Below are 230686 nucleotides of genomic sequence, written 5' to 3'. Positions count from 1 at the left end.
GACGCGCAACCCTTGAAAGCATTGCCGGCGACAGGCTTCGCCTGATCGAACCCGATGCGGAGAGCGACCTCGAACGCCTCACCGACAGTTTTCACCTGAACCTGACCGCGTTCGGGTTGCTGTCATTCTTTGTCGGGCTCTTCATCGTCAATTCGGCGATCGGGCTTGCCTTCGAGCAGCGGCTGCCGGTGCTGCGCACGTTGCGCGCCTGCGGCGTCTCGGCGCGGATGCTCAACGCCGTGCTGGTGCTTGAGCTGGTGTCGCTGGCGCTGATCGCGGGGCTGATCGGTCTCGTATGCGGCTACTTCATCGCCGGTGCGCTGCTGCCCGACGTCGCCGCATCGCTGCGCGGACTTTATGGCGCGCAGATTCCGGGGCACCTGACGCTCAAGCCGCAATGGTGGATCGCGGGCATCGCCATCAGCATAGCCGGCGCGCTCGCGGCCGCCGCCGCCAGCCTGACCAAGGCGCTGCGGCTGCCGCTGCTCGCCACCGCCCAGCCCTACGCGTGGCAACAGGCTCAGCGGCGCTGGCTGACCTACCAGAGCGCGCTGGCGCTCGCAGCGTTCGCGGCCGCGGCCGGTCTGCTCTGGTTCGGCGATTCCCTGATTTCGGGGTTTGCCGTGCTCGCGGCGCTGATGCTCGGCGCGGCGCTGATCCTGCCGATGTTTCTGGAATTCATGCTGTCGCTTGGTCAGCGGTATGCGCGAACCCCGGTCAGCGTCTGGTTCTGGGCCGACAGCCGTCAGCAGCTATCCGGACTGTCGCTCGCCTTGATGGCGCTGTTGCTCGCACTATCCGTCAATGTCGGCGTCTCCACCATGGTCGAGAGTTTCAGCCGTACGTTCCTGGTCTGGCTCGACGGGCGGCTGGCGGCGGATGTCTATGTCAACGCCGCCAACGACGCCCAGGCAGCCGAGATCAAGGCGTGGCTGCGCGAGCGCCCCGAGGTCGAGGCGATTCTGCCCGGCGCCCGCGCCGACACGCAATTGGCGGGCGCGCCGATCGAGGTACTGGGCCTGCCCGATCACGCCACCTATCGCGACAACTGGCCGCTGCTGCAATCGGCCGACAATGCCTGGATCAAGCTTCGTCCCGGCAATGCGGCCCTCGTCAGCGAACAACTGGCGCGGCGCCTGCACCTTTCGGTCGGCGACCGCATCGAGGTGCCCGCGTCAGGCGGAAGCTGGGCACTCGACGTGGTCGGCATCTATGCTGATTATGGCAACCCCAAGGGCCAGATCGCGGTGAACTACGCCGCGTTGACGCGGCGCTTTCCTGAAATCCCGCTGACGCGCATGGGATTGCGGGTCGCCTCACCAAATATCCCGGCATTGATATCGGCACTGCAGGAAAAATTCGCGCTCGACGACCGCAATGTCGCCGATCAGGCGACGATGAAGGCGGAATCGACGCGGATCTTCAACCGCACCTTTGCGGTGACCGCCGCGCTGAACGCCTTCACGCTTGGGGTAGCCGGCGTCGCGCTGTTGACGAGCCTGCTGACGCTTGCCAATTCCCGCCTGCCACAACTGGCGCCGCTATGGGCGATCGGCATTACGCGGCGGCGCCTCGCGGCGATCGAGCTTCTCAAGACGATGTCGGTGGCGCTGATCACCACCATCTTCGCGCTTCCGCTCGGTCTCCTGGTCGCGTGGTGCCTGCTTGCGGTCGTCAACGTCAAGGCGTTCGGCTGGCGGTTGCCGTTCCATGTCTTTCCGCTGCAACTGCTGTGGCTGACAGGCGTGGCGATGGCGGCAGCGCTGGCCGCTGCGGCGCTTCCCGTCATCAGGCTGGCGCGCATGCAGCCGACGAGCCTGATCAGGATATTCGCCAATGAACGGTAGCGTCCCGATCACCCGCCGCGGCTTCATCGGTGGCACGCTGCTCGCAGGATTGGGCGGCAAGGCGCTCGCGCAGGGCTTCGCTGGACTTGGTGAAAGCGCGGAGGGATTTGCGTCGGTCGTCCCCGGCAGGACGTTCGCATTTCCCGCCGACCACGGGCCACATACGGAATTTCGCATCGAGTGGTGGTATGTGACGGCCAATCTCGCCGACGCGAATGGCACGGCCTATGGCGCGCAATGGACGTTGTTTCGCCAGGCAATCGCTGCCGGCGGCCCGCAGGAGGGCTGGGCCAACCAGCAAATCTGGATGGGCCATGCCGCCGTCACCCGCGCCGATACCCATCGCTTCGCTCAGACGTTCGCGCGCGGCGGGGTCGGCCAGGCCGGCGTCGACGCCAAGCCGTTTCACGCCTGGATCGATGCCTGGGAGATGCGCGGGCTCGATCCTGTCAACGACGACAATATCGCACCACTTGTGCTGAAAGCATCGGGCGCCGATTTCAGTTACGCGCTGCGCCTCGATGCGGAGCGGCCGCTGGTGCTGCAGGGCGACGGCGGCTACAGCCGCAAATCGCTGCGCGAACAAGCTTCGTATTACTACAGCCAGCCGCATTATACGGCGAAGGGCATTCTCACCATCGACGACAAGCCCGTCGACGTCACCGGGATGGCCTGGCTCGATCGTGAGTGGAGCAGCCAGCCGCTGGCCTCCGATCAAAGCGGATGGGACTGGCTCTCGCTGCATTTCAATTCCGGCGATAAGCTGATGCTGTACCGGATGCGCCAGATCGACGGCCAGCATTATGGCTCCGGCAAATGGATCGCGCCCGACGGCACGGCCGAACAACTCGCCTCCGCCGATATCATGATGACACCACTGAGCTTCACCGAGATCGGGAAACGGAAGATTCCGACGACATGGCGTATCGCCATTCCAAGGAAGGCGCTGTCGATTGAATGTACGCCGCTCAATCCGAGAAGCTGGATGGGCACCAGCTTTCCCTATTGGGAAGGCCCGATCCGCTTTGCCGGCAGCCATTCCGGGGTGGGCTATCTGGAAATGACGGGCTATTAAGCGCTCGCACGAAACAGGGGAATTTCAGCGATGTATCATTTCACCGCGCTCGTCACGTTGCTGGCGGTCCTGGTCTACTTCTACTCGTCCATCCTGGTGTCGCGGGCGCGCGGCAAGTTCGGCGTCAAGCTGCCGGCCATTTCGGACAATCCGGATTTCGAGCGCGTGTTTCGCGCGCAGATGAACACGCTGGAATGGCTGCCGATCTTCCTGCCGTCGCTGTGGCTGTTCGCAATCTATATCGGCGATGGCATCGCGGCCGCCATCGGGCTGGTCTGGGCGATCGGCCGGATTCTCTACGTGCTCGGCTACGCCAGGGCGGTCAAGGACCGCAGCCTGGGTTTTGCGATCCAGGCGCTGGCGACGATCGCGCTGTGGGTCGGCGCGTTCGGCGCGATCGTATGGCGGCTGGTGCAGGCGTGAGGATTGAGGCGAACTCCATCCCCACGTCGTCCCTGCGAACGCAGGGACCCATACGCCGCGGCATATCGATAAGGCAGAATATCAGACGCTCGCCTTAACAACGAGCGCCTGTGGTTATGGGTCCCTGCGTTCGCACTAGCGTTTCTACACATTTTCGATGGCTCTGGCAGCGACGATGATTTGGAAGCGAGCCATTCCGTTGTGAAATGTGATTGGTCCGGGTGGCCGATGCGAGGCGTAGCCGGTCCATCCGCCGAGCTTGGCGATGATCCATGCCGCCCACTGAAGCGTGTGGGGGCGATGCGGGTTCTTCTGAAGCTCGGTCCTGCCTTTCATGGTTTTGTTGATGGCGGCAAGTGCTTCGATTTCTTCGGGGGTGAAGGCGCATTTGACCGACAATTGTTCGCCACCATTGCGGGCCTGAACGAGTTGAATGACGATACATGCCGCTTTAGTAGCGATCGTCACGAGCTTGATCAGGGCCTCGGCGCTTTCGAGCTGACTGTCCTCGATTCGCAAGCCCTGGTTCTTCAACGAGCGAAAGAGCTGTTCGATGATCCAGCGCTGCTTGTACCAGGAGACGATCCGCCAAGCATCGGCCGCATTGGCGATCGAATGAGTGGTCAAGAGCAGCCAATGAACGGGCTCAGCCCCCTTCGGGGGGTGCAACTCGACGACTTCCACGAAGCTGACTTTGACGCCTTCAGGCAGTTCCTTCACGCCGGGTCGCGCCGGCCGCTTAAGCACGACGGTTCCAAAGCGCAGCGAGAGATGGGCTTGGCGACCGTGGCGATCCATCCGCTGCGGCAGATCGATCACCGCCTTGTCGCAGAAGCGAACTCGCTCCACCGCTTGATAAAGGGTTCCGCCGTCGGCCAGCGCATGATCATGCATAGCCCGCGTCAGCAGGTGGACGTTGTCGCCGGGCGTCAGCGCCCAGTGCGCAAAGAACTCCCCTTCACGGTCATTGATGACGGTGATCATGCGCGCCGCAGCCAGAACCTCGCAGCCCTGCTCAGCCGTCGTAACCCAGCGCGCCGACTCCTTGTTGGCCAACTCCCGCTCGTCGTGAGGGGTCTTAACTTTGCCCCTGCGCGTCCACACCTTGCCGCCGGTGAGACCGAGACAGGCCCCGCTGTCGGCATCGACCGCTATCATGGCATGCAGCAACACGCCGCGGGCATTGCCTTTGCCGACTTTGCCCAGTCCACGCCGACATCCCTGCCGCGTCTGAAACTTGACCTCGCTGGTGTCCTGGATCGCCAGCACATGACGCCCGCCGACCACGGTCGCCGTCTGCCTGCTCCAGCCTTCAATCAGTCGATCGGTCGTGACTTGCGGATTGTTCACGAACCGCCAGTACGCCATGTACGCGGCCCAGTCACCCTGCGCCATCCGGCGCAAGCAGACACTGCGCGTGCAAAGCATAGCCTGCACAAACGCCGCCCCCTTTTATCGAGGCGAACGTCGCCAAACTCACCCAGTGACAAATCCGGCTCGTGCTCCATCTCCGACGCTCCTTCGAATCAAAGCGTCAGAAACAGAATCATACAAACCGCAAACGCGGGATAACATCATGACCCACCGAGTCAATCTGTCGCGCCAGACGTGTAGAAACCCTAGTGCGTTCGCAGGGACGACGAAAAGACCTACTTCACCAGCGGGCAGCCGGAATCCTTCGCCGCCGGGAACGCCTTGTCTCCAGGCACCACGGCAAGCTGCTTGTAGTAATCCCACGGCTTCTTCGACTCCGTCGGCTTCTTGACCTCGAACAGATAGAGGTCGTGCACCATGCGGCCGTTTTCCAGCACCTTGCCGCCTTGCGCGAAGTCGTCGTCCACCGGAAGCTCCTTCAGCTTCTTCGCCACCGCCTCGGTGTCCTTGGTGCCTGCCGCCTTGACCGCCTTCAGATATTGCAGCGTCGCCGAATAGGTGCCGGCCTGGATCATGTTCGGCATGCGGCCGGTACGCTTGAAGAAACGTTCGGCGAGGTTGCGGCTCTTGGCGTCGCGGTCCCAGTAATAGCCTTCCGTCAGCACCAGGCCTTGGGCGGCCTCAAGCCCGAGGCCATGGACTTCGGCCAGCGTCAGCAGCAGGCCGGCAAGCTTCTGGCCGCTCTTGACGATGCCGAATTCCGCCGCCTGCTTGATCGAGTTGGTGGTGTCGAGACCGGCATTTGCGAGACCGATGATCTTGGCTTTCGAGCTCTGCGCCTGCAGCAGGAACGACGAGAAGTCCGACGAGTTCAGGGGAATGCGGACCGCGCCCAGCACCTTGCCGCCCTTGGCCCTGACGAAATCGCCGGTGTCTTTTTCCAACGCGTGGCCGAAAGCGTAGTCCGCGGTCATGAAGAACCAGCTGTCGCCGCCGGACTCCACCAGCGCGCCGCCGGTGCCGTAGGCCAGCGCGTGCGTGTCGTAGGCCCAGTGGAATCCATAGGGCTGGCAGGCATCGCCGGTGAGGCGCGAGGTCGCCGCACCCACGACGATGTCGATCTTCTTCATCTGCCTGGAGAGATCGTGGATCGCAAGCGCGACCGAGGAAGTCGTCAGTTCGGTGATCATGTCGACGCCTTCGACCTCATACCAGCGCCGCGCGATGGCCGTGCCGAGATCCGGCTTGTTCTGGTGATCGGCGGAAACGATCTCGATCTTGTGGCCCAGCACCTCGCCGCCGAAATCCTCGATCGCCATCTTGGCGGCCTCGAACGACCACTTGCCGCCGTAATCGGCGTAGACCCCGGACTGATCGTTCAGAATACCGATCTTGACGCCCTGCGCCGATGCGGGCGCGGCGAGCAAAACACCACCCACCGCAACGGCGGCTAACAATCCCGACTTCATTTTTTTCTCCCGGAATTTTTTGCCAGAGGAACCCGGCAACACTATTCAATAACCCCACGACTGCCCATCCATTTCGGATCAGCCAAAAGTATGGGGAACCCTTGAAGGCAAGGCGCGCGCCACGCCTCATCCGTCATTCCTGGTGCGCAATTGCCCACCGGGGAATGACGACGGTAATGAACGGATCCGCCACTCACGCCGCCGCCGGCTTCTTGCCCTTCCCGTCCGCGAGATTCCGCACGATGACGTAAAAGATCGGCGTGAAGATCAGGCCGAACAGCGTAACGCCGAGCATGCCGAAGAACACGGCGACCCCCACCGCCTGACGCATCTCCGAGCCGGAGCCCGAGGAGATCACCAGCGGGAGCACGCCGAGGATGAAGGCGAACGACGTCATCAGGATCGGCCGCAACCGCAGCCGGCAGGCTTCGATCACGGCCTCCAGCCGCGGCTTGCCTTCGAGCTCGATATCGCGCGCGAACTCGACGATGAGAATGGCGTTCTTGGCCGCCAACCCTACCAGCACCACGAAACCGATCTGGGTCAGGATATTGACGTCCTGCCCCATGATCCGCACGCCGATGGTGGCGGCGAGCAGACACATCGGCACGATCAGGATGACCGCGATTGGCAGGCTCCACGAGCCGTATTGTGCTGCCAGCACGAGATACACGAACAGCACGCAGATCGGAAACACGTAAAGGCCGGTGTTGCCGCCGGTGACCTGCTGATAGGACAGGTCGGTCCATTCGAACGAGAAGCCGCTCGGCAGCGTCTCCTCGGTCAACTTCTTCATGATGTCGATCGCGGTCGCCGAACTCGTGCCTGGCAGCGTCTCGCCCTGCAGCTCGGACGCGGGGTAGAGATTGTAGCGCGCGACGCGGTCGGGGCCGGAGATGTCGCTGAAACTCACGACGCTGCCGAGCATCACCATGTCGCCGGCGGCGTTGCGGGTGCGCAGGCGTGCGAGATCGGATGTCTCCTTCCGGAACGGCAGATCGGCCTGCGCCGTGACGCGGTAGGTGCGGCCGAACAGATTGAAATCGTTGACATAGGACGAGCCGAAATAGGTCTGGATCGTATCGTTGATGTTCGCAATCGGCACGCCGAGCTTCTGAGCCTTGACGCGGTCGATGTCGACGAACAGTTGCGGCGTGTTGGCCGCAAAAGTGGAGAACACCTGTGTCAGGCCCGGCACCTTGCTCGCCGCACCGACCAGTTCACCCGTCGCCGCGGCAAGCATCTCGGAGCCGCGGCCCTGGCGGTCCTGAATCCGCATGGTGAAGCCGCCGCCGGTGCCGATGCCGGGTACCGCGGGCGGCGGGATGACGATGATGAAGGCACCTTGGATGCTCGCCAGCCGGCTGCGCAGATTGTTGGCGATCGCGCCTGCGGAAAGTCCCTTCTTGTGGCGCTCTTCCGGATCTTCGAATACGGGAAATAGCGCGGCGGCATTGCTTGCCTGCGTTCGGGTTGCACCCGAGAAGCCGGCGAAGGCAGCTACACGAACGATACCGGGCGTATCCAGCGCAATGCGCTCGATCTCGCGGACCACTTCGGTGGTGCGCGCCAGCGACGCCGCGCCCGGCAATTGCACGGAGACAATGACATAACCGCGATCCTGCGCCGGGATGAAACCTTGCGGCGTTGTCATCAACAGCCATCCGGCGCCGCCGATCAGCGCCACGTACACCAGCAACATCACCACCGAATGCCGGATCACGAAATCGGCCGCGCTGGCATAGCCGTGTGCCAACCGATCGAAGCCGCGATTGAAGACGCCGGTAAAAGCACCCCAGCCGCGGGCGATGAAATTCCAGCGTGCCGGCGGCCTCTTGTCCTCGTGCGGCTGCAGGATCAGCGAGGCCAGCGCCGGCGACAGCGTCAGCGAGCAGAAGCAGGAAATTGCGGTCGCGACCGCAATAGTGACGGCAAACTGCTGGAAGAACTGCCCGGAGATGCCGCCAAGGAACGCCGTCGGGACGAACACCGCGCACAACACCAGCGCAATCGAAACCAGTGCGCTGCCGACCTCCTGCATGGTGCGAAGCGCGGCGTCACGCCGGTTCATGCCGTGCTCGAGATGGCGTTCGACGTTTTCGACCACCACGATCGCATCGTCGACCACGATGCCCACCGCGAGCACGAGGCCGAACAGCGTGAGATTGTTGATCGAGAATCCCAATGCTGCCATCACGGCAAAGGTGCCGACCAGCGACACCGGGATCGCGATGATCGGAATGATGGCGGGCCGCCAGCCCTGCAAGAACACCAGCACCACGATCACGACCAGCGCCATCGCCTCGTAGATCGTCTTGATCAGCTCGCTGACGGACTGTGCGATGAATTCGGTCGGATTGTAGCCGATATTGTAGTCGAGCCCTTTCGGGAAGCTCGCCTTCAGCCGCTCCATGGTGTTCGAAATGCCCTTGGCGGTCGCGAGCGCATTGGAGCCGGGCCGCTGGGTCACCAGCATGGCGACGGCGGATTTCCGCAGCAGGAAGCTGTTGGTCGAATAGGCCAGCGCGCCGAGTTCGATCCGCGCGACGTCGCGCAGCTTGACCGTGCGCCCGTCGGCGCCGGCCTTGACCACGATCTCCTCGAACTGTTTCGGGTCCTTCAGGCGGCCGGTAAAGGTGAGATTCGGCGAGAAGGCGCGGTCGGCAATCGGGGGTTCCGCGATCTGCCCGCCCGCGATCTGCACGTTTTGCGAGCGGATCGCCGCCACCACCTCGCCGGCGGTCAGGCCCAGCGTGGAGATCTTGTCCGGATCGAGCCACAGCCGCATCGAATAGTCGCGCGCGCCGAAAATCTGGATGTCGCCGACGCCGTCGAGCCGGAGCAACTGGTCACGGACCTGCAACAGCGCGTAGTTCGAGATATAGAGCTGGTCGAACGTGTCGTCCGGCGACAGCATGAACACGACCATCAATATGTCGGGGCTGTTCTTGCGGGTGACGACGCCGTTGCGCTGCACCTCTTCGGGCAGCCGCGGCTGCGCGATCGCGACGCGGTTCTGCACCAGCACCTGCGCCTTGTCCAAATCAGTGCCGAGCTTGAACGTGACCGTGATCGTCAACTGTCCGTTCGAGGTGGCCTGGCTGTAGAGATACAGCATGTCCTCGACGCCGTTGATCTCCTGCTCGATCGGAGCGGCGACCGTATCGGAGACGGTCTGCGCGGAGGCGCCGGGATATTGTGTGGTGATCGTCACCGTCGGCGGCACCACTTGCGGATATTCCGAAACCGGCAGCGTCGTATAGGCGATCGCGCCGACGATCAGCAGCACGATCGACAGCACCATCGCCAAAATGGGCTGGTTGATGGAGAGCCGGCCGAGATTCATGTCTTGGCACCGGCCGGCTTGATGTCGCCGGGCCGCGGGGTGACCTTTGCCCCCACCCGCGCCCGTTGCAGACCGTCGATTATGACGCGGTCTTCCGGCTTCAGGCCCTCACGGATCACGCGCAGGCCTTCATCGAGCGGCCCAAGCGTCACCGGCTTTGCCTCGACCGTATTGTCGTCCTTGACGACGAAAACGATCTTCCGCGACTGGTCGGTCGCGACAGCCGTGTCCGGCAGCAGCAGCGCCTCATAGGGCGCGCTGCCGATGATCCGAACCCGGCCGAACTGGCCGGGCAGGATCGAGAGATCCTTGTTCTGGATGACGGCGCGGCTGCGCAGCGTCCCGGTCGAGACATCCAGGCGGTTGTCGAGGAAATCCATCTTGCCCTCATGCGAGGGCTTGGTCCCGCCGGTCAGCGTCACCTCGACCGGGTTCGGCGTATCGCGCGAACTCGGGCGCTTGCCTTCGAACCAGAGCCGGCTGTTTCGCAGGTAGGTCGCCTCGTCGACGTCGAAATAGATGTAGATCGGATCGAGCGAGACGATCGAGGTGAGCAGCGTCGCGCCGCCCTCGCTGCCCTGCACGAGATTGCCCGGCGTGACCAGATGACGGCTCACCCGGCCGGTGATGGGCGCCATCACATGGCTGAACTCGATATTGAGCTTGGCGGCCTTGAGCGCGCCTTCGGCCTGCATTTCCGCGGCGCGCGCCGCCTGCAGGGTCTGCCGGCGCTGGTCGACGATCGAATCGGACACGGCTTGCGTCTGGTTCAGCGTCAGCGCGCGGTCGAGCTCACGCCTGGCAAGTTCGGCCCTCGCACGTGCGTCCGCCAACTGGCCATCGGCCTGCTCGGCGACCGCCTCGAACGGACGGGCGTCAATCACATAAAGCAGATCGCCCGCGCGCACGATGGAGCCGTCTCGGAATTCGACGCTGGTGACGAAACCGCCGACGCGGGCGCGAACCTGGACTTCCTGAATTGCCTCGAACCGCCCGGTGAACTCATCCCAATCCGTGACGGTGCGCTTCACCGGCTGCGCGACCGTGACGGCAGGCGCCGCGGGGGCCGCCTGTTGCGCCGGCTTGTCGCCGCAGGCCGACAGCGCCAGCGCCAGCAGCGGGGTCAACCATTTGAGGCTACGAGGTGAGCGAATGTCGACCCCCGCCGGCAAAACCGGACGTTTCAATTGCTCAGTTGCAGTCAAACCCCATCTCCCCTCTCGACATCCCTGATGGATGAAAGCCGCCGTGGAACTTATGGCGGAGGCCACAGATGTGATCGGTTCCCAGTCTCGTCAAGAACCCGGCGGGATCAAGCACAATCGTTATGCATCCGCGTAGCCAACGCGCCGCTCTATGCGGATCTCATGTTTTTTGCACTGCGATGACGGCGGAACCGTTGCGGCGAGCGCTCAGCTAACCGCTGGCCGATGACGAAAACGTGACGCGAAGGCGTTACGTCGGCCCCGGAATGACCGCGGCAAGTTGCATCGAAATAGCCGACGGGCAAACCAGCTTCGTAGATGGAGCGAAGCGAAATCCGGGGTTGCTCTAACACCGTTTCCGGACATCGCGGAGCCTGTCATCACTGTGCGAGCGCAATTGCGCTCGTCGCGGGGCGCGCACAGTGATGATAGGCTCCGCGATATCCGGGATCACCCCAACTCCATCCCGGATTTCGCTTCGCTCCATCCGGGCCGCATCATCTTCGGGCATGACGCCGCCAATTTCCTCCGCTAACCTTGCCGCCAAGGCTCGCAACAAGGGCCAAACAAAAATGTCCGGGGAGGACAAGCGTGCACAAAGGGCGTGTCGTATTCGGCGCGATGGATGAGGTCGTGTTCGGACGGCCGGCATCCGAGGCGCTCGTCGAGCAGTTGATCCGGCTCGGCTCCACACGCGCCTTCCTGATGGTCAGCGGCACGCTGAACCGCGAAACCGATGAAATCGAGAACATTCGCCGCGGGCTGGGGCCGCGCTGCGCAGGCACCTTCGATGCCATGCCGCCGCACACGCCGCGCGCGGCCGTCATTGCCGCCAGCGAACAGGCTCGCGCCGCGAATGCCGATCTCATCGTTACCATCGGCGGCGGCTCGATTACCGACGGCGCCAAGGCGGTGCAGCTTTGCCTCGCCAACGATATCCGCCATCCTGACGACATCGACAGGATCAGGGCCGGTCGCGGCGCCTCGCCGCAGCTCACCGCCCCGACGGTGCGCCAGATCAGCGTACCGACGACGATTGCCGGCGGCGAGTTCTCAGCCGCGGCTGGAGTCACCAACGAGAACACCAAGGTCAAGGAAGGCCTGCGCCATCCACTGCTGATGCCGCGCGCGGTGATTCTCGATCCCTGGCTTAGCCAGCACACCCCGGAATGGCTGTGGCTCTCGACCGGCATCCGCGCCGTCGATCATTGCGTCGAGGGCATCTGCGCGCGCGAGGCGCATCCTTACGGCGACGCCCAGGCGCTGATGGGGCTGTCGATGCTGGCGCAGGCGCTGCCGCGGGTGAAGGCCGACGCCAAAGACCTCGACGCGAGGATGGATTGCCAGATCGGCACCTGGCTTTCGACCGGACCGCTGGCCTCGGGCGTGCCGATGGGCGCCAGCCACGGCATCGGCTACGTGCTCGGCGCGGAATTCGGCGTGCCGCACGGTTACACCTCCTGCGTCATGCTGCCGTCGGTGATGCGCTGGAACAAATCTGTCAACGCCGACCGGCAGGCGCAGGTCGCAGCCGCGATGGGACACCCGAACGAGGACGCCGGCGACGTGCTCGACGCCTTCATTCGTAACCTCGGCATGCCGCGCAGCCTGCGCGAGGTCAAAGTTGGACCTGAGCATTTCGACCGTATCGCACAACAGGCGATGGCAACGCCCTGGGTGCCGCGCAATCCGCGCAAGATCGAGGGGCCGGCACAGGTTCGCGAAATTCTCGAGTTGGCCGCCTAGGGAGACCAGAACGACAATGTACACCGGCAAGCACGTTCATCTTCGTCCGCTACAGCCCGCCTTCATCATGGCTGATACCGGCGAGACCGTTACCTATCGCGAGCTGGAGGCGCGCTCCAACCGGCTGGCGCATCTGCTTCGCAACCGCGGCCTGAAGCGGCTCGATCACTATTCGATCTTCATGGAGAACAACAGCCGCTATCTGGAATCCTGCGGCGCCGGCGAACGCTCGGGCCTCTATTACACCTGCGTGAACTCTTACCTCACCGCGAGCGAGCTCGCCTATATCCTGACCAACAGCCAGTCGCGCATCCTCATCACATCCAGGGAAAAACTCGATGTCGCGCGTGAGGCGCTGAAGGAATGCCCGCAGGTAGAGCTTTGCATCGTCGCCGATGGTGACGGCGAAAGCGACCGCATCGTTGGCCTGCAAGAAGTAACGGCTGACTTGCCGCACACGCCGATATCAGATGAATGCGTCGGCACCGCGATGCTCTATTCCTCCGGCACCACCGGCCGGCCGAAGGGGATTTTGCGCCCGTTGCCGGAACTGCCGGCCGACCAGCAATTGCCGCTGTTCGATTTCCTGGTGAAGATCTGGCAGTACCGCGAGGACATGATCTATTTGTCGCCGGCGCCGCTCTACCACTCGGCGCCGCAGGCGGCCGTCAACCTCACGATCAAGATGGGCGGCACCGCCATCATCATGGAACGGTTCGATCCCGAACAATATCTCGCACTGATTCCGAAATGGAGCGTCACGCATACCCAGCTTGTGCCGACGATGTTCTCGCGCATGCTGAAACTGCCGCAAGAGGTGCGCGCCCGCCATGATTTGTCATCCCTCGAAATCGCGATCCACGCCGCCGCGCCCTGCCCCGCGGCGGTGAAGGACGACATCATCAAATGGTGGGGACCGATCATCCATGAATATTACGGCGCCACCGAAGGGCTCGGCTTCACCTCCTGCAATAGCGAGGAATGGCTGGCCCACCGCGGCACCGTGGGCCGGGTGCTGCTCGGCGATCTGCATATTCTCGACGAGAACATGCAGCCCTGCCCGGTCGGCACAGCGGGCACGGTGTGGTTCAAGACCGCCACGCCGTTCGAGTATTTCAACGATCCGGGCAAGACCCGGGAGGCCCGCTCGGCCGACGGCAGCATGAGCACGGTCGGCGACGTCGGCTATGTCGACGAAGACGGCTATCTCTATCTGACCGATCGCGCGACCTTCATGATCATCTCCGGCGGCGTCAACATCTATCCGCAGGAATGCGAGAACCTCCTGATCACCCATCCCAAGATCGCGGACGCGGCGGTGTTCGGCGTGCCCAATCCGGATCTCGGCGAAGAGGTGAAAGCGGTGGTGCAGCCGATGCCGGGCGTTTCGCCGGGGCAGGAGCTGGCCGACGAGCTGATCGCCTTCTGCAGCGGGTCCCTGTCCCGCCAGAAAGTGCCGCGCTCGATCGATTTCGAAGCGGAATTGCCGCGGCTTCCGACCGGAAAACTCTACAAACGCCTGTTGCGCGATCGTTACTGGGGCAACAAGACCTCGCGGATCGTATGAGGCCGGCACGCAAATCGAACGCAAACATGAGGCGTGGTGGTGCAGTGCATCATCAGGCGAGACATTACGGCGCGAGCGCCGACGCAGCGGCTGCGCTGCAACGAACCTGCCGATTCGCAGCAAATGGGCCAAGCAGCGCGCGCGTTCCGCCACGCGGATTTCGATTAGTCCGAATTGCCGATCCTCGCATTGGCTTGGCAGGTTGCTCCAACGCCGCGCCATGGTATCCTCGATACCAATCGGCCGGCTGAGACCGAAAAATGTGGAGGGGATCATGCGGAGCGTGCAAGCGCTTGTTGTCGCGGCATTGTTATCGCTGCCGGCTTTTGACGTTGCATCGGCCGGCGAGCCGAAACAGGGCGGCATCCTCAGGGTCTATCACCGCGACAGCCCGGGCAGCGCCTCGATCCACGAAGGCGCGACCTATTCGATCAACATTCCCTTCATGCCGGTTTTCAACAACCTCGTCGTCTTCAAGCAGGACGTGGCGCAGAACAGCGTGGATTCGATTGTCCCCGATCTCGCGGAGAGCTGGGCCTGGAGCAGCGACAGCAAGAAACTGACCTTCAAGCTGAAGCAGGGCGTCAAATGGCATGACGGCAAGCCGTTCACGTCGGCCGACGTCAAATGCACCTTCGACATGGTGATGGGCAAATCGCAGCAGAAGTTCCGCCAGAACCCGCGAAAGTCCTGGTATGATCAGGTCAGTGACGTGACCGTCAACGGCGATTTCGAAGCGTCCTTCGAATTGAAGCGGCCGCAGCCGGCGTTGCTGTCGCTGCTCGCCTCGGGCTACACGCCGGTTTACCCCTGCCACGTCTCTCCGGCCGACATGCGCACCAAGCCGATCGGCACCGGCCCGTTCAAATTCGTCGAGTTCAAGGCCAACGAGTCGATCAAGCTCACGAAGAACCCTGATTACTTCAAGAAGGGCCTGCCGCATCTCGACGGCATCGAATTCACCATCATTACCAACCGCTCGACGGCAATTCTCGGATTTGTCTCCGGAAAATTCGACATGACGTTCCCGACCGAAGTGTCGATCCCGCTGCTCAAGGAGGTCAAGTCGCAGGCGCCGAACGCGGTTTGCGTGGTCGAGCCGATCAATGTTTCGACCAACATCATCGTCAACTCGTCCTCCCCTCCGTTTGACAATCCGGACATTCGCCGGGCGCTAGCGCTGGCGCTGGATCGCAAGGCGTTCGTGCAGATCCTGTTCGAGGGGCAGGCCGATATCGGCGGCACCATGCTGCCTGCGCCGGGCGGATTGTGGGCGATGCCGAAGGAAATGCTGGAATCGATCCCGGGCTACGGCCCCGACATCAACGCCAACCGGGAAGAGGCGCGTAAATTGATGCAGAAGGCGGGCTACGGCCCGGACAAGCGCCTCGCCGTCAAGGTCGCCACGCGCAACATTCCGATTTACCGCGATCCCGCCGTGATCCTGATCGACCAGATCAAGAGCATCTACATCGATGGCGAACTCGACGTCGTCGACACCGCGCAATGGTTCCCGAAGGTCGCGCGCAAGGACTACGCGCTCGGCCTCAACCTCACCGGCAACGCCGTCGACGATCCCGACCAGTCGTTCTACGAGAACTATTCCTGCGGGTCGGAGCGCAACTACACCAACTACTGCAACAAGGAGATCGAAAAACTGTTCGATCAGCAGTCGGTCGAGAAGGATGTTGCCAAGCGCAAGAAGCTGGTCTGGGAGATCGACAAGAAGCTTCAGGAAGATGTGGCGAGGCCGATCATATACCATAGCCGGAACGGCTCCTGCTGGCAGCCTTACGTCAAGGGCATCACCATCATGGTGAACAGCTCCTATAACGGCTATCGTTACGAAGACGTCTGGATGGACAAGTAAGTCCAGCCGCGGAATCAGTTCCGCCAGCCTGCCAGGGAGAAACCGCCAGGTGTTTGCTTATATCGTGCGACGCCTCGCATTGATGCTCGTGACCCTGGTCGGGATCTCGATCATCATCTTCGTGCTGCTGCGCGTCGTCCCCGGCAACATCGTCGACATCCTGTTCGACGCCGCCGGCTTCGTCGATCCCACCGACAAGGCCAATTTGGAAAAGGAGCTTGGCCTCAACCTGCCGATCTACCAGCAATATCTGAACTGGATCGGCGGGCTGCTGCACGGCGATCTCGGCTATTCCTACGTGTCGGAAAAGCCGGCGCTGCAGGAGATCCTGCCGCGCATTCCGATCACCGCGCGGCTGGCGGCGCTGGCGCTGCTGTTCTCCGCTTCCATCGGCATTCCCCTAGGGGTTCTCAGCGCAGTCCATCAGGGTTCGCGGCTCGACTATACCTTGCGCGTCGTCAGCCTGAGCGGCCTGTCGCTGCCTTCCTTCTGGCTCGGGCTGTTGATCCTGATGGCCTCGGTCTCGCTGTTCGGCAGCATGCCGATCTACAATCCGAATCCAAAGACCTGGACCGAGGCCTTCGCGATCTATGCCGTCCCCGCAATGGCGGTCGGCTTTCGCAGCGCCGCGCTGACCATGCGCATCACGCGGTCCTCGATGCTGGAAATCCTGCGGCAGGACTACATCCGCACCGCGCGCGCCAAGGGCGCTTCCGAGGCGTCGGTCAATTATCGCCACGCGCTGAAGAACGCCATCCTACCGGTCATTACCGTGATCGGCATCGAGGCGGCGTTCCTGATCGGCGGGCTGATCGTCACCGAAACCGTGTTCAATATTCCCGGCGTCGCCCGCTTCCTGGTCGAGGCGCTGCGCTGGCGCGATTACCCGATCGTCCAGAATCTCGTGATGCTGATCGCCGTGGTCGTGGTGGTCGCAAACTTCACCGTCGACATGCTTTACGCCGCGATCGACCCGCGCATCCGCTATGGGGACTAGCCGCTTGACCACGATCAATTTCGACAGCGAGTTAAGACGGGCCGGCGCCCATTCGACGCATGGCTGGCGCCGTCTGCTGTTTCTGGCGCAGCGCTATCTGCTCGGCACGATCGGCCTTGTCATCATGGTGATGTTCGTCTGGATGGCGATCTCGGCCGACCTGATCTGCCGTTACGATCCACTCAGCGTCGATTCCGCGCAACGGCTGGCCTCGCCCAGCGCGGCGCACTGGATGGGAACCGATTCATTCGGCCGCGACGTCTGGAGCCGGATCGTCCACGGCGCGCGGATTTCGCTGGCGGTCGGCATCGGCGCCACCGCGCTGGGATCGTCAATCGGCGTCGTCGTCGGCCTTGCATCGGGCTATCTGTCCGGCTGGGTCGACCTGCTATTCCAGCGCATCACCGACATTCTGCAGGCCCTGCCCTTGCTGGTGCTGGCGCTGGTGATGACGGCGGCGCTCGGGCCGTCATTGCCGAACGTCATCATCGCGATTGCGATCCCGCTGATCCCGACGGTCGCCCGCGTCATTCGCGCCAATACGCTGGCGCTGCGCGAACTGCCGTTCGTCGAGGCCGCAAAATCGATCGGCATGAGCGAGACCCGCATCGCGCTGCGCCACGTGCTGCCCAATACGCTGGCGCCCCTGATCGTGCTGGCGACCGCGCAACTCGGCTCCACCATCCTCACCGAAGCCTCGCTGTCGTTCCTCGGCCTCGGCATTCCCGAACCCTATCCGTCCTGGGGACGCATGCTGTCGGAATCGGCGGCGGAATATGTCCGCACCGCGCCGTGGCTGGTGATCTTCCCGGGAGTAGCCATCAGCCTTGCGGTGTTCGGCACCAATCTGTTCGGCGACGCGCTTCGCGACATCCTCGACCCGAGGCAGCGCGGCTGATGACCGAGGCGCAGAAGGACGACATGGTTCTCGATGTGAAGAACCTGCAGACGGTGTTCTTCACCAACTCAGGTCTGTTCCGCGCGGTCGACGATGTCTCGTTCAGCGTCCGCCGCGGCGAGACGCTGGCGATCGTCGGCGAATCCGGCTGCGGCAAGAGCGTGACTGCGCTGTCGGTGATGCGGCTGGTGCCGGACCCGCCCGGGCGGGTGGTCGGCGGCTCGGTGACGCTGGAAGGGACCGACCTGCTCGGCCTCGACGAGGCCGAGATGCGCAAGATCCGCGGCAACCGGATCTCGATGATTTTTCAGGAGCCGATGACCTCGCTCAATCCCGTGATGCGGATCGGCGACCAGATCACCGAAGTGCTGCGCCTGCACCGGGAAATGACCTCCAGGGAGACGTGGGCCAAGGCGGTCGAGATGCTGCGCCTCGTCCGCATTCCCGAGCCGGAACGCCGCGCGCTGGAATATCCGCATCAGCTTTCCGGCGGCATGCGGCAACGCGCGATGATCGCGATGGCCTTGGCGTGCCGGCCGGCGCTGTTGATTGCGGACGAGCCGACCACCGCGCTCGACGTGACGATCCAGGCGCAGATCCTGGCGCTGATCGTCGATCTGCAGAAGACGCTCGGAACTGGATTGATCCTGATCACGCACGATCTCGGCGTGGTGGCGCAGACCGCGCAGCGCGTCATCGTGATGTATGCCGGCAAGAAGGTCGAGGAAGCGACCGTGGAAGACCTGTTCGAGAATCCGAAGCACCCGTATACGCGCGGGCTTATGGCCTCGATGCCGGCGGTGATTTCATTCGGCGCCAAGACCGACGCACGACTGAACGAAATTCCCGGCATGGTGCCGTCGCTGACCAACCTGCCGCCGGGCTGCGCCTTTGCGCCGCGCTGCAGCCTCGCCGTCGATCGCTGTCGCGCAGAATACCCGCCGCTACAGGAAGTCGACGGTGATCATTTTGCGGCGTGCTGGCGCGCGACAGAATTGGTAGGCGCGCCATGACCGATCAACGCCCGTTGCTGGAGGTTACCGACCTCGTCAAGCATTACGCGGTGCGCGGCGGCGTGCTGCGACGTCGCGTCGGCACCGTGCACGCCGTCGATGGCGTCAGCTTCTCCGTCGGCAAGGGCGAGACGCTGGGACTGGTCGGCGAGTCCGGCTGCGGCAAATCGACGGTCGCGCGCAGCGTGCTGCGGCTGGTGGAGCCGTCCAGCGGCACTATCAAATTGAACGGCACCGACATTACTGGCCTGAGCAAGGCCGAGATGCGGCCGCATCGGCGCTCGATGCAGATCGTGTTCCAGGATCCATTTGCTTCGCTCAATCCGCGCATGACCGCGGGCGATATCGTCGGCGAACCGCTCAGCGTGCACGGCCTTGCGACCGGCCGCGCGCAACAGGAACGCGTCGCCGAACTATTCGCGCAGGTCGGGCTACGTTCCGACCAGATGAAGAACTATCCGCATCAGTTCTCGGGCGGGCAGCGGCAGCGCATCTGCATTGCGCGGGCATTGTCGCTTGGGCCAAGCCTGATCGTGTGCGACGAGCCCGTATCGGCGCTCGACGTCTCGATCCAGGCGCAGGTGATCAATTTGTTGATCGACCTGCAGCGCAAGAATGATTTTTCCTACCTGTTCATCGCCCACGACCTCGCCGTCGTCGCCCATATCAGCCACCGCGTCGCCGTGATGTATCTCGGGCGCATCGTCGAGATCGCGGACAAGAGCGAATTGTTTGCCAACCCGCGTCATCCCTATACGCAGGCGCTGCTGGCCTCGGTCCCGATCGCCGATCCCAAAGCGAAGAAACTGGCGCCCATGGTCGACGGCGACGTCCCGAGTCCCATCAACCCGCCGTCCGGCTGCGCCTTCCACACCCGCTGCCGCTATGCCATGGACCGCTGCAAGGTGGAGCGGCCGGCGCTGGTGGCGGCTGGCGAACGGCATGAGGTAGCGTGCTGGCTGAACGACGGAACGGGGCGACCGGAGTAGGTTTCGTAGGGTGGGCAAAGGAGCGTAGCGACGTGCCCACCATTCTTGCTGTGCGTGAAATGGTGGGCACGCTTACGCTTTGCCCACCCTACGCACCTACGCCGCTGCAATTTCCACGACGATCCTGCCCGTCGTCACCTGCTCGCCCTCGGCAACATCGATGGACGACACCGTACCGGCGACGCCCGCCATGTGTACATGCTCCATCTTCATCGCCTCCAGCGTCATCACCGGCTGGCCGGCCACAACCTGTTCACCAGGCTTGACCAGCACCGCGACCACGCGGCCGTTCATCGCCGCGCGCACCTTGCCATCGCCACCGGCCGCCGCAGCCGAGGCCGGCGCTGCCAGCGTCAGGTCGCGGACCGCAATCGTCGCTCCGCGGTGCAGAACATAGAGGCAGTCGCCATCGCGCAGGAATCTTGCCGACTCCATCATGCCGTCGGTGCGGAAGCGGATCGCATCGCGGCCGAGTTCGTCAATCTCGAAACGAAGCTCACTGCCATCGACGGCGGCGGCATACCCGCCATCGCGCTCCCGCACGATATCCACCTCGTGCGCGCCATGGCCGAGATCGATCCGCATCGTCAGCGGAAACGTCGCTGCCAGACTGCGCCCGCTGCGCCAGGGTGGCGCATGGGGATTGGTGACGTAGAGCAACAAGGCCGCCAACGCGGCCTCCGCGTTGGCGTTGGCGCGCGGCGCCAACAGTTCGTCGCGATGGTTGCCGATGAAGGCCGTGGTCGCTTCGCCCTTGGCAAAGCCCGGATGACGCAAGCAGGAAATCAAAAATCCCTGATTGGTGGTGACGCCGAACGCGGCCGTCTGCTCCAGACCGCAGATCAACCGGCCCCGCGCCTCGCTGCGGTCGGCGCCATGACTGATGATCTTGGCGATCATCGAATCGTAGAACGGCGGGATTTCGGAACCGGATTGCAGCGCATGCTCGACGCGCACCCCATCCGGCATCTGCCACAACGCCATTGTGCCGGACTGCGGCATGAAATCGTGATTGGCGTCCTCCGAGCACAACCGCACTTCGATGGCATGGCCGGAGAATTTGACATCCTCCTGCCTGAGCCCGAGCGGCTCGCCGGCTGCAATACGCAATTGCAGTTCGACGAGATCGAGCCCGGTGACGGCCTCGGTGACGGGATGCTCGACCTGCAGCCGCGTGTTCATCTCCATGAAGTAGAACTCGCCGCCCGGATCGAGCAGGAACTCCAGCGTGCCGGCGCCCTCATAGCCAATCGACTTGACCGCAGCGACGGCGACCGCGCCCATCCGCGCCCGCAGTTCCGGCGTCACCTTCGGCGACGGCGCTTCCTCGATCAGTTTCTGATGCCGGCGTTGCACCGAGCAATCGCGCTCGCCGAGATGAATGGCGTTGCCGTAGCGGTCGCCGAACACCTGAATCTCGATATGCCGGGGATTTACGATGGCGCGTTCGAGTATGACGGCGGGATCGCCGAACGCGCCCTGCGCCTCCGACCTCGCGTTGCGCAGCGCATCCGGAAATGCTGCCGCATCCGTGACCAGCCGCATGCCGCGCCCGCCACCGCCGGCGACCGCCTTGATCATGACGGGGACGCCGATCTTCCTGGCCTCCGCCAGCATCGTCGCGTCGCTCTGGTCCGCGCCCTGATAGCCGGGCACGATAGGTACGCCCGCCTTCTGCATGATGTCCTTGGCGCCCGCCTTGTTGCCCATCGCCCGGATCGCCTCCGGCGACGGACCGATGAAAACCAGTCCGGCATCGCGACAGGCTTGCGCGAAATCCTCGTTCTCGGCGAGGAAGCCGTAGCCCGGATGAATCGCGCTTGCGCCGCTGGTTTTCGCGGCGGCGATGATCGCATCGATCCGCAGATAGGATTGCGCCGGCTGCGCCTCCCCGATCCGCACCGCCTGATCGGCCTCTCGGACATGCAGCGCGTCGCGGTCGGCATCGGAATAGACGGCAACCACGCCATAGCCGAGCCGGCGCGCAGTGCGCATGATCCGCAGCGCGATCTCGCCGCGGTTGGCGATCAGGATCTTGAAGAACGGCGTTCGCTTCAATTCAGTTCCGCTCATGGCCGCGCGACCGAGAATTGCATGCGCTGTGGTGAGCGGATCTCGGCCTCGCGGCAGATCGCCAGCACCTCGGCTAGCACGCTGCGGGTATCGCGCGGATCGATCACGCCGTCGTCAAGCACCCGCGCGCTGGTCGAGAACACGTCCATCTGGCCATCGAACACGCCCGTGATCTGCGCCTTCATGGCATCGAGCTTCTCCTTCTCGATCGGCCTGCCGCGCCGCGCCGCTGCGGCCTCAGTCACGATCGCCATGGTTTCCGCCGCCTGCTCGCCGCCCATCACGGCGGTCTTGGCGTTCGGCCAGGAAAAGCAGAAGCGCGGATGGAAGCCGCGCCCGCACATGCCGTAATTGCCGGCACCGAACGAGGCGCCGCAATAGATCGTGATCTGCGGCACGGTGGCCGACGTCACCGCCTGGATCATCTTGGAGCCGTGCTTGATCATGCCGGCCTCTTCGTAGGCCTTGCCGACCATGTAGCCCGTCGTGTTGTTCATATAGAGGATCGGCGTACGCGACTGGCAGCAGGCTTGAATAAAATGCGTCGCCTTGTTGGCGCCGGGCACATCGAGCGGGCCGTTATTGGTGATGATCCCGATCGCCTGCCCCTCGATGCGGGCGTGGCCGCATACGGTGGCGGGACCATAGTTTGCGCCGAACTCAGTGAAGTCGGAATCGTCGACAAATCGTGCGATCGCCTGCCGCATATCGACCGGACGCTTGTGATCCATCGGCATGATGCCGAGCAATTCCTCCGCATCGTAGCGCGGCGGCTTGAAGGAAACTTCCGCAGGCTTCGGCCGATCCCATTCCAGATTGGCCATGATGTCGCGCGCGATGCGCAGCGCGTCGCGATCGTCCTCGGCCAGATAGTCGCCGAGACCGGAGATGGACGTGTGCATCTCGGCGCCGCCGAGCTCTTCCTCTGTCGCAATCTCGCCCGTCGCGGCTTTCAACAGTGGCGGCCCGGCGAGGAAAGCGCGGGTGCGGCCGCGCACCATCACGATGTAATCCGAGAGCCCCGTTTGATAAGCGCCGCCTGCCGTCGACGATCCATGCGTCACGGTGACGACAGGCAACCCCGCCGCCGACAGCCGCGCCAGATTGCGAAAGATGTTGCCGCCCCGGATAAAATCCTCGACGCGGTAGCGCAGCAGATTGGCGCCGGCGCTTTCGACGAGCTGCACGTAAGGCAGCTTATTCTCCAGCGCCAGCTCCTGTACCCGCAGCGTCTTGTCGAGGCCGTACGGCTGCAGCGCGCCGGCATCGATGCCGGAATCATTGGCGCTCACCATGCAGCGGATGCCTGAGACAAAACCAATGCCGGCGATCACGCCGCCGCCGGGCACGCTCTTGTCCGCATCCGGCACGTCGAACATGTAGCCGGCGAGCGTCGACAGTTCGATGAAGGGCGATCCGGGGTCGAGCACCAGCGCTACGCGCTCGCGCGGCAGCAACTGCCCGCGCTTGTGGAAGCGGTCCTTGGCCGCGGCGGAAGCGGTGCGCGTGCGATCTTCGAGGGCGCGCATGCGTGTGATCAGCGCCAGCATGCCGTCGCGATTGGCCTTGAAGGCGGCGCTGGAGGGAACGATGGTTGATTCGATTACTGCCATAACCTCTCCCGCTCGTCATAGCCTGCGACAAACGCGAAGCGTTCGTGCAAGGGAGCGAAGCGACGAAGCAATCCATACCTTTTGTGCGTCACGATGGATTGCTTCGCTTCGCTCGCAATGACGACGGCCAAGACGGTCAATGCCTCGTCCCAAAGATCTGCCGCGCTTCGGCGGGGCTCGCGATCTCGCGGCCCGCGCGCCGCGCGCAGGCAGCGATCGCCTCGATCAACTGCCCGTTCGAAGTCACTTTGGTGCCGTCGCCAAGATAGAAAGTATCTTCGAGCCCGGTGCGCAGATGCCCGCCGAGATCGGCGCAGCGCTGGTGCAGCGGCCAGATTTCGGCGCGGCCGATCGCAGTCACCTGCCAATGCGCTTCCGGCAGTTTCAGCTTCAACAGGATCGGCAGCAATTCCTGATCAGCCGGCATGCCGGAGGCGACGCCCATCACAAAATTATACTCGAGCGGGCCGGAATACATCCCGGTCTGCCTGTACATGCCGACGCAGCGCACGATGCCGACGTCGAAGCATTCGAACTCGGGGATCGTGCCCGCTTCGTTCATCACGTCGAGATAGTCCTGCACCTTCTCGACCGCGTTATCGAACATCATCGGCGGCCATGCCCAGGTGTTGTCGGACTTCACCTTGAGATAATTCAGCGAGCCGGCATTGCAGGCGGCGATTTCGGGTTTGGTTTCGCGCACGCAGTCGAGCGCGCCCTGATACTTGGGCCCCGACGTGCCCGTGGTGTGGTTGATGATGACGCCGGGGCAGGCCTCGCGAATCGCCTGCTGGATCTCTTTGGAGACGTTGACGTCCCATGACGGCAGATGTCCCTTGTTTGGCTCCTGCTGGCGCAGATGGACATGCATGATGCTGGCGCCGGCGTTGAACGCGGCCCTGGCCTCCCGCGCCATCTGCTCCGGCGTAACCGGCACATTGTGCTGCTTCGGATCGGTCAGCACGCCGTTCAGCGCACAGGTAATGACGGCCTTGTCGCCCATAGATCAACCTTCGAAAGCGGGACGCGAGGGATCGCGAAAATGTCCGGCGCGATCATGCGTCCGGCATCAGCCGGCTTCTTGCGTCCACCCGCTATTGTCGGCGGCGGCATGGCGGTGGCTATAGATCGCCAGATCGCGCGAACCTGAAAAGATCGCGCGCGGCTTCAAGCCATAGAAGCGGCGGATCGAGTGGCTGAAATGCGTGGAGTCGGGATAGCCGATATCCTGCGCGAGATGCGCAAGGTTGATGTCCTGGTTGGCGAAGTGCAGCAGATGCCGCGCGCGCTTCCAGGCGCGGAAGGAGCGGAATGATATTTCGGTCTCTTCCTTGAACAAATGCAGGAAGCGCGACGGAGATAGTCCCGCCTCCGCGGCGCAGCTCGCTGCCGTCACCGGCTCGCCGGAGAATTTTCCGATCTGCAGAATCGCGCGCACCACGCGCGGATCGAGTATGCGCTGCGGCAGGGCCTCGCCAAGGCACAGGCAATCGAATTCGGCGCTGGAATATTCATTGCCGGCGTGATGCTCGCGCAGTTCGCGATAGGCGGCGCGGATGCGGCTGGTGAACGCTGCGCCTTCGGGTCCCGCGAGACGCCGTGCGAGGTCTTCGAGCACACCGGGGCGAACGCTCTCCGGCTCGATCACGACGCTGAGCACCGAGCGATAATCGCTGGCGATGGTGTGCCTGATGTTCGGCAACAGGGCGACCATTTCGCCATGGGTTTCCCGGCCATCGGCGGTGGTGAGCCAGAGACCGCCCTCGATCGAGACATAGATGTTGAAGGCGCCCGAACAGCGTTGGCGCGGGCGGCCGAGCAGGCCAGCATAGAACACGCGCTCCGGGGTGATCAGCATCAGATGGCCGGATTTGTGGCCGACATCGTCCATGGTGTGTCCTCCTCGCGCGGCTCTTTGGCCGCTGCGATGGGGTCAACCATAGCGGAAAATTGGGGACTGTCACCGATAGAAGAGTTGTCATTCCGGGGCGCGAAGCGAACTATGGGGCGCCCTTGCGCCCCTGAGAATCTCGAGATTCCCCGATGCGCGATTGCGCATCTGAGGTCTGGTCCTTCGGACCATCCCGGAATGACGGGGGCTCCGTCAGGCCCGGATCCGAGGTGCCACGTTCTGCTCGACGCCGGCCCTGCGTTCCGCGGCAATCGCCCGCTGGTACCCGTCACGTTCCTGCAACCGGGCCCAATAGGCGGCGACATTGGGGCCAAAATCCTTAGCCAGGCCAATATTGCCCGCCAGCCGCAATGCATAGCCGTTGACGATGTCGGCCGCAGTGAACCGGCCGGCGCACAAGGTTTCGGCATTCGCGGTGGCTGCCTCGACAGCGCGCAGCCGGCCCAAAAACCATTTCGCGTAATCGCCGGCCACCTGCGGGTTCCGCCGCTCCTCCGGTTCGAGCTGGCTGTATCTCAGCACCAGCGTTTGCGGAAAGGTCAGCGTGGCGTCGCTGAAATACATCCAGTTCAGGAACGCGCCATAGGCGGGGTCGTCCTGCCCGACCACCAGCGGCGTCGGACCATATTTGGTGCCGAGGTAATAGCAGATGCCGGAGGATTCCGTCATTTTGGTCTCGCCGTCGATCATGAACGGAATGGTGCCGAGCGGATTGATCGCAAGATATTCCTTTGCGAACACGCGTGGCGGGAACGGCAGCATTTTCAGCTCATAGGGCAAGCCCATCTCTTCGAGCATCCAGAGCGGACGGAATGAGCGTGCGCCGTCGCAGTGATAGAGCGTGATCATCAGGCATTCCCTCGTGAGTTCTGATCGGGCTTTTATTAGTTTTTCGGCAGCGTGCCCATCATCTTGCACAGCACTGTCAGCATCACCTCGTCGGCGCCGCCGCCGATCGAGGTCAGGCGGCTGTCGCGATAGGCCCGGCTGACCGGCGTCTCGTTCATGAAGCCCATGCCGCCCCAGAACTGCAGGCAGGCATCGGTGAGTTCACGCCCCAGACGACCCGCCTTGAGCTTGGCCATGGTGGCGAGCCGTGTCACGTCTTCGCCCGCGATCAACGCCTCGGCGGCGCGGTAGACCAGCGCGCGCAACAGCTCGACCTCGGTCTGCATCTCCGCAAGCTTGAAATGAACGGTCTGGTTATCGAGGATCGACTTTCCGAACGCCTTTCGATTGCGTGTGTATTCGATCGTCTCGGTGATGATGAATTCATGCGCCTTGAGGCAGGCGGCCGCGCCCCACAGCCGCTCCTCCTGGAACTGCACCATCTGGTAGGTAAAGCCCTTGCCCTCCTCGCCGATGCGGTTGCGCTTGGGCACCCGGACGTTGTCGAAGAAGATCTGCGCGGTGTCGGACGAGCGCATGCCCATCTTGTCGAGCTTGCGCGCGACCTGCACGCCCTTGGCTTTCATCGGCACACAGATCAGCGACTTGTTGCGGTGGACCTGATCGTCGCTGGTGTTGGCGAGCAGGCAGATCCAGTCGGCCTGCACGCCGTTGGTGATCCACATCTTGCCGCCATTGATGACGTAATCATCACCATCGGAGCGCGCCTGGGTCTTGATCGAGGCGACATCGGAACCGGCGCCGGGCTCTGAAACACCGACACAGGCGACCGCATCTCCCGCAATCGCGGGGCTAAGAAACTCGCGTCGCACTTCATCTGAACCGAACCGCGCCAGCGCAGGCGTTGCCATATCGGTCTGCACGCCGATCGCCATCGGCACGCCGCCACATTTGATGGCGCCGAGCTCTTCGGCCATCATCAACGCGTAGGAGTAATCGAGCCCCTGCCCGCCGAATTCGACCGGCTTGTTGAGGCCGAGAAAGCCGAGATCGCCGAGCTTCTTGAACAATTCGTGCGCGGGGAAGATGTCGGCCTTCTCCCATTCATCGACGAACGGGTTTATTTCGGCGGCGATGAACTTTTGCAGGATACGGCGAGGTTCGTCGTGGTCGGCGGTGAAGAGCATCTTGTTTCCTTCATAATCCCATCTGCCTCGAAGCGAGATCCTTCATGATCTCCTCGGTGCCGCCGCCAATGGCGTTGACCTTGACCTCGCGGTAGATGCGCTCGACCTTGACGCCGCGCATGAAGCCGGCACCGCCAAAAATCTGAACGGCCTCGGAGGCGCAGAACGCCATGGTCTGGGTGGCCTGGTTCTTCATCATGCAGATTTCGGCGACCGGGCTCTCGCCTTGCCCGAGCCGCCACGCCAGCATTTCCAGCATCGCCTGCGACGCCGCCACCTTCTGCGCCATGTCGACCAGCTTGTGACGGATCACCTGGTGCTGCGCGATCGGCTTGCCAAAAGTCTTGCGCTCCTTGGCATAGGCAATCGCCTCCTCGACGCAGACGCGGGCATAGGCCGTGCAGCTTGCCGCCATGCCCATGCGCTCGCTGTTGAAATTGTGCATGATGATCTTGAAACCCTGGCCCTCCTCGCCGATCAGGTTTTCGCACCTTACGCGGCACTCGTCGAAATGCAGCGTGGCGGTGTCGGACGCCCACCAGCCCATCTTCTTCAGCTTCGTGCGCGACAGGCCCGGCGTGTCGCCCTCGATCAACAACAAACTGACGCCGCCCGGCCCCTCGCCGCCGGTGCGCACCGCGACCGTCAGATAGTCGGCTCGAATCCCTGAGGTGATAAACGTCTTCTCGCCGCTGACGACATAATGGTCGCCGTCACGCCGCGCCCTGGTTCTGAGATTGGCGACGTCGGAGCCGCCGCTGGGCTCGGTAATCGCGAGCGCCGAAATCTTCTCACCCGACAGCACTTGCGGCAGCACCCTCGCCTTGACCTCAGGCCTCGCGGCGCGCGCGATCGGCGGCGAACCGATGGTGTGGCTCATCAGGCTCGAACTGACCCCGCCCGCGCCGGCGCGCGCCAGCTCCTGCGATGCCACGATCTTCATGAACTGGTCGGCGGGCACGCCGCCGTATTCTTCCGGGAAGCCGAGCCCCAGCAGGCCGATCTCGGAAGCTTTCCGATAAAGCTCGCGCGGAAACTCGCCGGCCTCGTCCCATTCATGAGCATAGGGCTCGATCTCGCGCGACACGAAGCGGCGCATCACGTCGCGGAACGCTTCGTGCTCGGCCGTATAGAACGGGCTTTGCGCTTTCGTTCGCTCCAGCATGGCTTCCTCCGAAAGGATCACGATGCCCCGTTTTGCCTCTCGCAAACTTGCGTTGAGCGGCTGGCATGATCGTGCAGACGCGGCCTGCCGCACCAGCGAACCCGACGCGCGCTGTGTGCAGCAACTGAACGCAAGACCGGTTGCCCGAGCATGCCCTAGCCTTGGTTCAAAACCAACAACAACATTGTCGGCCATTCGCCGGGGAGGATGAAGCATGATCCGATCGAGCAAGTTCGTCCCGGTCGCCTTCTTTTCAACGTTACTCTCCCTGACTGCTGCGACAACAGCCGCAACCCAGCAGCCCGGTATATCAGACACCGAGATCAAGTTCGGCAACATCATGCCGTATAGCGGCCCGGCGTCGGCGCTCAGCGTCACCGGCAAGGCTTTTGCGGCCTATTTCGACCTGATCAACGAGAAGGGCGGCGTCAACGGACGCAAGCTCAACATGATCTCGCTCGACGACGGTTTTTCGCCGCCGAAGACGGTCGAGGCGACGCGCCGGCTGGTCGAGAATGACGGCGTCGCCTTCATGTTCGGAACCATGGGCACCGCGCCGAGTTCGGCGACCGCGAAGTATCTCAACGGCGCCAAGGTGCCGCATCTGTTCCTGATCAGCTCGGCATCGAAATGGAACGACCCGACCAATCAGCGCTGGCTGATGGCGCTGCCCTGGGCGCCCAATTATGTCGAGGAAGCCGGCATCGAGGTGCGCTTCGCCCGCGCCAGGAATCCCAATGCGCGCTTTGCGATCCTTTATCAGAACGACGACGCCGGAAAGGATTATCTGCGCGGTGTCAAGGAAGCGCTCGGCGCTGATGCCGACAAGGTGATCGCGATGGCTGCGAGTTTCGAAGTCGCCGATCCCACGGTGGACTCGCAGATCCTCACGCTCGCCAACACCAAGGCCGACGTCTTCCTGATCTACAGTGTGACGCCGCGTGCGTGTGCGCAGGCGATCCGAAAGGCGTACGAAACCGGCTGGCGTCCGATGCGGTTCATCTCCTCGGGCTGCGCCAACAAGGAAACGGTGATGGTGCCGGCCGGGCTCGAAGCCGCGACCGGCATCATGTCGGTCGGGGCGCTAAAGCCCTATTCAGCTGATTCCACCGACGCAGACCTGGTCACCTACCGGGATTTCATGAAGGCGCGGCTGCCCAATATCGATCCGGCCAACATGGCGGCGGGCTATGGCTACATGGTTGCCCAGGCGCTGGTCGTGGTGCTCACCCAGTGCAAGAACGACCTCAGCCGCGAAAACATCATGGCGCAGGCGGCCAACCTCAAGGGCGTCGCACTGCCGATGCTGATGCCAGGGGTGAAACTCAATACCTCGCCGACGGACTACCGTCCGATCAAGGACGGCTATATGGTCGAGTTTCGCGACAGCCAGTTCAATGTGATCAGCGAATTGTTGCGCGGTTCCTGAACTGGCGAGCTGGAAAGGCACTCGCGCGGCAGGGTCAGACCTCGCCGTCTCGCGCTTTGCCAAGGGGGATGCCCAACCCCGCCAAGTGTGTATCCACGAACTGCGCCAACTGTTGGCGCAGCTTTTCCGGCGGCACCGCGACCATTCGCTCCTCCAGGCCGAGCGAGATGATGCCGTGCACGGCGGAGAACATCATGCGCGCCAGCAACGCCACCTCTTCCGGATCCCGGTCGGGCAAGAGCCGGACCAGCGGCTCATGCATCAGCGCAAACGCCTGCATCACCATCAGTAGGATGTCTTCGGGGAATGGCCGGTCGCCCTCCATCCGGTGTTCGAACAGCGAGCGCAAAAGATTGGCGTGATCAGTTGCGAACGTCAGGTAGCTCTCGGCCAATCCGTGGAGCTGGCGAACCGGGTCGTCGGCAGGGACCGCGACCAGGCGGGCGGTCAGGGCCCGAACCGTCTCGCGATTCACGGTCAGGATCAGGCCGTCGAAGTCTCCGAACTCGTTGTAGACGCTTCCGATCGAGCAATCGGCGGCCTCCGCGACATCCCGAACCTTCAATGATCTCAATCCGTTAGCGGCAATAGAGCCACGGGCGATCTCGATCATGAGATGGCGCCGCAAAGTTTTTTTGCGTTCCCGCAAAGATTCTTCTTGAGCAATGCTCACGTTTGCCCTATACATTTTGAACAATGTTCATTTAACCCGGAGGCCACCCCGATGCAAACCCTTGTTTCCCAGCTGACCACCACTTTCGTCGACGATGCCATCGAACTCGTGAAGGGATTTGGCAAGATTATCGTCCACATCGCCACCGCGCCGATCGAGCGCATTGCCAGCGCCTGCGATGTCGGCGGCGTTCTGGCCCGCCGGCAGTCGGCGCGTCGCCTGCGCGCGATGATGAAGGCCCATCGTCCTCGCAGCCCGTGGCAGCGCTCGCTGTCGCCGTTCGCCTCCCTGCACTACCTGACCTGAGGCGCCGCCGCTTTCGTTCAAATGTGCCTCCAATCGTAAGAATGGGGTCACTATGCCGCGGCAAACCGTCCAGCAAGTTCCGCGCGACAATGTCCGGATAACTTTCCGTACAACCTTTCGATGCACCGTGCCCGGCGACCACTTCGCGCATTGGCCACAACCTTCGCACCACCGACGACGCTCACATTAGTAGCTCACGATTTGCAGACCACATCCGGGATGCCCGCCGGAAGTAACAGGAAATAGTCATGATCAAGGAATTGCTGTCCTCTCGCCGCTTCGCCCCGCTGTTCTGGTCGCAATTCTGTTCGGCCTTGAACGACAATGTGCTGAAGAATGCGCTCGTTATCATGCTGCTCTATGGCGTGGCCACTGAGGAGGGCGCTCCACTGGTGACGCTGGCCGGTGCGGTCTTCATCTTTCCCTTTTTCGTGCTTTCGGCGCTCGGCGGCGAACTGGCCGACAAATTCGTCAAAATGGCCGTCGCGCGACGCCTGAAGTTCGCCGAAATATTTGCCGCCTGCTTTGCGGCCGCCGGCTTCTACATGCATTCGATCCCATTGCTGTTCGTGGCGCTCGCGCTGTTCGGCATGATAGCTGCCTTGTTCGGCCCGGTGAAATACGCGATCCTTCCCGACCAGCTGTCGGTTTCCGAACTCGCAACCGGCAACGCCCTTGTCGAGGGCGCGACCTTCATGGCGATCTTGATCGGCACGATCGCCGGCGCATTGTTTGTCGCAGGCGCCTCGCATATGGGGTGGATTTGCCTGGCCGTGGTCGGGCTATCGATCCTGTCCTGGGTGTTCGCGGCCCGTATCCCCGTAAGCCAGCCGTCCGCGCCTGATCTGCCGATCACGGCCAATCCCTGGACCTCCACCGTTCACCTTTTGAAGACGCTCTACGCCGAACCGCGCCTGTGGGACGGCATGTTGATTGTGTCCTGGTTCTGGATGGTCGGCGCGATCGTGCTGTCGTTGCTGCCCGCGCTGGTCAAGGGCGGCATCGGCGGCACCGAAGGCGTCGTGACGGTCTGCCTCGCCGTGTTCGCGATCGGTATTGCCGCGGGCTCGCTGGTTGCCGCGCAGCTCAGCCACGTGCGTCCGAATCTCGCGCTGGTGCCGATCGGCGCCATCGTGATGGGCATCGTCGGTCTCGATCTGGCCTGGGCCATCGGAAGCACGGTGCACGGAACCGACGTAACGGCAGCCGCATTCACCACCTCCTTCGCGGGTGTCCGGATGCTTGCCGACTTCTTCATGTTCGCCGTTGGCGGCGGCTTGTTCGTGGTGCCGTCCTTCGCCGCCGTCCAGGCATGGTCCGCGCCGTCGGAACGGGCCCGCGTGATCGCCGCCGGCAACGTGCTGCAGGCTGCCTTCATGGTGGTCGGCTCGCTGCTCGTCGCGGGATTGCAGGCGCTTGGCCTTCCGGTCGCCTGGATCTTCTTCGGCCTTGCGATCGCAAGCTTCGGCTCGGTCTGGTTCGTGCTCGGCAAATGGGGCCGCGAAGGCGTGCGCGACTTCGGCGCGCTGCTGTTTCGTGCGCTGTTTCGTGTGGAGGTCCGCGGCATGGAGAATCTGCCGCCGGCCGGCACCCGCATGCTGATCGCGCCGAACCATGTCAGCCTGATCGATGGCCCGCTGCTGCATGCCACGCTGCCGATCGACGCCAGCTTTGCCGTCGACACCGGGATTTCCAAGGCGTGGTGGGCGAAGCCGTTCCTGAAGCTGATCAAGCACTACACCATGGATCCGACTAAGCCGCTGGCGGCGCGCGACCTGATCAAGCTGGTGGCATCGGGCGAGCCGGTCGTGATTTTTCCCGAGGGCCGCATCACGGTGTCAGGCTCGCTGATGAAGGTCTATGACGGCACCGCGATGATCGCCGACAAGGCCGATGCAGTCGTTGTGCCCGTCCGCATCGAGGGCGCGCAGCGTTCGCATCTGAGCTACCTGAAGAACGGCGAGATCAAGCGCTCGTGGTTCCCCAAGGTGACGATCACGATCCTGCCGCCGGTCAAATTGCCGGTCGACCCGGCGCTGAAGGGCAAGACCCGCCGTAACGCGGCAGGCGCGGCGCTGCAGGACGTCATGATCGACGCCATGGTCAAGAACGCCATGCTGGATCAGACCCTGTTCGAAGCGCTGGCCCATGCCCATCGCGACCGCGATACCGGCAAGCCGATCATCGAGGACGCGCTCGGCACCAGCTTGACTTATCGCAAGTTGATCCTCGGCGCGCAGGTGCTGAGCCGCAAGCTGGAGAACGGCACGACAATCGGCGAGAATGTCGGCGTGCTGCTGCCGAACTCGGCCGGCGTCGCCGTCGTGTTCATGGCGCTACAGAGCATCGGCCGCGTGCCCGCGATGCTCAATTTCTCCGCCGGTCCGGTCAATGTGCTGGCGGCGATGCAGGCCGCGCAAGTCAAGACCGTGCTGACCTCGAAGGCCTTCATCGAGAAGGGCAAGCTCGACAAGCTCATTACCGCCATCGCCGACAAGGCCAGGGTCGTGTATCTCGAGGATGTCCGCGCCTCGATCGGTGCGCTCGACAAGATCCGCGGCCTGCTCGCCGGCACTGCACCCCGCACCGCCCGCAAGGCGGACGATCCGGCGGTCGTCCTGTTCACGTCAGGGTCGGAAGGCACGCCCAAGGGTGTCGTGCTCTCCCATCGCAACATCCTCGCCAATGCGGCCCAGGCCCTGGCGCGGGTCGATGCCAATGCCAATGACAAGGTGTTCAACGTGCTGCCCGTGTTCCACTCCTTCGGCCTGACGGGCGGGATGATGATGCCGATGCTGGCCGGCATTCCGATCTTCATGTATCCGTCGCCGCTGCATTACCGGATCGTGCCGGAACTGATTTACCAGACCAGCGCCACCATCCTGTTCGGCACGGATACTTTCCTCTCCGGCTATGCGCGCTCGGCCCATGCCTACGACTTCCGCACCCTGCGCCTCGTGATTGCCGGCGCGGAAGCGGTGAAGGACCGCACGCGGCAAGTGTATATGGAGCGCTATGGCATCCGCGTCCTCGAAGGCTACGGCGTCACCGAGACCGCGCCCGTGCTCGCGATGAACACGCCGATGGCAAATCGTCCGGGCACCGTCGGCCGGCTGTCGCCGCTGATGGAAGCCCGCCTCGATCCGGTCCCCGGCATCGAGGAAGGCGGACGTCTGTCGGTGCGCGGGCCCAACGTCATGCTGGGATATCTCCGTGCGGAAAATCCCGGTGTGCTGGAGCCGCTCGCCGGCGGCTGGCACGACACCGGCGACATCGTCACCATCGATGCAGCGGGTTTCATCGCCATCAAGGGCCGCGCCAAACGCTTCGCCAAGATTGCCGGCGAGATGGTCTCGCTGTCGGCGGTCGAAGCCATGGCCGCAGCGCTGTGGCCGCAGGCGATGTCGGTTGCGGTATCGATTCCCGATGCGCGCAAGGGCGAGCGGATCGTGCTCCTGACCACGCAAAAGGATGCCGAACGCCCGGCGATGCAGCGCCAGGCCAAGACCGTCGGCGCGTCCGAACTGGCGGTGCCGGCGGATATCCACGTGGTCGGCAACGTGCCACTGCTGGGCTCCGGCAAGACCGACTATGTCGGCGCGACCAAGCTTGCCAAGGAGCTTGCGACGCCGGCCGAGCCGGCGCGGCAACAGGAAGTCGCATAAATTTATCGCGTCGCCGCGGGATCAATGACGATCCTGCGGCGGCGACGTGCCGATTGTTGGTGTCGCAGCTTCTATTATTGTCGCGCTTCGGTACCTTGATGAGCGATCCGAGTGCGAGAGCAACGGCAATTTCCGGCAGGTATAAATGCTTCCATCGCCGACGCCACCCAGACTATTCGTCATTTTTGCGAAGAGCGCGCATGAAGCAGTGATTTTTAGGCGCGGACCGGCAAGGTGGTGTCACGTCATTCGCTGGAATACTCAGAATGACACCTTTTACAGCGGAGCTTGGTTTAAGGGACGCATTTATCCCGAGAAGTGCGACTTGTCTCCTGATGGAGAGCTACTTTTGTACTTCGCGCATCAAGGGAGCCGCCTGCGTACAAGTTATACTGATGCCTGGACGGCAATCAGTCGCACTCCCTGGCTGACCGCTATAGGGCTATGGCCTCAGGGGACAACGTGTGGAGGGGGCGGTCGTTTCACAAATACTCGCAGCGCTATCATCAGGGCGCATATGAGCGCTCACCCTGATCATCCCGGCGCTGGGATTTCCATCACTTTTGGCGATGGACCTCACCATGTCTCATCCGAAGAAGTTGAAGGCTCGGACTGGTCGGGACGCGATCAGAATGGGAGATTGGTGTTCACTCTGAATGGCCTCCTAATGCATAGAAGTGCCAAAGGATTTGATATCTGCCTTGCAGACTTCAATGGTTACACACCTGATCCGCAGCCTGCGCCGCCATCCGCTGGCCGACCATTGAGGGCCCTCAAACAAAGAAGCAATCTGCGAGGCAGAAAGAAATAGGGTCCATAAACCTTATGACGAGCGGCGAAGATGCGAAGTCCATTCTTGGCCTCAAGGCAGACCTCAGTTAGCCGTCCGCGCGCTTCTCCTGGCGAAATTCAGGTTGGGAGTGAGGAACTGCCGGATTGCTCGGCGCGCATCTCGGTCGCCCACTGTGTCAGACATTGCTCGGCATAGCGCAGGCCTGCGGTGGTCCGCTCCAAGCAGTCCCGCCCCGCATCGCTGTCGGGGCCATGCGCAATGGCGTCGGCGATATACAGTCCGGCCATTGCAACGCCCTTGTTTATCTCGTCCAGTGCCAGGATGCAGGCATGCTGCCGAGCTTGAGCTTCTCCGCTTGCGGGCCTCGCCTCCTTTGCGAGGGCGAGTTGAGATGCTGTTCTCAGGGCCAGCCAGCTGAAGGCGCCACACAGCTGTTGCACGAGCTCCGGTGCGGTGCGTGGATCGAAGCCCTTCACCATCCCCATCATCTGGATTTTTACAGTGACAATCGCAGTAAGTTCCTTCGTCACAGCGCGCGCGCCTGCGTCGGTGAAGGCGTAGCTGCTTGTTACGCGTGCCGTAGGCAGATCATCGATCGCTATCCGACGTGTCCAGCCGGCCTGTTCCATCTGCGACCACAACACGTCGTTGGGGCTTCCCACTCCAGTCATCATCGCGCTTCCGGGGTGCGCCGTCGCGGCCTCGTTCACGGACAGATCGCCGGGCGCAAGGATCGCGAGCCAGAGGCGAAGCCGACGGGCGTTGAAGGCAGACGAACTGGAATTGTGGTTCAAGATTGCGGCCCGTTGGGTTGCATGGACAGGGCGTATGAGTTTAACAAGGCGGGCTTGAAGCAACGGTAAAGGCTAAAAGTTGCATTTTCTACGAAGGGCGGCTCTTGGCCCCTTTTCGGACCAAAGCGGTGAAGCTGACGATGTCGGTTCGTTGAGAAAAAGCGGACCTGGCGGTCGATCGCGGTCACTTCTGGAAATGTGACCCGAAGGAGACGTCGATCATCTTGCCGCAAGCAGAGGGCGGCGGCTATTTCCCGCAAGTAGCGGTGAGACTCGAACTTCACGAAGTTGCCCGCCTGCCTGAAGGAACTCCGTTTCGAACCAAATCTGCCGCCGCACCGACCAATCAAAGCACCCGAGAGGACGCCCCTGGCGAGGATGCGATGAAACTGCGGAAGATCCTCTTCAGCTTCGACGGCCGGATCGGCCGCCGCACCTATTGGCTGGCGATCCTCGCCCTGACCGTCGCGGTGCTGATCTCGACCTTCGCCCCCTTTCTCCTCGACAGCGAAGAGACGGCCGTCCTGATGGTCGCCTTGACCTCGCAATTCACATGGCTCTTAAGCCTGTGGCCGATACTGGCCGTGGGCAGCAAGCGATTGCACGACCGCAACAAGAACGGCTGGCTGCTGGTTTTCTGGCTGCTCCCCTTCGCCCTGTTCTGTGGCGGCTTCAGCATCTACCTCTTTAACGACCCCAGCACCGGCCGGAGCGGAGATTTCTTGACCGGCTCGATCCTGATTTTTGCGTGCCTTCCGCCCGCGCTATGGGGCATCGTCGAGCTCGGCATTCTGCCGGGCACCAAGGGGCCGAACCTGTACGGCGCCGACCCGGCGCAACAGCTGGCTTGAAAACCGCTATGCGTCCCGCGCCGGAGCCGTCCTGATCGCTCTTGCACCATAGCCGCTCCAACCCACAACCGAGTGTAAAATCGATCAACCGGAACTGCCAGCCGCGCTTTGCTGCCGGGCGCAAGGCTAATGTCGCTTGTTGGAGTCGAAGCGTCACTTGCGATATATAGACCAATTGGTCTATATATTAGCAATGAGCCGCCAAACCCCAGTGCAGTTGCCCCGTGGCCGCCCCCGAAGTTTTGACGTGGAAGCCGCTGTCGAACGCGCGATGGGTGTGTTCTGGTCGCGCGGCTATCACGCCACGGCGCTCCCGGACCTTCTTCGCGCGACGAAGCTCTCGCGTGGCAGCCTTTACGCCGCGTTCGGTGACAAGCACTCGCTCTTCTTGCGTGCGCTTGATCGCTACATTGCCGATGCCCTGACACGGATGGATATCGAACTTGACCCCCGCAGAGAGCCGGTCGACGGCCTGCGGGCCTACCTTGCCGGCTACGTTGACCGCACGACCGGTACCAATGGTCGGCGCGGATGCCTGCTGGTGGCCACAGCCATGGAACTGGCTGGCCAGGATGCTGAAGTTGGTCGTCGCATCGCGGGCTTTTTCAAAGCCATGGAGGCCAGGGTGGCCCATGCACTTTCCCGTGCGAAGACGGCGGGCAAGTTGGCCGATGGCGTTGAGCCTTCAAGCGCCGCCCAAATTCTCGTCTGTTTCGTTGAGGGGCTGCGAGTGGTCGGCAAAACGGCGCCGACACGGATCACATCGCAAGCCACCGCTGACGCTCTTCTCGACCGCTTCATCAGGTAAACAACCCATGGGCGGCGCCTCCTCTATTGGCGCGCCGATATGTAGACCGATCGGTCTTGAAAGGAAGGATACCATGTCTGCCATCCAGATCGTCTGCGCGGTGGCCGTTCCCTTGCTCTGGGGTTATCAGTTCGTGGCCATCAAAGTGGGTGTAACGGAGTTTCCGCCTCTCTTCTTCCTCGCACTGCGCTTCCTGGCCATCGCGCTGCTGCTTGTTCCGTTCGTCAAAAGGCCCGCGCGTCAACAGTTCGGCCCTATCGCAGCTATTTCGATTTTCCTTGGTGGACTGAACTTCGGGCTCTTCTATGTTGGCCTTGGGCTCGGCTCGGGAAGCATGTCGGCCGTCGCATATCAACTCACTACGCCCTTCACCGTCCTGTTAGCGTGGCCGCTGCTCGCGGAGAGACCGTCTCTCGCCACGTCCGCCGGAGTGCTGATTGCATTCGTTGGCGTGGTCGTGTTGGCGGCCGAGCCTGGCCTGTCGGCAAACACGCTTCCGCTGCTGCTTGTGGTCGGAGCAGCCTTCGCTTTCGCGGTGTCCAACGTCCTGACGAAACGCTACGGCCCTTTTGATCCCTTGATGTTGATGGGGTGGTCGTCGCTACTCACGGTGCCGCAGGTCATGTTGATGTCGTTACTCATTGAACATGGACAACTGGCAAGCCTTGTCACGGCAGATGAACGTGGCTGGCTGGCACTCGCCTACACGATTTTCATCGGAGGAATTGCTGGGTTCGGACTTTGGTTCTGGCTGATTGCCCGATGTTCCATGGGCCGCGTCGCACCCTTTGGTCTGCTGCTTCCGGTGTTCGCCTTGATTTCGAGCGTGTTGTTCCTTGGCGACCGCATGACCCCAAAGTTGATTGTCGGTGGGCTGCTCGCGATCTCCGGCGTCGCCATTACACAAGTAAGACCGAGCGCTCGACCAATTTGAACCCGGAAGTCGCGTCGTGGCGACTTCCGGGGTCGTAGCGGCGCGCGCTGCTCCGTGGCCGGTGGGTGGATAGATCCGCGTTAGCGCCCGCGAACCGGCGGGCCACTCTGGCGACTGGGAAGTTCTTCTGTCGAGCGATCCGCCGTCGCACTGACAGCATCCTTTGCATCGCAAATCGCTTCCTGGACCTCGTGCCTCGCAGGCGAGATCAGAAGTTGCGTCCGCATTTCGGCAAGGCGGGCACGGCAGTATTCGCGGTAGAGGAGGTCGAATATGGCAGGCATGATCCAACCTCGTTGTTCGAGTTGATCTGCACCATCAGCTCCAATTAACACCTATCTTCCGGCAAAAGATGTGAACTAGATCACAGTCTTCAGCTTTCGGCGGCATAGCGGACATGACGGACCTTGCTGCGGGCTCGCCCCGGTCGCGAATGACCCCTTAGCCGACTCCCAGCCGCCATCTATCCGGCGGCTTCGGACATCTGGAGGGCGACATCGCAGGTGAATGCGGCTCGATCGACGCAAGGCGCGCTCAAATGTGCCGCGTGATGCCGCGACCGCACGCGCGGTCGAGCACGCAGTTCCTGAGCGTATTGTCGAAGTCAGTGTCGCGCTCGCCGTCGATGCGCACGTCCGGAAAGCCGTTGCGGCGCAGGTAGAGTTGCACACGCAGGATCGCCTGCTTGCCGCCCGAGAGCATCAGCGCCTCGATGTCGCGGTTGGACTCCTCGCGTTTGCCAAGTTGCGCCAGCAGCAGCGCGCGCTGGAACAGGATCTCGCGATTGTGGCGCAAGGTGACGGCGGTCGTCGGCTGGCCGGGCGGGCCGAGCAACACATTCAGGTCCTCGATCGCCTCCGCCGGCCGATCGAGGGCGATCAGCGCGAGCGCCCGTGTCTCACGCGCCATGAGATCGCTCGCCGAAATTGCGAGCGTCTTCGTCGCGTCATCGATCGCGCCCTCGAACTGTCCGAGGCGAAATTGCGCCTGCGCCTTCATTAGCCGCGTGCGGCGATCGCTCGGGTCGAGCGAAACCGCATGTTCGAGGTCGCGCTCCGCGAGATCGACCTGACCGCGGCTCAGGTGGATGCGCGCCTTGATCGACAGCATGTCGGTGTCGTCCGGCCGCTGCGCGATCGCCGCCGTGATGTCCGCGATCGCATCGGGCCCCTTCCCGGCGTTGAGCAGGACCTCCGCGCGCGAGGCAAGCAGCACCGGATTGGTCGGCTCGATCATCAGGGCGGCATTGAGGTCGCGTTCGGCCGCATCGAGCTTCAGCAGCGTTGAGAGCAGACGCCCGCGAAATGTCAGTGACGAAACATTCGCCGGATCGATGGCCACCGCCGCATTCGCCGCCTTGAGCGCTTCCTCCGTGCGCGTCTGCGCAAGCAACGCAACCGACCGCTCGATATGAGCACGCGCGAGCGACGAGCCCGACAGCGTGGCATCGACCGGCGCGGGGTCGCACGCGCCTTGCATCCATTCCGCGTACGGCGCCTTGCACTGCGCCCACCCGACCGAACGGAACGAGCCGGCCGTGCCGATGGGGTCCCTCGCCAAGGCGGGCGAGGCAAGCGCGAGCGCGAACGCAACGAGCACAAGGCGACCGATCATTGGCTCGACGCCCACTGTTGCCGGGTGGAGTAGTTGATCGCACGGGTGCAGAGAGGCGCCGTCCGTCGGCACAGGCTGCGTGCAGATGTCTGCGCGAATGGCGCCTCGCTCCGCAGCGTGCCAGGCAAACCCGCCGTGTCGCACGAACTCGCCTGCGGCCGCGGCATGGATTGGCAGACCGGCCTGCTCTCCGCGAGCGCGGCGTTGGAAAAAAGAAGGAAGGCAACGACGAATACGGCTCTGCTTTGCATCCTGTCCTCGGCTAGCATTGGGGATCGATCATGCAGGCACGCATGGCGTCATCGAGGTCCCGCGTTTGTCCACTCGGCAGTCCCGGCTCGCTCCAGTAGCCGGCGTGGCGCAGCGCGTTCATCAACCCGTTCAATTCCTTTAACCCGTCAAGATCCCTTCGACCCAGCGAGACCGCCGTTTTCAGGTCGCGCACCGCCGCATCGGTGCGCCCGAACTGGCGGTGCATGCGTGCTCGCATGACCAGGCCTCTCGTGTAATCCGGGCGCGCAGTCACGGCGGCATCGAAGGCCGCGAAAGCCTCCTCAAAGCGCTTGAATCCCGCAAGTGAAATGCCGAGTTCATAGAGCGCAGCGGAGTTCCGCGGCTCCGTATGCACCGCCTCGGTGAGGTCGCGCAGCGCGTCGTCCTTGCGCTGGACGTAGAAGCCGAGGAAATGCGCCCGTGCGGCGAGCGCAGGCGCCGAACGCCCTACATCGACCGCCGCGTCGTAGTCCTTTTCGGCAAGATCAAGCCGACCGGAGTCCTGGTAGCTATAGGCGCGCTCAAGCAGCGCCTTGACGCGGAAGTCGCGAACGATCCCGTCCTCGTCAAGAAAGCTCCGCGCGTCGTTGAGCCCGGCCTGCGAAACGGCGAGGAGCGCACTCGCGTCCGCGATCGCCTCCGCGAATTTGCGCTTGAAACGATATTCGCGCGCGCGATAATAGAGCGCGAAGCCCTCGGTCGGATCGACCTCGATCGCCTTGCTGTAGAACTCGAACGCCTTGTCGCCCTCCCCGAAGTTAAACAGCAGCGCGCCGACCGTCCTGAGCACGCGCGGATTCTTCGGATTGAGCGCATAGGCCTGCTCGACCCGCCTCTTGTAGTCGTCCATGCGCCGCAGGCGCAGATCGACATTCGACCATGAGACGAGGATTTCCTCGTTCTTCGGATCGAGCGCAAAGGCCGCGCGGTAGTCTTCGGCTGCCTCATTGAGACGCTGCGTGCGGTGATAGCCGCGCCCACGGACGAAATGCGCCTGTGCGCGGTCGCGATCCGACAAGTTGTGCGCAGCGAGCAGTTCGCCGCAGGGCGTGATGACCGACGCCGAGTCGATCGCAACTTGACCCATGGTGCATTCGACAGCTGATGCTGACGACATCGCGCCAAGGACCCATGCGACGACGAGGGCATTACGGCGGTGCATCGATCTTCAGCTCCGGTTGCGATACGACCGAGGTACCACCCCGCGCTCAAATTCCCTTGAACGCAATCGCTAAGATTCTATCGAAGCGCCTCGCCCCACCGAAGGCTGGCAGATTCTTGGGATGTGCTCTTAAGCATTTGCCAACGTCACGACGAGGCGCGAAAGTCGGCTCTTGGCCCATCGCGTATGCTAGCGCAGCGCAGCGATATGTCTGGAGTTGGAGGTAGATCGGAAATGACCGGACGACGTTTAAATCGACGCTCTTGACCCAACTCGGACATCCCCCACCTGATTATCGCCTGCGACCGGTGGTCCCGTACCACCGGCCGGACACTCTGAGGCTGCTATAGTCTGGCAATTGCGCGGAGCGGTTTTCCAGCGAGGTCATATGCGACGCTGCGACACCGCGTCTTCATCACGCTCCTCGCGGAACGGTAAGTGGCGAGTGCACAACAAGTGGCGGGAATGCCGCGCGTCATCTAACTTGCCCGGTCGGCGTTCCGTCGCAGGTTGAATTAACCCGCAGGGTTCTGCGCGAACCTCGTCACGTCGAAGGACGCAATATTCGTCTTGAGTTTCGGAGCGCAGCAGGGAATGTCGATGCGCTCCCGGCACTGGCGCAGGAAATAGTGGGGGACGGCGGCGTAGATGCCATTCGTTAAGTCCGTGGGTGGCCGCGATGCAGCAAATTGCCGACTGGCTCGAAAAGCTCGGCATGTCCGAGTATGCTCAGCGTTTTGCTGAAAATCACATTGATTTCTCGGTCCTTCGCGAACTGACCGATCAGGACCTAAAAGATCTCGGTGTCGTCCTCGGTGATCGCCGAAAAATGTTGCGTGCGATTGCCGACATTGATGAAATCGAGAAGTACGCACCAGCCGTGTGCGTCAAGGCAACTGCGGCGCGGCGTCACACACCCGTCGCGTCAGCGCCAGTCCCGACCGCAACGCCACGGCCGATCTCCGCCGCAGCCGAGGTCAGCGGTGAGCGCCGCTATATCACGGTGATGTTCTGTGATCTCGTCGACTCGACCAGCATTGCCGCGCACCTCGATGCCGAGGAGTGGCGCGACCTCCTCTGCGCTTATCTCGATGCCGCCTGCGCTGCTGTGACCGAAATGGGCGGCCATGTCGCCAGAAAGTTGGGCGACGGGCTAATGGTGCTGTTCGGTTATCCGGTGGCGCAGGAGAACGACGCCGAGCGAGCGGCGCGGGCTGCGCTCTCGATCCAACGGGCGCTCGCTGAGGTAAACCGCGGGAACGCTGATACTGGCAAGCCAGCGCTTAACGCGCGCATCGGGATTGAAACCGGCGCTGTTGTGGTCGATCCGGCCGGCGAGATTTACGGTGACGCGCCTAACATTGCGGCGAGGGTGCAGGCGCTAGCGGAGCCAGCTACGGTCGTAATGACGGCGCGGGTGCAGCACCAGGTCGCCGGTCTGTTCGTCGTTGAGGAACGCGGCAGCCATGAACTCAAGGGCGTGCCGGAGCCGGTGACACTGTACCGGCTCGTACGGGCGAGCGGTGGCGGGCGCCGCGCGAGACAGCGCCATCTCACGCCGCTGGTGGGTCGCGAGGAAGAAGTCGCGATGTTGATGCGGCGTTGGGAGAGGGCGCGGCGGGGCGACGGTCAATTGGTCGTGATCGTGGGCGAGCCGGGATTGGGAAAATCCCGCCTGATCGAGGAATTCCATCCCCGGCTGCGCGAGCAGCCGCACACCTGGGTAGAATGGAGTTGCTCGCAGCTTCTGCAAAACACGTCGCTGCACCCGATTGCCGATTGGGGCCGCCAGCGCTTCGGCGGCGCCGACATACCTGCCGAGCAGCGTCTCGCGGACCTGGAGAATACGCTGGAATTGGTCAAGCTCGACCCTGCGGAGAATGCCCCCTTACTCGCACCATTGTTGGATATTCCGCTGCCACAGGAGCGTGCGTCGACCTTGGCGCCGGAAGAATTGCGGCGCCGACAGCTGACGGCGCTCACCAATTGGGTCATGGCCAGCGCGCGAACTCAGCCGGTGGTGCTGGCAGTGGAAGATGTGCATTGGGTTGATCCGACGACGCTCGATCTCTTGCGCGGCATCGCCGAGCGGGGTGCATTCGCACCCTCGTTCGTTCTGATCACCGCCCGGCCGGAGTTCCGGCCGCCATGGGGCATGCGCTCGCATCACACCACGATCTCCTTGGCTCCGCTTGATCGCTCGCAGGTGCGCCACATGGTTGGCGAGGTTGCTGCCCGCCATGCGCTGCCGAAGGAAGTGATTGATGGCGTGACCGAGCGCACTGGCGGCGTGCCGCTGTTCATTGAGGAAGTGACCCGGCTTCTAATAGAGCGCGGCGAGAATGGTGGTATCCATGCGATACCGCCGACGTTGCAACAATCGTTGGCGGCGCGGCTCGACCGGCTTGGCCCAGCGCGCGACGTGGCGCAGATCGGTGCCGTCATCGGGCGCGACTTTTCCTATCTGCTCCTTCGCGCTGTGGCCGGGATGGAAGACGTGCCGCTTCAGAGGGCGTTGGAACGGCTCGCCAAGGCAGACATTCTGCTTGTGCGAGGCGTGCCACCGGAATCTGAATATCGCTTCAAGCATGTGCTCATCCAGGATGCGGCCTATGAGAATTTGCTTAAGAGTCGACGCCGGGTTTTGCACTGCCGCGTCGGCGAAACGTTGCGCGATGATTTTGCCGCCACCTGTGCGGCCGTGCCGGAGCTGTTGGCGCATCACTTCACTCAAGCCGGGCTCACCGAAGCGGCCGTCGAATGGTGGGGCAAGGCAGGACAGCGGTCGCTGGAGCGCTCGGCGCTGGTCGAGGCCGCAGAGCAGTTCACGCGTGCTCTCGACCAGATAGCCAGTTTACCCGGCACGCCCGCGCTGCGCCGTGAGCAAATCAGACTTCAGGTGGCGCAAATTACACCGCTTGTTCATGTGAGGGGTTTCGCCGCGCCAGAGACCATGGCTGCGGCGGAACAAGCGTACGCGCTGATCCAGCAAGCTGAAATGCTCGGAGAGCACCATGAAGATCCCCTCTTGTTGTTCTCGGTACTCTATAGCTTCTGGATCCATAACTACGTGGCCTTCAATGGCAAGGTGATGCGCGAGCTTGCTCGCCAGTTCCTGACGCTGGCTGACAAAAACCCTTCCACGGCTCCACTCATGATAGGGAGCCGTCTCATGGGTACTTCGCTCATGACGACGGGAGACATCGTCGGAAGTTTGCCACACTACAATCGGGCACTTGCGCTCTATAATCCGGCCGAGCACCGTTCTCTGGCGACGCACTTTGGTCTCGATGCTGCGGTATCCGGTCTGGGCTTTCGATCTCAGACTTTTTGGTTGCTTGGCTATCCGGATGCGGCGCTCGCAAATGCGGAGGACTGTCTAAGGAATGCACGCGAGTTTGGCCAAGCCGCCACTTTGATGTGGGCCCTATTTTACGCATTCCTTCCCAACATTTGGTGCGGAAAGTACGCCGGAGCAAAGATGCAGGCGGACGAACTCGTCGTCTTGGCGAACGAGAAGGGTACGCCCTTTTGGAAGGCATATGGCATTCGAGCGCAAGGGTACCTCTTGGCTGAAGTCGGCGACGCGGTCGACGCTATCAGTATGATCCGTTCTAGCCGCGACGCTTGTCGGTCAACTGGTTCAACCAACCGGGCGCCGACCGATCTGTCCTATCTCGCCAGCGCCTATCTGAAAGTCGGTCAGTTCGAGAATGCCGAACGCTGTATCCGCGAGGCCATGATGGCGGTCGAAAGTACCGATGAACGCTGGTACGAGGCTGAGGTCAATCGCATAGCAGGCGAAGTCACGCTCCACTCGCCCCTCAGCGACTCATCGAACTCAGAAAGGTATTTCGAGCGCGCCCTTGCAGTAGCCCGCGAACAACAAGCCAAATCCTGGGAACTCCGCTCCGCAATGAGCCTCGCCCGTCTTTGGCGCTCCCAGGGCAAGCCGCGACAAGCTCGCGAACTGCTCACTCCGGTCTACGGCTGGTTCACCGAAGGCTTTGACACGCTCGATCTAAGAGAGGCCAGGACGCTGCTCGATGCGCTGGCGTCATAAGCTAATCGAAGCGTTCGGCGACTTCCGGGTTTGTGAAGGTTTTCGGACGCCGGCCCCATGACGGTAGCGCCGCGGGCACGGGGCCGGCGTCCGAAAGCCTCCAAGGGAGGAAACCGCGCTTGAGGGAACGAAGGCCGTGCCGCAGGCGCTATGGCGATTTGAGAGCCGCGGGAGAGATTTGCGATCGGGATCGAGCCGCCCCGGCAAGCCGGTTACCGCAAGCAGGGGAGATCTCAGAACAAGGAGTTCAGGATACTGTGCAGTTCAAAGACTGTTGGCTCTGGTTTTCGCTTTGAGGTTGGTGGGCGAACTGGTTTACTCACGCGATGTCCGTCATAGCCCTCCGCGATATCACCGCTGCAACCGTGCGGGTGATTTGCGACTTGGAAACAAGAGAGGAGCAGAAACGCTTTGTCGCCCCCAATGCAGTCTCAATAGCGCAAGCGTATTTCGAGCCGCGAGCCATCTTCAGGGCAGTATACGCAGACGAGGTACCGGTTGGCTTCGTGATGTGGAAGCCAACCGATGAGACGGAAGTTGCCTATCTTTGGCGGTTCATGATCGACCATAACCACCAAAAGATGGGACACGCAAAACAAGCGATTACGCAGCTGATCGATCTTCTCCGCGATGCTGGCTACCGACGAATGCAGACGAGCGTCGTGCTCGGCGATGGCGGTCCGCTAGACTTCTATCGTTCGATCGGATTCGTTGAGACTGATGCGATGCTATCAAACGGAGAGCGGGTTCTAACGCGCAGCTTGTAGAATTCTGTATGATTCCGCTGCTGGTCTGAATTGTTAATTGGCGGCCTCTTTCATATACTGGAGCGCATTTCGCCTTTTAGATTTTTGGTTGCACCGCAGAAATCGTCGCAATCGGGCCAATGCGAACCTCGCGCCCAGCTCAGCGGCAAATGACCTGTAGCGATTGACCCCAGGCCGTGTGAAAACGCAAAGGCGATCAATCGCGATAGAACAAGTTACTCGTTCAAGGCCTTTTCATGTGCCCACATCGCAAGCGCATTCAATTTTGAAATCGAAATCAAGAATATCATTCTCGTCGCGCTTCGAACTTTTGACTTTTCACACAGCCTGGACCCAACTCGGACCTCAGATGGTGATGTGGTCACCCCTGCTTCGCCATTCGCTTGCTCGGAGAGTCGGGCGGCAATGAGACCCAGGGATGGCGTGACTCCTCCCACACCGAGACGGTCGGCGCGGGGAAATTCGGATCGGCGAAGTTTCCGATGGCAACAATGACGTATCCAGGAAAGCTTTCGCTCTCCCAGTAGACCGTGGAGCCGCACGTCGGACAGAAGTCAAAGGTCACCACTTTCCCGCTTTCGGCTGTCCGATTCCACGTCGTAGCCTTCCCGGTGACGGTGACCTGCTCGCGCCGGAAGCGCGCCTGGTTGCCAAATGCGCCGCCAGTACGGCGCTGGCACGCCAGACAGTGACACATGGAGATACGCGCCGATTCGCCTTCGATCGTAAGGTGAAGCTGCCCACAGCTGCAGGCGGCGTGTCGGGTGGTCATGGCTGAGCTCCTCGGCTGTTGATAGGGCAGAGTGTAGGCTGACTTGAAAACAACGCACAGACGCAGCGGGGTCGCGCCCGCTCTCCTCTTGGTGCTTCGGGTCACTTATCGCGCAGCCGAGAAGGGTGCTTCGACAATGAGCGTTCTTAGGAAGACGGCGAGGAGCTAGGGTGTGTCAGCAATTGGCACTTTTGAGGCATGCCCGCCTATCCCGAAGAATGTTCGTTCACCGGGGGTAGACCGGAAGTCGCCGTAGCCCGGCCAAACTAACGCGAATAACCCTTTGCGACATCAGCGGCGCGGGAATCTAGGAACGGCTTTCGCTAAAGCACTATGGGAATCGTCGGAATGGCGCAGCCGGTCACTTGGGATATTGCAAGGGCCGATTATCTGTATTCGGTTGCATATTTGCGGGCGATCTCGTTGACCTGCTCCCGAGTCAGCTGCTTTGGCGGGACCCCGGGCGGATTGCAGGTGTCGCGGAAAAAGCCATCCAAGCCAGCGGGCGCCATGATCCAGAGCAGGAGCAATTCGTGATCGGGATTGGCGAACCCATGCCAGGCATTCCTGGGAATGAATATCGTTCCGCCCCTCTCGAAAGGGTATCGTGTATCGTTCAATGTGAAAATTCCGCTGCCTTCCAGAACGTAGAAGGCTTCGTCCATCAGCAAGTGTCGGTGGATCGGAATACCCGCACCGACCGTCACCTGCTGAGTCCCCAAGGCAAGACTGTCCGAGCCCGTGGCAGGGCCGACCTTGATGAAGATATTGCCGACGTCGCGAAAATGAACGAGATGTTCGCCTTCGGCGGGGCCAAGTACATATCCCTGTGACGCCGCGGACCGAGCCTGGGTCATGCTGTTCCTCCGATCCGATGGATAGTGCTTGAATGGTATCATCCAGCACCTCATGCATCCACGGCCTCCAACGTCGGTTCTAGGCACATCACGTCAATTAGTGCTTTGCAGCGGCATGTCCGGCGTAGACCGGAAGTCATCGGCTCAGGGGTAAACCGACGCGATTGATCCGATGCGGATCTCGGTCGCGCCGGGTGGATTGGGCCAGGGATCGGGCTTGCTCACCAGGTTCTGGAGATAACATTAGGTTAGCGCGACCGAAGCCGTTCCAAGAGGAATTATGCTCGCTGAATCAGATTTCGCAGTCGACTGAATTCAAAGCCTTACGCAGGCCACCAAACGCGCTCAGCCGACAGGGCTCAGTTTCGCTGGCGCCCTTTGAACGCTCGGAAATGGTAGTTCGCTTGATATCGGTTGCCTTTGGCTTCGACTTAGGGAGGGCAGCGGTAGCGACCTTCTTCGATTTGGGATCATGCTGATGGCGGTTGATCACCCTCGGGGGCGCCGAAGAACCGATACCGATGCCTTCCGACGGAGAAACGCGTTCCGACGGAGAAATGCGTTCGTCGACCGGAGCAGGCGGCACTGGCGCCTCGCTGCTCGCAGCGGTAATTTCAAGTCGATCAACCTTCGCCAACGCACCATGTGAATCGGAAATGCCCACGACTGTCTCGGCAACAGGCTGAACGACCGCTGCCGCACGACGCGGTGGAGTTCTGAGTTCCATTGCGGCTAGTACTCCTACACCCAATGGGATGAGGAGGCCGAACAACATCATTCTCAGCATGATGCTCCTCCGACTTAAATTTGTGCCGGTGAAATTCTCCGATCTAATGAGGCAACTTGGCGGCGGCTGACATCACAACCCGACCCACGTGCAGGGCGTTTGCCAACAGGGTTAACCGGAATGACGAGTGGCATTTCAGAGAACCACCATAGGAACTGCATGAGATCAACGACAGGCGACTTCCGCTTTCGGAACTTCTCGGCCTGACTTGACGTCCTCGGTCGCATCTGCTGATTTCTGATTTTCAGAAATTCCATTGACGGCCGACCCAAATCAGCAATATATCGATTTGGTCCCGTCTCGATACGAGGGGCGTTTCGCGATCGTCACAAGCGCGGGATGGGATGCGGTGGACGTGGATGCGCCTTTGACGAACGGCGCTGATGCGTACGGCGAAGTCGTGTGGTCCTGACGCCCCGATGCTGGCGTCAAGTTGGCGGAAGCAATTCCGCCGGCGACGGTGACAACGAGCCCGGCCCGACCGGGGAGAGCACGATATAAGCCGTAAAGCCATTGCGCAGGGAATGTCGGATGCCTCCGCTGAACCTGTATGCTCGTGTGCGCCTTTTTGCACATTTTTGCACACGAGACCGCGGGTGCAGCGTGCACCCGGCATTCCCTGCGCCCTCTGACTGGAGGGTAAGGAAATTCGACAGCAAGCCTCGGGCAAATCGGGCCGCGAGATCGTGAAGTCGTGTCATCTCCCAGCCACTCCACGCAAGACAACGTCCCCATATGACCCCCTCATCTGCTAAACAGAATGCCATCAAGCAAAACAGGCGGCGCAAGACCGCTGGACGTGGAGGAAACATGTCGTCGGTTCGCCATTACGACTGGATCGCGCATTTCGGCCGCCGCACGCCGGACAAGATCGCGGCCATCGACCTCGCCAGCGACCGCCGGCTTTCCTACGCGCAGTTCGACGCGCGCATCTCGCGTCTTGCCACCCACTTGCGCGACACGCTCAAGGTCGTGCGCGGCGACCGCGTCGCAGTGCTGGCGCTGAATACGACCGATACACTGGAGGTGCAGTTCGCCTGCGGCCGGATCGGCGCGGTATTCCTGCCGCTGAACACGCGGCTTACGGTTCCCGAATTGCAGTTCATCGTCGGCGATTCCTCGCCGAAGATAATGATCCACGACACTGATCTGGCCGAAATCGCGCTGACGGTCGCAAAGCTATGCAACGTCTCCTCAGCGCTGCTGCTCGGGCCCGGCGGATCCTATGAAGCAGCGATTGCGGACTCAAAGCCGATCGACCGCTTCGAAGACGTTACGCATGACGACATCTCGACCATCATGTACACCTCGGGCACCACCGGCCTGCCCAAGGGCGCGATCATTACCCATGGCATGACGTTCTGGAATTGCGTCAATCTCGGCGGCCCCGCCTATGTCTCGCCGTCGACCGTGCTGCTCACCGTGCTGCCGCTGTTTCATACCGGCGGGCTCAATTGCTACACCAACCCGGTGCTGCATGCCGGCGGCACCGTGTTGATCATGCGCGCGTTCGACCCCGGCTTGGCGCTGCAACTGATCAGCGACCCATCCTGGGGCATTACTCAATTCTTCGGCGTGCCCGCGATCTACCAGTTCATGGCGCAGCATCCTTCGTTCGCGACATCAGATTTCAGCCGCCTCGTGATCGGCGGCGTCGGCGGCGCGCCGATGCCGGTACCGCTCCTGAAAGTGTGGGAAGAACGCGGCGTCGCCCTGCAGCAGGGCTATGGCATGACCGAGACGTCTCCGGCCGTGCTGGCGCTCGACCGCGAGGACGCCGCGCGCAAGGCCGGCTCTTCCGGCAAGCCGGTGCTGCACACGGAAGTGCGGATCGTCCGTCCTGATGGAACGGATGCGGATGTCGGCGAGCTCGGCGAACTCTGGGTCAAGGGACCGAACGTCACACCAGGCTACTGGAACAGGCCGGAGGCCAACGCGTCGTCATTCACCGATGGCTGGCTGCACACCGGCGATGCCACGCGCGTCGATGAGGAAGGATTCTACTACATCGTCGATCGCTGGAAGGACATGTACATTTCCGGCGGCGAGAACGTCTATCCGGCCGAAGTCGAGAGCGTGCTGCATCAGCTGACAGCTATCGCCGAGGCTGCCGTGATCGGTATCCCGAACGAGCAATGGGGCGAAGTCGGCATGGCGATCGTGGCGATCAAGCCCGGCCATACGCTCCGGCCGGAGGAGATCCATGCGCACTGCCAGGCCAATCTGGCGCGGTTCAAATGTCCGCGCCTGATCGAGTTCGTCGACGCCCTGCCGCGCAACGCCACGGGGAAAATCCACAAGCCGACATTGCGAAAGAATTTCAGCGCACTGAGGCCAACCGACAAGGCGGCCATTGCCTCATGATCGTGCGTCGGCATGCGACAAACGAAAAGCCCGCCGGTTCATCACCGGCGGGCTCTTGTATCAGAGGCCAATCAGAGGATCCCAGTACATCCGTGGAAATCCTAAAATCGGCGACCTTTAATCGACGCGAAGGTTCTCGGCGCTGGTCTTGCCGCGCATCGGGTCCTTCTTCGCTTCGAACGAGATCTTCTGACCTTCGTTGAGCGAGCTCAGACCTGCGCGTTCGACGGCCGAAATGTGGACGAAAACGTCCGTTCCACCATCATCGGGCTGAATGAAGCCAAAACCCTTGGTCGCGTTGAACCACTTAACTGTTCCGGTAGCCATGTAACTATCTCCAAGATGCGCGAAAGCGCTGTTGCCCGCACGACCTCCGCGCAGGCTTGATCCGATTTCAACGATGTCTTGGGGATTAGAGCCGGTTCGGCGTGGTCAACAAGGCAGAGCGATAATTCGAATAGGGCTCATATAGTGGGTTTCATTGGGAATGCAAGGCTGCAGGGCGCTATCCCGGCAGGAATAGCGCGAAGGATTCATCAGTGGTCCGCCGCAAATGCTGGCGGTACAGCGAATAATTGGGATCGTCGGGCGAAACCCTGCCAAAGGTCGGATGAGCTACCATTTTAATCGGCAAATAGGCGATTGGTGCCGCGATCGGCGTCAGCAACGAGCCGCGACCCGCGAGCAGCGTCGTGATGATCCCGTACATCTCGCCCGAAATCGCCAGGTGCGCCACTGTGATCAGGCGATGCTGGCCGTGCCGGTTGGTGACGAGATAGATATGTCTCGACTGGTTCGGCACCGCCACCTCGCCGAACTGGGTGAAGGCCGCGTCCTGCCGTTCGCTTTCGTGAAACACCAGCGAGGATGCCGCATTGTCCCAGGTGATCTCGGTGCGGTACGCGAAGATCGCGTCCTTGTCGCCGAACGAGGGGCGCACCGTGACATAAGTTCCTTCGATCCAGGCTACCGCGCGGCGCGAATAGGCGCCCAATCCATCCGGCGCAACCTCGCCGTTGACGGTGGCCGCGGGCGCCGGCCCCTCCGGCGTCTTGCGCAGGGAGACGCCGAGCGCCTGCTCGAGGCGGACGGTGGTGGCAAGCGTGAACGGCCGGCGGCCGCCGAGCACCTTCTCCAGCGTCAACAGGCTGAGTTTCGCGAGTTCGGCCAGCGATTGCCGGGAGATGCGGCGGCGGGCGATCTCCTCACGAATGGTGTCGGCGATCTGCCGGCTTTGCTCGGCGGAAAGCTGCTTGTCCGACGTCGGCATCGTCACCTCTGGCTTATCCGCGCCAGTCTAGCAGACGCACAATCCATCACAAACCCGCACAAAACCGTCCCGACCGTGGCGGCGCACGGTGGCGGGCGACCGAGCTAGGCCGATCATTCCGCTCGCGCCAAATCGCGGCTTTCCGCACCCTCACACCACGGCGAAATCGCCGTTCGGAGTGAGCAACATGACGACATGCGACGAAATCGAGGCCGACAAACGCAGCGAACAGCCCGGCCTGATCAGGCTGGTGCTGTTCTTCGTGATGCAGGGCGTTGCCGTAATCCTGGTCGGGTTCGCGGCATTATTTTTGAGCTTTGAACCGGTGTGGTCGACTGAACGCCCGCTGGCCGCCTATCTCAAACCCGGTGACGCGCGCTCCGGCTCGCTGCTGCTGAAGAACGAAGAAGGCTATGCCGACGCGACGCGGCTCGGCATCGATGTCGATCTCACCGTATCGGGTCCGACGGTCCGCGCCCGCGTCACGCAGATCTTCCGCAATCCGACGAAGGACTGGGTCGAAGCAGTCTATGTCTATCCGCTGCCGTCGGGCGGCGCGGTCGATACGCTGAAAATGGTGATCGGCGATCGCGTCGTGGTCGGCGATATCAAGGAGCGGCAGCAGGCAAAGATCATCTACGAACAGGCCAAGCAAAATGGACAGAAGGCGGCGCTGACCGAACAGGAACGGCCGAACATCTTCACCAACTCGGTCGCCAATATCGGTCCCGGTGAAACCGTGCTGGTGCAGATCGAATATCAAGAGCCGGTCCAGCAATCCGGCAACGAGTTCTCGCTGCGGGTGCCGATGGTGGTCGCCCCGCGCTACAATCCCGTGCCGGTTGTCCAAAGCGTCGACTTCCGGCCCGACGGCGGCGGCTGGGGTTCGGCCAAGTCCGATCCCGTGCCGGATCGTAACCGCATCTCGCCCGAAGTACTCGACCCCGCAACCAACGCGCCGGTCAATCCGACCCGCATCACCGTGCGGCTGCAGGCCGGCTTCCCGCTCGGCGGGATCAAGAGCCACCACCATGCAATCAAGACCGAAAAGCCAGATGCAGGCACGAGCATCATTCGCCTGGCCGAAGGTCCGGTACCGGCCGACCGCGATTTCGAACTGACCTGGAAACCTGTGGCCGAGAAGGCGCCCTCGGTAGGGTTGTTCCGCGAGCACGTCGGCGACAGCGATTACCTGCTCGCCTTCGTCACGCCGCCTTCGGTCGAACAGGCTCAGCAAAAGCCATTGCCGCGCGAGGTGATCTTCGTGATCGACAATTCCGGCTCCATGGGTGGCGTTTCGATCATTCAGGCCAAGGCAAGCCTCATCTACGCGCTCGACCGTCTGCAGCCGAACGACCGTTTCAACGTAATCCGCTTCGATCACACCATGGATGTCCTGTTCCCCGCGGCCGTGCCGGCTGACAGGGAGCATATCGGCCGGGCCACCTCCTTTGTCGACGCGCTACAGGCCAGTGGCGGCACCGAAATGGTGCCGGCGATGCGCGCGGCGTTGTCCGACAAGGTCGGCGATGCCAGCTACGTCCGGCAGGTCGTGTTCCTGACCGATGGCGCGATCGGCAACGAGCAGCAATTATTCGAAACCATCAATGCGCTGCGCGGCCGCTCGCGGATCTTCATGGTCGGCATCGGCTCTGCCCCGAACACCTACCTGATGACGCGCGCTGCCGAACTCGGCCGCGGCACCTTCACCCATATCGGTTCGGTCGAACAGGTCGAGGAGCGCATGCGGGGCCTGTTCGCCAAGCTGGAAAATCCAGCGGTGACCAATCTCACCGCGAAGTTCTCCGACGCCACGGCCGATATCACGCCGGTCGCGATCCCCGACGTCTATCGCGACGAGCCGCTGGTTCTGGCGGCAAAGCTCGACAAGCTCGCGGGCTCGATCGAGATCAAGGGCCGCATCGGCGACCGTCCCTGGGTCGTCACTCTGCCGCTGGCGAATGCGGCCGAAGGCAAAGGCCTGTCCAAACTCTGGGCGCGGCGCAAGATCGCGGATGCCGAAGTCGCGCGCACCACGCGGCAGGCGGGCCCGGAAGATGCCGACAAAACCATTCTGGCGCTGGCGCTCGAGCATCAGCTCGTCACGCGGCTGACCAGCCTGGTCGCGGTCGACAAGACGCCGAGCCGTCCGGAAGGCGAGCCGCTCAAGGTCTCGGAACTGCCGATCAACCTGCCGGCCGGCTGGGACTTTGAAAAAGTCTTCGGCGAACGCCTACGCCTTCCGGCAACGCCGACGGAACGGCGCGCTGATACGGAGGAAGCGCGGCTTCAGGTCGCGGCGCTGAAGCGGGCACAGCCTGTCGTCACCCAGGCGCCCAGCACGGTCACGCTGCCGAGGACGGCGACTGACGCTGAACTGAGGATGATCGCGGGTGTGATCCTGCTCACGGTCAGCCTGATCCTGTTGGTGTTCACTCGACGTCAGTTCAATCGACGTCAGATGTCACTGCGTTGACGTCGGCTGAAAGGAGGAGGTCTCCCCAACCTCCCCTTCCAGAGCGCGCGCGGCTCCACCCGTCCCCCAAGGCCGCGCGCGCCGCTTTCTCGATGATCGTCATTGCGAGCCAACATAATGCCCCGCTTCGTTCTCCCTCTCCTTCTCGGTTCCGCGGGCCTGATCCTGTTCGGCCAGGGGGCTTACATCCACGCCAAAGCGCGGCTCGCGCAGGTGCTGCTGGAACGGGCCTTTGAAAAAACCATCGCGACAGGGCGCGAGACAAAATCCTGGTCATGGGCCGACACATGGCCGGTCGCCCGCATCGAAGTGAAGCGGCTCCATGCCCGCGCCATCGTGCTCGCAGGCAGCAGCGGCCAGGCGCTCGCCTTCGGCCCGGGTCATGTCGAGCGGACGCCCGACGCCGGCGAACGCGGCGTGGCTGTCTATTCGGCGCATCGCGATACGCATTTCGCCTTCCTGAAGAACGTCGTCGTCGGCGACGAGATCGACGTTACAAGACACGACGGCCGGACGTTTAGCTACAGGGTCGATACGACCTCGGTCGTGCGCTTCGATGCCTCCGGCATCGATCCGCTCGCAGGCGGGCATGAACTGGTGCTGTCGACCTGCTGGCCGTTCGACGCGCTGACGCAAGGGCCCGAACGCTATCTTGTGCACGCCACGATGCTCGGAGACGCGCCGCCTTCACGCTGAATTCTCCGCGAGCCGGGATATCGTGCGTGGCGCGAATGGCGCTGCGCGCGCAACGCGTGTTGCCACCCCCGCCAAGTCCCAATAGAAAGGCCTCAATCATAAGAAAACCATGGCGCGGCGTTCATGCTCGATCGCCATGGCCAAAGAAAACAACAGAGTTAAGGGATATCCATGGACGCTCAGGCAAGCACCGCATCGCATCAAGCCGAAAAATGGTCGCCTTCGCCTGATGCCAGCGACATCGTCAAAAGCATCCATGCGATGCTGCACCCGCGCAATATCGTTCTGGTCGGCGCCACCGACAAGCCCGGCAACTATGCCGAGCGCATCTGGAACAATCTGATCAAGTACAAGTACGAAGGTGGGCTGTTCCCGGTCAACGCCAAGCGCGAAATGATCTGGGGCGTGCCCTGCTACAAGGATTTCGCCAGCCTGCCGGAAAAGCCCGATCATGTGCTGGTGCTGGTGCCGGCGCGTTTCGCGATGCAGGTGATCCGTGACGCCGCGGCGGCCGGCGCGCGCTCCGCCACCATCGTCACCTCGGGCTTCAGCGAGTTGCAGGACGAGGAAAGCCAGCGGCTTGCGGTTGAACTGAAGCAAGCCGTGAAAGAGACCGGCCTTGCCGTCACCGGCCCGAACTGCCTCGGCAACTTAAGCGCAGGCGAAAAGCTGTTCACCAATATCGACGACCGCATCGTCACCACGGAAGCAGGTCCGGTGGCGATTGCCGGACAATCCGGCGCGATCGTGATGGCGATCCGCCAGACGCTGGAGGATCGCGGCGTCGGTGTCGGTTACATGGTCACGACCGGCAACGAGACCGGCCTCGAGACGCCGGACCTGATGGCCTATTTCGCCGCCGATCCCTCGATCCGCGTCATCGTGGTCTATCTCGAAGGCGTGCGGAACACGAAGGTGTTTCGCGAAGCCTGCAAGGCTGCGCGCGCCGCCGGCAAGCCGGTGATTGCACTCAAGCTCGGCGCTTCCGAGGGCGGCCGTGCCGCCGCGATGGCGCATACCGGCGCGCTCGCCGGCTCGATCGAAACCTTTGACGCGATCTCAACGCGCGAAGGCGTGATCCGGGTGCGCGGGCTGGACGAGCTGATCGAGACCACCGAATGTTTCGTCCATGCCGATCCGCCGAAAGGCAACCGTATCGCCGCGGTTTCCCTGTCAGGCGGCAAGCGCGGCCTCCTGATCGATGCGTTCTATTCGGCCGGCATGAACTTCGCGCCGCTCAGCGCGAATGCAACCGAGCAACTGGCGCAAATGCTCGGGCCCGGCAGCATTGTCGGCAATCCGCTCGACGCGGGCTTTGCCGCTGTGGTCGATCCCTCGGTCTACATCAAGTCGATCAAGATCATGATCGACGACCCCGACACCGATATCGTCATCATCGACGCCGAACTGCCGAAGGCGCCGCACGAATTGCGCGAGCGCAATCTGCGGCTCGTCAACGAGATGGCAGGCGCCGCCAGTAAGCCCGTGGTCTATATCAGCGCGATGTCCATTGGATTCACTGAGTTCACCAAGGCTTTGCGCAAATCGCTGCCGAACATCGCGGTCATGCAGGGCCTCGACAGGGCGGTCGGCGCGATCAAGTCGCTGATCGAATATTCTTCCCTGCGCAAGGAAGTGCCGGACATCGTGTCGAGCTCGAAGGCGTCCGCGCGCGCGGTGCTGGAGAGGGCGCTGAAGAGCGCCAACGGTGCCGCCGCACTGGACGAGGTCGCCTCGAAGAAGCTGCTCAAGGCCTACGGTATCCCGGTTTCAAAAGAAGAAATCGCGCAGACCGCGGCGGAAGCGGTGAAGATCGCCAAGAAGATCGGCTTTCCCGTCGTCGCAAAAGTCGTCAGCGCCGACATCCTGCACAAATCCGACATCGGCGGCGTGGTGCTGAACCTCAACAGCGCGGCCGAGGTGAAAAAAGCGTTCAACGATATCACCGGGCGGGTGAAGAAGCTGAAGGGCAAGCCGAAGCTCGAGGGCATTCTGATCGCGCAGCAGGTCAAGGCCGACCTCGAACTCGTGGTCGGCGCCTCGCTCGACGCCGAGATGGGACCGGTGGTGCTGTTCGGCACCGGCGGCGTCGATATCGAACTGATGAATGATGTCGCCCTCGCCGGCGCCCCGCTGGATGAGGCCGAGGCGAAGCAACTGATCGCCAGAACGAAGGCCGGCGTGAAGATGAAGGGCTATCGCGGCAAACCGGCGCTGCACGAGCCTTCCGCCGTAAAGGCGCTGGTCGGGCTCTCCAATCTGATGGCCGACGCCGGCAACCGCATCGCCTCGATCGATGTCAATCCGTTCCTGATCAACAGCAAGGTCGGCGTCGCCGTCGACGGCCTGATCGTGCTCAACAACGATGCCGCGAACAAGGCGGCGGGGCATTAGCCACGGAAGCCGTAGGGTGGGCAAAGCGTAGCGTGCCCACCATCACGGGCAGAGTGCTTGATGGTGGGCACGGCGCAAGCGCGCCTTTGCCCACCCTACGGCACCGAGCAAGTTACAATCCCGCGCCCCATTTCTGCGCGGTCCGCACAATCCAGTCCCGATAAAGCGTAAGCGGCGTAACACCGGTCATGCCGCCGCAGCCAGCACTTCCGTTCGGTCCGGTCGACCAGCTCACCACGCCGACGATCAAGGGGCCGCCTTGCTTGTCCTCGAAAACAGGCGCGCCGGAATCTCCTGTGCAGGCGCCAAGCCCGTCACGCGTGCCCTGCCCGACGGGATCGACAAGCCGGATCTGCAGCGTGCCGGGCTTGCCGGTCGCGACCAGGCCGGCGACGCGGATGGTGCCGCCGCTCTTGCCGTCGCCGCGCACGGTCACGCCGATGCCGGCGATGGTGAAGCGGCTGCCGATCATGATGGGGATATTTGGCATGCCGAGCGCGGATGGCGTCTTGCCCTTGGGCGGCGCCGCCAATTGCAATAACGCGACATCTGCCGTCGCACGATGCGCCTGCATGGCCTGCATATTGAAGCCGGGATGAATGGCGACGGTCTTGACGTCCTGGAGCGACGGCTGCCGGTCCGCACCATATTCGACGATCTTGTAATCCGCGCCGGGCTGCACGCAGTGCGCCGCGCTCAGCACCAGTTTCGGCGCGATTAACGCGCCGGTGCAAAAATTACCGCGCGAGCCGACGATGGTGACGACCGAGTGGGCCACACCTTCCGTTGACGGCGAACCGCCGCCGACGATGGCGTGCGCGGGAACGGAGAGCAGCGGGGCAAAGCTGGCAATAAGGCCGGCAATCAAGCGAGGCAGGATTTTCATCGGCGCAGCAATAACCCGCGCAGCGCATGTCGCCAAGCGCCCGATCGCACTGGTTCCAGCGGGCAATTCGTGTTAGCCGCTCGCCAACGCATTTGTTTCAGGCAGGGCATGATGATCGAGGCAGTGATCTGGGATTTCGGCGGCGTGCTGACCACCTCGCCGTTCGAGGCATTTGCGCGGTATGAGACCGAGCGCGGGCTGCCCGCCGACATCATCCGGCGCACCAACGCCGCCAACCATCTGGAAAACGCCTGGGCCAAGTTCGAGCGCGCCGAGGTCGATATCGAAGCGTTCGACGAATTGTTCGCGGCCGAATCGCTGGCCTTGGGCGCGGCGGTTCGCGGCAGGGACGTGCTGCCGCTGCTGTCGGGCGATCTGCGGCCCGAGATGGTCGAGGCGCTCAAGCGCGTGAAGGCGCAGTTCAAGACCGGCTGCATCACCAACAACCTTCCCGCCAACGCCATCGGCAGCCACAGCGGCCGCACGCTCTATGTCGCCGAAGTGATGGCGCTGTTCGACCATGTCATCGAGTCGGCAAAAATCGGCCTGCGAAAACCCGACCCGCGCATCTACCGCATGATGGTCGAGACGCTGCAGGTCGATCCCAAGAACTGCGTCTATCTCGACGACCTCGGCGTCAACCTGAAGCCGGCGCGCGAGATGGGGATGACCACGATCAAGGTGGTCAATGCGGCGCAGGCGATTAACGAGCTGGAAGCTGCTACCGGGCTGGCATTGCGCTAGGCGGAAAATGGCGGAATTTGCCGCCGCCCATGTCCAAACGACGCTTGTTCTTTGCCGGGAACGCAGGCAGAACACTCTGAAATCCATCGAATTCGGAGTTGAAACCCGTGGCTGATATCAGGCCGTCGGCCTCGATCGAGGCAGTGGAAAGCGGTCTTGCGGCGCAAGGCTATATTGCGAGCCGCCAGATCGCGACCGCGGTCTATCTGGCGCAGCAGATCGAAAAACCCATCCTGGTCGAAGGCCCCGCCGGCGTCGGCAAGACGGAACTTGCGAAAGCGATCGCCGCCTGGCGCGGCATGAAGATGATCCGCCTGCAATGCTATGAGGGACTCGACGAAGCCAAGGCGCTCTACGAGTGGAAATACGCCAAACAGCTTCTGTACACGCAGATCCTGAAGGACAAGCTCGGCGAAGTCCTCGGCGGCGCTCCGACGCTGGAAGCGGCGCTCAATCAGCTTCACGATTTCGGCGATGTGTTCTTCTCCAAGGAGTTCGTCGAGCCGCGGCCGTTGCTGCAGGCGCTGGAACAGCCGGCCGGCTGCGTATTGCTGATCGACGAAATCGACAAGTCGGACGCCGAATTCGAATCGCTCCTGCTGGAAATCCTCAGCGACTTCCAGGTGACGATTCCGGAACTCGGAACAGTCGTCGCCGTCGCGCCGCCGACCGTGATCCTGACCTCGAACAGCGAGCGTGATCTCGGCGACGCGCTGAAGCGGCGCTGCCTGCATCTTCACATCGGCTTCCCCGAGCAGAAGCTGGAAGAGCGGATCGTCGAGAGCCGCGTGCCCGGCATTTCGCAGACGCTGCGCAAGCAGATGGTGGGCTTCATTCACGAGGTCCGCACGCTCGATCTCAAGAAATTACCGTCGGTCAGCGAAACCATCGACTGGGCGCGTGTGCTGGTGCTGTTGCAGGCGCCCGAACTCGGCCACGAGATGGTCAAGGATACGCTGAACGTCCTCCTGAAATACGAGGCGGATATCGAGGCCACCATGCCTCAGGTCTCCACCTTCATCGCCAAGGCCTCGCGTCAGAACGTCTTCGGATAGACAAGGGATGAGAGAGAACCTGCATCGCTTCTTTCGTGCGGCGCGGGGCGCGGGGGTGAGACTCTCGCCGGCCGAGAGTATCGACGCGATGCGCGCCGTCTCCAAGGTCGGCTTTGCCGACCGGACGGTGCTGCGCGATACCTTCCTCTTGACGCTGGCCAAGACGCAGGATGAGAAGAAGGCGCTTGGCGATTGTTTTGATCTGTTCTTCGATCAGCCGGAGCCGCAATCTCCACCTGAAGACAGCAAGGCCAACCAAGAAGACCAATCGGGATCCAGTCCCTCATCCGATTCGTCTGATGACGCCAGCGGCGGCGGCGAGCAGGCCGAGGGGCTTGGCCAGCTCGCCCAGATGCTGCTGGCGCAGGACCGCAACCAGATTTCGGCGGCCATCGCCAACGCCGCGAGCGCGGCGTCGCTGTCCGACATCCGCTATTTCACGCAACGCGGTATCTTCTCAGGCCGCATCCTCGACCGGATGGGCATCGAGCGCCTGCGCGACGATCTCGATAATCTCGCCGAAGCCAACCCTGCCCTGGCCGAGCGGCTGACCAATGCGCTGGACGGGCTGCGCGGAACGGTCCGCGACACCGTCTCGCAGGCGCTGATGCTGTACGGGCGCGAGGAAGCGGAAAACCTCCGCAATGAGATTTTGCGTAACGCGCCGCTGTCGCGGATCGAGCCGCGGCAGGTCGAGCAGATGCGGCACCTGATCCGCCAGATCGCCCGGCGCCTGCGCGAGCGCTACTCCAAGCCGCGCAAGCGCCAGCGCCGCGGCCATCTCGACGTTCGCCGCACCATCCGCCGCAACGCCGCCTGGGGCGGCGTGCCGTTCCTCACCGCGTGGAAGCGCCGGCACCGCGACAGACCGAAGATCGTGGCACTCTGCGACGTCTCGGGCTCGGTGGCGCGAGTGTCCGATTTCTTCCTGCTGTTGATCCACAGCCTGCACGAGGTCGTGGACGATGTCCGCTCGTTTGCGTTCTCCGGGCATCTGATCGAGGTCAGCGACATCCTGGAATCCAAATCGCCGGAAGAGGCGATGGCCGAGATCATGTCCAAGGTCGGCTTCGGCTCGTCCGATTACGGCAATTCCTTCGACGATTTCGAACACGGCTGGATGAGCGCGATCACGCCGCAGACTACCGTGATCGTGCTCGGCGACGCCCGCAGCAACAACCTCGATCCCCGTGCCGACATCCTTCGCCGCATCGCCGAGCGGTCGAAGCGGGTAGTCTGGCTCAATCCCGAGGGCCGCATGGCCTGGGGCTGGGGCGATTCAGAGATGCCGCGCTATTCGACCTTCTGCACCGTAGTCCGCCAATGCGCCACCGCGAAACAGCTCGAACGCGCTGTATCGGATATCGTGGCAAGCTATCAGTAGGCGCCTTCACGCATCGATCGCCTGCTTGATGCGCTTGCGCGTCAGCGGCAAATTCCGCAGCCGTTTTCCCGTGGCATTGGCAATGGCGTTTGCAATCGATGCCGCCGCCGGCCCCTGCCCGGTTTCGCCACTGCCGAGGAACGGCTGCCCCGGCCGGTCGATGATGTGAACCTCGATGCTGTCAGGCACGGCGTCGAAACGCAGGATCGGATAGGTCTGCCAGTCGATGCTGGTTATCCTGGTGTCGTCGAAGGCAACGCTTTCGTACAATGTCCAGCTCATCGACTGCACGATTGCACCTTCGATCTGGTTGATCAACCCGTCCGGATTGACCACCTGCCCGCTGTCGACCGCCGCCACCGCGCGGACCAGACGTGGACGGCCGGTCTCCCGATTAACCTCAACCTCGGAAGCAATGGCGCAATAGGCCGCCAGATTCTTGTAACGCGCAAAGGCAAAGCCGAAGCCGCGATCCCGCGGCGCTTTCTGGCCGCGCTTCCATCCGAAACCCAGCGCCGCCTTTTCGATCACGGCACGGCCACGCTGATCCTCAAGATGTTTCAAACGGAATTCGACGGGGTCGGCATCGGCGAGGCCGGCGAGTTCGTCCATGAAGCTTTCGATCGAAAACACGTTGTGATAGGCCCCCAGCGCCCGCATCGCCGAAATCCGGAGCGGCATCGCCGGGATGAAGTGGTGCACCACCTGCGCGTTGGGAAACGTGTAAATCGGGATTGCGTTGCGGTCACCGCCGCCTTCCGGCAGCGGCAACGGCCTGGGAGCAGGCACGGCAAAGGGTTGCGCCATGTGCTGCGCCGCCAGCATCGCTCCGGCGCCGCCCGGCCGCATCGAGTGCGTATTGCTCCAGACATCGAAATGCCAGTCGGCGATCTTGCCGTTGCCATCGAGCGAGGCCTTGAGTTTCGTCACCATCGCCGGGCCGAACGGCTCCCAGGCATGTTCCTGTTCGCGCATCCATTGCACGCGAACGGGGCGGCCGGGCAATGCGCGGGCGATCAGCGCGGCGTCGGCCCCGGCATCGTCGGCGCCATTATGGCCATAGCAGCCGGAGCCTTCGACATGGATCAGGCGAACGCTGGCCGGAGGCATGCGCAACATTTCCGCGATGCCCTGACGATCGGGATAGACGCCTTGCGTATGCGTCCATACCGTCATCGCGCCATCGATCAATTGCGCCACGGCACAAGACGGACCGATCGATCCGTGCGCCTGATAGGGCCGCGTATAGGTCGCCTCGATGGTCTTCTGGCCAGTGACTGCAGGATTGCTGCGCTCAAAGATGGTCGTGTTCTGCGAAGGCAAGCCAGTCAAGACGCGCGGTAGATCATCCTGCTTCGGCAAGCTTGCGGTCTCCTGCCACTTCGCGGCGGTGGCAAGCGCATTCATCGCCTTGATCGACTGGAACTCCTTTTCCGCGACCACCGCAAGGAAATTGCCGTCACGCACCACCTTGACGACGCCGCGCAGCTTCTCCACAGCGGCGGTATCGCATTCCGTCAGTTGCGCGCCATAGCTCGGCGGTCGCACGATGCGGGCGTGCACCATCCCGGGCAGTCGCATGTCCTGAACATAGGCCGCACCGCCGGTGACCTTGGCGGGGATATCGACGCGCGGCACAGGCCGGCCAATGACCTTGAATGTCGCGGGGTCCTTCAGTTCCGACTTCGGCTGCGCCTGGACATGCAGCATATCGTCCCGGACGAGTTCACCATACGACAGACGTTTACCGTCAGGCGCGATTACCGCGCCGTCTGCCGTCCGCAGATTCTCGGCCGGCAGTCCAAGCCGCCCTGCTGCTTCTGCAAGCAGCAGTTCGCGCGCCTGCGCCGCCGCGTTCTGGATCGCGGTGCCGCTGTCCTTCATGGAGTTACTGCCCGCCGTATAGCCCTCGTTCGCAGTCAGACGCGTGTCCGCCGTCGTCACCTTGAGAGATTCAAAGGCCACGTCGAGCTCCTCAGCCGCGATCTGCTGAAACGCCGTCTTGAAACCCTGACCGAGTTCGGCCTTGCCCGTGAACACCTCAATACTGCCACTGGCGTCGATGCGGATCCATGCGTCGAGATAGGGCGAATTTTTCAAGCTGCCGGGCAGGCTCGGTGCGGGAGCTGCTCTGGACGCGCCTTGCTGCTGCGCCAAAGCGCCTGACAACGAGAAGCTGACAATCAGCGCGCCGCCGCCTGCCAGCACGCGACGGCGATCGATCATCGCGGGGGCGTTCATCGGGCCCTCCTATCGGCCGTCAACGACGCATCCGCGCTGTCCATCAGCCTCGCCGCGCGACGCACCGCGCGCAGGATGCGCATGTGGGTGCCGCAACGACATAGATGAGGCTCAAGCTCGGAGCTGATCTGTTCATTGGTCGGCCTGGAATTTCTCTGCAGAAGGGCCTGCGCCCGCATCATGATTCCGGCGATGCAGTAGCCGCATTGCGCTGCCTGCTCTTCCATAAAAGCGCGCTGGATCGGCGCGGGTTCTGACGCTGTGCCGAGGCCCTCGAGCGTCGTTACCTGCTTGCCTTCCAGCAAAATCATCGGCGTTACGCAGGAGAGCACGGCCTTGCCGTCGACGATCACCGTGCATGCGCCGCATTGGCCCAGTCCGCAGCCGAATTTGGCGGCGTTGAGCTTGATGTCTTCGCGCAACACATAGAGCAGCGGCGTATCCGGATCGGCATCCACCTGATGCTCCCGACCGTTGACCTTCAATGTCACCATGGCTTTTCTCGCTGCTGAGAATCGGTGGGCGGGCTGCGCGGCGCGGGCGATGTCTGGAGAAATGCAGTCTGCGCGCGGCGTGCATCTTGAACCGTCTTTTCAACGCCAGACCATGGCGGTTGGTTGCTGAACCGCGCGCGCAGATAATTCAACAAGGCCGAAACCTGCGCATCGGTCATGCTGGCGGCAAATCCGGGCATGATCGGGCTGCGTTCGCCTTCGATGGCCTGGACGCCGGACAGCACGATATTGGCGAGATTGCGCGGATCGGGGCTGGCGATCGCGGTACTGAGAGCCAGATCGACCCCGCCATAAGGCAGCGGCCGTCCGCTCGCATGGCATGACGCGCAGGCAGCGGCATAGATCGACGCACCGGCCGTGTTGGTTTGGGAAGCGGGGACCGAAGATGCTTTGGCTTGTTCCAGCGCGGCCTCGCCCTGACGTTTGCGATCCGGCGTCGGCGTTCCCGATACGCCGGCCATGTAGACCGCGATCGCGCGGACGTCGCTTGACGGAACCGAGGACAGATTACTGACCACCTCCGCCATCGGCCCGCGCGCCGTGCCGTGGTCGGGGTGCCAGCCGTCGCGCAAATAAGCGAACAGGGCATCAGCATCCCAGGGCACCGGCGCGTGGGACCGATCGTTGAGCGCATAGGCGTGCCAGTTGTCGACATCGCCGCCGGCAAATTGCGCGCTGTTGCGTTCAGCACCCAGCGCATTGCGTGGCGTGTGGCAGGCGCCGCAATGCGCCAACCCCTCGACCAGATAGGCGCCGCGGTTCCATTCGGCGCTTTGCTTGGGATCAGGCTGATAGGTGCCGTGACGAAGGAAAAGCAATTTCCATCCGGCAATGGCGAACCGCTGGTTGAACGGGAAGGAAAGCTGGTTTTCGCGCGCCGGCGCGCGGACGGGCTGCCGCGTCATCAGGAACGCATAGAGTGCCCGGTCATCCTCGTCGCTGACATTGGTGAAGTGGTCGTATGGGAATGTCGGATAAAGGTGCTGCCCTTCACGATTGACGCCGGAGCGCATCGCGCGCTGAAACGCGGCTTCCGACCATCGCCCGATTCCCGTCTCCGCATCCGGCGTGATGTTCGAGGAGAAGATCGTGCCGAACGGGGTCGGCACCGGCAGACCGCCGGCAAAGTTCTTAGCCCCGCGCACGGTATGGCAATTGCTGCAATTGCCGATCGCCGCCAGGTCGCGACCTCGCTTGACGAGAGCGGCATCGAAGGCCTGCGGCCCGGGCGGCTCGACCGCCGCGATCGCCGGGCGCCACACGATTGCAAAGGCAGCCGCCGCGCCGCCAAGCAGCACGACGGCAACGATGCTGACGACAATTCGGGACGGTCCCATCATGCGGTCCCTTGCGCTCCCTTTGCGTTTATAGCTGTTGGGTTGTATTTTAACACAGTTCACCCGCCACCGTTCACCCGTGGAAGCATCAATTACCGCAAGTCTGCCCTGCAGGGAGCCCGCACGGGCGCGCACCGGTGGGAGTGTCGAATCTGGATTGGACGTGCCATGATCGATGGTAATCTCGACTTCCTGCCTCAAGAGCGCCTGCGCGCGAACCCCGATCGGACGACATAATCCCCATGCCTGCTCCCGCCGCCCTTCACCGCGACAGTGTTCCTGATGCGCTGTCGGTGCTGAACTCGGTATTCGGCCTGCCCGCCTTCCGCGGCGCGCAGGAGCAAATCGTTCGCCACGTGACGGACGGCGGCAACTGCCTGGTGCTGATGCCGACCGGCGGCGGCAAGTCGCTGTGCTATCAACTGCCTTCACTGCTGCGTGAAGGCTGCGGCATCGTGGTGTCACCGCTGATCGCGCTGATGCGCGACCAGGTCGCGGGACTGCTGGAGGCCGGCGTCAACGCGGCGGTGTTGAACTCGACGCTATCGTTTGACGAAGCCTCGGAAGTCGAGCGGCGGCTGCTCGCCGGCGACCTTGACCTGCTCTATGTCGCGCCCGAGCGGCTTCTGACGCCGCGTTGCCTGTCCTTGCTCGGACAAGCCAACATCGCGCTGTTTGCGATCGACGAGGCGCATTGCGTGTCGCAATGGGGGCATGATTTCCGCCCTGAATATATCGGCCTGTCCGCGATCGCCGAACGCTTTCCCAACGTGCCGCGCATTGCACTGACCGCGACCGCCGACGAAATGACGCGCAAGGAGATCGTGGCCCGCCTCGGGCTTGCCGGCGCGCCAAGCTTCGTCGCGAGTTTCGACCGCCCGAATATTCGTTATGAGATCGTCGAAAAACAGAATGCGCCGGCCCAGCTCAAGGCCTTCATCAGCGAACGCCACGCCGGAGACGCCGGCATCGTCTATTGCCTGTCGCGCGCCAAGGTCGAGGACACCGCTGATGCCCTGACCAAGGCCGGTATAGCTGCGCTGCCTTATCACGCGGGCCTCGATGCAGGCCTGCGCGCCCGCAACCAGGATCGCTTCATCAACGAGGACGGCGTCGTCATCGTTGCCACCATCGCGTTCGGCATGGGCATCGACAAGCCGGACGTGCGCTTCGTGGCGCATCTCGATCTGCCGAAAAGCATCGAGGCCTATTATCAGGAGACCGGACGCGCCGGGCGCGACGGCAAGCCCTCCAGCGCCTGGATGGCCTATGGCCTGTCCGACATCGTGCAGCAGCGCCGCATGATCGACGAGTCCACCGGCTCCGATGCGTTCAAGCGCGTCTCGATCGGCAAGCTCGATGCGCTGGTGGCGCTGGCGGAAACCGCGGGCTGCCGGCGCGGCCGCCTGCTCGGTTATTTCGGCGAGGAAGCGACCTCCACCAGTTGCGGCAACTGCGACAACTGCCTGTCGCCGCCGCAGCTTCGCGACGGCAAGGTCGCCGCGCAAAAGCTGCTGTCCTGCGCCTATCGCACCGGCCAGCGTTTTGGCGCCATGCACCTGATCGATGTGCTGGTCGGCCGCCTGACCGAGCGCGTCACCCAATTCGACCACGACAAGCTATCCGTGTTCGGCATCGGCAACGATCTCAACGAGAAGCAATGGCGCGCCGTGGTCCGCCAATTAGTCGCCATGGGCCATCTGCGGGCCGACAGCGAAGCCTTTGGCGCGCTGAAACTAACGGAGAGCGCACGCGGCGTACTGAAAGGCGAGACGGAAGTCATGCTGCGCGAGGCGGCACCCGGCACGAGCATCCGCGCCAGCCGCGCCAAATCAAGGCGCGGCGATCTGGCGCCGCGCGCCGAGACTAAGCCTGCGGACGCCGGCCTGCAGGCGGCGCTACGGGCATGGCGGGCCGATATCGCGCGCCAACGAAACGTGCCGGCCTATGTCGTGCTGCATGATTCCACCATCGACGGCATTGCCGCCGCACGGCCGGCAACGCTCAACGAGCTCCGCAACATCGCCGGCATCGGCGACAAGAAGCTCGAGCATTACGGCGACGAACTGCTCGCGCTGGTGCGGGCGGCCGACGCGTAAATCCTCAGCCATTCCGGAAGGTGTAGGCGTATCCGTTGATGGCGGGCGCACCGCCAAGATGGGCGTAGAGCACCTTCGATCCTTTCGGGAAGTAGCCCTTGTTCACGAGGTCGATCATGCCCTGCATGGATTTTCCTTCGTAGACGGGATCGGTGATCATGCCTTCGAGGCGCGCGCACAGCCGGATCGCCTCCTTGGTCTCCTCTGAGGGAACGCCGTAGGCCGGATAGGCATAGTCCTCGATCAGGACGACATCGTCATCGACGATCCCCTGGCCCAATTCAACGAGGGCGGCGGTGTTGCGGGCGATGTCGAGCACCTGGGCCTTGGTCTGGGCCGGGGTGAAGGAAGCGTCGATGCCGATCACCTTGCGCGCGCGGCCATCTTTGGCAAATCCCACCAACATGCCGGCGTGGGTCGAACCGGTGACCGTGCAGACCACGATGTAGTCGAAAGCGAAGCCGAGTTCCTTCTCCTGCGCCCTGACCTCTTCGGCGAAACCGACATAGCCGAGCCCGCCATATTTGTGCACGGAGGCGCCGGCCGGGATCGCATAGGGCTTGCCGCCCTTCGCCTTCACGTCTGCGATCGCCTCTTCCCAGCTTTGGCGAATGCCGATGTCGAAACCTTCGTCCACCAGCTGCACATCCGCGCCCATGACGCGGCTGAGCAGGATGTTGCCGACGCGGTCGTAGACGGCGTCCTCGTGCGGCACCCAGCTTTCCTGCACCAGGCGGCACTTCATGCCGATCTTGGCCGCAACGGCTGCGACCATGCGGGTGTGGTTGGACTGCACGCCGCCGATCGAGACCAGCGTGTCGGCATTGGAAGCGATCGCGTCGGGGATGATGTATTCGAGCTTGCGCAGCTTGTTGCCGCCGAAGGCCAGACCCGAATTGCAGTCCTCGCGCTTGGCATAGAGCTCGACCTTGCCGCCGAGATGCTGTGAGAGCCGCTCCAGCTTCTCGATATGGGTGGGTCCGAAGGTAAGCGGATAGCGTTCGAATTTTTCCAGCATTGACGTCCCCCGTTGATGGCCTGATGTCCGGAGAACGCCCTATCACCGGACGCAGGAAAAGTGCTCTCAAAGTTGGCCGCTGATATATGCGTAGCTTGCGCCTTTCTCGGATAATGTTAGCTTTTCATCCAGTATTGAGTACTTATCCGAGAGATTCTTTCATGACCGGCAGGATCGACCGCATCGACCTTAAGATATTGCGCTTGCTGCAAAATAGCGGTCGGCTGACCAATGCCGAGCTGGCCGAAACGGCCGGCGTCAGCGCCGCAACCTGTCACCGGCGCATCCAGCGCCTGTTCGACGAGGGGTTCATCGCCCAGGTCAGGGCGATGGTGGCGCCGCGCAAGGTCGGCAAGGGGGCGCTGGTCATGGTGGGCGTCGTGCTCGACCGGTCGACGCCGGAGAGCTTTGCCGCCTTCGAGCGGGCAATCGCCCAACTGAAATTCGTGCTGGATTGCCATCTGGTGGCCGGCGATTTCGACTATTTCCTCAAGATCCGCGTCGGCGACATGGAGGATTTCAACCGCATCCACGGCGAACAATTGATCGCGCTGCCGGGCGTCCGCCAGACTCGGACTTTCTTCGTCATGAAGGAAGTGGTCGACAACGCGCCGCTTGATTTCTGATTGCGGTTCGGCGCTGCAAAATGGGGCTATCCTGCCTTGGTACACTTCCGGAACCTTGCGAGACTCTGGTCACACAGCGCGCCATGTCCTATCAACCGGGCATGACCATGAAGCTTTGCCGGCAGGCTTTCGCCCTTGCCATCATTTTCATTGCAATGCCGGCCCGCGCCTCGGACGAACTTCAGCGGCAAGAGCCCGATACCGTCATCTTTGCGATGATGTCCGGCAAGTGCAGCACGCTCAAGGTCGCGGGACGGGATTTGGCCTGCCGGGCCGTTGCCTTCTTCCAGACTGAGGAAGGCCGGGCGAATTTTACCGTGGCGATCGACGATCCCAGTGACGACAGCCACATCATCACGTTCTCCGGCGACAACGGGCGAAGGCCGGAGGCCAATCTGTACGAATTGCCGATCGACCGGATGCTGCTGAAATCCAAGGACAGGCCGAAGGCCGACGGCCTGCCGGTGCCGTCAGTCGAATCGACCGCCGGCCTCTGCAAACAGGTCGGCAACTTCGTGACGCTCGAACTTTCCAGCATCACCTGCAGCGCTGTCGACAAGAACGGCAAGAAATACGAACTGCAGTACCAGTCCGACGGCGCGCCGATGGCGGTGCGCCGCATCAAGCGGATGCGCGTCGGCAGCCCCGCGGTGTCGCCGTTCGACGATGTGAAATAAAGCGCGGGGCGCGAAATGAAGGCCGCCGGCGGAAAACCGACGGCGGCCAGTGTCGATCCGCGCATGGCTCGCGACTGCGCGGACAAGCTCATGCTAGTTTGAAAAGTCCTCCCACGGAGTGGAGGCTATCCGTCAAGGTCGAGTGATTGCCTTCACGCGGGCTTTACCGTGAGCCGCTTCGCTCGCGTCCGCTCCTCGTTGGCAGGATGGAGCTCGCGATATCAAACGCGACGGCCCATCGCGGCTTTTCTTCCTCCGCGCCGGGCACGTTGATCTGAACGCCGACGCCGTCGCTGATCGTATAGGATGCGGCCAGTGCGGCGGCTTCGAGGGCGGCGCCCCGCGAATCGTAGACGCCGCCGATCTTGACGTTGTCAGCAAATACCGACCAGCCCAGCGGCGCCTTCACGATTTCGAACACGGATCGTTCCATTGGCTCACCCCGTATCGTTTCACCTGTATCGCTTCCGCCCCTCGCCCACGTGGCGAATCCTGACCATGGGAGCGTGGCGTCGGGACGTGGGCTTGTCGCCGGCGGCCTTCGCCCGCCAGGCGGAAGCCCGCAACCCCGTCAACGAGTACAACGCCGGTGCAGGCGCGATTTCCTTCCGCACGGCATCGACAATTCGATCGAATTCAACTTCGCTCATCGCACGCTCCATTGCGCCAGTCCGGCATTCTGCCGTCAGGAGGATAAGAGAGACCGCGCTGGTCACAGATCGCCATGCAAGTTTGTTGTTTGAAGGCTCGCCCGCGGTCGCTTCGATGGCAAAATGGGGTCGAAATCGGGAACGGCCGGACCATGCCTCGCGAAACCAGTGGGCCCTGATGACCCGCTGGGTTCCCCCTTGGCCCAACTTGCCTCATGCGTGCTAGATTCGGCCACGAATCAGGAGGGTTTGCATGCCGGTAGACAGTGACAGCGCCATTGCGTGGCACCGCGCCCAGCTCAAGAAGCTTCGCGAGACCTTGAAGAACATCGAAACCGCGAGGTTCATGGTGGGCGAGGCCGCCCAAGCGAACAGGACCGGCAAGACGCAGAAGACGATTGCCGAACTCGAGCAGAAAATCCGGCAGTCGCAGCACATCATCGCCGCCTATGAACGGCAGACCCGGCGGCCGCTTGCGACGGACCAGCGAAGCCTCGCCAGCGTTAGCTGGAGCATCTGGACTGCCCAGACCGCGCATGGCCGCGGCAATTCGCGGTAAGCGTCGAGCGGCCTGAAGCCCGGCAGTGCAGCGATGGCCTAAGGACGGCGCCTTCCCCTCGGGAGGCGCGGGCCGCCAATGCGATTGCAATGGAGGAGATACTCACCCTCATCCTTCCATGCATTGGTCTTGAGGATATCTTTTCGAGCCTGATTCGGCACACAAACCCAAGCCCCGCTCCCAATCCGGCGTCACCCGGTGGTGAGGAAAGTCCATGCCTCCGACCAACGCAAAGCGACAGCCGGATATGGGTTCACACCTAGATGGGTTAAGCTGAGCGATCAACACGCCCGCTGCCAGATATCTGGCTTGCCAGCCATTCCGCTTGGGTCATTGCGGTGGACATCGTGGTAATCTCCACATTTGAGCCTTTCAACGCGTCCTTGAGCTGCGCAATTCGGTAGTCTGCGAGCTGTGGCCCCTCAAGACCTGCTTCGCCGGGTCCGCCAAAGCCGAGCTGTTGGCCAAGCGAGCCATACTCGTCATGCAGTTCGGTGACTCCGCTGTTGTAGACGCGGCCGACAACGACACCGTTGATCTTGATTTCAGATCGAACTCCGCTGGGGTCATTGCCCCACTCTTCGCTCGAACCCGACGGGTTGGACGCAGCGCCGGCAGGTCCAACGGATGCAGGTCCGCTTGCCGCAGAGGACGCCTTCGACGCGGCAAGCGCATCGACGCGATCATTATAGAGCTTGTGAACTTCATCACTCGACATGCCGAGAAGATTGCCTGCAAACTTTAACGCCATCTCGGTCGAGGGATCATTGTTGAGTGCGGATTGAAAACGCCCGATCTCCGACTGCGAAGAGGCAACTTCATTCTTGGCGCTGGCTAACTGCGCGTTCCAGGAGTCGCGTTCCTTCTGTGACGTCTGCGGGGGCAGGTTTTCAATGACGGAACTTAGTCTCTGCACGGCACTCTGGTCGTACTGGAGCTTGGACGTAAAGCCTTGGACGCTTTCCCGGCGCCCAGAATTGGTCTTGATGAGGCTGTCGATCAAGCTCTGCGCGCGAGCACTCGTGCCGGGCAATTTCGCGGCATCGACCGATTTCGCATCGGCGGTCGTAATTAGCTGTGCTGTCGTCGCCTTCGGAGTGCTGGCGTAGTTCAAATAGCTCGGTGACGTGCTGAAGCCGGTTATCATGATGGATCCCCCTTGATTACAGAAGCCATCAGTCACTTAGCAATTCTCATGCCGCGAAATTCTACTTTCCCACCAATAGCGTATGATCTCGTTTCCCGGAAAATGCTGCCGCGCGTGGAATAATTTGCCGCCCCTAGTTACGCAGAAAACGTGTCTACGTTACGCAGAAACGTGTCTACGAACTTCAATCTTCATTCTACGAGTCAGAGCAGGGGCGAGCTTTGGGTTCGATTCGACTGCTGCCAGCGGCGACAAGGCGTAAAACCCTAGAGCGAAAGCTGCGTTCGTATCCCGTGCAAAATCGCCGTAGTTGCCGTCCTGGATAATCCATGAATGGAGCCCCACGACTAGGGTATCAGCCATCTGCACGGCCTCGCTTGCGTTTAAGGATTTCCCTTGGCACCCGAGCCTAAGACCAGCCAACGGCTCCCAAAAGCGAAACGGCGTTAACGTGGTTCATCCCGAGTTCTTCGCTGTCTCTTTTTCCCTCGCCTTGGCCTTGCAGGAGATCAGGAACGTAAACGCCCGCGCATTGCGCGCGATGTCGGCCGTCTTCAACTCGTCCTTGGCGTCGGAGATCTGATAGGGCACCACGCTGTTATCGAGAAAGTCCCGCAGCGCCCCGGTCTTGATGGCGAAATTGATGTTCTCGGGAATGTTGCCCGTGGCCCTCACGAACTTGATGGCGTTCAGTTTCGCCGCGACCACGCCGACCACGTCGCCGCTGGAGGCCAATAGCGGCCCGCCGCTGTTGCCGGGTTGAACCGCCGCGCTGATCTGCAGAAAGCGCGTGTCGTTCAGGATGCCGCTGAGCGAGCTCACGATCCCGGTCGTCACCGTGAAATCGGATGTCAGCAGCCCATGAAAGGGATAGCCGATCGCTACCACGGTGTCGCCGGACTGGATCGCCTTGTCCCTGATTTTGGCGATGTCCTTGAACGAGCCCGTCACCTGCAGCAGCGCAAGATCGTTGGTCTCGTCGCTCGACACCAGGCGCAGTTTGGCGGGCGCCTCACCGGACGGATTGCCCTGGATGTCGCCGACGCAGCCCTGCACCACGTGCGCATTGGTCACGAGGTGTCCGTTCGTGCTCACAAGGAAGCCGGTGCCCTTCTGGTCAAACAGTCTGTCGGGCTTCGCCGGCGCAGAGTCCGGTGCCGCCACAGCGACCGCCTTAGCTGCGGGAAGGACCGAGAAATCGCCGGCACTGGCCACGCCCGATTGCCTGACCTTGGCAACGCAGTTCGCCAAAATGGGCAGTAGCTGTCCGGTCTGATCCAGGCTGAACTGGAAGAGCTGCCCTTGCGTATAGGCCGTCATCCCCTTCGCCTTTCGGAATTGGGCGATGAGCGCGGAATTGCTCGGCATCGGCACGCGAACCACCTTGTCGCCGATCGGGATACCATGGACATTGAACGGTTGCTGTCCATCGAATGTCAGGGTCAGCGGAAAGGCCTGTCCTGGCGTGAGCGTCCATTGCTCATGCATGAACCCCAGACCCCACCCGCCATTGCCGTCGATCGTCACCATGAAGTAGACGCCGCTGGCGTATCGGGCGCCTGCGGCACAATGCGAAAAAGATCCGGTCTGGTCGTTGGTGTAGGCCCCGCCCTGCCAGTTGCCGATGCTGATCGAACCGTAAGGCCCGCGCGCATCCGCATTCGAACCGGCAAAAATCGTACACAACAAAGCTGCGATCGCAGCAGCACGGCATTTCATACGTGTATTCCCCACAGACCCAGGGTGAGCATATTTATCTTTGCAACCGAAGTCCATTTGGGCCGACGCAGGAGGCCGATATTTGCCCGCCTTGCTGTTTCCCGTGCTGCTGATCCCGGAGTTTCGGCCCCGCCACCAGCGCGATAAGCGCGTGCGCCAACCTCCTGTCGGATAGCTGGCGCGTGCCACACCAGAACAACTGGCCCCGAGGCTCATTGGCAGCGACCAAACGCCCCGGTGCCGCCTTGTTTCCGACCCATCATTTTAATGGATCACGCGTGGCATCTTGCATACGGTAGGGTCCCGCTGCCCCCTGTCCATTCCGGCTAGACGCCGGAACCAGCGAGGCAAAAACAACCGCGCCGCTGACAGCGGACGCCAATCTGCAATAGCCGAGGAAAATGCTGTGAAACCAAGAGTTGCCCGGTACGCGCTGTTTACACTCCTGGCGGTCGTTTCCGCCATGGCCGGCCAGGCCCAGGCCCAAACATGGCCAGACAAGCCGATCACCTTCATCGTCCCGTTCGCAGCCGGCGGCGGCACCGATGCCTTTGCCCGTCCGCTGGCGGCCCAGCTCGACACGCAACTGGGCAAGCGCGTGCTGATCGAAAACCGCGCCGGCGCCGGCGGCACCGTTGGCGCATCGCTCGCATCAAAGGCCGCGCCGGATGGCTACACCTTCTTCATGGGCGCGGCCCATCACGCCATTGCACCCTCGCTCTATCCCAACCTCGACTACAATTTCGAGAAGGACTTTATCGCGGTGGCGCTGATCGCGCGGCCGCCGCAGGTGGTGGTCGTCAATCCGGACAAGGTCGCCGCCAAGACGCTCGCCGAGTTCATCGCCTACGCCAAAGCCAATCCGGGCAAATTGAACTACGGCTCCGCCGGCGCCGGCACCACGCACCATCTCGCGGGCGAGCTGTTCAAGATCCTGACCAAGACCAGTATCCAGCACGTCCCCTATCGCGGGGCCGGCCCCGCGATGCAGGATCTCATCGCCGGCCACGTGCCGGTGGTGTTCGACGGGCTCGGTTCGTCGGCAGCGCCCGTCAGGGCCGGACAGTTGCGCGCGCTCGCCGTCGCCGCGCCGAAACGCGTGCCGGCATTCCCCGATCTTCCGACCGCCGCGGAAGCAGGCCTGGCTGGATATGAAGTGTCGACTTGGTACGGCCTGTTCGCACCGAAGAACACGCCGCCGGCGATCGTCAATCAGATGGTCAAGGAATTGCAGAAGGCGATGCAGACGCCCGCCATCAAGGAAGCCTGGGAGCGCAACGGCTCCGATGTCCCCGATGTCACGGGTCCTGCGTTCGCGAAAATGGTGTCCGCAGAAATCGAGCGCTGGCGCAAGGTCGTGACGGAAGCGAACGTGAAGCTGGACTAGCCTTCGGCAAGACAGGCTCGCAATTATGTAAGACGAGAAGCCGGCACGGCGGAGAGCTTGAAAGAGCCTCCGCCGTCGCCGTGCGAATTCTGCAGGAAGAAGACGTTCCGATCCGAACCAAGGCTGAGCGGTAAACATCTCGGCCCGCCAGCCGAATGCCGCATTGCTTGCGGGCTTATAGGAACGGATCTTCTTCGCGCCAAACCTGGCTGATCAGTTACCCACGCGCACGCCATAGCGCGTAAAGTCATCATCGATCCCGGCCCGGATGGCCTTTGCCGCGGAAACATCGGCATCGCCGCCAGCCTTGTCGCCGTTCTTGAGCCTGGCAAGCCCGCGCCCATAGAGCGCACTCGCCAGCTTCGGGTCGAAGCGCAGCGCGGAACTGAAATCATCGATCGCCGCGTCGGCTTGTCCCATCTTCAGGTGGATCAGTCCACGCGAGTCATAGGTGGTGGCGTCGTTCGGCCACGACTGAAGCACCTTGTTGCAGTCCTCGAGCGCCGCCTGCAACGAGCCGAGGATAGCCCGGATCCAGCAGCGGCCGCTCCACGCGGCTTCCAGATTGGGATCGAGGCGAATTGCCTCGTCATAGTCCCGCGCCGCGCGATCGTACTCGTTCTTTTTCAGGTAGACTCCGGCACGGTTGATGAAAGCTCTGCCGTAGTTCGGATTGAGCTTGATCGCTTCGTCCAGAGCTTTGAGGGCGAGGTCGTATTCGCCTTTCCTCAAATAGGCCGCGCCGCGGTTGTTGAAGGCCTTTGCGAAAGTCGGATCGAGCTTGATCGATTGATCGAAATCCAGGAGAGCGCGATCAATGTCTCCGTTTGCCGTATGGGCATTGCCACGATTGTTATAGGCAATCGCGCGCGCCCTCGCCGTACCCTGACCGGAATCGATAAACGCTGTGCAACCATTGATTCGGACTGCAAACGACGTCTGATCCGAACCGTTGCACAACGTAATGTTCTCGATATAGTCGCTCTTCTTGGGACTCTGCGCGGCAGCCAGCGACCCGAACAGCGCCAAGGCAAAAGCAGGCGCGAGCCGCTGAATGACGCGCCGGCTCGCACTGCATTTCATATCAGGCTCTCCCTTCCTGACGCTGGCGACGGGGCGACCGTCGATTTGAAGTCCCGGACATGGTTGGCTGACGAATCTCCCGCACCGCGAACGGGCCTAGCACCCGCGACAGATGTTAAGATTTGATTTTGGATAGGGCTTTTGCTCGGGTTGCTGTATCGCTGGTGCTCCGGGCTTTCGCGGGCCCTTGTTCTTACCTTCTTCAATGAGCGTCGAAAATCTGACTGTCCCGTCATCCGAAATTTCGATGCGTGGCGTCGTGCCTCGAATGCCCATGGTCGCAACTGGGGTATCGACCTTCATATCCCCGGTCTTCGCGACCTGGCCCGCGACAAAAGTGAAAGTGCCCTTGCTCAGGCTGAACAAGGTCGAGTTGGACGCACTCTTCGGGTCGTACACGAACTCGTCCAAAGCCATGCGCGCGTTGTTCGACAGATTGAAGGAGCTGCCATCGGTGAAGTTGATGCCGACCCGGCCGTCGGCGCCGGTTGCAACGATATCGCCCTGATAGACGAGATCGCCTACCTTCGCCTGACCAGCTTGACCTGCGGTGCTCGCCTGAACGAGCACCGCACTCGCACGCTCGAGCGTGACCGAACCCGTAGCGACAACAACTTTTCCAATTGGTTTTGATGCGAGATCCTGAACGGCGGGCCTGGCGATATCGCGTTGCGCGTGAGCCGGTCCGGCGAAAAGCCCGCCCGCCGTCAGAACGAATCCTGCCACCAATGCGGCAATCGCTTGCGTGCGCATGATCCCCCCTTTCCCGAGAAGATCTTGTCCGAGAGACCGCTCACCGGCTCTTTGAGCCGGTGGCCAAGGCGACATTAGATCCCAACCTTAGACCCGATGTCGGGCACCATCGACCATCCGTTCAAAAGGATTACTCCTTTTGAGCCTAAAGCCTAACGCCCATAGATTGGGTAGTTTGGAACAGGAGTCTCGGCTGCCAGCCTTCGGCTGGCAGCGCGCTGATGTTTTGACCTCAAGGGCTGGGTAAAGCCAGACCACGAAAATGCACACGAGATAAGTGGCAGTCGGGGGTTGGCCATGCTCGTCGGGTTCCACGCCAAGACCGGGTACAAACGTAAGGCCGCTGCGGCCCTACGGACGGCGGCCGGCTTCGGCGTCCTGAGGCCTGCGGGCGACACTGCCGCTCAAGCCACACTCGGCGATCCCCGAACCCGGGCCCATGCCGGCGGGTTCGGCTTGCTGTGGCTCACAGCGCTGACCTTCTCGGTGATGAAACAGGCCCAGGCCGCCGAGCCGAACGTCACACTCCTGGACGACGGCAACATCACATACAAGGATCTCGAGCACGGCGCATTCGAGTTGATCACCAAGGAAGTGATCCCTCGGCACTTCCTCGTTGAGGATCCTGGGCAAACCATCATCCTGCGTTCGCAGGGGTCCTCGGTCAGCGTCAGTCAGAGCACAAACTCCGCGGCGCGAATGGCCGAATTGCAGGCGGCCCAGCAGGAAGCGCTCGCCACCTTCGAAAAAGGACTGGGGTCGACGGGATCGAGCACGCCTCCTCCCCTCGAGCAGCTGCCCGTGCAACCGATCAATTTCATCCCGATCGATGATTCGACCCCGGTGCAGGATTTGCCTGCTTTGCCTGCTGTGATCCTCGCATCAGTCCCGGAGATGATTATCGGGCAAACCCCGGCCCCACCGCCAACGCCGCCGACGCTGAATGCGGCGATTGGGCCGACCGAGATCGACACGACGGTCTTTGACCTCTTCACCGCGACAAGCGGCACTTTCCTTGCCAGCAGCCCCAACAGTGGCGCCACGCTGACCTTCAGCATCAGCGGGGGAACCGGCGGCAGCACCGTGATCGACGGGGTAACCTACGATGTATCGAAGGTTGGTCCTTACGGCACGCTTTATGTCGATAGCACGACCGGCGCCTATACGTACGTTCCGGATAGTGACGCGATCAACGCGCTGACCGAGCCCACGACCACGGACTTCACGATCACCGTATCCGACGGCACGCTCTCGGCCGCTCAACCCTTTACGATTGCCATCAACGGCACCAACGACGCGGCCATCATCTCCGGCGCCACCAACGGCACGGCGATCGAGGCCAGCGCCGTCGCCAACGCCGCGCTCGGTACGCTGAGTGCCACCGGGACGCTCACCAGCACCGACGTCGATGATGCGCCCAATACTTTTACGGCGGTTGGCACTCCGACCGCGAGCGCGAGCGGCTTTGGCACCTTCACGATGACGGCGGCCGGCGTATGGGCCTACACGGTCAACGACTCCAACAGCGCGGTGCAGGCACTCAACGTCGGCGATAAACTGACTGACTCCTTCACGGTGACCACCATCGACGGCACCCCACAGACGGTGACAGTCACCATCAACGGCACCAACGACGCAGCGGTCATTTCCGGCACCACAGCCGGTTCCGTGACCGAGGACGGTGGCACCAAGTGCGACCTGCCTACCGCGACCGGCACGCTCACCGCCGCCGACGTGGACAACGCACCGGGTTTTACGGCGGTAGATTGTCCGACGGTCAGCGATGGCGGCTATGGCACCTTCACGATGACGGCGGACGGCGTGTGGACCTACACGCTCGACGACGCCAATTGCGCGGTGCAGGCACTTAATGTCGGAGACAAGCTGACCGACACTTTCAGGGTGACCTCCCTGGACGGCACCGCGCAGCTGGTGACGGTTACCATCAATGGCACCAACGACGCCGCCATTATTTGCGGAACCAAGCAAGGCTCGGTCATCGAGGCTGGCGGCGCGGCCAATTCCGTATCTTGTAAACCAACCGCGACCGGCACGCTCACCGACACTGACGTCGACAACACTCCCGACACATTTACGGCGGTCGATTCGCCAAAGGCGAGCACGGGCGGCTATGGCACCTTCACCATGACGACGGATGGCGTCTGGACCTACACGCTCGATAATACCAACTGCGCAGTGCAGGCACTCAATGTCTGCGACAAGCTGACCGACTGCTTCACGGTGACAACCATCGACGGCACCCCGCAGGTGGTGACGATCACCATCAACGGCGCCAACGACGCTGCCGTCATTTGTGGCGCCACGACCGGCTCAGTAACCGAAGCTGGCGCTTGCACATACGGTACGCCGATCGCCACCGGCGCGCTTACCGATACCGACGTCGACAACACACCCGATACCTTCAAGGCAGTGTGCTCGCCGACGGCGAGCGATGCCGGCTATGGCACCTTCACGATGACGGCAGATGGCGTCTGGACCTACAAGCTCGACAACGCCAACTGCGAAGTGCAGGCGCTCGACGACTGCGACACGCTGACCGACTGCTTCACAGTGACCACCATCGACGGCACCGCACAGGTGGTGACAATCACCATCAACGGCGCCGACGACGCGTTCCACTTCAAGGATAAGATGTCCGACGTCAGAACTCCTGACGTCATCGACCTTGCAGAGGACATCCCGGCGTCGAGCAGCTCCGCCGAAAACGCTGCAGCAACCAGTGCGCCGCCGGCGATTTCAGAGGCAGACCAACCGATCGAGCTGTCTGCACAATGGTCCGGCACCTCCGTTTGGAACCAGCCGGTTAACGTTGTCACTGCCCTCGCGCCGCAAGATCTGATCGTGTGACGGAGCCGCGCCGATTTTCGCCCCGCCATTCCCGTGGCGCATGCCGCCCTACTTCGCTTCGCTCGCCTTGATCCCTGAGCTTTCAACGAGCTTGGCCACCCGCGGCAGGTCGGCGGCGAACAGGCGCGCATGCGCCTCGGGCGACAACTCGTTGTCGGGAAACGGCAGCGTTCCGAGCTGCTTCAGTTTCTCCAGCAGGACGGGATCGGACAGAGCCGCGCGGAGCGCCGAGTTCAGCGCAGCTATGGTCTCCTTGGGCGTGCCCTTCGCCACGTAGAGCCCATGCCACATCGAATAGCTGACCTCGGGCATGCCGAGCTCCGCGGTGGTCGGCACGTCCTTCAACTGCTCAAGACGTTGCGGCGACGTAATGGCGATGCCGTGAAGTGTTCCGGCCTGAATTTGCGGCAGCGCGTTGGTTACCTGATCCCACAGCAGATCGATCTGCCCCGCCAGCAGATCGGAGATGGCCGGAGCCGATCCGCGATAAGCTGCGACCGTCGGCTTGAAGCCGAGTACATTGCCCATCATCACGGCGCACAAATGACTGTTGGTCCCGAGACCACCGTGCGCGAAGTTCGCCTTGTCGCCCTGCGCCTTGATCCAGTCCACATAGTCCTTTGGCCCTGAGCCTGGGATCGACTTGCGGCCGATCAAAACCATCGGCGCGTTGTTGACGAGGCCAACCGCCTCGAACGCCGTTTTGGTATCGTACCGCAGGTTGATGAACAGGCTCGGCGCCGCGAGCAGCGCGACGTGATTGATCAGCACTGTCGAACCGTCAGGCGCCGATCGCGCGACGCGATCATTGGCCAGCGTGCTGCCGCCGCCGACCACGTTCTCAATAATGACGGTCTGGCCGAGCGTGCGCGACATCCGCTCGCCAATCAGACGTGCGACGGTGTCCGTACCGCCGCCGGCCGCGAACGGGACCACCAGCGTCACGGTCTTCGGGGTCGATTGCGCATGGGCCTGCGGCGAAAGCGCCGCAATCAGCAGACCAACGCCCATGACGGCGCTTCTAAAAGGGAGATTGATCACGATGGCGTCCTCCAAAGTCTTTGTTTTTTGTCGTTGTGCCGCATTGTTGCGGACGTGCGCGTTGGCGGTGCCACGCCGCGGAAAACAGCGGGGCATCGCATGACTGCGGATCATGCTGATTGCGGCTCTGCAAATCAATTACAAAGCGAGCGTAGCTCGCCGGCAGACCGGCGTGATACGATCTCCACAAGGGACGGATAGAACTGGGGCTGATAGCACTGGGACGGATTGAATGGGACAGGCTGCATATGTCGCGGTCGATTGGGGCACGAGCAGTTTTCGGCTTTGGCTCGTCGACCGAGCCGGCAACGTACTGGGGGAACGCCGCAGCCGCGAGGGCATGATGGCGGCGGGCAAGCTCGGCTTCGCGACCGTGCTGCAATCGCATCTGGAAGCCGTCGGCGCCGCGCCTGGGCTGCCCGTTGTCGTCTGCGGCATGGCCGGCGCCCGACAGGGATGGGTTGAAGCCGGCTATGTCGACACGCCGGCGCGGCTCGCATCGATCCTCAAGCATGCCGTCCCGGTGCCGGGACAGAACCGTGACATCCGCATCCTCCCGGGCATCGCGCAGCGAGACCCCAGGGCGCCGGATGTCATGCGGGGCGAGGAGACGCAGTTGCTCGGCGCCTTGGGCGCGAACGCGGCTGACGACGCGGTCGTCTGCATGCCGGGCACCCATTCGAAGTGGGTCAGGGCGAATGGCGGTATCGTCGAACGGTTCGCCACGTTCATGACGGGAGAACTGTTCGACGTCATCTCGCGAGAGACGATCCTGTCCCACGCGGTGACCGGCGCCGATCAAGCGGAAGATATCGACGCCTTCAAGTCCGCGGTCATGGCCGCCTTTGAGACGCCTGCCTTCGCCGCCAATCTGCTGTTCCAGGTGCGATCGGGTCAGCTCCTTTATGGCGGCACGCCATCCTCGGCACGCGAGAAAATATCGGGAACGTTGATTGGTCTCGAATTGGCGGCGGGACTCGCCGGAGACGTACCCAGCACCGGCATCACGTTGGTGGCGTCAGGGAGGCTCCAGATGCTTTATCAGTTGGCATTTGACACGGTTTCCGTTCCTGTCAGATCAATCGGAGCCGAGGACGCGGTCCGTCGCGGCCTTTCGATGGCCGCGGAATCGATTTGGAACGTATAAAGGATCAGACGATGAGCGTTGTCCCATTCCCCCCGATGAAGCGGCCGCTGGTCGCGATCCTGCGCGGCGTGAGGCCCGAGGAAACGCAGGATATAGTCGGCGTGCTGGTCGACAACGGCATGACCGCGATAGAGATCCCGCTCAACTCGCCGGATCCATTCCGCTCCATCGAGATCGCGGTCAAGAAGGCCCCTGCCGGAATCCTGGTGGGAGCCGGCACCGTCCTGACGCTGGAAGCCGTCGAGCGGCTCCATGACGTTGGCGGCCGGCTCCTGGTAACCCCCAACATCGATCCCGAAATCATTGCCCGCGCCCGGGCGCACGGCATGGTCACGATGCCCGGCGTCTTTACCCCGACGGAGGCGCTGCTTGCCGCCAAGGCGGGAGCCTCCAGCCTCAAGTTCTTTCCGGCGAGCGTGCTTGGCGCCGCGGGCATCACCGCCATTCGCGCCGTTCTTCCCGCAGACCTGATGATCGCCGCTGTGGGTGGCGTCTCGGACACGAATTTTGCGGAGTATACGAAAGCCGGCATTACAGCGTTCGGCCTCGGCAGCAGCCTCTACAAACCCGGCATGACGGCCGCGGAAGTCGCTGTTCGCGCCAAGGCGACGATCGACGCGTACGACAGAGCGATTCAACAGGCGAGGTAGACGGGCATGCCGCGCCGAAGCGAAGGCGGGTGGCGGAGAGAGTGTCAGTCAATCCTCATTGAATGATCGGGAATTTTCGGCCTTCGTAGACCGAAACCCACCGTTTGAGCAACGGCCGTAAAATGGGACTTCGCCCCTGACCACAACCTGTTCCGCCGATGGCCCGTCATCCACGAAAATGCCACCAAGCGACTCACATGTTCCGGATCGTGTCGGGCGCGCCAGTGTTTAAGGCATGTCTTGCAATACGCACGTTTTGAGCGTCGCGCCGGGTAAGCAATAGCTAAGCACCTGCGTCTCGCTCTCATCGATCACCTGAAGGCTCGATCTTTTATTCGAATGTAGCCCCGCTCGGTTGGGGCCCCATGGCGCCTCGATTGGAGCGTCAAAAGAGCTAATTCCCGCTCTGCTCACGATCGGCACGAGTGTCTTGGCTCCTTTCACCAATGGAGTAACCTTGATGGTGTATGCCGATGACGGGCGACGCGAAGCCGAGCAATACCGCACCGGCGACCTCCTTGGGCATCGCCGCCACCAGCGCTCCTTGCCGCCCTTGCAGTATCGATAGATCCAGTTCCTCGACGTAAGCGTTCTCCCTACAGCGTGCCAAGGAGTCTGCTGGCCGTCCGGATATCCGCGGTATCGGAACCTTCGGCAAAGCCTTCAACGGCCGATTGCAGCAACTGCTTTGCGTCGTTGCGCCGTTGCTGCCCGGCCAAGAGTTCTGCGAGATCGATCGCGGTTCGCAACTCCCATGCCCTTGCGCTCTCGCGACGGCTCAGCTCGAGCGATTGCATGAACTCGACCTGTGCTTGGTCGCGATTTGGCTGCGGCTGGGACAGGAGAACCTTGCCCTTCACGCGCAATAGTTCCGGCATGTAAAGGTGGTCTCCACATCGCTCGACCAGCGCGATCGCCTCGTCGATCAGGCGCATTGCCTGCTCGAACCGTCCGAGTGCGAGCAGGCCTTGAACCAGCGCGAGATTGAACGTGGTTGTGAGCAACTCGTAGCCGGCATCGTGCAGCTCCTCGAGGCAGCCCTTGATTGTTTCTACGCCGCTGCGCGCGTCCCCCCGCAAGATCGCGAGTTCGCCTTTGACGCCTCGCCCCACCGCAAGATAGGGGCCCATCGAGCGCGACTCGGCATGGGCGATGAATCGATCGATGTCGGCTTCGGCGCCGTCGAGATCACCGCTCCAAAGCGCGATGGAGACGGCCCAGATCAACGCAATGCACAGCGTGATCGGATGATCCATCTGGGCCGCCTCGGAGACAGTTTGCTGCGCCAGCTGCAGCGCATCCGCCGGCCGACCCTGCAGCCACAGCTCTCGTGCCAGAGTGATGCCCGCCCGGTTGCGATGATCGAAGCCGTAGACCGTACTGATCCGATCCGTGCCCGGTCCCTGCCAGGCGATTTCCAACATCTTCAGTGCGTCGCGGTGCTTGCCGGCAAGGTGCAGCGACACCCCCGCCAGAGAATGAGCGAGCGCGATGGACGCCGCGTCACCGAGCGCACCAGAAACTGCAAGGCTCTGCTGCGCATAGCCGAGCGCGGCCTCGAACTGTCCCATCCGCTCGTGGAAGATGTGCATCCGGCCGAGCAGCTGAAGCTGGTTCATCGTATCGCCGCGCGCCGTTGCGATCTCGAGGCTTCTGCTCAAAGCGCCGCGGGCTGCGTCACTGCCGCCGCGCGTGAACATCAGCGTCAATCCGAGGGCGGCCTGGAGGTGCATTTCCTCGGCGCTGCCACGCGCCTGAGGCTCGATCGCGCGCAGCGCTCGTTCCGACCAGCGGCGGCATTCGACGAGCAGCGACATGGCCAGGAAAATCGGAGCCGCCGCGGCGGCGAGCGCGATCCCGATGCCGACGTCGCCGCCGTTGAAGCACCAGTCCAGCGCGGCGCGCACATTGTGGAGGGCGGAGAAATGGACCGCCCGTTCGTCGGCGCTCGGCACCGCAGCCCAGGTCGTGCCGGCCTGATCCAGCCAGCGTCGATAATACGAGGCGTGGCGGGCGGCGAGCGCTGCCCCGTCGGCCTCGATCTTGAGAAGATAGGCTCGCGTCGTATCGAGAAGACGGTAGCGCATCATGGCGCCGATCGGGCGCGGCGCGACCATCGACTTGGCGACGAGGCTGTCTATGGCGTCGAACAGAACGGAGCGGTCGACGCGGTCATCCGGCACGACCTCGAGGGCGGCGTCGATGGTGAAATGTCCGGCGAAAACAGCCAACCTGCGCAGCACCAGGCGTTCGAGATCGGACAACAGCCCGTAGCTCCAGTCAAGCGTCGCCTGCAATGTCTGCTGCCGCGGCGGCGCGGTGCGCTGGCCCTGCCACAGTAGGCTGAGCCGCTCGTCGAGCAGCGCCGCGGTTTGCACGAGGCCATAGGCCTCGACCCGGCCTGCAGCGAGTTCAATCGCCAGCGCCATGCCGTCGAGCTTGCGGCAGATGCCAGCAACGATTGCCGCATTGGAATCGTCGAGCGCGAGCTGCGCGCCGCCGGCCGTCGCTCGTTCGAGAAAGAGCTGAAGCGCAGGATAGGTCCAGGCGACGGCGGCTGTCAGTCCGGGGCCGTCGGGCGGAACGGCCAAGGGCGCCAAACGATGCACCTGCTCGCCTTCGACTCGCAGCGCTTCCCGACTCGTGGCCAGGATGTGCACATGCGGCGCGGCCTGGAAAATCTCGGCAGCCAACGGAGCGGCTGCCGAGATGACGTGCTCGCAATTGTCCAGGATCAACAGCATCCGCTCGTCCCGCAGATGCGCGAGGAGTGCGGGCATTGGATCGTCGGCCTGGGCTGGCAGACCGAGCATCAGCATGATCGAGGTGATGACGAGATCGGGATCGCTGAGCGCGGCCAGATCCACGAAGTGCGCGGCGTCGGCGAACGTCTCGAGCAAATCGTGGGCAATCGCCACCGCAACGGCGGTCTTGCCGACGCCGCCGGGGCCGACGATCGTGACGAAGCGTGAAGCCATCAGCTTCTCCGCCACCGCACTGATTGTATCAGCCCGACCGACCATCCGCTGCAGCCGGTTCGGCAGTTTGACGGGTGGCAGTTCCATCTGCGGCTCCGGGCGCCGCTTCGCAGCAAGACTCGCGCGCGCGATCGGCGCCACGAAGCAATAGCCTCGTCCCGACAGCGTGGTGATGTAGCGGGCCTCGCCCTTGCCGTCGCCGAGCGCCTTGCGGAGCGCCGCGACATGGAAACGCAGATTTGCTTCCTCGACGGTCATGCCGGGCCACACCGAGGCTATCAGCTCCCATTTGCTGACGACCTCGTTCGGGCGCGACATCAGCGCGATCAGAGTGTCAAACGTCCTGCCGCCCAGGGGCAGCGCGACGCCGTCCCGCATCACCAGCCTTTCATGCGGCGTCACCGTGAACGGCCCGAACGATAGTGTCTCCGCCGCACGATTCGCCGGCTCGGTCATAACGAAAACGTGTCCTTTCGCCGGAACCGCATAACCAGTGCGCCGCGATCCGGCAAGCTGGGACGTTGCATCGATATCATGCCGCGCATGCAGTCCTCGTTAGCCGCGGCCTTACAATTTCTCACAAATCCAAACGGGTGTCCTTCGAGCGCGGCTGGTAGTCGTTTTGCGTGACAACAAGGACACCTTCATGACGAAAACCGCAAAGCTGCTTTACACGGCCCGGACCCACACCACTGGGGGACGCCTTGATGGCATGTCGCGCAGTTCCGACGGCCGCCTGGATGTAAGGCTCTCGCCGCCCGGTGCCGCGGGGATCGGCACCAATCCGGAGCAACTGTTCGCGGCCGGCTGGTCCGCCTGCTTCGAGGGCGCCCTGGAGATCGCGGCGCGCAGGCGGAAGATTGTCCTGCCGCGGAAATGCGCGATCGATACCGAGATCGACCTCGTCCTGGAGGAGGACGCTTACTCCCTCAGGGCGCGCCTCAACGTCAGCCTGCCCGATCTCGACCGCGACATCGCGCGCGATCTGATCGATGAGGCGCACCGGATCTGTCCCTACTCCAAGGCCGTCCGCAACAATCTCGACGTCTCCGTCAACCTGATCTGACGGGCCTCATCACCGGTTCGGCCGGACGTACCGGCCGGTACATCATCCAACCCTCAACAAGGCAGAAGCAAGATGAAGCAGATTTTTGACCAGCATCGGCGTCGGTTTTTCGGTGTGGCGGCAGGGACCGTCGCTGTCGGTCTCGGTGTGATCGAGCTCGCACGCGCCGAATCGGAATCGCCGCAACCGTCCGTCACGAACGCATCCTTCGGCGCCCTCAAGCAGATCGATGCCGGCGTTCTGAACGTCGGCTATGCGGAGATGGGACCGGCTGGTGGCCCCGTCGCCATCCTGCTCCACGGCTGGCCCTACGACATCTACGCCTTCGTCGATGTCGCGCCGATCCTGGCGCAGGCCGGCTATCGCGTCATCGTCCCGTATTTGCGCGGTTACGGAACGACGCGCTTCCTCTCCGGCGAGACGCCGCGCAATGGCGAGCCTGCCGCGATGGCCGTCGACATCATCGCATTGATGGACGCGCTGAATATCAGGAAGGCCGTCGTAGCCGGGTTCGACTGGGGCGCGCGGACGGCCGACATCATCGCCGCGTTGTGGCCCGAGCGCTGCCAGGCCCTGGTGTCGGTCAGCGGATATCTGATCTCGAGTCAGGCCGCGGGAAGCGCACCGTTGCCGCCGCAGGCCGAGCTGCAATGGTGGTACCAGTTCTATTTCGCGACCGAGCGCGGCCGCATCGGATACGAGAAGTACACGCACGATTTCGCCAAGCTGATCTGGAAGCTCGCTTCGCCACAGTGGAAGTTCGACGACGCCACATTCGACCGTAGCGCGGCGGCGTTCGACAACAAGGATCATGTCGCGATCGTGATCCACAACTACCGCTGGCGGCTCGGACTCGCCCAGGGCGAGCCGAAATACGAGCACGTCGAGAAGCGGCTCGCGGCCGCTCCGGTCATCGACGTGCCAACGATCACGCTCGAGGGGGACGCCAACGGCGCGCCGCATCCGGACGTCAGTGCCTATGCCAAGAAGTTTTCGGGCCACTACGAGCATCGCCTAATCACGGGCGGCATCGGCCATAACCTACCCCAGGAAGCGCCGAAGGCCTTTGCGAAGGCTGTCGTCGATGCCGACCGCGCCTGAGGATATGTCAGCACCTCGGTCCAGTTCGGCTGGATCGAGGATCAATTCTCGAACTCAGCTTGGTACAGAGTCATGACCTCGACGGAACCTGAAAAGAAGAGATCGCCCTGCGCCACGGTCATCGTGGTGGCCGTGGTCCTCCTCGTCGTTCTCCTCACTTGCATGCCATACCTGCTCTCGATGGCCCTTGCGCAGGCGCCCGCGGCACGCGCCGAGGCATCGCCAATCTTCGGCGTCACCATCCCGGATGGCTACAAGCAGTGGGAACTGATCGCGCCCGCCGAGGAGGCCGCTCCCCTGAATGAGCTGCGCGCCGTCGTCGGCAACCAGACCGCGATCGACGCCTACAACGACGGAAAGCTACCGTTCCCCGATGGCACCATTCTCGTCAAGCGCGCCTGGAAGCGGGCGAAGTCTCCCGAGTTCGCATCCGCCACGATTCCCGGCGCCGCGACCACAGTCCAGGTGATGGTCAAGGACTCGCGCAAATATGGAGCGACGGGCGGTTGGGGCTTCGGCCGGTTCGTAAACGGCAGGCCGGTCGACGAGGGGCAGCACCGCACCTGTTTTGCCTGCCATGAAGCTGGTGCGAAGGACCACGACTACGTCTTTACGCGCCTCGCCCCATGAGCTGCGAAAACAGTTGCGAAAATCCATCCGCAGCAACTTATCCGGAGATATCTCATGAAGACCTGGTTCATCAGTGGCAGCTCCAGAGGTCTGGGGCGTGCCATACTGGAAGCCGTGCTCGCTGTGGGTGATCGAGTGGTCGCATCGGCGCGGGATCCCGAACCGCTGCAGCCGCTGCTCGAACGCTTTGGCGAAAGCCTGCGGATCGCAAGGCTCGACGTGACGGATGACACCGCTGCGCAAGCGGCCGTCCGCCTTGCCGAGCAGGCGTTCGGCGGCCTCGATGTGCTCGTGAACAATGCCGGCTACGGCGATCTCGGATCGGTCGAGGACACCAGCCTCGACTCATTCCGCCAACAGATCGAAGTCAACCTGCTCGGGACCATCATCGTCACCAAGGCTGCGATCCCCGTTCTGCGCCGGCAGCGCCGCGGGCACATCGTGCAGCTCTCGTCCGTCGGCGGCAGGATCGGCGCACCAGCGCGTGCGGCCTACTCCGCCGCGAAATGGGGGATCGAAGGTTTCTCGGAGTCGCTCGCCCGCGAGATGGCGTTGGTCGGCGTGCACGTGACGATCGTGGAGCCCGGCGGCCTCCGCACCGGCTTTGCCCAGGCCGCGCATGCGGCCGATGAAGGGCGTAGCGAGTACGCCCCCGTCGTCGGCGCTGCCGTGAGGATGCAGCGCGCTTACGATGGCCGCCAGCCCGGCGATCCCGCCAAGGCGGCTGCCCTCATCCTCAAGCTCGCGGAGCTGGATCGTCCACCTCTGCGGGTTGCGCTCGGCAGCGATGCGGTCGACGCGATCGCGGCAGCCGATCGTCAGCGCCTCGAAGAACTCGAGAGGTGGCGCGCGCTCAGCGTATCGACGGACTATTGATCGCCTTGCGCTCGCGCGTGGAGACAGAGCTCTACTCCGCCGCCACCGTCTGCTGCGTGCGCCAGTGTCCGAGCAGAGCGCGCAGCGAAGCCATGAGACGGGCCTGGAGTGCTCCACCATGAAAACCGGTGGCTCAACAAACGCTTCATTCTGAAGGACTTCTGCGCTGTCCGAAATCGATGGCGGAGAGAGTGTCAGTCAATCCAGATTGAAAGATCAAGTATTTTCGACCTTTTCAAACCAAAACCTACGATTTGAGCAACAGCCTGAAAAGCCTACGCGCCTTCCGGACGGTGCCGTCGCGCCGAGTCGGCTCCCATCAAAAATATCGAAAACAACCCCATGCAAAGTAGCCGGCGGCCGCCGCAACCGACAGTTTGGACCGAAAACTTGACACGTCGGGCAAATCAGCGGCACAATTTCATCATCCCAGAATTCGCCAAACGACTGCGTGCGCGCAATATCGATGCGATCATGTTTCGCGTGGCTGGACCGTTGAGGACACGCCGCCGTCGCTTGCGCGAGAGTGCAGAAACCGCGAAAATCCCGGCTGTTTCAGAACTTATCAGGGGACTCCCACACAGATGCAGTTTGATGACGTTATCCTCGGTCGCCGGAGTATTCGCGGCTACAAACCCGATCCGGTACCCAAGGCGCTGATTGCGGAAATCATTGGTTTGGCGATGCGCGCCCCGTCGTCGATGAACACCCAGCCCTGGAATTTCTACGTCATATCAGGCGAACCGCTGGATCGAATTCGCGCCGGCAATACCGAGCGGATGGTGGCGGGCATCCCGCAGTCGCGCGAGTTCCGCGCGGGCCAGGCCTTTGCAGGCAAGCACCGCGACCGGCAGGTCGGTGTCGCCAAGCAATTATTCTCCGCGATGGGGATCGAGCGCGACAACAAGGACAAGCGCCAGGACTGGGTGCTGCGCGGCTTCCGCCAATTCGACGCGCCCGTCTGCGTGATCATTACCTATGACCGCGTGCTTGATGGCAGCGACGATACGCCCTTCGATTGCGGCGCCGTGGCGACCGCCCTGGTCAATGCCGCCTGGTCTCGCGGGCTGGGCGCCGTGATCAACAGCCAGGGCATCATGCAATCCCCCGTGGTGCGCGAGCACGCAGGCATAGCCGACGATCAGGTCATCATGAAAAGCATCGCGCTGGGCTGGCCGGATGAGACGTTTCCGGCGAATGCGGTGGTGTCGGAGCGGAAGTCTGTTGAGGAAGCTACGGTGTTCGTCGGGTTTGAGAAGTAGCGGCGCGCGGGCGGAAGGGCTGGTACAGCAGTGATCCGCGCCATGGTCCGACGTGCACTTGTGCTGGCAGCGGCTTTTGCTGCTGCCTTGACGCCGGTCACGTGCCTTGGCGAAAGCAGCAAGCCGTTGCCGGCCAAGGCGACACAGGAATTACCGGCCGAGCTGCTCGCGCTGCTCGAACAGAAGAAGATGCCGAAATATTCACCTATCGTTGTGCGTCTTTTCAAGGAAGAGGCGGAGCTCGAAGTCTGGAAACAGGACACGGCCGGCCGTTTCCAGATCCTCAAGACCTATCCGATCTGCCGGTGGTCGGGCGATCTCGGGCCGAAGTTGTACGAGGGCGACCGACAGGCTCCGGAAGGGTTTTATACAATTACACCCGAGTTGATGAATCCCAACTCCAACTTCTATCTTTCGATCAACCTCGGCTACCCCAACAGCTTCGACAAGGCAAACAAGCGCAACGGCAGCTTCCTCATGATCCACGGCGACTGCTGGTCGAGCGGTTGCTATGCCATGACCGACGAACAGATCAGCGAAATCTATTCGCTGGCGCGCGACTCGCTCAGCGGCCGACCGTCGTTCCAGGTCCAGGCCTATCCATTCCGCCTGACGCAGGCGAACCTGGCGCAGCATCGAAACAGTCCGAACATGACCTTCTGGAAAATGCTCAAGGTCGGCAACGATCATTTCGAGGCGACGGGGCGCGAACCCAAGGTGGATGTGTGCAACCGCCGCTATGTATTCGATGCGCAACCTCCGCTAAATTCGCCGCACCCGCTTGTGTTCAACGCGATCGAAAAATGTCCGCCCTTCGTCGTCAATCCGGAAATCGCGCGGCGGGCGCTGGAAAAAAAGCGCACCGACGAGCGCCTGTACGCGCAATTGCTTGAAGACAATTTGCCGGCTGCGCCGATCTACAGCGGGCTTGACGGCGGAATGAACAAGGCTTTCCTCGCAAAATTTCCGGGCAGAGTGACGCTTGCGAAAGTGATGCCGTATGCATCTTACTTGCCGCAATTGCCGCCGATCCCCTGGATCGACAGTGATGGCTCGTTGACGAGCAAATGGTTTGGTGTCTCGTTTTCCGGACTGGCTGTTTGTGATGCGGCCCGTGTCGGCTTTCCGTCGAGTCGGTGCTAAACCGAGGCAAGTTCTTCACGGTCTTTTTCTGCTATTTTGCTCGTGTTGGAGAGTCGCTACTGTGCCATGCAACGCCAAGTCGAGGGCTGCTAACGCCATTTTTTCTTTCAAAACAACAGGATGAGCCGAAATACCCCCGACTGGGCCGGCCGAGATAACCGACTTTACAGGACTAACCCAACCCCAAATATTGCCTGCTCAATATTTGTCGAAGGAATAACATCATCAGCTCTATCCCGACCATGTCCGCCGCACAGTTCGCGACAGCTTTCGCTCTCAGGCCAAACCTGGTGGCGTGGTTTCTCGGCGCCGGTGCATCGGCCGCATCGGGAATTCCGACCGCTTACGCGATGATCCGCGATTTCAAGGCGCAGATCTTTTGTCGCGATAACGGCCTTTCGAAACGAGAAATCGACACGGCCGATCCGGTGTGGATCGAAAGGATAGATATGTTCTTCCAGCGAACATCGATCCTGCCGCCAAATGGCGACCCGACCGAATATGCAGTCGCCTTCGAAGCGGTCTACCCGCAGCCTCGGCATCGGCGGCAATACATCGATGACGCGATTTCTAAGGGCACGCCCTGCTTCGGGCACAAGGTTCTCGGAAGTCTCATCGCGAACGGGAAGGTCAATTGCGTTTTCACCACAAATTTCGACCCGCTGATTGAGGAATCCGCTCTTTCGGCAAATGCCATTTTGGCGGCCGCTGACCAAGTTCGTCCGACCGTTGCTGCCATCGACTCTTGCGACCGCGCGATGCGTTGCCTGAACGAATCCGACTGGCCGCTGGTCGCAAAGCTGCATGGGGATTACCAGTCGGTCGCCATCAAGAATACGGGATCGGAGCTCGAGCAGCAGGACATCCGAATGCGGCACGTGCTGGTGGAAGCCGGAAAGCGCTTCGGTGTGGTATTTGTCGGGTATAGCGGACGCGATGCCTCGATCATGGAGGCGTTGAACTCCATACTCGCCGGTCAATCGCCGTTTCCGAACGGGTTGTATTGGGTCGCCTCCTCGGCCTCGCGGCTGTTGCCGGCAGCGGCTGAATTCTTAGAAAAGGCGCAGCTTGCAGGCGTCGACGTTGCGATCGTCGAGTGCGCAACCTTCGATGAACTGACCGCAGACATAGTCAAAACGGTCGACCTTCCGACGATCTTGCTCGATCGGGTGATGCTCGGCCGCACCACGCCGCGGCTCGTGCCCGTGAAGTTACCGACCGCGGAAGCGCGTTCTTTCCCCGTTTTGCGGTATTCTGCCCTTCTCATCGAAGCGATGCCGCGCAGCGCCAGGCGAATGACGCTCGCGACACCTACGACGTCTGTCGCCGTCAGGGAGTTGCTTAGGGAAAAAAACTGCAAGGCGACCATCGCGGCGAATGGCCGCGAGTTAGCTGTTTTCGGTAGAGATCAAGATATCTTGGACGCCCTGGCATCACTCGGCGCGAAGTTAGGGGGAGAGGTCGCACTGGACCCTGTCACCGATAGTTGGGCACTCGGACTCCTCTACGACGCGCTCGTAAAAGGCATGGCGAGACGCCGGCCGCTTATTCCCAGGTACAGGCGCTCTGGTCATTCAATAGTTGTCGCCGCGCCTCGCGATGGGGAAGATCCAGAGCGCGCACGCCAAAACGAGCTGGTGCTTAAGAGGCTGCGAGATGCCTACGGAAGTACATTGACCGGGACCGTACCGAAGCTCGGATTTCCCTACCAGGAAGGCGTCTTCCTGAAGTTAGACCAAGTCGGCGGGCGCTGGTGGTGCGGTTTCGAGCCTTTCACCTTCGTGCAAGTTCCGAAGCAAACTCTTCGCCCAAGCGCCGATCCGGACGATCCGAGCGCGGTCGACCCAGATCCAATGGGCGCTCCTACGGATCGCGGGGGCGATCCTGTGGGCGACTGGCGCCGAGAACGGTGGGCGCAGCGCTACAACAGAAACTGGGCAGGCATCATAGATGCATGGGCGCAGCTTCTTACCAATGCCGGCGACAAGAATAAGCGTGCCTTCGGGCTCGAGGACGGCACAGGGGTCGACGCGGTATTCGAAGTCGCGCCGGTCACCGGCTGGAGTCGACCGGGCAATCATCACGTCTATTTCGATCGGACGAAGTGATGAGCAATCCAGCCGTTTTGACGAAGCTTCCGCCGTTCACGCTTCTGGACGAACCTCTTCTGGCATTCTCACCCTCCGATTCCGCGCAGGTTGATGTCCACCCGCTCAGGGGCCTAGTAAATTTCGGTCCTTATTCGAAAGGATCGTTCGGAGGATACACGTCGCGCGTACGAATCGCGACGGTGGGTCCGGAGAGTGCTTTCAAGCGTCGCGGCGAGCTCATGCTGTCGCTCCGAGAAACCCACCGCCCTTCCGATCGTTCTGAATACGTACCAGAGTATCCAGGCTTCGAAACGCTCTTCCAGGTCGCACTTGAGGCCGCGCCGCGCGACGCGCACATCAGATGGCCCGATCTCCTGCACCTGCTTCCAGGCGAGGGCGACCCGCAAGCACGGCTTTTTCTTGCAATGGAAGCCGCGCTCCGACGGCTCGATACGGTGCGAAGCGAATTTGACGTCGTGCTCGTCCATTTTCCCGACAGTTGGAATCCAGCCACGCGCGGCAAATTCTTTGATGCGCATGATGCGCTCAAGGCCCTTGGCGCGAAATACAATATCCCCACCCAGGTGCTCAACGATCGAGCGTTCACCTTCGCCCATAAGGCATCCCTTGCGTGGCGCTTGGCGACTGCCTTGTATGTGAAGGCCGCCGGCACACCTTGGAAGCTGGCACCGCTGAAAGGTGTACCAACAGATACCGCCTATATCGGGCTCGCTTATGCGCTCCGCGGCGATCAGCGAGACGCGCACTATGTGACGTGCTGCTCACAAGTCTTCGATATGGATGGCGGCGGCATGCAGTTCGTCGCGTTCGAGGCGCGCGACCCGGTCGCCGATGTTGCTGAGGCCCGCAGAAATCCGTTTCTGAGTCGTGACGACATGCGAGCGGTACTCGCCCGCAGTCTCGAGCTTTATCAAGGCCGCAATGGCGGCAACCTTCCTAAGCGGATGGTCATCCACAAGACTACCGCCTTTAAGGACGGTGAAATCGAAGGGGCGTTCGATGCATTATCCGGCGTACCGGAGATCGAGTGCATCGAGATCAGTTCGGCATCCTGCTGGCGTGGAGTTTGGTTGATCAAATCTGGCCAGCGGACCCCTCCTACGCGGCCGTCGGGCTATCCCGTGCCCCGAGGAACGATGGTGGTGAGATCCGGCAACTCCGCGCTCATATGGGTGGCGGGAAATGCTCCTGAGGTTTCGACCAAGGGGGACTATTATCAGGGCAAGAAGAGCATTCCGCGCCCGCTGCAGCTCATCCGCCATGCCGGCAGCGGCCCTCTTGAGCTAAGCGCTCATGAGGCGCTGGCGCTGACCAAGATGGATTGGAACAACGATGCACTCTACGACCCCGTACCGGTGAGCATCCGCTACTCCCAAAAGCTGGCAAGGACGATTGCGAACGTGCCGGACCTGCCGCGAAACGTCTATCCGTATCGCCTCTTCATGTGAGACCAATCGAGTCTTGTTAGGGAGAACTCGGCGGACGGCCTGAGTTGACCTCGATAGAACCCTTGGCGACCGGGAAGTACGGCGCCCAAATTTGCATGGGCTGGCGGAGAGAGTGGGATTCGAACCCACGGTACGGTTTCCCGCACACACGCTTTCCAAGCGTGCGCCTTAAGCCACTCGGCCATCTCTCCGGAGGCCCTCTCTTGAAGGGGCAGCACTGATTTTGCAAGGGACGCCGGCCACCGCGGCTAAAATTTCCCCAATTCGTTGAATTTGTTTGGCAATTTGGAACGTCCGGCATCGGATATCAGGCGGTTTGCCGGGCCTTGAACCGGAATCCGGCCACGATCGACGACGATAAGTGGCAACGCAATTGGTGGAGGACGCAACGATGATCGCACGGACGCTCTTGCTCCCGGCTCTGGCCGCAACTTTCGCGGCAGCCGCTGCCGGCCCGGCGCTGGCGCAGGCCTGCACCAAGCAGGGCGTGGACGTGACCTGTGACGACGGCCGGCGCGGCATCTTTGCGGGCGACTCCATCGTGTGGGCCGACGGCTCGAAATCGAGGCTGGCCTCGCCGCACCCGAGTGTCATCATCGGCAACAAGTCGTCCGTCGTCATCGGCCCCGGCGTGTTCGCCGGCAACGGCAAGGGCGGCTACGTGCCGATGGAAAATCCGAGCGCGCCGAACAAGGCGCGCTGCCCGGTGCTGGATGGCGTGTCGTATTGTTATTGAGGGGCGCGCGGCTATCGCGCACCCTCATGGTGAGGAGCGCGCCTCCTGACGATGCTTCGCATCGCTCGGAGAACCATGAGGCCCGCCGGCCTCATCCTTCGAGACGCCGCTAGACGGCTCCTCAGGATGAGGGATAACGAGCGCTCCAAGCTCTCTCCAGGACTCTAGTGATACCGCGCGCCGCCGTTGGTGGCGGAGCGAAGCGGCCATAGCGCGGGCTCGCTCACCACAGGCGCCAATGCTTCCCTGTCGAGCTGGCATTCGTGCAGCGCGTCGGTGAAGTCGGCGAACCATTGCTGGATCGTATGGCCGCGGAGCTTCGCCATCATCGCTTCCCAGCGCATCCGACGTTCGGTCAGCGGCATCGACAGCGCAACCGCGATGGTGCGCGCCATGCCGTCAATATCGTGCGGGTTGACCAGCAACGCGGTATCGAGTTCGTTGGCGGCACCGGCGAATTTCGACAGCACGAGCACGCCGGGGTCGACCGGGTTTTGCGCGGCGACATATTCCTTGGCGACGAGATTCATCCCGTCCTGCAGCGGCGTCACCACGCCGACCTGCGCAGCGCGATAGAGGCCCGCAAGCACGGCCTGGCCGTAGCCCTTGTTGAGATAGCGGATCGGCGTCCAGTCGACTTCGCCATGTACACCGTTGACGTCGCTGACGAGCTTTGCGACCTCGCTCTGCAGGTTGCCATAGGCCTCAATCGCGCCGCGCGAGGGCGTCGCGATCTGCAGCAGCGACGCCGTGCGCGAAAGCTGCGGATGCAGCGTCCACATCCGGTCGAAAGCCTTGATGCGGTTGATCAGGCCCTTTGAATAATCCAGCCGATCGACGCCGATCGCGAGCTTCTCGCCGTTCAGGCTGCGCCGCAGCCGCGAAACGTCAGGATGGGTGGACGCCTTCGCCGCCAACTGGGCGAATTGCTGCGGATCGATGCCGATCGGAAATACCGCGGCGCGCGTTCGGCCGTAGCGTGAAATGACGACGCCGTCATGCACGACGAGCCCGAGATCGGACTGCGCGTAAGACAGGAAGTTCTCGCAATCTTCCTCGGTCTGGAAACCGATCAGATCATAGGCCAGCATCGCCTCGATCAGTTCGCGATGATGCGGCACGCCACCGATCACCGAACGCGCCGGCCACGGCGTATGCAGGAAGAAGCCGATTGGCTGTGTGACGCCGAGATCGCGCAACTCGGCGCCGAGCGCGAGGAAGTGGTAGTCCTGAATCCAGAACGCCGAATCCGTTTTTCGGAATCGCAGCAGCGCGCGCGCCATGAAGGCGTTCACTTCGCGATAGCTGAGGTAGTCCTCCTGCGTGGCGCGGATCAGATCGGCGCGCGAATGCAGCGCCGGCCACAATGCGGAATTCGCAAAGCCTTCGTAATAGCCGCCGTAATGCGCGGCCGGCAGATCCAGCATCGCCAGCGCACCGGTACCCAGTGCTTCAATTTCGGCAAAAGGTTCCTTCAAGTTCCCGTCGCGGACGCGCCCCGAGGAACCGACCCAGATAGCGCCCGATTTCTCGACGATCGGCAACAACGCCGCGGCGAGTCCCCCCGTCATGGGTTCGTTGGGTTTTCCGCGCGAAACGCGGTTAGAAACGACGACGAGGTTCAATGGTCCCCTCCCGTTGGTACGCCCGCGGTTAACAACCGTTCATCAATATGGTTCCGGATCACCCTTTCAACGAATTGAAACCAAATTCGGGCTGCGGCGCGGAGGAACTCACCGGAACTCACGAAAAATAAATTTTGCTGTGAACCTCGGCATCAAGCGCGAGAATCTGTGGTGGAAAGCCGTCGAGACGAAAAACATTATGGCAGCGGTGCGTCCCTTTCGTCATCAAGCAGGTGCGCAAGAAATTCTCTCACGTCGCTTGGTGCATCGAAGTGTCCGGCCACGCCCTTGGCGCGGCGGCCGACGGAAAAAGCGAGGCCATCGAGATCAGGCATGATCGCAAACACGGTCTCGTCGGTGACATCGTCGCCGATGAAGAACGGACGGCGGCCCTTGAAAGGTTCGCGTTTCATCAACTCGTGCACGCCGCTCGCCTTGGTGAATCCGGAATGCTTGATCTCGCAGACGCATTTGCCGGGTAGCACCTCGATCGGCGCGTTGGGAAGATCGGCCCTGATCAGTGACACCGCCGCATAGATCGCCTTCTCGGCGTGCGGCGCGAGGCGATAATGCAGCGCCAGCGAATAGCCCTTGTCTTCCAGCAATATTCCCGGGCTGAGCTTTGCGATCGCGGCCAGCCGGCGCTTCAATTCCTTGTCCATCGGCGGCGCGTGGGCGGCCACCGCCTCGCTATCCGGCTCGATCCGCATCTCGGCGCCATGGCCGCCGACAGCCGGGAACAGATCGGGTGCGAAAATCAAATCGATATCGTTGAGCGAGCGTCCGCTGACCAGCGCCAGCGCGCCGTTGGTTCTCACCAGCAGACGATTCAAGGTTTTCACCAGGCCCGGCGGCACCCAGACTTCGCGCGGCGTCGGCATCAGATCAAGCAGCGTGCCGTCGATGTCGAGCAGGATCGCGGTTTCGCTTAAGTGCGGCACCAGCGAGCGCGGGACCGGAACGGTTTCCGGCGCGGCGTCGTCTTCACGAACGATATCTTCTTCCAATGGCATTTCCAACAGATCCTCATTCATCTCATCCTACTCCACAAATGCGAGCGGCCGTGCGACAGATTCGAGCGACTTGCGCTCGGCCGCAATGGCATACCGCCACGCGACGGCAGCAGCTACGATCATCAATGCAGCCCCGAACAGGTAGCCGGCGAAGACACTGTTGCGCGAGCCGGTATCGATCAGGGCGCCAAACAGCGCCGGTCCCGCCACGCCGCCAATGCCCGTGCCGATCGCGTAGAACAGCGCAATTGCCAGCGCGCGCACCTCCAGCGGAAACGTCTCGCTGACGGTGAGATAGGCCGCACTCGCCGCCGGCGAGGCAAAGAAGAAGATCACCATCCAGGCGATGGTCTGGGTTTGCGCGGTCAGAACGCCGATCGAGAACAGATAGCCCGACAGCGCGAGCAAAACGCCCGAGACGCCATAGGTTACCGTGATCATCATGCGACGGCCCAGCGTGTCGAACAGCCGGCCGAGCAGCAGCGGTCCCAGGAAATTACCTGCCGCGAAGGGCAGGATGTACCACCCGACATGGTTGGCCGGGATGCCGAAGAAATCGGTCAGCACCAGCGCGAAGGTAAAGAAGATGGCGTTGTAGAAGAACGCCTGCGACGCCATCAGCACCAAGCCCACCAGCGAACGCTGCCGGTACCTCGTGAACAATGTATGCGCCACTTCTCCCAGCGGCGTGTGGCTGCGCATCCTCAGCCTGATCTTCGGGAAGACCTCATCGGCCGGATGATCCGAATGTCTCGTAGACGCCCTCTCGATATCGTCGACGATCGCGTGCGCCTCCTCGGGGCGGCCATGGATCATCAGCCAGCGCGGGCTTTCCGGAATCCACATCCGCATCACGAAGACGATCAGGCCGAGCGCGGCGCCGATGAAATAGGCCATCCGCCAGCCGAGATCCGGCGCCAGCACGCTGGGGTCGAGCAGCACGATGGCGGCGACTGCGCCGATCGCAGCCCCGATCCAGAAGCTGCCGTTGATCACGAGATCAGTCCAGCCGCGATAGCGCGCCGGCACCAGCTCCTGGATCGTCGAATTGATCGCGGTATATTCGCCGCCGATACCCGCCCCAGTCAGGAAGCGAAACAGCGCGTAACTCGCCACGTTCCACGACAGCGCGGTGGCTGCGGTCGCGGCGAGATAGAGCGCGAGCGTGATGAAGAACAGTTTCTTGCGCCCGATCCGGTCGGTCAGCCAGCCGAAGCCGAGCGCGCCCAGCACTGCGCCCGCGAGATAGGCGCTGTTGGCGAGGCCGACATCGAAATTCGAAAACTGCAGCGTCGGGCTCTCCTTCAGCGCGCCCGACAATGCGCCCGCAAGCGTGACTTCCAGTCCGTCGAGGATCCAGGTGATGCCGAGCGCGGCCACCACGCGGGTATGAAAGCCGCCCCAGCGCAGGCAATCGAGCCGTGCAGGGATACTGGTCTCGACAATGCCGTCGTTATCCTGCTTGGCCGTTGCGGAAATGGAAGCACTCTCACCCACTGCCGCACCGTCCCGTATCGCTTTCGCAACCATCCGATTGGACCAATGAAAAACACCCCGGAACGCCCCAGCCCCAGGGTTTTCACGTCAAATTGCGGCAAACATGATGCCCGACACGAAGATAACGCCCTCGGAGGATGGGGGTTCCGCGGGCATTGGGGTGGCGAAATTGCATAGCTATCGCGATGACGCGCGCATGCGCGGTATTCCGTGCGCTATGGCCTATCCACGTCATTGCGAAAAACGACAAGGGAACCGAACGATCGGGCGACCGTTTTCGGCCAAAACCGGAAATGGAGTTGACCATGGCCGAACGACGCAAGACCACACACCCACGGAAGACCGCAGTCCGAGAAAGCAGCCGCAGGACACCTGCGAAGAAATCCTCGCCGAAGCGCTGGTCGCAGCGCGTGACAAGGGAAAGCGACGCGCTCGATCTGAAACGCGGTGTCTTCAAGCTGACCAGTGCGAAGAAGATCGCGGCGTCGCTCAAGCGATCCGCAGAGCACAGTTCGCGCCGCAAGGCTGGCGCCTATCGCTCAGCGCTGTCGATGCTGACCTTCTATATCAACCGCGCCGGCAAGACCTTGCCGAAAACGCAGCGCGCGCGACTGGAACGCGCGAAGGTCGAGCTGAAGCATCAGTTCGGGAGAGACTAGTCGCGATGTCGTCCCTGCGAAAGCAGGGGGACGGGTTGATAGGTTCTCGCCCTTACTCGCTGTCGCCCCTGCGAACGCAGGGGCCCATACCGCGTGATCCATCGAGGAAGCGTGGTGGCTGACGCTCTGCGTTAATCAGCTAGCGCTGTGGGCTGCTGAGCGAAGCCGTCGCACGGCGTGCCCTTCATACCGGCCGCGGCGTATGGGCCCCTGCTTTCGCAGGGGCGACAGCGATGGATACCCTCATGCCGCCCTGATATTCGCCATGAAGCGGTCGAGCTCTTCGCGCAAACGCGTGCTTTCGCTCGACAGCGTGCGCGCCGAATTGAGCACTTCCTCGGAAGCCGAGCCGGTTTCGGTCGCGCCGCGATTGACGTGCATGACGTTGGCGGCGGCCTCCTGCGTGCCTTGCGCGACGTTCTGGACGCTGCGCGCGATCTCCTGCGTTGCCGAGCTTTGCTGCTCGACGGCGCTCGCGATCGTCGCGGCGATGTCCGAGATTTTTCCGATGGTGCCGCCGATCTCCTTGATGGCGGCGACCGATTCCTGCGTCGCGCCCTGCATACCCGAGATGTGATTGGAAATCTCGTCGGTCGCTTTCGCGGTCTGGCTGGCGAGCGATTTGACTTCGGACGCCACCACGGCAAAGCCGCGGCCGGCATCGCCCGCGCGGGCGGCCTCGATGGTGGCGTTCAGCGCCAGCAGGTTGGTCTGCTCGGCGATCGCCGTGATCAGCTTGACGACGTCGCCGATCTCCTGCGCGGCGCGCGACAGCTTGCCGATCCGGCCGTCGGTCTGTTCGGCTTGACGGACGGCTGCTTCCGCGATCTGGCTGCTTTCCTTGACGCGGCGCCCGATCTCGTCGACGGAAGCCGACAATTCCTCGGTTGCTGATGCCACCGACTGCATGTTGCTGGAGGCTTCTTCCGAGGCGCCGGCAACCTGGCTCGACAGGCTCTGGGTGGTTTCAGCCGTCCGCGTCAACGTGCCTGCGGCGGCTTCAAGCTGCACGGCCGACGACGATACGTTGGCGACGATGGCGCCGACCGCCCTCTCAAATTCGTCGGCGAAGCGAATCAGTTCGGCGCGGCGCGCGGTGCTCGCCGCCTTGTTCTGGGCTTCCTGGGTGGCGGCGTCGCGCTCGGCGCGGGCGATGGCCTGCACCTTGAACTCCTCGACCGCACTCGCCATCTCGCCGAGCTCGTCCTTGCGGCCGAGGCCGGGCAGAACAACTTCGAAATTGCCGGCAGCGAGTTCGCGCATCGCACTGCACATCGCCGTCATCGGCCGGGATATGCCCTTGCCGAGCAGCAGCGCCAGCAAGCCGCCGAGCACGAAACCGCCGGCGGCCAGCATCAGGATCAGCCGCTCGGTCTCGCCGATGGTCGCGTCCGACTCGGCTTCGAGCCGCTTCTGGTCGGCCAGCAGATCGGACTTCATCGCCGCCGAGCCCTTGTTGATGGCTGCGGCCGACTCCGTCATTTCCAGGGTCAGTTCGTCGATCTCCTTGGCATTATCGACCAGCTTGGCGAGCGACTTCTGGTATTCCTCCAGGAGAACCGAGATCTCCTGAACCCCCTCACGAATCTTGTCATTGTTCGCCGGGATCGCCTTTAGCGAGTTGCCGAGAAATTTCAGGCGCGCGAGTGCGCTGGATGCGACCGTTTTGTCCGAGTTGATGACGAACGTGTTGGCTAATCCGACCACGGCCTGAAATTCATCGGCCACTTTTTTCGCGCTGAAGGTGACCGCCTGAAGCTCGGATTCATCGGCATTGCTGGGGAGATCGTCGAGCTTGTAATAAAGCGACTGGCCGCTGCGCGTCAGCTGGTTTTGCGCGATCCGGGCGCTCTCGTCCTTGACCTTGAGGATATCGGCGAAAATCTTGGTGAAGGCGCGGAATTCGCGCTCCAGTTTTGCGACCTGTTCGAGCCGGCCCGGGCTGATGGTGCCCTTCATCGAGGCGATGATCGCTTCCTTCAGGTTGGCTTCGGCCGCCAGCGCCGCCTTGCCGTCCTCTTCCTTTCCGGTGACCACGAAATAGCGGGCGAGCGAGCGATAGGAGATCAGTTCGCGATCGATGTCGCGCGACAGATCCGCCTCCTGCACGCTGCGCCGGTAGGAATCCACGCCGGCCGAAACATGTTCGAATCCGAGATAGGCAAAACCCATGCTGGCGGCCGAAATTGCCAGCACGACGGCAAAGCCGAGCATGATCTTGGCGCGGAACCGCAGGGTTGGGAGCTTGAAGGACGAGCCGCCACGTTTCAAAAATCGCACGTCACACCCCGTTTTCGTTCTGAAAAACAGGCATCGGGAGGCTCCCGCCCCCCAATCCAGTGCGCAAAGATAAGGCAGAATGGATAAGGCTGCGTAAATCCGGGCAAAGTTAGCAAGGTCCCGGGGACGGCCGTCTCTTACCCTCCCCTGGAGGGGGAGGGTCGTCACGCATCGCAAGATGCGAGACGGGGTGGGGTGACGGTCTCTACACTCGGGCACTGTTGGATGTGGAGAGACCGTCACCCCACCCCGTCTCGCATTTCGCTTCGCTCCATGCGAATCGACCCTCCCCCTCCAGGGGAGAGTAAGAAAGTTCGAATTGGTCGCGGCGCGCGCTTCCCGCTGATGTAATCACAATGACACGGGCGACCAAAATCCTAGTTGCAAGTTCCCCCTCCCGTGTTTCTAATTGGAATAATTATAAAACATCGGGAGGTACCACGCGTGTCGACAGTCAAACTGACGGTAAACGGCAAAGCCGTCTCGGCCGAGGTCGAGGACCGGACCCTTCTCGTCCATCTCCTGCGCGACAATTTGAACCTGACCGGCACCCATGTCGGCTGCGACACCAGCCAGTGCGGCGCCTGCGTCGTCCACATCGACGGCCGGGCGGTAAAATCCTGCACCGTGCTAGCCGGTCAGGCGGCGGGTTCGAACGTCACCACCATCGAGGGCATCGCCAAAGGCGACGAACTGCACCCGATGCAGGCGGCGTTCCGCGACAATCACGGCCTGCAGTGCGGTTACTGCACGCCGGGCATGATCATGTCGGCGATCGATATTGTGCACCGCCACAGCGGCAAGCTCGACGAGGCGACCGTCCGGCACGAACTGGAAGGCAACATCTGCCGCTGCACCGGCTACCACAACATCGTCAAGGCGGTGCTCGATGCGGCCGGGCGCATGAAGGTCGCGCAGGCGGCGGAATAGAAGCCGCCGGCCAGCAATTTCGAATTCAACACCGCGTTTCGAAGGAAATGGCGGGAACAATAACTCCGGTTGGGAGGACAGGACATGGGCGTTGAAGGCATTGGCGCAAGCGTGGTGCGCAAGGAAGACCGCCGTTTCATTACCGGCAAGGGCCGCTACGTCGACGATATCAAGCTGGTGGGGATGACCCACGCACACTTCGTCCGCAGCCCACATGCGCATGCCAGGATCAAGAGCATCGACACCTCGGCGGCGATGAATATGCCGGGCGTGGTCGGTGTCCTGACCGGCCAGCAACTCGTGGACGACAAGATCGGCAATCTGATCTGCGGCTGGGCCATTACCTCCAAGGACGGCACTGGCATGAAGATGGGCGCATGGCCGGCGATGGCGCCGGAAACCGTGCGCTTTGTCGGCCAGGCGGTCGCGGTGGTGGTCGCCGAGACCAAGAACCAGGCCAAGGACGCGGCGGAAGCCGTGGTCGTCAATTACGAAGAGCTGCCCGCCGTTCCGGACATTCGCGCCGCGATCGCGCCGGGCGCACCGCAGTTGCACCCGGAGGCCCCGGGCAACGTGATCTACGACTGGACCATCGGCGACGAAGGCGCGACCGATGCCGCCTTCAAGTCGGCGGCCAATGTCGTGTCGCTCGACATCACCAACAACCGGCTGGTGCCGAACGCGATGGAGCCGCGCGCGGCGATCGCCGAATATAACGAGCCCGAAGAGCATTTCACGCTCTACACGACCTCGCAGAATCCGCATGTCGCCCGCCTCGTGCTGTCGGCGTTCTACAACATCGCGCAGGAGCACAAGCTGCGGGTGGTGGCGCCCGACGTCGGCGGCGGCTTCGGCTCGAAAATCTTCATTTACCCTGAGGAAATGGTGGCACTGTGGGCCTCCAAGAAGGTCGGCCGTCCGGTGAAGTGGACCGGCGATCGCACCGAAGCCTTTTTGACCGACGCCCATGGCCGCGATCACCTCACCAAGGCGGAGATGGCGTTAGACAAGGACAACAAGGTCACCGGCTTGCGGGTGAAAACCTACGCCAATCTCGGCGGCTACATGTCACTGTTCTCCTCCTCGGTGCCGACCTATCTCTATGCGACGCTGCTGTCGGGCCAGTACAATATCCCGAACATCTTCGCCGAAGTGATCAGCGTCTACACCAACACCGTGCCGGTCGACGCCTATCGCGGCGCAGGCCGCCCCGAAGCCAGCTTCGTGGTGGAACGGCTGATGGAAACGGCGGCGCGGCAGTTGAAGATCGATCCGGCGGAGTTGCGCCGCAAGAACTTCATCACGCAGTTCCCGCATCAGACGCCTGTCATCATGGCCTATGACATCGGCGACTTTAATGCTTCGCTCGATGCGGCGATGAAGGCGATCGACTACGCGGGCTTCCCCGCGCGCAAGGCGAAAGCCAAGTCCGAGGGCAAGCTGCGCGGCATCGGCGTGTCCTGCTACATCGAAGCGTGCGGCATTGCGCCGTCAAAAGCCGTCGGCAGTCTCGGCGCCGGCGTGGGTCTGTGGGAATCCGCCGAAGTCCGCGTCAATCCGGTCGGCACCATCGAAGTCCTGACGGGATCGCACAGCCACGGCCAGGGTCATGAGACGAGCTTCTGCCAGCTGGTGGCAGAGCGCCTCGGCATTCCCATCAGCCAGGTCCAGATCGTGCATGGCGACACTGATAAAGTACAGTTCGGCATGGGCACCTATGGCTCGCGCTCGGCGGCTGTCGGTCTCACCGCGATCCTGAAGGCGATGGAAAAGGTCGAAGCCAAGGCCAAGAAGATCGCAGCCCATCAGCTCGAGGCGTCCGAGAACGACATCGTCATCGAGAACGGCGAGTTCAAGGTCACCGGCACCGACAAGTCGATTGCGCTGCCGATGGTCGCGCTCGCCGCCTACACCGCGCACAATTTGCCTGACGGCATGGAGCCGGGCCTGAAGGAAGGCGCGTTCTACGACCCGACCAACTTCACCTTCCCGGCCGGCGCCTATATCTGCGAAATGGAAGTCGATGCCGCCACCGGCAAAACTTCCTTCGTCAACTTCGTGGCGGCGGACGATTTCGGGCGCCTGATCAACCCGATGATCGTCGAAGGCCAGGTCCATGGCGGCCTTGCCCAGGGTATCGGCCAGGCGTTGCTGGAGGGCGTGGTGTATGACGCTTCCGGCCAGCTCGTGACCGCGTCGTTCATGGATTACACCATGCCGCGCGCCGACGACCTGCCGTCGTTCAAGCTGTCGCACACGACCACGCTGTGTCCGGGCAATCCGCTCGGCGTCAAGGGCTGCGGCGAAGCCGGCGCGATCGGCGCTTCGGCTGCCGTGATCAACGCCATCACCGATGCGATCGGCAACAACAATCTCGAAATGCCCGCGACGCCGGATCGCGTCTGGCATGCGATTCACGGCTGAGAGGGAGGACACATCATGTACCAGACAACCTATCATCGCCCCTCTTCGGTTGACGAAGCAGCGGCCGCGTTCGCCAAGGGTTCGGACTCGAAATACCTGGCCGGCGGCCACACGCTGATCCCCGTGATGAAGCAGCGGCTGGCCTCGCCATCCGACGTCATCGATCTCGGCAAGATCAAGGAGCTGATTGGCATCGAGCCAAGCGGTGACGGAATAGTAATCAAGGCGGCGACGACCCATTACGACGTCACCTCCAGCGATACCGTGAAAAAGGCAATCCCGGCGCTGGCCTACCTCGCCTCGCTGATCGGCGACCCGGCCGTGCGACATCGCGGCACCATCGGCGGCTCGCTCGCCAACAACGATCCCGCGGCCGACTATCCGGCGGCGGTGCTGGCGCTCGGCGCCACCGTGAAGACCAACAAGCGTTCGATATCGGCGGATGATTTCTTCAAGGGCCTGTTCACCACGGCGCTCGACGACGGCGAAATCATCACCGCCGTGTCGTTCCCGGTTCAGGCCAAAGCGGGCTACGCCAAGTTCAACCACCCGGCGTCGCGCTTCGCCCTGACCGGCGTGTTCGTCGCCAAAACCCCGGGAGGTGACGTCCGCGTCGCAGCCACGGGCGCATCGCAAAACGGCGTAATGCGGGTGTCCGCGATCGAGGCGGCGCTGAAGGCGAACTGGTCGGCAGGCGCGATCGACGGCGTCAAGATTTCCGCCGATGGCTTGATGAGCGATATTCACGGAACATCGGACTATCGCGCCAACCTGATCAAGGTCATGGCGCAGCGCGCGGTGACCGCCGCGGGCTAGCAGCGCCTGAACACAACTTTCATGCGAGCGGCGCGCAGCAATGCGCGCCGCTTTCGCATTTTGATACGATTCTCGGCAAAAGATGCTTGCCACGCTCTCGCTTCGGCAGGACAATTTAGCTAATCAACTAATTAAGACGCTTCTGTTGGGAGAGAAAACAAGTGCTCGACAAACCAGCCGCCCAATCCGCTACCCGCACCTCCGGCCCGCTCGCCGGTTTCCGCATCGTCGAATTCGCCGGCATCGGCCCGGGCCCGTTCGCCTGCATGCTCCTGGCGGATATGGGCGCAGAGGTCGTTACGCTTGACCGCGTCGGCGCCGGCAAGAACCTGAAGGCCGTCGCGGTACGCGGCCGCAAGGTCATCGAGCTTGATCTGAAGGATAAAGCTGCCATCGCGCAGGTCCTCGACCTGCTTGCCGGTGCGGACGCACTGATCGAAGGTTTCCGCCCCGGCGTGATGGAACGTCTCGGCCTCGGCCCGGACGTCGTGCTCGCGCGCAATCCAAAGCTGGTCTATGGCCGCATGACCGGTTGGGGTCAGGAAGGCCCGCTTGCTAACGCCGCCGGTCACGACATCAACTACATCTCGATCACCGGCGCGCTTGCTGCGATCGGGACGAAGGAAAAGCCGGTGCCGCCGCTCAACCTCGTCGGCGATTTCGGCGGTGGAGCGCTCTACCTCGTGGTCGGCGTGCTTGCCGCCATGCTTGAAGCCTCGAAGTCGGGCAAGGGCCAGGTAGTGGACACCGCGATGTGCGACGGCGCGGCATCGCTGATGTCGATGTTCTTCGACATGAGCGCGATGGGGCGCTGGACCGAGGGCCGCGACCAGAACTTTCTCGATGGCGGTGCGCATTTCTATGGCGTCTATGAATGCTCCTGCGGCAACTTCATCTCGATCGGCTCGATCGAACCACAATTCTACGCGCTGCTTCGCAAACATGCCGGCCTGACCGACGCCGATTTCGACGCGCAGATGGACCGCAAGGCCTGGCCGGCGCTGAAGGACAAGCTGACAAAGGTGTTCAAGAGCAAGACCCGCGAGGACTGGTGCAAGATCATGGAAGGCACCGACATCTGCTTCGCACCGATCCTGACCATGGCGGAAGCGCCGAAGCACCCGCACATGGCGGCGCGCAAGGTGTTCGTCGAGCGCCATGGCGTGACCCAACCCGCGCCCGCGCCACGCTTCTCACGGACGCCGTCGGCTATCCGCGAGCCGGTGTCGGCGGATATCGGCGAACTGACGAGCGCGTGGAAGGCGGGAAGGTAATACTCGCCGTCGTCCCTGCGAACGCAGGGACCCATAACCACAGGGTTTAATTGTGAGTTGCAACTGACTCCCACGCAAAATCGTGAAATCACGCGGTATGGGTCCCGGCTCAAGGCCCGGACGACAACAGCTTACGCCGCGTCATCTACCTTCAGCACACCTCTTCGAATCTGATCTTCCTCGATCGATTCGAACAGCGCCTTGAAATTGCCCTCGCCGAACCCGTCGTCGCCCTTGCGCTGGATGAACTCGAAGAAGATCGGCCCGATCGCGTTCGCCGAAAAGATCTGCAGCAGCACTTTTGTCTGGTCGCCATCGACGACGCCCTCGCCGTCAATGAGAATGCCGTCGCGCTGGAGACGGGCGACGTCCTCGCCATGCCGCGGCAGCCGCGCGTCGATCTTCTCAAAGTAGGTATCGGGCGGCGACGGCATGAACGGCAAGCCGGCGTCGCGCAGCGTCTCGACGGTAGCGTAGATATCCCGCGCGCCGCAGGCGATGTGCTGAATGCCCTCGCCGCGATAGATGTTGAGATACTCCTCGATCTGCCCGGAATCGCCGGCGTCCTCGTTGATCGGAATCCGGATCTTGCCGTCCGGGCTGGTCAGAGCGCGGGAGAACAGACCGGACGCACGGCCCTCGATGTCGAAGAAGCGGATCTGGCGGAAGTTGAACAGCTTCTCATAGAAGCCGGTCCACACATCCATGCGGCCGCGATGGACGTTGTGGGTGAGGTGATCAATGTAATAGAGCCCGGCGCCCGCGGGACGCGGGTCCTTCGCGCCAAGCCATTCGAACTCGATGTCGTAGGCTGAGCCCTTGGCGCCGTAGCGATCGACGAAATAAAGCACGCTGCCGCCGATACCCTTGATGGCGGGCACGTCGAGCGTCTTCTGCGCGGAAGAAATATCAGCGGCCTCCGCACCGAGCGACAGTGCGCGCTCATAGGCCAGCTTCGCATCGACCACGCGAAACGCCATCGACGGCGCGCAGGGCCCATGCGCGGCGACGAAGCCATGGCCGTGGGTGCCGGGCTCCTCGTTGACGAGGTAATTGATGTCGCCCTGGCGATACACCGTGATCTTCCTGGCCTTGTGACGGGCGACCGGCGCATAACCCATCAGCGCGAACAGCGCGTGCAGCTCCTCAGGCTTCGGGTGGGCGTATTCGACGAACTCAAACCCATCGGTGCCCATCGGATTGTCGGCGCTGATGGTGGCAGCCGGCGCGTCATGCGGAAACGGACCCATGGAGAATCTCCCGAAAATTGATCTGGATCAATATCGATCGAAACGGGCGCAAAGTGCGTGCAAATGGCGATGTATTTAGCTATAATCACGCACATATCGTGCATAGAAACGGCAATTTCCGCATGATCTCCGTAGACGCCTTCGACCTCAAAATGCTCGCCGCGCTGCAGGACGATGGCCGGCTGACCAACCAGCAGCTCGCCGACCTCGTCGGCCTGTCGGCCTCGCAGTGCTCGCGGCGGCGGATGCGGCTGGAGGAAGAGAAGGTGATCGCGGGCTACCACGCCGATCTCGCCGGCGAAGCGCTCGGCTTCAACCTGATCGCCTTCGTCCACATTACGCTGGCGACGCATTCGCCCGACAACGCCAAGAAATTCCGCGCGCTGGTCAACCGCGTCGACGACATCCAGGAGGCCTACTCGCTGACCGGCGACGCCGATTACGTGCTGAAGGTCGTGCTGCGCGACCTGAAGGACCTCTCCGGCCTCGTCAACGACGTGTTGATGCCGCACCAGAGCGTGGCCCATGTGCGCTCCTCGATCGTGCTGGACCGGCTGAAGGAGAGCGCGAGGTTGCCGCTGAAGTCCTGACGTGGCCCAATTCGAGGGAAATTTGTCATTCGCGTTTTCCGGCCGATTTGCGATGATCGCCCGGAATCACACCGCGAGGCGACGATGGCGCTGCAACTCCGCCCGAACTGCGAATATTGCGACAAGGACCTGCCGCCGAACGCTGTGGACGCGCGGATCTGTTCCTACGAGTGCACGTTCTGTGCGGATTGCGTGGACAACAAGCTGCATAATGTCTGCCCGAACTGCGGCGGCGGTTTTGTGCCGCGGCCGATCCGGCCCGCCACCGAGCGGCGGCCGGGGGTGTGCGTCACCAAGCAGTTGCCATCGGACAAGCGGGTGCATCTGAAGTACAGCGTCGAGGACGTCGCCGCTCACTCGGCGCGGCTGCGGGATGTTCCGCCGCAGGATCGTTGACCCTCCACGCATTGCGAGCGATGTAGGGTGGGCAAAGCGAAGCGTGCCCACCACTCTTGCACGGAGCGGGATGGTGGGCACGGCGCAAATGCGCCTTTGCCCACCCTACGGCACTGCGTCACTCCGCCGCCAAAATCGTCCCCTCGACCTCGCCAAAGCCGACGCGGTAGCCGTCGCCCTGGCACCAGCCGCGCATCACGAGCGAATCCCCGTCCTCCAGGAACGTCCGTTTCACGCCCGCGGCCAACTCCACCGGTTCGGTGCCGTTCCAGCTTATTTCAAGCAGGCTGCCGCGCTGATCCTTTTCCGGACCCGAGATGGTGCCGCTCCCTAAGAGATCGCCGACATTCATGGCGCAGCCGCTTGAAGCATGGTGCACGAGCTGCTGCACCGACGACCAGTACATGTATTTGAAATTGGTGCGGCTGATGTTTTGGGGCGCATTCATCTGCGTCGCGCGCAGGCCGACCTCGAGCGCCATGTCGTAATTGTTCGGCTGCACCTGCTGAAGATACGGCAGCGGTTTTGGATCCTGCGCGGGACCGTGCAATCGAAATGGCTCCAGCGCCTCGCGCGTCACCAGCCATGGGCTGATCGATGTCGCGAACACCTTGGCCTGGAACGGGCCGAGCGGCACATACTCCCACTGCTGGATGTCGCGCGCGCTCCAGTCGTTCAGGATCACGAAGCCGAAGATCATCTCTTCCGCCTGCTTCTCAGTCAGCATTTCGCCCATCACCGACGGCTGGCCGACGATCACGCCCATTTCCAGCTCGAAATCGAGCCGCTTGCATGGCCCGAAACTCGGGACCTCGGCGCTCGGCGGCTTCAACTGTCCGCGCGGACGGCGCACCGGCGTGCCGCTGACCACGACGGTCGACGCGCGGCCGTTGTAGCCGATCGGCATATGCAGCCAGTTCGGCTGCAGCGCGTTGTCCTTGCCGCGGAACATCACGCCGACATTGGTGGCGTGCTCCCTGGATGAATAGAAATCGGTATAGCCGGAGACGGCGAACGGCATGTGCAGCTTGACGTCAGCCATCGGCACCAGCGCGCGCTTGCGCAAGCTCTCATTGTCGCGCAGTTCCGGATGATCCTGCCGCAGAAGCTCGCTGATCCGCGCGCGCGTGTTCGACCAGACTTTTGGTCCCAGCGCCATGAACGGATTGAGTTGAGGTGCTGCGAACACCGCCGGCTCGACGACATCGAAGCGGCAGTCCTGCGCGAGCTGCCAGAGATCGAGCACGTAATCGCCGATCGCGACGCCGACGCGCGGGGCGAGCCCGTCCTTGGCGGAGAATACGCCGTAGGGGAGATTCTGGATCGGGAAATGAGACGTGGCGTCGACGGGAATGAAGGAGCGGAGCGAGGGATCGTTGGGATGGGGCATGGTTTCCTCGTGAGACGCAGCGGCGCTTTTTTCACCCTCCCCTGGAGGGGGAGGGTCGGCTCATATTGAGCGCAGCGAAGTATGAGACGGGGTGGGGTGATCTCTCAACTCGGGCACTGTTCGATGCGGAGAGACCGTCACCCCACCCCGCCGCTCATTTCATGAGCGTCGACCCTCCCCCTCCAGGGGAGGGTAAGATCACGGCTTGGTCGGATCGAACCGCTTCTCCAAGCCCTTCCAGCAATCGGCGTAGTCACCCTGCAAGGTCCCCGACTTCGCCGCATGCGCGGTGACGCGCTGCGGGTATCGCGTCTCGAACATGAAGGCCATGGTGCCAGTCAGCTTCACCGGCTTCAACTCGCCATTGCTGGCGTGATCGAACGCCTGGCGATCCGGGCCATGCGGCAGCATCATGTTGTGCAGGCTGATACCGCCGGGGACAAAACCTTCCGGCTTGGCGTCGTAGACGCCGTAGATCAGCCCCATGAACTCCGACATGATGTTCATGTGATACCATGGCGGACGGAAAGTGTTTTCGGCGACCGCCCAGCGTTCCGGGAAAATCACGAAGTCGATGTTGGCGGTACCCGCGGTCTCCGACGGCGAGGTCAGCACCGTGAAGATCGAGGGATCGGGATGGTCGAAGCCGATGGCGCCGACCGGCGAGAACGTGCGCAGATCGTATTTGTAGGGCGCATAATTGCCGTGCCACGCCACCACGTCGATCGGCGAATGCGGCAAGGTCGTCTTGAACAGCGAGCCGCCCCATTTCACGTAGAGTTCGGTCGGCGTGTCCTTGTCCTCGTAAGCCGCTACGGGCGTGAGGAAGTCGCGCGAATTGGCGAGGCAGTTGGCGCCGATCGGCCCCCGTTCGGGCAGCTTGAAGGCGCCGCCATAATTCTCGCAGAGATAGCCACGCGCGGGTCCTGACGGAATCTCGACGCGGAATTTCACGCCGCGCGGGATCACCGCGATCTCGCCGGGTTCAATGTCGATACGGCCGAATTCGGTGACAAGACGCAGATTGCCCTGCTGGGCCACGAACATCATCTCGCCGTCGGCATTGTAGAAGTGCTGATCGACCATCGACTTCGTGATGAGATAGACATGCGCCGCCATGCCGGCCTGGGTGTTGGCATCGCCCGCCGTGGTCATGGTCTGCACGCCCTGCAGGAAGGTCATGTCCTCCCCAGGGATCGGCGCCGGGTCCCAGCGCAGCTGTGCGATCGGCAGTTCATATTCGTGGCATGGCGCGGTGCGCCACAGCCCGGTATCGGCTTTGGCAAAGCGCCCTGAATGCTTCACCGATGGGCGAATCCGATAAAGCCATGAGCGCTCATTGCTGCCGCGCGGCGCGGTGAACGGCGAGCCGGAAAGCTGCTCGGCATAGAGCCCGTAGGCGCAGCGCTGCGGCGAGTTGCGCCCCATCGGCAGCGCGCCGGACAACGCCTCGGTCTCAAAACTGTTGCCGAAGCCGGACATGTAGCCCGGCGTCAATTGCCCGGTGCCTCGAACCATCTGATCAGGCGAGGTGTTGATATTCATGGTCATCCTCCTCCTTGCAGGGCGGCCCACATTTCCTGATCGCGCTTGTCGGTCCAGATCACGGGATCGTCGATCCCCGATGCTTCGTCGAACGCGCGCGAGACGTTGAACGGCAGGCAATGCTCATAAATGGCGAAGCTGGAGAATTTCGGGTCCATCACCTCGCGCGTCGCGGCCATGGTCTCCTTCAGCGTGCGGCCCTTGGCGACCGAGCTTTCTGCTGCGCCGTAGAGCGAGGTGACAAAATCGCGCGTCATCGCAATCGCGTCGCGACCGGTCGAAAGACCTTTGAGCGCATCGCCACGGCCCGGCGCGATCGCCTTCGGATTGAAGGCGCGAATTTCATTCAGCGTGGCCGGCCATTCGCGCAAATGCGCGTCGCCGCAATAACAGGCCGAGTGGTATTCGATGAGGTCACCCGAGAACATCACTTCCGCATCCGGCACCCAGGCCACGATGTCGCCCGAGGTATGCCCCGCGCCGAGCTGCATCAAACGCACCTCGCGTTTGCCCAGATAGATCGACATCTCGCCCTCAAAAGTCAGCGTCGGCCAGGTCAGGCCGGGGATGCTCTGCGCATCCTGGAACAGGCGAGGAAATCGGCCATATTCGGAATCCCAATCCTGCTGGCCGCGCTCCTCGATCAGCCGATGGGTTTCTGCTGACGCCACGATTCCCTGCGCCTTGTAGGCAGAAGCGCCGAGCACGCGCACGGCGTGGTAATGCGACAGCACGACGTACTTGATCGGCTTGTCGGTAACGGTGCGAACGCGCTCGATCACCTTGTTCGCCATCGCCGGCGTCGCCTGCGCGTCGAACACCAGGCAGCCGTCATCGCCGACAATGATCGCCGAGTTCGGATCGCCCTCGGCGGTGAACGCGTAAAGATCAGTGCCGATTTCGGAGAAGGTGATCTTCTTCTCGGCGAGATCCGTGGTGGACGCGAAACCTTTGGCCATCAATTCGATTCCTGACTTCGTTCGAGATGTGAATTATTGCTGCTGTTGTTGCTGCTGTTGCTGGCTCGCATCGAGCATCCGCCGCTTGGCAAGGGCGATGGCCTCGTTCAGCACATCGAGGTCGCCGATGTGGTTGGCCAGCACCAGAACCAGCGCCGCGTCGAGATCGGCGCTTTGCGCCTCGCTCAGTCCGCGATGCGCCTCGACGACGGCGCGAAATGCGTCGTCAGGCTTGGCAAAATTCGAACTGGTCGACAGCGCCATGACAAAACCTCAGTTCAGGCCGGACGCGCGCGACAGCGCCGCATCGACTGCCGATCGTGACGGCTTGCGGAAACGCGCCGCGACGTAGCCATCAGGCCGCAGCAAATAGGCAGAGCCCGGTTCGGCATCGTAACGCGCCGCAGCAAGGCCCGCGGCATCGGTCAAGCCGCCATCGCCGCCAATGCGGATGACGCCCACCCCTTCCGGTATTTCCGCAGCCGCACCATTGCCAAACTCCAGCAGTGTGAACCGCGTTCCACTCTTGATGAAGGCATCCGTCAGGAACATCGGCTCACCGTTTGCGGCGGCGACCGGCGCATCCTGCATCGAGGCCCCGGGTTGCGGGCCGCCGCGCCAGGAATCGCCGTCGGCGGTCGAGAGCGGTGTCGCGTAGATCGATGGCGTCGAGAGACGCCCCCCGTTCACCATGCGCTTGCCGAATTCGCTTTCCTTGGCGAGCGACAGCACCGCCTTGCGCAGCCGCGCCTCCTGCGCTGTCACCGGCGCCATGAAGTCGGTCGAGCGCGTGGACTCGCGGATGTTCTCGTCGGCGGCAGCGCTGCGCTCGGTGTGATAGCTCTCGAGCAGCGCCTCGGGCGATGTTCCCCGCAGCACGCGATCGAGCTTCCACGCAATATTTTCGGCGTCTTCGAGGCCCGAATTGGCGCCGCGGGCGCCGAACGGCGAGACCTGGTGCGCGGCATCGCCGGCAAAAATCACCCGGCCATGGATGAACTTGTTCATCCGCCGGCACTGGAATTTGTACAGCGAGATCCATTCGAAATCGAACTTGTCGTGCCCAAGCATGCGCGCGATGCGCGGCCGCACGTTCTCCGGCAGTTTTTCGACAGCGGGATCGGCAAAACGATTGAGTTGCAGATCAATCCGCCAGATGTCGTCGGGCTGCTTGTGCAACAGCGCGGAGCGCCCGGCGTGGAACGGCGGATCGAACCAGAACCAGCGCTCGGTCGGAAACGCGGCTGTCATCTTGACGTCGGCGATCAGGAACTGGTCCTCGAACACCTGGCCCTCAAATTCCGCACCCACCATCTGTCGCAGCGACGAGCGCGCGCCGTCGCAGGCGATGACATACTGCGCATTCAGCCGATACGGACCATCAGGCGTCTGGATCGTCAAAGCCACGTGGTCGTTGCGCGGATCGAGCCCCGTCACCTTGTTGCGCCAGCGCAGGTCGATTGCTGGAAGCTCGCCGACGCGGTCGACCAGATAGGCCTCGGCATAGAATTGCTGCAGGTTGATAAAAGCCGGCCGCTTGTGCCCCTGCTCGGGCAGCAGATTGAACTGGTAGAGCAACTGCTCACCATGAAAGATCTTGCCGACGCTCCACACCACGCCCTTGTCGACCATGCGCTGGCCGATGCCGAGCCGGTCCCAGAATTCGAGCGAGCGTTTTGAGAAGCAAATCGCCCGCGAGCCCTCGCCGATCCGGTCGGCATCGTCGAGCAGCACGACGGATTGCCCGCGCTGCGCCAGATCGATCGCCAGCGACAGCCCCACGGGACCCGCGCCGACCACGACGACGGCGTGTTCGGCCGGATTTGGCCCCGCCCGGTCCTGATCGGGGTGGCGGCGATAGCCGAACTGGGTATTAGTCTGCGCCATGCGGGCTCAATCCCCTGACTAGCCAAGGGCGTGCGATCCTGTTAAATTAGTCGCACCTGCAACTATCTTTAAACCCCGAGCCGGGTCCGGCGTCAACTCAAATCGAGGCTATCTTTGCCGAAAGCGTCTTCAAGCGAGGTGGCCACCGGTCCGCGTGACGAAAGCGCGTCGAAGAAGGACGCCAGGCTGGATCTCTTTGAGTTCGTCCCGTTCCGGCTGAACCGGCTCGCGGCCGAGGTCAGTTCGGCGCTGTCGGCGGAGTATGCGGTCCGCTACGGGCTCGATATTCCGGAATGGCGCGTGCTGGCGACGCTCGGCTTCCGCCACGATGCCTGCAGCGCGCAGTACATCGCCCAGTGCACCCGCACCCACAAATCCACCATCAGCCGCGCGGTCACGTCGCTGATGAAGCGGCAGATTGTCGAGCGCGTCGAGAACGAGGACGACCGCCGCGAATTCCGGCTGCGCCTGACGCGCAAGGGCGCAACGCTCTACGAGGAACTGATCCCGCGCTTGTTGCGCAGGGAGCAGGAGATATTGTCATGCCTCTCCGCGCAGGAGCGGCGCGATTTCGCGCGGCTGCTGGGCAAGATCGAGCAGAGCCTCGATCTGGTGCAGACCAGCGAAGAGGCGGACGCGAAGGAAGCCTACTGACCGGCTCACTTCACTGCCGTCACCACGATCTCCACGATGTGCGGCGGCTCGAGATCGACGCCGATGCAGGCGCGCATCGGCGGATTTTTGGTATCGACCCATTCGTCCCAGGCGCGGTTCATCTCGCCCTTGCGCTTGATGTCGGTGATATAGACGATGGCCGAGAGGATCTTGCTCTTGTCCGTGCCACACAGCGCGAGGCTTTCGTCGATCCGGGCGAGCGCCTTTGCGCTTTGCTCGTACATCGAGGGACTGACCGGATCGGGCGCGACCGCCACCGTGAAAACCAGATCGTCATGAGCGACGGCGCGGCTGCGGGTTGGCGTGAGCCCGGGAAAGCGGCTGATCATGGTTGCCTCCAGTTAGCGACTATCAAAGTGTGGTGTGCACCTCATTCCGGGGCGATGCGGAGCATCGAACCCGGAATGACGACGTTCACAACCGATCAATGTGCTTCGCGATGACAGGAAAATAATTATCCCCTGAACCGGCATCGATGGCTTCCTGCAGCACCTTGCCGATCAATTCCGCGCCGCGAATTCTGATGCCGGCGTCGGACGCCAGCTCCAGCGCGTAAGACAAATCCTTCAGCGCATATTCGGTCGAGAACGCGCGCTCCGGAAAATCACCGGGCACGATCGCCTTCATGCCGTGATTGCGTAGCGCAAAACTGTCGGCCGAGCCCTTTGAAAGCGTATCGAGCAGCAGTTTTGGATTGACGCCATTGTGCTTCGCCACCGCAACCGCCTCGGCCAGCGCGTTGACGGTTTCGAACAGCACCATGTTGTTGAGAATTTTCGTGACCTGCCCCGCGCCGACCTCGCCGCAATGGGTGATGTCGGTCGCAAAGCAGCGGATCAGCGGCTCGATCTCAGCGTAAAGCGCGGGCGTTGCTCCGACCATCACGCTGAGCGTGCCGTCCTGCGCCGCCTGTCGCGTGCGCGCGATCGGCGCATCGGCCCAGGCAGCGCCTTTGGCTTGCAACTGCCGGGCAAAATCGCGGGTCTGGCTGACCGAGGACGTGCCGAGATCGACCACGACCTGCCCGCTCCGGACGTTCTTGAGAATGCCGTCGCCTTCGAATACCGCGCGCACATGCTTCGCGCTTGGCAGGCACAGGAACAGCAGCTCGCTTTGCTTGATGACGTCGGCAACGGAGGCCGCGACGTCGGTACCGTCGGCCCGCAGCCGCGCCAATGGCTCCGGCGACAGATCAAAGGCGAGGACGCGTTTGCCGCTCTTCTTCACGAGATTGCGGCAGATCGGCTCGCCCATCACGCCGAGGCCGATGAAGCCGATCGTCTTGTACGTTGACATCACAACCATCAGCTATTTTGCGAACGAGCGTGATGGCGCCAGGTGCAGCGCGAACGCATCGACCTTGTCGCTGGCGCGCGGATAGATCTCGCTCACGATCGGATCGTGGCCGGGAATGAAACGGTCGGGATGCCCGGCAAGCCGCTCGACGATTTCCCAGCCCTGCGCCATATCGCCGACATTGTAGACGATCGGAAACGGGCTGCGCTTCTGCAGATTGGCATAGTAATGCGCCGCGTCCGACGCCAGCACCACCGGCCCGCGCGCCGTTTCCACGCGCACCACCTGCAACCCGTCGGAATGGCCGCCCACGCGATGCACCGTCACGCCGGGCGCGATTTCGCCATCGCCGGAATGAAAGGTGACGCGCTCGCCGTAGACATGGCGCACCATCGTGGTGACGTGCTCGACCGAAAAAGGATGCCGCAGCATGCCGTTGCACATGCAGCGTCCGGTCGCGTAGCTCATCTCGCGGTCCTGCAGATGAAACCGCGCGTTCGGGAAGCGATCGAGATTGCCGGCGTGGTCGTAATGCAAATGGGTGACGATCACGTCGCGAATGGTGTCGGCGGCGACGCCGAAATTCGCCAGCGCGTCGACCGGATTGAGCGTCAGCTTGCGCGAGCGCGCCTTCGCCTCTTCGGCATTGAAGCCGGTATCGACCAGGATGTCGCGGCCACCCCCTCGGATCAGCCAGACGAAATAATCCAGATCCTGCGCCGTGGTCTCGTGCGGATCGGGGATCAGAAAATTCAAATGGGGGGTGCGCGGCGACATTGTCGCATAGCGCAGCGCGTAGATTTCGTAGGCATTTCCCATCGGTGTCACTTTTTTCTTGGATGTTTGGATTGGCCGATCACGGCAACAAGCCATTGTCATCCGCAAAGGTCAAACCCGGAAGACGAATGACAGCCGCACGACCGGGCGGCACGCTATGTGAGAGGGATCACATTACCATCGACGGAATGGAGCGCGGGCGGCGAACTTGATCCCCGCCGAAGCTTGTCATCGGGCTTGCCAAACAGCGAGGCCCGGTGGCGGCGCACGCAGGCCGAAAGGAACTCTTCAGATCGCCTTCGTGATCTGTGGCCGACCGTTGCCGGAGCGCCACTTATTCCCTCCATTCGCCGAGTCCCATCGCGGTTAATTGTCGCAATTAGTGACGACATCGCAAGCGGTTGCAAGCGGTTGACGGACTGCGGGCGCGGTTTGATAATGCTGATAGCGTAGAGTAAGGTCGCCGCGGCGCGAGCTGGCATCGGCGCTATTTTGGCTGGACTGCCGTGATCTGGACTGCCGTCATTATGAAAATCCGCCTCGCATTACTCCTCACATTGTTTTTTTTCGTTGCGTCGGTGGCCCCGTCGTTCGCAGCCGGTGAGCGCTATGCGCTCGTGATCGGCAACGCGAAATATCCGGACGCCGAGGCGCCGCTGAAGGAGCCGATCAACGATGCGCGCGACATCGCCGAAGAGCTCAAGCGCGACGGTTTCAATGTCGATATCGGCGAGAACCTCACCGGCGAGCAGATGCGCCGCGCTTTCGAGCGCCTGTATGGCAAGATCAAGCCCGGCTCGGTGGCACTGATATTCTTCTCCGGCTTTGGCGTGCAATCGAGCCGCCAGAGCTACATGATCCCCGTCGATGCTCAGATCTGGACCGAGCCCGACGTCCGCCGTGACGGTTTCAGCCTCGAGACCGTGCTGGGGGAGATCAACAGCCGCGGCGCCGGCGTCAAGATCGCGCTGATCGATGCCTCCAGGCGCAATCCGTTCGAACGTCGGTTCCGCAGCTTTTCCGCCGGCCTTGCGCCGGTGATTGCGCCGAACGGCACGCTGGTGATGTATTCGGCTGCGCTCTCGTCCGTCGTTTCCGACAATGGCAGCGACCGCAGCCTGTTCGTAAAAGAGCTGCTGAAGGAAATCCGCACTCCCGATTTGATGGCGGAGGAAACGCTCAATCGCACCCGTGTCGGCGTAACCCGCGCCTCGCGCCAGGAACAGGTGCCGTGGATTTCGTCGTCGCTGGCCGAGGATTTCTCCTTCATCCCCGGCGGCTCAGGCCCGCGGCCGGCGAGCCCGCCGCAGACTCCGGTGGCCACGGCGCCTGCAGCGCCACCTGCTCCTGCTCCCTCGCCTGCGCCTGCACCGCCACCGGTGGTGGCCGCACCGGCACCTCCGCCGCCGCCCGCGTCGCCAAAACCGGCTGAAGCCGCGATTCCTCCACCCCCGCCGCCGGCCAAACCGGCCGAGAGCCCCAGTCCGACCGCGGTCGCGCTTGCCGACGATCCGACCATCAAGAGCCTGAACGCCAAGCTCAACGAAAATCCGGACGATGCGGCTGCGCTGTACCGGCGCGGGCAGGTCTATGCGAGCAAAGGCGCCTACGAGCTCGCCATCAAGGACTTCAACAATTCGCTGCGGCTGAACCCGAAGGATGTGGAAGCCTTCAACAACCGCTGCTGGGCGCGCACGGTGATCGGCGACCTGCAGGCGGCCCTGAAGGATTGCAACGAAGCGCTTCGGCTGCGACCGAATTTCGTGGATGCACTCGACAGCCGCGGCCTCGTCAACCTGAAGAGCGGCCAGAACAAGAATGCAATCGCTGATTTCGATGCCGCTCTCAAGATCAACCCGAGATTGACGTCGTCGCTGTATGGACGGGGCCTTGCCAAGAAACGCAACGGCTCAATTTCGGAAGGCGACCTGGATATTAACAATGCGAAGGCGATGGACCCCAATATCGTCAAGGAATTCGCCGATTACGGGGTGCAGTGACGATTTTTTTAGACGAAGGCTGGCGGCCCCTCGAACCCTGTGGCGGGCGCCCAGACTAAAATAAAGCAGCGGGCCGCAACCCAAGGTCTGGCAGCTCATTTGGATGACGTTGGAACCGCGTGGGAAGCCCTCAGGAGGGGGACTGGCAATGGCAAATATCTCGGCAGCGAAAACCTTTACCGCAATCGTCTCGGTTGCAACGCTCGGCGCCGCAATTTCCCTTGGCGCGGGAACCGCCCTGGCCCAGGACAAGAACGTCACCGAGGATCAGATTGTCCGCGCGCTGGCGCCCGAGAAGAAGCCGCTGACCCGCGGCCTATCGACCGGCCCGCAGACCACCGTCGACCCGGCCGTAACCGCCGCCGAGGGCAAGTTCGTCCAGAAGATCCGCGGTCGCTCCACGCGGTCGCTTTCGAGCGCCGAGCGCGAAGAGATCGCCGCCATCGTCAAGGACAAGCCGAAGATCGATCTGGAGATCAACTTCGACTACAACTCGGCCGATATCAGCGCGAAGTCGCTGCCGTCGGTTCAGGCGCTCGGCCGCGCGCTCACCAACAATGATCTCAAGGGCTCGACCTTCGTGGTCGCCGGCCATACCGACGCTGCCGGCGGCGATGCCTACAACCAGGATCTCTCCGAGCGCCGCGCCGACGCGATCAAGCGCTATCTCGTCGACAAATATGGCATCAACGGCACCGATCTCGTCACCGTCGGATATGGCAAGAGCAAGCTCAAGGATCCGGGCCAGCCGATGGCGGAAGTGAACCGCCGCGTCCAGGTGGTCAACATGGAAAACAAGGCCACGGCGTCGAACGCAGCCAGATAAGGCCTTGCAAATAAGGACCTGCAAGCAAGGGCGTGGCGCCGACCAATAGTTTCCGGCTACAATGCGTCCCGCAGCACCCGTGCGGGACGTATTCGTTTTGGGCTCCATTGCAGGTCGTCGGCCGGCCTAATGCGCCCTGTTTGATTTGACTTCCAGTCTGGATTGATCCGGCGATGAAATTCTCCGAATACCTCAAACCTGCGCTCGGAGTGGCTTTCGTTGCCGTTCTGGCCGTCGGCTATTACTGGTTCGAGCACCGTCCGCGCGCGGAAGAAAAAGACACGCCGGGTCAGGCGCTGGTGGTCGTGACCAAGTCCACCAATGCCTGCTTCTCCGACATGGTGCGGGTCACCGGCTTTATCGTTCCGCGCCGCGAGGCCCAGGTCGGCGTCGACCAGGAAGGCTCCAGGGTCACCGACCTGTTCGTCAAGGAAGGCGATATGGTCACCGAAAATCAGGAACTGGCGCGCCTCACCGCGCCGCCGCAGCAGCCGGGAGCCCCCGGCGGCCGATCCGGGCCGATATCGCTACGCGCACCTGCCGCCGGCCTCGTCACCGAAGTCAGGACCGCGGTCGGCGCTCCCGCCTCGCCGCAGGCCGGCCCGATGTTCCGCATTTCCGTGAACAATGAAATCGAGCTCGAAGCCGAAGTGCCGAGCGTTCATCTGCTCAAGCTCAATCCGGGTGCTACGGTGCGCATCAGCCGTGACGACGCGCCCGATGTTGTCGGCAAGGTCCGGCAGATCTCGCCGCAGATCGACCGCACCACCCAGCTCGGCAAGGTGCGGATTTCGCTGAACAACAATCCCTCCCTCAAGGTCGGCATGTTTGCCCGCGCCAATATCGACGCCAAGCGCTCCTGCGGCGTCGCCGTCCCGCGTACCGCCATCGACCGCCTGACGCTACAGGTCGTGAAAGGCAACACCATCGAGACGCGACGGGTGCGCGTCGGCCTGACCTCCGAAACCTCCACCGAAATTCTTGAAGGCCTCGACGTCGGCGAAACCGTCGTGGCCGATGCTGGCACCTCTTTGCATGACGGCGACCAGGTCAAGACCATGTTCGCCGATGAACTCGAGCGCACGCGGGCACGCTAATGGCTTTGAATATCTCGGCATGGTCGATCCGGAACCCGCTGCCTTCGATTGTCTTCTCGATCATCCTGCTGGTGCTGGGCTGGGTCAGCTTCACCAAGCTCGCGGTGACGCGGCTGCCGAGCGCCGACATTCCGGTGATCTCAGTCGCTGTCGCGCAATTCGGCGCGGCTCCCGCCGAGCTGGAGAGCCAGGTCACCAAGACCATCGAGGACGGCGTATCCGGCGTCGAGGGCGTGCGGCATATTTCATCCTCGATCACCGACGGCCTGTCGGTGACCACGATCCAGTTCGCGCTGGAGACCAACACCGACCGCGCGCTCAATGACGTCAAGGACGCCGTCACCCGCGTTCGCTCCAACCTGCCGCAAAACGTCAACGAACCGCTGATCCAGCGCGTCGACGTGATCGGCCTGCCGATCGTCACCTACGCTGCGATCTCGCCCGGCAAGACGCCCGAGCAGCTTTCCTATTTCGTCGACGACGTCGTCAAACGCGCGCTGCAGGGCGTGCGCGGCGTGGCGCAAGTCGAGCGTATCGGCGGTGTCGAGCGCGAGATATTGGTCTCGCTCGATCCCGACCGGCTGCAGGCCGCGGGGCTGACCGCCGTCAATGTCAGCCAGATCCTGCGCGGCACCAATGTCGACCTCGCCGGTGGCCGCGCCGAAATCGGCAAAAACGACCAGGCGATCCGCACGCTGGCCGGCGCCAAGACGCTGAACGAACTTGCCGGCACCATGATCCCGCTGTTCGGCGGCGGCGAGGTGCGGCTCGACGATCTCGGCACCGTCACCGACACCATCGCCGACCGCCGGACTTTTGCCCGCTTCAACGGCGAGCCGGTGGTGGCGCTCGGCATCAAGCGCTCCAAGGGTGCCAGCGACGTCGTGGTTGCAGCCGCCGTGCAGAAGCGAATCGATGCGCTGAAGGTCGCCTATCCCGACGTCGACCTGAAGCTGATCGATACCTCGGTCGACTTCACCAAGGGCAACTACGATGCGGCGATCTCGACCTTGTTCGAGGGCGCAATCCTTGCGGTGATCGTCGTGCTGCTGTTCCTGCGCGATATCCGCGCCACTATCATCGCCGCGATCTCGCTGCCGCTATCGATCTTCCCCGCGTTCTGGGCGATGGACCTGCTCGGCTTCTCGCTGAACCTGGTCTCCTTCCTCGCCATCACGCTGTCGACCGGTATTCTGGTCGACGACGCCATCGTCGAGATCGAGAACATCGTACGCCATATGCGCATGGGCAAATCGCCCTATCGCGCGGCACTCGAAGCCGCCGACGAAATCGGCCTCGCGGTGATCGCGATCTCGCTGACGATCATCGCGATCTTTGCTCCCGCCAGCTTCATGTCCGGCATTGCCGGGCAGTTCTTCAAGCAGTTCGGCATCACCGTGTCGGTGCAGGTGTTCTTCTCGCTGCTTGCCGCGCGCTTCGTCACGCCGGTGCTCGCCGCCTACTTCCTCAAGGATCACCCGCACGAGGACCCGCCGCCCGGGCGAATCCTGCAGACCTACACCAAGTTGGTGACCTGGTCGGTGAAGCACTATTTCATCACCGTGTTGATCGGCTTCGGCGTCTTCGCAGCCTCGATCTGGAGCATCACACTGCTGCCGCAGGGCTTCCTGCCGGCGCAGGATACCGCGCGCTCGCTGCTCGCGATGGAGCTGCCGCCGGGCTCGCAGCTCGCCTATACCGAGAAGGTGACGGAGGAAATCGTCGCCCGCCTGCGCAAGCGGCCCGAGGTGAAGAGCATCTTCGTCGATGGTGGAAGGGTGCCGCCGGGAACACAGGAAGTGCGCCGCGCCGCGCTGATTATCAATTACACCCCGAAAGGCGATCGCAAGATCACCCAGCGGCAACTCGAGCTCGAGATCGGCCAGGAACTGGAAAACGTTCCGGACATCCGCTTCTGGTTCCTCGACGAGAACGGCCTGCGCGCGATTTCGCTTGTCGTGACGGGGGTCGACAGCAACATCGTCAACAACGTCGCCAGCGAGCTGGCGACGCAGATGAAGCGGATTCCGATCATCGCCAACGTGATTTCGGAAACCTCGCTCGACCGGCCTGAACTGCGTATCCGGCCGCGCGCCGAACTGGCGGCGCGGCTCGGCGTCTCCACCGAGAGCCTGTCGCAGACAATTCGTGTCGCCACCATTGGCGACGTCGGCCCGGCCTTGGCGAAATTCGATGCCGGCGACCGTCAGGTGCCGATCCGCGTCCAGCTCGAGGACAATGCACGCAGCGATCTGCAGATGCTGCAGCAATTGCGGGTGCCGCTCGGCCAGCGCGGCGAGCGTGGCGGCGTGCCGCTGTCGGTTGTCGCCGACATCCAGCTCGATCAGGGCCCGACCAGCATCAACCGTTACGACCGCGAACGGCAGGCGACGGTGGCCGCCGACCTCGTCGGCAACGCAGCGCTCGGCGACGCCACCAAGATGATCTACGACCTTCCGGTCATGAAGAGCCTGCCGAAGGGCGTGAAGGTCAGCCCGTCGGGCGACGCCGAAAGCCTCAACGAATTGTCGGAAGGCTTTGCCACCGCCATCACCGCCGGCCTGATGATGGTCTACGCCGTGCTGGTGCTGCTGTTCGGCACCTTCCTGCAGCCGATCACCATCCTGTTCTCGCTGCCGCTCTCGATCGGCGGCGCGATCGCAGCCTTGCTGCTGACCGGCAAGCAGCTCACCACGCCGGTCTGGATCGGCATCCTGATGCTGATGGGCATCGTCACCAAGAACGCCATCATGCTGGTGGAGTTCGCGGTCGAAGCCATCCGCGAAGGCAAGAAGCGCGACGAGGCCATCATCGACGCCGGCATGAAGCGCGCGCGCCCGATCGTGATGACGACGATCGCGATGGCCGCGGGCATGATGCCGTCAGCGCTGGCGTTTGGCGCCGGCGGTGAATTCCGCTCGCCGATGGCCCTCGCCGTGATCGGTGGCCTGATCTTCTCCACCATCCTGTCGCTGGTGTTCGTGCCGGCGATGTTCATGGTGATGGACGATCTCGGCGCCCTGTGCTGGCGGCTGGGCAAGAAGCTGATCGTCTCCAGCGCAGAGACGGAGTCCGCAGGCCACGGATCGGATCATCACAAGGAGCCACCCGCCAAGGGCCCGCCGGCGATGTCGCCTGCGGCGGAGTGAGAGAGCATTCGGTGGTCGATTTCGCCGGTCCCGATATCGCTGAGGATCGTCGCCGTTACGACCACTTTCGGCAGACACGGATTGCCGTGCCGTTTGACGAGGTCAAGGCATGGGTTGCGAGCTGGGGGGCCGACAACGAATTGCCCCGGCCGCAACCTCGCAGGATCGGATGATCCTTCGCGATCCGCTTCGGCGCGGCCGACATTCTCTGGCACGATCGCGAAGCGCGCATGTAGCGCCCCGCAGCCCCTACTCGTTCCGCGCCACCGCCGTCAGCTTGGTCATGTTCTGCAGCAATATCCGTCCGCGCTGCAGATCCAGAATGCCATCCTTGCGCCAGAGCTGCAATTGACGGTTGACGCTCTCGCGGGCGGCGCCGACGAAGACGCCGAGTTGTTCCTGCGAGATGTGCACTTCGGAACCGAAATCGGAGGCGAGCGCGCAGAGCCTTCGCGCCAGGCGAACCGGCAGCGGCTGCAGCACCGATTCCTCCATCCGCTCGCTCTGCCAGCGGATGCGCTGGCACAACAGCATCATGATCTTGATCGCGACCTTCGGCTCGCGCTCAAGGAAGGCCAGGAAATCCTCGCGCCGCAGCACGAAAAGTTCCGACGGTTCGCCGGCGGTTGCGTCCGCAGTGCGGCTCTCCCCGTCGAGGACGGCGACCTCGCCGAACAGATCGCCGGGCCCCATGAAATTCAGCGTCAGGCGGCTGCCGTCGGAGGCGCCGGTCTCGATCCGGATCTGGCCGCGCCGGACCCCGTACAGGGCATCGCCGGCATCGCCCTTCTGGAACAGCATTTCGCCGAGGCCGAGCTGCTGGGTGTGGCAAAGGCCGGAGATGCGCTGCAATTCGTCGGCGCCCAGATCCGCAAACATCGGGTTCATTTTCAAAATGACCGCAAATTCGGCCTGTTTGCTCATTGTACTACCTTCCAAAATAAGTCCGGTCCCGCCCCCTCAGGCCGTTAGCAAGATTCCCACGCCAACGAGTGTGTCATAAGTCACATAACTTTGCAGTACCCTGGGAATATTTTTGGCTTGTTGGGCCCCATCCTCTTTCCGGGATAAGCTCGCCTGACCGGTTGCGCCCGCGTCTCGCGCCACCGAAATATGTGCCGTTTGCGCGGTCTGGAATGTCGATATGAAAGCACTGAAACTTGCCGGCGTCGCCATTGCCGCCGTGATCGTCGTCATCGCGCTGCTGCTGGTGATCGGCGTCCCGTCCAGCTTCCTGACGGCGCAGATCGAGGAGCGGGTCGAGCGCGAGACCGGCTACAAGCTCGCCATCAATGGCGGTGCCAAGGTCGGCCTGTGGCCATCGCTCAACATCACGCTGAACGATGTCACGCTGCAGAATCAGAAGGACCGCGACATCAACCGCCGCTTCGCGGCCGCAAGCATCGAAGCGGACGTGACGCTCGCCAGCCTGTGGGCCGGCAAGCCGCAGATCACCGAACTCGTCATCATCCGCCCGGTGGTGAACCTGCCGCTGAGACGCGAGCGCGAGAGGGAGGCCAATCCTGCCTCGAAACCCGCTGCCGGCAAGACATCTGAGGCTTTCTCGATCGAGCACATCAGCGTCACCGGCGGCACCATCGTGCTCTCCAACCTGCGCGATCGCGTCGAGAACAGGATCGAGACTGTCAATGCCGACATCACGATCGATTCCGATCGCAAGGTCGTGCTGTCGGGCAGCGCCCGCCGCAACGGCTATCCGCTGAAATTCGATATCAAGGCGGCACTGCCCGCAGCCCCGATCGAGCGGCAGAATATCCCGGCCGAGATCAAGATCGACGCGCCCGACCTGTTGCGCGCCCCGCTCACCGCCAAGGCCGAAGCCCGCCTCAACGGCTCGGTCGTGATGATCAACGGCGTCACCGGCGCGCTCGGCGACGCCGCGTTCAACGGCTGGGCCTCGGTCGATCTTTCGAGCAAGCCGCTGGTTAAGCTCGACCTCGATTTCCAGAAGCTCGCCATCGCGACGACGCGCAGCACCGGCGATTCCTCAGGCCAACCCTGGAGCAGTGCGACGATCGACATCAACGGCCTCAATTATGTCGACCTGCAGGCTCGCATTTCCGCGACCGAGCTCAACATCGGCGACGCGCGTTTCACTCCCGCCGCGATCGAGGCCACGCTCACAACCGGCGTGCTGAAGGCGCAGGTTTCCAACCTCGGCGCCTATGAAGGCAACGCCAATGGCGATCTGACCGTCGATGTCTCCACCGCCAATCCGACCTACGCGATGCGGGCCGACCTCACCGGCGTGCGCGCGCTGCCGCTGCTGCAGGGCCTGGCCGATTTCGACGGGATCGACGGCAAGATGCAGGCGAAGGTCAGCGTGCGCTCCTCCGGCACCAGCCAGCGCGCGATCATGTCGAGCATGGCCGGTACTGCGTTCGTCGTATTCCAGGACGGCGCCATCAAGGGGCTCAATGTCGCGCAGATGATCCGGTCGCTGACGGCGAGCACGCTGTCAGGCTGGCAGGAGAGCGCGGAGAAGGCGACGGACCTTTCGCAATTGTCGGCGTCGTTCAAGATCGACAAGGGACAGGCGCAGACCACCGACCTCAACCTGGTCGGCCCGCTGGTCAAGATGACCGGCGCAGGCACCATCGACCTCGGCACCAAGCAGATCGGGTTCCGCGTCGAGCCGAAGCTCGTGATGACCACCGAAGGCCAGGGCCGCGTCACCGATCCGGTCGGGCTCGGCATCCCCGTGATGATCTCGGGCCCTTGGGGGAGCCCACGGATCTATCCGGAGATGCAGGGCATCCTCGACAATCCCGACGCCGCCTATGCCAAGCTGAAGGAGATGGGCAAGGGCCTGTTCGGCCAGAACGGCGCCGGCCTCGGGGCTGCGATCGGCAACCTGCTTGGCGGACAGCCGGGGGCGGCCGGCGGACAGCAAGGCGGTGCTGGTGGACAGGGCGCGGCTGGCGGCCAGCTCGGCGAGACCATCGGCAATCTATTGCAGCAGGGCCTGAGCGGATTGGGCCAGAGCCAAGGCCAGGGTGGCGCGCGGCCGGGCAGCCAGCGCAGCATCCCGAGCCGTACCTCGCCACCCGAGGCGCCGACCGAAGCCGCCCCGGCCGAGCCCGCTCCTCCTGCGCCGCCGAGCGACACGACCGCCGAGCAGGACAGTCAGCCAATGAACGAGATCATGCGGCAGTTGTTCAACCGGTGAAGCTGCCTCTCCCTCGCCCCGCTCTTCACGGGGAGAGGGTCGGGGTGAGGGGCTCTCTCCGCGAATGCTGCGGCTCGTTGATGGACCTGTACCCCCTCACCCGGATTGCTTCGCAATCCGACCTCTCCCCGCAAGCGGGGCGAGGTTAAGCAAGCCCGGGCATGACGGATTCCCCGCGATCCCTGCCCACAATTGGGGCTAACCATGTCGGCGGGCTCACAGCCCCTCCCCCCAATTCGTGCTAGACAGACCCCACGCCGGGGCTGCCGAGACAGACCGGCGCCAGTGACAAGCCGATGCGCGCCCAAGCCGTGGGCCGGCACGAGGGTCCGGATGAACGAGGTCAAGGACAGAATAGGGTTTCTGCGCGAAGGCCTGTTCGCCAAATACGTCGTCGCGCTGGTCGGCCTCGTCGTGTTCGTGCTGGCCATCAACGGCGCGATGGAAGTCTGGATCACTTACCGCGGCATCAAGAGCTCGCTCAACGACGGCATGAGCGAGAAGGCGGAGGCGACCGCCAAGCGGATCCAGCAATCCCTGTCCGACCTCGAGCGGCAGATTTCCTGGGTAACGCGCGCCAGCGCCACCAAGATCACCGAAGCTGCAACGCTGGAGCAGCACCGCGAAGACTATGCGCAACTGCTGCGGCAGGTGCCGCAGGTCAGCCAGCTCTCGTTCCTCAACAGCCAGGGCCGTGAGCAACTCCGCCACACGCGCCAGACCGTCACGCTCGGCAGCGACGCCGATTTTTCCCGCAGATTTACCGAGGCTATCTCGCGCGGCACCCATTTTGCGCCGGCCTACTTCCGCGGTGAACGGCCGTTGATGTCGATCGCGCTGGCGCATGCCGATGGCAGCACCACTGTCGCCGAGATCGACCTTGATTTCCTGTCGGAGTTTTTGATCGATGCCCAGGTCGGCAAGGTGGCGTTTGCCTATATCACCGATTCCAAGGGTGACGTGCTGGCCACCTCCTCGAACGGGCCTGAAGTCGGCAAGAATCTGTCGGCGCTGCCGCAGGTCGCTGCCGTCAGCAAGCCCGGCGGCGTGGCGCCGGCGTCGGGCAAGGATGCCAGGGGCAACGCCGTGCTGACCACATCGAGCCTGGTGCCGAAGCTCGGCTGGCACGTGTTCTTCGAACAGGAGACGGCGCAGGCGCTGACGCCGATCCGCGATCAACTGGTACGGATCGCGCTCTTGATCGCGCTCGGCCTCGTGGTCGCGATCATCGCCGGCACCATCATGGCGCGGCGCATGCTGGTGCCGATCACGGCGCTGCAGGCCGGCGCCAGGCGTCTTGGCGCCGGCGATTTCGGACATCGCATTGAGGTGAAGACATCGGACGAACTTGAGGAGCTCGCCAACCAGTTCAACGGCATGGCCGGGCAGTTGGCCGAGACCTATTCGAACCTCGAATCCAAGGTGAAGGAGCGGACGCGCGATCTGGCGCAGTCGATCAACGAGCTCAAGGTGCTCGAGGAGGTCGGCCGCGCGGTCGCCTCCTCGCTCGACCTCAACGCCGTGCTGCCGACGGTCGCCGCGCGCGCGCTGGAAATCACCCACGCCGACGCCGTGCTGATCTATGGCTATGACGCCGGCAATCACCAGTTCAACCTGACGGAAGCGATCGGCATCGACCCGTCGGCCGAAGGCAGCCACCGCGCTATCGACGCCGACAACTCGCCGCTCGGCGAAGCCGCAACGAGCGGCGAGCCGATCGCGATACCCCAGCTCGGCGCGACGCCCGAACATCCCTTGCGCGATGTCGTAATCGAAGCCGGATTCCACTCGGTGCTGGTGGTGCCGCTGGTCGACCAGACCGGCATTCTGGGTTCGCTGGTGGTGCTGCGGCGGAACGAGGGCGAATTCTCCGCCAATCTGATCGGACTGATGAAGACGTTTGCGCACCAGGCGGTGCTGGCAATGCGCAATGCGCGGCTGTTCACCGAGGTGGATCATAAGAGCCGCGAGCTTTTGGCCGCCAACGACATCGTGCGCGAGCAGGCCGACAAGCTGCAGGAACAGACCGATCAGCTCAAGGATTGGAACCGCTCGCTGGAGGAGCGCGTCGAGACGCAGCTCGGCGAGATCGAGCGCATCCGAAGGCTGGAGCGTTTCCTCGCGCCGCAGGTGGCGCAACTGATCGCCTCCTCCGACGGCCATGAGGGCCTGCTCGACAGCCACCGCCGCGAGGTCACCGTCGTATTCTGCGATCTGCGCGGGTTTACGGCGTTCACCGAGACCACTGAACCGGAAGAGGCGATGAACGTGCTGCGCGAATATCACGCGGCGCTCGGCGAACTGATTTTCAAGTATGAAGGCACGCTCGACCGCTATGCCGGCGACGGCGTGATGATCCTGTTCAACGCGCCGATCCAGTTCGACGACCACACCGCGCGCGCCGTTCGCATGGCGGTCGAGATGCGCGACACTATCGGCGGGCTGACCGACAAGTGGCGCAACCGCGGCCACAATCTCGGCTTCGGCATCGGCATTGCGCTCGGCTACGCCACGCTCGGCCAGATCGGTTTTGAGCAGCGGCTGGAATACGCCGCGATCGGCAGCGTCACCAATCTTGCGTCGCGGCTGTGCGACGAAGCCAAGGCCAACCAGATCGTGGTGTCGAGGCGTGTCTACGGCATGGTGGAGCCGTGGGTGGAAGGGCGGCCAATCGATGATTTGAATCTGAAGGGATTCAATCATCCGATTTTGGCGGCGGAAATCATGAGCTGGCGCGAGGAAGTCGACAACGTGGTTGATGCGGCGGCCGCGGCGCGACGGAAGAAGATGTCTTAGAATGAGTGTGCCGCGCGCGCGTCGCGGTAACCGTTGCGACCGACTGACGATGAGCGGCGACGCCGCACGCGCCCGTCAGTGCCAACCGGACTGCTGCATTCGCGCGCGGGTCTGCGCCAGTTCTTCGAGATTGCTGTCGATCTGCGTGCGGTACATGCCGATATCCTTGAGATGGCGATCGTCGAGCTTGCGCAGGGCCTCGCGCGCGGCGTGACGCTCGTGGCGCGAGATCACCGCCGCGATGAGGCGGTTGATGGTCCGGCGAACGCGCGCCAGCCAAACTGCAGTTCGCCAAGCAAATGGCCTGGTGGCGGAGGTCGGAATGGTGGTCAGTACGGTCATGGCGATGTTCTTCAAAGAGTAGTTGGAACTCGGTCAAGTTGCCGAGCATGCTTTCTACCGAAGGCCTGCTGCCAGCATGGTGTCAGCAGGCTTCGGCGCGTACGCCTAAAGGCGCGACGGATACCGGACACGACTACGTGAAGATCTGAATGAGGAAGCGATATGCCACACCGCCGGCAGGGCCAGCCCGCCGGCGATGCGAGGCGAAACTCGTCAGGCCACCTTTCGCCCGGCCGCGAGATCCTTGACGGCTTCCGTGGTCAGCGGCTGACCGCCGATGCCCCAATCGCCGCTCGCGACTTCGGAAATCTTGACCCAGGTAACGCCGCGCATGCTCTCGCCTTCGATCGATACCATGGCGTCGGTGAGTTTGCTGATCATCTGGCGCTTCTGCTCGGAATTGAACACGTTCTCGATGACGTGAACCTCTATCAACGGCATGTAGTTCTCTTCTTGATGCTTGCCTCGCGAGAGCGAGGGCAGCATCAACATGCCCGTGACAGTCGGCCAAGACTTTCAGACAGCTATGATTTGTCGTCCAGTTCAGCTTGAGATATCACCGCGGAGCTATGCAGATCTCAGTTATCGCAGGCCCGCCCTCCCAAACCCTTCCAGGTAATGCGCCTTGTCCGCCTCGTGTTCGAACGGCAGTCCGCTGGCGAGCCAGGCGAGCGAGATGTTGGGCTGGGCGCGGCGGAGGCCTTCGAGGGCCGATTTGGCGGCGTCAGTGTCGCCGGCCATGCCGAGGGAGGCGGTCAGCACGCGGTGGGCGCCGACAAAATCGGTGCGCTGGCGCAACGCTTCGCGCGACAGGCGGATCGCCTCCGCGTAATTTTTGCCGACATACTGGCAATAGGCCGCGACGCCGCAATAGATCGCGGCAAAGGGATCGCGCGGTGAGAATTTCAGCGCCTCGCGCGCGGCGCGATCGCCTTCCTCCCAGCGCCCGCGATAGGACAGCGCAACGCCATAGAGGCCGCGCGCGGGCGAGAAATTGGGATTGAGCCGAAGCGCAAGCTCGAACTCGGCGATGCAATCATCGAAGCGCCGGTTGAACAGATAGACGCTGGCGAGCGCATAATGCGCCCACGCGTCCTCGCTGTCGGCCCGGATCGCCGCCAGCGCCGCCCGCTCCGCCACCGGAACCACTTTGGTGATTTCCTGCCAGCCCATATGGGCGCTGAACGTATGGCAGGCCGCCAGCAGGCTGAGCGCCTGGCCGTAAGAAGGATCGACGCTGATCGCCTTTTCCAGAAGCGCCAGCGCCACCAGATTGTCCTGCCGCGTCACGCGCCAGTAATGCGACAGCGCGCGCATCACCAGATCCCACGCGTCCATATTATCAGGCGTCTTGCGCCGGGCCCGGAAATCCTCAGCCGCATAGAGCTGCGGCTCGATCGCCGCGACCACGGCCTGGGTGATTTCGTCCTGCACGGCGAACACATCGGCGAGATTGCGGTCGTAGCGCTCGGCCCAGAGCTGACTGCCGCTCGCCACATCGACGAGCTGAGCGTTGATGCGCACATGGTCGCCGTCCTTGCGCACGCTGCCTTCGACGACATAGCCGACGCCGAGCTCCGCGCCGATCTCTTTGTGGTGGACGGATTTGCCCCGGTAGCTGAACGAGGAATTCCGCGCGATCACGTAGAACCAGCGCAGCTTCGACAGTGCGGTGATGATGTCCTCGCTGATGCCTTCGGAAAAATACTCCTGCTCCGGCTCGCCGCTAAGATTGGCAAACGGCAGCACGGCGATCGCGGTGCGATCGAGCGCCGGGAGTTGTCGATGCTGCAGCTCGCCGGCGAAACCGGGCGAGGAAGGCGCATCGGCGCGCGCCAACCTGCCGTTCGCGGCTTTCGGCTGCACGTCGCCGACGAAACGAAAACCCTTTCGCGCAATGGTGCGGATCACGGCTTGATCCTTGCCGCTGTCGCCGACCGCCCTGCGCGCGGCGTTGATCCGGCTCGTCAACGTGGATTCGGAGACGATGCGGCCGTCCCATATCGTCTCGATCAGATCGTCCTTGGTGACGACGCGGTCGCGGTTTTCGATCAGGTGAACCAGGAGATCGAACACCTGCGGCTCGACCGCGATGCTCTCGCCGCCGCGGGTCAGCTCACGCAGGTCGACATCAAGTACATGGTTGGAAAAGTGAAATCGCACGGCTTCATCCCGGTTAAATCATCCTAGATCACTTTGTCCCGGCACGCGATTTCCGGTCATTTTGTTTGTCCCGCTCCCGGTGCGAGGTAGACCGAATTTCCCGGCGGGAAAGTGTGTGAAATCTCACAGAAAGAGAAATCTCACTGAAAAATCAGGGTGGTCTCAAGGCAAAATCAGCCCGGCATCACAGTCTTTAGGTCCTGACAGGGCGATGTTCGGTTCATCGTGGCCCCTCCCGTGGCCGCATGATCCAGATCAAGGAGACACCCATGGCCGGCCAGACTGCGACCGCAGCGACCCCGATCCCGCCCGCCCCCGACCTCGCAGCCCTGAAGACGCGTCAGCAGGCCGCATGGTCCTCGGGCAACTACGCTATTGTCGGCGCGACGCTGCAGATCGTCGGCGAGGAGCTGTGCGAGGCGCTCGATCTCAAGGCCGGCTCAAAGGTGCTCGATGTCGCCGCCGGCAACGGCATGGCGAGCCTTGCCGCGGCGCGGCGGTGGTGCGACGTCACCTCGACCGACTACGTGCCGGCGTTGCTGGAGCGCGGCCAGGCGCGCGCAGTAGCCGAAGGCATGCAAATCGAATTCAGGGAAGCCGACGCGGAAAACCTGCCGTTCGACGATAACAGCTTTGACACGGTGCTCTCCACCTTCGGCGTCATGTTCACGCCGAACCAGGACAGCGCGGCCGCCGAGCTGATGCGGGTCTGCAAGCCCAAGGGCCAGATCGGCCTCGCGAACTGGACGCCGGAAGGTTTCATCGGACAGATCTTCAAGACGCTCGGCAAATATCTGCCGCCTCCCGCCGGGGCCAAATCGCCGGCGCTGTGGGGAACGCGCGCGCGGCTCACCGAAATGTTCGACGCTGATGCGCGCGCGATCCGAGCGGAATCGCGCCTGTTCAAGTTCCGCTATCGCTCGCCGGCGCACTTCCTCGACGTGTTCAAGACGTATTACGGCCCGGTGCTGAAAGCCTTCGCCGCCCTCGACCCGGCGAAACAGGAAGAGCTGCATAACGATCTGAATGCGCTGATTGTTCGCATGAACAGGTCCGGCGACGGCACCATGGTCGTGCCCAGCGAATATCTCGAGGTCGTCATCACCAAGCGGTGAAACGGCGCGCCAGCAAGGCTTCGGCGGGCCATTCGCATGGCCCGCTGGTGGCGTCCCACATAAAAATAAGGAGCATTTCGATGACCAATGTGATTCACATCTCGCGCCGAGAGCGCGAAAAGGCTTGCGTCGTGGCGCTGCATTGCTCGCTCGGCTCGGGGCGCCAATGGAAGACGCTCGCCGATGAACTCGGGCGCGAGCATCCGTTCTTCGCCCCTGACATCTCGGGCTATGGCACCAATAGCTACTGCGCGGTGGACCTGCCGCTGACGCTCGCGGAGGAAGTTCGATGCCTGAACGGCCAGCTCAACGACGCGGAGGGCCCCATCCATCTCGTCGGCCATTCCTACGGCGGCGCGATTGCGTTCAAGATCGCGACCTGCTCGGCGTTCGCGCATCGCCTGCGCAGCCTGACGCTGATCGAGCCGGTGCTGCCGACGCTTTTGTGCGAGAGCGACGCGGACCGGCGGCTTCACGCGCGTTTCGCCCAGGTCGCGCGTGACGTTTCCGAGGACATCTGGAATGGATCGGCGCTGGAGGCGATCGACATGTTCATCGAGTTCTGGAATGGGTCCGGTCCGCAGGATCCACTGCCGGCAAGCGTCCGCCAGCGCATGGTTGAGCGCGCCGACAAGCTTGCATTCGATTTCACCGCGGCGTTCGCCGAAGAGAATGTAGCCACCGCGGCGGCCTCGCTTCGCGTTCCGACGCTGCTGTTTTCGGGCGGGCTATCGCCCTTCGTCACCCAACGCATCGTGCAGCGGCTCGGCGCGATCATGGACGGCGCGGAAATCCGGCATTTGCCGGCTGCCGGCCATATGCTCCCGCTCACCCATGCCTTGTCAGTCAATTCCGCGATCGCGCAGCATATCGCCCGCGCGGACGACCTGGCCGGCGTTCCGCTGGCCGGAGAGGCGGCGCCGGCGGAGGCCGTCAGCTTGGCGGAGGGGTGACATTTCAAGATGACCCTTGCCGGCACGGCCGAACCTGCCCGAGGGCGGCAGACTACGGTGCACTATCGAGAAACGGATTGACGATGGCGAGGCCGCCGATGCTGCGGCCATGCTGCATGTCTTCGCTGAACAGCGTGTCGCAACCGGCCTCGATGGCGGCGGCGACGATCAGGGCGTCGTAGAACGGCAGGCCGTGCTCGCGGGCGAGGGACACGGCGCCCGTGTGCGTGTTCAGCGTGACGGGCAAGACGTCATCGAGCGACGCGCGGAACAGCCCGAGCGCCAATTCGATCTGCGGCCAGTCATGACGAAGCTTGCGGCGGGCGACGTGAACGAACTCGTTCAGCACCTGAACGCTGACGACACCGCCGCGGCTCAGGCAATCCACCGCCCGTTGTTTTCTGGCGTCCGAAGTCGCGGTGTATACGAGAATGTTGGTATCGAAGAACGCCTTCACCGCTCGTTCGCCTCGTCCCGATCGAACTTGTAATCGGAAGGAAGCGTCCAGTTGAGCGAAGCCAGACGCTCGAGCGCAGCCTTGCGGCGGTCTTCCTTCTGGACGATCAGCGTTCGCTCGGCGACGTCGACGATGTCGAGTTCGTCGCCGGCACGCAGACCCATCTTTTCGACCAGGGCTTTGGGCAGCCGCACGGCCAGGCTGTCACCCCATTTCGAAACCTGCATAGCATCCTCCAATAACCCATAAATGATATCATCTTTATGATATCATTTCAAGGGGACGCAGCCGGGACGTTTTCGTCCATCACCGCCCGCATCGGTCGAACGAGGCGCGCGGATCCGGTGCGGCCGGCGTTGGCCTTGGCTCCGCGGCCGGCCTTCTGATATTCATGATGTGAATTATTGGACTGGATTGCCGATGACCTATTTCACTGCGTCCGCCCCGTCGCGAAGGCTGTTCGCTGCGGCGGTGGCTGGCCTGCTCTGCCTTTCTACCTCCCCCCTCGCCGCCGACGACGAAGCCCCCCCAAAGGGCGCCGCCGTCACCGTGCTCAAGGCCGCGAAATCCTGTTTCGCCAATATCGTCGAGGTCTCCGGCACCATCATTGCGCGGGAGGAGACGCAGGTGCGGCCCGAGCGGATGGGGCTGAAGGTCGCCGAGGTGATGGTGGATGCGGGCGACAGCGTTACCGCAGGTCAGGTGCTGGCGCGGCTGACCCTCCCCGAGGGCGGGCAGATCACGGTGCAGGCGCCGGTGGCGGGCGTGATCTCCGCCTCGACGGCTTCGGTCGGTGCGATGGCTTCGGCCAAGGGCGAAGCGCTGTTCTCGATCATCGCGCGCAGCGAGTTCGATCTGGTCGGCATGGTGCCGACGCGCGACATCGCCAAACTTCAGGTCAACCAGACCGCGCGGATCAAGGTGATCGGCGCCGGCGAGGTCGACGGGCGGGTGCGGCGGCTGTCGACCACGGTCGAGCCGAACAGCCAGCTCGCGCAGGTGTTCCTCGGCGTCACCACCAACCGGCGGCTATTGGTGAATTCGTCAGGCCGCGCGCAGATCAAGACCGGGCAGAGCTGCGGCGTCTCGGTGCCGCTCACCGCCATCCTCTATGGCTCCGCCGGCACCGTCGTGCAGGTGGTGCGGCGCGCACGCGTCGAAACGCGGCGGGTGGAGACCGGGCTGATGTCGGCCGGGCAGGTCGAGATCACCTCCGGGCTGCAGGAAGGCGACATCGTGGTGGCGCGCGCCGGCGCGCTGCTCCGCGAAGGCGACCCTGTGCGGGCGGTGACGGCGAGCGCGGATACGAAGTAGGTATCCGTCGCCCCTGCGAACGAACGCAGGGGCCCATAACCACCGGCGTTCGTTGTATGGTAAGATATCAGCGACCGCGTTTCACTTGATAGATCACGCCGTATGGGTCCCTGCGTTCGCATGCGAAAGCAGGGACGATCGGGTGGAGGGAGCTGGCCTGGCCCCTACCCGCCGATGCGGACGTCTTCCAGCAGCGACGACGACACCTGCGGCACCTGCTCGCCGTCGGAGGCGCGGGAGACGGAGATGCGGGTCTTGTTGAAAGCACTTGCCGCGCCGGACTGCGAACTCAAATTGTTGAGCAGCTCGGTCACCAGCACGCTGTACTGGCCCTTGCCGTCATCGGCCACCTTGCCCGGCGTCGCCGAGGTCAGGATCAGCGCGTTTTCCGGCGTGGAGATCGGGGCGAGCCCATGCGAGTAGGAGCGGAAGCGGCGCTCATAGGGGTTGCGGCGGGAGGCGTCGACGACGACGAGCTTGGCCTTGGCGCCCTTCTCGGTCATCGCGTCCAGCACCTGTTCGATGGAGACGCCGTCGCGGCGGACGTCGGCTTCCTTCCAGATTGCGGCATCGACCGGGATCATGAAACTCTCGCGGCCGACCTGGACACCGTAGCCGCCGAAGAACAGCATTGCCACGGTGTCCGGCTGGATCTTGGCCTTCAGGCGGACAATGGCGCGGGCCATGTCGTCCTTGGTGGCGTCCTCGACCACGTCGACGTCAAAACCCTTGGCCCGCAAAGCTGCGGTGAGGCCGCGGGCATCGTTGATGGGCTGGGACAGCGGCGCTGACGCATCCGGATAGTGGCCGTTGCCGATCACCAGCGCCACGCGGCTGGCCGATGTGCCGATCGAGCCGGTTTGTTCGCTCCCGATCGCCTTGGCGGCGTCGAGCGAGCGCTTGTTCAACGCTGCATGGGCGCCGATCGCCAGCGACACCAGGCCTACGAAGGCAACGGCAATGGTGACGGTGCGGCGGGAGATGCGGAGCTGACCGAGGTTCATCACATTACCATCCCAAGTTTATTCAAAGGCACCAAACAAGACCGCGCCAGTTAGTCGCGTCAGGACCGTTCAGGTTTGAAGGGGTTGCAAGGTGTGTGCCGTCGAATTGCGATCAATTTGCGGCACCGCAACAACCGGGCTTTTAGCCTGTCGGGCCTTCCCGAACAACCTCATTTGGTGCATGGAACCAATAGCCGCCCAATACTGGCGGAAGGTTAATTCCAGTTAAGTGACCCGGATCACATTTGTATTTTTCGTGGATTTGTCTAGTTTTCAAGGGCTTGCGGGCCCGATCCGGCCGGCGGTGGCCGCGTTAAGCTGTATGCCATGCTTAACGTGACCCTCCCTTCACCGTTCCGGCGGAAAGAAACTGCATGGGCTTCCACACCATCGCCGGCGCCGCATTCCGGGCGCTGACCGCCCGGAAAGATGGCCCCTCGCTGTACGACGTCTGCGATCCCGTGCTGCTGAAATACCGCGGCGGCGACCCCCATCTCGGCAAGTTCTATCGGACGGCGCTGGGCAATCCGGCGCTGCGGCCGCTGCTGCGGCGGACCGGGCTGCCCGAGCTGCGGGACGAAAAACGACTGGGCACCTTGCAGGAGGCCCTGATAAGGGCGCGCGACGATGACGAGCCGGACTGGGCCGCGGTCGGCGCCCCGATCGCCGAGCTGATGGCCGATATCGGCGTGCATCACCCGGCCCCGCAGAAGCGGGCGGCCGCCGGCCGGGCGGCTGATGGAAGCGAGATCGACCGGGTGATCCGCCGCTGCGGCGCCCATCTGCTGGGCTCGTTCGCCAAGAACGGCTTCATCCCGACCTATGCGGCCTTCAACCTGATCGGCGACCCCGACATGGGCGGGCGCGAAATGCTGACGGCGCTGACCGGGCTGAACTCGCGCGGCTACAAGAACTCGACGCTCTTGTTCAGCCTGGCGCGGATCTTCATCGCGCATTCGCCGGCCCGCGCCCTGATCAACCCGCCCTGGACGGGCATCGCCGAGCCGATGTGGCAGCCGATGCAGATCCGCCACCGCTCGGCCTATTACGACGCCTTCTTCACCGAGGCGCTGCTGAGCTATGTCGAGAGCGGGCTGGCATCCGCCGATGAGGCCGCTGCGTCGCGGCGCGCGATTTCGGAAATGGTGGATTTCTGCCTGAAGACCTCAGCCGAGGAAGTGTCCTCGCATGACGGCTCGACGGTGCGCGTGATCACGGCGCTCGCGCCGCTGCCGCATCCGCGTTTCTCGCGCTTCTTCGCCCAGATCAAGCAGGACTTAGGCTTCGGCATCTACGTGCCGGATTGCGACACCACCGCGTGCTCGTTCTCGGCGGCGACGCAGGCCGGCTCGACCGATCCGATCCTCGACCAGCCGCTGCTGGACTTCTACCGCGGCTATCAGGTGCGCGAGGGCGCCAACGAGCCGCGCGTCACCGTGCCGTTGAACGACAACATCGATTACGAGGGTGGCGTCGTCACCTGGATCGACAATCTCGCCGGCGACCGGCCCTACGGCAACGACCTCGATCCTACCCTCAATCTCGACATTCTCGAAGTCTCTTTCCGCAACCTTACGCGCTGGAAAATTTTGGAGACGCCTTCGCGGCTGGAGACGGTGCATCGCATCATCGGCTTCCAGCGGCGGCTGGTCGAAAGCGGCGCCTTTAGAAATCCGCGTTCGCACATCTATTATTTGCCGGAACTCTACTCCGCCTATTTCGGCCGCTGCCATGCCGCGTTCATGGCGTTGCCTGATGCGGCGCGGAAGGCGATCGATCCCGACGGCACGTTCGCGTTCATCCGCGGCAAGGTGCTGGCCTATGTCGAGGGTGAATTGACCGCGCGCGAGATGAACCCGTTCGACGCCGCGCTGGCGCTGATGGCGCTGGCGCATCTCGGCGCCGATGTTTCGAGCTTCGCGGCGGCGCTCAACTGCATCACGGCCCATCTCGGCGAAGGCGGCAGGCATGGGCCGTACAAGGCCTATGAATGGAACAAGATGAAGACGCCGACGCGGATTCTGGTCGGCGGACCCGAGGTGACGTCGGCGTTTGTGTTGATGGGGCTGACGCTGGCGCGAGGCGTGATGATGAGGGGCAATGCGTGAAACGCGCTCGCTTACCCTCCCCTGGAGGGGGAGGGTCGGTTCGCATGGAGCGAAGCGAAATGCGAAACGGGGTGGGGTGATCTCTCAACTCGGGCACCGTTCGATAGGAGAGACTGTCACCCCACCCCGCCGAGCATCTCACGATGCTCGGCGACCCTCCCCCTCCAGGGGAGGGTTTGAACATCTCGCGGGAAGTTGAAAGCGATGCGACGTTCCGGCGCTGGCAAGATGGCCCCATTGTCCGCACTATCCGCATCATTTCGCTGAGACTGCCGATGAGTTTACGGAAATTGCTGTCCGCCGTTTTGCTGCTGTCGCTCCCCGCCATGGCGCAGGCGGCAGATATCACCGGCGTCCCGAAAATCCGTGAAGGCGATCACCTCCAGATCGGCAACAGCCGCATCCGCCTGGGCGGCATCGACGCGCCGGCCGTCGATCAGCTCTGCCTCAACACCAAAAGCGAGCGCTGGGCCTGCGGCGCCGCCGCGCGCGACGAACTGATCAAACGCTTCGGGGGCAAGAGCTGGACCTGCCATACCAGGGCCGTCACCGATCGCCGCGGCCGCACGGTGGCGCGCTGCGAGGCCGACGGCGAGGACATCCAGAAATGGCTGGTGTCAAACGGCTGGGCGCTGGCGGCTACGCGTATCTCGCGCGACTATGAGGCAGATGAGAAAGCCGCGCGCGAGGCCCAGGCGGGGATGTGGCAAGGGGCGTTCATCGCGCCATGGGATTGGCGCGTCCGCAACAAGAAGACGGCGATCCTTGGCGCGGTCAAGCCGCCGGAGAACGCCAGGGCGATCCTGCTGGCGTCGGCATCCGGCTCGGTGGCGCCCTCGCCGGACTGCACCATCAAGGGCAATGTCAACCGCTCCGGCGAATGCATCTATCACCAGCCGACAAGCCGATGGTATGCGAAGATCGAGATGAAGATCTCAAAGGGCACGCGCTGGTTCTGCTCGGTCGAGGAGGCCGAAGCCGCGGGCTGCCGCGAGACGCGGCGGTAGCACTACAGCCCAGACGTGCTACCCTTCGGGGGCCTGACATCGCGGAGCGCTGGATGTGACCGACACCGATGGCGCGCAATCCCCGGTCAAACCGAAGCGTTCGCTGTGGAAGCGCGCGGCCTGGATCTTGCTGCTCGTTGTCATCGTCTACGGCGCCGTCGCCTATCTGATCCTGCCGTTTTTCTGGACCCATTACGAACATCAAAAAGGCCTCGCCCAATTACCTATGGTGACGCGGACCGGTCAGGGCATTCCCGGCGATCCGATCAATGTCGGGCTGGTCGGCGACACCAAGGACGTCGTCTGCGCGATGCACGCGGCCGGCTGGTACCCCGCCGACCGGATCACGCTGAAATCCTCGATCGAGATCGTCGGCAGCGTGCTGCTCGACCGGCCCTACAAGGACGCGCCGGTGAGCAATCTCTATTATCTCGGCCGCCGCGAGGATCTCGCCTATGAAAAGCCGATCGGGGCCAGCGCCGACCAGCGCAACCATGTGCGCTACTGGAAGGTGCTGGACAGCGGCGCGGAGAAGCGTCCGGTCTGGCTTGGCGCGGCCACGGAGGATCGCGGCGTCGGCGTCAGCAAATACACCGCTGCGGTCACGCACCACATCAGCCCCGATCTCGACGCCGAGCGCGCGCTGCTTGCGGCTGACCTGGAAACCGCCGGCATGGTCGAGGCGAAATATCAGGTCACCGGCATCGGGCCGACGATTGCGGGCCACAATGGCGGCGGCGATCTTTATTACACCGACGGCGAAATCTGGGTGCTGCGGCTGGTCGAAGCCTGCAAAAAGCGCGACGGACCTGCGGTGACGATCCCGAGCCCGCCGGCGACCGAATTGAAGGATCAGATCTGGGCCGCCATCGCCAAGGCGGTCGGGAAATAGCTGTGCTGATTGCCGTCGTTGTGAAGAGCAATGAGTGCAATTTGATCTATTTTGCAGCTCTGGATTGCTTCGCTGCGCTCGCAATGACGATCTCGATCGAATATTATGCCAGCTGAATCTCACGCGCCTCGATTCCGCGTGCTTGCCAATAAGGAAAAACAACAAATGACCGTTCGCGCGGGCCGGGAGTTTCTGGCCATCCCGGGACCTACCACCATGCCCGACGAAGTGCTGCAGGCGATGCATCGCCCGGCGCTCGATATCTATTCCGAACAGATGCTGGAACTGACCGACAGCCTGCTCGCCGATCTCTCAAAACTATTCGCTACCAAGGGCAAATCCTACATCTACATCGCCAACGGCCACGGCGCATGGGAAGCGACGCTGTCCAACGTATTGTCGCGCGGCGACAAGCTGCTGGTGCTGGAAAGCGGACGCTTTGCGATCGGTTGGGGTCAGGCGGCGGCGGCGATGGGCGTCGAGGTCGAAGTGCTGAAGGGCGACTGGCGCCGCGCGATCCGTCCCGCGGAAGTCGAGGCTCGGCTGAAGCAGGACAAGGATCACACCATCAAGGCGATCGTCGCGGTGCAGGTCGATACTGCGTCCGGCGCCTATAACGACGTCGAAGCGATCGGCAAGGCGATCAAGTCTACCGGCCATCCGGCGCTGTTCATGGTCGACACCGTGGCTTCGCTGGGCTGCATGCCGTTCGAGATGGATAGATGGGGCATCGACGTCGCGATGTCCGGCTCGCAGAAGGGCCTGATGACGCCGCCGGGCCTGGGCTTCGTCGCCGCCAACGACCGCGCCCGCGAAGTGCACAAAAAGGCCAACCTGCGCACGCCCTATTGGGACTGGACCGAGCGCGAAGGAGCCGAGCACTACCGTAAATATGCCGGCACCGCGCCGGTGCATTTGCTGTTCGCGCTGCGCAAGGCGATCGACATGCTCCATGTCGAGGGACTTGAAAACGCCTTTCTGCGTCATCGCCTGCTCGCCGAGGCGGTGCGCCGCGCGGTCGCGGCGTGGTCCGAGGGCCAGGTGCTCGGCTTCAACATCGCGGAGGCCAATGAGCGCTCCAACACGGTGACGACGGTGACGATGAACGGCTTCGATCCGGCTGCGCTGCAGCGCTACTGCAAGGACAAATGCGGCGTGGTGCTCGGCACTGGAATTGGCGATCTATCCGGCCAGGCGTTTCGTATCGCCCACATGGGCCATGTGAATGCGCCGATGATTCTGGGCACGCTCGGCGTCATCGAGGTCGGCCTCAACGCGCTCAATATTCCCCACGGCAAGGGCGGAACCGAGGCCGCGATCGAATATCTCGGCGAGAACGTCAGGGCGTGAGCCCCGACCTGTATCACTGGTAGGATGGGTGGAGCGAAGCGATATCCATCACGGCAGCAACGATGGGTATCGCTTCGCTCCACCCATCCTACAGGCCACTGTAGCGGTTGAGTGTTCGTAAGCTTGGAAGGAACGGCATAGCCGTTGCGACTGCACATGAACTACCTGCGCGGATTCTTCAGTTTCTACGGTCGGATAAACAGACTTCAATACGCGGTGGTCATGCTAGTTGGATACCTAGGATCGCTAGCCATCTTCGCGTTGACATGGCCCAGCCTTCACGCGATGGGCGATCTCGGCGTATTCACGGGGGTTGCAAATCTAATCGTTATTATCTGGGTTTTATTTGCAGCCATGGCGAAGCGGTTTCACGATATCAACAAATCGGGCCTATCCAGTTTACTTATTTGCCTCCCCGTCGCTGGATTGTTCACACCACTGGTTTTGCTTTTTTATCCGGGTGACGCCATGGATAACAGATTTGGACGACCCCCGGTTTGGTTCTAAAATAATCTGCGCTAAGGCGCGACCAAGACTAAGCGCCTGATTTATGAGTACACGCCTGGTTTGATTGATGGTTATCGCTGCGCTCCACCCGCACTGTCGTCCCCGCTAACGCAGCGTGACTGCATTTCACATGGTGAGAGAAATCGCGTTCTCGCGCTCCCTCAGCCGCATCTAAATGATGGGTATCGCTTCGCTCCACCCATCCTACTCTTTCCCAACCCGTTTTTGTCCGTATACTGGCATACCAAGCCGGGCGCTGATCCGTGCAAGAACGAAGGTGGGAGTGAGGCGATTGGCGTCCGTTGATTTGCGCGGCCTGACCAAGCGATTTGGCTCGCTTGCGGTGGTCGATAACGTCTCCTTGAAAATCGACCATGGACAATTGGTCTGCCTGCTCGGCCCCTCCGGCTGCGGCAAGACCACGACGCTGCGGCTGATCGCGGGTTTCCTCGAACCTTCCGACGGCGAGATCCATGTCGGCGAGCGGCTGGTGTCTTCGAAGGCGCGCACGCTGCCGCCCGAGCAGCGCAACATGTCGATGATTTTTCAGAGCTACGCGCTGTGGCCGCACATGACGGTGACGGAAAACATCGTCTACGGCCTGCGCCTGCGCAAAATGGACCGCGACACCATCGCAAAGAAACTGGCGGCGATTCTGGCCACGACAAAACTCGAGGCGCTGGCGCAGCGCTATCCCGGCGAACTATCCGGCGGACAACAGCAACGCGTGGCACTGGCGCGCGCGCTGATCGTCGAGCCGCAGACGCTGCTGCTCGACGAGCCGCTGTCCAACCTCGACGCCAATCTGCGCGAGGAGATGCGGTTCGAGATCCGCCGCCTGCACGATGAATATCGCTACACCACCGTCTATGTCACCCACGACCAGTCCGAGGCGATGACCACGGCCGACCTGATCGCGGTAATGAACGGCGGCCGGATCGACCAGCTCGGTACGCCCGAAGACATCTATGCCCGCCCCGAGTCCGAATTCGTCGCGCGCTTCATCGGCGCCAGCAATGTCATCAAGGGCACCGCGCGCGATGCCAACCACATTTCCTTTGCTGGCGCGACGTTGCAGGTGGTCGGCGCGCCGCTCACGGCGGGTGAGGGCGCCGTGGTCGCGATCCGCCAGCACGATATCGCCCTGTCGGCGCAGGCGCCGGCTTCGCCCGAGAACGCCATCAAGGCCGTCGTGACGCGGCAGGTCTATCTGGGGGCCGCGCGCGACTACATGGTGGAAGTGGCCGACGGCACCAGTCTGCGCGCCACCACGCCGACCGAAACCAATGTGCAAAAGGGCAGCGAGGTCTGGTTGACGCTGCCGCCTGAGCGCTGCCGGGCGCTGAGGCGTTAAAGAAAAAAGGAAACAGGAGGACGCGATGAAGGGACGAAAACTTTCGCGGCGCGACATCCTGCAAGGCGCGGCCACGCTTGCCGCCGGCACCATGTTCGCCTCCCCCGTTCGTGCCCAGGCGCCGGAGCCGGTCGCGATCACGCCTGAGCTGGTGGAGGCGGCGAAGAAGGAAGGCAAATTGATCTTCTATTCGTCGATGGACCTGCCGGTCGGCGAAAAGCTCGGCAAGGCGTTCGAGGCCGCCTATCCCGGCATCACCATTCAGATCGAACGTTCCGGCTCGGAGCGGCTGTTTCAGCGGATCGACCAGGAATTCGGTTCGGGCATCCGCGCAGCCGACGTGATCAACACCTCGGATGCGTCGCACATCATCACCTGGAAACGAAACAATTGGCTGGCGCCATTTGTATCGGAGGATATGGCCCGGCATTTTCTTCCTGAATATCGCGACCCCGACGGCATGTCCGCCACCTCGCGGATTTATTTGTCGTCGATTGCCTACAACACCAATCTGGTAAAGCCCGAAGACGCACCGAAGAGCTTTGCCGACCTGCTTGATCCCAAATGGGCAGGCAAGATGGTCAAGGGCCATCCGGCCTATAGCGGCACCATCATGACTGCGACCTTCCAGCTGGTCCGTGAACTGGGCTGGGATTACCTGGAGAAGCTGTCGAAGCAGCGGGTAATGCAGGTGCAGTCCTCGACCGATCCGCCGAAAAAGCTTTCGCTTGGCGAACGCGCCGTGATGGCCGACGGCAATGAATACGGCATCGTGCTGCTGAAGGAAGCCGGTCAACCGGTTGAACCGATCTATCCGGCCGAAGGCGCGCCGACGATTTCGGGGCCGACCGCTATCTTTGCGTCAGCGCCGCACCCAAATGCCGCACGGCTGTTCCAGGCCTGGCTGCACACCCGCGAGACCCAACAATTCTTCACCGACTTTACCGCGCAGTATTCCGTTCACGCGCAGGTGCAATCGAAGCCGGGGCGGTGGAAGATTTCGGACATCAAGCTGATGAAGGAAGATGCCGCAGGGGTCGAGAAGATGGCGGAAGAGATCAAGACGCGCTATGCGCGGTTGTTCAGGGTTTGAGGATGGGAGCAGCGGCGTTCTCTGTCCCGCCTCGCCCCGCCTGCGGGGAGTCGAGACGAGCGAAGCTCGCTCTTAGGCCGACGCGCATCGAAAGATGCGCGGCGGGTGAGCGGGCTCTCCGCGAGTCCGAATTTGCGGTGAGACCCCTCACCCCAACCCTCTCCCCGCAAAGCGCGGGGCGAGGGAGCTGCACTTCGCTTGTGGAAATGACATGACCATAACCACCACCGACGCTCCCAAATCCCGCATCGACCTCACCCGCCCCGTCCTGTGGCTGTTCGCTGCCTTCATGATCGTGCTCATCGTGCTGCCGATGTCGTGGCTGGCGGTTTTCGCGTTCACGGACAAGGCACGGCATCCGACGCTGCAGAACTTCGTCACGCTGTTCACCGACCCGGCGTTCCTCGATCCGCTGCTGACGACCGCAATCATCGCCACCACCTCGGCGGTGGTCTGCTGCCTTGTCGCAGCTCCGATCGGCTGGCTGGTGTCGCGCACCGACATGCCGGGGCGGCAGACGATCCGCGCGCTGGTGACGGCCTCTTTTGTCACGCCGCCGTTTCTCGGCGCGGTCGCCTGGGAATTGCTGGCGGCGCCCAACAGCGGATTGTTGAACCAGCTCTATCGCTATCTCACCGGCGCCGAAGATCCGCTGTTCGACATCTATTCGTTGACCGGACTGATCTTCGTGATCTCCTGCTACACCTTTCCATTCGTGTTCGTGCTGGTCGCCAACGCGCTCGACAACATGCCGGGCGAGTTGGAGGACGCCTCCGCCATCCTCGGCGGCAAGGCCTGGACCACGGCGCGGCGCGTGACGATTCCCTTGGCGCTGCCCGCGTTGGTCGCGGGCGCCCTGATCGCGTTCCTGCAGGCGATGACGCTGTTCGGATCGCCCGCGATCCTGGCGCTGCCGGCCGGCTTCCACACCATGACGACAAAGATCTGGAGCCTGTTCCAGTATCCGCCAAAACTCGAACTTGCGGCGGCCGCCGCCGTGCCGCTGCTGCTGCTGACGATATTGCTGCTGCAGGGCCAGAAGTTTTTGCTCGGCCGCCGCGGCTTCTCCGTGGTCGGTGGCAAATACGGCGCGCCGCGCCCGATCGAGATGAAGGGATGGCGCTGGGTGGCACTGGCGTTTTGTCTGCTCGTGCTGCTCAATCCTGTGTTCCTGCCCTATTTCGCGCTGCTCAACGCGGCGTTCTCGCCGAACGCGACCACGCTGGTGACGCCGTCGACGGCGACCCTGCACAACATCGTGTTCGTGTTCACCGAATTGTCGTCGACCCAGCTCGCGCTGAAGAACACCGTGATCCTGGGCGCATCGACGGCGACCATCGGCACGATTCTCGCCCTTGTCGTCGCTTATGTCACGACCCGGCGCGTGATCGCGAGCCATCGCGTGCTCGGCTTTCTCGCGACCGCCCCCGTCGCGGTGCCCGGCATCGTGCTCGGCGTCGGGCTGTTTTTGAGCTACACGCGACCGCCCTTCGTGCTCTACGGCACGCTGTGGATCCTGCTGGTGGCGTTCCTTACCATCAACCTGCCGTCGGCCTATCAGCAATTGCAGGCGGCGTTCGCGACCATTCATCCCGAGCTGGAGGACGCCAGCCGCATCCTCGGCGCGACGCGGCTGCAGACGCTGCGCCAGATCACCGCGCCCTTGCTGCGCACCGGCGTGATCGCGACCTGGTGCTTCATCTTCATCGGCGTGATGCGGGAGCTATCCGCGGCGATCGTGCTGTTCACCTCGCAGACCAAGGTGCTGTCGGTCCTGATCTACGACCTCAACGAAAGCGGCGATCTCGCCGCCATCTCGGTGCTCGGCATCGCGATGCTGGTGATCACTTTTGCAGTAGTGCTGGCGGTGAACCGAATTCCGGTGTTCGGCGGCGGCGCCGCGGCGAGGCTGCGGAATAGTTAGAAGCCCCGAGCCGTAGGGTGGGCAAAGGCGCTTTTGCGCCGTGCCCACCATCAAGCCCTCCGCAAGGAATGGTGGGCACGCTGTCGCTTTGCCCACCCTACACATCTGGTAATCCGCCACATTCGCCCCGATATAAGGCACAATCATTGAGCCCCACGAGGACCGCGTGACCCAAGCCGCCACCGAGAAACCTGCCCTGTCGCCTCCATCAGCCCCGCGCCGCCCGCACACCTTCACCACGCACGGCATTACGGTGACCGACGACTATGCGTGGCTGAAGGATGCCAGATGGCAGGAGGTGCTGCGCGATCCAGCGATACTCGACCCGGATATCAGAAAGTATCTGGAAGCCGAGAACGGCTACACCGAGAGCCTGCTCGGCCATACCGGCCCTCTGCAGAAGAAGCTGGTCGCGGAAATGCGCGGGCGGATCAAGGAAGACGATTCCAGCGTGCCCGCACCGGACGGCCCATTTGCTTATTTGCGAAAGTTCCGCGAGGGCGGGCAGCATGAACTGTTCGGCCGCACGCCGCGCGATGGCGGCGACGTGCAGATCGTGCTCGACGGCGACGCGCTGGCCGCAAACCACGAATACTTCAAGTTCGGCAGCGCACGGCATTCGCATGACCACAAACTGCAGGCGTGGAGCGCCGATACCAAGGGCTCGGAATATTTCTCGATTCGCGTGCGCGATTGGAGCACTGGGGCCGACCGAGACGATTTGGTCGAGGAGACCGACGGCGGCATCGTCTGGAGCAAGGATTGCAACAGCTTCTTTTACGTCAAGCTCGACGACAACCATCGCCCGATGCAGGTCTGGCGCCACAAGCTCGGCACCAAACAGGCCGACGACACGCTGGTTTATGAGGAACAGGATTCCGGCTGGTTCACCCATCTGCACGAAAGCTCTTCCGGCCGCTTCTGCGTCATCGCCGGCGGCGATCACGAGACCTCGGAGCAACGGCTGATCGACCTCGAACATCCCGAGGCGCCGCCGCGGCTGGTCGCGGCGCGCGAGGAAGGCGTGCAGTATTCGCTCGCCGACCGCGGCGATGAGTTGTTCATTCTCACCAACGCGGATGACGCGATCGACTTCAAGGTCGTGACAGCGCCCCTCGCCGCCCCCGAACGCGCCAACTGGCGCGACCTGATTCCATATCGCGAGGGCGTCTATGTGCTCGATGTCGAACTCTATGCCGGCCACATGGTGCGGCTGGAGCGCGCCAACGCGCTGCCCGCGATCATCATCCGCGATCTCGCGACGGGCGAAGAGCACGCCATCGCCTTCGACGAGGCGGCCTACTCGCTCGACACCATGGGCAGCTACGAGTTCGAGACCACGAATTTGCGGTTCTCCTATTCGTCGATGACGACGCCGGCGGAAGTCTATGATTACGACATGGCCACGCGGGCGCGCCTGCTGCGCAAGCGGCAGGAGATTCCGTCCGGCCACAACCCCGCCGACTACGTCACCACGCGCATCATGGCGACCTCGCATGACGGCGCGTTGGTGCCGGTCTCGATCCTGCACCGCAAGGATCTGGTACGCGACGGCAACGCGCCGCTGCTGCTCTACGGCTACGGCTCCTATGGCATGGCGATGCCGGCCTCGTTCGCCGCCAACCGGCTGTCGCTGGTCGATCGCGGCTTTGTCTATGCGATCGCGCATATCCGCGGCGGCGCGGATAAAGGCTGGGGCTGGTATCTCGACGGCAAGCGCGAGAAGAAGACGAACTCGTTCGATGATTTCGCCGCGGCCGGGCGCGCACTGATCGAGGCGAAGTACACCAGCGCAAAGCGCATCGTCGGCCATGGCGGCAGCGCCGGCGGCATGCTGATGGGCGCGGTCGCCAACCGATCAGATGAATTGTTCGCGGGCATCGTCGCCGAGGTGCCGTTCGTAGATGTACTCAACACGATGCTCGACGACACGCTGCCGCTGACGCCGCCGGAATGGCCGGAATGGGGTAATCCGATCGAGAGCGAAAAGGACTTTCGCACCATTTTGTCGTACTCGCCCTACGACAACCTCGCGGCAAAGGAGTATCCCGCCATCCTGGCGATGGGCGGCCTGACCGATCCGCGCGTCACCTATTGGGAGCCCGCGAAATGGATCGCGCGGCTGCGCCCGACCATGAGCGGCGGCGGCCCGGTGCTGCTGCGCACCAACATGGGCGCCGGCCACGGCGGCGCGTCGGGGCGGTTCAACCGGCTGGATGAAGTGGCGATCGCCTATGCGTTCGCGCTGTGGGCGGTGGGGCTGACGGAGAAGGCGGAGGTCTAAGTGGCTCCCTCACCCGGCGCTACGCGCCAGGTGAGGGAGCCGGCAACTCATTACGGCATCGTATAAGCCGTCTTGACCGTCGTATAGAACTCAGCGGCGTAGCGGCCCTGTTCACGGGCACCGAAGCTGGAGCCCTTTCGACCGCCGAACGGCACGTGGTAATCGACGCCGGCGATCGGCAGGTTTACCATCACCATGCCGGCTTCGGAATTGCGCTTGTAGTCGCTGGCGTATTTCAGGCTGGTGGTACAGATGCCGGATGACAGGCCAAACTCGGTGTCGTTGGCGGTCGCCAGCGCTTCGGCATAATCCTTGACCCTGATGACCGCGGCCACCGGCCCGAATATTTCCTCGCGCGCGATCCGCATCGTGTTGGCCACGCCGGTGAACAATGCCGGTTGCAGATAGAAGCCGGGCGCCGCGCGATTGAGAAGTTCGCCACCGAAGGCAAGCTTGGCGCCTTCGTCCTTGCCGATGCTGATATATTTGAGATCCTGATCGAGCTGGCTCTGATCTACCACCGGGCCGATATCCGTGCCGGCCTTGACGGCGTCGTCGACCTTCAGGCCGCGCATTCGCTCGGTGAGGGCCTCCACGAATCTGTCGTGGATGCCGGCGGTGACGATCAGCCGCGAGGCGGCGGTGCAACGCTGCCCGGTGGAAAAGAACGCGCTATTGGCGGCACATTCCACCGCCACCTTCAGATCCGCGTCATCCAGAACGACCAGCGGATTCTTGCCGCCCATTTCCAGCTGAAACTTCTTCATCGGCCGCGAAGCAATGCAGGCCGCCGCGACCTTCTGGCCGGTGGCCACCGAGCCGGTGAAGCTGATCGCGGCAACATCGGGATGCTCCAGCAAGACCGCGCCGACTTCAGAACCGCGCCCGATCACGAGGTTGAGCACGCCCTTGGGCAGGCCCGCCCGGTGTAGAATATCGACCAGCGCCCAGGTCGAGCCCGGAACAAGATCGGCGGGCTTGACCACCACGGTGTTGCCATAGGCCAGCGCTGGCGCGATCTTCCAGGCCGGAATCGCGATCGGGAAATTCCATGGTGTGATCAAGCCGACAACACCCAGCGCTTCGCGCGTGATCTCGATGTCGATGCCGGGGCGCACGGAAGCGAGTTTCTCGCCCGCCATCCGCAGGCATTCGCCGGCAAAGAACGCAAAGATCTGGCCGGCGCGTGCGACTTCGCCGATGCCTTCCGGCAGCGTCTTGCCTTCCTCGCGCGACAACAGCCGGCCCAGCTCGTCCTTGCGGGCCAGGATTTCGTCCGACGCCTTTTTCAGGATGTCGTAGCGCGCTTGCGGCGTCGATCGCGACCATGCCGGAAACGCCGCTTTGGCAGCCGCAATCGCAGCCTCGGCTTGCGCACGCGTGCCGCGCACGGCTTCGCCGACGATGTCCTTGGTATCGGATGGATTGACGTTCGGCGCGCGAGCACCATCGGACAACCATTCGCCGTCGATCAGATTGTTGAACATCAGCATGGGCGGTTTCTCCACTGTTACGTCGGTTTTGGATCGCGCGTCCGGGAATAGAAGACTATCGTCCGTTGGCCTTGCGCCAAGCAGCAAAATCCTTCGGCGTCTGCTCGTCGGTTGCGGGATAGAGGCCAAGGATCGAGCGGCCCTTGCGCACTTCCTCTGTAACAAAATCCTCGAACGCAGTCATCTCGACCGCCTCGTCCGCTATCTCATCCGCCAGGTGCGCCGGGATCACGATCACGCCGTCGCGATCACCGAGGATGACGTCGCCGGGAAATACCGGCGCGTCACCGCAGCCGATCGGGACGTTGATCTCGATTGCCTGATGCAGCGTCAAATTGGTCGGCGCGCTGGGGCGGTGGTGATAGGCGGGAAAGCCGAGAGCCGCGATCTCGGCGGAATCACGAAAGCCGCCATCGGTGATCACGCCGGCGCAGCCGCGCTGCATCAGCCGCGTCACCAGAATGGCGCCGGCGGACGCGGCACGGGCATCCTTGCGGCTGTCCATGACCAGCACCGCGCCGGGCGGGCAATCCTCGATCGCCTTGCGCTGCGGGTGGCCGCGGTCGCGGAACACGTCGATCTTGTTGAGATCCTCGCGCGCCGGCATGTAGCGCAGCGTAAAGGCTTCGCCGACCAGCACCGGCTGATCGGGGCCGAGCGGGTGCACGTCCTGGATCATCTGGATGCGAAAACCGCGCTTGAACAGCGCGGTGGCGACGGTGGCGGTAGAGACCGTCTTGAGTTTGTTGCGGGTGGCGTCGCTCAGTTTTGTCATAGCTTTCTCGCTTTCTTCGTCGTCATTCCGGGGCGCTCGCGTTAGCGAGCGAACCCGGAATCTCGAGGTTCCACAATGTGCAATTGCACATTGGGGTTCGATGCTTCGCATCGCCCCGGAACGACAGGATCAATCAAACCGCCCCATGCGATTCCACATACAGCGCGTAGACCGAGTGGCAGCTCGTCATATAAAGGCGATTGTTCTTCGGGCCGCCGAAGGTGAGGTTGGCGCAGCGCTCCGGCAGGCGAATGTGGGCGAGCGGCTTGCCGGCGGGGCTGAACACCATCACGCCGTCGAGATCCTCGGACTTGCCCTTGAGCTGGAACACTTTTCGGCCGCCGACATCGGTCGGCTCACCTTGCAGCGCGCCGTTGGAGCCCCAGCCGCACCACAGATTGCCGTCGCGGTCGACACGAAAACCGTCGAGCGCGCCCTGGTCGGCAGCGTCGATCAGCTTGGTCTTGCCGCCCACCGTGCCGTCGTCGTTGACGTCAAAACTCCAGATGCTGCGGTTGGGCGTGCCCTTCCACTCCACGACATAGAGTTTCTTTTCGTCCGGCGAGAACGCGAGCCCGTTGGGATTGACGATGTCGGTAATGACGGCGGTGAGTTTGCCGTCCTTGGTGAGGCGATAGACGTTGGTGGTGGCCTGCTCGGGCTTTTCCTTCTTGCCTTCCCACTCGCCGTTGATGCCGAACAAGGGATCGGTGAACCAGATGGTGTCGTCGGACTTGACCACAATATCATTGGGTGCGTTCAGCCGCTTGCCCTCGAACTTGTCGGCGAGCACGGTGATCTTGCCGTCCTTCTCGGTGCGGGTGACGCGGCGGGTGACCGAATGCTCGCAGGTGACGAGCCGGCCCTGGCGGTCGCGGGCGTTGCCATTGGCGTAGTTGGCGTTAGCGCGGAAGACGCTGGTCTGGTTGGTCTTCTCGTCGAACTTCATGATGCGATTGTTCGGGATGTCGGAGAACAGGAGATAGCCGCCCTCGGGGAAGTATGCCGGCCCTTCGGCCCAGCGCATGCCGGTCGCGACCTGCTCGACCGTCGAGGAATAGATCCGGTACTTTGCGAAGCTGGGATCGAGGATCTGCACCGCTGGATCGGGATAGCGCTGGTTCGGCGTGAACGGAAACGATTGCGCGCCGGCTGTGCGCGCGAGAAGCGTCGTGGCAGCAGCGGCGCCGGCCCCTGCGAGCAGGTTGCGTCGAGACATGGTCATTGGTAGTCCTCCCCTGGGTCGTCTTCTGTTTTTGCTCAGCTCTTAGAACGTCATTGCCTGCGACAAACGCGAAGCGTTTGCGCAAGGGAGCGAAGCGACGAAGCAATCCACTCTTTCTTCGTGCCGTGAGATGGATTGCTTCGCTGCGCTCGCAATGACGTATTACCGCTGGACGGATTACGGCTAGTAAATCGAGGGCTCCTCCACCGGCGCCCCAAACCCGGTCTCCAGAAAATCGAAATCGCAGCCTTCATTGGCCTGCTTGATATGCTTGGTGAACATCCAGCCATAGCCGCGCTCGTAGCGCGGCTCCGGCGCCTTCCATGCGGCACGGCGCTTTGCGAGTTCGGCTTCCGGGACATCGAGGTTGATGGTGCGTGCGTTGACGTCGAGCGTGATCTTGTCGCCGGTTCGCACCAGGGCCAGCGGGCCACCGACATAGGACTCCGGCGAGACATGCAGGATGCAGGCGCCGTAGCTGGTGCCGCTCATGCGCGCGTCCGACAGCCGCACCATGTCGCGCACGCCCTGCTTCACCAGTTTTGTCGGGATCGGCAGCATGCCCCATTCCGGCATGCCGGGTCCGCCCTGCGGGCCGGCATTGCGTAGGATCAGCACGTGATCGGCGGTGACGTCCAGATTCGGATCGTCGATCGCCTTCTTCATCGAGGGGTAATCGTCGAACACCAGCGCCGGGCCGGTGTGCTTGAGGAAGCGCGGTTCGCAGGCGCTGGGCTTGATCACGCAGCCGTCGGGCGCGAGATTGCCCTTGAGCACGGCGAGCGCGCCCTCCTTGTAGATCGGGTCCTTCACGGTACGAATGACGTCGTCATTATAGACTTCGGCGCGCGCGATGTTGTCGCCGAGCGTCTCGCCGGTCACCGTCATGACGTCGAGATGCAGATGCTCCCTGATGCGGCTCATCAGGCCCGGCAGGCCGCCGGCATAGAAGAAATCCTCCATCAGGTATTTATCGCCGCTCGGGCGCACATTGGCGATCACAGGCACCTTGCGGCTGGCCGTTTCGAAATCGTCGAGCCCGATGTCCTGGCCGGCACGACGCGCCTGCGCGATCAGATGGATGATCGCGTTGGTCGAGCAGCCCATCGCCATCGCGACCGTAATGGCGTTCTCGAAGGCTTTTCGGGTCTGGATTTTTTCCGGCGTCAGATCCTCCCACACCATCTCGACGATGCGGCGGCCGCATTCCGAGGCCATGCGGATGTGGCCGGCATCAGCGGCGGGAATCGAGGACGCGCCCGGCAAGGTCATGCCGATCGATTCCGCAATCGCCGTCATGGTGGAGGCGGTGCCCATGGTCATGCAGGTGCCGTAGCTGCGGGCGATGCCCGCCTCGACATCGACCCAGTCCTTGTCGGAGATCTTTCCGGCGCGCCGCTCGTCCCAGTATTTCCAGGCGTCCGAGCCGGAGCCCAGCGTCTTGCCCTTCCAGTTGCCGCGCAGCATCGGGCCCGCGGGCAGATAGATCGTCGGGAGGTTCATGCTGGTGGCCCCTAACAGCAGGCCCGGCGTGGTCTTGTCGCAGCCGCCCATCAGCACCACGCCGTCGACGGGATGGCCGCGCAGCAATTCCTCCGCGTCCATCGCCAGCATGTTGCGATAGAGCATGGTGGTCGGCTTCAGAAACGATTCCGACAGCGACAGCGCCGGCAGCTCCATCGGGAAGCCGCCCGCCATCAGGATGCCGCGCTTGACGTCGTCGACGCGCGATTTGAAATGCATGTGGCAGGGCTGCGCGTCCGACCAGGTGTTGAGGATCGCGATAACAGGCCGGCCCTTCCATTCCTCCGGCGCATAGCCCATCTGCATGGCGCGCGAGCGGTGGCCGAAAGCGCGAAGATCGTCGGGCGCGAACCAGCGCGCGCTGCGGAGCTCGGCGGGGTTCTTCTTGGTCATGATTGCGTACCCCATTTTTGGACGGTGTTGCGCTCGATCGTGCGGAAGATCAGGTTCTCGACAATCAAGCCGATCACGATCACCGTCAACAGGCCAGCGAACACCGCAGGGATATCCAGCAGGTTACGGTTTTCGAAAATGAACCAGCCGAGACCACCCTGCCCCGACGACACGCCAAACACGAGTTCGGCGGCGATCAGCGTGCGCCAGGCAAACGCCCAGCCGATCTTAAGGCCGGTCAGGATAGAACCGAAGGCAGCAGGAATGAGAATACGGGCGACATAGGGCAAACCGCGCAGGCCGTAATTGCGGCCGACCATGCGCAGCGTGTTCGACACGCTCTTGAAGCCGGAATGGGTGTTGAGCGCGACCGGCCACAGCACCGAATGGATCAACACGAACACGAGGCTGCCATTGCCCAACCCGAACCAGATCAGCGCCAGCGGCAGCAGCGCGATCGCCGGCAAGGGATTGAACATCGCGGTGATGGTTTCGAGAAAATCCGTGCCGATCCGGGTCGAGATCGCGAGAACGGTGAAGATCGCCGCGAGCACGATGCCGGCGGCATATCCCATGAACAGTACTTTCAGCGACGCCCAGGCGCGCATGGGAATAGTCCCATCGCGCACCTTGTCGAACATCGTCAGAATCGTGTCGTGGAAGGTCGGGAACAGCAGCGGATTGTCGAGGACGGTGCCGTAGATCTCCCAGGCTGCGGCGAGGAAGATGATGATAACGGATTTGCGGACGAAGCCGTCGTTCCATAACAGCTCCGGCACCGTCAGCTTGCGCTCGACTTCCGTCGGAACAACCGCCGCCAGGTCTGCGGCATCGCGCAGCAGGATTTTGGCCTCGCCCATCGCGCGCTCCCCCTCAGTGTGCCGTCACGGCGTCGGCGAACAGCAAATCGTGGATCTGCTTTTCCAGCCGGGCGGCGCTGCCGTCCTCGCCGGAGACCTTGTCGACATCGATCACCTCGGCCTTGACGCGGCCGGGATGCGGCGACAGCAGCAGGATGCGGTTGCCGATCTTGATCGCTTCCGCGATCGAATGGGTGACGAACAGGACGGTGAACTTTGTTTCCGCCCATAGTTGCAGCAATTCATCCTGGCAGGTCCGCCGCGTCAGCGCGTCGAGCGCGGCGAACGGCTCATCCATCAACAGAATATCCGGCTCCATCGCCATGCCGCGGGCGATCGCCACGCGCTGCTTCATGCCGCCGGACAGCGTGTGCGGATAGGCATCGACGACGCGGGTGAGGCTGACCTTCTCGATATAAGCGCGCGCCCGCATCTCCGCGTCCTTGCGCGGCAGGCGGCGCGTCATCAGCAGCGGAAACATCACGTTTTCCAGCACCGTCTTCCACGGCAGCAACTGGTCGAACTCCTGAAAGATCATCATCCTGTCGGCGCCGGGTTCGGATATTTCGCGGCCCGAGATGCGCATCTTGCCTTCGCTCGGCGTCATGTAGCCGCCGACCGCCTTCAACAGCGTCGACTTGCCGCAACCGGAGGGGCCGAGCAGCACGAAGCGATCGGAACGATCGACCGTGAAGCTGACCCGCTCGGTCGCGGTCACCACCGCGCTCGAAGTCTTGTAGCGCAGCGTTACGTCACTGACATCGAGAAGCGCGGCCATGTCGATCAATTACCCTTCAGGTCGTGCGCGACCGGCAGATAGTAATCGGTGAAGGCTTTTGGCATGGTCTTCAGCGTGCCGACCTTGAACAGATGGGCGGCGAATTTCATGGTGCCCTGCGGCTGCAGGTTCCATTCCATCATGCCGGGCTCCTTGAGCCACGCCAGCAGATCGTCGACGCTGGTCTTGTCGCCGGTGACTTCCTTGTAGATCTCGACCGCGGCCTTGGTGTCGCTGCGGATCAGGTCCTGCGCCTCCTTGGTGGCGTCGCGCACCGCCTGCACGATCTTCGGGTTGGCGTCGGCGAATTTGGTCGTCGTGAAGAACTGCGCCTGGCTGAGCGGGCCGCCCATCACGTCGGGCGACGACAGCACCACATGCGCGCCGGGGACGTTCTTCAGTTCGAGGAACGTGAACGGCGGAATCGAAAAGTGATTGCGCACCTCGTGCTGGGTGTTGGTCAACGCGACATAGGCGTCGGGATGGCCGAGCTGCACGGTGTTGGGATCGAGCTTCGACCACTGGTCGGCGCCGAAGGCTTCGGCGGCCGCGATCTGCAGCACGATCGCCTGCGTCGAGACCTTGACGGTGGGCACCGCGATCTTGTCGTTCGGACCAAAGTCCTTGATCGACTTGATGTTGGGATCGCGGCTGATCAGCGTCATCGGCTGCGCCGAGGTGGCGACGATGCCCTTGACGCCGCCGCGGGTGCGATCCCACAACAGCAGGAGGTTGCCGGTTCCGGTATTGAGGATGTCGACGCTGCCGGCCAGCAGTGCATCGGTCTGCGCGCCACCGCCGCTCAAATTGATCCATTTGGTGGTGACGCCGGGAACGCCGAGGGAAGCCGCGTGCTTCTCGATCAGCTTGTTCTTTTCCATGATGTGCGAGGGCATGTAGAAAATGCCCGGCTGCCGCGACAGGGTGATCTCCGACTTCTGCTGCGCCGATGCCTGAGAGTCCGGCAGCAGCATCAGCATCGCAACGGCGCCCGCGCAGGCGCTCCACATCCTGTTTTTCATTGTGCATCTCCTCCGGCGCCTCGTTGACGCTTCCGGGGAGATGCACTAATGTATTAGTGCATCTGAGGCAAGTCCCTTCTGAAAACGGCCGGTCGTCCGATGGCTCCCCTGCAAGTCTCCCGCCGCGCAGCCCCGCGTTCCGCAGGCGGGCTCGATCGCGATCGCCAGGCCGCGCCGCAGGTGTTCGAGCGCCTGCGCGGCATGATCATCTCGCTGGAACTGCCGCCGGGATCGCCGTTGTCGCGCGCCGCGCTTGCCGGCCAGTTCGGCGTCAGCTCGACGCCGATCCGCGATGCGCTGATGCGGCTTGAAGAAGAAGGGCTTGTCGACGTCTTCCCGCAATATGCAACCGTGGTCAGCCGGGTCGACGTGCGGCTGGCGCAGCAGGCGCATTTCCTGCGGCAAGCGGTCGAACTCGAAATCGTGCGTGGGCTCGCGATCCAGCACGACGGAACGCTCGTCGCCGAACTTCAAGCGACGATTGCCCTCCAGCAGCAATATGCCAAGGCCGGCGACTTCGAAAAATTCATGGCCGCCGATAACGAGTTCCACAGTCAGCTCTATGCGGCGGCCGACAAGCAGGACATCTGGGCGCTGGTGCGCAGTCGCAGCGGACATATCGACCGGCTGCGCCGGATGCATCTGCCCTCGCCCGGCAAGGCGCAGGATATCGTGCGGCATCACAGACTGATCGCGAAGGCGATCGATGCCGGGGAACCCGACGAGGCGCAGAAGCACCTGCGCACTCATTTGTCCGGCACGCTCAGCGAACTCGCCCGGATTCGATCGCGCTACCCGGAATATCTCAGCAACTGATCCTTGCTGCCCTTTGCGGCCCTGCCGCATGCGCGGGCGAATGACCTTCTCGGGCGCAAGGCCTTGTGCTTGTCTGTCCGGCAACATGCGGATAACTGCGTTTTTATCCGGGCTTTTTTGACGGCTAACCGGAGCGTTCCTGCCGGCGAAGCAGTTGCGACAACACGAGGATTCGGCAAAACTCGCAACCTGCCGTTGACTTGCTTCCAAACGGGGCCCGGAGAACTTTTTACTTTGGCAAGAATATTGGTCGTGGATGACGATATTGCGGTCCAGATGACCATCCGCCTGTTGCTGGAACGCGCAGGCCATAGCGTGGTCACTGCCGATGACGGGCGAAAGGGCCTGGCATTGTGTCAGACCGGAGATTTCGATCTGCTGTTTCTCGACATTTTTATGCCGGGAATGGACGGATTTGAAACCATGCGGATGGTTCGCCAGCAGCAGCCGCAGCTTCCGATCATCGTCATCTCCGGCCGGCCAGTCTCTCCGGAGGCAGACACCGCCCCGGACTTCCTGACCATGGCGACCAAGCTTGGCGCGGTCTCCAGCCTGCAGAAGCCGTTCCGGCCGGCCGACCTCCTGGCAGCCGTCACGGGCTGCCTGGCAGCCGCCGGACGCGGCTCGCCATCGCGCGGCGGTGTTGCTTCCTCCCCGTAATGCGCCATAGCATCCGATTCATCCGGCGGCCCGCCGGGCCGGAGCGGGAGGGCAAGCGAACAGCGACATGACGCTCACAACCAAGCTTGCCATCGCGATGATTGCGTTGGTCGCGATCGCGGTTTCCGCGGTCGGATGGCTGAACTATCGCAACCTGGAACAGGCGCTTCTGCTGCGGGCTCGCGACCGCATCGAGACTCATTCGCGGCAGCTCGCGACCGACCTCGAATATTACGCGGCCAGCGCGACCGGAGATGTCGCGAGCTTTCGTTCCGCAGCGGCGCTGCACGGATTGATCCGCGCCCGCAGATCGGGGGGCATAGATCCAGTCGATGGCGTCACCGAAAAGACCTGGCGCGACCGGCTGGCATCACGCTTCGCGGCCGAACTCGAAGCCAAGCCAACCTATGCGATGCTTCGGATCATCGGCCTTGACGACGATGGCCGTGAGCTTGTCCGCGTTGATCGCGCGGGACCGAACGACACGGTTCGGATCGTGCCCGAAGAGGGCTTGCTGAAGAGAAACAGTCGCGGCTATTTCCACGAAACGATGGGGCTTGGCCCCACGCAAATCTACGTCTCGCCGCTCGATCTGGGTCGACGCAACGGACTGATCGAGGCGGTGCACAGGCCGACGCTGCGCGTCGCGACGCCGATCTTTGGAGACGACGGCAAACCGTTCGGCCTTTTCATGGTCAATGTTGACATGCGGCGGGCGTTCGACCGTATCCGGTCGTCGGTGTTGCCTGGCGAAACCATATACGTCGTCAACAAGCAGGGCGACTATCTCATTCACCCGGATCGGTCGCGCGAGTTCGGCGCGTTGCTCGGCAAGCCGAACGACTGGAAAGCCGATTTCCCGCATCTGGCGTCGCAGGCCGGGGCCACGCAAGGCAGCTCGGATATCGTGCCGGATCAAGCCGCACAGCCGGGCGGAATAGCGCTGGCGCCCGCTATTCTGGCGGGCGTCGAATGGGTTGGCGTCATCGAAACCGCCCCTAACGCGGTCATCATGGCGCCGGCCGCGAGCATCAGAAATACTTCCCTTCTCGTTGGCGGGATCGCCGTGTTGTGCGCGGCGGTGCTGGCCCTGGTGATCGCGAGGTCGCTGACCCGCCCGATCGTGCAGCTGACCGAAGCCGTGCAAGGGGTGGCCAGTAGCAAGAAGATCACCATTCCGGTCGATGCAGGCGGCGAGACCGGTGTGCTCGCGCGCGCATTTGCGTATGCGTTCGAGGAAATCAATGCAAAGACCGCGGCGCTCCAACAAGAGGTACAGGAGCATCGCCGCACCATAGCGGCACGCGACCATCATGCCGAGCGGGAGCGGCTGTTCAGCGCGGCGGTCGAATCCTCCAACGACGCCATCATCACGACGTCGCTCGACGGCACCATCACCGGCTGGAATTCGGCGGCGGAGCGGCTGTTCGGATACAGCGCGACGGAAGCCACGGGCAAGAACATCACGCTGCTGGTACCCGAGGATCGACTGCCGGAGCTGCAGGACGCGCTGCGCCGGATCGGCTGGGGCGAAAGCATCGAACACAGTGAAACGGTACGCCTGCGAAAAGGTGGCGGGCGGATCGAAGTCTCGCTCAGCATCTCTCCGATCAAGGCGCCTTCGGGAGCGACCATCGGCATCTCGAAGGTTGTGCGCGACATCACCGAATCCAACAAGACCAGGCAGGTGCTGCGTCGGCAGACCGAAGAGCTTCGCCGCATCTTCGAGACCTCGCAGGACCTGATCATGGTGCTGGATTCGCGAGGGGCTCTGGTTCAGATCAGTCCGAGCTGTGAGGCCATATTGGGCTATCGGCCGGAGGAAATGATCGGCCGCAGCGGCGAGGACTTCATTCATCCCGACCATCTCGAGACCTCCCGCCAGGAAATGCGCGCGGCACGGCGTGGGCAACGTCCGAAGATCTCCGATACGCGCTGCATTCACAAGAACGGGCGGGAGGTGTGGCTGTCATGGCTCGGAACATGGTCCGAACCGGCCAGGCGCTTCTTCTTCGTCGGCCGCGACATGACCGAGAGCCGGCTGGCGCAGGAGACGTTGCGCGAAAGCGAGCAGCTCGCGCGCGGCATCATCGACACCGCGCTGGACGCCTTCGTCCAGATCGACGAGAAGGGCCGTATCCGCGACTGGAATGCGCAGGCTGAAAATATCTTCGGCTGGCCGCGCGATGAAGCGCTCGGCAGGAATTTGTTCGATCTGATGGGCCAGCCGGACGGGCAAGGCCCCCTGAAGAAAGCCCTGCAATCCTTCCTGCTTTCCGGCAACGAGGCAGTCCGTCAGCCCCGCCGCGAACTCCAGGTCAGGCGGCGCGACGGAAAGGAAATCACGGTCGAGCTGAGCATCGCCGCGCTGAAGACGCGTGGGGGCTTCTTGTTCAACGGATTCGTCCGCGACCTCACCGACAGGATCGCGGCCGAGGACAGGATCCGGCAGGCCGAGAAGATGGAGGCCATGGGCCAGCTCACCGGCGGCATCGCGCACGACTTCAACAACATTCTGACCGTGATCACGGGAACGATCGAAATTCTGGCCGATGCCGTCAAGGGCGAACCGCAGCTTGCCGCGATCACGCGAATGATCGACGAGGCCGCCTCGCGCGGCGCCGACCTCACCCAGCAGCTGCTCGCATTCGCGCGCAAGCAACCGCTCGAACCAAAGATAACCGACGTCAACACGCTGATCATCGACACCGCGAAACTGCTGCAGCGGACGCTCGGCGAGCATGTCGAGATCGAATCCGTGTTCGAGGATGAGACCTGTCCGGCGATCGTCGATCCCAATCAACTCGCCACCGCGATCCTCAATCTGGCCCTCAACGCCCGCGACGCCATGCCGGACGGAGGCAAGCTGATCATCGAGACCGGCTTCGTCATTCTCGATGATAATTATGCGAGGACGCACAGCGACGTCCGGCCCGGCCGCTACGCCATGATCGCGGTGAGCGATACCGGGGCCGGCATCCCGCCCGCGATGCTCGACAAGGTATTCAATCCGTTCTTCACCTCGAAAGGCCCGGGCAAGGGCACCGGCCTCGGGCTGAGCATGGTCTACGGCTTTATGAAGCAATCGGCCGGGCACATCATGATCTACAGCGAGGAGGGCCATGGCACGACGATCAAGATGTATCTGCCGCCGGCGACGGGCGCCTTGCCGGCGGCCGATCCGGCGCTGGCGCCGGCCGTCGAGGGCGGCCATGAAATAATTCTGGTCGTGGAAGACGACAAGCTGGTGCGCGACTATGTGCTCGCGCAACTGCATTCACTCGGTTACGTCACGCTGGACGCGGCGAACGCAGCCGAAGCCCTTGCGCTCGTCCATGCCGGCCATGCGTTCGACCTGCTGTTCACCGACGTGATCATGCCCGGCATGAACGGCCGCCAGCTCGCCGACGAGATGTTGAAGGTCAGGCCCGGATTGAGGGTACTGTTCACCTCGGGCTATACCGAGAATGCCATCATTCATCACGGCCGGCTCGACGAAGGCGTATTGCTGCTCGCCAAGCCCTACCGGAAATCGGATATGGCGATCATGATTCGCAAAGCGCTCGCCGATTGATCGACGCCGCAGCGACCGCACCCGGCCTGTAATCAGCCTGCCTGCAATCAAGCCTGCGATCAGACCTGTATAATCAGATCTGGCCCTGACGCTGCGTGGTCATCACGATCCGGACCAGGTCCGCCGCATTCCGCGCGCCCAGCTTCTTCATGATATTGGCGCGGTGATCCTCGATCGTGCGCGGGCTGATTCCGAGATGCCGCCCCGCTTCCTTGTTGGACGCGCCGGCGGTGAACTGTTCCAGCACCTCGCGTTCGCGCCGCGTGAGCGGTTCGCGTCCCGGAAAATGCAGTGTAGCGATTCGAGATGCCGAATTCTCCGCCTGCCGGCGGGCGTAGGCCTCGATCGCCTCGTCGAGTCTCGCGACGATTTCACTGCCGCGAAACGGCTTTTCGATGAAGTCCAGCGCGCCGTTCTTGATGGCGCTGACCGCCATGGCGATATCGCCCTGCCCCGAGATCATGAAGATCGGCGCAGGATAATCCTCGCCATGCAGCTCTCTCAGAATATCGAGGCCGGACTTACCAGGGATATGCACATCGAGCAGGATGCAGGAAGGCGTCCGCGTTCGTGCAATCGCCAGCAGCGCGGCGCCGTCGGCGAAGCAGATGACCTGATAGCCGCCTGCCGTCAGGACCATCGACAGCGTGTCGCGAACGGCGGGGTCGTCATCGACTACAAAGATCTCCCCACGGGAGGGGGCTTTTTCAGCCATGTTCCATCGTCCATGCGTGGTTGGATGTGACTCACACTCGGATAACGGTATCGAACTCCATACCGGACCGTATTTGTACGGGACCGCAGCTGAACGCACAAGTAGCAACGCACACCTAAAAAAGTAACTAAGGAGTGCACTCATGCAGAATGCAGCAGGCGACGGCGTCGCACAGGTCGCACAGGCGCCCCACGACCGGAATGACGCCTACCGTGCCGTGGTTTCCGACCTCGTCAGCCTGGTCGAGCACGTCCAGAACAGCCTGCGGCTGATCGAACAGACGATCGCCAGGGAAACTTCGGCGGAAACTTTGACGGAAACTTCGGCGGAAACATCGCCCGGCAGCTCCGAGAGTTCCACCGACATCATCGTGCTCGACGACGTGTCTCCCCGCTGCATGAAGGCTGTCGCCGCATTGCAGGCTTGCGACGTCAATCTTGGCATTGCCCTGCGCTCCCTGCGGGAGTCCGGCGATAGCGGTCCATGCGCCTCAAGCCCGCCGGTACTCTCGGTCATCGGGGCGTAAGCCCGACACGGCACCGCCCTGCCAGAGCGCACGATGTCTCTCCACCGCAAACTTTCACCCGGATTTTCTCGCGCCGTTAACTACCTGCTGCGATCGCGGGCTGGCGTCCGTCGTGCCACGGGCGCGCCGTCGGACCAGGACATCGCCACGACGATGGAGAAGCTCGACGCGGCGCTCAACAATATGAGCCACGGCCTTTGCAAGTTCCGGCCGGACAATCGCCTGCTGCTGTGGAACGATCGCTACGTAAAAATGTACAGGCTGGTGCCCGACCGCCTGCACGTCGGGTCTTGCCGCCCCGCGTGAGAAAGCCGTCGACACCTGTTGAACCGGGCGAACCGTCTGCGCTGCGCCGGAGCATTTGGCCCCGCCGGCGCTACCGGCTCAGTTCATCATTTCTTCTTTTGACGAGGCGCCCGGCCGCTTCTTGGCGTGCTTGCCTCTCAGGAAGCGGATGTCCATTTCCGTGCCGTTGACGCGAACCAGTTCGCAGCGGCGATAGGCGAGACCGGTCGACGACAGCAGCAGGAAGAACTCCTTGAGATTGAGGCCCTGAATGGAGCCTTCCACGGTCAACTCGGCGTCGGTGTCCGAGATCGCGTTGAGCTGGCAGTCCCTGCGCCAGGTGCCGTCGATCGCCATGATGCAGACGTCATAGCCCCGGCTGAACGTGACCCGATCCAAGCTCTTGCCGTCCTCTGTCATCGCTCACCGTCCCGCCATCGCCGCAATTTTGGGCATCGACGTTGCGGCGGCCTGCGCGGACCCGGCACGCGCGCCGCTCGGCCGATAGAGACCGCGCTTGTCCGGGAACGGCTTGAAGACATCAGTCAGGCCGACGACCGTTTCCGCCGCGCCCAGCACCAGGAAGCCATCGCCTTCCATCGCCTTGGCGAGGCGGCCGAAGATATTGATCTTGGTGTCCTGATCGAAATAGATCAGGACGTTGCGGCAGAAGATGACGTCAAAGGTGCCAAGCTGGGAGAAATCATGCAGCAGGTTCAGTTGCCGGTGCTGAACCATGGCCCGCAGCTCCGGGCTGATCTGCCAGAGCTCGCCGTTCTGCTTGAAATATTTGACGAGCAATTGAATCGGAAGGCCACGCTGGACCTCGAACTGGCTATAGATGCCCGATTTCGATTTCTCGAGCACTTCGGTGGACAGGTCGGTCGCGATGATTTCGACGCGCCATCCGGCCAGCGCCGCGCCCATTTCCTTCAGCGACATGGCAAGCGAATACGGCTCCTGGCCGGTCGAGCCGGCGGCGCACCAGATCCTGATGCTCTTGCGGTTGGCGCGCGCCTTCAACATCTCCGGCATGATCGTATCGCGGAAGTGTTCGAACGGCACCTTGTCGCGGAAGAAGAAGGTTTCGTTGGTGGTCATGGCTTCGACCACCTGGGCGATGATCGTCGACGATCCGCCCTTCATTTTCTGCACGAGTTCGCCGATGCCCGGCACACCGCATTTGCGCGACAGCGGAAGCAGGCGGCTTTCGATCAGATATTGCTTGTCTGCGGACAGGTCGAGACCGGAATGATCCTTCAGGAGCTTACGCAGATACTCATAGTCTGGCGGGGTCACGGTGGCCTCTCAGGGGCAAGCGGATAAGATTTAGACCGAGCTCTGTTCGTTAAGCGCGACCAGACCGACTTCCTGGAATTTTGCCGTAACGATGTCCTTGTCGAACGGCTTCATGATGTATTCGTTGGCGCCGGCATGCAGCGCACGCGAGATATGATCCATGCTGTTCTCGGTGGTGCAGAACACCACCTTGGGCGCGTCGCCGCCGGGCAGGCGGCGCAGATTGCCGAGGAATTCGTAGCCGTCCATGACCGGCATGTTCCAGTCGAGCAGAACCGCGTCAGGCATGGCCTCCTTGCAGGACGCAAGCGCCTGCTCGCCGTCCTCGGCCTCGGTGATCTGGAAGTCCATATCTTCCAGGATGCGGCGCGCGATCTTTCGCACGACGCTGGAGTCATCGACCACAAGACAGGTTTTCATTTCAGGCCTCCTTGTTTGACGCGCGATATTACGCTGCGAGGGTTGTTTTTGGCACGATTTCCAGAACGCGATCGATGTCGAGGACGACCATGAGCTGGCCGTCGAGACGGTGAACACCGCCGGCGAGCTTGGCCATGCGGGGGTCGAGGTTGACGGGGTTTTCCTCGCGGCCGTTATCGTGGAGTTTCAAGACCTCGCCGATCTGGTCGATCAAGAGGCCGTAGGATTCGCCGCGCAGATCGACGCCGACCGCCATCGGCGGCTTGCCGTCATCGTTCTTGGGTAGGCCTAAGCGAGCGCGCATGTCGACCACGGTGACGATGCGGCCGCGCAGGTTGAGCACGCCGGCGATCTCGGCCGACGACAGGGGAACGCGCGTCAGCCGTTCCGGCATGAACACGTCCTGCACCCGCGAAATCGGCAGGCCGAACAATTGCCCGCCGATCACGGCGGTGACGTATTCGGCCACGGTGCCCTCGATGGTCTCGGTCTTGGTTGTCATCACTGTTTACCCCTAGGCCGCGCGACTGGTCTCGGCGGTCTGTTCCTTGAGCGCCGCGATCAGGCCGGGACGGTCGAACTTGGCGACGTAATCGTGGAAGCCGGCCTGCCGCCCGCGCTCGATCGCCGCCGGCGACACCAGCGAGGACAAAGCGATGATCGGCATCGTGCTCAGATTGTGGTCGGCGCGGATCACTTCCGCGAACTCGAAGCCGTTCATGTCCGGCATTTCGATGTCGGTCAGCACCACGTCGTAGTTGTGGCCGGAGCGCAGCGCGGAAAGCCCCTCCTGCGCATTGACGGCGACCCGCACCTTGTAGCCGGCGGCCTTCAAGACCGGGGCCAGCATGTTGCGGAAGAACGCCGAGTCGTCGACCAGCAGCACCGATCGCGCCGTCGATGACTCCCGCATCTCCTTGCGCGAGAACCAGTCGGCAAACGCCATCGGCAGGAAGTGGCCGACGTCGATCACTTCGGTGGCCTGGCCCTTGATCACGGCCGAACCCAGAATGCCGTCGTGCTGGCCGGCGACCTCGATGTGCAGCCGCTCTTCGACGATGTCGATGATCTCGTCGACCACGAGCCCCATCGAGCGGCCGTCGTCGGCGAACACCAGGATCGGCTGCGAGCCTTGGGTCTGGACGGTGACCCCCTTCATCTGCACCAGCGGCATCAGCTGCTCGCGGTACTGCACCATGTGGCGGCCGTTAGAGAGCTCGATCTTGTCGGTGGTGATCTCCTCCAGCCGGGTGACGAGCCCGAGCGGCACCGCCTTGGGCTGGCTCGATCCGGCGCGGAACACCAAGAGCGAGGTGAGCTGTTCGCCGCCGATCGCATGCGCGGCCGAGGCCTCGTCGGCCATCTCATGGGCCGAGGAGCCGGAGGCGCCGAGCGCTTTCGCAATGCCGTTGGGGTCGATGATCATGATCACGGCGCCGTCGCCCAGGATGGTGTTGCCGGAGAACATGTCGATGTGCCGCAGCTTGGTGGACATCGGCTTGACCACGATTTCTTCGGTGTGGAACACGCCGTCGACCACGATGCCAAAGGTCTGGCTGCCGACCTGCGTCACCACGATGAAGCCGTTCTCGGGGTCGCTTGACGAGCCGTCGTCGATCTTGAGGAGCTTCTTCAGGTGCATCAGCGGCAACAGCTTGTTGCGCAACCTGAGGACCGCGGTGTCCTTGATGCGCTCGATGCGGTGTTCGGAGTTGGCGCGCGCCCGCACCAGTTCGACCACGGAGAGCTGCGGGATCGCAAAGCGGTCGCCGGCGGCTTCCACGATCAGGGCCGAGACGATGGCCAGCGTCAGCGGGATCTTGATGGTGACGGAAGAACCCTCGCCGGCCACCGACTTGATGTCGATGGTGCCGCCGATCTGGTCGATATTGGTGCGCACCACGTCCATGCCGACGCCGCGGCCGGAGACCGAGGTGACGGCGGCGGCCGTTGAGAAGCCCGGCGCAAAGATGAACTTGTGGATCTGGGCTTCGGTCATCTTCTCCAGCTCGGCCTCGCTGACGAGACCGTTCTGCAGCGCCTTGGCCTTGATCCGCTCGGTGTTGAGCCCACGGCCATTATCGGCGATGCAGATGATGATGTGGCCGCCCTCGTGATAGGCGGAAAGGCGGATGGTGCCCTGCTCGCCCTTGCCGTTGGCGACGCGCTCGGCCGGGGTCTCCAGGCCGTGGTCGGCGGAGTTGCGCACCATGTGCGTCAACGGATCCTTGATCAGGTCGAGCACCTGCCGATCGAGTTCGGTATCGGCGCCGTGCATCTCGAGTTCGATCTGCTTGCCGAGTTCGCCGGAGAGGTCGCGGACGATGCGCGGCAGCTTCTGCCAGGCATTGCCGATCGGCTGCATCCGCGTCTTCATGACGCCTTCCTGCAGCTCGGCGGTGACGTTCGACAAACGCTGCAGCGGCACCTTGAACTCGGTGTCCTCGTTGCGGCGGGAGATTTCCAAAAGCTGGTTGCGCGTCAACACCAGCTCGGAGACCATGGTCATCAGATGTTCGAGCGTGTCGACGTTGACGCGGATCGACTGGTTGGCGATCTTGTCGGCTTCCTGGACGTCGGTGTCGGCGACGGCGGCGCGCTTGGCCGGCTTTGCCTTCGCGGTTTCCTTGGCGGTTTCCTTGGCAACTTCCTTGGCTTCCGGCGCGGCCGGCTTGGCGGCGGCGGGCGCCGGTGCGGCCGGCTTGGCGACGGGGGCCGGCGCGGGTTTGGGCGCGGGCGCGGCTTCGATCTCGGTCTCGCGGAAGGCGCGTTCGAGGTCGTCGAGCGAGACCTCGCCGGGACGCAAGGGGCGCTCCAGCACCTGGTCCACCAGGGTGCCCGCCGTCATTGCGGGCTGCACCGGCGGTGCGGCGACCACGGGGACAGGTGCGGGTTGAGCGGGCGCTTCGGCCGCCGCATGCTTGGCGCCTTCGGCCATCGCATGCAGCTTCTCGATCAGGTCTTCGTCGGTGCCTTCGGGTTCGGTCTCGGTGGCCTCGAGGCCGGCGAGGATTTCCTTGATGCGGTCGATCGAGGACAGGATCAGCGTCACGGCTTCGGCCTTGACCGGCATGCCGTCTCGGAATTTGCCCATCAGCGTCTCGCCGGCATGGGCCAGCGCTTCCAGCCGCGGCAGCCCCAGGAAGCCGCAGGTGCCCTTGATGGTGTGGACCAGCCGGAAGATGTTATCCAGGATCTTCGCGTCGCTCGGGTCCTGCTCGAACCGCACCAACTGATTATCGACCGTATCCAGGCTCTCGCTGGTCTCCGTCAGGAACTCCCGCAACAGGTCGTCCATATGAGCATGCCTTCCAAGAAATCAAATATCGGCCTTCTGCAAACTAACCCTTCGGATTTCACGGCTACGTTAATTTTGCTGTCCGTGCTAATACGGACATGGTGAACGAAATATCGTCATGGGCCGTTCGCGGCGGCACGGTCGACGACACTTGCGCGACCGACGACGATGAAGCCGTAGCCTTGTAGCCTGACGTCGCCATCCCGCTTAGCGCAGGAGCTGCAGCACGCTCTGCTGCGACTGGTTGGCCAGCGCCAGCGCGGACACCGCGATCGACTGGCGGGTCGACAGCGCCTGGCTGTTCGCCGCTTCCTCGTTGGTGTCGGCCAGCGTCAGGTTCGACGAGCCGGTCTGCAGCACGTTGATCAGGTTCTTCGAGAAGTCCTGACGGATCTGCACGATCGACAGGTTCGAACCGAGGGCAGAAGCCTGGGAGCGCAGCAGGGTCGAGGCGCTGCTCAGGTTGGCAATAACCTCGTTGGTAGCGGAGTTGTCGAAGAAGTCAGTCGACTGCAGCGAGAGGAGGTTCTGGCGAACCGAAGCAATGTCATTTATGGTAAACAGAGTTCTACGATGCAGGCTCTCCTCCCCGTCGCGGCGACGACGCCGGCGGATGCCGCGCAAGGCGGGAGATTGCGAAAGGCCTCCGATAGCCGCGCATCGAGCCGTCGAACGAGCGCTCGCCGGCCGGCAGCGAAAGATCGGCGACGAGCCGCTAGTTCGACTGGACGACGCCGCTGAAGCGGGACCGGGCTTCGGCAAGACATTCGTTAACGAGCGCCAGCAGCGCCCCCGGCGTGAACGGCTTGCGCAGGCAGCGCGCGGCGCCGAGTTCGAGCGCCATGCGCAAAAAGTCCGGCGCCGGCGAGTCGAGGTTGGCAAAGGCGTATCCCGACATCGCAATCAGGGGGATCGTCGGCGCGCGCTCGTGGAATATCCTGATCGATTCGAAGCCGCGCATGTGCGGCATGAAGATGTCGACGAGCATCAGGTCAAAGCCGGCGTCTTCCAGCGCACGAAGCCCGGCGTCGCCGCCATCGGCTATCGTCACGTCAAAGCCGTGACGCTCGAGATAGATCTCGATCGCCGCGCAGACCATGGGATCGTCATCGACCACCAAGATGCGCCGCATGAGCCACCTCCCTCGCCGCGTCGGACGCTCAATGCGCCTTTTCAGCCATCCCTGCCAAAAGGGACAACCGTCCACCCAATCGCGAGGGCAGTTTTGCCTTGCGAATCAGTGCACCATCGCGCCGCAAATCGCCCGGTCTGTCTGCCCTCTACAGTATATAAGGCCGGTTCCATAACCGTGCCGTCGGGCCGACAAGACACGTTCGATCGCCTTCGATGAAAGCGGCATTGTGCCCTCTCGATTGTCGCGGCTTCTCTGGCGTTCGCGCCGCCCTGCCCGCATCTCGAAACCGCCTCGGCGGTACTTGACGACGGGTCGGCGCTGACCAATGCGACCATTGTCGCGCCGGCACGGCCGCCGTCGTCGTCGCGGATCGGGCCGCAGCCAGCGGAGCGAAAACACCTGGCACGGCATGCAGCCCCGGCTGATGAAATGCCTGGCGATCTGCTGCGCGCAAATGCGTCTCACCCGGTCGAGCCCCGCTCGTCGCGCCTGTTGTTGCCCGCGCGGAATTTGCGCGACGCAAGGCACTGCCGCCGATCCAGGAAGTCCTCGCACGGATAATCGGCGTGCACGGACCGCGGTCTCGATCGCGGCGGGGACCGCCGGGCGCTCACCTCTTTATCCTTATAATCCGGCTTTATAATACGGCCCGACCGCGGCGCCGACGGCGTGCGGCTATTTGCCAATTTTTCTTGCCAATAAAACGTGCGGCTATTTGCCAATTTTTCTTGCCAATAAAATATGCAAGGATCATGCTGCATTTCCGATTGTACGCATGAGACGTCAGAGACCGGCTTGGCCCGTAAGGCAGGAGACTGCTTTGGATTCAGCCCCTCGTTCTCAGAATGGATTTTTGTCCTCGCTGACCGCGGACGATTTCGAATTGCTTCGTCCGCATCTGCGCGCCGCCGATCTCAGCCAGGACATGGTGCTGGTCGAAGTCGACGAAACGCTCAAGCGTGCATACCTCCCGCACAAGGGCGTCATCTCGCTGGTCGTCAAGCTCGCACGCGGCGAGCATGTCCAGATCGCGATGATCGGCCGCGACAGCATCTTCGGTGCATTCTCCGCGCTCGGCGACGCCGTCGCACTGAATACCGCCGAGGTGCTGGTGCCCGGCGCCGCCTCGACGATCGATCTCGACCAGCTTCGTCTTGCGGCAGACCAGAGCGCCACGTTGCGTACCGCGCTGACGCGGCATGGCCTCGCCGTCTATGCGCAAATCCAGCAGACCGCCGGCTGCAACGCCTCGCACACGGTGGAATCCCGGCTGGCGCGATGCCTGTTGCATACGCGCGACCTCTCCGGCAGCGACAAGCTCGTCCTGACCCAGGAAGCGATGGCCCAGATGATCGGCGCGCGCCGCAACAGCGTTTCGCTGGTGGCCAACACGCTGCAGCAGGCAAACTTCATCCACTACAGCCGCGGACATATCGAAATCACCAACGTGGACGGCCTGATCAAGACTTCCTGCGAGTGCTACGCGACGGTCAAGTCGCAGTACACGAGGCTGCTGCATCCGCGCATCCACTGCGCGGCCGCATGACCGCTTCCCGAGATCGACGGCGGCGCAGCCCGATCTGTGATACGCATCTCGCCGTCGTTGCGCGCGAGGATTGCGCAATCCCCCGATATCTTACCGTATTGTTACGGCCGATCGCCGCCTCTGCGGCGTTCCGACCCCGGCGCCGAGTTAACGCGCTGTTCAATGAGCCCTGATACTTGTCACGGTGCTGACGGGTGCGGGTTCGGGAAAGACAATCGATCCTCTTTTCGCGTTCAACGCGCATTCACCTGTGTTCGGCGGCTTGCTGTTTGCGCGGAGTTAAGGAACATGGCTTTTGACTTGTCGATGCCGATCCTGGTGGTCGATGACTACAGCACCATGATCCGCATCATCCGCAACCTTCTGAAGCAGCTGGGATTCGAGAATGTCGACGAGGCCAGCGACGGATCGACCGCGCTCGCCAAGATGCAGACCAAGCGGTACGGCCTCGTGATCTCCGACTGGAACATGGAGCCGATGACCGGCTACGACCTGCTCAAGGAAGTCCGCGCCAGCCCGGAATTCTCCAAGACGCCCTTCATCATGATTACGGCTGAATCCAAGACCGAAAACGTCATTGCCGCGAAGAAGGCCGGCGTCAACAATTACATCGTCAAGCCCTTCAATGCCGCGACGCTGAAGACCAAGATGGAAGCGGTGTTTCCCGGTTCAGCCGACTGACATCCGCCGGGAGCGTATCGCTGCCTCCAGGGCCACGCCGCACGTCCGTCGCCGATGCCGATGCAACGACCTGCAAGCGGCGCACCTCACAAGATTATCTTTTCGAGAGCCGGTTCGCTCCGCGCCGCCGACGCGGGCTAGCCGTACTTCTACGGTTTGAGATTTTCACCTCCGGATAACGTTGACTGAGGATAGTGCCGGGACCAACGGAGTGCCCTCATGTTCACGTTTGAAACGAGCGATCAGAAGGAAGTGCGGCGTTTCCGTATCGCCCAGTTCAATGGCAGGACCGCAACCGTGCGCTCGGCCGGATCGGCGGTCACAGGCCACGTTCGATCGATCGTGGAAAACAAGTCGAGCGTTCCGGCGGCGTGGACCATCACGATCATCCCGGAAGAGCCCAGGCCCACCCTCGCATTACGGCCCGCGCCGCGCGCTCGCTCCTACATGGAAGACCTCTGCTGAACGGCAGAACGCGCGATCTAGAGCGGGATGACTTTTCTTCGAATCGTCATCCCGTTCTATCTCTTTGATTTGAGCATGATCTCCGGGCAAACGCTCCGCGTTTGTCCCGAGGGAAAACCAGAGGCCACTTTTCCGGATCATGCTCTAGCAAGCCTGCCCGCTTCCGGCACATCGATAGCTTGAAACCGCGCCGCTCAGCGGCGCGTCGCAGGCATCATTTTCAGAAAAAATCAGGCGGGCTGCAGCAACGCCTTGCGGACAAGATCTGCGGTGTTGCGGGCGCCAAGCTTGCGCATGGCCTCGGCGCGATGGCTCTCGAACGTCCTTGGGCTGATACTCATCCGCAAGGCACCTTGCTTGTTGGAGCAGCCTTCACTGATCAGGCTCAGCACCTCGCGCTCGCGCTTGGTCAGCGGCTTCTGGCCGGTCTCCGCGGCGAACATCAGGCCCGCCCTGCGGGCTCCATCCGCGGGGTGGCGGGCCCGGACCTCGCTTGTCTGCTTGCCGCCGGCATCGCAGGCCGGCGCCGGATGATTGTCCGACATCTGCTTCACCAGCGCGCAGACGCGCTCGGTCTGCTGAAGCGCATTCTCCACCACTTGTTGCAGATAGAGCCGGTTGCCGGACGCTTGCGAAAACTGGTGGCTGTGCTGCTTGATCTCATTCATGTAGAGCAGCAGTGCCGTCAGGGGTCCGTTCAACTGCCGGGCAATCGTAGCGCTCGCCTCTTCCGCAGCATGCGAGCGCGCGGCGGACAGTTGAACGATCTCAGGATTCTCTTCGAGAGGTGTGATGCTTTCCATCCACTTCGTGAAGTGCGAATCAGCGGCGCGATGGTCTTGTCCTGACATATAACTTTTTTATCGGCTCCACGCTCCTTCATGGTTAATTTCAGGGCCAGTATGAATACGGAGAAATCGATCAGCGAGTCCTATTGGCAGGCCGAAACTGGCCGAAATTCACTCGAAATCGGCTATTTTGGATCAAAATAGATGATCGAAAGGTAAATACCGTAGCCCGTTACCCCCGCATTTCTACGGTAACCGCATTTACTTTGTTAATGGACTTCAACCTGGTTCCCGCTTTCCGAGCCCGTTGGACGCGCGAGTCCGCGCCCCCGCTCCGACGCAATATTTCCGCGCGCCTGGGCATCGCCCGGAGTGGGGGATCGTCGGGCTGAGGGGATGAGAGCAGGATCCGGCGGTCGTCCGGTTCGATCCTTGCAGACTGGGACAGACATACCGAGGCGGCCGCGCTTCGCCGCGGAATAGCGCAAGCGCCGTCAGTTGCGTATGATTTGTTTCACAACCGGCCGCGAAAACGCGGGGAGACAACGCCGCCCTGTTCCGCCGATTCCGATTTACAGGCCGCAGTCACCTCGCAATGATCAAGGCCCAAATCATCCCGCAACGAATCCAAAAAGGAGACCGCGATGTCGCTAGCAAAGGGATCATGGATGAGAATGGCCGTGCTGGCCGGCGGCTTGGCTAGCGTCCTGGCGTTCAGTTCGGGCGCGACGGCACAAACCGCGCCGCCACAAACCGCATCGCCACCGGCGGAGAACGCGGCGCCGACGGCCGACAATGCCGTGATGCTGACCGTTTTCTTAAAGCACGACCAGTCGCGGCCGCTGAGCGAGCTCAACGCGCAGCTCCAGCGCCAGGGATATTACAAGGCTTTCCCGCCTGATGGCGTCGAGGTCGTGAGCTGGTATGTGATGATGGGAATAGGCCAGGTGGTGACGCTGCGGCTGCCGGCGTCCCGGTTGCGCGAAGTCAACCGTATCCTCGAGAACACCGCCTGGGGCAGCTACCGCACCGAGTTCTATCCGACCTATGATTACAAGGCGATCGGCATCGCGGCGCACGAGAAAGCGCAGTAGAGCGGCGCGGAACAGTTCCGATCGTAATGACCCCGAGGGTCAGCCGAGCCTGGAGATCTGCTCCTCGGTCACGACCCGCTCGATGTTCTCGGTCTTGCTCTTGATACGATAGCGCGGGCGGCCGTCGGCCTCGATCGGCAGGCAGGTCACGATGGTGTAGATGCTGCGTTCCTTCGCCGTGGCGCGGCCCTGCGGGCCCTGCTGCTGGTGGTGAACGTCGTCATTGATCGCGAAATTATGGGCCATCGCCGGTCTTTCCGTTGAAAAAAGGCTTGTAGACTCAACGGCCTCGCAAGGCAACAGATCGTTCGGCGGATTTGACCCGAGATAATCTCGGGTTCCACCCGTCAGGCCATCAAGAGCGCCTTTCGCTTAGCCACCCGCGCGATCGATTGCTCGATTGCCGAACCGGACAAGGTCTTGTCGCGCAGGCTCTGTTCGACGTATTCGGCGATCGCGGTCATTTCGTGCTCCTGATCGAACAGGTTGTTGCCGATGCAGAGCATGTCCATGCCGGCCTTCAGCGATTGCAGGCTGGCCTCCCTGGAGCCCAGGGCCTTCTGCAATCCCTGCATCTGCATGTCGTCGGTGATCAGTAGCGTATCCGGAAGGCGCTTGCGCAAACGGCCAAGCCCCGCCGCGGACAGCGTCATCGGGCGATCCTGGTCCCATTGCCTGACGATGGCATGGCTGACCAGCACCGCATCGCCGAACATCCTTGGCGCGAGCGAATAGAACAGCTCTTCCTGTTCGGGGACAAATGCATCGGAAATATCCATGAATTCCTGATGCGAATCCACCGCCGCGCCGCCGATGCCGGGGAAATGCTTCAGGCAAAGTCCGATGCGCTGCGCCCGCGCCACTTCGCTTGCCAGCAGCGCATTGGCTTCCACCTCGGCGATGTCGGCGGAAAAGGAACGCTTGATCCTGCCGATATTGGGATTTTCGGGATTGTAATCGATATCGACCACCGGCGCGAAATCATAGTGGATGCCGAGCCGCCGCATCTCGGCAAAGCTCGCGGTGAGGATCGCGCGCTTCTCTTCCGGCGCGAGATGGTTGAATTCCCTTGCGCTCGGCAACGGCGCAAAGCCGCGGCTTTCCTTCAGCCGCCGCACCAGGCCGCCCTCCTGGTCGATGAACACCATCGGGCCTGACGGCAATGCTGCAATCTCCGCGCAGAGGCGCTGCACCTGTTCGGGCGATTCGATGTTGTTGTCGTATTGTTGCGTCCGGCAGGAATAGTCGAACAGGATCGCGCCGCCGAGGCCGTGGCGGGCGGCGAACTCCTTCAGCCAAACCGGGACGGTCTTGCCGAAGAAGCCGAGGATGAAGAGTTCGCCGATGGGCATGCGATAGCCTCAGGCGTAGCGCTTTCGGTTAGGCCAGGTTCAGCAAATCATCGCGCCACGCATGAGGAAGATAGCTCACTCCCCGGGCCATACCAATTGGTGACCCTGCCAATTAGGTGACCCGGATCACATCGCATCGCAGCCGGCGCCTCTAGGGGTGGATCATCGCAGAGCGATCCCCGCTCTGCCCAACCTAAGGAGACGTGCATGACGAAGATCAACAAGATCATTACCGCCGCGATCGCTGCTCTGGCGTTGACCACCGCTTCCTTGGCCATCCCGGGTCAGGCTTTCGCGGGAGGTCATGGTCACGGTGGACATGGCCACGGTGGCCACGGCCATCACGGGCATGGCCATGGTCACTTTGGCCATGGTCATTTTGGGCATGGTCATCATCACCACGGCCATCGCCATCATTTCCATGTTTATAACAGCTGCTGGAAATGGAGCCCCTACGGCCCGGTCAACGTCTGCTACCGCTATTATTGATTCGAGATCAGGAAAAGAAGCTCGCCCGGGCCGAGCGGCTCGGGCGAGTTTCTCGATTCCATGATGATCGCCGTGATCGTCTGCCTGGGCCCAGCAACCAATCTCGTTGCACTCATCGGCCTGCCGCACCGCCAGCAAGCATTTGCCTGTCACCATCCTGGCTCCCCCTGCTGCGCCAAATGCCTGCGAGGCGGCTGGGGTGATCTGCCGGCTCTGCGCTCTGCCCGTTTAGCGCGAGCTGTCCGATCCTGACGAAACCTCACCAGGATCAAGCCGCAGGTTCGATGGCAGCTTGAGCCTCAAGGCTTGCTCCGCAAGCACCGCCTCCATGAACGCACACGCCCTTCAACGCATTGGTTTCGAGTGTCTCGGCTCGCGTGTCTTGGCTTCGCGTTCGATGCGCGTCGAACGGAATTGGCAAAGAAAGCCGGGTTCCGGTTGCGGCAAGCTGGATATGTGATGCCTCGCACATTTGTCGTCGCGCAGGTGGGCTAGGCTTCAATTCGCGAGAGGCGCGGTGGGGAGACTTCGCCCGCGTCAGTCGCCTTTCTGGCACCAAGCACACAGCTGAGAGCGTACAACAATGCGGCGCATCCCAAATTTCCGATCGATCGACCCGGTATCAAGCCGATCATTGCGGCGAGGATTTCGCTACGCGATTTCGGCGGCCATGAAGCGGGCAGTAGTCATAATGGCCTGCTGCTCCGCGCTGCTGATCGCTCCCCACACTGCCCTTGCCGACACCGCGTCCGATCAGAAAATGGTCAATCACTACGAACAGGCGGCGCAAGCGGGCGATGACGATGCCCAGTTCTATCTTGGGGCGCTTCATTCCGCGGGCGTCGGCCGTACGCGTAGCGACGCGGAGGCATTTCGCTGGTTCTCGCGCGCTGCCGATCAGGGGCACGCCCACGCCAGTTTGATCGTTGCCGGCCTCTACGCGAGCGGGCGTGGCACAACGAAGGACAATGTGAAGGCCTATAGCTGGGCCTACATCGTCGCTTCGGCGAGCAAGCTCGACGAGGACCGCAACGGTGCGCGGCAACTGATGTCGCTGCTCATGAAGAAGATGACGAGCGATGAGATCGGCCGTGCAGTAGTGGCCGCGAGAGCCTGGCGCGCCGTTCGGACTGCTGGCGCGACCAAGGCTGCGAATATCGAAAGAGCTATTGAGCAGGACCAGGCCTCGCCCGCGGCGCCCCCTCCTGCGCCCGCGGTCGTGCAGCCGGCGCCCGCAGCCTCGGCGGCGCCCGCGGTCTCGCAACCGGCTTCATCCAACGTCACGGTATTGCCGGCATCTCCCAAGGCCACGTCGGCAGCTCAAGTGAAGAATGCAAAGCGAGATGATGCTCGTGAGCTGCTCGACCAGGTTCCTCCGGGCCTGCGCAAGCGATTTGGCTTCTGATTTAAGGGGACGCACCATGAAATTGCAGCATCTCGTCGCAACCGGAATTCTGGCCATCGCCACCGCAGGGGCCGGCTATTACGGCTACTCCCATTTGCTTCATCCACCGCTGGTGACCACCAGCTATGCGAGCCTCGCGGCGGTTTCCGAAGCCGTTTACGGAACCGGCACGGTCGAGCCCGAGCGCTGGGCCAAAGTGGTGCCGCTGCAGCGCCGCCGGCTGGTCGACCTTTGCCGATGCGAGGGACAGGTGGTCAAGTCCGGCCAGATCCTCGGCCGCCAGGACGACGCCGAGGAGCGCAGCGCGCTGGAGCAGATGGAAATCAATCGAGGCCAGCTCGAACGTGATCTGACGCGCGCCGAGAAGGATCGCGACAAGAACGACGCCGCGCGCACCGAGTACGAGCAGCGCTGGACCAAGCTCGAGGAAGCAAAGTCGCGGATCGCCGCACAGAAGGTGCGGCTCGACTCGCTGATCTTGAGAGCTCCGCTCGACGGCATGGTCCTGCGGCGCGACAGCGAGGTCGGCGAGATCGCCGGTCCCACCGATGTCCTGTTCTGGGTGGGACCGCCTGCGCCGATGCAGGTCGTCGCCGAAATCAACGAGGAAGAGATCAACCGCATCGCGGCCGGCCAGAAGGCTTTTCTGCGCAGCGAGGCTTTTCCCGGAAGGGCGCTGCGCGCCACGGTCTCCCAGATCACGCCCAAGGGCGACCCGACCCGAAAAACCTTCCGCGTCTATTTGCGGCTGCCACAGGATACGCCGCTGCGGATCGGCATGTCAGTCGAGACCAACATCATTTTCCGCGAGAAGCCGGCGGCCATCGTCGTGCCGGCAGAGGCCATCGCAGGCGATGCGGTTCAGATGGTTGATGACGGCCGGATCAAGCGCGTGCCCATAACGGTCGGCATCCGCGGCAGCCGCAACACCGAGATCATCGGCGACGTATCCAAGGGCACCACCGTGCTTTCGCCCGCACGCAGGGATCTCGCTGACGGCGCCAGGATTCGTATCGACAACAGCATGACCAGAGCCGCGGAGCCGGCGGCCGTGGGCGAACCGGCCGATCAGCCTGGCGCAACGCCCGAAGCGGCCGTGGTAGCCTCGGTCACCACAGCGCCTTCGGATCCCGATGATGCGGTGATTTCGGCAGCCATGACCGCCCACATCGATTCCGTGGTCAGTGACGCGCGTCGCAACTTCATCAGCAACAGCCGGTAGCCGCCGTGAAGCTTATATTCAACATCGCATGGACCCATGTCAGCACCCGGGTGCGGCAGACCCTCGTGGGCATGGCTGGCGTGTCCATGGGGGTCGGCTTCACCATCATGATGGCGGGCCTGATGCAGGGTTCGCAGATCGACTTCCTGCGGCAGCTCGTCGACACCATGCCGCATATCACGGTCGAGGATGAGCGGCGCTCCGTGCCGACGCAACCCGCAGAGCAGGAATATGCGGCGGTCCAGATGCCTGATATCGCCAATGTCGGCAAACGTGCCGGAATCAAATATCCGGAATCTGCGATGAGCTCACTGCGCTCCTGGATACCTGGCGACGTGGCTCCCTCGGCCAAGACCACCGCGATCATCAATCACGGCGGCGCGCGCATCGGCATCACCTTGACCGGCATCGACACCCGCCGCGAGGTTCAGGTCTCGAAACTCGCCACGCAAATGCGTGAGGGAAAGCTCGACGACCTTTCACGCGCGCCGAACGGCATCATCATGGGTGAGGCCCTGGCCGAAAAACTCGGCGTGAAAACCGGCAACACCGTCCTCCTGATCGGCGGCCAGGGCGTCCAGCTGAATTCGACGGTGGCCGGGCTCTATCGCTCCGGCCTGAAGCGTGTCGATGAGAGCCAGATCTATTCGCTGATGGGGCCGGCGCAGGTCATGATGGGACAAAGCGGGGTCGTCAACCAGCTGCGACTGCGGTTGAACGATCCGATGGCGGCGCAAAAGATCGCAGCCCAGGTCGAAGCGCAGACCGGCTACAAGTCGGTGTCGTGGCAGGAAGCCAATGCCGACTTGCTGTCATCCTTTACCGTGCGCGATTTCATCGTGCTCACCGTGATGGGCGCGATGTTGCTGACATCGTCCTTTGCCACCTACAACATCATATCGACGATCACCCACGAAAAGCGCCAGGACATCGCGATCATGAAATCGCTGGGCATGCGCGAGTATGCGGTGCGGCGGATTTTCATCATCGAAGCCGCCATCATCGGCGTGGTCGGCATCCTGTTCGGGTGGATCCTCGGTTATCTGCTCTGCTACGGCTGGTCGAAGATCACGATCTTCAATCCGCTGACGGGCTCGACCGTTCCGCTGCAGATCTATTACTCGCTGACGCATTATTTGATCGCCGGCGGCATATCCCTTGTCTGCTGCGCAGGGGCGGCCTATTTCCCGGCGCGCAAGGCAACCAGCGTGCATCCAGTTGAAATCATCCGGGGGGCATCATGACCGAGGTCGCTTTGCAGGCGGTAGAACTCGTCCGCCGCATCGAGGGCGCTGTTTCGCACACCCTCGTCAACGGCATTGATCTTGCGGTGAACAAGGGCGAGTTCGTCGCCATTACCGGGCCGTCGGGATCGGGCAAATCGTCGCTGCTCTATCTGCTGGGCCTGCTCGATGCGCCCAGCGAAGGCGAGGTCATCATCTGCGGTCAGCCGACCTCGAAATTGTCGGAATCGGACCGGGCCGATGTCCGCCTGACCAAATGCGGCTTCGTGTTCCAGTTCCATTTCCTGCTGCCGGAGTTCACCTCGCTCGACAATGTGCTGCTGCCGATGCGCGCCGCCGGCATTATGGCTGAAGCCGAGATGCGCGAGCGCGGCCTTGCGCTACTGGACTCGCTTGGGCTTGCCGAGCACGCCAACAAGCGCCCCAACGCGCTCTCCGGCGGCCAGCGCCAGCGCGTCGCCATCGCCCGCGCGCTAGCCAACCGCCCCGAGATTATTGTCGCCGACGAGCCGACCGGCGCACTCGATACGGCCTCGACGGAGCAGGTGTTCTCGATCCTCCGCAACATCGCCGACCAGGGCCAGACCGTGGTCGTGGTGACCCACGATCCAGCGCTCGCCGCCCGCGCCGACCGCCGCATCCACATCGTCGACGGCAAGATCGCGGAGATTACGGGAAGGGGTGGAGGCGAGCTGGTTTGCGAGACAGTGAGTTAATTACTCTTGCGAGCCACGATGTAAGGGCGGTTGTCGTTGCCCTTCGTTGCGTGGTTTTCAGTGACAAGAATGTCGAAGCCTGCGGCAGATATTTGTTGGCTCAGGTCCGCCGCCCGAAAGACGCCTGCATAAGGTGCCATGCCGATCGCGCGCATCGGGGGCAAGGCAAACCGGAGCAGCGGATTCATATCCCCGACGCAGGGTGTCTTGGAGATGAACAAGCCTTCCGTTGCAAGTAAGCCGTGGACGCAGCGCAGCGTGCCGGGCAGATCGCGGACCAGATGAAGATAGTTGAATCCTAGAACCGCGTTAAACTTTGTCGCGTCAGGCGCAAGCGCTTCTGCGGTCGCGGTGCGGAAGACAAGGGCCGGGATGGGAGCAGCGGCGTGTTTCTCATTCGCAATCGTGATCATGCCAGCGGAAATATCCGTCGCAAGATAGTCTTGCACATCGCCAGCGAGCCGAAGCGCCGTTGTTCCTGTTCCGCAGCCCAACTCCAACACCCTGTCGCCCGATCCCAACAGGGCGCGGGTCCGGTCCAGCGTGCGCTCATATCCGGCCTGATCCGCCATCGCACTCCTGGCGTACTTCCGTGAAGTCCGGTCCCAGAAACGGGCGTCGCTCGTGATGCTCATGATGGTTGCTCCAGAGATCGCGACCTTGCGCTGGTCGGCATTAAGCTTGCCTATTCGGCATTAAGAAGGTCGGAGGCAAAGCCGCGTCCGCTCAAGTCGAGCCCGCAGAAGCTCGTGCGGCTATCGGCGGTGATTGGGTAGTTATCTCGCAGAGTATCGCGTAATCGGCGTCAAATAGCGGGCCGAGAACAATGAAGGTGGGACGTCTACGCCATAGCTACCTAATTCCACGCTGCTGCCCTCTCTGTTTGCCGCTCGCGTTGCAACGGGGTTGACGGCCATCCTATCAGAAGGTAGATTATGGTGTGAGCAACTTGTCTACCACCGCTGACGACATCCTGGCTTGCGCGCGTTCTCTGATCGTCGCGGGCGGCTACAACGGTTTCAGTTATGCCGACATTGCTGATGTGGTCGGGATTCGCAAGGCGAGCATCCATCACCATTTCCCAGGCAAGGTCGATCTGGTCCGAACGCTGGTTGCGCGGTATCGGGAAGAAGCTGAAGCGGGGATGGCGAATCTCGAACTTCAGGTATCCGATCCGCTCGAACAGCTTCGGTCCTACGCTGGGTATTGGGAAGCCTGCATCGCGGACGCCAGCGCTCCGTTTTGTGTCTGCGCACTGTTGGCGAGCCAGCTCCCCGTCCTGCCCGAGGAAGTTGGCCTGGAGGTCCGGGCGCATTTCCGCTCCCTGTCAGCGTGGCTGACATCCGTGCTGGAGCGCGGCGCGCGGCACGGCCAACTTCAACTGATGAGTACCCCTCGTGCCGAGGCTGAAGCGTTCATGGCGACGGTTCACGGCGCGATGCTTTCGGCGAGGGCCTATGGCGATCCGAAGATATTCGGCGCCGTGACCGGCCCGCTCTTGCAGCGACTCGCTCGGCGCTTCCCTCCAGATACGGTCCTGGATCTCAAATAACCATAGCCGTGCTCGCTCTGCGACGTTCGTCGAGGGCCTCTACCTACTAGTCGAAAGAGCGATCCAATGACAATTCACAGCGATCTTTCTCGCGCCAGCCAGGAACAATGGCTCAAGCTCTATTACTTTGCTCGGACAGCGTTCTCGGCTGTCTGGGTGGCGGCTGCCTTTACGGTGGGACAGCATTCCTGGGTGATCGCGGCGGTTTTACTCGTGGCTTATCCTGCATGGGATGCCCTCGCCAATTTTGTCGACGCATCGCGCAACGGAGGATTGGGACAGAATCGCGCGCAGACTATCAACGTCGTGGTCAGTGTGGCGACAACGCTCGCGGTGGTTCTCGCGCTGGAGATGAGCATGAATTGGGTGCTCGGGGTGTTCGGCGTTTGGGCGATCCTGTCTGGCCTGCTTCAACTCGGCACCGCAGTCCGCCGTTGGAAGAGCTATGGTGCGCAGTGGGCGATGATCCTGAGCGGAGGGCAATCAGCGCTGGCAGGCACGTTTTTCATCGTGCAGGCGCGGATGCCGATGCCGCCATCCATCACCAACGTGGCCGGCTATGCCGCGGTAGGCGCCTTCTACTTCCTGGTTTCGGCGGTGTGGCTGAGCGTGAGCCAATTGCGGCGGAAGGCTGCATAGAGGTCGAGGACAAGGAGGTCCGCGTCGTGGGGTCCAAGAGCAACCTGCTCCGAACCTTGGTGGCGATCTCTAGCTCTGGCGTAAAATTGGATAGCCTGGGCGTGCCGAGTCTTGTTCCGAAGTGGCGGAGAGGGAGGGATTCGAACCCCCGATAGGCTTGCACCTATGCCGCATTTCGAGTGCGGTGCATTCGACCACTCTGCCACCTCTCCAGGCGCCATTTTCGGGTGATTCCTCGACCCGCGGTCGGGGCGAGTTCTAGGCGAGGAAGGCGGGCCAGACAAGGCGCGGGGCCAAGAAATCCGTGCCGGCGCCAGGAAGCAAAAAAGGAGCCCAAAATGGAGCATTTGACGGTTCAGGCCAATGGCGCGGCCCTTCACGTGGCCCGCATGGGCGCCGGGCGACCGCTGCTGTTGCTGCATGGCTGGCCCGAATTCTGGCTGACCTGGGAGCCGGTGATGACGCGGCTCGCCGATCGCTTCACGCTATATGCACCCGACCTGCGCGGCTTCGGCGACAGCGACAAGCCCGAAGGGCCGTTCGGACCCGACCAGCAGGCCGCCGACATGCTGGCGCTGATGGATGCGCTTGGCCTCGCGCAGGCCGGCATCGTCGGTCACGATGTCGGCGGTGCATTGATGCAGCCGCTGGCGCGGCTGGCGCCGGGGCGCATCGCCGGGCTGTTCTTTTTCGATTTCGTCTATCCGGGAGTCGGGCCCCGGATGGCGGAGCCGGAGCGCCTCAACAACATCTGGTATCAATCCTTTCACCAGATGGAGATGGCGCCTGCCCTCGTCGGCGCGAGCCGCGAAAGCTGCCGGCTTTATATCGGGCATTTCCTGAAAGGCTGGTCGCATCGCAAGCACGCCTTTGACGATCAACTCGAGGCCTTCACCGACAATTTCCTCAAGGACGGAAACCTTGCCGGTGGCTTCGCGCATTACCGCGCAGCCCATGCGGGCCGGATCAGGATGATGAAGGGTGAAGCCCCAGTGCTACAGCCGATCGGCGTGCCGACCTGCGTTCGCTGGGCCGAGCATGATCCGCTGTTTCCTTATGAATGGACCGACCGGCTCGGCGAGACCTTTACAAATCTCGATCTCGCGATGTTTCCGGATGTCGGTCACTTTCCCCATCGCGAGGATCCCGATCGCGCAGCATCGGAGATTGCGGCGTTCTTTACGCGCGTCGGCTGGAGCTGAAGAAAAAATGGGGTGGGACCGCCAGACGCGACAAAAAACTGACGGTCCCGTGCCGCTGCTTTGAAATCCTGGCCGGGAAGTGCGGCTTCACCGGTCAGCGGAGCGACGAAATGACGGTAGCAACCGCGGCGGAAACGACAACGCGAACCCGATTTTAACCTAACCAGTCAACCTTACCGCCCGCGGGAGGCGTCAATCCCGCGCCTTTTTCGGCTTTTTCTCGTCCTTGCCATTGTCCTTGCGCCGATTGGTGAAGCGCGCATTGCCGAGGCCGGTGCCGATAGTCAGCACGCCCCAGCGCTCGACGTCCTGCATGAAGGGAACTTCGGACAGGCCCTGCACCACGGCGTCATTGTGCATCAGCACGGCGGTATCGTGATCGCCGATCTGCGGGATCGCTTCCACCAGGCTTGCGGGCAGGTTGAACTTGCTGCTCTCCCAATTGCCCGGCAGGTTCTGCGCACCCTTTTCGATCGAGCCGTCCTCGTCGATCACGCCGGGACAGGCGATACCGATAAAGGGCGCGAGCTTCAGGCCTTCGGTTTCGGCCGCCGTGATCAAATCCTTCAGCATCTTGACCAGCCGCTTCACCGCGCCTTCGCGCGTCGGCTCATCGTCGGCGTGCCGCCACAACTGGGACTTCCAGACGTCGGCCTTGGAAAGGTCGGGCGCCTTCTTCCAGCGCGTCTCCACCACGCCGCAGCGGATGTTGGTGCCGCCGATATCGACGCCAAGGATGCTGTCATGGCCCTCGAAAATCCACGACGGCGCCAAATGCAGCGTGCCGATCAGGCCGGCGTCATCGGGATGAAAGCGGATCGGCACCAGTTCGACATCGAAATCTTCCGCCTTGAGGATGATGTTGGTGCGGGCGATGGCGAGCTCGCCGACACGGCTCTGCCGGAAACCGCCGCCGACCACGATGCGCTCGGTATCGGCCCACGCCTTGGTCTTGAGAAACCGCCCGGTCACATAGGCCAGCTCCTGGGCGAATTCCTCGATCGCTCCATGCACCAGGGCCGCGGCGCCGATATCGTCGCCAATCAGCGCCTCGTCGAGTTCGGGCTTGGCGATCTCGCCGGCCGGCTTTTTCCCTAAGGGATCGTCGCCGTTTTTCTTCAGCGGCTTGCGCAAGCCGTCCAGGATCTTGCGGAAAGCCCCCTTGCTGGCGCGGTCGCCGAGAAAGCCCTCGTCATCCTTCAGTTCGATGTTGAAACTATCGACCTCAACCGACGGCAGCCGGGTGGCGCCGTGGCGGGCGATGCCCGTGGTCGTTATGGTGTCCTCTGCCATGTGCCCAAGCCCCTGCCAGATTTCGCTGGCGACAACGGGCGGGGAACCCATTGGTTTCATGGGAGGCTCGCTGCAGAGCCGCTGCGGCAGGCCGGATCGTCGGGAAATGCGCCAAATCCTGCATTTTTGGCCGGTTTTACGGGCTGTTTGCCTTGACTCACGGCTTTCTCAGGCTATAAGTCCCCGCATCCGGCGCGGGATTTCTCGCGCCGCTTGTTTTTGCGCGAATTCTGAAGGCGCTCGCCCCTGTTCTGTGGGGTTCGCACCCTAGCCGCGCGAAAATCGTACCCATAACGACTGACCAAAAAGCCGACCCGGGCAGCCCTGTTGGGAATATGTCCGAGGCCGGGATCGAACACGAAGGAAAAAAACGATGTTCGCAGTCATCAAAACCGGCGGCCGGCAATACCGCGTCGTTCCGGATGATGTGCTCGAGATAGGCAAGATCGCCGGCGATGTCGGTACGATCGTGCAGCTTGGTGAAGTTCTGGTGGTCGGCGCTGATACGCCGGTGCTGGGCACGCCGACGGTGGCAGGCGCTTCCGTTGCGGCCGAAGTGCTGGATCACAAGCGCGGCCCCAAGGTGATCGCGTTCAAGAAGCGTCGCCGCAAGAATTCGCGCCGCAAGCGCGGCTATCGCGACGAGATCACGGTGCTTCGCATCACCGAGATCCTGACCGATAACGCCAAGCCTTCGATCGGCCCGCGGCCGAAGAGGGAAAAGGTCGTAGCGCCCGCCGCTGAGGGCGACGACGAGGCACCGAAGGCCGCCAAGAAGAAGGCGCCCGCGAAAAAAGCTGCGGCCAAGCCCGCCGCAAAGAAGGCTCCGGCCAAAAAGGCCTGAGCGACAAGAAGTGATGCGCTTCAACGAAAAGTTGAAGCGCGACAAAAAGTGAAATGATTCCGTCAAGGAATTGATCTAAATATTAGCGAAGTCGGAGACGGGCCATGGCTCACAAAAAAGCAGGCGGTTCATCGCGAAACGGACGCGATTCAGCGGGCAAGCGCCTGGGCATCAAGGCCTATGGCGGCGAGCACGTGATTCCCGGCAACATTATCGCGCGTCAGCGCGGCACCACCTGGCATCCCGGCCTTAATGTCGGCATGGGCACCGATCATACTCTCTTTGCCAAGGTCGAAGGTCATGTCGAATTTCGTGCAAAAGCCAACGGTCGCACTTTCGTATCGGTAGTTCCGATGACGGAGGCGGCCGAATAGACGGTGGACACATCTGAGTCCGCCGGGTCCTGTTGAACCGGCGGAGTCGAAAAGGGCTCCAAGGGGAGGCGGGAAACCGGCCTCCCCTTTTTATTTTGCGCATTTTCGCAATCAGGAGCCCGACATGTTGCAGGACATCCCGATCCCAACCCCGGCCTTGCGCGGGACAAGTAGCTGCGTCCTCGAGACCGAACGGCTGACGTTGCGCCGGCCGACGCTCGCGGACGTAAAAGCGATTGCGCATCTCGCCAACGATCGCCGCATTGCGGAAAACACCCGCCGCCTGCCGTACCCCTATCTGCAGGACCACGCGGTCGAATTCGTGCGCGCGACATCCACCGATAACACCGAGACCGTGTTCCTGATCGAACAGAACTATTCGCCCGTCGGCATGGTCGGCATCGACCGCAGCGAACAGGACGGGCCGGAGCTCGGCTACTGGCTCGGCGTCGCGCATTGGGGCCAGGGCTTCGGCACCGAAGCCGCGCGTGCGGTGATCGATTTCTTCTTCGAGGAGTTCGATGCCGAGCACCTGATTTCGGGCGCCCGCGTCGCCAACCCGGCCTCGCGCAACATCCTGGAGAAATGCGGCTTCCAGTGGAGCGGCGTCGAGCTGCACCGCTTCGAGGCGCTGGGATCCTCGACCCCGGTCGACCGCTTCCGCCTGACGCGCGGCGTCTGGTCGTCGCTGAAGAACTGGGGGAGCTCGACGAGGAGATGAGCGGCAAGTCTCTTACCCCTCCCCTGGAGGGGGAGGGTCGGCTCGTATTGAGCGAAGCGAAATGCGAGACGGGGTGGGGTGATCCTCAACTCGGGCACTGTTCGAGAGGATAGACCGTCACCCCTCCCCGCCGCTCATTTCATGAGCGTCGACCCTCCCCCTCCAGGGGAGGGTGAAGAAGGAGTCACGCCGGCGGATTGACCACCGTTTCCTCACGGCCGAGCTGCTGTTCTCGCAGGAAGATATAAATGCCCGCGCCGATGATGATCACCGCGCCGATCAGCGTCGATATCGACGGCACGTCGCCCCACACCACGAAGCCGAAGATCACCGCCCACACGATCATCGAATATTGATACGGCACCACGACGCTGGCCGGCGCCAGTTTCAGCGAACGGTTGATGCACAGCAGCGCGACGACCGAAGTAACTCCCGCCGCGGCGAACAGAGCCAGACTGCCAATCGTCGGCGTCACCCAGCCTATCGGTGACATCAGCGCGCCGAGCAGAAACGTGCCGCCGAATTGCGACGTCGTCAGCACGATATCCGGCGTCGCCCGCAGCGAGCGGGTGATCAGCATCAGGAACGCAAACGACAGGCTGCCCCCGAGTGCGATCATCGCAGGCCAGCTCACGGTTTGCGTGGACGGGCGCAGTGCAATCAGCACGCCGCAGAACCCGATCAGGATCGCGGTCCAGCGCCGCCAGCCGACGTGCTCGCCGAGCACGATGCCCGACAGCGCGGTGACGAAGATCGGCGAGGCAAGGTAATAGGTGATGACGTCGGCGAGCGGCAGATAAACGGTGGCGAGGAAGAAGGCGGCGACTTCCAGCGTCGACAGCGTGATGCGAAGCAATTGCAGCCACGGCCGTTCGAGACGGGTGAATTCGGCGCGCTGCTTCCAGATCACCGGCAACAGCACCAATAGCGCCGCGCAGGCGCGCAGCCACAGCAATTGCCCGACCGAATAGGTCGCGACCATGTATTTGCCGAGCGCATCGCCGAACGAGAACATGAAGATCGACAGCAGCATCAAGCCGATGCCGGCCATGCGCGCGGAACGCTCGTCATAGGTGGAGATTTTGGCGAACAGACTCATTGGGGATGCGACGCTTCCTGCCGTTTCTCCGTCATGGCCGGACTTGTTCCGGCCATGACGTTCTTTGTGTCGCTGCTTTAAGGACGTGGATGCCCGGGACATCTAGCGCGAAGACGCGCTTCGCGCTACCGCCCGGGCATGACGAATTGAGTCAATTGTCGCAGCCCTGCCCCTGCGGTACTGGTAGATCACATCGAAAAGAAACGTCAGGAAACCGACATGACCGACTTCGACCCCGCACAGCATCGCATGGTGGGCGAACAGCGGTGGTTCGAGGATTTCGTGCTCGGCGAACGCTTTGTAATCCCGAGCCGGACCCAGACCTCGGCGGTGTTCGCCGCGTTCCAGACGGCGAGCGGCGATACCCATCCGATCCACTACGACGTCGAATATTGCCGCGCCCGCGGCATGCCGGACCTGCTCGCGCATGGTTTTCAGACCCTGATCCACACCGCGCCGGGCGCCGGGCTGTTTCCCTATATCGTCGAGGAATCGCTGGTGGGATTCCTCGAACAATCGAGCAAGTTCCTCAAACCCGTCTACGCCGGCGACACCCTTTATCCCGCGCTCGAAGTCATCGAGCTCGCCCCCGGCCGCAGCACCGGCGTGGTGACGCTGCGCTCGGTTCAACCAGCGCAAGGACCTGGTGCTGGAAGGGATGCAGAAGTTTCTCATCCGCCGGCGGCCGGCCTCATAGGAAGCCGTGGCTTCAAAAGCTCTGGCTTCAAAAGCCCTGGCTTCCGGTTTCGAGGCCGCAAAAAGGCCCGAAAATTAAGGCTTTTCGCCAATGTTGGGCCGCTTGAGGGTTGCCGCGACGGCCCCCCTGCCTTACCTAGTGGCCATCATGAAATTCCTTGACGAGGCAAAGGTCTATATCCGCTCCGGCGACGGCGGTAACGGCTGCGTGGCGTTCCGCCGCGAGAAGTTCATCGAGTTCGGCGGCCCCTCCGGCGGCAATGGCGGCCGTGGCGGCGACGTCATCGTCGAGGTCGCCGACGGGCTGAACACCCTGATCGACTATCGCTACCAGCAGCACTTCAAGGCGCCGAAGGGCACCAATGGCATGGGCAAGGACCGCCACGGCGCCAACGGTAAATCGATCGTGCTCAAGGTTCCGGTCGGCACCCAGATTTTCGATGAGGATCGCGAAACGCTGATCCATGACTTCACCGAGCTCGGCGAAAAATTCGTGCTCGCCGAAGGCGGCAATGGCGGCTTCGGCAACGCGCATTTCAAATCCTCCACCAACCGCACGCCGCGCAACGCCAACCCCGGCCAGGAAGGCGAGGAGCGCTGGATCTGGCTGCGGCTGAAACTGATTGCGGATGCCGGCCTCGTCGGCCTGCCCAATGCCGGCAAGTCGACCTTCCTCTCCGTCGTCAGCGCGGCCAAGCCGAAGATCGCCGACTATCCGTTCACGACGCTGCATCCGCAGCTCGGCGTCGTGAATGCGCAGGGCCGCGAATTCGTGCTCGCCGACATTCCCGGGCTGATCGAGGGAGCGCATGAAGGCGCAGGGCTCGGCGACCGCTTTCTCGGCCATGTCGAGCGCTGCCGCGTGCTGCTGCATCTCATCGATGCCACCTGCGAACATGCCGGCAAGGCCTACAAGACGGTGCGGACCGAGCTCGAGGCATATGAAGGACATCTCGCCGACAAGATCGAGATCGTGGCGCTGAACAAGATCGACGCGGTTGCGCCGGACGAATTGAAGAAGCAGAAAGACCGGCTGAAACGCGCAGCGAAAAAGACGCCGCTGTTGCTTTCGGGCGTGACCGGTGAAGGCGTGCCGGAAGCACTCAAGGCGCTGGTCGAGGTGATCGGCGAAGCGCCGGTGTCGCTGAAGGCCAAGGGCGGCCAAGCGGAGCCGTGGGCACCGGCAACGCCGCAGGGCTGACGCAAACTTCGCCTTCCCGCGGCCCGCGCCACTTCCAAACAAGCGAACTGGCGCGTATTGCTTCCCGACCATCCGCCTCATTCGACCACACCCATGAAACGCCCCGCGCTCAAAAACTTTCGCCGCATCGTCGTCAAGGTCGGCTCCTCGCTCCTGATCGACTCCCATGCGGGCGAGGTTCGCTCGGCGTGGCTGGCGGCGCTGGCGGCCGATATCGCCAAGCTGCACGGCGAAGGCCGCGACGTTCTGGTGGTCTCGTCGGGTTCGATTGCGCTCGGGCGCAGCCGCCTGAAATTGCCGCGCGGCCCCCTGAAACTCGAGGAGAGCCAGGGTGCCGCCGCGGTGGGCCAGATCGCGCTGGCGCGGATCTGGTCGGAAGTGCTCGGGGCTCACGGCATCGGCGCCGGACAGATTTTGGTGACGCTGCAGGACACCGAGGAGCGCCGCCGCTATCTCAACGCCCGCTCGACCATCGCCAAATTGCTGGAATGGCGCGCGGTGCCCGTGATCAACGAGAACGACACGGTGGCAACCAACGAAATTCGCTATGGCGACAATGATCGCCTCGCCGCGCGCGTCGCCACCATGGCAAGCGCCGATCTCTTGATCCTGTTGTCCGATATCGATGGCCTCTATGACGCGCCGCCCGGCGCCAATCCCAACGCCAAACTGATTCCAATCGTCGAATCCGTCACCTCGGAGATCGAGGGCATGGCGGGCGCAGCCGAATCCGAACTGTCGCGCGGCGGCATGTTCACCAAGATCGAGGCGGCGAAGATCGCGACGACATCCGGCACGCATATGCTGATTGCGTCGGGCAAGATCGAGCATCCGCTGCAGGCCATTGCGGATGGCGGCCGCTGCACTTGGTTCCTGACACCGGCCAATCCCGTCACCGCGCGAAAGCGCTGGATCGCGGGCTCGCTGGAGCCGAAGGGCACGCTGACCATCGACGCCGGCGCGGTCGCCGCATTGCGCGCAGGCAAAAGCCTGCTGCCGGCCGGCGTGATCCGGATCGAGGGCCAGTTCGCCCGCGGCGACGCGGTCGTGGTGCGCGGCCCCGACACCCACGAGATCGGGCGCGGCCTCGTCGCCTACGACGCGGAGGATGCCGAAAAGATCAAAGGCCGCTCCTCACCGGACGTGATGGCGATCCTCGGCATCTCAGGCCGGGCGGAGATGATCCACCGAGACGATCTGGTGGTGGGCCCGAGCGGGGTAATTCCGGCAAAGTAGGCCATTGGCCGAGTTGCCGGCATCGTTACGTCAGTAACCCTGATTGTTTCGCTGGAAATCAAATCGTAGTTCGCGTCGGAGCGCAAAGAATTCGAAATGGCGTGGCGGAGCAATCAAACAACCACCATCTCCGTAAAACTGCCACCGCGAGGCGCCTCATGAGCCCTTCGAAGTCACTTACCATTCCGACCGTAGCCGCCGTCGCACCGGCCGATATCGAACGCGCAGTCGCCGTCCTTACGCTCGCCTTCAGTGCGGATCCGGTAACCCGCTGGACCTATCCAGAGCCTGCGCAGTATCTGGCCCGCTTCCCGGTACTGGTGCGCGCGTTTGGCGGCGGCGCTTTCACCGAAGGAACTGCGCGTCACGTCGAGAACTTCGCGGGAGCCGCGCTTTGGCTCCCGCCGGGTAACGAGCTCGATGACGCGGCGATCGGGGCAAGTTTGCCGCCGGAACGGGAAAGCGAGTTTGCCGCCGTGTTCGAAGCGATGGCTGCCTACCATCCGCAGGAGCCGCATTGGTACCTGCCGCTGATCGGCGTCGATCCGGCCCGCCATCGCAACGGTTACGGCGCAGCTCTCCTGGAAGACACCCTTCGCCGGTGCGATCAGGATCATGTCGCGGCTTACCTTGAATCCACCAATCCAGCCAATATCACGCTGTATCAACGGCATGGCTTCGAGCTCCGGGGCACCATCCAGGCAGGGTCATCGCCACCGCTGTTTCCGATGTTTCGCCCGGCACGCTGACGGAGCGAGCCTGCCTCCCGCGGGCCCATCGACCGGCAGCCATGCCCCTTCGGCACCTCGCCAAACCTTCAATTTCCGTGCTAGGACATGGCCTTAACTCAAGACCTGAGACCTCTGATGACCGCGCCGCTCAAGGCAATCGACGGCACCGCCGATCTGCCCGCTTTGATGACCGATCTCGCTGCCCGCGCCCGCTCCGCCGCGCGGGTGCTGGCGCTTGCCTCGCCCGAGCAGAAGAACAGCGCGCTTGACGCCATCGCACGCGCCATCCGCAGCCATGCGCCGGCCATTCTCGCGGCCAATGCCGAGGATGTCGCCGAGGTTCGCGCCGGCGGTGCGACATCAGCCTTCATCGATCGCCTGTCGCTGACGCCGGCGCGCATCGAGGCGATGGCCGACGGCGTCACCACCGTGCGTCAGATCGCCGATCCCGTCGGCACCGTCGCCGAGAGCTGGCAGCGCCCGAACGGAATGACCATCGAGCGCGTGCGCGTGCCGCTCGGGGTGATCGGCGTGATCTTCGAAAGCCGTCCCAACGTCGCGGCCGATGCGGGCGTGCTATGCCTGAAATCCGGCAACGCGGTGATCCTGCGCGGCGGCTCCGACAGTTTCCGCTCCTGCCGTGCGATTCACGATTGTCTGGTACAGGGGCTTCGCGAGGCGGGTCTCCCCGAAGCGGCGATCACGCTGGTGCCGACGCGCGATCGCGCCGCCGTGGGCCTGCTGCTGAGCGGCTTGAACGGCGGCATCGACGTCATCGTACCGCGCGGGGGAAAAAGCCTCGTCGCGCGTGTCGAGGCGGAAGCCCGCGTGCCGGTGTTCGCGCATCTCGAAGGCGTCAATCACGTCTATGTCGATCGCTCCGCCAATCTGGATATGGCGAAGTCGATCGTGCTGAATGCCAAGATGCGCCGGACCGGCGTCTGCGGTGCGGCCGAGACCCTGCTGGTCGATCGCGCGGCTGGTGAAACCACGCTGAAGCCGCTGGTCGAGATGCTGATCGAATCCGGCTGCGAGGTGCGCGGCGACGCGGCCGTGCAGAAGATCGATACGCGCGTGAAGCCCGCGTCCGACGAGGATTGGGACACCGAGTATCTCGACGCCATCATCGCCGCGCGCGTCGTCGACGGCGTCGATGCTGCGATCACGCATATCCAGGACCACGGCTCGCGCCACACCGACGCGATCGTGGCCGAGGATACAAAGGCCGCCGAGAAATTCCTCAGCGAGGTCGATTCGGCGATCGTGCTGCACAACGCCTCGACGCAGTTCGCCGATGGCGGCGAGTTCGGCTTCGGCGCCGAGATCGGTATTGCCACCGGCAAATTCCACGCCCGCGGCCCTGTTGGCGCCGAGCAACTGACGAGCTTCAAATATCGTGTTCACGGCACCGGGCAGACGCGGCCGTGAACGCCAGCCAGTGCACGCGGTGACCCGGCTGATGCAATTGCAATCCGCCGCGCAAGCCATTCCCTTCCATACCAACGGCATGCGCGTGGGCCTGCTCGGCGGCTCGTTCAATCCGCCGCACGCGGCGCATCGCGCCATCAGCCTGTTTGCGATCAAGCGCCTGAAGCTCGATCGCGTCTGGTGGCTGCTGACGCCGGGCAATCCGCTCAAGGACAACGGCCGGCTGCATGGCCTTGCCGAACGCGTCGATGCCGCGCTTGATGTCGCCGACGATCCGCGCATCGACGTCAGCTGTCTCGAAGCTGTCATCGGCACCAGATACACTGTCGACACGATCATCCATTTGCGCCGCCGTGTTTCCGGCGTGCACTTCGTCTGGATCATGGGCGCTGACAATCTCGCGCAATTTCATCGTTGGCAAAACTGGCGGCGCATCGCCGCAGAGGTGCCGATTGCGGTGATCGACCGTCCGCCACAGAGTTTTCGGGCGCTTGCCGCACCCGCCGCGCAGGCTTTGGCGCGCTATCGGCTGCCTGAGAATCAGGCGGCCCGGCTAGCAGATCAGCATGCTCCCGCCTGGGCTTTCCTGACCGGCCTGAAACTGGACATGTCGTCCACCGGCTTGCGGAACCCGGACGGGAGCTGGAAGGCAAAGAAGTGACAATCTGGCTCGAACCGGCAAGCGGGGCTCACTGGAATATTGAAACCATTAACCCCACATGCCTAATATAGTCGGCGGACGCCGGGATTCGGCGTTCGCGATACAGTGAAAGGAATGGTCCCTGGCCACATCTGTATTGTCCAAGTCTGTTTTACCCAAGGCGACTGGTAACAAGACTGCTGGCAAGTCTGCCAAGACCCCGCGTAAAACATCGACAAAAGCTGCGGCCTTGAAGGCGCAACCCGACGCCGACAAGACGCTGAATATGATCCTCTCCCGCCTCGACGATATGAAGGCGGAAGAAACGATCACCATCGACCTTCGCGGCAAATCCGCCTTTTCCGACTACATGATCGTCACCACTGGCCGGGCCAACCGGCACGTCGGCGCGATCGCGGAAAACGTCACGAAAGCCCTGAAGGAAAACGGCATCAGGAACATCCATGTCGAGGGCTTGCCCAATTGCGACTGGGTGCTGATCGATTCCGGCGATGTGGTCGTGCACGTATTCAGACCCGAGGTGCGCGAATTCTACAATCTCGAAAGATTGTGGACGCAAAACCCGGCGGCGGCGGCGATCTGAACGCTCGGCCGATGCGAATCGGCTGAAGCGCATGTAGTCTGCCTGGCGCGCGCGAAAAGCGCGCGTGCTGGAAAGTGCACGCCAGAAACAGCATTCATGCGCCTTGTCGTGGTCTCAATCGGCCGGCTGAAGCAGGGCCCGGAGCAGGAACTGGCCGAACGCTATCGCGAGCGCTTCGAGGACATCGGCCGCAAGCTCGGCTTTCGCGGCCTTGCGATCCAAGAAATTCCGGAAAGCCGCGCGCGCGACGCCGCGACCCGGATATCGGAGGAAGCCGCGGCGATTGCGGCGGCGATACCGGAGAAATCCGTGCTGGTGGCGCTGGACGAGCACGGCAAGGGCATCGATAGCGCGACCTTCGCCCGCCAGCTCGGCGATTGGCGGGATCAGGGGATCGCCAACACAATTTTCGCGATCGGAGGCGCGGACGGACTTTCGCCCGATTTGCAGCGCAAGGCTAAATTACGCATTGCGTTCGGCTCGGCGACCTGGCCGCATCAAATGGTCCGCGTCATGCTTCTTGAACAGATTTACCGGGCCGCGACCATCCTGGCCGGCCACCCATACCATCGTGCGTAAGGCACGGTGACGTGAATACAGATAACGCCGAATAGACCGGATGCATTCAACGCAGGGCTTTCATTCATTCGATACCGTCGGCCGCGGCAAGCCGCTGATTTCGGCTGTCTCGCTTTCCCTGCTGTTGCTTTCCGCAAGCTTCGCCGCGGCGCTTTCGCCGGCGGTAGCGCAGTCCGCAGCCCCCGCACAGCAGGCGACAGCCGTTTCGCCCGATGCCCTCAAGCAGCGCGAGGAGGAACTGGAGGCCACGCGCGAGCAGCAGCGCAAGGCGGCCGAACTTCAGCAAAAACTAAAAGCCGATATCGCGGCGATCGGTCAGGACCGCTCCAAGCTCAACCAACAGCTGATCGACATCGCCACCCAGGTGCGCGGCGTCGAGATCCGCATCGGCCAGACCGAGGCCGATCTGCGCCCGCTCGACAGCCGCGAGCAGCAGGTCAGGGCTTCGCTCGATTCACGCCGCAGCGAAATCGTCGAGGTGCTGGCGGCGCTGCAACGCGCTGGCCGGCGCACGCCGCCGGCGCTGCTGGTCCGGCCCGAAGACGCGCTGCAATCGCTGCGCACTGCCATGCTGCTCGGATCGGTCGTCCCCGAACTGCGCGGACGCGCGGAGAAACTTGCCACCGATCTCGGCGAGCTGGTGAATTTGCGCAGGGACATCGCCACCAAGCGCGACGTGCTGGCGCGGGACCGCGACAGGCTGAAGGACGATTCTGTCAGGCTGGCTGCGCTGGTGGAAGAGCGGCAGCGCAAGCAGAGCGCGATCGAAAAGGACGTCGAGGCCGAAGGTGCGCGCGCCATCAACCTGTCCAGGCAGGTCGAGAGCCTGCAGGGTCTGATCACGAAAATGGAGCAGGATTTGAAGAGTGCGGCCAAAGCGGCCGCAACCGCCAGCCTGCAGGGCGCTCCGCCGGCGCCGAGCGGTAAACCCAACCTGGGGGCGCTGAAGGACCCTGCCCGATTAAGCCCGGCGATCGCCTTTGCCTCCGCCAAGGGCCTGTTCGCTTTCCCGGTCGTTGGCCGCAAGATTCGCGAATTTGGCGGTTCCGACGGTGCCGGTGGCGTAGAAAAAGGCATTTCCTTGGCAACCAAGGCCGGGGCTCAGGTCACAACACCGTGTGACGGCTGGGTTGTTTACGCCGGACCCTTCCGGAGCTACGGACAACTCTTGATCCTTAATGCCGGGGGCGGGTATCATGTCCTGATCGCCGGGATGGAGCGCATTTCGGTAAACATCGGCCAGTTTGTACTTACGGGAGAGCCGGTCGCGACCATGGGATCGAAGTCCCAGGTTGCATCCATTCTCGCGACGACCGCGAGCCAGCCGGTGTTGTATGTCGAGTTCCGTAAGGACGGCACTCCAATCGATTCAGGCCCATGGTGGGCCGCTAACGAAGGCGAAAAGGTTCGCGGATGATGCGCAAGACTTCTGTAATTCTTCTTAGCGCCGCCACCGGTGCGGCTTTGACGCTCTTTGTCACGCAGCCTCGCTCTGTGCTGATGATGGGTTCGAGTGCGCGTGCTGCAACTTCGGACACCTATCGCCAACTCAATCTGTTCGGCGACGTATTCGAGCGCGTGCGCAGCGACTATGTCGAGAAGCCCGACGACAGCAAGCTCGTCGAATCGGCGATCTCGGGCATGCTGGCCGGCCTCGATCCGCACTCCAGCTACATGGATGCGAAGAGCTTCCGCGACATGCAGGTGCAGACCCGCGGTGAATTCGGCGGGCTCGGCATCGAGGTCACGATGGAGGACGGCCTGATCAAGGTGGTCTCGCCGATCGACGACACCCCGGCGTCGAAGGCCGGCATCATGGCCAACGACATCATCACCAATCTCGACGACGAAGCCGTGCAGGGTCTCACCCTCAATCAGGCGGTCGAGAAGATGCGCGGACCGGTCAACACCAAGATCCGCCTCAAGATCATCCGCAAGGGCCAGGACAATCCGATCGAAGTCACCCTTGTGCGCGACAACATCCGCGTCCGCTCGGTGCGCGCCCGCGTCGAACAGGACGACATCGCCTATATCCGCGTCACCACCTTCAACGAGCAGACCACCGAAGGCCTGAAGCGCGAGATCGGCAACCTCTCGAACCAGATCGGCGACAAGCTGAAGGGCTACATCATCGACCTCCGAAACAATCCGGGTGGCTTGCTGGAGGAAGCGGTCACCGTTTCCGACTCCTTCCTGGAGCGCGGCGAGATCGTCTCGACCCGCGGCCGCAATGCCGAGGAAACCCAGCGCCGCGCCGCCCATTCGGGCGACATCACCAAGGGCAAGCCAGTCATCGTGCTGGTCAACGGCGGCTCGGCCTCGGCGTCGGAAATCGTCGCCGGCGCGTTGCAGGACCACAAGCGGGCCACGCTGGTCGGCACCCGTTCGTTCGGCAAGGGCTCGGTACAGACCATCATCCCGCTCGGCAGCGGCAACGGCGCGTTGCGCCTCACCACCGCGCGCTACTACACGCCGTCAGGCAAGTCGATCCAGGCCAAGGGCATCGTGCCCGACATCGAGGTGCTGCAGGATGTGCCGGACGAGCTGAAGGCACGCACCGACACCAAGGGCGAAGCCTCGCTGCGCGGCCACCTGAAGACAAACGACGGCGACGAGAAGACCGGCTCGCAATCCTATGTCCCGCCGGACGCCAAGGACGACAAGGCGCTGAAGACGGCGGCCGACCTCTTGCACGGCATCAAGTCGACCGCGACCGCGGCACCGGCAACCGGTGACAAGGCGGCGGTCGATAAGCCGGCCACCAAGGCCGCGAACTGATCGGCTCCACCGGCCAGCATTCGAAAAAAGGGCGGCCTTTGGGTCGCCCTTTTTGCTGGGCGGCGGAATAGCCGTGGCCCTGCTCCGCCGTGGTATCGTCGGCCCCGGTGATTCGGGGAAGTCCATGACGGAAATGACCGACGATCTGAGCACGCCGCTCGGACAGAAGACAGAGCGCCAAAAGCGCCGGTTCCGGCTGCCCTTCACTGCAATACAGGCGCTGGCTGTGCTGCTCGGCCTGTTCCTGGTCGCCTTCCTCGCTATAGCCCTTTTCACCGACAACCCGTTCGGCGGCGAACCGGTCGCCCGTATCGCGCTGCGCCCGCCAGCGGCGGACGAAAAGCAGCCTGGAACGGCCTCCAGCCACCCCGAAAAGGCTGCGAAATCTGCCCAGCAGGCGCCGGCCGGCGACAACAAGACCGTCACCATCATCGACGGCTCCAGCGGCAAGCGCCAGGATGTCGTGATCGGCAGCGATGGCGCCGACAAGACCGGCGGAGAGCCTGCGCCGGCGATGGCCATGGCCGGTATCGACCAGCGGCTGCTGGAAAAGTCCCGTTACGGCATGATTCCGGTGGTTGCCGACGGCCTGAAGCCCTTTACGGTCTATGCCGCCGATGCCGACCGCACCAAGGCTGCCAAGATGCCTGTCGTCGCCATCGTCGTCGGCGGGCTCGGTGTCGGCGCCGCCAAGACGGCCGATGCGATCATGAAGCTGCCCCCGGCCGTAACGCTGGCATTCACCCCCTACGGGGCAGACCCCGCCAAGCTCGCCGAGCGGGCCCGTGCGCAGCGTCACGAGATCCTGCTTCAGGTTCCGATGGAGCCGTTCGACTATCCCGACAATGACCCCGGCCCGCAGACCCTGCTCACGACGCTGACGCCCGAGCAGAACATCGACCGGCTATACTGGCACCTCAGCCGGTTCCAGGGCTATGCGGGGATCGCCAATTTCATGGGCGCGCGTTTCACGGCCACCGACGCCGTGATGCAGCCGATCGTCCGCGAGGCGGCCAAGCGCGGCCTTGGGTATCTCGATGACGGCTCCTCGCCGCGCAGCGCCGCGCCCTCCCTGACGGCGGCCCAATCGATGCCCTTCGCCAAGGCCGATTTTACCATCGACGCCGTGCCGACCTCGGCCGAGATCGACCGGACGCTGGTCAAGCTGGAGACGCTCGCCAAGGAGCGGGGGCTGGCCGTCGGCGTCGCCTCGGCGCTGCCGATTTCGATAGAGCGGCTTGCCGCCTGGATCAAGACCCTCGACAGCCGCGGCATCATGCTTGTGCCATTGACAACGGCGATGCTGAAATCAAAATCAGGCTAGAGCTTCGGTTCTGATTCAATCAGAACCGAAGCTCTAGATTCTTGTTTTGACGCGTTTTCTTCACGCGAAGCGGCATCCACTTCGCTCGAAAACGCTATAGAGATCAAGCTGATGGCGGCGATCCGGACTTTCCCGGACCGCGCTGGACCGACCGATTGCGGATGGACTTGATGCAAGCAAGGGAAACGTGAGGGACATGGCGCGCTATGAGGACCTGCCTTACCGGACCTGCGTCGGCATGATGCTGATCAATGCGGCCGGGCTGGTCTTCATTGGCCGCCGCGCCGGCGGCATCGAACATGTCGATCAAACCCACGTCTGGCAGATGCCGCAGGGCGGCGTCGATCCCGGCGAGGACACCTGGGAGGCCGCCAAGCGCGAGCTTTACGAGGAAACCAGCGTCCGCTCGGTGGAAAAACTCGGCGAAGTCCCGGATTGGCTGATCTACGACATTCCACGCACGGTGGCCGGTCGCGCCTGGAAGGGCCGCTACCGCGGGCAACGGCAGAAATGGTACGCGGTGCGCTTTACCGGCAAGGATGCCGAAATCAACGTTTCAAGCCCCGGCGGCGGCGGACACAAGGCCGAATTCGTGAACTGGCGCTGGGAGCCGATGAAAAATCTCCCGAACCTGATCGTGCCGTTCAAGCGGCCGGTCTATGAACGCGTGGTCAAGGAATTCTCCAACCTCGCGGGCGGCTAGAATGACAGCGGTCGGTTCTCATCATCCATGCACGTCATTCCGGGGCATGCGAAGCATGAACCCGGAATGACGGCGAACGAAAAATGTCCGACAAACCCTATCGCCCCAACGTAGGAATCGCGCTGTTCAACACCTCGGGCCAGGTGCTGATCGGCCGTCGCTTCCGCGACGATGGGCCAGAAATCATTCTTCCCGGACTAGAATGGCAGATGCCGCAGGGCGGCATCGACGCCGACGAGAACCCGCGCGATGCCGTCATCCGCGAGCTCTGGGAGGAGACCGGGGCGGTCAGCGCCGAATATCTCGGCGAGACCGATTGGATAAAATATGAATTTCCGCCCTATGACGGACCGTCCACGCATCGCCTCGCCCAATTCCGCGGCCAGCGGCAGAAATGGTTCGCGCTTCGCTTCACCGGCCGCGACGACGAGATCGACCCGCTGACGCCGCGCAACGGCCAGCCGGCCGAATTCGATTCCTGGCGCTGGGAGCGGCTCGACCGCGTCGCCGACCTCGTGGTGCCGTTCCGGCGCGATGTGTACCGGATGGTGGCGCGGGTATTTGCGGAATTCACCCGCTAGATTGGATGGTCTCGCCGCGGTCGCGGACGAGGCACTTGACGGCGGCTTGTCGCTGAATATTTTTCGGCCGGCCGAGTTCCCAAAAATGCGCCCGATGCCGTCGGTGGTTTGTCAGCGAACCTTTTTGTATCGACGACAGACTAACGGGCTCAGCTTGAAATAACCCGTACCGGTGTTTTGTCTCCCATGATGGATGTGACTGTAGCCAAGCGCCGCCGGAGTTGGGAGTGGCGGGTGCACCAGAATGGCACGCTGATCATGCACGGGCGCGAACGCACCCGTCCGGCTGCCCGCTACCAGGGGTACCGGAGCCTGTTCATGCTGTTGGCCATCGGCCGGAGGTCCACTGCCTTCAGGACTTCCGAGACTTTCCCAACAACAGACCAGTCGAATTCAGGCGCCAGCAAGTCGTGGTCTAGTTAGGTCCAACCGGAAACGGGCCGAGGGCGATGACGTGACAGCAGATCGGTCGATCGCAGACGGGTCCAGAGCGGCAGGCCAGCCGCAAGTCGAGCCATCTGTGGCGCACCTTCAGCCCACCCGTTTACGCCGGATTAAGCCTGCCGCGGCCAAGAACGGCCGGCCCTTGAAAAATTCTGATCTCCGCCTCTTGAAACTTTTCGAGATTTTTCTAACTCGATTTTTGCCGCTGACGGCGGCGCCGGATGCCAGATCGGGTCCGGCAAGTTGAGTGGGCGCCGGACGGTGTCCGACGCGCCTTCGTATCCATCTTGCTCTTAGGAGGACTTGGCTATGAGGACCTTTGACTTCTCGCCCCTGTGGCGCTCCACGATTGGCTTCGACCATCTGGCCGATCTGCTCGACAGCAATCTGCGGCAATCCGCCGACGACAATTATCCGCCCTTTGATGTCGAACGGTGCGGCGAAGACGCCTACCGGATTTCGCTGGCGGTTGCTGGTTTCGGCATGGATGACATTGGCGTCACCGCAGAACGGGACACGCTGATCATCGAGGGAAAGAAGTCCGACCCCGAACAACGCGAATACCTGTATCACGGCATCGCGGCCCGGCCGTTCCGTCGGGTGTTCAACCTTGCCGATTATGTCCAGGTCAAGCAGGCCTCGTTCAAGGACGGCCTCTTGATCGTCGATCTGGTTCGGGAAGTACCTGACGCGATGAAGCCACGGCGTATCCCGATCGGGAACGCCGGCACATCCCGCCAGATCGAGCAGAAGGCGGCCTAACGCCACTTCGGCAATTGAGGTTTGGCGCGCGGATCGCCGGCCTCGCGAGCTTGCAAAGCAACACCGGAATTTCCAAAAGGAGGACACTATGGCTTTTCGTAATCTGATCCCATGGTCGAGAAATCAGGAGCTGGCGCCGGCGCGCGACAGCTTCGATTCTTTCTTCACCCTGCACCGCGAGATGAACCGGCTGTTCGACGATGTCTTCCGCGGATTTGGGACGCCTGCCCGCTTCGGCAGCCCGCTGATGGAAGGTCGCTTCGGATGGCCAAGCATCGAGGTCAACGAAACCGAGAAAGAGCTGACCGTTTCGGCCGAGTTGCCCGGGTTGACGGAAAAGGACGTCCAGGTCGAGATCGCCAACGGCGTCATGACCTTGCGCGGAGAGAAGAAGTCCGAGCGAACCGATAATGGCGGCAGATACTTCTCCGAGCGCTATTACGGTTCGTTCGAGCGGCAGATTCCGCTCGACGGAGTTGTGGAAGACAAGGCCGAAGCCAAATTCCATGACGGCGTCTTGACGATCACGCTGCCGAAATCCGAACAGGCCCGTTCGGCCGTCAAGCGCATCCCGATCAGCAGCCAATGACGACAACGGCGGCGGCGCCAAAGCGCCGCTGCCCCCGACAATCGCCCAAACGTCTCACTGGAAAGGAGAGTAAGGGGACAGATCGATGAGCAAGGCCAAATTGAACGCCCCAGAACTCGCGCTATTTCATCCTGCCGCACACTACAATGCCCCCGACGAAGTCCTGAGCGACCCGCAACTTTCCGACGCCGAGAAACGAATCATCCTGTCGTCCTGGGCGTCTGACATATTTGCGGTCGAATCCTGCCCGGGCCTGCGTGACATTCCGGGCATGGGCCACACCCTCCGTCTGGCCGACATTCTTGCCGCCTTGCGCCAGCTCGATGGCGATCCTGCGCGCGAGGAAATCGACAGACGATGGCTTCGTCCGCGCCGGGCAACCGAAACGCGGAGGCTTTGGTCATGTTGATTCCCACGATCCTGGCCTTCGTATGGATCAGCCAAGCAGCCGCGTTGTGCGCCGCTCCCTGGCTCGTCCTACAGGCGGACTAATTCACAACAAGCCAGTTCCTGATCCGGCCTCCTTTTCAGGATGAGAAAACCAGTGAACCGACTCGTAGTGATCGCGCTGGCGGGCCTGCTCGGCGCGACGATCCCGGCAACCGGGGTTTCGGGACAGATTCCGAACCTGCGAACCGGCGGCACGGTGCCGACGCTGGCGCCGCTGGTTCGCGAGGTCACCCCGGCAGTGGTCAACATCGCCGTCCGTGGCAAGATCCGTCAGGACAATCCGCTGTATCGCGATCCGCTGTTCCGGGAGTTTTTCGACGTGCCAAAACAGCTCGAGAAGGAAATCAACGCGACCGGCTCCGGCGTCATCGTCGATGCGCAGAAAGGTTACGTCCTGACCAACAATCACGTTGTCGATCAGATATCGACGGTCCAGATCAAGACCAAAGACGGCCGACCCTTTTCGGCCAAGGTCGTCGGGCGCGATCCCGCGACCGACATTGCGGTCCTGCGGATTCAGTCTCCCTCGGCCCTGAAGGCGATCGCGTTTGGCGACAGCGACGCACTCGACGTCGGCGATTTCGTCCTCGCCATCGGCAACCCCTTTGGGCTCGGCCAGACCGTTACCTCGGGCCTCGTCAGCGCGCTTGGCCGAACCGGGCTTGGCAAGCAGGGCTACGAGGACTTCATTCAGACCGATGCGGCGATCAACCCTGGCAATTCGGGCGGCGCGCTAATCAACCTCAAGGGAGAGCTGATCGGCATCAATTCAGCGATCATTTCGCCCGGCGGCGGCAATGTCGGCATCGGCTTTGCGATACCCGTCAACATGGCGCGGCGAGTGATGGAGCAGATCGTCGAGAAGGGCCGCGTCGAGCGCGGCCGAATCGGTATCTCCTTGCGCGAACTAAGTCCGACCACCGACGGCGGACGCAGCGAGGGCGCGCGGATTGCCGAAGTCAGCCCCGGTTCGCCCGCGGAAATGGCCGGCCTGCGCAAAGGCGACATCGTGCTGAAGGCGGATGATCGTCCGATACACTCGGCTGCGCAGTTGCGAAACCGGATCGGCCTTGCCCGCATCGGCGAACAGGTCCGCCTGACGGTTGAACGTTCCGGGACGGCTCAAAACGTCACCGTGGCGGTGGGGCTGGCCTCCGACGCGAACAACGATCACGGCGAGCGCTCGGTTCAACAGCGTCAGCAGGCTGGCGGACGCTGAGGTGCAGCTAGTTCGGTCCGACCAAAAACGGGCCGATGGCGATGACCTGACAATTGTTGTCGCGCTTGACGCATTCCGCGAGCGCGCCGCTGACCGCGGCCTGCTCGGTCGCCGCCTTCAGGCCCAGCCCGGGACGGCCGGCTGCACCGATCGCCACGGCGTTCCAGCCGCTCGAGGCATCCGCGAGCCGACGCGCAACGTCGTCGCGCGCGTCGGCCGGTATCATCGTATTACCGGCCGGCTTGAAGAAACCGGCGACCTTCAGTGTGGTCGGAATCGGAACCACGAAATTATCGTTGAGGGCTACGATCATGCAGGGGACGCCGGCGATCCCGCCGCATGACTCCAGGGCACGCCGTACCGCTTCCTCGACACTGTCCAGGGCAAAGGGAAAGAACAGCGCGCCGCCGGGGCCCAGCGCGACCGCCTTGTGCTTTCGCGCCGGTGTATACACGTTTTCAAGCCGCGCCTTGCCGCCGTCGCGGGTGAGCGGGACGTTTTTGGCAGCGAAGGGCTGTTCGGTCACGGCGTCATGCCGGATCCATGGCAATGGCGGCATCGGCGGCCGGCCATGCGCATAAACGACGGCATCGCCGACCGCGTATAATTCGCATTTGCGCGGCGATTGCGCGGCATCCGCACGCTTCTGGCATTGCTCCACCGCGGCCGACTTCGCCGCCTCCTCGCTCGGCTGGGCGGTGACGAAAGCATTGAACCCGCCGATGTTGAGCGAGAACGCCTTGAAATCGGCAGCCGGCGCGTAGTCGGAAGCGAGCGAGGCACGGACCTTGTCGCTAATGAAGGGAACGATGGCGGCGGCGAATTTTTCTGACGATACGACCATCGGTAACGACGGCGATGGCGGAGCCGCGGCGACAGCCGACGGCGCAGGACTCGGAACGCTGCTCGCAACGCTGGTTGGGGCGGCGACCTTTGACGGCGCCAACGTCTCGAGCTTGGTGAAATAGAGAAAGCCGCCGACACCGATCGCGGCCAGGCTGACCACGGTGACCGCGACCGGCCACATCCAGTTCGGCTGCGCCCCGCCGTGCGCCTTCGCGGGCTTCTTGACCTGCGGCGTCGCGTAAGTGCCGTCCTCGCGGCGCATCGCCACCATGTAGGCGTGCACCGGCGTCGGGATGTTCTTCACCTGCTGCGCGCCCATATCGGCAAATTGCACCGACAGCTTATTGGCGACCTGCTCGTGCACCGCGCGCGAGATGCAGATGCCGCCGACTTCGGCGAGGCCCTCCAGGCGCGCGGCGATGTTGACGCCATCGCCCAGCAGGTCGCCGTCCCGTTCGACCACGTCGCCGATCGTGATGCCGATGCGAAACGCCATCTGGCGGCTCGGCGGATAAGCCATGTTGCGGGTACGCAGGCTTTCCTGGATGTCGATCGCGCAGCGCACCGCTTCAACCGCGCTCGGAAATTCGGCGAGCACGGCGTCTCCAGCGGTATTGAAAATGCGGCCGCCGCCCTTGGCGATGAAATCGTCGGTCACCTGACGGTAGGACGCGAGCCGACGCAGCGTCTCCTCCTCGTCGTCGGCAACCAGTCTGGAGTAGCCGGCAATATCGGCCGCAAAAATCGCTGCAATCTTGCGCTTCATGAAAAGCAGCCCCGGATCAACACCAGCATCCGGAACAATGCCGTCAGAAGTTCCCCGGCGCAACCTCAGCATTTCGATCGAAGCGTAGCCTCGGACTTGCGCCGGGGTGGCGGCTCGTCGGCGTCGGGAAGCGGTCAAAACAAAAAGCGCCCGTCACATTGTGACGAGCGCCGATTGTTGCTCGGGTCTTCATTGCGCCCCGGAGCGGTGCCCCGGGGCTTAGTGCATAGCGGTCGCGTTGAGCTCGATCTGGATGCTCTTGAAGTGGTCCAGCCGCTCGATGGCGTGATCGAGCTCGGTGCCTTCCTTCTCGGCCAGCTTGGCTTCCATCTCGGCGATGGTCTCGGCGAACTGCGCGCGATCGACATCGGCGATCGAAGTTGCGACGTCGGCCAGCACGGTGAGGCCGTTTGCCGACATCTCGGCAAGACCGCCGAGCACGATGACCTTCTGATGGGCGTCGCCGCTGGTGATGGTCAGGATGCCCGGGCGAACCGCCGCCACGACCGGCGCATGTCCGGACAGCACGCCGAAATCGCCTTCCACGCCGGGGACGTCAACCTGATCGACTTCGCCGGAGAAGGCGAGCTTTTCGGGCGAAACGAGATCGAAATGAAAGGTGGCCATGGTCGTTCCGTTCTTTCCACTGTCACCCGCGGGCTCACCCGCGGGTCCATCAAAAGAAGTTTTCTTGGCGATGGATTGCCGGGTCAAGCCCGGCAATGACGAGGTAACTAAGCCGCTTCAGCCGCGAGCTTCTTGCCCTTCTCGACGGCTTCTTCGATGGTGCCGACCATGTAGAAGGCAGCTTCCGGCAGGTGATCGTACTTGCCTTCGCAAATCGCGCGGAAACCCTTGATGGTGTCGGCGAGGTCGACGAACTTGCCGGGCGAGCCGGTGAAGACTTCGGCGACGTGGAACGGCTGCGACAGGAAGCGCTCGATCTTGCGGGCGCGGGCGACGGCGATCTTGTCCTCTTCAGACAGTTCGTCCATGCCGAGAATGGCGATGATGTCCTGCAGCGATTTATACTTCTGCAGCACCTGCTGGACCATACGCGCGGTCTCGTAGTGCAACTCACCGACGACGAGCGGCGAGAGCATGCGCGACGTCGAGTCGAGCGGATCCACCGCCGGATAGATGCCCTTTTCCGAGATCGCGCGGTTCAGCACCGTGGTCGCGTCCAGATGGGCGAACGAGGTCGCGGGCGCCGGGTCGGTCAAGTCGTCGGCCGGCACGTAGATCGCCTGCACCGAAGTGATCGAACCCTTGTGCGTCGTGGTGATGCGCTCCTGCAGCGCGCCCATGTCGGTGGCGAGCGTCGGCTGATAGCCCACGGCCGAAGGAATACGGCCCAACAGCGCCGACACTTCGGAGCCGGCCTGGGTGAAGCGGAAGATGTTGTCGACGAAGAACAGCACGTCCTGGCCCTGGTCGCGGAAGTGCTCGGCGACCGTCAGACCGGTGAGGCCGACGCGGGCCCGGGCGCCCGGGGGTTCGTTCATCTGGCCGAACACCAGAGCGCATTTGGACTTCACGCTCGGATCGGGATTTTTCGGATCGGCGTTGACCTTGGATTCGATGAACTCGTGATAGAGGTCGTTGCCTTCGCGGGTACGCTCGCCGACGCCGGCGAACACCGAGTAACCACCGTGGGCCTTGGCGACGTTGTTGATCAGCTCCTGAATCAGCACGGTCTTGCCGACGCCGGCGCCGCCAAACAGGCCGATCTTGCCGCCCTTGGCGTAAGGCGCCAGCAGGTCGACGACCTTGATGCCGGTGACGAGAATTTCGGCTTCGGTGGACTGGTCGGTATAGGTCGGCGCTTCCTGGTGGATGGCACGCCTGTCTTCAGCGGTGACAGGGCCTGCTTCGTCGATCGGCTCGCCGATCACGTTCATGATGCGGCCGAGCGTGCCGGCGCCGACGGGGACGCGGATCGGCGAACCGGTGTCGGTGACTTCCTGACCGCGCACCAGACCCTCGGTGGTATCCATCGCGATGGTACGCACTGTGGATTCGCCGAGATGCTGCGCCACTTCGAGCACCAGACGGTTGCCGCCGTTCTTGGTTTCGATCGCGTTCAGAATGGCGGGCAGATATCCCTCGAACTGCACGTCGACGACGGCGCCCATGACTTGGGTGACACGACCGATCTGGTTAGCTGCTGTGGCCATGAATTGCTCTCCTTCGAAATTCTGTACTTGAACGACCGTCGGTTGGTTCGTGCGGCTAGACCGCTGCCTCGGCGCCGGAGATGATCTCGATCAACTCCTTGGTGATCTGGGCTTGACGGGTTCGGTTGTAGACCAGGGTTTGCTTGCGGATCATTTCGCCGGCGTTGCGGGTGGCGTTGTCCATCGCGCTCATCTGCGCGCCGTAGAACGAGGCGTTGTTTTCGAGCAGCGCACGGAAGATCTGCACCGCGAGATTGCGCGGCAGCAGGCGCGTCAGGATCTCGTCTTCTTCCGGTTCGTACTCGTAGGACGTCGGCGGGCCGGCATTCGCCGCCGGTGCTTCCACCACCAGCGGAATGACCTGCTGGGCGGTCGGGATCTGCGAGATCACGGACTTGAAGCGCGAATAGAACAGCGTGCAGACGTCGAACTCGCCGGCATCGAAGCGCGCCAGAACCTTTTTGGCAATGTCTTCGGCATTGACGAAGCCGAGCTGGCGAACCGAGCGCAGGTCGACGTGCTCGACGATGTTCTTCTCGAAGGTTCGGCGGAGCTGCTCGTAGCCCTTGCGGCCGACGCAGAAAATCTTGACCTCTTTGCCCTGGCCGATCAGCGACAGCGCACGCTCGCGCGCCAGACGCACGATCGAGGAATTGAAGGCGCCCGACAGGCCGCGCTCGCCGGTGCAGACCAGCAGCAGATGCACCTGGTCGCGGCCAGTGCCGGCCAGCAGCGCCGGCGCGCCAGGCGAACCGGCTGCGGCGCTGGCGATGTTGGAAATCACCGCGTCCATCTTCTCGGCATAGGGCCGCGCCGCTTCGGCAGCGCTCTGCGCGCGGCGCAGCTTTGACGCCGCGACCATCTGCATCGCCTTGGTGATCTTCTGCGTCGCCTTGGTCGAGGCGATGCGGACCCGCATGTCTTTAAGTGAAGCCATTCTCAGTTCACCCTGGCGACCTGTTTTCCAACCGGGTCGCGTACCCCTCGTTCGTCATGCCCGGCCTTGTGCCGGGCATCCACGTCTTTGGTCATCCACGCCCGAAGACGTGGATGGCCGGGGCAAGCCCGGCCATGACAGTTAAGCAAACGTCTTGGAGAAACCTTCGACAACGCTCTTCAGCTTGCCGGCGAGATCATCGGAGAGATCGCGGCTGTCACGAATGCCGTCGAGAATCTCGACGTTCTTGCCGCGCAGCAGCGACAGCAGGCCGTCCTCGAACGCACGGACCTTGCCGAGCGGCAGCGCGTCGAGATAGCCATTGGTGCCGGCCCAGATCACGCAAACCTGCTCTTCCATCTTCAGCGGCGAGAACTGCGGCTGCTTCAGGAGTTCGGTGAGGCGCGAGCCGCGGTTCAGGAGGCGCTGCGTCGAGGCGTCGAGGTCGGAGCCGAACTGCGCGAACGCCGCCATTTCGCGGTACTGCGCCAGCTCACCCTTGATCTTGCCGGCGACCTTCTTCATCGCCTTGGTCTGCGCCGACGATCCGACGCGCGACACCGACAGACCGACGTTCACCGCCGGGCGGATGCCCTGGAAGAACAGATCGGTTTCCAGGAAGATCTGACCGTCGGTGATCGAAATCACGTTGGTCGGGATGTAGGCCGACACGTCGTTGGCCTGGGTTTCGATCACCGGCAGCGCGGTGAGCGAGCCCGAACCATGGTCCTTGCTGAGCTTTGCCGCGCGCTCGAGCAGGCGGGAGTGCAGATAGAACACGTCGCCGGGATAGGCTTCGCGGCCCGGCGGGCGGCGCAGCAACAGCGACATCTGGCGGTAGGCGACGGCCTGCTTGGACAAGTCATCATAGATGATGACGGCGTGCATGCCGTTGTCGCGGAAATACTCGCCCATGGTGCAGCCGGTGAACGGCGCGATATACTGCATCGGCGCCGGATCGGACGCGGTGGCGGCGACGATGATCGAATATTCCAGCGCGCCCTGCTCTTCCAGCACCTTGACGAACTGGGCGACGGTCGAACGCTTCTGGCCGATCGCGACATAGACGCAATACAGCTTGATGTTCTCGTCGGGCTGCGCGTTGAGTGGCTTCTGGTTCAGAATGGTGTCGAGCGCGATCGCGGTCTTGCCGGTCTGGCGGTCGCCGATGATCAGCTCGCGCTGGCCGCGGCCGACCGGGATCAGCGCATCGATCGCCTTGAGGCCGGTCGCCATCGGCTCGCTCACCGACTTGCGCGGAATGATACCGGGCGCCTTGACGTCGACGCGCATACGCTTGTCCGCCTGGATCGGACCCTTGCCGTCAATGGGATTGCCGAGCGCGTCGACCACGCGGCCGAGCAGGCCCTTGCCGACGGGCGTGTCGACGATGGCGCGGGTACGCTTGACGGTCTGGCCTTCCTTGATCTCGCGGTCGGCGCCGAAGATCACGATACCGACGTTGTCGGTCTCCAGGTTCAGCGCCATGCCGCGCGTGCCGTTCTCGAACTCGACCATTTCACCGGCCTGGACGTTATCCAGACCATAGACGCGGGCGATACCGTCACCGACGGACAGCACCTGTCCGACTTCGGTAACCTCAGCCTCCTGGCCGAAATTCTTGATCTGGTCCTTGAGGATCGCGGAAATTTCCGCGGCGCGGATGTCCATCAGCCTGCCTCTTTCATCGCGTGCTTGATCGAATTGAGTTTGGTGCGAAGCGAACTATCCACCATGCGGCTGCCGAGCTTGACCACAAGGCCGCCAATGATGGAGGGATCGACTTTCACGTTGAGCGCGACGTCCTTGCCCGTCACCGATTTCAGTGCGGTCTTCAGCGCGTCGAGATTCTTTTCATTGAGCTGTTCGGCGACGGTGACGTCGGCGGTCGCCTCGCCCTTGTACTTCGCCACCAGCGCGCGGAAGGCGCGGATCACATCAGCCACGGCGAACAGCCGGCGGTTGGCGGTGAGGACCTTAAGGAATTTGGCGGAGGTGCCGGAAATTCCGGCCTTGTCGAGCACGACATTGAGCGCCCTTGACTGCGCATCTGCCGAGAAAACCGGGCTGCGGACGAGGCGCTTCAGATCGGCGCTATCGGCCAGCATGGCCTCGAATTTATCGAGATCGGCCCTGACCGCGTCGACGGATTTCTCGTCGCGCGCCAACTCGAACAAGGCCGTAGCATAACGGCCGGACACTCCCGAAACGGACGGATCTTCAGCAGCCACAGAGACGCTCTTTTCAGCTGTTAAACTCGCAAGGGAAAAACCGTCGCCACGGGTAGCGGCGCCTAGCGATCCAAGCCCTTGGAATTCAAGCGGGACTTCGATTTTCGACCGGCACGCGGGGTGCCGGGATCGTTAAAATCGCGGCTTTGCTAACATAGCGAGCGCGCAGGTGCAACATGACCGCGCGTTCAGGCGATGCCTTGTCGCACGTCAATTTTCAGGCCCGGCCAGACGTCGTTCTTGACGGCGATCGACTGCCCCGGATCCGCCTGGACGCACCCCACCCAACATCGTGCTCGACCGCGGTCGGATTAGCTCCGCCCGTATTTGCATAGCGGGCATGAGCGGAGCGGGCCGGAACGAACCGGGCTTTTTCGTTTCATTTGAACATTACTTGAACAAATCTTCGCCTTAACGAGGATTACAGTATTGAGAAGTAATAATCAGTATTGAATAAGTTAAAATTTTGTTAACGCCCAAGATTACGGAATATCGTTCGATTAGTTGATCTCAGTAACAAGATATGTCAGTCGGCCAGAAACCGTCTTTACTGCCCAATTCATGCCTTATTGCGTCACCAAACGGCAGCCACTGAAACTGGGACGGGGGTTCCACTTGTCACACATGTGGCAATACTGTCTGAGGGACTAGTTTATGTTGAATACCAATAATGTAGTGCCGGGTCGTGCAATCCGGTCGCGTACGGCCTTCGCCTTGATTGCCGCAACTCTCCTGGTCGGCGGCAGCATCACCGAAGCTTCGGCAAAATCCCGGCATCACCGGCATCACTCGAGCCACTCGCATCAAGCCAAGAGCAACTGGCTCGATGCCAATGCCTCGATCCGCTCTTCCGGTTCCTTTTCGGGAAAGGCTTCTTTTTACGGCAATGAATCCGGCAGCAAGACCGCCTCCGGACAGCGGTTCAATCAGAACGCCATGACCGCGGCCCACCGCTCGCTGCCGTTCGGAACCAAGGTCCGGGTGACCTATCGTGGCCAGAGCGTCGTCGTCACGATCAATGACCGTGGTCCCTTCATCAAGGGCCGCGTGCTCGACCTGTCCACGGGTGCCGCCCGCGCCGTCGGCCTGACCGGCGCCGGCGTCGGCCACGTCACTGCCGAGGTCATGTAGCGCGCGTCACACGCGCCGTTTCCGGTCCATCAGATCGAGTAAGCGTTGCGTTGCGTAACCGTCGCGGAACTTTCCGCGGCAACAAGGGCCTGCCGTCGCAAATGACGGCAGGCCTTTTGTCACCCTCCCCCTCCAGGGGAGGATGAACAAAGCTCACAGAAAACTCTGCGGATCGACGTCGACTTCGAGCTTGAGATTGCCCTTGGTCTTCGGCCCGGAGGCAAGCCATTCGCGCAAATATTCCGACAGATCGACATTGCGCAGCGACTTCACCAGCAGCCGAAAGCGATAGCGGCCCTTGATCACGGCAAGCGGCGCTTCGGCAGGCCCCAGCACCTGAATGCGCTCGTCGATCGGCGCTATGGCAGCAAGCCTGCGCGCAAAGCCTTCCGCGGTCGGGCGATCGCCTGCGGAGATGATCAGGCTGGCGAGCCGGCCGAACGGCGGATAACCGGCGCGTTCGCGCGCCTCGATCTCGCTGGCATAGAACGCCTCGCGGTCGCTCGCGACCAGGGCCTTCATCACGGGATGTTCGGGCTGATGGGTCTGCAGGTAGCCGACGCCGCGGCCCTGCTCGCGCCCGGCGCGGCCGATCACCTGGTTGAGCAACTGGAACGTCCGCTCGGCGGCGCGCGGGTCGCCGTTACCGAGGCCCAAATCCGCATCGACGACGCCGACAAGATTGAGCCGCGGAAAATTATGTCCCTTGGCCACCAGTTGCGTGCCGACGATGATGTCGACGCGGCCTTCGGCGATTTCGTTCAGCTCGCTGCGCATGGTCTCGATCGAGGTGATGAGATCACTCGACAGCACCATGGTGCGCGCATTCGGAAACAACGCGGCCGCCTCCTCCTGCAGCCGCTCAACGCCGGGGCCAACCGCGACCAGCGATTCCTCGGCCTGGCAATGCGGGCAGATGTTCGGGCGCGGCATCGAGAAGCCGCAATGGTGACAGACCAGCCGCTGGCGAAACCTGTGATCCACCAGCCAGGCGTCGCAGATCGTGCACGCAAAGCGGTGGCCGCAGGCGCGGCACAGTGTCAGCGGCGCGTAGCCGCGGCGGTTGAGGAACAACAGCGCCTGTTCACGCTTCTCGATCGCGAACTGAATCTGTTCGGCGAGCGGCGGCGAGATGAAGCGGCCGCGCGGCGGCGGGGCGCGGCGCAGATCGATCGCCTCGATATACGGCATGTGCTGGCCGCCGAAACGCGACGGCAGCGCGACGCGCTGATAGCGGCCCTTGCGCGCATTGACCTCGGTTTCGACCGACGGCGTCGCGGACGCCAGCACGATCGGAATCTTGGCGATATGCGCGCGCACCACCGCCATGTCGCGGGCGTGGTAGTGCGCGCCATCGTCCTGCTTGTAGGCCTGGTCGTGCTCCTCATCGACGATGATCAGGCCCAGATCCGCATAGGGCAGGAATAGCGCCGATCGCGCCCCGACCACGACCGGCGCCTCGCCCGCCGATATCGCCGCCCAATTGCGTTGCCGGGTGCGCGGCGTCAATTCGGAATGCCACTCGATCGGACGCACGCCGAAGCGCTGGGCAAAGCGGTCGAGGAACTGTCCGGTCAGCGCGATCTCCGGCATCAGGATCAGTGTCTGCTTGCCCCGCCGAATGATTTCCGCAATGGCCTCGAAATAGACTTCGGTCTTGCCCGAACCGGTGACGCCGTCGAGCAGCGCGACGTGGAAGGAGCCATTGGCCGCGAGTGCGCGCATCGCATCAACGGCCATACGCTGCTGGGGCGAAAATTCCGGCTGCGCGAAGGACGGATCGGGCGCGGGCGGCGCCAAGGGCGGCGGCATCGCCTCGACGGCGAGCGTGCCCTCGTCGACCAGGCCATCGACCACGCTGGAACTAACGCCGGCTTCCCGCGCGGCTTCGGACTTGCCGTGCAGCAGGCCGTCCGACAGCACCTCGATCAGGCGCCGCCGCGCCGGCGTCAAACGCCGTGGCGGCTCGCCCACCAGCCGCACGCCGAGCCGCATCCGCTCGGGCCCGAGATTTTCGCCCATCCGCAACGCCATGCGCAGCACCATGCCGCGCGCCGACAGCGTGTAGGTGGAAACCCAATCGACAAGGCTGCGCAACTCCTCTTTCAGCGGCGGCACATCGAGCTTTTCGCCGACATCCTTCAGGCGGTTGTGCAGGCGCGGATCGGGATTGGCGTTTTCCGCCCACACCACGGCCACCACCTCGCGCGGACCGAGCGGCACGCAGACGACGTCGCCGGGCTTCAGCTCCATGCCGCGCGGCACCCGGTAGGAATAGTTCTGATTGAGCGCGACCGGCACCAGCACGTCGACGACGCGGGTCAACGACGCGGATGAGGTGGTTTCGTGGTCCATCAGGGGAATCGGGCTCGAGGTGTCCAGGGCAAGGCTAGCGCCGCGCCGCCAAGTTAGCGAACGGTAAACGAAAGAGGTGCGATATAATGGATGGAATCACCGTCTCCAAGGCAGAGGTCATGGGCAAGCAAGTTCCGGCACCTCAACCGATCGAGCTCGACTGCGCAGACGAGGACCTCGCGCTGGAGATGGCGCGCTGGCTGACGCATCTGCGCGCCGAGCGGCGGCTCTCGCCCAAGACACTCGAAGCCTACGCCCGCGACCTCCGCCAATGCCTGACTTTCCTCAGCCAGCACTGGGGCAGGAGGGTCACGCTGAAAGGTTTTGCGGCGCTGGAGGCCACCGACGTCAGGGCCTTCATGGCGATGCGCCGCGCCGACGACATTGCCGGGCGGTCGCTGATGCGGGCGCTGGCGGGCTTGCGTTCGTTCGGGCGCTATCTCGAACGCGAAGGCAAGGGCAAGGTCGGTGCCCTGTCTGCCATCCGCGCGCCCAAGGTTGCAAAGAGCCTGCCGAAACCGATCCAGATGGACGCCGCCAAGCGTTTTGCGGATGCCGACGAGCGCGCCGGCGAGGAGCGCGACCCCTGGATCTGGGCGCGCGATGCCGCCGTGATGGCGCTGCTCTACGGTTCGGGCCTGCGCATCTCCGAGGCGCTGGGACTGAAACGGCGCGACGTGCCCAAGCCGGGCGAAGGCGACGTCCTCATCGTCACCGGCAAGGGCAACAAGACCCGGATGGTGCCGGTGCTGCAAAACGTGCTGGCGCTGATCGCCGACTACGTTGCGATGTGCCCGCATTCGCTTCCGCCCGCCGGTCCAATTTTCGTCGGCGCGCGCGGCGGACCATTATCCCCGCGGATCATCCAGCTCACCATGGAGCGGCTGCGCGGCGCGCTCGGCCTGCCCGACAGCGCCACGCCCCATGCGCTGCGGCATTCCTTCGCAACCCATTTGCTCAGCCGCGGCGGCGATTTGCGCGCGATCCAGGAACTGCTCGGCCACGCCTCGCTCTCGACCACGCAGATCTACACCGGCATCGACAGCGAACGGCTGCTGGAAGTCTACAAGAGCGCGCATCCGCGGGGGTAACGCGGGCCAGACACAAATATCGAAAACAACCCCATGCAAAGTAGAATGGACCCCGGTTCGCAGCACTCAGGCCGCTTGCGTCCAGAGCACGAGATGGCCCGTCGTCACGGCCCGGCCTGATCTCATCCCGCTCTAATTTGCGAGATACTCAATCCGGTACACATAGTCCGATCCGCGACCGACCTCCATGCGGACGACAGGCAGGAATTTGAGCCGCTCATAGACGGGGGTCGTCACCTTTACCGTGCGGCCGGCGATGTCGGCGAGGTGTTCGACATGACGCGCGCCTTGCCCGCGCACATGACCAGCGGCCAAAAGCATGCCGCGACGAAATCGGCGGTTGTCATATTGAGAGCTTAGAAATACGGATAGAACAATCCATTAATCAACGGGCCCAAAATCCGCTTAACTCTTGCTTTGAACAGGCCGTTCGGCAATCGTGAACCTGGATTTCACTGGAGAGGGACAATATGGGCGCACATGAAAGCATGGAGCATGCGGAGCATGCCGAGCACGCTTCGGGCTCGAACAAGAAGATCGCGTTGCTGATCGCCGTGATCGCCTTGTTTCTGGCGCTGTCGGAAACGCTGGGCAAGGGCGCGCAGACCGAGGCCATCAGCAAGAACGTCGAGGCTTCCAACCTGTGGGCGTTCTTCCAGGCCAAGAGCATCCGCCGCACCACGGTACAGGCCACGGCGGAACACGCCAAGCTCAGCCTGGGGACCATCGGCGACGATGCTGCGAAAGCGGCCTTGCAAAAACAGATCGACGACTGGAACAAGACCGCGGCGCGTTACCGTTCGGAGCCGGAAACCGGGGAGGGTTCGGAACAGCTCGCCGCACGCGCCAAGCATGCCGAGCACCAGCGCGACGACGCAACGGCAAAGTATCACCACTATGAAATCGCCTCGGCCGCCTTCCAGATCGGCATCGTGCTGGCCTCGGCCACCATCATCACCGGCATGATCGCTCTGGCCTGGGTGTCAGGCATATTGGCGATCGCGGGCATCGCGATTACGGCGCTCGGCCTCTACGCGCCGCATCTCTTGCATTTGCATTGATGGAGGTGTCATCACCCGCGAGAAAAGCGGGTGATCCAGTACGCCGCGGCCTCTCGGCTCAAGCACTGACGTCTCTGGGATACTGGGTCGCCCGGTCAAGCCGGGCGACGACAGCGAGAAACTACCGCGCTTCGTGCACGCTCTTGCGGAAACGCGCGATCAGCCGCAGCGTCCGCGACGACCAGCCCTCGCCGTCGCCACGCAGCATTTCACGAATGCGCAGCTTGATCGGCATGACCAATTCCGCCGCCTTGGCGCGCATCGCCATGATGAATTCATAGATCGTCTTGAACCACGCCATCTGCAGGAGTTTTGTGCGCGTTACGTCGAAGATGAAGGCGGTGACGCCGACACCGACGAGTTTTCCGAACACGATGACGACGACGGCGCTCAGCCAATATTCATTCGCCAGCAGCCAGAGGCCGACCAGCTTGAGCGGGAACAGCGGGATCACCGGCACCGCGAACACGATCAGCGTCATCGCCGGCGACAGCGTATCGACGCGCCCGGACAGCCATTGCTTGAAGGCGCGCAGCGGGATCCGTGCGACGATGCGCTCGACGATCGGCTCGAGATGATCCCACAGCCAGGCTTCGATCAGGAAGATGACCGCAAGCAGGACCCAGAACGGCTGTAACAGGCGGCGCATCATCTATTGTGTCTCTGGAGCGCAATGACGTTCATTCCAGCGTCATTCCGCCCCATCTCTTTGTTTAAAGCATGATCTCCGCGCAAACGCATTCAGCATTTGTCGCGAGAGAAAGCGGATAACCGCTTCTTCAATCACGCTCTACCCGGTAATGTACCGGGTTCCGATCACATATGGATGGCGCGTTTGCCGACCGCAAGCGCGGCTTCCTTGATGGCTTCCGAGCGGGTCGGATGGGCATGGCACGTGCGCGCCAGATCTTCGGCGGAGCCGCCAAACTCCATCAGAACGCAGGCTTCATGGATCATTTCGCCGGCTTCGCGGCCGACGATGTGCACGCCGAGCACGCGGTCAGTCTTCGCATCTGCGAGAATCTTCACGAAACCGTCAGTGGTCTGGTTGACCTTGGAGCGACCATTGGCGGTGAACGGAAATTTGCCGGAGGTGTAGGCGACGCCGGCCTGCTTCAGTTCTTCCTCGGTCTTGCCGACCGACGACACTTCCGGCGTGGTATACACCACGCCTGGAATAACGTCGTAGTTCACATGACCGGCCTGGCCGGCAATGATCTCGGCGCAGGCGACGCCCTCATCCTCGGCCTTGTGCGCGAGCATCGGTCCCGCCACCACGTCGCCGATCGCGTAGACGCCCTTCACGGTGGTTGCGAAATGCGCGTCGATCTGCACGCGTCCGCGATTGTCGAGCGCGATGCCCGCTTCCTTGCAGCCGAGCCCTTCGGTGTAGGGTACGCGGCCGATGCAGACGAGAACGACATCGGTCTCGAGCGTCTCCGCCGTTCCACCCGCCGCTGGCTCCACCGTCGCCTTCAACATCTTGCCTGACGTATCGACGGCAGTGACCTTGGCGCCGAGCTTGAACGCAAAGCCCTGCTTTTCGAGCATGCGCTGGAATTGCTTTGCAACCTCGCCATCCATGCCCGGCAGGATGCGGTCGAGGAATTCGACCACCATGACCTCAGCGCCGAGCCGTTTCCAGACCGAGCCAAGCTCGAGCCCTATCACGCCCGCGCCGATGATCAGAAGCTTCTCCGGCACTTTTTCCAGCGATAGCGCGCCGGTCGACGACACCACGCGCTTTTCGTCGATCTCGATGCCCTTCAGCCGCGCGATATCGGAGCCGGTGGCAATGACGATGTTTTTGGTCTCGACCGTCTGCGCCTTGCCGTCGCTGCCCGTGACCTCGACCTTGCCGGCGCCGAGGATCTTGCCCTTGCCATTGATGACATCGATCTTGTTCTTCTTCATCAGGAACTCGACGCCCTTGACGTTTCCGTCGATGCCCTGCTGCTTGAAGTTCATCATCGAGGGCAAATCGAGTTTTGGCGTGGAAACGCTGACGCCCATTTTCGCAAATGAGTGCGCGGCCTCCTCGAACATTTCGGAGGCATGCAGCAGCGCCTTCGACGGCATGCAGCCGACGTTGAGGCAGGTGCCGCCGAGTGCCGCGTTCTTCTCGACCACGGCGACCTTCATGCCGAGTTGCGCCGCGCGCACCGCGCAGACATATCCGCCCGGGCCGGTGCCGATGACGACGAGATCGTAGGAAGCCATGATGAAGTCCTGTAGCTGAGAAACGTGTCAGGTATTACCGCCCACCCGAGACATCAAGGATGGCGCTGGTGACGTAGGACGCCTCGTCCGAGATCAGCCAGACGATGGCGTTGGCGATTTCATCCGCGGTGCCGACGCGCTGCATCGGCACCATGTGCGCCAGCCGGTGCGCGCGATCGGGTTCGCCGCCGGAAGCATGAATTTCGGTATCGATCAGCCCGGGGCGGATCGCGGCCACGCGAATGCCCTCGCCGGCGACTTCATGGCCGAGACCGACGGTGAAGGAATCCACCGCGCCCTTGGAAGCCGCATAGTCGACATACGTATTGGGGGAGCCGAGTTTCGCCGCGACCGAGGAAAGATTGACGATGACGCCGCCCTCGCCGCCCTTGCGGGTCGACATCCGCTTCACGGCTTCGCGGGCGCACAGGATGCTGCCGGTGACGTTGACCGCCATCATGCGCTGGATGCGCTCGGCCGACATGTCCTCGACCCGCGCCGACGGGCCGACGATGCCGGCATTATTGACGAGCGCCCCTAGCGTTCCGAATTCGTCGGCGGCAGCGAACAGCGCGAGAATATCCGCCTCGCTGCCGACATCGCATTTCACGGCAATCGCCTTGCCGTTCTTGCGCTCGATCGAGGCGACGACTTCCTTCGCCGCCGCCTCATTGCTGGCGTAGCCGACCACGACGCGAAAGCCGCGCGCGGCGGCAGCGAGCGCGGTGGCGCGGCCGATGCCGCGGCTACCGCCGGTGATCACAACAACCTTGTCCGTCATATCAGCCCCCACAAGTCGGCGCGCATCGATCCATGGCTCGCAGCGCCGGCCTTTCGCACCGGCGCGGGCAAAGCCGATGGCGTTAGAGATCCAGCACCAGACGTGCGGGGTCTTCCAGGCTTTCCTTGACGCGGACCAGGAAGGTCACCGCTTCCTTGCCGTCGATCACGCGGTGATCGTAAGACAGCGCCAGATACATCATCGGGCGGACCTCGATCTTGCCGCCGACCACCATCGGCCGCTCCTGGATCTTGTGCATGCCGAGGATGCCGGACTGCGGCGCGTTCAGGATCGGCGTCGACATCAGCGAACCGTAGATGCCGCCATTGGTGATGGTGAAGGTGCCGCCCTGCATCTCGTCGATCTTGAGCTGGCCATCGCGGGCGCGGCGGCCGAAATCGGCGATTCCCTTTTCGATGTCGGAGATCGACTTGTGGTCGCAGTCGCGCACTACGGGCACGACCAGGCCCTTGTCGGTGCCGACGGCGACGCCGATGTGGTAGTAGTTCTTGTAGATCAAATCAGTGCCGTCGATCTCGGCATTGACGGCCGGGATATCCTTCAGCGCCTGCACGACGGCCTTGGTGAAGAAGCCCATGAAGCCGAGCTTCGAACCATGCTTCTTCTCGAACACGTCCTTGTATTGTGTGCGCATCGCCATGATGTGGGTCATGTCGACCTCGTTGAAGGTCGTCAGCATCGCCGCCGTGTTCTGCACGTCCTTCAGCCGCCGCGCGATGGTCTGGCGCAGCCGCGTCATCTTCACGCGCTCTTCGCGCGCGGCATCGTCAGCCGGAGACGGCGCGCGCACCTGCACGGAAGCGGCCGGCTGATTGACCGGGGTCGGCGCGGACGCCGCCTTCTCGATCGCGGCCAGCATGTCGCCCTTGGTGACGCGGCCGTCCTTGCCGGAGCCGGGAACGGTCGCGGCATCGATGCCGCTTTCGGCGGAGAGCTTTCGAACCGACGGCGCCAGCGGCGCATCCGATGCCGCAGCCTTCGGAGCCGCGGCGGGCGCCGCAGCCGGAGCTGCTGCGGGTTTGGCAGGTGGGGCGGCCGGCTTCACAGCACTCGCCGCACCGTCATTGATCTGCCCAAGCAGCGCGCCGACGGCGACGGTCTCGCCATCTTTGGCCGCGATCTCGCCGAGCACACCGGCAGACGGCGCCGGCACTTCGATGGTGACCTTGTCGGTCTCAAGCTCGACCAGCGGCTCGTCCACCGCGACGGCCTCGCCGGCTTTCTTGAACCAGCGGCCGATGGTGGCTTCCGTCACGGACTCGCCGAGCGTCGGAACACGAATTTCAGTCATGGTCTTTTTCCCCTTTGCGTCATGGCCGGGCTCGTCCCGGCCATCCACGCCCTAAGACAATTTTCACAAAGCAAGACGTGGATGCCCGGGACATTTGAGGCCAAGACGGCGCTTCGCGCCTTTTGCCCGGGCATGACGACTTGGGGCAATTGCTAGTTCAGCGCCTCATCCAGCATCGCCTTGAGCTGCGCCTGGTGCTTCGACATCAAACCGGTGGCGGTTGCGGCCGACGCAGCACGGCCCGCGTAACGCGGACGCCGGTTCGGCGCATGGATCTGGTTCAACACCCATTCGAGATAGGGCTCGATGAAGTGCCACGCGCCCATGTTGCGCGGCTCTTCCTGGCACCAGACCACTTCGGCGTTCTTGAAGCGGGCGAGCTCGTGCACCAGCGCCTTGAGCGGCACCGGATAGAGCTGCTCGACGCGCATGATGTAGATGTCGTCGATGCCGCGCTTCTCGCGCTCCTCGTAGAGATCGTAATAGACCTTGCCCGAACACAGCACGACACGGCGGATCTTGTCGTCCGACGTGAGCTTGATCTTCTCGTCGGGCAGCATCTGGGCGTCATCGTACAGGATGCGGTGGAAGGTAGTGTCCGCCGCCAGCTCGTCGAGCCGCGAGACCGCGCGCTTGTGCCGCAACAGCGACTTCGGCGTCATCAGGATCAGGGGCTTGCGGATTTCGCGGTGCAGCTGGCGCCGCAACACGTGGAAGTAATTCGCCGGCGTAGTGGGATACACCACCTGCATGTTGTCTTCGGCGCACATCTGCAGGAAACGCTCGAGCCGCGCCGAAGAATGCTCCGGCCCCTGCCCTTCATAGCCATGCGGCAGCAGGCAGACGAGGCCGGACATGCGCAGCCATTTACGCTCGCCTGACGAGATGAACTGGTCGAACAGCACCTGGGCGCCGTTGGCGAAGTCGCCGAACTGCGCTTCCCACATCGCCAGCGCCTTCGGCTCGGCCAGCGAATAGCCGTACTCGAAGCCGAGCACCGCCTCTTCGGACAAGAGCGAGTTGATGACCTCGTAATGGCCCTGGTCGTGGCCGAGATGGTTGAACGGCGTGTAGCGGCTCTCGTCTTCCTGGTCGATCAGCACCGAATGGCGCTGCGAAAAAGTGCCGCGCTCGCTGTCCTGTCCCGACAGCCGGACGTGGCGACCTTCCTCCAGCAGCGTGCAGAACGCCAGCGCCTCGCCGGTCGCCCAGTCGATGCCGACGCCGTTGTCGATCGCCTTGGCGCGGTTTTCCAGGAAGCGCTGGATGGTGCGGTGAACCCGGAAGCCGTCCGGCACCTTGGTGATCTTGCGCCCGATATCCTTGAGGATGTTGACGTCGACGCCGGTGACGCCGCGGCGGGCTTCCTCTTCCTGGTCGGCGGACTTGAAGCCCGCCCACTTGCCGTCGAGCCAGTCGGCCTTGTTGGGCTTGTAGCCGGAACCGGCCTCGAGCTCGGCATCGAGCCGCGCGCGCCAGTCGGCCTTGGCCTTCTCGACCTCGCCCTCGGTCATCACGCCGTCGGCGATCAGCCGCCTGGCATAAATCTCCAGTGTCGACGGATGCGAGGCGATCCGCTTGTACATTACCGGCTGGGTGAACGCCGGCTCGTCGCCCTCGTTGTGGCCATGGCGGCGATAGCAGAACATATCGATGACGACAGGCTTGTGGAATTTCTGCCGGAACTCGATCGCGACCTTGGCCGCGAACACCACCGCTTCCGGATCGTCGCCGTTCACATGGAAAATCGGCGCGTCGATCATCTTCGCCACGTCGGACGGATAGGGCGAGGAACGCGAGTAGCGCGGATAGGTGGTGAAGCCGATCTGGTTGTTGACGATGAAATGCAGCGAGCCGCCGGTGCGGTAGCCCTTCAGGTCGGACAGGCTGAAGCATTCCGCCACGACGCCCTGGCCAGCGAACGCCGCGTCGCCATGCATCAGCATCGGCAGCACCGAAATACGCATATCCGGCGGATCGCCGTGCTGGTCCTGCTTGGCGCGAACCTTGCCGAGCACGACGGGGTCGACGATTTCGAGATGCGACGGGTTCGCGGTCAGCGACAGATGGATCTTGTTGTTATCGAACTCGCGGTCGCTCGATGCGCCGAGATGGTATTTGACGTCGCCGGAGCCTTCGACCGCGTCCGGGTTGGCGGAGCCGCCCTTGAATTCATGAAACAGCGCGCGGTGCGGCTTGCCCATCACCTGCGTCAGCACGTTGAGGCGGCCGCGATGCGGCATGCCGAGCACGATCTCCTTCACGCCGAGATTGCCGCCGCGCTTGATGATCTGTTCGAGCGCCGGAATCAGCGATTCAGCACCGTCGAGGCCGAAACGCTTGGTGCCGGTGAACTTGAGATCGCAGAACTTTTCAAACCCCTCGGCTTCGACCAGCTTGTTGAGGATCGCGCGGCGTCCCTCGCGGGTAAAACTGATTTCCTTGTCCGGACCCTCGATGCGCTCCTGGATCCAGGCCTTCTGCGCGGCGTTGGAGATGTGCATGAACTCGACGCCGAGCGTCTGGCAGTAGGTGCGCTCGCAGATCGCGACGATTTCGCGCAAGCTGCCGTATTCGAGACCGAGCACGTGGTCGAGGAAGATCTTGCGGTCGAAATCGGCTTCGGTGAAGCCATAGGTGCGCGGATCGAGCTCTTCGCGGTCGCGCTGCGCCTCGATGCCGAGCGGATCGAGCTTGGCGTGGAAATGACCGCGCATGCGGTAGGCGCGGATCAGCATCAAGGCGCGGACCGAATCGCGGGTCGCCTGGTTGATGTCGGCGGCCGACAGCTCGGCGCCCTTGGCCTGCGCCTTGGCGGCAAGCTTGGTGCCGACCGCCTTCTCGACGGTGACCCAGTTGCCGTCCAGCGCCGAGGTCAGTTCGTCGCGCGGGGTGAGTGGCCAGTTGTCGCGGCCCCAGGAGGGCCCCTCGGCGTTCTTCTGGACGTCGGCCGGGGTGTCTTTCAGGCTCTTGAAGAATTCCTGCCATTCGGCGTCGACCGATGCGGGGTCTTGCTCGTAGCGGGCATAGAGGTCGTCGATGTAGGTGGCGTTGGTGCCCTGCAAAAATGAGGAGAGGGCAAATGCTGCATTCGCGTCCTGGCGAGACATGATGGAGTCCTGGTAATTTTCGGTTTGCGCGTGGAAGACGGCGCATCGCCGATCCGGAAACCGGATCAGCGGGATAAGTACCCCTTACCCTATTTAATGCGAAACTTCGCCCCGAAAAGAACCAAGAATTGAATTACGATTTCAACTTTTCGGCAAGGGTATGTCCGAGCCGTGCCGGCGACGGAGAGACCGTAATTCCGGCCGCTTCCATGGCCGCGGTCTTGGATCCGGCGTCGCCCTTGCCGCCGGAGATGATCGCGCCGGCATGGCCCATGCGGCGGCCGGGAGGGGCCGTGACGCCGGCGATGAAGCCAACCATCGGCTTCTTCCGGCCGCGCTTGGCCTCGTCCTTGATGAACTGGGCGGCGTCTTCCTCGGCCGAGCCGCCGATTTCACCGATCATGATGATCGAAGTGGTCTTGGGATCGGCGAGGAACATTTCCAGCACGTCGATGAATTCGGTGCCCTTGACCGGGTCGCCGCCGATACCGACCGCGGTGGTCTGGCCGAGACCCTCCTGGGTGGTCTGGAACACGGCTTCGTAGGTCAACGTGCCCGAGCGGGAAACGATCCCGACGCTGCCGGGCTTGAAGATGTTGGCCGGCATGATGCCGATCTTGCATTCGCCGGCGGTCATCACGCCCGGGCAGTTCGGCCCGATCAGCCGCGATTTCGATCCGCTCAGCGATCTCTTGACGCGCACCATGTCGAGCACCGGAATGCCCTCCGTGATGCAGACGATCAACGGAATTTCCGCATCGATCGCTTCGCAGATCGCATCCGCCGCGCCCGGCGGCGGAACGTAGATCACGGAGGCATCTGCGCCGGTCTTCTCGCGCGCTTCGGCGACGGTGTCGAAGACGGGCAGGTTGAGATGCTTGGAGCCGCCCTTACCCGGCGAGGTGCCGCCGACCATCTGGGTACCGTAAGCGATCGCGGCTTCCGAATGGAACGTGCCGTTCTTGCCGGTGAAACCCTGGCAGATGACTTTGGTATTCTTGTCGATCAGAACGGACATGGTTGCGAACGCTTTCGTAGGTGACCGGGAACGATGAACGATAGGCTTAGTGAATCCGCCGGTAGACGCCGGTGAGCACATCGGCCCATCCTTCGGCGTCAGGCGAGAACTGGATCTTCATGGTGTAGTTGTCGTTGTCGACGACTTCATAGACGTGGCGCGCGTTGCCGCGCAGCGAGCCCCGCACCAGAATCAATGTCTTGCCGGTCCAGCCGCCGGAGGCCGGTGCCGGCGAGTAGTAGCCGAGCGAATCGTGCCAGAATAATTTGTAGTGCCGGTCGTCGCGGTCGTAGGTGAACACGCCATGGGTCGCGAAGCTCTCCTTGCCGTCGCGCATCTGGCGGGTGTCCTGGATCAAATAGAAGCCGTTGAGATCCATCCGCGCCACCACATGCGAGGTCGCCGGACCGCCGGCGGTCCAGCGCGACGGATAGACCACTTCCTCGCCGGCCCATTCGCCGGCAAACACCCCGAGCTTGCGGTGTTCTTCCAGCGGCATCGGTGCAGCGAGATGGTCAGCCATCGCTAGCCTCCCTTGACGGCTTTCACGATTTTCTGTGCGGCATCGTCGAGATTGTCGGCCGGCACCACGTTGAGGCCGCTTTCGCGGATAATCTTCTTGCCGGCGTCGACATTGGTGCCTTCGAGCC

At 62.8% G+C, this 230686-nt stretch carries 195 protein-coding genes, 2 tRNA genes and 2 pseudogenes (2 of these 199 cut by a window edge); 108 read left to right on the top strand and 91 right to left on the bottom strand.

Features of this window, described 5'->3' with window-relative positions:
* The 3 genes in view from V1286_RS36635 to V1286_RS36625 are tightly spaced (at most 30 nt apart) and all read left to right on the top strand, a layout consistent with a single transcriptional unit that may run on beyond the window.
* A protein-coding gene (locus V1286_RS36635) for an ABC transporter permease (RefSeq protein WP_334488555.1) crosses the window boundary here: on the top strand, nt 1-1847 show its 3' portion. 616 nt of this gene lie to the left of the window's left edge; 1847 of the gene's 2463 nt are visible here — the last part of the coding sequence; its start codon lies beyond the left edge, outside the window; the stop codon is at nt 1845-1847.
* A complete protein-coding gene (locus tag V1286_RS36630) occupies nt 1837-2922 on the top strand; it encodes a lipocalin-like domain-containing protein (protein ID WP_334488552.1) in 1086 nt (361 codons plus the stop codon). The genes V1286_RS36635 and V1286_RS36630 overlap by 11 nt, the downstream gene beginning before the upstream one ends.
* A gap of 30 nt (nt 2923-2952) precedes the next feature.
* Complete coding sequence (locus tag V1286_RS36625) at nt 2953-3345, top strand: MAPEG family protein (RefSeq protein WP_334488549.1); 393 nt, start codon at nt 2953-2955, stop codon at nt 3343-3345.
* A gap of 144 nt (nt 3346-3489) precedes the next feature.
* Here V1286_RS36625 and V1286_RS36620 read toward each other — a convergent pair whose 3' ends face one another.
* The 4 genes from V1286_RS36620 to V1286_RS36605 all read right to left on the bottom strand — a co-directional run bounded on the left by V1286_RS36620 (nt 3490) and on the right by V1286_RS36605 (nt 10688).
* Nucleotides 3490-4773 (bottom strand): IS4 family transposase, encoded by a 1284-nt coding sequence (locus tag V1286_RS36620; RefSeq protein ID WP_334489483.1) that lies wholly within the window; start codon nt 4771-4773, stop codon nt 3490-3492.
* Nucleotides 4774-4994: 221 nt separating this feature from the next.
* Nucleotides 4995-6188, bottom strand: coding sequence for an ABC transporter substrate-binding protein (locus tag V1286_RS36615; RefSeq protein WP_334488546.1), 1194 nt, complete (start codon nt 6186-6188; stop codon nt 4995-4997).
* 193 nt (nt 6189-6381) lie between these two features.
* Entirely contained in the window at nt 6382-9534 is a 3153-nt protein-coding gene (locus V1286_RS36610; RefSeq protein WP_334488544.1) for an efflux RND transporter permease subunit, read from the bottom strand.
* Complete coding sequence (locus tag V1286_RS36605; protein ID WP_417021301.1) at nt 9531-10688, bottom strand: efflux RND transporter periplasmic adaptor subunit; 1158 nt, start codon at nt 10686-10688, stop codon at nt 9531-9533. Before V1286_RS36605 ends, V1286_RS36610 begins: the two co-directional genes overlap by 4 nt.
* 642 nt (nt 10689-11330) lie before the next feature.
* Between V1286_RS36605 and V1286_RS36600 the strand changes: the two genes are divergently transcribed.
* From V1286_RS36600 to V1286_RS36570, 7 genes are all read left to right on the top strand, one after another.
* On the top strand, nt 11331-12485 hold the full coding sequence (locus V1286_RS36600) for an iron-containing alcohol dehydrogenase (RefSeq protein WP_334488542.1): 1155 nt from the start codon (nt 11331-11333) through the stop codon (nt 12483-12485).
* Between the two features lie 16 nt (nt 12486-12501).
* Entirely contained in the window at nt 12502-14052 is a 1551-nt protein-coding gene (locus V1286_RS36595) for an AMP-binding protein (RefSeq protein ID WP_334488539.1), read from the top strand.
* Nucleotides 14053-14326: 274 nt separating this feature from the next.
* Nucleotides 14327-15922 carry an ABC transporter substrate-binding protein gene (locus tag V1286_RS36590; RefSeq protein ID WP_334488537.1) on the top strand — a complete coding sequence of 532 codons (1596 nt, stop codon included), beginning with the start codon at nt 14327-14329 and terminating at the stop codon, nt 15920-15922.
* A 49-nt stretch (nt 15923-15971) separates the two neighbouring features.
* On the top strand, nt 15972-16919 hold the full coding sequence (locus V1286_RS36585; protein WP_334356675.1) for an ABC transporter permease: 948 nt from the start codon (nt 15972-15974) through the stop codon (nt 16917-16919).
* Between the two features lie 4 nt (nt 16920-16923).
* Nucleotides 16924-17817: an ABC transporter permease gene (locus tag V1286_RS36580; RefSeq protein WP_334488535.1), complete on the top strand. Its 894-nt coding sequence runs from the start codon at nt 16924-16926 to the stop codon at nt 17815-17817.
* The gene (locus tag V1286_RS36575) at nt 17817-18830 is read left to right on the top strand and encodes an ABC transporter ATP-binding protein (protein WP_334488532.1); all 1014 of its coding nucleotides are present in this window, start codon (nt 17817-17819) and stop codon (nt 18828-18830) included. Before V1286_RS36580 ends, V1286_RS36575 begins: the two co-directional genes overlap by 1 nt.
* Nucleotides 18827-19819 (top strand): ABC transporter ATP-binding protein, encoded by a 993-nt coding sequence (locus V1286_RS36570; RefSeq protein WP_334488530.1) that lies wholly within the window; start codon nt 18827-18829, stop codon nt 19817-19819. Before V1286_RS36575 ends, V1286_RS36570 begins: the two co-directional genes overlap by 4 nt.
* Before the next feature lie 96 nt (nt 19820-19915).
* On the opposite strand, the gene V1286_RS36565 is transcribed toward V1286_RS36570, so the two are convergent.
* The 7 genes from V1286_RS36565 to V1286_RS36535 form a co-directional block, all read right to left on the bottom strand.
* Nucleotides 19916-21892 carry an acetyl/propionyl/methylcrotonyl-CoA carboxylase subunit alpha gene (locus tag V1286_RS36565; RefSeq protein WP_334488527.1) on the bottom strand — a complete coding sequence of 659 codons (1977 nt, stop codon included), beginning with the start codon at nt 21890-21892 and terminating at the stop codon, nt 19916-19918.
* Entirely contained in the window at nt 21889-23505 is a 1617-nt protein-coding gene (locus tag V1286_RS36560; RefSeq protein WP_334488524.1) for an acyl-CoA carboxylase subunit beta, read from the bottom strand. Before V1286_RS36560 ends, V1286_RS36565 begins: the two co-directional genes overlap by 4 nt.
* A gap of 136 nt (nt 23506-23641) precedes the next feature.
* On the bottom strand, nt 23642-24508 hold the full coding sequence (locus tag V1286_RS36555; protein ID WP_334488522.1) for a beta-keto acid cleavage family enzyme: 867 nt from the start codon (nt 24506-24508) through the stop codon (nt 23642-23644).
* A gap of 66 nt (nt 24509-24574) precedes the next feature.
* A complete protein-coding gene (locus tag V1286_RS36550) occupies nt 24575-25396 on the bottom strand; it encodes a helix-turn-helix domain-containing protein (protein ID WP_334488519.1) in 822 nt (273 codons plus the stop codon).
* 213 nt (nt 25397-25609) lie between these two features.
* A complete protein-coding gene (locus tag V1286_RS36545) occupies nt 25610-26266 on the bottom strand; it encodes a glutathione S-transferase family protein (RefSeq protein WP_334488516.1) in 657 nt (218 codons plus the stop codon).
* A 35-nt stretch (nt 26267-26301) separates the two neighbouring features.
* The gene (locus tag V1286_RS36540; RefSeq protein ID WP_334488513.1) at nt 26302-27453 is read right to left on the bottom strand and encodes an acyl-CoA dehydrogenase family protein; all 1152 of its coding nucleotides are present in this window, start codon (nt 27451-27453) and stop codon (nt 26302-26304) included.
* Between the two features lie 10 nt (nt 27454-27463).
* Nucleotides 27464-28618 carry an acyl-CoA dehydrogenase family protein gene (locus tag V1286_RS36535; protein ID WP_334488510.1) on the bottom strand — a complete coding sequence of 385 codons (1155 nt, stop codon included), beginning with the start codon at nt 28616-28618 and terminating at the stop codon, nt 27464-27466.
* 214 nt (nt 28619-28832) lie between these two features.
* On the opposite strand from V1286_RS36535, the gene V1286_RS36530 reads away from it, so the two are divergent.
* Complete coding sequence (locus V1286_RS36530) at nt 28833-30047, top strand: ABC transporter substrate-binding protein (protein ID WP_334488508.1); 1215 nt, start codon at nt 28833-28835, stop codon at nt 30045-30047.
* 34 nt (nt 30048-30081) lie between these two features.
* On the opposite strand, the gene V1286_RS36525 is transcribed toward V1286_RS36530, so the two are convergent.
* Nucleotides 30082-30660 (bottom strand): TetR/AcrR family transcriptional regulator, encoded by a 579-nt coding sequence (locus V1286_RS36525; RefSeq protein WP_334488506.1) that lies wholly within the window; start codon nt 30658-30660, stop codon nt 30082-30084.
* A gap of 111 nt (nt 30661-30771) precedes the next feature.
* Here V1286_RS36525 and V1286_RS36520 point away from each other — a divergent pair, with 111 nt between their 5' ends.
* Both V1286_RS36520 and V1286_RS36515 read left to right on the top strand, forming a co-directional pair.
* Nucleotides 30772-31026, top strand: coding sequence for a hypothetical protein (locus V1286_RS36520; RefSeq protein ID WP_334488503.1), 255 nt, complete (start codon nt 30772-30774; stop codon nt 31024-31026).
* Between the two features lie 248 nt (nt 31027-31274).
* Nucleotides 31275-34691: an acyl-[ACP]--phospholipid O-acyltransferase gene (locus V1286_RS36515; RefSeq protein WP_334488501.1), complete on the top strand. Its 3417-nt coding sequence runs from the start codon at nt 31275-31277 to the stop codon at nt 34689-34691.
* A 909-nt stretch (nt 34692-35600) separates the two neighbouring features.
* Here the strand turns inward: V1286_RS36515 and V1286_RS36510 are convergent.
* Nucleotides 35601-36278, bottom strand: coding sequence for a hypothetical protein (locus V1286_RS36510; protein WP_334488499.1), 678 nt, complete (start codon nt 36276-36278; stop codon nt 35601-35603).
* Between the two features lie 224 nt (nt 36279-36502).
* Here V1286_RS36510 and V1286_RS36505 point away from each other — a divergent pair, with 224 nt between their 5' ends.
* The 3 genes from V1286_RS36505 to V1286_RS36495 all read left to right on the top strand — a co-directional run bounded on the left by V1286_RS36505 (nt 36503) and on the right by V1286_RS36495 (nt 38871).
* Complete coding sequence (locus V1286_RS36505) at nt 36503-37129, top strand: DUF805 domain-containing protein (protein ID WP_334488496.1); 627 nt, start codon at nt 36503-36505, stop codon at nt 37127-37129.
* A gap of 193 nt (nt 37130-37322) precedes the next feature.
* Nucleotides 37323-37937, top strand: coding sequence for a TetR/AcrR family transcriptional regulator (locus V1286_RS36500; RefSeq protein WP_334488492.1), 615 nt, complete (start codon nt 37323-37325; stop codon nt 37935-37937).
* Between the two features lie 73 nt (nt 37938-38010).
* Nucleotides 38011-38871, top strand: coding sequence for a DMT family transporter (locus tag V1286_RS36495; RefSeq protein ID WP_334488489.1), 861 nt, complete (start codon nt 38011-38013; stop codon nt 38869-38871).
* 534 nt (nt 38872-39405) lie between these two features.
* On the opposite strand, the gene V1286_RS36490 is transcribed toward V1286_RS36495, so the two are convergent.
* A complete protein-coding gene (locus V1286_RS36490) occupies nt 39406-40485 on the bottom strand; it encodes a tetratricopeptide repeat protein (protein WP_334488486.1) in 1080 nt (359 codons plus the stop codon).
* Nucleotides 40486-40747: 262 nt separating this feature from the next.
* Nucleotides 40748-41920, bottom strand: a complete 1173-nt coding sequence (locus V1286_RS36485) for a tetratricopeptide repeat protein (protein WP_334488483.1) — start codon at nt 41918-41920, stop codon at nt 40748-40750.
* Between the two features lie 679 nt (nt 41921-42599).
* Between V1286_RS36485 and V1286_RS36480 the strand changes: the two genes are divergently transcribed.
* Nucleotides 42600-45983, top strand: coding sequence for an adenylate/guanylate cyclase domain-containing protein (locus V1286_RS36480; protein WP_334488480.1), 3384 nt, complete (start codon nt 42600-42602; stop codon nt 45981-45983).
* A 326-nt stretch (nt 45984-46309) separates the two neighbouring features.
* Nucleotides 46310-46750, top strand: a complete 441-nt coding sequence (locus V1286_RS36475) for a GNAT family N-acetyltransferase (RefSeq protein ID WP_334488478.1) — start codon at nt 46310-46312, stop codon at nt 46748-46750.
* A 361-nt stretch (nt 46751-47111) separates the two neighbouring features.
* Here the strand turns inward: V1286_RS36475 and V1286_RS36470 are convergent, their stop codons facing one another.
* From V1286_RS36470 to V1286_RS36460, 3 genes are all read right to left on the bottom strand, one after another.
* Nucleotides 47112-47522, bottom strand: coding sequence for a GFA family protein (locus V1286_RS36470; protein WP_334488476.1), 411 nt, complete (start codon nt 47520-47522; stop codon nt 47112-47114).
* 386 nt (nt 47523-47908) lie between these two features.
* Nucleotides 47909-48421, bottom strand: coding sequence for a cupin domain-containing protein (locus V1286_RS36465; protein ID WP_334488474.1), 513 nt, complete (start codon nt 48419-48421; stop codon nt 47909-47911).
* Nucleotides 48422-48671: 250 nt separating this feature from the next.
* Entirely contained in the window at nt 48672-49166 is a 495-nt protein-coding gene (locus V1286_RS36460) for a hypothetical protein (protein ID WP_334488471.1), read from the bottom strand.
* A gap of 810 nt (nt 49167-49976) precedes the next feature.
* Here V1286_RS36460 and V1286_RS36455 point away from each other — a divergent pair.
* Nucleotides 49977-51530 carry an acyl-CoA synthetase gene (locus V1286_RS36455; protein ID WP_334488468.1) on the top strand — a complete coding sequence of 518 codons (1554 nt, stop codon included), beginning with the start codon at nt 49977-49979 and terminating at the stop codon, nt 51528-51530.
* A gap of 117 nt (nt 51531-51647) precedes the next feature.
* On the opposite strand, the gene V1286_RS36450 is transcribed toward V1286_RS36455, so the two are convergent.
* Both V1286_RS36450 and V1286_RS36445 read right to left on the bottom strand, forming a co-directional pair.
* Nucleotides 51648-51857: a cold-shock protein gene (locus tag V1286_RS36450; RefSeq protein ID WP_192735591.1), complete on the bottom strand. Its 210-nt coding sequence runs from the start codon at nt 51855-51857 to the stop codon at nt 51648-51650.
* 178 nt (nt 51858-52035) lie between these two features.
* The gene (locus V1286_RS36445) at nt 52036-52800 is read right to left on the bottom strand and encodes a helix-turn-helix domain-containing protein (RefSeq protein WP_334488465.1); all 765 of its coding nucleotides are present in this window, start codon (nt 52798-52800) and stop codon (nt 52036-52038) included.
* A 187-nt stretch (nt 52801-52987) separates the two neighbouring features.
* Between V1286_RS36445 and V1286_RS36440 the strand changes: the two genes are divergently transcribed.
* The 3 genes from V1286_RS36440 (at nt 52988) to V1286_RS36430 (ending at nt 58366) form a co-directional block, all read left to right on the top strand.
* Nucleotides 52988-55276: a marine proteobacterial sortase target protein gene (locus V1286_RS36440; RefSeq protein ID WP_334488462.1), complete on the top strand. Its 2289-nt coding sequence runs from the start codon at nt 52988-52990 to the stop codon at nt 55274-55276.
* Nucleotides 55277-55393: 117 nt separating this feature from the next.
* A complete protein-coding gene (locus tag V1286_RS36435; protein WP_334488460.1) occupies nt 55394-55972 on the top strand; it encodes a class GN sortase in 579 nt (192 codons plus the stop codon).
* Between the two features lie 171 nt (nt 55973-56143).
* Nucleotides 56144-58366: an acetate--CoA ligase family protein gene (locus V1286_RS36430; RefSeq protein ID WP_334488457.1), complete on the top strand. Its 2223-nt coding sequence runs from the start codon at nt 56144-56146 to the stop codon at nt 58364-58366.
* 112 nt (nt 58367-58478) lie between these two features.
* Here V1286_RS36430 and V1286_RS36425 read toward each other — a convergent pair whose 3' ends face one another.
* Complete coding sequence (locus V1286_RS36425) at nt 58479-59252, bottom strand: S1 family peptidase (protein ID WP_334488454.1); 774 nt, start codon at nt 59250-59252, stop codon at nt 58479-58481.
* Nucleotides 59253-59360: 108 nt separating this feature from the next.
* Between V1286_RS36425 and V1286_RS36420 the strand changes: the two genes are divergently transcribed.
* From V1286_RS36420 to V1286_RS36410, 3 genes are all read left to right on the top strand, one after another.
* Complete coding sequence (locus tag V1286_RS36420; protein WP_334488452.1) at nt 59361-59996, top strand: HAD-IA family hydrolase; 636 nt, start codon at nt 59361-59363, stop codon at nt 59994-59996.
* Between the two features lie 107 nt (nt 59997-60103).
* A complete protein-coding gene (locus tag V1286_RS36415) occupies nt 60104-61051 on the top strand; it encodes an AAA family ATPase (RefSeq protein ID WP_334488450.1) in 948 nt (315 codons plus the stop codon).
* Between the two features lie 7 nt (nt 61052-61058).
* Nucleotides 61059-62435: a vWA domain-containing protein gene (locus tag V1286_RS36410; RefSeq protein ID WP_334488448.1), complete on the top strand. Its 1377-nt coding sequence runs from the start codon at nt 61059-61061 to the stop codon at nt 62433-62435.
* 6 nt (nt 62436-62441) lie between these two features.
* On the opposite strand, the gene V1286_RS36405 is transcribed toward V1286_RS36410, so the two are convergent.
* The 3 genes from V1286_RS36405 to V1286_RS36395 are packed head-to-tail and all read right to left on the bottom strand — an operon-like array spanning nt 62442 to nt 66531.
* Entirely contained in the window at nt 62442-64676 is a 2235-nt protein-coding gene (locus V1286_RS36405; RefSeq protein ID WP_334488447.1) for a xanthine dehydrogenase family protein molybdopterin-binding subunit, read from the bottom strand.
* A complete protein-coding gene (locus tag V1286_RS36400; RefSeq protein ID WP_334488445.1) occupies nt 64673-65170 on the bottom strand; it encodes a (2Fe-2S)-binding protein in 498 nt (165 codons plus the stop codon). Before V1286_RS36400 ends, V1286_RS36405 begins: the two co-directional genes overlap by 4 nt.
* A complete protein-coding gene (locus V1286_RS36395) occupies nt 65164-66531 on the bottom strand; it encodes a cytochrome c (RefSeq protein ID WP_334488442.1) in 1368 nt (455 codons plus the stop codon). The genes V1286_RS36400 and V1286_RS36395 overlap by 7 nt, the downstream gene beginning before the upstream one ends.
* A 239-nt stretch (nt 66532-66770) precedes the next feature.
* On the opposite strand from V1286_RS36395, the gene recQ reads away from it, so the two are divergent.
* Nucleotides 66771-68627 carry a DNA helicase RecQ gene (gene recQ, locus V1286_RS36390; protein ID WP_334488439.1) on the top strand — a complete coding sequence of 619 codons (1857 nt, stop codon included), beginning with the start codon at nt 66771-66773 and terminating at the stop codon, nt 68625-68627.
* A 4-nt stretch (nt 68628-68631) separates the two neighbouring features.
* Here the strand turns inward: recQ and V1286_RS36385 are convergent, their stop codons facing one another.
* Nucleotides 68632-69645 (bottom strand): 1-aminocyclopropane-1-carboxylate deaminase, encoded by a 1014-nt coding sequence (locus V1286_RS36385; protein WP_334488437.1) that lies wholly within the window; start codon nt 69643-69645, stop codon nt 68632-68634.
* Between the two features lie 161 nt (nt 69646-69806).
* Here V1286_RS36385 and V1286_RS36380 point away from each other — a divergent pair, with 161 nt between their 5' ends.
* Nucleotides 69807-70271, top strand: a complete 465-nt coding sequence (locus tag V1286_RS36380) for an Lrp/AsnC family transcriptional regulator (protein ID WP_334488436.1) — start codon at nt 69807-69809, stop codon at nt 70269-70271.
* Nucleotides 70272-70354: 83 nt separating this feature from the next.
* Entirely contained in the window at nt 70355-70948 is a 594-nt protein-coding gene (locus tag V1286_RS36375) for a hypothetical protein (RefSeq protein WP_244608678.1), read from the top strand.
* Between the two features lie 163 nt (nt 70949-71111).
* On the opposite strand, the gene V1286_RS36370 is transcribed toward V1286_RS36375, so the two are convergent.
* On the bottom strand, nt 71112-71381 hold the full coding sequence (locus V1286_RS36370) for a hypothetical protein (protein WP_108522754.1): 270 nt from the start codon (nt 71379-71381) through the stop codon (nt 71112-71114).
* Between the two features lie 470 nt (nt 71382-71851).
* Between V1286_RS36370 and V1286_RS36365 the strand changes: the two genes are divergently transcribed.
* Nucleotides 71852-72157, top strand: a complete 306-nt coding sequence (locus V1286_RS36365; RefSeq protein ID WP_334488430.1) for a hypothetical protein — start codon at nt 71852-71854, stop codon at nt 72155-72157.
* A 268-nt stretch (nt 72158-72425) separates the two neighbouring features.
* Here V1286_RS36365 and V1286_RS36360 read toward each other — a convergent pair whose 3' ends face one another.
* Entirely contained in the window at nt 72426-73340 is a 915-nt protein-coding gene (locus tag V1286_RS36360; RefSeq protein ID WP_334488427.1) for a hypothetical protein, read from the bottom strand.
* 420 nt (nt 73341-73760) lie between these two features.
* On the bottom strand, nt 73761-75023 hold the full coding sequence (locus tag V1286_RS36355) for a S1C family serine protease (RefSeq protein WP_334488424.1): 1263 nt from the start codon (nt 75021-75023) through the stop codon (nt 73761-73763).
* A gap of 406 nt (nt 75024-75429) precedes the next feature.
* Between V1286_RS36355 and V1286_RS36350 the strand changes: the two genes are divergently transcribed.
* Nucleotides 75430-76410, top strand: a complete 981-nt coding sequence (locus V1286_RS36350; protein WP_334488422.1) for a Bug family tripartite tricarboxylate transporter substrate binding protein — start codon at nt 75430-75432, stop codon at nt 76408-76410.
* A gap of 213 nt (nt 76411-76623) precedes the next feature.
* Here the strand turns inward: V1286_RS36350 and V1286_RS36345 are convergent, their stop codons facing one another.
* Nucleotides 76624-77493 carry a tetratricopeptide repeat protein gene (locus V1286_RS36345; RefSeq protein ID WP_334488420.1) on the bottom strand — a complete coding sequence of 290 codons (870 nt, stop codon included), beginning with the start codon at nt 77491-77493 and terminating at the stop codon, nt 76624-76626.
* A gap of 96 nt (nt 77494-77589) precedes the next feature.
* On the bottom strand, nt 77590-78246 hold the full coding sequence (locus V1286_RS36340; RefSeq protein ID WP_334488418.1) for a FecR family protein: 657 nt from the start codon (nt 78244-78246) through the stop codon (nt 77590-77592).
* A 297-nt stretch (nt 78247-78543) separates the two neighbouring features.
* Between V1286_RS36340 and V1286_RS36335 the strand changes: the two genes are divergently transcribed.
* Complete coding sequence (locus V1286_RS36335) at nt 78544-81114, top strand: VCBS domain-containing protein (RefSeq protein ID WP_334488415.1); 2571 nt, start codon at nt 78544-78546, stop codon at nt 81112-81114.
* Between the two features lie 48 nt (nt 81115-81162).
* Here the strand turns inward: V1286_RS36335 and V1286_RS36330 are convergent, their stop codons facing one another.
* Entirely contained in the window at nt 81163-82125 is a 963-nt protein-coding gene (locus tag V1286_RS36330; RefSeq protein ID WP_334488412.1) for a tripartite tricarboxylate transporter substrate-binding protein, read from the bottom strand.
* A gap of 262 nt (nt 82126-82387) precedes the next feature.
* On the opposite strand from V1286_RS36330, the gene V1286_RS36325 reads away from it, so the two are divergent.
* A complete protein-coding gene (locus V1286_RS36325) occupies nt 82388-83302 on the top strand; it encodes a 2-dehydro-3-deoxygalactonokinase (RefSeq protein WP_334488409.1) in 915 nt (304 codons plus the stop codon).
* An 11-nt stretch (nt 83303-83313) separates the two neighbouring features.
* On the top strand, nt 83314-83952 hold the full coding sequence (locus tag V1286_RS36320) for a 2-dehydro-3-deoxy-6-phosphogalactonate aldolase (RefSeq protein WP_334488406.1): 639 nt from the start codon (nt 83314-83316) through the stop codon (nt 83950-83952).
* A 596-nt stretch (nt 83953-84548) separates the two neighbouring features.
* Here V1286_RS36320 and V1286_RS36315 read toward each other — a convergent pair.
* Complete coding sequence (locus tag V1286_RS36315) at nt 84549-87386, bottom strand: ATP-binding protein (RefSeq protein ID WP_334488403.1); 2838 nt, start codon at nt 87384-87386, stop codon at nt 84549-84551.
* 190 nt (nt 87387-87576) lie between these two features.
* Here V1286_RS36315 and V1286_RS36310 point away from each other — a divergent pair, with 190 nt between their 5' ends.
* The 8 genes from V1286_RS36310 (at nt 87577) to V1286_RS36275 (ending at nt 96567) form a co-directional block, all read left to right on the top strand.
* Nucleotides 87577-87996 (top strand): organic hydroperoxide resistance protein, encoded by a 420-nt coding sequence (locus V1286_RS36310; protein WP_334488401.1) that lies wholly within the window; start codon nt 87577-87579, stop codon nt 87994-87996.
* 72 nt (nt 87997-88068) lie between these two features.
* Nucleotides 88069-89097, top strand: a complete 1029-nt coding sequence (locus V1286_RS36305) for an alpha/beta fold hydrolase (RefSeq protein ID WP_334488399.1) — start codon at nt 88069-88071, stop codon at nt 89095-89097.
* Between the two features lie 72 nt (nt 89098-89169).
* Entirely contained in the window at nt 89170-89727 is a 558-nt protein-coding gene (locus V1286_RS36300; RefSeq protein WP_334488396.1) for a cytochrome P460 family protein, read from the top strand.
* A gap of 54 nt (nt 89728-89781) precedes the next feature.
* Nucleotides 89782-90603: an SDR family NAD(P)-dependent oxidoreductase gene (locus tag V1286_RS36295; protein WP_334488394.1), complete on the top strand. Its 822-nt coding sequence runs from the start codon at nt 89782-89784 to the stop codon at nt 90601-90603.
* Nucleotides 90604-91187: 584 nt separating this feature from the next.
* Nucleotides 91188-91865, top strand: coding sequence for a nitroreductase (locus tag V1286_RS36290; RefSeq protein ID WP_334488391.1), 678 nt, complete (start codon nt 91188-91190; stop codon nt 91863-91865).
* 30 nt (nt 91866-91895) lie between these two features.
* Entirely contained in the window at nt 91896-93008 is a 1113-nt protein-coding gene (locus tag V1286_RS36285; protein ID WP_334488388.1) for a murein L,D-transpeptidase family protein, read from the top strand.
* A 242-nt stretch (nt 93009-93250) separates the two neighbouring features.
* Nucleotides 93251-95116 (top strand): SIR2 family protein, encoded by a 1866-nt coding sequence (locus V1286_RS36280; protein ID WP_334488385.1) that lies wholly within the window; start codon nt 93251-93253, stop codon nt 95114-95116.
* A complete protein-coding gene (locus V1286_RS36275; protein WP_334488383.1) occupies nt 95116-96567 on the top strand; it encodes an argonaute/piwi family protein in 1452 nt (483 codons plus the stop codon). Before V1286_RS36280 ends, V1286_RS36275 begins: the two co-directional genes overlap by 1 nt.
* Before the next feature lie 101 nt (nt 96568-96668).
* On the opposite strand, the gene V1286_RS36270 is transcribed toward V1286_RS36275, so the two are convergent.
* Nucleotides 96669-96758 (bottom strand) — tRNA-Ser (locus V1286_RS36270).
* A 200-nt stretch (nt 96759-96958) separates the two neighbouring features.
* Here V1286_RS36270 and V1286_RS36265 point away from each other — a divergent pair.
* Nucleotides 96959-97303 (top strand): hypothetical protein, encoded by a 345-nt coding sequence (locus V1286_RS36265; RefSeq protein ID WP_334488380.1) that lies wholly within the window; start codon nt 96959-96961, stop codon nt 97301-97303.
* A gap of 164 nt (nt 97304-97467) precedes the next feature.
* On the opposite strand, the gene V1286_RS36260 is transcribed toward V1286_RS36265, so the two are convergent.
* The 3 genes from V1286_RS36260 to V1286_RS36250 form a co-directional block, all read right to left on the bottom strand.
* Nucleotides 97468-98928, bottom strand: coding sequence for a trehalose-6-phosphate synthase (locus V1286_RS36260; protein WP_334488377.1), 1461 nt, complete (start codon nt 98926-98928; stop codon nt 97468-97470).
* 197 nt (nt 98929-99125) lie between these two features.
* Nucleotides 99126-99962 carry a trehalose-phosphatase gene (gene otsB / locus V1286_RS36255; protein WP_334488374.1) on the bottom strand — a complete coding sequence of 279 codons (837 nt, stop codon included), beginning with the start codon at nt 99960-99962 and terminating at the stop codon, nt 99126-99128.
* Nucleotides 99963-99968: 6 nt separating this feature from the next.
* On the bottom strand, nt 99969-101471 hold the full coding sequence (locus V1286_RS36250; RefSeq protein WP_417021221.1) for an MFS transporter: 1503 nt from the start codon (nt 101469-101471) through the stop codon (nt 99969-99971).
* 272 nt (nt 101472-101743) lie between these two features.
* On the opposite strand from V1286_RS36250, the gene V1286_RS36245 reads away from it, so the two are divergent.
* The gene (locus V1286_RS36245; RefSeq protein WP_334488370.1) at nt 101744-102097 is read left to right on the top strand and encodes a DUF3175 domain-containing protein; all 354 of its coding nucleotides are present in this window, start codon (nt 101744-101746) and stop codon (nt 102095-102097) included.
* Nucleotides 102098-102340: 243 nt separating this feature from the next.
* Here the strand turns inward: V1286_RS36245 and V1286_RS36240 are convergent, their stop codons facing one another.
* Entirely contained in the window at nt 102341-104311 is a 1971-nt protein-coding gene (locus tag V1286_RS36240) for a methyl-accepting chemotaxis protein (protein WP_334490160.1), read from the bottom strand.
* Nucleotides 104312-104821: 510 nt separating this feature from the next.
* Between V1286_RS36240 and V1286_RS36235 the strand changes: the two genes are divergently transcribed.
* The 4 genes from V1286_RS36235 to V1286_RS36220 all read left to right on the top strand — a co-directional run bounded on the left by V1286_RS36235 (nt 104822) and on the right by V1286_RS36220 (nt 109821).
* Nucleotides 104822-105307, top strand: coding sequence for a (2Fe-2S)-binding protein (locus tag V1286_RS36235; protein ID WP_334488368.1), 486 nt, complete (start codon nt 104822-104824; stop codon nt 105305-105307).
* An 84-nt stretch (nt 105308-105391) separates the two neighbouring features.
* The gene (locus V1286_RS36230; protein WP_334488366.1) at nt 105392-107731 is read left to right on the top strand and encodes a xanthine dehydrogenase family protein molybdopterin-binding subunit; all 2340 of its coding nucleotides are present in this window, start codon (nt 105392-105394) and stop codon (nt 107729-107731) included.
* Nucleotides 107732-107746: 15 nt separating this feature from the next.
* Entirely contained in the window at nt 107747-108547 is an 801-nt protein-coding gene (locus V1286_RS36225; RefSeq protein WP_334488363.1) for an FAD binding domain-containing protein, read from the top strand.
* A gap of 161 nt (nt 108548-108708) precedes the next feature.
* Nucleotides 108709-109821: a CaiB/BaiF CoA transferase family protein gene (locus tag V1286_RS36220; RefSeq protein ID WP_334488360.1), complete on the top strand. Its 1113-nt coding sequence runs from the start codon at nt 108709-108711 to the stop codon at nt 109819-109821.
* A gap of 131 nt (nt 109822-109952) precedes the next feature.
* Here V1286_RS36220 and hppD read toward each other — a convergent pair whose 3' ends face one another.
* On the bottom strand, nt 109953-111071 hold the full coding sequence (hppD, locus tag V1286_RS36215) for a 4-hydroxyphenylpyruvate dioxygenase (RefSeq protein ID WP_334488357.1): 1119 nt from the start codon (nt 111069-111071) through the stop codon (nt 109953-109955).
* A 122-nt stretch (nt 111072-111193) separates the two neighbouring features.
* Here hppD and V1286_RS36210 point away from each other — a divergent pair, with 122 nt between their 5' ends.
* Both V1286_RS36210 and V1286_RS36205 read left to right on the top strand, forming a co-directional pair.
* Nucleotides 111194-111661 carry an Lrp/AsnC family transcriptional regulator gene (locus V1286_RS36210; RefSeq protein WP_108522296.1) on the top strand — a complete coding sequence of 156 codons (468 nt, stop codon included), beginning with the start codon at nt 111194-111196 and terminating at the stop codon, nt 111659-111661.
* An 84-nt stretch (nt 111662-111745) separates the two neighbouring features.
* Complete coding sequence (locus tag V1286_RS36205) at nt 111746-112057, top strand: DUF1272 domain-containing protein (protein WP_334488350.1); 312 nt, start codon at nt 111746-111748, stop codon at nt 112055-112057.
* Between the two features lie 118 nt (nt 112058-112175).
* On the opposite strand, the gene fahA is transcribed toward V1286_RS36205, so the two are convergent.
* The 5 genes from fahA to V1286_RS36180 all read right to left on the bottom strand — a co-directional run bounded on the left by fahA (nt 112176) and on the right by V1286_RS36180 (nt 117838).
* A complete protein-coding gene (gene fahA / locus V1286_RS36200) occupies nt 112176-113447 on the bottom strand; it encodes a fumarylacetoacetase (protein ID WP_334488347.1) in 1272 nt (423 codons plus the stop codon).
* A gap of 198 nt (nt 113448-113645) precedes the next feature.
* Nucleotides 113646-114992, bottom strand: a complete 1347-nt coding sequence (hmgA, locus tag V1286_RS36195) for a homogentisate 1,2-dioxygenase (RefSeq protein ID WP_334488345.1) — start codon at nt 114990-114992, stop codon at nt 113646-113648.
* Nucleotides 114993-114994: 2 nt separating this feature from the next.
* Nucleotides 114995-115951 carry an MBL fold metallo-hydrolase gene (locus V1286_RS36190; protein ID WP_334488343.1) on the bottom strand — a complete coding sequence of 319 codons (957 nt, stop codon included), beginning with the start codon at nt 115949-115951 and terminating at the stop codon, nt 114995-114997.
* Nucleotides 115952-115984: 33 nt separating this feature from the next.
* A complete protein-coding gene (locus tag V1286_RS36185; RefSeq protein ID WP_334488341.1) occupies nt 115985-116215 on the bottom strand; it encodes a DUF2783 domain-containing protein in 231 nt (76 codons plus the stop codon).
* 9 nt (nt 116216-116224) lie between these two features.
* Nucleotides 116225-117838 carry an FAD-dependent oxidoreductase gene (locus V1286_RS36180; protein ID WP_334488339.1) on the bottom strand — a complete coding sequence of 538 codons (1614 nt, stop codon included), beginning with the start codon at nt 117836-117838 and terminating at the stop codon, nt 116225-116227.
* A gap of 138 nt (nt 117839-117976) precedes the next feature.
* Here V1286_RS36180 and V1286_RS36175 point away from each other — a divergent pair, with 138 nt between their 5' ends.
* Entirely contained in the window at nt 117977-118492 is a 516-nt protein-coding gene (locus V1286_RS36175; RefSeq protein ID WP_334490158.1) for a MarR family winged helix-turn-helix transcriptional regulator, read from the top strand.
* 5 nt (nt 118493-118497) lie between these two features.
* Here the strand turns inward: V1286_RS36175 and V1286_RS36170 are convergent, their stop codons facing one another.
* From V1286_RS36170 to V1286_RS36160, 3 genes are all read right to left on the bottom strand, one after another.
* Nucleotides 118498-118842 carry a RidA family protein gene (locus V1286_RS36170; RefSeq protein WP_334488336.1) on the bottom strand — a complete coding sequence of 115 codons (345 nt, stop codon included), beginning with the start codon at nt 118840-118842 and terminating at the stop codon, nt 118498-118500.
* 85 nt (nt 118843-118927) lie between these two features.
* Nucleotides 118928-119809 (bottom strand): NAD(P)-dependent oxidoreductase, encoded by an 882-nt coding sequence (locus V1286_RS36165; RefSeq protein WP_334488334.1) that lies wholly within the window; start codon nt 119807-119809, stop codon nt 118928-118930.
* A 12-nt stretch (nt 119810-119821) separates the two neighbouring features.
* The gene (locus V1286_RS36160; protein WP_334488332.1) at nt 119822-120628 is read right to left on the bottom strand and encodes an N-acyl homoserine lactonase family protein; all 807 of its coding nucleotides are present in this window, start codon (nt 120626-120628) and stop codon (nt 119822-119824) included.
* 485 nt (nt 120629-121113) lie between these two features.
* Between V1286_RS36160 and V1286_RS36155 the strand changes: the two genes are divergently transcribed.
* The 4 genes from V1286_RS36155 to V1286_RS36140 all read left to right on the top strand — a co-directional run bounded on the left by V1286_RS36155 (nt 121114) and on the right by V1286_RS36140 (nt 127658).
* The gene (locus V1286_RS36155) at nt 121114-122586 is read left to right on the top strand and encodes a caspase family protein (RefSeq protein ID WP_334488330.1); all 1473 of its coding nucleotides are present in this window, start codon (nt 121114-121116) and stop codon (nt 122584-122586) included.
* A gap of 148 nt (nt 122587-122734) precedes the next feature.
* A complete protein-coding gene (locus V1286_RS36150; RefSeq protein ID WP_334488328.1) occupies nt 122735-123412 on the top strand; it encodes an OmpA family protein in 678 nt (225 codons plus the stop codon).
* 173 nt (nt 123413-123585) lie between these two features.
* The gene (locus V1286_RS36145; protein ID WP_334488327.1) at nt 123586-124509 is read left to right on the top strand and encodes an efflux RND transporter periplasmic adaptor subunit; all 924 of its coding nucleotides are present in this window, start codon (nt 123586-123588) and stop codon (nt 124507-124509) included.
* The gene (locus tag V1286_RS36140; protein ID WP_334488326.1) at nt 124509-127658 is read left to right on the top strand and encodes an efflux RND transporter permease subunit; all 3150 of its coding nucleotides are present in this window, start codon (nt 124509-124511) and stop codon (nt 127656-127658) included. The genes V1286_RS36145 and V1286_RS36140 overlap by 1 nt, the downstream gene beginning before the upstream one ends.
* 249 nt (nt 127659-127907) lie before the next feature.
* On the opposite strand, the gene V1286_RS36135 is transcribed toward V1286_RS36140, so the two are convergent.
* Nucleotides 127908-128582 (bottom strand): Crp/Fnr family transcriptional regulator, encoded by a 675-nt coding sequence (locus tag V1286_RS36135; protein WP_334488324.1) that lies wholly within the window; start codon nt 128580-128582, stop codon nt 127908-127910.
* Between the two features lie 220 nt (nt 128583-128802).
* Here V1286_RS36135 and V1286_RS36130 point away from each other — a divergent pair, with 220 nt between their 5' ends.
* Both V1286_RS36130 and V1286_RS36125 read left to right on the top strand, forming a co-directional pair.
* The gene (locus tag V1286_RS36130; protein WP_334488322.1) at nt 128803-130848 is read left to right on the top strand and encodes an AsmA family protein; all 2046 of its coding nucleotides are present in this window, start codon (nt 128803-128805) and stop codon (nt 130846-130848) included.
* A gap of 333 nt (nt 130849-131181) precedes the next feature.
* A complete protein-coding gene (locus tag V1286_RS36125; protein WP_334488320.1) occupies nt 131182-133644 on the top strand; it encodes an adenylate/guanylate cyclase domain-containing protein in 2463 nt (820 codons plus the stop codon).
* Between the two features lie 75 nt (nt 133645-133719).
* On the opposite strand, the gene V1286_RS36120 is transcribed toward V1286_RS36125, so the two are convergent.
* The 3 genes from V1286_RS36120 to V1286_RS36110 all read right to left on the bottom strand — a co-directional run bounded on the left by V1286_RS36120 (nt 133720) and on the right by V1286_RS36110 (nt 136149).
* Nucleotides 133720-133986: a YjiS-like domain-containing protein gene (locus V1286_RS36120; RefSeq protein WP_334488317.1), complete on the bottom strand. Its 267-nt coding sequence runs from the start codon at nt 133984-133986 to the stop codon at nt 133720-133722.
* 213 nt (nt 133987-134199) lie between these two features.
* A complete protein-coding gene (locus V1286_RS36115) occupies nt 134200-134427 on the bottom strand; it encodes a tautomerase family protein (RefSeq protein WP_334488314.1) in 228 nt (75 codons plus the stop codon).
* 141 nt (nt 134428-134568) lie between these two features.
* Nucleotides 134569-136149, bottom strand: a complete 1581-nt coding sequence (locus V1286_RS36110) for a winged helix-turn-helix domain-containing protein (RefSeq protein ID WP_334488312.1) — start codon at nt 136147-136149, stop codon at nt 134569-134571.
* Nucleotides 136150-136418: 269 nt separating this feature from the next.
* Here V1286_RS36110 and V1286_RS36105 point away from each other — a divergent pair, with 269 nt between their 5' ends.
* Both V1286_RS36105 and V1286_RS36100 read left to right on the top strand, forming a co-directional pair.
* The gene (locus V1286_RS36105) at nt 136419-137264 is read left to right on the top strand and encodes a class I SAM-dependent methyltransferase (RefSeq protein WP_334488310.1); all 846 of its coding nucleotides are present in this window, start codon (nt 136419-136421) and stop codon (nt 137262-137264) included.
* An 80-nt stretch (nt 137265-137344) separates the two neighbouring features.
* The gene (locus V1286_RS36100; protein WP_334488307.1) at nt 137345-138217 is read left to right on the top strand and encodes an alpha/beta fold hydrolase; all 873 of its coding nucleotides are present in this window, start codon (nt 137345-137347) and stop codon (nt 138215-138217) included.
* A 52-nt stretch (nt 138218-138269) separates the two neighbouring features.
* Here V1286_RS36100 and V1286_RS36095 read toward each other — a convergent pair whose 3' ends face one another.
* Entirely contained in the window at nt 138270-138674 is a 405-nt protein-coding gene (locus V1286_RS36095) for a PIN domain-containing protein (protein WP_334488305.1), read from the bottom strand.
* On the bottom strand, nt 138671-138901 hold the full coding sequence (locus V1286_RS36090) for an AbrB/MazE/SpoVT family DNA-binding domain-containing protein (protein WP_334488303.1): 231 nt from the start codon (nt 138899-138901) through the stop codon (nt 138671-138673). The genes V1286_RS36095 and V1286_RS36090 overlap by 4 nt, the downstream gene beginning before the upstream one ends.
* Before the next feature lie 193 nt (nt 138902-139094).
* Between V1286_RS36090 and V1286_RS36085 the strand changes: the two genes are divergently transcribed.
* The gene (locus V1286_RS36085; protein ID WP_334488301.1) at nt 139095-139988 is read left to right on the top strand and encodes an efflux RND transporter periplasmic adaptor subunit; all 894 of its coding nucleotides are present in this window, start codon (nt 139095-139097) and stop codon (nt 139986-139988) included.
* Between the two features lie 164 nt (nt 139989-140152).
* Here V1286_RS36085 and V1286_RS36080 read toward each other — a convergent pair whose 3' ends face one another.
* Complete coding sequence (locus V1286_RS36080; RefSeq protein ID WP_334488299.1) at nt 140153-140992, bottom strand: caspase family protein; 840 nt, start codon at nt 140990-140992, stop codon at nt 140153-140155.
* Between the two features lie 374 nt (nt 140993-141366).
* Between V1286_RS36080 and V1286_RS36075 the strand changes: the two genes are divergently transcribed.
* The 9 genes from V1286_RS36075 (at nt 141367) to V1286_RS36040 (ending at nt 153511) form a co-directional block, all read left to right on the top strand.
* Nucleotides 141367-143100, top strand: coding sequence for a hypothetical protein (locus V1286_RS36075; protein ID WP_334488297.1), 1734 nt, complete (start codon nt 141367-141369; stop codon nt 143098-143100).
* A 275-nt stretch (nt 143101-143375) separates the two neighbouring features.
* Nucleotides 143376-144107 carry a thermonuclease family protein gene (locus tag V1286_RS36070; RefSeq protein ID WP_334488294.1) on the top strand — a complete coding sequence of 244 codons (732 nt, stop codon included), beginning with the start codon at nt 143376-143378 and terminating at the stop codon, nt 144105-144107.
* A gap of 55 nt (nt 144108-144162) precedes the next feature.
* Entirely contained in the window at nt 144163-144999 is an 837-nt protein-coding gene (locus V1286_RS36065) for an LssY C-terminal domain-containing protein (RefSeq protein WP_417021220.1), read from the top strand.
* A 165-nt stretch (nt 145000-145164) separates the two neighbouring features.
* Nucleotides 145165-146349 (top strand): pyridoxal-phosphate-dependent aminotransferase family protein, encoded by a 1185-nt coding sequence (locus V1286_RS36060; protein WP_334488291.1) that lies wholly within the window; start codon nt 145165-145167, stop codon nt 146347-146349.
* Nucleotides 146350-146505: 156 nt separating this feature from the next.
* The gene (locus V1286_RS39085) at nt 146506-146856 is read left to right on the top strand and encodes a DUF805 domain-containing protein (RefSeq protein WP_417021219.1); all 351 of its coding nucleotides are present in this window, start codon (nt 146506-146508) and stop codon (nt 146854-146856) included.
* Nucleotides 146857-147148: 292 nt separating this feature from the next.
* Complete coding sequence (locus tag V1286_RS36055) at nt 147149-148210, top strand: ABC transporter ATP-binding protein (protein ID WP_334488288.1); 1062 nt, start codon at nt 147149-147151, stop codon at nt 148208-148210.
* Between the two features lie 25 nt (nt 148211-148235).
* Nucleotides 148236-149303, top strand: a complete 1068-nt coding sequence (locus tag V1286_RS36050) for an ABC transporter substrate-binding protein (protein ID WP_334488286.1) — start codon at nt 148236-148238, stop codon at nt 149301-149303.
* Nucleotides 149304-149514: 211 nt separating this feature from the next.
* Nucleotides 149515-151227, top strand: a complete 1713-nt coding sequence (locus tag V1286_RS36045; protein WP_334488284.1) for an ABC transporter permease — start codon at nt 149515-149517, stop codon at nt 151225-151227.
* 166 nt (nt 151228-151393) lie between these two features.
* The gene (locus V1286_RS36040) at nt 151394-153511 is read left to right on the top strand and encodes a S9 family peptidase (RefSeq protein ID WP_334488282.1); all 2118 of its coding nucleotides are present in this window, start codon (nt 151394-151396) and stop codon (nt 153509-153511) included.
* 50 nt (nt 153512-153561) lie between these two features.
* Here V1286_RS36040 and V1286_RS36035 read toward each other — a convergent pair whose 3' ends face one another.
* The 7 genes from V1286_RS36035 to V1286_RS36005 form a co-directional block, all read right to left on the bottom strand.
* Nucleotides 153562-155004 (bottom strand): aldehyde dehydrogenase family protein, encoded by a 1443-nt coding sequence (locus tag V1286_RS36035; protein ID WP_334488279.1) that lies wholly within the window; start codon nt 155002-155004, stop codon nt 153562-153564.
* A 55-nt stretch (nt 155005-155059) separates the two neighbouring features.
* Nucleotides 155060-155779, bottom strand: coding sequence for a ribonuclease activity regulator RraA (locus V1286_RS36030; RefSeq protein WP_334488277.1), 720 nt, complete (start codon nt 155777-155779; stop codon nt 155060-155062).
* Between the two features lie 133 nt (nt 155780-155912).
* Entirely contained in the window at nt 155913-157004 is a 1092-nt protein-coding gene (locus V1286_RS36025) for an SMP-30/gluconolactonase/LRE family protein (RefSeq protein ID WP_334488275.1), read from the bottom strand.
* A 183-nt stretch (nt 157005-157187) separates the two neighbouring features.
* Nucleotides 157188-158921: an L-arabinonate dehydratase gene (gene araD, locus V1286_RS36020; protein ID WP_334488274.1), complete on the bottom strand. Its 1734-nt coding sequence runs from the start codon at nt 158919-158921 to the stop codon at nt 157188-157190.
* Nucleotides 158918-159781, bottom strand: a complete 864-nt coding sequence (locus V1286_RS36015; protein ID WP_334488272.1) for an ABC transporter permease — start codon at nt 159779-159781, stop codon at nt 158918-158920. The genes araD and V1286_RS36015 overlap by 4 nt, the downstream gene beginning before the upstream one ends.
* Nucleotides 159782-159794: 13 nt before the next feature.
* Nucleotides 159795-160559: an ABC transporter ATP-binding protein gene (locus V1286_RS36010; protein ID WP_334490153.1), complete on the bottom strand. Its 765-nt coding sequence runs from the start codon at nt 160557-160559 to the stop codon at nt 159795-159797.
* Nucleotides 160560-160564: 5 nt separating this feature from the next.
* Nucleotides 160565-161569: an ABC transporter substrate-binding protein gene (locus V1286_RS36005; RefSeq protein ID WP_417021300.1), complete on the bottom strand. Its 1005-nt coding sequence runs from the start codon at nt 161567-161569 to the stop codon at nt 160565-160567.
* Between the two features lie 111 nt (nt 161570-161680).
* On the opposite strand from V1286_RS36005, the gene V1286_RS36000 reads away from it, so the two are divergent.
* The 3 genes from V1286_RS36000 (at nt 161681) to V1286_RS35990 (ending at nt 166631) form a co-directional block, all read left to right on the top strand.
* Nucleotides 161681-162397: a GntR family transcriptional regulator gene (locus V1286_RS36000; RefSeq protein ID WP_334488270.1), complete on the top strand. Its 717-nt coding sequence runs from the start codon at nt 161681-161683 to the stop codon at nt 162395-162397.
* A gap of 234 nt (nt 162398-162631) precedes the next feature.
* Nucleotides 162632-163057 (top strand): response regulator, encoded by a 426-nt coding sequence (locus V1286_RS35995; RefSeq protein WP_334490147.1) that lies wholly within the window; start codon nt 162632-162634, stop codon nt 163055-163057.
* Between the two features lie 67 nt (nt 163058-163124).
* Nucleotides 163125-166631, top strand: a complete 3507-nt coding sequence (locus tag V1286_RS35990) for a PAS domain S-box protein (RefSeq protein ID WP_334488268.1) — start codon at nt 163125-163127, stop codon at nt 166629-166631.
* 73 nt (nt 166632-166704) lie between these two features.
* Here the strand turns inward: V1286_RS35990 and V1286_RS35985 are convergent, their stop codons facing one another.
* The gene (locus V1286_RS35985) at nt 166705-167346 is read right to left on the bottom strand and encodes a response regulator transcription factor (RefSeq protein ID WP_108522288.1); all 642 of its coding nucleotides are present in this window, start codon (nt 167344-167346) and stop codon (nt 166705-166707) included.
* 142 nt (nt 167347-167488) lie between these two features.
* On the opposite strand from V1286_RS35985, the gene V1286_RS35980 reads away from it, so the two are divergent.
* Both V1286_RS35980 and V1286_RS35975 read left to right on the top strand, forming a co-directional pair.
* Nucleotides 167489-167872, top strand: a complete 384-nt coding sequence (locus V1286_RS35980; RefSeq protein WP_334488263.1) for a hypothetical protein — start codon at nt 167489-167491, stop codon at nt 167870-167872.
* A 33-nt stretch (nt 167873-167905) separates the two neighbouring features.
* The gene (locus tag V1286_RS35975) at nt 167906-168178 is read left to right on the top strand and encodes a PAS-domain containing protein (RefSeq protein WP_334488261.1); all 273 of its coding nucleotides are present in this window, start codon (nt 167906-167908) and stop codon (nt 168176-168178) included.
* Between the two features lie 78 nt (nt 168179-168256).
* On the opposite strand, the gene V1286_RS35970 is transcribed toward V1286_RS35975, so the two are convergent.
* From V1286_RS35970 to V1286_RS35940, 7 genes and pseudogenes are all read right to left on the bottom strand, one after another.
* Complete coding sequence (locus V1286_RS35970; RefSeq protein WP_108522291.1) at nt 168257-168577, bottom strand: pilus assembly protein PilZ; 321 nt, start codon at nt 168575-168577, stop codon at nt 168257-168259.
* Nucleotides 168578-168580: 3 nt separating this feature from the next.
* Entirely contained in the window at nt 168581-169456 is an 876-nt protein-coding gene (locus tag V1286_RS35965; protein WP_334488257.1) for a CheR family methyltransferase, read from the bottom strand.
* Nucleotides 169457-169486: 30 nt separating this feature from the next.
* Nucleotides 169487-169876 carry a response regulator gene (locus tag V1286_RS35960; RefSeq protein WP_334488255.1) on the bottom strand — a complete coding sequence of 130 codons (390 nt, stop codon included), beginning with the start codon at nt 169874-169876 and terminating at the stop codon, nt 169487-169489.
* A gap of 28 nt (nt 169877-169904) precedes the next feature.
* Nucleotides 169905-170378 (bottom strand): chemotaxis protein CheW, encoded by a 474-nt coding sequence (locus V1286_RS35955; RefSeq protein ID WP_334488253.1) that lies wholly within the window; start codon nt 170376-170378, stop codon nt 169905-169907.
* Between the two features lie 12 nt (nt 170379-170390).
* Nucleotides 170391-173174, bottom strand: a complete 2784-nt coding sequence (locus V1286_RS35950) for a hybrid sensor histidine kinase/response regulator (protein WP_334488250.1) — start codon at nt 173172-173174, stop codon at nt 170391-170393.
* Nucleotides 173175-173381: 207 nt separating this feature from the next.
* Nucleotides 173382-173681 (bottom strand): annotated as a pseudogene (locus V1286_RS35945) (flagellin); the annotation flags it as partial.
* A gap of 208 nt (nt 173682-173889) precedes the next feature.
* A complete protein-coding gene (locus V1286_RS35940; RefSeq protein ID WP_334488247.1) occupies nt 173890-174306 on the bottom strand; it encodes a response regulator in 417 nt (138 codons plus the stop codon).
* Between the two features lie 778 nt (nt 174307-175084).
* Between V1286_RS35940 and V1286_RS35935 the strand changes: the two genes are divergently transcribed.
* The 3 genes from V1286_RS35935 (at nt 175085) to V1286_RS35925 (ending at nt 177001) form a co-directional block, all read left to right on the top strand.
* Nucleotides 175085-175855, top strand: a complete 771-nt coding sequence (locus V1286_RS35935; protein ID WP_334488245.1) for a Crp/Fnr family transcriptional regulator — start codon at nt 175085-175087, stop codon at nt 175853-175855.
* Nucleotides 175856-176143: 288 nt separating this feature from the next.
* On the top strand, nt 176144-176536 hold the full coding sequence (locus V1286_RS35930; protein WP_334488242.1) for a response regulator: 393 nt from the start codon (nt 176144-176146) through the stop codon (nt 176534-176536).
* 219 nt (nt 176537-176755) lie between these two features.
* The gene (locus V1286_RS35925; RefSeq protein WP_334488239.1) at nt 176756-177001 is read left to right on the top strand and encodes a hypothetical protein; all 246 of its coding nucleotides are present in this window, start codon (nt 176756-176758) and stop codon (nt 176999-177001) included.
* Between the two features lie 230 nt (nt 177002-177231).
* Here the strand turns inward: V1286_RS35925 and V1286_RS35920 are convergent, their stop codons facing one another.
* Nucleotides 177232-177804, bottom strand: a complete 573-nt coding sequence (locus V1286_RS35920; protein WP_417021299.1) for a LuxR C-terminal-related transcriptional regulator — start codon at nt 177802-177804, stop codon at nt 177232-177234.
* Nucleotides 177805-178457: 653 nt separating this feature from the next.
* Here V1286_RS35920 and V1286_RS35915 point away from each other — a divergent pair.
* Nucleotides 178458-178883: a hypothetical protein gene (locus V1286_RS35915; protein ID WP_334490144.1), complete on the top strand. Its 426-nt coding sequence runs from the start codon at nt 178458-178460 to the stop codon at nt 178881-178883.
* Nucleotides 178884-178922: 39 nt separating this feature from the next.
* On the opposite strand, the gene V1286_RS35910 is transcribed toward V1286_RS35915, so the two are convergent.
* Nucleotides 178923-179129, bottom strand: a complete 207-nt coding sequence (locus V1286_RS35910; RefSeq protein ID WP_214488408.1) for a hypothetical protein — start codon at nt 179127-179129, stop codon at nt 178923-178925.
* A 101-nt stretch (nt 179130-179230) separates the two neighbouring features.
* Entirely contained in the window at nt 179231-180235 is a 1005-nt protein-coding gene (locus tag V1286_RS35905; RefSeq protein WP_334488234.1) for a glycoside hydrolase family 3 N-terminal domain-containing protein, read from the bottom strand.
* Between the two features lie 207 nt (nt 180236-180442).
* Here V1286_RS35905 and V1286_RS35900 point away from each other — a divergent pair, with 207 nt between their 5' ends.
* From V1286_RS35900 to V1286_RS35880, 5 genes are all read left to right on the top strand, one after another.
* Nucleotides 180443-180724, top strand: a complete 282-nt coding sequence (locus V1286_RS35900) for a hypothetical protein (RefSeq protein WP_334488232.1) — start codon at nt 180443-180445, stop codon at nt 180722-180724.
* A 670-nt stretch (nt 180725-181394) separates the two neighbouring features.
* Nucleotides 181395-182129: a tetratricopeptide repeat protein gene (locus V1286_RS35895; RefSeq protein WP_334488230.1), complete on the top strand. Its 735-nt coding sequence runs from the start codon at nt 181395-181397 to the stop codon at nt 182127-182129.
* Nucleotides 182130-182145: 16 nt separating this feature from the next.
* Complete coding sequence (locus V1286_RS35890) at nt 182146-183351, top strand: efflux RND transporter periplasmic adaptor subunit (protein WP_334488227.1); 1206 nt, start codon at nt 182146-182148, stop codon at nt 183349-183351.
* Between the two features lie 5 nt (nt 183352-183356).
* Nucleotides 183357-184595: an ABC transporter permease gene (locus tag V1286_RS35885; RefSeq protein WP_334488224.1), complete on the top strand. Its 1239-nt coding sequence runs from the start codon at nt 183357-183359 to the stop codon at nt 184593-184595.
* Nucleotides 184592-185311, top strand: a complete 720-nt coding sequence (locus tag V1286_RS35880; RefSeq protein WP_334488221.1) for an ABC transporter ATP-binding protein — start codon at nt 184592-184594, stop codon at nt 185309-185311. The genes V1286_RS35885 and V1286_RS35880 overlap by 4 nt, the downstream gene beginning before the upstream one ends.
* Here V1286_RS35880 and V1286_RS35875 read toward each other — a convergent pair.
* Nucleotides 185308-185946, bottom strand: coding sequence for a class I SAM-dependent methyltransferase (locus V1286_RS35875; protein WP_334488218.1), 639 nt, complete (start codon nt 185944-185946; stop codon nt 185308-185310). The two genes, V1286_RS35880 and V1286_RS35875, sit on opposite strands and share 4 nt — an antisense overlap.
* A 305-nt stretch (nt 185947-186251) precedes the next feature.
* Here V1286_RS35875 and V1286_RS35870 point away from each other — a divergent pair, with 305 nt between their 5' ends.
* Both V1286_RS35870 and V1286_RS35865 read left to right on the top strand, forming a co-directional pair.
* Nucleotides 186252-186863, top strand: a complete 612-nt coding sequence (locus tag V1286_RS35870; protein WP_334488215.1) for a TetR/AcrR family transcriptional regulator — start codon at nt 186252-186254, stop codon at nt 186861-186863.
* A gap of 66 nt (nt 186864-186929) precedes the next feature.
* Nucleotides 186930-187502, top strand: a complete 573-nt coding sequence (locus V1286_RS35865; protein ID WP_334488212.1) for a DUF308 domain-containing protein — start codon at nt 186930-186932, stop codon at nt 187500-187502.
* Nucleotides 187503-187624: 122 nt separating this feature from the next.
* Here the strand turns inward: V1286_RS35865 and V1286_RS35860 are convergent.
* A tRNA-Ser gene (locus V1286_RS35860) sits at nt 187625-187714 on the bottom strand.
* 126 nt (nt 187715-187840) lie between these two features.
* On the opposite strand from V1286_RS35860, the gene V1286_RS35855 reads away from it, so the two are divergent.
* Nucleotides 187841-188704 (top strand): alpha/beta fold hydrolase, encoded by an 864-nt coding sequence (locus V1286_RS35855; RefSeq protein ID WP_334488209.1) that lies wholly within the window; start codon nt 187841-187843, stop codon nt 188702-188704.
* Nucleotides 188705-188896: 192 nt separating this feature from the next.
* On the opposite strand, the gene V1286_RS35850 is transcribed toward V1286_RS35855, so the two are convergent.
* A complete protein-coding gene (locus V1286_RS35850) occupies nt 188897-189997 on the bottom strand; it encodes an ROK family protein (RefSeq protein ID WP_334488207.1) in 1101 nt (366 codons plus the stop codon).
* A 373-nt stretch (nt 189998-190370) separates the two neighbouring features.
* Between V1286_RS35850 and rplU the strand changes: the two genes are divergently transcribed.
* From rplU to V1286_RS35835, 3 genes are all read left to right on the top strand, one after another.
* Nucleotides 190371-190841 carry a 50S ribosomal protein L21 gene (gene rplU / locus V1286_RS35845; RefSeq protein WP_108520557.1) on the top strand — a complete coding sequence of 157 codons (471 nt, stop codon included), beginning with the start codon at nt 190371-190373 and terminating at the stop codon, nt 190839-190841.
* A gap of 104 nt (nt 190842-190945) precedes the next feature.
* The gene (gene rpmA / locus V1286_RS35840; protein ID WP_028348532.1) at nt 190946-191215 is read left to right on the top strand and encodes a 50S ribosomal protein L27; all 270 of its coding nucleotides are present in this window, start codon (nt 190946-190948) and stop codon (nt 191213-191215) included.
* A gap of 124 nt (nt 191216-191339) precedes the next feature.
* On the top strand, nt 191340-191936 hold the full coding sequence (locus V1286_RS35835) for a GNAT family N-acetyltransferase (RefSeq protein ID WP_334488204.1): 597 nt from the start codon (nt 191340-191342) through the stop codon (nt 191934-191936).
* A 184-nt stretch (nt 191937-192120) separates the two neighbouring features.
* Here V1286_RS35835 and V1286_RS35830 read toward each other — a convergent pair whose 3' ends face one another.
* Nucleotides 192121-193035, bottom strand: a complete 915-nt coding sequence (locus tag V1286_RS35830) for a DMT family transporter (RefSeq protein WP_334488201.1) — start codon at nt 193033-193035, stop codon at nt 192121-192123.
* Nucleotides 193036-193254: 219 nt separating this feature from the next.
* Here V1286_RS35830 and V1286_RS35825 point away from each other — a divergent pair.
* The 17 genes and pseudogenes from V1286_RS35825 (at nt 193255) to V1286_RS35745 (ending at nt 209000) form a co-directional block, all read left to right on the top strand.
* Nucleotides 193255-193732, top strand: a pseudogene (locus V1286_RS35825) (MaoC family dehydratase).
* Nucleotides 193733-193879: 147 nt separating this feature from the next.
* On the top strand, nt 193880-194932 hold the full coding sequence (gene obgE, locus V1286_RS35820; protein WP_108520815.1) for a GTPase ObgE: 1053 nt from the start codon (nt 193880-193882) through the stop codon (nt 194930-194932).
* 93 nt (nt 194933-195025) lie between these two features.
* A complete protein-coding gene (gene proB, locus V1286_RS35815; protein ID WP_334488197.1) occupies nt 195026-196168 on the top strand; it encodes a glutamate 5-kinase in 1143 nt (380 codons plus the stop codon).
* Between the two features lie 158 nt (nt 196169-196326).
* A complete protein-coding gene (locus V1286_RS35810; protein ID WP_334488196.1) occupies nt 196327-196917 on the top strand; it encodes a GNAT family N-acetyltransferase in 591 nt (196 codons plus the stop codon).
* 117 nt (nt 196918-197034) lie between these two features.
* Entirely contained in the window at nt 197035-198327 is a 1293-nt protein-coding gene (locus V1286_RS35805; RefSeq protein ID WP_334488195.1) for a glutamate-5-semialdehyde dehydrogenase, read from the top strand.
* 31 nt (nt 198328-198358) lie between these two features.
* A complete protein-coding gene (locus V1286_RS35800; protein ID WP_334488194.1) occupies nt 198359-198988 on the top strand; it encodes a nicotinate-nucleotide adenylyltransferase in 630 nt (209 codons plus the stop codon).
* Nucleotides 198989-199217: 229 nt separating this feature from the next.
* Nucleotides 199218-199571, top strand: a complete 354-nt coding sequence (gene rsfS / locus V1286_RS35795; protein ID WP_108520572.1) for a ribosome silencing factor — start codon at nt 199218-199220, stop codon at nt 199569-199571.
* Nucleotides 199572-199667: 96 nt separating this feature from the next.
* Nucleotides 199668-200150, top strand: coding sequence for a 23S rRNA (pseudouridine(1915)-N(3))-methyltransferase RlmH (rlmH, locus tag V1286_RS35790; protein WP_334488192.1), 483 nt, complete (start codon nt 199668-199670; stop codon nt 200148-200150).
* Between the two features lie 40 nt (nt 200151-200190).
* Nucleotides 200191-201567, top strand: a complete 1377-nt coding sequence (locus tag V1286_RS35785) for a murein hydrolase activator EnvC family protein (protein WP_334488190.1) — start codon at nt 200191-200193, stop codon at nt 201565-201567.
* Complete coding sequence (locus V1286_RS35780) at nt 201564-202928, top strand: S41 family peptidase (protein WP_334488188.1); 1365 nt, start codon at nt 201564-201566, stop codon at nt 202926-202928. Before V1286_RS35785 ends, V1286_RS35780 begins: the two co-directional genes overlap by 4 nt.
* 124 nt (nt 202929-203052) lie before the next feature.
* Nucleotides 203053-204252, top strand: a complete 1200-nt coding sequence (locus V1286_RS35775; protein ID WP_334488185.1) for a divergent polysaccharide deacetylase family protein — start codon at nt 203053-203055, stop codon at nt 204250-204252.
* A gap of 196 nt (nt 204253-204448) precedes the next feature.
* A complete protein-coding gene (locus V1286_RS35770; RefSeq protein ID WP_108520585.1) occupies nt 204449-204955 on the top strand; it encodes an RNA pyrophosphohydrolase in 507 nt (168 codons plus the stop codon).
* An 83-nt stretch (nt 204956-205038) separates the two neighbouring features.
* Nucleotides 205039-205536: an RNA pyrophosphohydrolase gene (locus V1286_RS35765; RefSeq protein WP_108520587.1), complete on the top strand. Its 498-nt coding sequence runs from the start codon at nt 205039-205041 to the stop codon at nt 205534-205536.
* A gap of 753 nt (nt 205537-206289) precedes the next feature.
* On the top strand, nt 206290-206742 hold the full coding sequence (locus V1286_RS35760) for an Hsp20 family protein (RefSeq protein WP_334488180.1): 453 nt from the start codon (nt 206290-206292) through the stop codon (nt 206740-206742).
* Nucleotides 206743-206830: 88 nt separating this feature from the next.
* Nucleotides 206831-207331 (top strand): Hsp20/alpha crystallin family protein, encoded by a 501-nt coding sequence (locus V1286_RS35755; protein ID WP_334488177.1) that lies wholly within the window; start codon nt 206831-206833, stop codon nt 207329-207331.
* Between the two features lie 85 nt (nt 207332-207416).
* Nucleotides 207417-207740, top strand: coding sequence for a hypothetical protein (locus tag V1286_RS35750; RefSeq protein WP_334488175.1), 324 nt, complete (start codon nt 207417-207419; stop codon nt 207738-207740).
* 159 nt (nt 207741-207899) lie between these two features.
* Nucleotides 207900-209000 (top strand): Do family serine endopeptidase, encoded by a 1101-nt coding sequence (locus V1286_RS35745; RefSeq protein WP_417021298.1) that lies wholly within the window; start codon nt 207900-207902, stop codon nt 208998-209000.
* Between the two features lie 7 nt (nt 209001-209007).
* Here V1286_RS35745 and V1286_RS35740 read toward each other — a convergent pair whose 3' ends face one another.
* The 6 genes from V1286_RS35740 to V1286_RS35715 form a co-directional block, all read right to left on the bottom strand.
* Nucleotides 209008-210612, bottom strand: coding sequence for an adenylate/guanylate cyclase domain-containing protein (locus V1286_RS35740; protein ID WP_334488169.1), 1605 nt, complete (start codon nt 210610-210612; stop codon nt 209008-209010).
* A gap of 219 nt (nt 210613-210831) precedes the next feature.
* Nucleotides 210832-211239: a F0F1 ATP synthase subunit epsilon gene (locus V1286_RS35735; protein ID WP_334488167.1), complete on the bottom strand. Its 408-nt coding sequence runs from the start codon at nt 211237-211239 to the stop codon at nt 210832-210834.
* Nucleotides 211240-211346: 107 nt separating this feature from the next.
* Entirely contained in the window at nt 211347-212789 is a 1443-nt protein-coding gene (gene atpD / locus V1286_RS35730) for a F0F1 ATP synthase subunit beta (protein ID WP_334488165.1), read from the bottom strand.
* Between the two features lie 55 nt (nt 212790-212844).
* Nucleotides 212845-213726, bottom strand: a complete 882-nt coding sequence (locus V1286_RS35725; RefSeq protein ID WP_334488164.1) for a F0F1 ATP synthase subunit gamma — start codon at nt 213724-213726, stop codon at nt 212845-212847.
* 141 nt (nt 213727-213867) lie between these two features.
* On the bottom strand, nt 213868-215397 hold the full coding sequence (gene atpA / locus V1286_RS35720; RefSeq protein ID WP_334488163.1) for a F0F1 ATP synthase subunit alpha: 1530 nt from the start codon (nt 215395-215397) through the stop codon (nt 213868-213870).
* A complete protein-coding gene (locus tag V1286_RS35715; protein ID WP_334488160.1) occupies nt 215397-215957 on the bottom strand; it encodes a F0F1 ATP synthase subunit delta in 561 nt (186 codons plus the stop codon). The genes atpA and V1286_RS35715 overlap by 1 nt, the downstream gene beginning before the upstream one ends.
* Before the next feature lie 654 nt (nt 215958-216611).
* Here V1286_RS35715 and V1286_RS35710 point away from each other — a divergent pair.
* Nucleotides 216612-217088: a septal ring lytic transglycosylase RlpA family protein gene (locus tag V1286_RS35710; RefSeq protein ID WP_334488158.1), complete on the top strand. Its 477-nt coding sequence runs from the start codon at nt 216612-216614 to the stop codon at nt 217086-217088.
* Between the two features lie 153 nt (nt 217089-217241).
* Here V1286_RS35710 and V1286_RS35705 read toward each other — a convergent pair whose 3' ends face one another.
* Complete coding sequence (locus V1286_RS35705) at nt 217242-219443, bottom strand: primosomal protein N' (RefSeq protein WP_334488155.1); 2202 nt, start codon at nt 219441-219443, stop codon at nt 217242-217244.
* Nucleotides 219444-219562: 119 nt separating this feature from the next.
* On the opposite strand from V1286_RS35705, the gene V1286_RS35700 reads away from it, so the two are divergent.
* Nucleotides 219563-220534 carry a tyrosine recombinase XerC gene (locus V1286_RS35700; RefSeq protein ID WP_334490141.1) on the top strand — a complete coding sequence of 324 codons (972 nt, stop codon included), beginning with the start codon at nt 219563-219565 and terminating at the stop codon, nt 220532-220534.
* A gap of 132 nt (nt 220535-220666) precedes the next feature.
* On the opposite strand, the gene V1286_RS35695 is transcribed toward V1286_RS35700, so the two are convergent.
* Nucleotides 220667-220855, bottom strand: a complete 189-nt coding sequence (locus V1286_RS35695; protein ID WP_334488152.1) for a hypothetical protein — start codon at nt 220853-220855, stop codon at nt 220667-220669.
* 149 nt (nt 220856-221004) lie between these two features.
* Between V1286_RS35695 and V1286_RS35690 the strand changes: the two genes are divergently transcribed.
* Complete coding sequence (locus tag V1286_RS35690; protein ID WP_247782600.1) at nt 221005-221595, top strand: DUF4337 domain-containing protein; 591 nt, start codon at nt 221005-221007, stop codon at nt 221593-221595.
* Nucleotides 221596-221716: 121 nt separating this feature from the next.
* Here V1286_RS35690 and V1286_RS35685 read toward each other — a convergent pair whose 3' ends face one another.
* The 8 genes from V1286_RS35685 to sucC form a co-directional block, all read right to left on the bottom strand.
* On the bottom strand, nt 221717-222247 hold the full coding sequence (locus tag V1286_RS35685; protein WP_334488148.1) for a hypothetical protein: 531 nt from the start codon (nt 222245-222247) through the stop codon (nt 221717-221719).
* 164 nt (nt 222248-222411) lie between these two features.
* A complete protein-coding gene (lpdA, locus tag V1286_RS35680) occupies nt 222412-223815 on the bottom strand; it encodes a dihydrolipoyl dehydrogenase (protein ID WP_334488145.1) in 1404 nt (467 codons plus the stop codon).
* 34 nt (nt 223816-223849) lie between these two features.
* Complete coding sequence (locus V1286_RS35675) at nt 223850-224596, bottom strand: SDR family oxidoreductase (RefSeq protein WP_247782597.1); 747 nt, start codon at nt 224594-224596, stop codon at nt 223850-223852.
* An 82-nt stretch (nt 224597-224678) separates the two neighbouring features.
* A complete protein-coding gene (gene odhB, locus V1286_RS35670; RefSeq protein WP_334488137.1) occupies nt 224679-225908 on the bottom strand; it encodes a 2-oxoglutarate dehydrogenase complex dihydrolipoyllysine-residue succinyltransferase in 1230 nt (409 codons plus the stop codon).
* A gap of 152 nt (nt 225909-226060) precedes the next feature.
* Nucleotides 226061-229018 carry a 2-oxoglutarate dehydrogenase E1 component gene (locus V1286_RS35665; RefSeq protein ID WP_334488134.1) on the bottom strand — a complete coding sequence of 986 codons (2958 nt, stop codon included), beginning with the start codon at nt 229016-229018 and terminating at the stop codon, nt 226061-226063.
* A gap of 133 nt (nt 229019-229151) precedes the next feature.
* On the bottom strand, nt 229152-230036 hold the full coding sequence (gene sucD / locus V1286_RS35660) for a succinate--CoA ligase subunit alpha (protein WP_108520624.1): 885 nt from the start codon (nt 230034-230036) through the stop codon (nt 229152-229154).
* Nucleotides 230037-230082: 46 nt separating this feature from the next.
* Nucleotides 230083-230559: a DUF1579 family protein gene (locus tag V1286_RS35655; protein WP_334488130.1), complete on the bottom strand. Its 477-nt coding sequence runs from the start codon at nt 230557-230559 to the stop codon at nt 230083-230085.
* Nucleotides 230560-230561: 2 nt separating this feature from the next.
* Nucleotides 230562-230686: the 3' end of an ADP-forming succinate--CoA ligase subunit beta gene (gene sucC / locus V1286_RS35650; RefSeq protein ID WP_334488128.1), read on the bottom strand. It continues 1072 nt past the right edge of the window; the window shows 125 of its 1197 coding nt (coding positions 1073-1197); its start codon lies off the right edge, out of view; the stop codon is at nt 230562-230564.

The organism is Bradyrhizobium algeriense, from assembly GCF_036924595.1.
Lineage (GTDB): Bacteria > Pseudomonadota > Alphaproteobacteria > Rhizobiales > Xanthobacteraceae > Bradyrhizobium > Bradyrhizobium algeriense.
Note: the sequence above shows the minus strand (reverse complement) of the source record. Positions and strands in the feature narration are given on the sequence as shown.

What these genes read in the sequence shown, in the direction of transcription:
- V1286_RS36630 (WP_334488552.1), top strand. Translation starts at nt 1,837, where the DNA reads ATGAACGGTAGCGTCCCGATCACCCGCCGCGGCTTCATCGGTGGCACG.
- V1286_RS36625 (WP_334488549.1), top strand. Translation starts at nt 2,953, where the DNA reads ATGTATCATTTCACCGCGCTCGTCACGTTGCTGGCGGTCCTGGTCTAC.
- V1286_RS36620 (WP_334489483.1), bottom strand. Translation starts at nt 4,773, where the DNA reads ATGCTTTGCACGCGCAGTGTCTGCTTGCGCCGGATGGCGCAGGGTGAC.
- V1286_RS36615 (WP_334488546.1), bottom strand. Translation starts at nt 6,188, where the DNA reads ATGAAGTCGGGATTGTTAGCCGCCGTTGCGGTGGGTGGTGTTTTGCTC.
- V1286_RS36610 (WP_334488544.1), bottom strand. Translation starts at nt 9,534, where the DNA reads ATGAATCTCGGCCGGCTCTCCATCAACCAGCCCATTTTGGCGATGGTG.
- V1286_RS36595 (WP_334488539.1), top strand. Translation starts at nt 12,502, where the DNA reads ATGTACACCGGCAAGCACGTTCATCTTCGTCCGCTACAGCCCGCCTTC.
- V1286_RS36590 (WP_334488537.1), top strand. Translation starts at nt 14,327, where the DNA reads ATGCGGAGCGTGCAAGCGCTTGTTGTCGCGGCATTGTTATCGCTGCCG.
- V1286_RS36575 (WP_334488532.1), top strand. Translation starts at nt 17,817, where the DNA reads ATGACCGAGGCGCAGAAGGACGACATGGTTCTCGATGTGAAGAACCTG.
- V1286_RS36570 (WP_334488530.1), top strand. Translation starts at nt 18,827, where the DNA reads ATGACCGATCAACGCCCGTTGCTGGAGGTTACCGACCTCGTCAAGCAT.
- V1286_RS36565 (WP_334488527.1), bottom strand. Translation starts at nt 21,892, where the DNA reads ATGAGCGGAACTGAATTGAAGCGAACGCCGTTCTTCAAGATCCTGATC.
- V1286_RS36560 (WP_334488524.1), bottom strand. Translation starts at nt 23,505, where the DNA reads ATGGCAGTAATCGAATCAACCATCGTTCCCTCCAGCGCCGCCTTCAAG.
- V1286_RS36555 (WP_334488522.1), bottom strand. Translation starts at nt 24,508, where the DNA reads ATGGGCGACAAGGCCGTCATTACCTGTGCGCTGAACGGCGTGCTGACC.
- V1286_RS36550 (WP_334488519.1), bottom strand. Translation starts at nt 25,396, where the DNA reads ATGGACGATGTCGGCCACAAATCCGGCCATCTGATGCTGATCACCCCG.
- V1286_RS36545 (WP_334488516.1), bottom strand. Translation starts at nt 26,266, where the DNA reads ATGATCACGCTCTATCACTGCGACGGCGCACGCTCATTCCGTCCGCTC.
- V1286_RS36540 (WP_334488513.1), bottom strand. Translation starts at nt 27,453, where the DNA reads ATGCTCTTCACCGCCGACCACGACGAACCTCGCCGTATCCTGCAAAAG.
- V1286_RS36535 (WP_334488510.1), bottom strand. Translation starts at nt 28,618, where the DNA reads ATGCTGGAGCGAACGAAAGCGCAAAGCCCGTTCTATACGGCCGAGCAC.
- V1286_RS36530 (WP_334488508.1), top strand. Translation starts at nt 28,833, where the DNA reads ATGATCCGATCGAGCAAGTTCGTCCCGGTCGCCTTCTTTTCAACGTTA.
- V1286_RS36525 (WP_334488506.1), bottom strand. Translation starts at nt 30,660, where the DNA reads ATGATCGAGATCGCCCGTGGCTCTATTGCCGCTAACGGATTGAGATCA.
- V1286_RS36520 (WP_334488503.1), top strand. Translation starts at nt 30,772, where the DNA reads ATGCAAACCCTTGTTTCCCAGCTGACCACCACTTTCGTCGACGATGCC.
- V1286_RS36515 (WP_334488501.1), top strand. Translation starts at nt 31,275, where the DNA reads ATGATCAAGGAATTGCTGTCCTCTCGCCGCTTCGCCCCGCTGTTCTGG.
- V1286_RS36500 (WP_334488492.1), top strand. Translation starts at nt 37,323, where the DNA reads ATGAGCCGCCAAACCCCAGTGCAGTTGCCCCGTGGCCGCCCCCGAAGT.
- V1286_RS36495 (WP_334488489.1), top strand. Translation starts at nt 38,011, where the DNA reads ATGTCTGCCATCCAGATCGTCTGCGCGGTGGCCGTTCCCTTGCTCTGG.
- V1286_RS36490 (WP_334488486.1), bottom strand. Translation starts at nt 40,485, where the DNA reads ATGATCGGTCGCCTTGTGCTCGTTGCGTTCGCGCTCGCGCTTGCCTCG.
- V1286_RS36485 (WP_334488483.1), bottom strand. Translation starts at nt 41,920, where the DNA reads ATGCACCGCCGTAATGCCCTCGTCGTCGCATGGGTCCTTGGCGCGATG.
- V1286_RS36480 (WP_334488480.1), top strand. Translation starts at nt 42,600, where the DNA reads ATGCAGCAAATTGCCGACTGGCTCGAAAAGCTCGGCATGTCCGAGTAT.
- V1286_RS36475 (WP_334488478.1), top strand. Translation starts at nt 46,310, where the DNA reads ATGTCCGTCATAGCCCTCCGCGATATCACCGCTGCAACCGTGCGGGTG.
- V1286_RS36470 (WP_334488476.1), bottom strand. Translation starts at nt 47,522, where the DNA reads ATGACCACCCGACACGCCGCCTGCAGCTGTGGGCAGCTTCACCTTACG.
- V1286_RS36465 (WP_334488474.1), bottom strand. Translation starts at nt 48,421, where the DNA reads ATGATACCATTCAAGCACTATCCATCGGATCGGAGGAACAGCATGACC.
- V1286_RS36460 (WP_334488471.1), bottom strand. Translation starts at nt 49,166, where the DNA reads ATGCTGAGAATGATGTTGTTCGGCCTCCTCATCCCATTGGGTGTAGGA.
- V1286_RS36455 (WP_334488468.1), top strand. Translation starts at nt 49,977, where the DNA reads ATGTCGTCGGTTCGCCATTACGACTGGATCGCGCATTTCGGCCGCCGC.
- V1286_RS36450 (WP_192735591.1), bottom strand. Translation starts at nt 51,857, where the DNA reads ATGGCTACCGGAACAGTTAAGTGGTTCAACGCGACCAAGGGTTTTGGC.
- V1286_RS36445 (WP_334488465.1), bottom strand. Translation starts at nt 52,800, where the DNA reads ATGCCGACGTCGGACAAGCAGCTTTCCGCCGAGCAAAGCCGGCAGATC.
- V1286_RS36440 (WP_334488462.1), top strand. Translation starts at nt 52,988, where the DNA reads ATGACGACATGCGACGAAATCGAGGCCGACAAACGCAGCGAACAGCCC.
- V1286_RS36435 (WP_334488460.1), top strand. Translation starts at nt 55,394, where the DNA reads ATGCCCCGCTTCGTTCTCCCTCTCCTTCTCGGTTCCGCGGGCCTGATC.
- V1286_RS36430 (WP_334488457.1), top strand. Translation starts at nt 56,144, where the DNA reads ATGGACGCTCAGGCAAGCACCGCATCGCATCAAGCCGAAAAATGGTCG.
- V1286_RS36425 (WP_334488454.1), bottom strand. Translation starts at nt 59,252, where the DNA reads ATGAAAATCCTGCCTCGCTTGATTGCCGGCCTTATTGCCAGCTTTGCC.
- V1286_RS36420 (WP_334488452.1), top strand. Translation starts at nt 59,361, where the DNA reads ATGATGATCGAGGCAGTGATCTGGGATTTCGGCGGCGTGCTGACCACC.
- V1286_RS36410 (WP_334488448.1), top strand. Translation starts at nt 61,059, where the DNA reads ATGAGAGAGAACCTGCATCGCTTCTTTCGTGCGGCGCGGGGCGCGGGG.
- V1286_RS36405 (WP_334488447.1), bottom strand. Translation starts at nt 64,676, where the DNA reads ATGAACGCCCCCGCGATGATCGATCGCCGTCGCGTGCTGGCAGGCGGC.
- V1286_RS36400 (WP_334488445.1), bottom strand. Translation starts at nt 65,170, where the DNA reads ATGGTGACATTGAAGGTCAACGGTCGGGAGCATCAGGTGGATGCCGAT.
- V1286_RS36395 (WP_334488442.1), bottom strand. Translation starts at nt 66,531, where the DNA reads ATGATGGGACCGTCCCGAATTGTCGTCAGCATCGTTGCCGTCGTGCTG.
- recQ (WP_334488439.1), top strand. Translation starts at nt 66,771, where the DNA reads ATGCCTGCTCCCGCCGCCCTTCACCGCGACAGTGTTCCTGATGCGCTG.
- V1286_RS36385 (WP_334488437.1), bottom strand. Translation starts at nt 69,645, where the DNA reads ATGCTGGAAAAATTCGAACGCTATCCGCTTACCTTCGGACCCACCCAT.
- V1286_RS36380 (WP_334488436.1), top strand. Translation starts at nt 69,807, where the DNA reads ATGACCGGCAGGATCGACCGCATCGACCTTAAGATATTGCGCTTGCTG.
- V1286_RS36375 (WP_244608678.1), top strand. Translation starts at nt 70,355, where the DNA reads ATGTCCTATCAACCGGGCATGACCATGAAGCTTTGCCGGCAGGCTTTC.
- V1286_RS36370 (WP_108522754.1), bottom strand. Translation starts at nt 71,381, where the DNA reads ATGGAACGATCCGTGTTCGAAATCGTGAAGGCGCCGCTGGGCTGGTCG.
- V1286_RS36365 (WP_334488430.1), top strand. Translation starts at nt 71,852, where the DNA reads ATGCCGGTAGACAGTGACAGCGCCATTGCGTGGCACCGCGCCCAGCTC.
- V1286_RS36355 (WP_334488424.1), bottom strand. Translation starts at nt 75,023, where the DNA reads ATGAAATGCCGTGCTGCTGCGATCGCAGCTTTGTTGTGTACGATTTTT.
- V1286_RS36345 (WP_334488420.1), bottom strand. Translation starts at nt 77,493, where the DNA reads ATGAAATGCAGTGCGAGCCGGCGCGTCATTCAGCGGCTCGCGCCTGCT.
- V1286_RS36340 (WP_334488418.1), bottom strand. Translation starts at nt 78,246, where the DNA reads ATGCGCACGCAAGCGATTGCCGCATTGGTGGCAGGATTCGTTCTGACG.
- V1286_RS36335 (WP_334488415.1), top strand. Translation starts at nt 78,544, where the DNA reads ATGCTCGTCGGGTTCCACGCCAAGACCGGGTACAAACGTAAGGCCGCT.
- V1286_RS36330 (WP_334488412.1), bottom strand. Translation starts at nt 82,125, where the DNA reads ATGGGCGTTGGTCTGCTGATTGCGGCGCTTTCGCCGCAGGCCCATGCG.
- V1286_RS36325 (WP_334488409.1), top strand. Translation starts at nt 82,388, where the DNA reads ATGGGACAGGCTGCATATGTCGCGGTCGATTGGGGCACGAGCAGTTTT.
- V1286_RS36320 (WP_334488406.1), top strand. Translation starts at nt 83,314, where the DNA reads ATGAGCGTTGTCCCATTCCCCCCGATGAAGCGGCCGCTGGTCGCGATC.
- V1286_RS36315 (WP_334488403.1), bottom strand. Translation starts at nt 87,386, where the DNA reads ATGACCGAGCCGGCGAATCGTGCGGCGGAGACACTATCGTTCGGGCCG.
- V1286_RS36310 (WP_334488401.1), top strand. Translation starts at nt 87,577, where the DNA reads ATGACGAAAACCGCAAAGCTGCTTTACACGGCCCGGACCCACACCACT.
- V1286_RS36305 (WP_334488399.1), top strand. Translation starts at nt 88,069, where the DNA reads ATGAAGCAGATTTTTGACCAGCATCGGCGTCGGTTTTTCGGTGTGGCG.
- V1286_RS36300 (WP_334488396.1), top strand. Translation starts at nt 89,170, where the DNA reads ATGACCTCGACGGAACCTGAAAAGAAGAGATCGCCCTGCGCCACGGTC.
- V1286_RS36295 (WP_334488394.1), top strand. Translation starts at nt 89,782, where the DNA reads ATGAAGACCTGGTTCATCAGTGGCAGCTCCAGAGGTCTGGGGCGTGCC.
- V1286_RS36290 (WP_334488391.1), top strand. Translation starts at nt 91,188, where the DNA reads ATGCAGTTTGATGACGTTATCCTCGGTCGCCGGAGTATTCGCGGCTAC.
- V1286_RS36280 (WP_334488385.1), top strand. Translation starts at nt 93,251, where the DNA reads ATGTCCGCCGCACAGTTCGCGACAGCTTTCGCTCTCAGGCCAAACCTG.
- V1286_RS36275 (WP_334488383.1), top strand. Translation starts at nt 95,116, where the DNA reads ATGAGCAATCCAGCCGTTTTGACGAAGCTTCCGCCGTTCACGCTTCTG.
- V1286_RS36265 (WP_334488380.1), top strand. Translation starts at nt 96,959, where the DNA reads ATGATCGCACGGACGCTCTTGCTCCCGGCTCTGGCCGCAACTTTCGCG.
- otsB (WP_334488374.1), bottom strand. Translation starts at nt 99,962, where the DNA reads ATGAATGAGGATCTGTTGGAAATGCCATTGGAAGAAGATATCGTTCGT.
- V1286_RS36250 (WP_417021221.1), bottom strand. Translation starts at nt 101,471, where the DNA reads ATGGTTGCGAAAGCGATACGGGACGGTGCGGCAGTGGGTGAGAGTGCT.
- V1286_RS36245 (WP_334488370.1), top strand. Translation starts at nt 101,744, where the DNA reads ATGGCCGAACGACGCAAGACCACACACCCACGGAAGACCGCAGTCCGA.
- V1286_RS36240 (WP_334490160.1), bottom strand. Translation starts at nt 104,311, where the DNA reads ATGCTCGGCTTTGCCGTCGTGCTGGCAATTTCGGCCGCCAGCATGGGT.
- V1286_RS36230 (WP_334488366.1), top strand. Translation starts at nt 105,392, where the DNA reads ATGGGCGTTGAAGGCATTGGCGCAAGCGTGGTGCGCAAGGAAGACCGC.
- V1286_RS36225 (WP_334488363.1), top strand. Translation starts at nt 107,747, where the DNA reads ATGTACCAGACAACCTATCATCGCCCCTCTTCGGTTGACGAAGCAGCG.
- hppD (WP_334488357.1), bottom strand. Translation starts at nt 111,071, where the DNA reads ATGGGTCCGTTTCCGCATGACGCGCCGGCTGCCACCATCAGCGCCGAC.
- V1286_RS36210 (WP_108522296.1), top strand. Translation starts at nt 111,194, where the DNA reads ATGATCTCCGTAGACGCCTTCGACCTCAAAATGCTCGCCGCGCTGCAG.
- V1286_RS36205 (WP_334488350.1), top strand. Translation starts at nt 111,746, where the DNA reads ATGGCGCTGCAACTCCGCCCGAACTGCGAATATTGCGACAAGGACCTG.
- fahA (WP_334488347.1), bottom strand. Translation starts at nt 113,447, where the DNA reads ATGCCCCATCCCAACGATCCCTCGCTCCGCTCCTTCATTCCCGTCGAC.
- hmgA (WP_334488345.1), bottom strand. Translation starts at nt 114,992, where the DNA reads ATGAATATCAACACCTCGCCTGATCAGATGGTTCGAGGCACCGGGCAA.
- V1286_RS36190 (WP_334488343.1), bottom strand. Translation starts at nt 115,951, where the DNA reads ATGGCCAAAGGTTTCGCGTCCACCACGGATCTCGCCGAGAAGAAGATC.
- V1286_RS36185 (WP_334488341.1), bottom strand. Translation starts at nt 116,215, where the DNA reads ATGGCGCTGTCGACCAGTTCGAATTTTGCCAAGCCTGACGACGCATTT.
- V1286_RS36180 (WP_334488339.1), bottom strand. Translation starts at nt 117,838, where the DNA reads ATGGCGCAGACTAATACCCAGTTCGGCTATCGCCGCCACCCCGATCAG.
- V1286_RS36170 (WP_334488336.1), bottom strand. Translation starts at nt 118,842, where the DNA reads ATGATCAGCCGCTTTCCCGGGCTCACGCCAACCCGCAGCCGCGCCGTC.
- V1286_RS36165 (WP_334488334.1), bottom strand. Translation starts at nt 119,809, where the DNA reads ATGTCAACGTACAAGACGATCGGCTTCATCGGCCTCGGCGTGATGGGC.
- V1286_RS36160 (WP_334488332.1), bottom strand. Translation starts at nt 120,628, where the DNA reads ATGGGAAATGCCTACGAAATCTACGCGCTGCGCTATGCGACAATGTCG.
- V1286_RS36155 (WP_334488330.1), top strand. Translation starts at nt 121,114, where the DNA reads ATGAAAATCCGCCTCGCATTACTCCTCACATTGTTTTTTTTCGTTGCG.
- V1286_RS36150 (WP_334488328.1), top strand. Translation starts at nt 122,735, where the DNA reads ATGGCAAATATCTCGGCAGCGAAAACCTTTACCGCAATCGTCTCGGTT.
- V1286_RS36145 (WP_334488327.1), top strand. Translation starts at nt 123,586, where the DNA reads ATGAAATTCTCCGAATACCTCAAACCTGCGCTCGGAGTGGCTTTCGTT.
- V1286_RS36140 (WP_334488326.1), top strand. Translation starts at nt 124,509, where the DNA reads ATGGCTTTGAATATCTCGGCATGGTCGATCCGGAACCCGCTGCCTTCG.
- V1286_RS36135 (WP_334488324.1), bottom strand. Translation starts at nt 128,582, where the DNA reads ATGAGCAAACAGGCCGAATTTGCGGTCATTTTGAAAATGAACCCGATG.
- V1286_RS36130 (WP_334488322.1), top strand. Translation starts at nt 128,803, where the DNA reads ATGAAAGCACTGAAACTTGCCGGCGTCGCCATTGCCGCCGTGATCGTC.
- V1286_RS36125 (WP_334488320.1), top strand. Translation starts at nt 131,182, where the DNA reads ATGAACGAGGTCAAGGACAGAATAGGGTTTCTGCGCGAAGGCCTGTTC.
- V1286_RS36120 (WP_334488317.1), bottom strand. Translation starts at nt 133,986, where the DNA reads ATGACCGTACTGACCACCATTCCGACCTCCGCCACCAGGCCATTTGCT.
- V1286_RS36115 (WP_334488314.1), bottom strand. Translation starts at nt 134,427, where the DNA reads ATGCCGTTGATAGAGGTTCACGTCATCGAGAACGTGTTCAATTCCGAG.
- V1286_RS36105 (WP_334488310.1), top strand. Translation starts at nt 136,419, where the DNA reads ATGGCCGGCCAGACTGCGACCGCAGCGACCCCGATCCCGCCCGCCCCC.
- V1286_RS36100 (WP_334488307.1), top strand. Translation starts at nt 137,345, where the DNA reads ATGACCAATGTGATTCACATCTCGCGCCGAGAGCGCGAAAAGGCTTGC.
- V1286_RS36090 (WP_334488303.1), bottom strand. Translation starts at nt 138,901, where the DNA reads ATGCAGGTTTCGAAATGGGGTGACAGCCTGGCCGTGCGGCTGCCCAAA.
- V1286_RS36085 (WP_334488301.1), top strand. Translation starts at nt 139,095, where the DNA reads ATGACCTATTTCACTGCGTCCGCCCCGTCGCGAAGGCTGTTCGCTGCG.
- V1286_RS36080 (WP_334488299.1), bottom strand. Translation starts at nt 140,992, where the DNA reads ATGAACCTCGGTCAGCTCCGCATCTCCCGCCGCACCGTCACCATTGCC.
- V1286_RS36075 (WP_334488297.1), top strand. Translation starts at nt 141,367, where the DNA reads ATGGGCTTCCACACCATCGCCGGCGCCGCATTCCGGGCGCTGACCGCC.
- V1286_RS36070 (WP_334488294.1), top strand. Translation starts at nt 143,376, where the DNA reads ATGAGTTTACGGAAATTGCTGTCCGCCGTTTTGCTGCTGTCGCTCCCC.
- V1286_RS36060 (WP_334488291.1), top strand. Translation starts at nt 145,165, where the DNA reads ATGACCGTTCGCGCGGGCCGGGAGTTTCTGGCCATCCCGGGACCTACC.
- V1286_RS39085 (WP_417021219.1), top strand. Translation starts at nt 146,506, where the DNA reads ATGAACTACCTGCGCGGATTCTTCAGTTTCTACGGTCGGATAAACAGA.
- V1286_RS36050 (WP_334488286.1), top strand. Translation starts at nt 148,236, where the DNA reads ATGAAGGGACGAAAACTTTCGCGGCGCGACATCCTGCAAGGCGCGGCC.
- V1286_RS36045 (WP_334488284.1), top strand. Translation starts at nt 149,515, where the DNA reads ATGACCATAACCACCACCGACGCTCCCAAATCCCGCATCGACCTCACC.
- V1286_RS36035 (WP_334488279.1), bottom strand. Translation starts at nt 155,004, where the DNA reads ATGCTGATGTTCAACAATCTGATCGACGGCGAATGGTTGTCCGATGGT.
- V1286_RS36030 (WP_334488277.1), bottom strand. Translation starts at nt 155,779, where the DNA reads ATGACAAAACTGAGCGACGCCACCCGCAACAAACTCAAGACGGTCTCT.
- V1286_RS36025 (WP_334488275.1), bottom strand. Translation starts at nt 157,004, where the DNA reads ATGACCATGTCTCGACGCAACCTGCTCGCAGGGGCCGGCGCCGCTGCT.
- araD (WP_334488274.1), bottom strand. Translation starts at nt 158,921, where the DNA reads ATGACCAAGAAGAACCCCGCCGAGCTCCGCAGCGCGCGCTGGTTCGCG.
- V1286_RS36015 (WP_334488272.1), bottom strand. Translation starts at nt 159,781, where the DNA reads ATGGGCGAGGCCAAAATCCTGCTGCGCGATGCCGCAGACCTGGCGGCG.
- V1286_RS36010 (WP_334490153.1), bottom strand. Translation starts at nt 160,559, where the DNA reads ATGGCCGCGCTTCTCGATGTCAGTGACGTAACGCTGCGCTACAAGACT.
- V1286_RS36005 (WP_417021300.1), bottom strand. Translation starts at nt 161,569, where the DNA reads ATGTGGAGCGCCTGCGCGGGCGCCGTTGCGATGCTGATGCTGCTGCCG.
- V1286_RS36000 (WP_334488270.1), top strand. Translation starts at nt 161,681, where the DNA reads ATGGCTCCCCTGCAAGTCTCCCGCCGCGCAGCCCCGCGTTCCGCAGGC.
- V1286_RS35990 (WP_334488268.1), top strand. Translation starts at nt 163,125, where the DNA reads ATGACGCTCACAACCAAGCTTGCCATCGCGATGATTGCGTTGGTCGCG.
- V1286_RS35985 (WP_108522288.1), bottom strand. Translation starts at nt 167,346, where the DNA reads ATGGCTGAAAAAGCCCCCTCCCGTGGGGAGATCTTTGTAGTCGATGAC.
- V1286_RS35980 (WP_334488263.1), top strand. Translation starts at nt 167,489, where the DNA reads ATGCAGAATGCAGCAGGCGACGGCGTCGCACAGGTCGCACAGGCGCCC.
- V1286_RS35975 (WP_334488261.1), top strand. Translation starts at nt 167,906, where the DNA reads ATGTCTCTCCACCGCAAACTTTCACCCGGATTTTCTCGCGCCGTTAAC.
- V1286_RS35970 (WP_108522291.1), bottom strand. Translation starts at nt 168,577, where the DNA reads ATGACAGAGGACGGCAAGAGCTTGGATCGGGTCACGTTCAGCCGGGGC.
- V1286_RS35960 (WP_334488255.1), bottom strand. Translation starts at nt 169,876, where the DNA reads ATGAAAACCTGTCTTGTGGTCGATGACTCCAGCGTCGTGCGAAAGATC.
- V1286_RS35955 (WP_334488253.1), bottom strand. Translation starts at nt 170,378, where the DNA reads ATGACAACCAAGACCGAGACCATCGAGGGCACCGTGGCCGAATACGTC.
- V1286_RS35950 (WP_334488250.1), bottom strand. Translation starts at nt 173,174, where the DNA reads ATGGACGACCTGTTGCGGGAGTTCCTGACGGAGACCAGCGAGAGCCTG.
- V1286_RS35940 (WP_334488247.1), bottom strand. Translation starts at nt 174,306, where the DNA reads ATGCGGCGCATCTTGGTGGTCGATGACGATCCCATGGTCTGCGCGGCG.
- V1286_RS35935 (WP_334488245.1), top strand. Translation starts at nt 175,085, where the DNA reads ATGAGACGTCAGAGACCGGCTTGGCCCGTAAGGCAGGAGACTGCTTTG.
- V1286_RS35930 (WP_334488242.1), top strand. Translation starts at nt 176,144, where the DNA reads ATGGCTTTTGACTTGTCGATGCCGATCCTGGTGGTCGATGACTACAGC.
- V1286_RS35925 (WP_334488239.1), top strand. Translation starts at nt 176,756, where the DNA reads ATGTTCACGTTTGAAACGAGCGATCAGAAGGAAGTGCGGCGTTTCCGT.
- V1286_RS35920 (WP_417021299.1), bottom strand. Translation starts at nt 177,804, where the DNA reads ATGGAAAGCATCACACCTCTCGAAGAGAATCCTGAGATCGTTCAACTG.
- V1286_RS35915 (WP_334490144.1), top strand. Translation starts at nt 178,458, where the DNA reads ATGAGAATGGCCGTGCTGGCCGGCGGCTTGGCTAGCGTCCTGGCGTTC.
- V1286_RS35910 (WP_214488408.1), bottom strand. Translation starts at nt 179,129, where the DNA reads ATGGCCCATAATTTCGCGATCAATGACGACGTTCACCACCAGCAGCAG.
- V1286_RS35905 (WP_334488234.1), bottom strand. Translation starts at nt 180,235, where the DNA reads ATGCCCATCGGCGAACTCTTCATCCTCGGCTTCTTCGGCAAGACCGTC.
- V1286_RS35900 (WP_334488232.1), top strand. Translation starts at nt 180,443, where the DNA reads ATGACGAAGATCAACAAGATCATTACCGCCGCGATCGCTGCTCTGGCG.
- V1286_RS35895 (WP_334488230.1), top strand. Translation starts at nt 181,395, where the DNA reads ATGAAGCGGGCAGTAGTCATAATGGCCTGCTGCTCCGCGCTGCTGATC.
- V1286_RS35890 (WP_334488227.1), top strand. Translation starts at nt 182,146, where the DNA reads ATGAAATTGCAGCATCTCGTCGCAACCGGAATTCTGGCCATCGCCACC.
- V1286_RS35880 (WP_334488221.1), top strand. Translation starts at nt 184,592, where the DNA reads ATGACCGAGGTCGCTTTGCAGGCGGTAGAACTCGTCCGCCGCATCGAG.
- V1286_RS35875 (WP_334488218.1), bottom strand. Translation starts at nt 185,946, where the DNA reads ATGAGCATCACGAGCGACGCCCGTTTCTGGGACCGGACTTCACGGAAG.
- V1286_RS35865 (WP_334488212.1), top strand. Translation starts at nt 186,930, where the DNA reads ATGACAATTCACAGCGATCTTTCTCGCGCCAGCCAGGAACAATGGCTC.
- V1286_RS35855 (WP_334488209.1), top strand. Translation starts at nt 187,841, where the DNA reads ATGGAGCATTTGACGGTTCAGGCCAATGGCGCGGCCCTTCACGTGGCC.
- V1286_RS35850 (WP_334488207.1), bottom strand. Translation starts at nt 189,997, where the DNA reads ATGGCAGAGGACACCATAACGACCACGGGCATCGCCCGCCACGGCGCC.
- rplU (WP_108520557.1), top strand. Translation starts at nt 190,371, where the DNA reads ATGTTCGCAGTCATCAAAACCGGCGGCCGGCAATACCGCGTCGTTCCG.
- rpmA (WP_028348532.1), top strand. Translation starts at nt 190,946, where the DNA reads ATGGCTCACAAAAAAGCAGGCGGTTCATCGCGAAACGGACGCGATTCA.
- V1286_RS35835 (WP_334488204.1), top strand. Translation starts at nt 191,340, where the DNA reads ATGTTGCAGGACATCCCGATCCCAACCCCGGCCTTGCGCGGGACAAGT.
- V1286_RS35830 (WP_334488201.1), bottom strand. Translation starts at nt 193,035, where the DNA reads ATGAGTCTGTTCGCCAAAATCTCCACCTATGACGAGCGTTCCGCGCGC.
- obgE (WP_108520815.1), top strand. Translation starts at nt 193,880, where the DNA reads ATGAAATTCCTTGACGAGGCAAAGGTCTATATCCGCTCCGGCGACGGC.
- proB (WP_334488197.1), top strand. Translation starts at nt 195,026, where the DNA reads ATGAAACGCCCCGCGCTCAAAAACTTTCGCCGCATCGTCGTCAAGGTC.
- V1286_RS35810 (WP_334488196.1), top strand. Translation starts at nt 196,327, where the DNA reads ATGAGCCCTTCGAAGTCACTTACCATTCCGACCGTAGCCGCCGTCGCA.
- V1286_RS35805 (WP_334488195.1), top strand. Translation starts at nt 197,035, where the DNA reads ATGACCGCGCCGCTCAAGGCAATCGACGGCACCGCCGATCTGCCCGCT.
- V1286_RS35800 (WP_334488194.1), top strand. Translation starts at nt 198,359, where the DNA reads ATGCAATTGCAATCCGCCGCGCAAGCCATTCCCTTCCATACCAACGGC.
- rlmH (WP_334488192.1), top strand. Translation starts at nt 199,668, where the DNA reads ATGCGCCTTGTCGTGGTCTCAATCGGCCGGCTGAAGCAGGGCCCGGAG.
- V1286_RS35785 (WP_334488190.1), top strand. Translation starts at nt 200,191, where the DNA reads ATGCATTCAACGCAGGGCTTTCATTCATTCGATACCGTCGGCCGCGGC.
- V1286_RS35780 (WP_334488188.1), top strand. Translation starts at nt 201,564, where the DNA reads ATGATGCGCAAGACTTCTGTAATTCTTCTTAGCGCCGCCACCGGTGCG.
- V1286_RS35775 (WP_334488185.1), top strand. Translation starts at nt 203,053, where the DNA reads ATGACGGAAATGACCGACGATCTGAGCACGCCGCTCGGACAGAAGACA.
- V1286_RS35770 (WP_108520585.1), top strand. Translation starts at nt 204,449, where the DNA reads ATGGCGCGCTATGAGGACCTGCCTTACCGGACCTGCGTCGGCATGATG.
- V1286_RS35765 (WP_108520587.1), top strand. Translation starts at nt 205,039, where the DNA reads ATGTCCGACAAACCCTATCGCCCCAACGTAGGAATCGCGCTGTTCAAC.
- V1286_RS35760 (WP_334488180.1), top strand. Translation starts at nt 206,290, where the DNA reads ATGAGGACCTTTGACTTCTCGCCCCTGTGGCGCTCCACGATTGGCTTC.
- V1286_RS35755 (WP_334488177.1), top strand. Translation starts at nt 206,831, where the DNA reads ATGGCTTTTCGTAATCTGATCCCATGGTCGAGAAATCAGGAGCTGGCG.
- V1286_RS35750 (WP_334488175.1), top strand. Translation starts at nt 207,417, where the DNA reads ATGAGCAAGGCCAAATTGAACGCCCCAGAACTCGCGCTATTTCATCCT.
- V1286_RS35740 (WP_334488169.1), bottom strand. Translation starts at nt 210,612, where the DNA reads ATGAAGCGCAAGATTGCAGCGATTTTTGCGGCCGATATTGCCGGCTAC.
- V1286_RS35735 (WP_334488167.1), bottom strand. Translation starts at nt 211,239, where the DNA reads ATGGCCACCTTTCATTTCGATCTCGTTTCGCCCGAAAAGCTCGCCTTC.
- atpD (WP_334488165.1), bottom strand. Translation starts at nt 212,789, where the DNA reads ATGGCCACAGCAGCTAACCAGATCGGTCGTGTCACCCAAGTCATGGGC.
- V1286_RS35725 (WP_334488164.1), bottom strand. Translation starts at nt 213,726, where the DNA reads ATGGCTTCACTTAAAGACATGCGGGTCCGCATCGCCTCGACCAAGGCG.
- atpA (WP_334488163.1), bottom strand. Translation starts at nt 215,397, where the DNA reads ATGGACATCCGCGCCGCGGAAATTTCCGCGATCCTCAAGGACCAGATC.
- V1286_RS35710 (WP_334488158.1), top strand. Translation starts at nt 216,612, where the DNA reads ATGTTGAATACCAATAATGTAGTGCCGGGTCGTGCAATCCGGTCGCGT.
- V1286_RS35705 (WP_334488155.1), bottom strand. Translation starts at nt 219,443, where the DNA reads ATGGACCACGAAACCACCTCATCCGCGTCGTTGACCCGCGTCGTCGAC.
- V1286_RS35700 (WP_334490141.1), top strand. Translation starts at nt 219,563, where the DNA reads ATGGGCAAGCAAGTTCCGGCACCTCAACCGATCGAGCTCGACTGCGCA.
- V1286_RS35695 (WP_334488152.1), bottom strand. Translation starts at nt 220,855, where the DNA reads ATGCTTTTGGCCGCTGGTCATGTGCGCGGGCAAGGCGCGCGTCATGTC.
- V1286_RS35690 (WP_247782600.1), top strand. Translation starts at nt 221,005, where the DNA reads ATGGGCGCACATGAAAGCATGGAGCATGCGGAGCATGCCGAGCACGCT.
- V1286_RS35685 (WP_334488148.1), bottom strand. Translation starts at nt 222,247, where the DNA reads ATGATGCGCCGCCTGTTACAGCCGTTCTGGGTCCTGCTTGCGGTCATC.
- lpdA (WP_334488145.1), bottom strand. Translation starts at nt 223,815, where the DNA reads ATGGCTTCCTACGATCTCGTCGTCATCGGCACCGGCCCGGGCGGATAT.
- V1286_RS35675 (WP_247782597.1), bottom strand. Translation starts at nt 224,596, where the DNA reads ATGACGGACAAGGTTGTTGTGATCACCGGCGGTAGCCGCGGCATCGGC.
- odhB (WP_334488137.1), bottom strand. Translation starts at nt 225,908, where the DNA reads ATGACTGAAATTCGTGTTCCGACGCTCGGCGAGTCCGTGACGGAAGCC.
- V1286_RS35665 (WP_334488134.1), bottom strand. Translation starts at nt 229,018, where the DNA reads ATGTCTCGCCAGGACGCGAATGCAGCATTTGCCCTCTCCTCATTTTTG.
- sucD (WP_108520624.1), bottom strand. Translation starts at nt 230,036, where the DNA reads ATGTCCGTTCTGATCGACAAGAATACCAAAGTCATCTGCCAGGGTTTC.
- V1286_RS35655 (WP_334488130.1), bottom strand. Translation starts at nt 230,559, where the DNA reads ATGGCTGACCATCTCGCTGCACCGATGCCGCTGGAAGAACACCGCAAG.